The sequence below is a fragment of the Streptomyces sp. NPDC036984 genome, assembly GCF_055607665.1.
In genome coordinates, this window is record NZ_JBVJRL010000014.1 from 1 (window position 1) to 225,490 (window position 225,490).

The 225,490-nt window shown below is 72.0% G+C and carries 191 protein-coding genes and 11 pseudogenes (1 of these 202 cut by a window edge); 111 read left to right on the plus strand and 91 right to left on the minus strand.

What is annotated here, in order from left to right:
• Positions 1–14: 14 nt before the first annotated feature.
• Together ACZ7DL_RS24195 and ACZ7DL_RS24200 are read right to left on the minus strand one after the other, a co-directional pair.
• A pseudogene (locus ACZ7DL_RS24195) lies at positions 15–921 on the minus strand (IS5 family transposase).
• Positions 897–1,106, minus strand: a pseudogene (locus tag ACZ7DL_RS24200) (response regulator); the annotation flags it as partial. The pseudogenes ACZ7DL_RS24200 and ACZ7DL_RS24195, both read right to left, overlap by 25 nt.
• A 107-nt stretch (positions 1,107–1,213) precedes the next feature.
• On the opposite strand from ACZ7DL_RS24200, the gene ACZ7DL_RS24205 reads away from it, so the two are divergent.
• Together ACZ7DL_RS24205 and ACZ7DL_RS24210 are read left to right on the plus strand one after the other, a co-directional pair.
• Entirely contained in the window at positions 1,214–1,690 is a 477-nt protein-coding gene (locus ACZ7DL_RS24205) for a hexameric tyrosine-coordinated heme protein (protein ID WP_470776932.1), read from the plus strand.
• 111 nt (positions 1,691–1,801) lie between these two features.
• On the plus strand, positions 1,802–2,854 hold the full coding sequence (locus tag ACZ7DL_RS24210; RefSeq protein ID WP_470776933.1) for an alcohol dehydrogenase catalytic domain-containing protein: 1,053 nt from the start codon (positions 1,802–1,804) through the stop codon (positions 2,852–2,854).
• A gap of 553 nt (positions 2,855–3,407) precedes the next feature.
• Here the strand turns inward: ACZ7DL_RS24210 and ACZ7DL_RS24215 are convergent.
• Positions 3,408–4,520: a catalase family protein gene (locus ACZ7DL_RS24215; RefSeq protein WP_470776934.1), complete on the minus strand. Its 1,113-nt coding sequence runs from the start codon at positions 4,518–4,520 to the stop codon at positions 3,408–3,410.
• 1,067 nt (positions 4,521–5,587) lie between these two features.
• Here ACZ7DL_RS24215 and ACZ7DL_RS24220 point away from each other — a divergent pair.
• Both ACZ7DL_RS24220 and ACZ7DL_RS24225 read left to right on the plus strand, forming a co-directional pair.
• Entirely contained in the window at positions 5,588–5,941 is a 354-nt protein-coding gene (locus tag ACZ7DL_RS24220; protein WP_470776935.1) for a peptidoglycan-binding domain-containing protein, read from the plus strand.
• 330 nt (positions 5,942–6,271) lie between these two features.
• The gene (locus ACZ7DL_RS24225; RefSeq protein ID WP_470776936.1) at positions 6,272–6,775 is read left to right on the plus strand and encodes a hypothetical protein; all 504 of its coding nucleotides are present in this window, start codon (positions 6,272–6,274) and stop codon (positions 6,773–6,775) included.
• Positions 6,776–6,905: 130 nt separating this feature from the next.
• On the opposite strand, the gene ACZ7DL_RS24230 is transcribed toward ACZ7DL_RS24225, so the two are convergent.
• Positions 6,906–7,580: a hypothetical protein gene (locus ACZ7DL_RS24230; protein WP_470776937.1), complete on the minus strand. Its 675-nt coding sequence runs from the start codon at positions 7,578–7,580 to the stop codon at positions 6,906–6,908.
• A gap of 524 nt (positions 7,581–8,104) precedes the next feature.
• Here ACZ7DL_RS24230 and ACZ7DL_RS24235 point away from each other — a divergent pair.
• Together ACZ7DL_RS24235 and ACZ7DL_RS24240 are read left to right on the plus strand one after the other, a co-directional pair.
• Positions 8,105–10,828: a hypothetical protein gene (locus ACZ7DL_RS24235; RefSeq protein ID WP_470776938.1), complete on the plus strand. Its 2,724-nt coding sequence runs from the start codon at positions 8,105–8,107 to the stop codon at positions 10,826–10,828.
• A gap of 241 nt (positions 10,829–11,069) precedes the next feature.
• Complete coding sequence (locus ACZ7DL_RS24240) at positions 11,070–12,323, plus strand: L,D-transpeptidase (protein WP_470776940.1); 1,254 nt, start codon at positions 11,070–11,072, stop codon at positions 12,321–12,323.
• Positions 12,324–12,372: 49 nt separating this feature from the next.
• Here ACZ7DL_RS24240 and ACZ7DL_RS24245 read toward each other — a convergent pair whose 3' ends face one another.
• Positions 12,373–16,044, minus strand: coding sequence for a WD40 repeat domain-containing serine/threonine protein kinase (locus ACZ7DL_RS24245; protein ID WP_470776942.1), 3,672 nt, complete (start codon positions 16,042–16,044; stop codon positions 12,373–12,375).
• A gap of 108 nt (positions 16,045–16,152) precedes the next feature.
• Between ACZ7DL_RS24245 and ACZ7DL_RS24250 the strand changes: the two genes are divergently transcribed.
• A complete protein-coding gene (locus ACZ7DL_RS24250; RefSeq protein ID WP_470776943.1) occupies positions 16,153–16,821 on the plus strand; it encodes a DUF7019 family protein in 669 nt (222 codons plus the stop codon).
• Positions 16,822–17,157: 336 nt separating this feature from the next.
• On the opposite strand, the gene ACZ7DL_RS24255 is transcribed toward ACZ7DL_RS24250, so the two are convergent.
• The gene (locus tag ACZ7DL_RS24255) at positions 17,158–17,520 is read right to left on the minus strand and encodes a hypothetical protein (RefSeq protein WP_470776945.1); all 363 of its coding nucleotides are present in this window, start codon (positions 17,518–17,520) and stop codon (positions 17,158–17,160) included.
• Positions 17,521–18,247: 727 nt separating this feature from the next.
• Between ACZ7DL_RS24255 and ACZ7DL_RS24260 the strand changes: the two genes are divergently transcribed.
• The gene (locus ACZ7DL_RS24260; protein ID WP_470776947.1) at positions 18,248–19,624 is read left to right on the plus strand and encodes an MFS transporter; all 1,377 of its coding nucleotides are present in this window, start codon (positions 18,248–18,250) and stop codon (positions 19,622–19,624) included.
• A gap of 47 nt (positions 19,625–19,671) precedes the next feature.
• Here ACZ7DL_RS24260 and ACZ7DL_RS24265 read toward each other — a convergent pair whose 3' ends face one another.
• The 4 genes from ACZ7DL_RS24265 to lnt all read right to left on the minus strand — a co-directional run bounded on the left by ACZ7DL_RS24265 (position 19,672) and on the right by lnt (position 24,698).
• The gene (locus tag ACZ7DL_RS24265; RefSeq protein ID WP_470776948.1) at positions 19,672–21,591 is read right to left on the minus strand and encodes a helix-turn-helix domain-containing protein; all 1,920 of its coding nucleotides are present in this window, start codon (positions 21,589–21,591) and stop codon (positions 19,672–19,674) included.
• A gap of 76 nt (positions 21,592–21,667) precedes the next feature.
• Positions 21,668–22,486 carry a 3-hydroxybutyrate dehydrogenase gene (locus tag ACZ7DL_RS24270; protein WP_470776950.1) on the minus strand — a complete coding sequence of 273 codons (819 nt, stop codon included), beginning with the start codon at positions 22,484–22,486 and terminating at the stop codon, positions 21,668–21,670.
• 54 nt (positions 22,487–22,540) lie between these two features.
• Positions 22,541–23,020, minus strand: a complete 480-nt coding sequence (locus ACZ7DL_RS24275) for an NUDIX hydrolase (protein WP_470776951.1) — start codon at positions 23,018–23,020, stop codon at positions 22,541–22,543.
• Positions 23,021–23,087: 67 nt separating this feature from the next.
• Positions 23,088–24,698, minus strand: a complete 1,611-nt coding sequence (gene lnt / locus ACZ7DL_RS24280) for an apolipoprotein N-acyltransferase (RefSeq protein WP_470776953.1) — start codon at positions 24,696–24,698, stop codon at positions 23,088–23,090.
• Between the two features lie 337 nt (positions 24,699–25,035).
• Between lnt and ACZ7DL_RS24285 the strand changes: the two genes are divergently transcribed.
• Positions 25,036–26,004 (plus strand): O-antigen ligase family protein, encoded by a 969-nt coding sequence (locus tag ACZ7DL_RS24285; protein ID WP_470776955.1) that lies wholly within the window; start codon positions 25,036–25,038, stop codon positions 26,002–26,004.
• A 113-nt stretch (positions 26,005–26,117) separates the two neighbouring features.
• Here ACZ7DL_RS24285 and ACZ7DL_RS24290 read toward each other — a convergent pair whose 3' ends face one another.
• Together ACZ7DL_RS24290 and ACZ7DL_RS24295 are read right to left on the minus strand one after the other, a co-directional pair.
• A complete protein-coding gene (locus tag ACZ7DL_RS24290; protein ID WP_470776956.1) occupies positions 26,118–26,663 on the minus strand; it encodes a hypothetical protein in 546 nt (181 codons plus the stop codon).
• Between the two features lie 105 nt (positions 26,664–26,768).
• A complete protein-coding gene (locus ACZ7DL_RS24295) occupies positions 26,769–27,554 on the minus strand; it encodes a glutamate racemase (protein ID WP_470776958.1) in 786 nt (261 codons plus the stop codon).
• A 39-nt stretch (positions 27,555–27,593) separates the two neighbouring features.
• Between ACZ7DL_RS24295 and ACZ7DL_RS24300 the strand changes: the two genes are divergently transcribed.
• On the plus strand, positions 27,594–28,787 hold the full coding sequence (locus ACZ7DL_RS24300) for a glycosyltransferase (RefSeq protein ID WP_470776959.1): 1,194 nt from the start codon (positions 27,594–27,596) through the stop codon (positions 28,785–28,787).
• Positions 28,788–28,793: 6 nt separating this feature from the next.
• Here ACZ7DL_RS24300 and ACZ7DL_RS24305 read toward each other — a convergent pair whose 3' ends face one another.
• The gene (locus ACZ7DL_RS24305; RefSeq protein ID WP_470777270.1) at positions 28,794–30,104 is read right to left on the minus strand and encodes a TerD family protein; all 1,311 of its coding nucleotides are present in this window, start codon (positions 30,102–30,104) and stop codon (positions 28,794–28,796) included.
• Between the two features lie 294 nt (positions 30,105–30,398).
• On the opposite strand from ACZ7DL_RS24305, the gene ACZ7DL_RS24310 reads away from it, so the two are divergent.
• The 4 genes from ACZ7DL_RS24310 to ACZ7DL_RS24325 all read left to right on the plus strand — a co-directional run bounded on the left by ACZ7DL_RS24310 (position 30,399) and on the right by ACZ7DL_RS24325 (position 35,190).
• Positions 30,399–30,839 carry a DUF6643 family protein gene (locus ACZ7DL_RS24310; protein ID WP_470776960.1) on the plus strand — a complete coding sequence of 147 codons (441 nt, stop codon included), beginning with the start codon at positions 30,399–30,401 and terminating at the stop codon, positions 30,837–30,839.
• Between the two features lie 45 nt (positions 30,840–30,884).
• Complete coding sequence (locus ACZ7DL_RS24315; protein ID WP_470776962.1) at positions 30,885–31,709, plus strand: MOSC domain-containing protein; 825 nt, start codon at positions 30,885–30,887, stop codon at positions 31,707–31,709.
• A gap of 207 nt (positions 31,710–31,916) precedes the next feature.
• Positions 31,917–32,522, plus strand: coding sequence for an Rv1733c family protein (locus ACZ7DL_RS24320; protein WP_470776964.1), 606 nt, complete (start codon positions 31,917–31,919; stop codon positions 32,520–32,522).
• Positions 32,523–32,751: 229 nt separating this feature from the next.
• The gene (locus ACZ7DL_RS24325; protein WP_470776966.1) at positions 32,752–35,190 is read left to right on the plus strand and encodes a right-handed parallel beta-helix repeat-containing protein; all 2,439 of its coding nucleotides are present in this window, start codon (positions 32,752–32,754) and stop codon (positions 35,188–35,190) included.
• A gap of 18 nt (positions 35,191–35,208) precedes the next feature.
• On the opposite strand, the gene ACZ7DL_RS24330 is transcribed toward ACZ7DL_RS24325, so the two are convergent.
• Entirely contained in the window at positions 35,209–37,638 is a 2,430-nt protein-coding gene (locus ACZ7DL_RS24330; protein ID WP_470776967.1) for a hypothetical protein, read from the minus strand.
• Between the two features lie 291 nt (positions 37,639–37,929).
• On the opposite strand from ACZ7DL_RS24330, the gene ACZ7DL_RS24335 reads away from it, so the two are divergent.
• Positions 37,930–38,760, plus strand: a complete 831-nt coding sequence (locus ACZ7DL_RS24335) for a DeoR/GlpR family DNA-binding transcription regulator (RefSeq protein WP_470776969.1) — start codon at positions 37,930–37,932, stop codon at positions 38,758–38,760.
• A gap of 69 nt (positions 38,761–38,829) precedes the next feature.
• Complete coding sequence (locus ACZ7DL_RS24340; protein WP_470776971.1) at positions 38,830–39,303, plus strand: SRPBCC family protein; 474 nt, start codon at positions 38,830–38,832, stop codon at positions 39,301–39,303.
• Here the strand turns inward: ACZ7DL_RS24340 and ACZ7DL_RS24345 are convergent, their stop codons facing one another.
• The 8 genes from ACZ7DL_RS24345 to ACZ7DL_RS24380 form a co-directional block, all read right to left on the minus strand.
• Complete coding sequence (locus ACZ7DL_RS24345; RefSeq protein ID WP_470776973.1) at positions 39,304–40,095, minus strand: enoyl-CoA hydratase/isomerase family protein; 792 nt, start codon at positions 40,093–40,095, stop codon at positions 39,304–39,306. It lies immediately after the preceding gene.
• Positions 40,092–41,354, minus strand: coding sequence for a cytochrome P450 (locus ACZ7DL_RS24350; protein ID WP_470776975.1), 1,263 nt, complete (start codon positions 41,352–41,354; stop codon positions 40,092–40,094). Before ACZ7DL_RS24350 ends, ACZ7DL_RS24345 begins: the two co-directional genes overlap by 4 nt.
• Before the next feature lie 104 nt (positions 41,355–41,458).
• Positions 41,459–42,763 (minus strand): cytochrome P450 family protein, encoded by a 1,305-nt coding sequence (locus ACZ7DL_RS24355; RefSeq protein ID WP_470777272.1) that lies wholly within the window; start codon positions 42,761–42,763, stop codon positions 41,459–41,461.
• Between the two features lie 94 nt (positions 42,764–42,857).
• Positions 42,858–43,460 carry a GTP-binding protein gene (locus ACZ7DL_RS24360; RefSeq protein WP_470776977.1) on the minus strand — a complete coding sequence of 201 codons (603 nt, stop codon included), beginning with the start codon at positions 43,458–43,460 and terminating at the stop codon, positions 42,858–42,860.
• Positions 43,435–43,809 (minus strand): DUF742 domain-containing protein, encoded by a 375-nt coding sequence (locus ACZ7DL_RS24365; RefSeq protein WP_470776979.1) that lies wholly within the window; start codon positions 43,807–43,809, stop codon positions 43,435–43,437. Before ACZ7DL_RS24365 ends, ACZ7DL_RS24360 begins: the two co-directional genes overlap by 26 nt.
• Positions 43,806–44,207 (minus strand): roadblock/LC7 domain-containing protein, encoded by a 402-nt coding sequence (locus ACZ7DL_RS24370; RefSeq protein WP_470776980.1) that lies wholly within the window; start codon positions 44,205–44,207, stop codon positions 43,806–43,808. The genes ACZ7DL_RS24365 and ACZ7DL_RS24370 overlap by 4 nt, the downstream gene beginning before the upstream one ends.
• Complete coding sequence (locus ACZ7DL_RS24375) at positions 44,204–45,406, minus strand: ATP-binding protein (RefSeq protein WP_470776982.1); 1,203 nt, start codon at positions 45,404–45,406, stop codon at positions 44,204–44,206. Before ACZ7DL_RS24375 ends, ACZ7DL_RS24370 begins: the two co-directional genes overlap by 4 nt.
• A 231-nt stretch (positions 45,407–45,637) precedes the next feature.
• Positions 45,638–46,762 (minus strand): PLP-dependent cysteine synthase family protein, encoded by a 1,125-nt coding sequence (locus ACZ7DL_RS24380; RefSeq protein WP_470776985.1) that lies wholly within the window; start codon positions 46,760–46,762, stop codon positions 45,638–45,640.
• A gap of 305 nt (positions 46,763–47,067) precedes the next feature.
• Here ACZ7DL_RS24380 and ACZ7DL_RS24385 point away from each other — a divergent pair, with 305 nt between their 5' ends.
• A complete protein-coding gene (locus ACZ7DL_RS24385) occupies positions 47,068–47,391 on the plus strand; it encodes a hypothetical protein (protein WP_470776987.1) in 324 nt (107 codons plus the stop codon).
• Between the two features lie 206 nt (positions 47,392–47,597).
• Positions 47,598–48,164, plus strand: a pseudogene (locus tag ACZ7DL_RS24390) (ATP-binding protein); the annotation flags it as partial.
• Positions 48,165–48,796: 632 nt separating this feature from the next.
• Here ACZ7DL_RS24390 and ACZ7DL_RS24395 read toward each other — a convergent pair.
• A complete protein-coding gene (locus tag ACZ7DL_RS24395; RefSeq protein WP_470776989.1) occupies positions 48,797–49,087 on the minus strand; it encodes an SHOCT domain-containing protein in 291 nt (96 codons plus the stop codon).
• A gap of 190 nt (positions 49,088–49,277) precedes the next feature.
• Here ACZ7DL_RS24395 and ACZ7DL_RS24400 point away from each other — a divergent pair, with 190 nt between their 5' ends.
• The 6 genes from ACZ7DL_RS24400 to ACZ7DL_RS24425 all read left to right on the plus strand — a co-directional run bounded on the left by ACZ7DL_RS24400 (position 49,278) and on the right by ACZ7DL_RS24425 (position 52,692).
• Positions 49,278–49,868 carry a TetR/AcrR family transcriptional regulator gene (locus ACZ7DL_RS24400; RefSeq protein ID WP_470776991.1) on the plus strand — a complete coding sequence of 197 codons (591 nt, stop codon included), beginning with the start codon at positions 49,278–49,280 and terminating at the stop codon, positions 49,866–49,868.
• 5 nt (positions 49,869–49,873) lie between these two features.
• The gene (locus ACZ7DL_RS24405) at positions 49,874–50,269 is read left to right on the plus strand and encodes a (R)-mandelonitrile lyase (protein WP_470776994.1); all 396 of its coding nucleotides are present in this window, start codon (positions 49,874–49,876) and stop codon (positions 50,267–50,269) included.
• 29 nt (positions 50,270–50,298) lie between these two features.
• On the plus strand, positions 50,299–50,877 hold the full coding sequence (locus ACZ7DL_RS24410) for a DUF4865 family protein (RefSeq protein WP_470776996.1): 579 nt from the start codon (positions 50,299–50,301) through the stop codon (positions 50,875–50,877).
• On the plus strand, positions 50,874–51,785 hold the full coding sequence (locus tag ACZ7DL_RS24415) for a phosphotriesterase family protein (RefSeq protein WP_470776998.1): 912 nt from the start codon (positions 50,874–50,876) through the stop codon (positions 51,783–51,785). The genes ACZ7DL_RS24410 and ACZ7DL_RS24415 overlap by 4 nt, the downstream gene beginning before the upstream one ends.
• A gap of 117 nt (positions 51,786–51,902) precedes the next feature.
• Positions 51,903–52,091, plus strand: coding sequence for a DUF1272 domain-containing protein (locus ACZ7DL_RS24420; RefSeq protein ID WP_470777000.1), 189 nt, complete (start codon positions 51,903–51,905; stop codon positions 52,089–52,091).
• A gap of 178 nt (positions 52,092–52,269) precedes the next feature.
• Positions 52,270–52,692, plus strand: coding sequence for a hypothetical protein (locus ACZ7DL_RS24425; RefSeq protein WP_470777004.1), 423 nt, complete (start codon positions 52,270–52,272; stop codon positions 52,690–52,692).
• On the opposite strand, the gene ACZ7DL_RS24430 is transcribed toward ACZ7DL_RS24425, so the two are convergent.
• Both ACZ7DL_RS24430 and ACZ7DL_RS24435 read right to left on the minus strand, forming a co-directional pair.
• Complete coding sequence (locus ACZ7DL_RS24430) at positions 52,689–53,936, minus strand: ROK family protein (protein ID WP_470777007.1); 1,248 nt, start codon at positions 53,934–53,936, stop codon at positions 52,689–52,691. The genes ACZ7DL_RS24425 and ACZ7DL_RS24430 overlap by 4 nt on opposite strands.
• A 292-nt stretch (positions 53,937–54,228) precedes the next feature.
• Positions 54,229–54,879, minus strand: a complete 651-nt coding sequence (locus ACZ7DL_RS24435) for an alpha-ketoglutarate-dependent dioxygenase AlkB family protein (RefSeq protein ID WP_470777009.1) — start codon at positions 54,877–54,879, stop codon at positions 54,229–54,231.
• Positions 54,880–54,946: 67 nt separating this feature from the next.
• Between ACZ7DL_RS24435 and ACZ7DL_RS24440 the strand changes: the two genes are divergently transcribed.
• On the plus strand, positions 54,947–56,080 hold the full coding sequence (locus tag ACZ7DL_RS24440) for a methyltransferase (protein ID WP_470777011.1): 1,134 nt from the start codon (positions 54,947–54,949) through the stop codon (positions 56,078–56,080).
• A gap of 165 nt (positions 56,081–56,245) precedes the next feature.
• Here ACZ7DL_RS24440 and ACZ7DL_RS24445 read toward each other — a convergent pair.
• A pseudogene (locus ACZ7DL_RS24445) lies at positions 56,246–57,100 on the minus strand (class II fructose-bisphosphate aldolase); the annotation flags it as partial.
• 33 nt (positions 57,101–57,133) lie between these two features.
• Positions 57,134–58,015 carry an SIS domain-containing protein gene (locus ACZ7DL_RS24450; protein WP_470777013.1) on the minus strand — a complete coding sequence of 294 codons (882 nt, stop codon included), beginning with the start codon at positions 58,013–58,015 and terminating at the stop codon, positions 57,134–57,136.
• A 146-nt stretch (positions 58,016–58,161) separates the two neighbouring features.
• Between ACZ7DL_RS24450 and ACZ7DL_RS24455 the strand changes: the two genes are divergently transcribed.
• Positions 58,162–58,941, plus strand: coding sequence for a DeoR/GlpR family DNA-binding transcription regulator (locus ACZ7DL_RS24455; RefSeq protein WP_470777015.1), 780 nt, complete (start codon positions 58,162–58,164; stop codon positions 58,939–58,941).
• Positions 58,942–59,024: 83 nt separating this feature from the next.
• Here ACZ7DL_RS24455 and ACZ7DL_RS24460 read toward each other — a convergent pair whose 3' ends face one another.
• Positions 59,025–59,420 (minus strand): luciferase domain-containing protein, encoded by a 396-nt coding sequence (locus tag ACZ7DL_RS24460; RefSeq protein ID WP_470777017.1) that lies wholly within the window; start codon positions 59,418–59,420, stop codon positions 59,025–59,027.
• Positions 59,421–59,935: 515 nt separating this feature from the next.
• On the opposite strand from ACZ7DL_RS24460, the gene ACZ7DL_RS24465 reads away from it, so the two are divergent.
• The 7 genes from ACZ7DL_RS24465 (at position 59,936) to ACZ7DL_RS24495 (ending at position 71,151) form a co-directional block, all read left to right on the plus strand.
• Positions 59,936–63,874 carry a CHAT domain-containing protein gene (locus tag ACZ7DL_RS24465; RefSeq protein ID WP_470777019.1) on the plus strand — a complete coding sequence of 1,313 codons (3,939 nt, stop codon included), beginning with the start codon at positions 59,936–59,938 and terminating at the stop codon, positions 63,872–63,874.
• Positions 63,875–65,170: 1,296 nt separating this feature from the next.
• Positions 65,171–65,470: a hypothetical protein gene (locus ACZ7DL_RS24470; protein ID WP_470777020.1), complete on the plus strand. Its 300-nt coding sequence runs from the start codon at positions 65,171–65,173 to the stop codon at positions 65,468–65,470.
• A 255-nt stretch (positions 65,471–65,725) separates the two neighbouring features.
• The gene (locus ACZ7DL_RS24475; RefSeq protein ID WP_470777021.1) at positions 65,726–66,145 is read left to right on the plus strand and encodes a hypothetical protein; all 420 of its coding nucleotides are present in this window, start codon (positions 65,726–65,728) and stop codon (positions 66,143–66,145) included.
• Positions 66,142–67,833: a tetratricopeptide repeat protein gene (locus ACZ7DL_RS24480; protein WP_470777023.1), complete on the plus strand. Its 1,692-nt coding sequence runs from the start codon at positions 66,142–66,144 to the stop codon at positions 67,831–67,833. The genes ACZ7DL_RS24475 and ACZ7DL_RS24480 overlap by 4 nt, the downstream gene beginning before the upstream one ends.
• A gap of 248 nt (positions 67,834–68,081) precedes the next feature.
• Positions 68,082–69,251 carry an MFS transporter gene (locus tag ACZ7DL_RS24485; RefSeq protein ID WP_470777025.1) on the plus strand — a complete coding sequence of 390 codons (1,170 nt, stop codon included), beginning with the start codon at positions 68,082–68,084 and terminating at the stop codon, positions 69,249–69,251.
• Positions 69,252–69,569: 318 nt separating this feature from the next.
• Positions 69,570–70,433, plus strand: a complete 864-nt coding sequence (locus ACZ7DL_RS24490; RefSeq protein WP_470777026.1) for a hypothetical protein — start codon at positions 69,570–69,572, stop codon at positions 70,431–70,433.
• The gene (locus tag ACZ7DL_RS24495; RefSeq protein WP_470777028.1) at positions 70,411–71,151 is read left to right on the plus strand and encodes a maleylpyruvate isomerase family mycothiol-dependent enzyme; all 741 of its coding nucleotides are present in this window, start codon (positions 70,411–70,413) and stop codon (positions 71,149–71,151) included. Before ACZ7DL_RS24490 ends, ACZ7DL_RS24495 begins: the two co-directional genes overlap by 23 nt.
• Positions 71,152–71,158: 7 nt before the next feature.
• Here ACZ7DL_RS24495 and ACZ7DL_RS24500 read toward each other — a convergent pair whose 3' ends face one another.
• A complete protein-coding gene (locus tag ACZ7DL_RS24500; RefSeq protein ID WP_470777030.1) occupies positions 71,159–71,557 on the minus strand; it encodes a MarR family winged helix-turn-helix transcriptional regulator in 399 nt (132 codons plus the stop codon).
• 85 nt (positions 71,558–71,642) lie between these two features.
• Between ACZ7DL_RS24500 and ACZ7DL_RS24505 the strand changes: the two genes are divergently transcribed.
• Both ACZ7DL_RS24505 and ACZ7DL_RS24510 read left to right on the plus strand, forming a co-directional pair.
• Positions 71,643–73,133 carry an MFS transporter gene (locus ACZ7DL_RS24505; RefSeq protein WP_470777031.1) on the plus strand — a complete coding sequence of 497 codons (1,491 nt, stop codon included), beginning with the start codon at positions 71,643–71,645 and terminating at the stop codon, positions 73,131–73,133.
• Positions 73,134–73,206: 73 nt separating this feature from the next.
• Entirely contained in the window at positions 73,207–73,488 is a 282-nt protein-coding gene (locus tag ACZ7DL_RS24510; RefSeq protein WP_470777033.1) for a DUF6332 family protein, read from the plus strand.
• Here ACZ7DL_RS24510 and ACZ7DL_RS24515 read toward each other — a convergent pair.
• The 3 genes from ACZ7DL_RS24515 to ACZ7DL_RS24525 all read right to left on the minus strand — a co-directional run bounded on the left by ACZ7DL_RS24515 (position 73,485) and on the right by ACZ7DL_RS24525 (position 76,249).
• The gene (locus tag ACZ7DL_RS24515; protein ID WP_470777035.1) at positions 73,485–74,150 is read right to left on the minus strand and encodes a response regulator transcription factor; all 666 of its coding nucleotides are present in this window, start codon (positions 74,148–74,150) and stop codon (positions 73,485–73,487) included. The genes ACZ7DL_RS24510 and ACZ7DL_RS24515 overlap by 4 nt on opposite strands.
• On the minus strand, positions 74,147–75,361 hold the full coding sequence (locus tag ACZ7DL_RS24520; RefSeq protein ID WP_470777037.1) for a sensor histidine kinase: 1,215 nt from the start codon (positions 75,359–75,361) through the stop codon (positions 74,147–74,149). The genes ACZ7DL_RS24515 and ACZ7DL_RS24520 overlap by 4 nt, the downstream gene beginning before the upstream one ends.
• Before the next feature lie 201 nt (positions 75,362–75,562).
• Complete coding sequence (locus ACZ7DL_RS24525; protein ID WP_470777038.1) at positions 75,563–76,249, minus strand: TetR/AcrR family transcriptional regulator; 687 nt, start codon at positions 76,247–76,249, stop codon at positions 75,563–75,565.
• Positions 76,250–76,398: 149 nt separating this feature from the next.
• Here ACZ7DL_RS24525 and ACZ7DL_RS24530 point away from each other — a divergent pair, with 149 nt between their 5' ends.
• Complete coding sequence (locus tag ACZ7DL_RS24530) at positions 76,399–76,851, plus strand: nitroreductase family deazaflavin-dependent oxidoreductase (protein ID WP_470777040.1); 453 nt, start codon at positions 76,399–76,401, stop codon at positions 76,849–76,851.
• Here the strand turns inward: ACZ7DL_RS24530 and ACZ7DL_RS24535 are convergent.
• Positions 76,841–78,082: a geranylgeranyl reductase family protein gene (locus ACZ7DL_RS24535; RefSeq protein ID WP_470777042.1), complete on the minus strand. Its 1,242-nt coding sequence runs from the start codon at positions 78,080–78,082 to the stop codon at positions 76,841–76,843. The genes ACZ7DL_RS24530 and ACZ7DL_RS24535 overlap by 11 nt on opposite strands.
• A 130-nt stretch (positions 78,083–78,212) precedes the next feature.
• Between ACZ7DL_RS24535 and ACZ7DL_RS24540 the strand changes: the two genes are divergently transcribed.
• Entirely contained in the window at positions 78,213–79,568 is a 1,356-nt protein-coding gene (locus tag ACZ7DL_RS24540; protein WP_470777044.1) for a M20/M25/M40 family metallo-hydrolase, read from the plus strand.
• Between the two features lie 62 nt (positions 79,569–79,630).
• Entirely contained in the window at positions 79,631–80,365 is a 735-nt protein-coding gene (locus ACZ7DL_RS24545; protein ID WP_470777046.1) for an MBL fold metallo-hydrolase, read from the plus strand.
• Here ACZ7DL_RS24545 and ACZ7DL_RS24550 read toward each other — a convergent pair.
• Together ACZ7DL_RS24550 and ACZ7DL_RS24555 are read right to left on the minus strand one after the other, a co-directional pair.
• Positions 80,335–81,378 (minus strand): NUDIX hydrolase, encoded by a 1,044-nt coding sequence (locus ACZ7DL_RS24550; RefSeq protein WP_470777048.1) that lies wholly within the window; start codon positions 81,376–81,378, stop codon positions 80,335–80,337. The genes ACZ7DL_RS24545 and ACZ7DL_RS24550 overlap by 31 nt on opposite strands.
• 154 nt (positions 81,379–81,532) lie before the next feature.
• Positions 81,533–81,721, minus strand: coding sequence for a hypothetical protein (locus ACZ7DL_RS24555; RefSeq protein ID WP_470777050.1), 189 nt, complete (start codon positions 81,719–81,721; stop codon positions 81,533–81,535).
• Positions 81,722–82,361: 640 nt separating this feature from the next.
• Here ACZ7DL_RS24555 and ACZ7DL_RS24560 point away from each other — a divergent pair.
• The gene (locus ACZ7DL_RS24560) at positions 82,362–84,398 is read left to right on the plus strand and encodes an NPCBM/NEW2 domain-containing protein (protein ID WP_470777052.1); all 2,037 of its coding nucleotides are present in this window, start codon (positions 82,362–82,364) and stop codon (positions 84,396–84,398) included.
• A 3-nt stretch (positions 84,399–84,401) separates the two neighbouring features.
• Here ACZ7DL_RS24560 and ACZ7DL_RS24565 read toward each other — a convergent pair whose 3' ends face one another.
• Positions 84,402–85,355, minus strand: a complete 954-nt coding sequence (locus ACZ7DL_RS24565; protein WP_470777054.1) for an ROK family protein — start codon at positions 85,353–85,355, stop codon at positions 84,402–84,404.
• A 207-nt stretch (positions 85,356–85,562) separates the two neighbouring features.
• Here ACZ7DL_RS24565 and ACZ7DL_RS24570 point away from each other — a divergent pair, with 207 nt between their 5' ends.
• The gene (locus ACZ7DL_RS24570) at positions 85,563–86,612 is read left to right on the plus strand and encodes a LacI family DNA-binding transcriptional regulator (RefSeq protein WP_470777056.1); all 1,050 of its coding nucleotides are present in this window, start codon (positions 85,563–85,565) and stop codon (positions 86,610–86,612) included.
• A 2-nt stretch (positions 86,613–86,614) separates the two neighbouring features.
• Entirely contained in the window at positions 86,615–87,379 is a 765-nt protein-coding gene (locus ACZ7DL_RS24575; RefSeq protein ID WP_470777057.1) for a hypothetical protein, read from the plus strand.
• Positions 87,380–87,509: 130 nt separating this feature from the next.
• On the opposite strand, the gene ACZ7DL_RS24580 is transcribed toward ACZ7DL_RS24575, so the two are convergent.
• Entirely contained in the window at positions 87,510–88,808 is a 1,299-nt protein-coding gene (locus ACZ7DL_RS24580; RefSeq protein WP_470777059.1) for a DUF6986 family protein, read from the minus strand.
• Between the two features lie 212 nt (positions 88,809–89,020).
• On the opposite strand from ACZ7DL_RS24580, the gene ACZ7DL_RS24585 reads away from it, so the two are divergent.
• Positions 89,021–89,926, plus strand: a complete 906-nt coding sequence (locus ACZ7DL_RS24585) for an endonuclease/exonuclease/phosphatase family protein (protein ID WP_470777061.1) — start codon at positions 89,021–89,023, stop codon at positions 89,924–89,926.
• Between the two features lie 59 nt (positions 89,927–89,985).
• Here the strand turns inward: ACZ7DL_RS24585 and ACZ7DL_RS24590 are convergent, their stop codons facing one another.
• The 4 genes from ACZ7DL_RS24590 to ACZ7DL_RS24605 all read right to left on the minus strand — a co-directional run bounded on the left by ACZ7DL_RS24590 (position 89,986) and on the right by ACZ7DL_RS24605 (position 93,138).
• Positions 89,986–90,948: an electron transfer flavoprotein subunit alpha/FixB family protein gene (locus ACZ7DL_RS24590; RefSeq protein WP_470777063.1), complete on the minus strand. Its 963-nt coding sequence runs from the start codon at positions 90,946–90,948 to the stop codon at positions 89,986–89,988.
• A gap of 53 nt (positions 90,949–91,001) precedes the next feature.
• The gene (locus ACZ7DL_RS24595; protein WP_470777065.1) at positions 91,002–91,790 is read right to left on the minus strand and encodes an electron transfer flavoprotein subunit beta/FixA family protein; all 789 of its coding nucleotides are present in this window, start codon (positions 91,788–91,790) and stop codon (positions 91,002–91,004) included.
• 218 nt (positions 91,791–92,008) lie between these two features.
• Positions 92,009–92,518: a flavin reductase family protein gene (locus ACZ7DL_RS24600; protein WP_470777067.1), complete on the minus strand. Its 510-nt coding sequence runs from the start codon at positions 92,516–92,518 to the stop codon at positions 92,009–92,011.
• A 206-nt stretch (positions 92,519–92,724) separates the two neighbouring features.
• Positions 92,725–93,138 carry a TlpA family protein disulfide reductase gene (locus ACZ7DL_RS24605; protein WP_470777069.1) on the minus strand — a complete coding sequence of 138 codons (414 nt, stop codon included), beginning with the start codon at positions 93,136–93,138 and terminating at the stop codon, positions 92,725–92,727.
• A gap of 111 nt (positions 93,139–93,249) precedes the next feature.
• On the opposite strand from ACZ7DL_RS24605, the pseudogene ACZ7DL_RS24610 reads away from it, so the two are divergent.
• A pseudogene (locus ACZ7DL_RS24610) lies at positions 93,250–93,470 on the plus strand (DUF4395 family protein); the annotation flags it as partial.
• Positions 93,471–93,655: 185 nt separating this feature from the next.
• Positions 93,656–94,384: a lysophospholipid acyltransferase family protein gene (locus tag ACZ7DL_RS24615; RefSeq protein ID WP_470777071.1), complete on the plus strand. Its 729-nt coding sequence runs from the start codon at positions 93,656–93,658 to the stop codon at positions 94,382–94,384.
• 82 nt (positions 94,385–94,466) lie between these two features.
• Here ACZ7DL_RS24615 and ACZ7DL_RS24620 read toward each other — a convergent pair whose 3' ends face one another.
• The 4 genes from ACZ7DL_RS24620 to ACZ7DL_RS24635 form a co-directional block, all read right to left on the minus strand.
• Positions 94,467–95,057 (minus strand): transglutaminase-like domain-containing protein, encoded by a 591-nt coding sequence (locus ACZ7DL_RS24620; RefSeq protein WP_470777072.1) that lies wholly within the window; start codon positions 95,055–95,057, stop codon positions 94,467–94,469.
• Between the two features lie 79 nt (positions 95,058–95,136).
• Positions 95,137–96,216: a threonine aldolase family protein gene (locus ACZ7DL_RS24625; protein ID WP_470777074.1), complete on the minus strand. Its 1,080-nt coding sequence runs from the start codon at positions 96,214–96,216 to the stop codon at positions 95,137–95,139.
• The gene (locus ACZ7DL_RS24630; protein ID WP_470777274.1) at positions 96,213–96,959 is read right to left on the minus strand and encodes an SDR family NAD(P)-dependent oxidoreductase; all 747 of its coding nucleotides are present in this window, start codon (positions 96,957–96,959) and stop codon (positions 96,213–96,215) included. Before ACZ7DL_RS24630 ends, ACZ7DL_RS24625 begins: the two co-directional genes overlap by 4 nt.
• 41 nt (positions 96,960–97,000) lie before the next feature.
• Positions 97,001–98,398: a DUF6421 family protein gene (locus ACZ7DL_RS24635; protein WP_470777076.1), complete on the minus strand. Its 1,398-nt coding sequence runs from the start codon at positions 98,396–98,398 to the stop codon at positions 97,001–97,003.
• A gap of 405 nt (positions 98,399–98,803) precedes the next feature.
• Here ACZ7DL_RS24635 and ACZ7DL_RS24640 point away from each other — a divergent pair, with 405 nt between their 5' ends.
• The gene (locus ACZ7DL_RS24640; protein ID WP_470777078.1) at positions 98,804–99,487 is read left to right on the plus strand and encodes a glycerophosphodiester phosphodiesterase; all 684 of its coding nucleotides are present in this window, start codon (positions 98,804–98,806) and stop codon (positions 99,485–99,487) included.
• A 15-nt stretch (positions 99,488–99,502) separates the two neighbouring features.
• On the opposite strand, the gene ACZ7DL_RS24645 is transcribed toward ACZ7DL_RS24640, so the two are convergent.
• On the minus strand, positions 99,503–100,042 hold the full coding sequence (locus tag ACZ7DL_RS24645; RefSeq protein WP_470777080.1) for a GNAT family N-acetyltransferase: 540 nt from the start codon (positions 100,040–100,042) through the stop codon (positions 99,503–99,505).
• Positions 100,043–100,112: 70 nt separating this feature from the next.
• On the opposite strand from ACZ7DL_RS24645, the gene ACZ7DL_RS24650 reads away from it, so the two are divergent.
• Positions 100,113–100,505 (plus strand): VOC family protein, encoded by a 393-nt coding sequence (locus tag ACZ7DL_RS24650; protein ID WP_470777082.1) that lies wholly within the window; start codon positions 100,113–100,115, stop codon positions 100,503–100,505.
• A 13-nt stretch (positions 100,506–100,518) separates the two neighbouring features.
• Here ACZ7DL_RS24650 and ACZ7DL_RS24655 read toward each other — a convergent pair whose 3' ends face one another.
• The gene (locus ACZ7DL_RS24655; protein WP_470777084.1) at positions 100,519–101,472 is read right to left on the minus strand and encodes an N-acetyltransferase; all 954 of its coding nucleotides are present in this window, start codon (positions 101,470–101,472) and stop codon (positions 100,519–100,521) included.
• 162 nt (positions 101,473–101,634) lie between these two features.
• Here ACZ7DL_RS24655 and ACZ7DL_RS24660 point away from each other — a divergent pair, with 162 nt between their 5' ends.
• Positions 101,635–102,399, plus strand: a complete 765-nt coding sequence (locus tag ACZ7DL_RS24660; RefSeq protein ID WP_470777085.1) for a VOC family protein — start codon at positions 101,635–101,637, stop codon at positions 102,397–102,399.
• A 91-nt stretch (positions 102,400–102,490) separates the two neighbouring features.
• Here ACZ7DL_RS24660 and ACZ7DL_RS24665 read toward each other — a convergent pair whose 3' ends face one another.
• Both ACZ7DL_RS24665 and ACZ7DL_RS24670 read right to left on the minus strand, forming a co-directional pair.
• Positions 102,491–103,066: a MarR family winged helix-turn-helix transcriptional regulator gene (locus tag ACZ7DL_RS24665; protein ID WP_470777087.1), complete on the minus strand. Its 576-nt coding sequence runs from the start codon at positions 103,064–103,066 to the stop codon at positions 102,491–102,493.
• A complete protein-coding gene (locus ACZ7DL_RS24670) occupies positions 103,063–104,769 on the minus strand; it encodes an FUSC family protein (RefSeq protein ID WP_470777089.1) in 1,707 nt (568 codons plus the stop codon). Before ACZ7DL_RS24670 ends, ACZ7DL_RS24665 begins: the two co-directional genes overlap by 4 nt.
• A gap of 163 nt (positions 104,770–104,932) precedes the next feature.
• Here ACZ7DL_RS24670 and ACZ7DL_RS24675 point away from each other — a divergent pair, with 163 nt between their 5' ends.
• The 6 genes and pseudogenes from ACZ7DL_RS24675 to ACZ7DL_RS24700 form a co-directional block, all read left to right on the plus strand.
• The gene (locus tag ACZ7DL_RS24675) at positions 104,933–105,484 is read left to right on the plus strand and encodes a DUF5134 domain-containing protein (protein ID WP_470777091.1); all 552 of its coding nucleotides are present in this window, start codon (positions 104,933–104,935) and stop codon (positions 105,482–105,484) included.
• Between the two features lie 87 nt (positions 105,485–105,571).
• Positions 105,572–106,507 (plus strand): M56 family metallopeptidase, encoded by a 936-nt coding sequence (locus tag ACZ7DL_RS24680; protein WP_470777276.1) that lies wholly within the window; start codon positions 105,572–105,574, stop codon positions 106,505–106,507.
• A 170-nt stretch (positions 106,508–106,677) separates the two neighbouring features.
• The gene (locus ACZ7DL_RS24685) at positions 106,678–107,394 is read left to right on the plus strand and encodes a phosphatase PAP2 family protein (RefSeq protein ID WP_470777093.1); all 717 of its coding nucleotides are present in this window, start codon (positions 106,678–106,680) and stop codon (positions 107,392–107,394) included.
• Between the two features lie 164 nt (positions 107,395–107,558).
• On the plus strand, positions 107,559–108,227 hold the full coding sequence (locus ACZ7DL_RS24690) for a TetR/AcrR family transcriptional regulator (protein ID WP_470777095.1): 669 nt from the start codon (positions 107,559–107,561) through the stop codon (positions 108,225–108,227).
• Positions 108,228–108,406: 179 nt separating this feature from the next.
• Positions 108,407–109,741, plus strand: a complete 1,335-nt coding sequence (locus ACZ7DL_RS24695) for an FAD-dependent oxidoreductase (protein ID WP_470777097.1) — start codon at positions 108,407–108,409, stop codon at positions 109,739–109,741.
• 44 nt (positions 109,742–109,785) lie between these two features.
• Positions 109,786–110,288 (plus strand): annotated as a pseudogene (locus ACZ7DL_RS24700) (solute carrier family 23 protein); the annotation flags it as partial.
• Here ACZ7DL_RS24700 and ACZ7DL_RS24705 read toward each other — a convergent pair.
• Positions 110,208–110,564: an ArsR/SmtB family transcription factor gene (locus tag ACZ7DL_RS24705; RefSeq protein ID WP_470777099.1), complete on the minus strand. Its 357-nt coding sequence runs from the start codon at positions 110,562–110,564 to the stop codon at positions 110,208–110,210. The pseudogene ACZ7DL_RS24700 and the gene ACZ7DL_RS24705 sit on opposite strands and share 81 nt — an antisense overlap.
• A 133-nt stretch (positions 110,565–110,697) precedes the next feature.
• On the opposite strand from ACZ7DL_RS24705, the gene ACZ7DL_RS24710 reads away from it, so the two are divergent.
• Positions 110,698–111,777, plus strand: a complete 1,080-nt coding sequence (locus tag ACZ7DL_RS24710; RefSeq protein WP_470777101.1) for an NADH:flavin oxidoreductase/NADH oxidase — start codon at positions 110,698–110,700, stop codon at positions 111,775–111,777.
• Between the two features lie 26 nt (positions 111,778–111,803).
• Here ACZ7DL_RS24710 and ACZ7DL_RS24715 read toward each other — a convergent pair whose 3' ends face one another.
• The 4 genes from ACZ7DL_RS24715 to ACZ7DL_RS24730 form a co-directional block, all read right to left on the minus strand.
• Entirely contained in the window at positions 111,804–116,111 is a 4,308-nt protein-coding gene (locus ACZ7DL_RS24715; RefSeq protein ID WP_470777278.1) for an HAD-IC family P-type ATPase, read from the minus strand.
• A gap of 7 nt (positions 116,112–116,118) precedes the next feature.
• The gene (locus ACZ7DL_RS24720; RefSeq protein ID WP_470777103.1) at positions 116,119–116,616 is read right to left on the minus strand and encodes a hypothetical protein; all 498 of its coding nucleotides are present in this window, start codon (positions 116,614–116,616) and stop codon (positions 116,119–116,121) included.
• A 149-nt stretch (positions 116,617–116,765) separates the two neighbouring features.
• Positions 116,766–118,109: an SGNH/GDSL hydrolase family protein gene (locus ACZ7DL_RS24725; protein WP_470777105.1), complete on the minus strand. Its 1,344-nt coding sequence runs from the start codon at positions 118,107–118,109 to the stop codon at positions 116,766–116,768.
• A 155-nt stretch (positions 118,110–118,264) separates the two neighbouring features.
• The gene (locus ACZ7DL_RS24730) at positions 118,265–119,578 is read right to left on the minus strand and encodes an extracellular catalytic domain type 1 short-chain-length polyhydroxyalkanoate depolymerase (RefSeq protein WP_470777108.1); all 1,314 of its coding nucleotides are present in this window, start codon (positions 119,576–119,578) and stop codon (positions 118,265–118,267) included.
• Positions 119,579–119,884: 306 nt separating this feature from the next.
• Here ACZ7DL_RS24730 and ACZ7DL_RS24735 point away from each other — a divergent pair, with 306 nt between their 5' ends.
• Entirely contained in the window at positions 119,885–120,841 is a 957-nt protein-coding gene (locus ACZ7DL_RS24735; protein WP_470777110.1) for a pectate lyase family protein, read from the plus strand.
• A 27-nt stretch (positions 120,842–120,868) separates the two neighbouring features.
• Positions 120,869–121,645, plus strand: coding sequence for a pectate lyase (locus ACZ7DL_RS24740; RefSeq protein WP_470777112.1), 777 nt, complete (start codon positions 120,869–120,871; stop codon positions 121,643–121,645).
• A 61-nt stretch (positions 121,646–121,706) separates the two neighbouring features.
• On the opposite strand, the gene ACZ7DL_RS24745 is transcribed toward ACZ7DL_RS24740, so the two are convergent.
• Positions 121,707–122,465 carry a PaaX family transcriptional regulator C-terminal domain-containing protein gene (locus ACZ7DL_RS24745; protein WP_470777114.1) on the minus strand — a complete coding sequence of 253 codons (759 nt, stop codon included), beginning with the start codon at positions 122,463–122,465 and terminating at the stop codon, positions 121,707–121,709.
• 71 nt (positions 122,466–122,536) lie between these two features.
• Between ACZ7DL_RS24745 and ACZ7DL_RS24750 the strand changes: the two genes are divergently transcribed.
• Positions 122,537–124,216 (plus strand): DNA alkylation response protein, encoded by a 1,680-nt coding sequence (locus ACZ7DL_RS24750; protein ID WP_470777115.1) that lies wholly within the window; start codon positions 122,537–122,539, stop codon positions 124,214–124,216.
• Positions 124,217–124,361: 145 nt separating this feature from the next.
• Positions 124,362–126,389, plus strand: coding sequence for a HEAT repeat domain-containing protein (locus tag ACZ7DL_RS24755; protein ID WP_470777117.1), 2,028 nt, complete (start codon positions 124,362–124,364; stop codon positions 126,387–126,389).
• A gap of 183 nt (positions 126,390–126,572) precedes the next feature.
• Here the strand turns inward: ACZ7DL_RS24755 and ACZ7DL_RS24760 are convergent, their stop codons facing one another.
• On the minus strand, positions 126,573–127,160 hold the full coding sequence (locus ACZ7DL_RS24760; protein ID WP_470777119.1) for an Rv1733c family protein: 588 nt from the start codon (positions 127,158–127,160) through the stop codon (positions 126,573–126,575).
• 277 nt (positions 127,161–127,437) lie between these two features.
• On the opposite strand from ACZ7DL_RS24760, the gene ACZ7DL_RS24765 reads away from it, so the two are divergent.
• The 4 genes from ACZ7DL_RS24765 to ACZ7DL_RS24780 all read left to right on the plus strand — a co-directional run bounded on the left by ACZ7DL_RS24765 (position 127,438) and on the right by ACZ7DL_RS24780 (position 131,547).
• A complete protein-coding gene (locus ACZ7DL_RS24765) occupies positions 127,438–128,526 on the plus strand; it encodes a WD40/YVTN/BNR-like repeat-containing protein (RefSeq protein WP_470777120.1) in 1,089 nt (362 codons plus the stop codon).
• A gap of 280 nt (positions 128,527–128,806) precedes the next feature.
• Complete coding sequence (locus tag ACZ7DL_RS24770; protein ID WP_470777122.1) at positions 128,807–129,484, plus strand: uracil-DNA glycosylase; 678 nt, start codon at positions 128,807–128,809, stop codon at positions 129,482–129,484.
• Complete coding sequence (locus ACZ7DL_RS24775) at positions 129,481–130,455, plus strand: N-acetylglucosamine kinase (protein ID WP_470777124.1); 975 nt, start codon at positions 129,481–129,483, stop codon at positions 130,453–130,455. Before ACZ7DL_RS24770 ends, ACZ7DL_RS24775 begins: the two co-directional genes overlap by 4 nt.
• A gap of 165 nt (positions 130,456–130,620) precedes the next feature.
• Positions 130,621–131,547 carry a sirohydrochlorin chelatase gene (locus tag ACZ7DL_RS24780; RefSeq protein ID WP_470777127.1) on the plus strand — a complete coding sequence of 309 codons (927 nt, stop codon included), beginning with the start codon at positions 130,621–130,623 and terminating at the stop codon, positions 131,545–131,547.
• A 224-nt stretch (positions 131,548–131,771) separates the two neighbouring features.
• Here ACZ7DL_RS24780 and ACZ7DL_RS24785 read toward each other — a convergent pair whose 3' ends face one another.
• Positions 131,772–132,809, minus strand: coding sequence for a lactonase family protein (locus tag ACZ7DL_RS24785; RefSeq protein WP_470777129.1), 1,038 nt, complete (start codon positions 132,807–132,809; stop codon positions 131,772–131,774).
• Between the two features lie 342 nt (positions 132,810–133,151).
• Positions 133,152–134,642 (minus strand): FUSC family protein, encoded by a 1,491-nt coding sequence (locus ACZ7DL_RS24790; protein ID WP_470777131.1) that lies wholly within the window; start codon positions 134,640–134,642, stop codon positions 133,152–133,154.
• A gap of 229 nt (positions 134,643–134,871) precedes the next feature.
• On the opposite strand from ACZ7DL_RS24790, the gene ACZ7DL_RS24795 reads away from it, so the two are divergent.
• The 4 genes from ACZ7DL_RS24795 (at position 134,872) to ACZ7DL_RS24810 (ending at position 140,725) form a co-directional block, all read left to right on the plus strand.
• Entirely contained in the window at positions 134,872–135,348 is a 477-nt protein-coding gene (locus tag ACZ7DL_RS24795) for an Lrp/AsnC family transcriptional regulator (protein ID WP_404066261.1), read from the plus strand.
• A 20-nt stretch (positions 135,349–135,368) separates the two neighbouring features.
• Positions 135,369–136,070, plus strand: coding sequence for an HAD family hydrolase (locus tag ACZ7DL_RS24800; protein ID WP_470777134.1), 702 nt, complete (start codon positions 135,369–135,371; stop codon positions 136,068–136,070).
• Between the two features lie 115 nt (positions 136,071–136,185).
• Positions 136,186–138,978: a beta-L-arabinofuranosidase domain-containing protein gene (locus ACZ7DL_RS24805; protein ID WP_470777136.1), complete on the plus strand. Its 2,793-nt coding sequence runs from the start codon at positions 136,186–136,188 to the stop codon at positions 138,976–138,978.
• 247 nt (positions 138,979–139,225) lie between these two features.
• On the plus strand, positions 139,226–140,725 hold the full coding sequence (locus ACZ7DL_RS24810; protein ID WP_470777138.1) for an MFS transporter: 1,500 nt from the start codon (positions 139,226–139,228) through the stop codon (positions 140,723–140,725).
• A gap of 127 nt (positions 140,726–140,852) precedes the next feature.
• Here the strand turns inward: ACZ7DL_RS24810 and ACZ7DL_RS24815 are convergent, their stop codons facing one another.
• On the minus strand, positions 140,853–141,659 hold the full coding sequence (locus ACZ7DL_RS24815; RefSeq protein ID WP_470777139.1) for a LysR family substrate-binding domain-containing protein: 807 nt from the start codon (positions 141,657–141,659) through the stop codon (positions 140,853–140,855).
• Positions 141,660–141,741: 82 nt separating this feature from the next.
• Here ACZ7DL_RS24815 and ACZ7DL_RS24820 point away from each other — a divergent pair, with 82 nt between their 5' ends.
• Together ACZ7DL_RS24820 and ACZ7DL_RS24825 are read left to right on the plus strand one after the other, a co-directional pair.
• Positions 141,742–142,143 carry a DUF5997 family protein gene (locus ACZ7DL_RS24820; RefSeq protein WP_470777141.1) on the plus strand — a complete coding sequence of 134 codons (402 nt, stop codon included), beginning with the start codon at positions 141,742–141,744 and terminating at the stop codon, positions 142,141–142,143.
• Positions 142,144–142,528: 385 nt separating this feature from the next.
• Positions 142,529–143,335 carry a helix-turn-helix transcriptional regulator gene (locus ACZ7DL_RS24825; protein ID WP_470777143.1) on the plus strand — a complete coding sequence of 269 codons (807 nt, stop codon included), beginning with the start codon at positions 142,529–142,531 and terminating at the stop codon, positions 143,333–143,335.
• Between the two features lie 13 nt (positions 143,336–143,348).
• Here the strand turns inward: ACZ7DL_RS24825 and ACZ7DL_RS24830 are convergent, their stop codons facing one another.
• On the minus strand, positions 143,349–143,771 hold the full coding sequence (locus tag ACZ7DL_RS24830; RefSeq protein ID WP_030651147.1) for a secondary thiamine-phosphate synthase enzyme YjbQ: 423 nt from the start codon (positions 143,769–143,771) through the stop codon (positions 143,349–143,351).
• Positions 143,772–143,893: 122 nt separating this feature from the next.
• On the opposite strand from ACZ7DL_RS24830, the gene ACZ7DL_RS24835 reads away from it, so the two are divergent.
• The 5 genes from ACZ7DL_RS24835 (at position 143,894) to ACZ7DL_RS24855 (ending at position 148,010) form a co-directional block, all read left to right on the plus strand.
• A complete protein-coding gene (locus tag ACZ7DL_RS24835; protein WP_449195568.1) occupies positions 143,894–143,977 on the plus strand; it encodes a putative leader peptide in 84 nt (27 codons plus the stop codon).
• A 150-nt stretch (positions 143,978–144,127) separates the two neighbouring features.
• Complete coding sequence (locus ACZ7DL_RS24840) at positions 144,128–145,018, plus strand: ABC transporter permease (RefSeq protein ID WP_470777145.1); 891 nt, start codon at positions 144,128–144,130, stop codon at positions 145,016–145,018.
• Positions 144,991–145,728: an ABC transporter ATP-binding protein gene (locus tag ACZ7DL_RS24845; RefSeq protein ID WP_470777147.1), complete on the plus strand. Its 738-nt coding sequence runs from the start codon at positions 144,991–144,993 to the stop codon at positions 145,726–145,728. The genes ACZ7DL_RS24840 and ACZ7DL_RS24845 overlap by 28 nt, the downstream gene beginning before the upstream one ends.
• A 46-nt stretch (positions 145,729–145,774) precedes the next feature.
• Entirely contained in the window at positions 145,775–146,782 is a 1,008-nt protein-coding gene (locus ACZ7DL_RS24850; RefSeq protein ID WP_470777149.1) for an ABC transporter substrate-binding protein, read from the plus strand.
• A 109-nt stretch (positions 146,783–146,891) separates the two neighbouring features.
• On the plus strand, positions 146,892–148,010 hold the full coding sequence (locus tag ACZ7DL_RS24855) for an NAD(P)-binding domain-containing protein (RefSeq protein WP_470777151.1): 1,119 nt from the start codon (positions 146,892–146,894) through the stop codon (positions 148,008–148,010).
• A 12-nt stretch (positions 148,011–148,022) separates the two neighbouring features.
• Here ACZ7DL_RS24855 and mltG read toward each other — a convergent pair whose 3' ends face one another.
• The gene (gene mltG / locus ACZ7DL_RS24860) at positions 148,023–148,943 is read right to left on the minus strand and encodes an endolytic transglycosylase MltG (protein WP_470777153.1); all 921 of its coding nucleotides are present in this window, start codon (positions 148,941–148,943) and stop codon (positions 148,023–148,025) included.
• 43 nt (positions 148,944–148,986) lie between these two features.
• Positions 148,987–150,789 (minus strand): ABC transporter ATP-binding protein, encoded by a 1,803-nt coding sequence (locus ACZ7DL_RS24865; RefSeq protein ID WP_470777155.1) that lies wholly within the window; start codon positions 150,787–150,789, stop codon positions 148,987–148,989.
• 114 nt (positions 150,790–150,903) lie between these two features.
• Here ACZ7DL_RS24865 and ACZ7DL_RS24870 point away from each other — a divergent pair, with 114 nt between their 5' ends.
• The gene (locus tag ACZ7DL_RS24870; RefSeq protein ID WP_470777156.1) at positions 150,904–151,353 is read left to right on the plus strand and encodes a MarR family winged helix-turn-helix transcriptional regulator; all 450 of its coding nucleotides are present in this window, start codon (positions 150,904–150,906) and stop codon (positions 151,351–151,353) included.
• Between the two features lie 97 nt (positions 151,354–151,450).
• Here the strand turns inward: ACZ7DL_RS24870 and ACZ7DL_RS24875 are convergent, their stop codons facing one another.
• Positions 151,451–153,055, minus strand: coding sequence for a peptide-N4-asparagine amidase (locus ACZ7DL_RS24875; protein WP_470777158.1), 1,605 nt, complete (start codon positions 153,053–153,055; stop codon positions 151,451–151,453).
• A 233-nt stretch (positions 153,056–153,288) separates the two neighbouring features.
• Between ACZ7DL_RS24875 and ACZ7DL_RS24880 the strand changes: the two genes are divergently transcribed.
• On the plus strand, positions 153,289–154,854 hold the full coding sequence (locus ACZ7DL_RS24880; protein WP_470777160.1) for a M1 family metallopeptidase: 1,566 nt from the start codon (positions 153,289–153,291) through the stop codon (positions 154,852–154,854).
• 259 nt (positions 154,855–155,113) lie between these two features.
• A complete protein-coding gene (locus tag ACZ7DL_RS24885; RefSeq protein WP_470777162.1) occupies positions 155,114–157,054 on the plus strand; it encodes an N-acetylmuramoyl-L-alanine amidase in 1,941 nt (646 codons plus the stop codon).
• 72 nt (positions 157,055–157,126) lie between these two features.
• Here ACZ7DL_RS24885 and ACZ7DL_RS24890 read toward each other — a convergent pair whose 3' ends face one another.
• Complete coding sequence (locus ACZ7DL_RS24890) at positions 157,127–157,876, minus strand: L,D-transpeptidase family protein (RefSeq protein ID WP_470777164.1); 750 nt, start codon at positions 157,874–157,876, stop codon at positions 157,127–157,129.
• A 370-nt stretch (positions 157,877–158,246) separates the two neighbouring features.
• On the opposite strand from ACZ7DL_RS24890, the gene ACZ7DL_RS24895 reads away from it, so the two are divergent.
• The 4 genes from ACZ7DL_RS24895 (at position 158,247) to ACZ7DL_RS24910 (ending at position 163,171) form a co-directional block, all read left to right on the plus strand.
• Complete coding sequence (locus ACZ7DL_RS24895; protein ID WP_470777166.1) at positions 158,247–160,052, plus strand: ABC transporter transmembrane domain-containing protein; 1,806 nt, start codon at positions 158,247–158,249, stop codon at positions 160,050–160,052.
• Entirely contained in the window at positions 160,049–161,881 is a 1,833-nt protein-coding gene (locus ACZ7DL_RS24900; RefSeq protein ID WP_470777168.1) for an ABC transporter ATP-binding protein, read from the plus strand. The genes ACZ7DL_RS24895 and ACZ7DL_RS24900 overlap by 4 nt, the downstream gene beginning before the upstream one ends.
• Before the next feature lie 486 nt (positions 161,882–162,367).
• Positions 162,368–162,838, plus strand: a complete 471-nt coding sequence (locus ACZ7DL_RS24905; RefSeq protein WP_470777170.1) for a DUF5709 domain-containing protein — start codon at positions 162,368–162,370, stop codon at positions 162,836–162,838.
• Positions 162,839–162,907: 69 nt separating this feature from the next.
• The gene (locus ACZ7DL_RS24910) at positions 162,908–163,171 is read left to right on the plus strand and encodes a type B 50S ribosomal protein L31 (RefSeq protein ID WP_470777172.1); all 264 of its coding nucleotides are present in this window, start codon (positions 162,908–162,910) and stop codon (positions 163,169–163,171) included.
• 14 nt (positions 163,172–163,185) lie between these two features.
• Here ACZ7DL_RS24910 and ACZ7DL_RS24915 read toward each other — a convergent pair whose 3' ends face one another.
• Positions 163,186–163,980, minus strand: a complete 795-nt coding sequence (locus tag ACZ7DL_RS24915) for a metal-dependent hydrolase (RefSeq protein WP_470777174.1) — start codon at positions 163,978–163,980, stop codon at positions 163,186–163,188.
• Between the two features lie 145 nt (positions 163,981–164,125).
• On the opposite strand from ACZ7DL_RS24915, the gene ACZ7DL_RS24920 reads away from it, so the two are divergent.
• The gene (locus tag ACZ7DL_RS24920) at positions 164,126–166,639 is read left to right on the plus strand and encodes a DEAD/DEAH box helicase (protein WP_470777175.1); all 2,514 of its coding nucleotides are present in this window, start codon (positions 164,126–164,128) and stop codon (positions 166,637–166,639) included.
• Between the two features lie 19 nt (positions 166,640–166,658).
• A complete protein-coding gene (locus tag ACZ7DL_RS24925; RefSeq protein ID WP_470777177.1) occupies positions 166,659–167,525 on the plus strand; it encodes an acyl-CoA thioesterase in 867 nt (288 codons plus the stop codon).
• 366 nt (positions 167,526–167,891) lie between these two features.
• On the opposite strand, the pseudogene ACZ7DL_RS24930 reads toward ACZ7DL_RS24925, so the two are convergent.
• Positions 167,892–168,692, minus strand: a pseudogene (locus tag ACZ7DL_RS24930) (DUF6397 family protein); the annotation flags it as partial.
• A gap of 124 nt (positions 168,693–168,816) precedes the next feature.
• Positions 168,817–169,230, minus strand: a complete 414-nt coding sequence (locus ACZ7DL_RS24935; protein ID WP_470777179.1) for a roadblock/LC7 domain-containing protein — start codon at positions 169,228–169,230, stop codon at positions 168,817–168,819.
• 91 nt (positions 169,231–169,321) lie between these two features.
• Here ACZ7DL_RS24935 and ACZ7DL_RS24940 point away from each other — a divergent pair, with 91 nt between their 5' ends.
• On the plus strand, positions 169,322–169,750 hold the full coding sequence (locus tag ACZ7DL_RS24940; RefSeq protein ID WP_470777181.1) for a PPOX class F420-dependent oxidoreductase: 429 nt from the start codon (positions 169,322–169,324) through the stop codon (positions 169,748–169,750).
• Positions 169,751–169,759: 9 nt separating this feature from the next.
• On the opposite strand, the gene ACZ7DL_RS24945 is transcribed toward ACZ7DL_RS24940, so the two are convergent.
• From ACZ7DL_RS24945 to ACZ7DL_RS24965, 5 genes are all read right to left on the minus strand, one after another.
• On the minus strand, positions 169,760–170,362 hold the full coding sequence (locus ACZ7DL_RS24945; protein WP_470777183.1) for a GTP-binding protein: 603 nt from the start codon (positions 170,360–170,362) through the stop codon (positions 169,760–169,762).
• 146 nt (positions 170,363–170,508) lie between these two features.
• Positions 170,509–170,922, minus strand: a complete 414-nt coding sequence (locus tag ACZ7DL_RS24950; RefSeq protein ID WP_470777185.1) for a DUF742 domain-containing protein — start codon at positions 170,920–170,922, stop codon at positions 170,509–170,511.
• 18 nt (positions 170,923–170,940) lie between these two features.
• Complete coding sequence (locus ACZ7DL_RS24955) at positions 170,941–171,378, minus strand: roadblock/LC7 domain-containing protein (protein ID WP_470777187.1); 438 nt, start codon at positions 171,376–171,378, stop codon at positions 170,941–170,943.
• Positions 171,375–173,996 (minus strand): sensor histidine kinase, encoded by a 2,622-nt coding sequence (locus ACZ7DL_RS24960; RefSeq protein WP_470777189.1) that lies wholly within the window; start codon positions 173,994–173,996, stop codon positions 171,375–171,377. The genes ACZ7DL_RS24955 and ACZ7DL_RS24960 overlap by 4 nt, the downstream gene beginning before the upstream one ends.
• Before the next feature lie 47 nt (positions 173,997–174,043).
• Positions 174,044–174,817, minus strand: a complete 774-nt coding sequence (locus ACZ7DL_RS24965) for an MHYT domain-containing protein (RefSeq protein ID WP_470777191.1) — start codon at positions 174,815–174,817, stop codon at positions 174,044–174,046.
• A 152-nt stretch (positions 174,818–174,969) separates the two neighbouring features.
• Here ACZ7DL_RS24965 and ACZ7DL_RS24970 point away from each other — a divergent pair, with 152 nt between their 5' ends.
• The gene (locus tag ACZ7DL_RS24970) at positions 174,970–175,569 is read left to right on the plus strand and encodes a class I SAM-dependent methyltransferase (RefSeq protein ID WP_470777193.1); all 600 of its coding nucleotides are present in this window, start codon (positions 174,970–174,972) and stop codon (positions 175,567–175,569) included.
• A 12-nt stretch (positions 175,570–175,581) separates the two neighbouring features.
• On the opposite strand, the gene ACZ7DL_RS24975 is transcribed toward ACZ7DL_RS24970, so the two are convergent.
• On the minus strand, positions 175,582–176,337 hold the full coding sequence (locus tag ACZ7DL_RS24975) for an alpha/beta fold hydrolase (protein ID WP_470777195.1): 756 nt from the start codon (positions 176,335–176,337) through the stop codon (positions 175,582–175,584).
• Positions 176,338–176,443: 106 nt separating this feature from the next.
• On the opposite strand from ACZ7DL_RS24975, the gene ACZ7DL_RS24980 reads away from it, so the two are divergent.
• Positions 176,444–176,977: a PadR family transcriptional regulator gene (locus ACZ7DL_RS24980; RefSeq protein WP_470777197.1), complete on the plus strand. Its 534-nt coding sequence runs from the start codon at positions 176,444–176,446 to the stop codon at positions 176,975–176,977.
• On the opposite strand, the gene ACZ7DL_RS24985 is transcribed toward ACZ7DL_RS24980, so the two are convergent.
• Positions 176,954–177,859, minus strand: a complete 906-nt coding sequence (locus ACZ7DL_RS24985; protein ID WP_470777280.1) for an oxygenase MpaB family protein — start codon at positions 177,857–177,859, stop codon at positions 176,954–176,956. The genes ACZ7DL_RS24980 and ACZ7DL_RS24985 overlap by 24 nt on opposite strands.
• A 97-nt stretch (positions 177,860–177,956) precedes the next feature.
• Here ACZ7DL_RS24985 and ACZ7DL_RS24990 point away from each other — a divergent pair, with 97 nt between their 5' ends.
• Together ACZ7DL_RS24990 and ACZ7DL_RS24995 are read left to right on the plus strand one after the other, a co-directional pair.
• Entirely contained in the window at positions 177,957–178,253 is a 297-nt protein-coding gene (locus tag ACZ7DL_RS24990) for a hypothetical protein (RefSeq protein ID WP_470777199.1), read from the plus strand.
• Between the two features lie 142 nt (positions 178,254–178,395).
• On the plus strand, positions 178,396–179,238 hold the full coding sequence (locus tag ACZ7DL_RS24995) for a hypothetical protein (RefSeq protein ID WP_470777201.1): 843 nt from the start codon (positions 178,396–178,398) through the stop codon (positions 179,236–179,238).
• A 130-nt stretch (positions 179,239–179,368) separates the two neighbouring features.
• On the opposite strand, the gene ACZ7DL_RS25000 is transcribed toward ACZ7DL_RS24995, so the two are convergent.
• Both ACZ7DL_RS25000 and xylA read right to left on the minus strand, forming a co-directional pair.
• Complete coding sequence (locus ACZ7DL_RS25000) at positions 179,369–179,551, minus strand: hypothetical protein (RefSeq protein ID WP_470777203.1); 183 nt, start codon at positions 179,549–179,551, stop codon at positions 179,369–179,371.
• A 540-nt stretch (positions 179,552–180,091) separates the two neighbouring features.
• The gene (gene xylA, locus ACZ7DL_RS25005; RefSeq protein ID WP_470777204.1) at positions 180,092–181,258 is read right to left on the minus strand and encodes a xylose isomerase; all 1,167 of its coding nucleotides are present in this window, start codon (positions 181,256–181,258) and stop codon (positions 180,092–180,094) included.
• A 155-nt stretch (positions 181,259–181,413) separates the two neighbouring features.
• Between xylA and xylB the strand changes: the two genes are divergently transcribed.
• The 8 genes from xylB to ACZ7DL_RS25045 all read left to right on the plus strand — a co-directional run bounded on the left by xylB (position 181,414) and on the right by ACZ7DL_RS25045 (position 191,781).
• Positions 181,414–182,895 (plus strand): xylulokinase, encoded by a 1,482-nt coding sequence (gene xylB, locus ACZ7DL_RS25010; RefSeq protein WP_470777206.1) that lies wholly within the window; start codon positions 181,414–181,416, stop codon positions 182,893–182,895.
• A gap of 7 nt (positions 182,896–182,902) precedes the next feature.
• Positions 182,903–184,111: an ROK family protein gene (locus ACZ7DL_RS25015; protein ID WP_470777208.1), complete on the plus strand. Its 1,209-nt coding sequence runs from the start codon at positions 182,903–182,905 to the stop codon at positions 184,109–184,111.
• A 424-nt stretch (positions 184,112–184,535) separates the two neighbouring features.
• Positions 184,536–186,020, plus strand: a complete 1,485-nt coding sequence (locus tag ACZ7DL_RS25020) for an APC family permease (protein ID WP_470777210.1) — start codon at positions 184,536–184,538, stop codon at positions 186,018–186,020.
• A gap of 86 nt (positions 186,021–186,106) precedes the next feature.
• Positions 186,107–187,120, plus strand: coding sequence for an acetamidase/formamidase family protein (locus ACZ7DL_RS25025; protein WP_470777212.1), 1,014 nt, complete (start codon positions 186,107–186,109; stop codon positions 187,118–187,120).
• Positions 187,121–187,177: 57 nt separating this feature from the next.
• A complete protein-coding gene (locus ACZ7DL_RS25030; RefSeq protein WP_470777281.1) occupies positions 187,178–187,777 on the plus strand; it encodes an N-acetylmuramoyl-L-alanine amidase in 600 nt (199 codons plus the stop codon).
• A gap of 178 nt (positions 187,778–187,955) precedes the next feature.
• Complete coding sequence (locus ACZ7DL_RS25035) at positions 187,956–189,260, plus strand: GAF domain-containing protein (RefSeq protein ID WP_470777213.1); 1,305 nt, start codon at positions 187,956–187,958, stop codon at positions 189,258–189,260.
• Between the two features lie 56 nt (positions 189,261–189,316).
• On the plus strand, positions 189,317–190,840 hold the full coding sequence (exaC, locus tag ACZ7DL_RS25040) for an acetaldehyde dehydrogenase ExaC (protein ID WP_470777215.1): 1,524 nt from the start codon (positions 189,317–189,319) through the stop codon (positions 190,838–190,840).
• A gap of 278 nt (positions 190,841–191,118) precedes the next feature.
• Complete coding sequence (locus tag ACZ7DL_RS25045) at positions 191,119–191,781, plus strand: hypothetical protein (protein ID WP_470777284.1); 663 nt, start codon at positions 191,119–191,121, stop codon at positions 191,779–191,781.
• Positions 191,782–191,841: 60 nt separating this feature from the next.
• Here the strand turns inward: ACZ7DL_RS25045 and ACZ7DL_RS25050 are convergent.
• A pseudogene (locus ACZ7DL_RS25050) lies at positions 191,842–192,156 on the minus strand (ISAzo13-like element transposase-related protein); the annotation flags it as partial.
• A 317-nt stretch (positions 192,157–192,473) separates the two neighbouring features.
• Between ACZ7DL_RS25050 and ACZ7DL_RS25055 the strand changes: the two are divergent.
• From ACZ7DL_RS25055 to ACZ7DL_RS25070, 4 genes and pseudogenes are all read left to right on the plus strand, one after another.
• Positions 192,474–192,800: pseudogene (locus ACZ7DL_RS25055) on the plus strand (alpha/beta hydrolase); the annotation flags it as partial.
• Positions 192,801–192,864: 64 nt separating this feature from the next.
• Complete coding sequence (locus ACZ7DL_RS25060; protein WP_470777285.1) at positions 192,865–193,143, plus strand: hypothetical protein; 279 nt, start codon at positions 192,865–192,867, stop codon at positions 193,141–193,143.
• A 30-nt stretch (positions 193,144–193,173) separates the two neighbouring features.
• On the plus strand, positions 193,174–193,353 hold the full coding sequence (locus tag ACZ7DL_RS25065) for a hypothetical protein (protein WP_470777217.1): 180 nt from the start codon (positions 193,174–193,176) through the stop codon (positions 193,351–193,353).
• A gap of 209 nt (positions 193,354–193,562) precedes the next feature.
• Entirely contained in the window at positions 193,563–194,399 is an 837-nt protein-coding gene (locus tag ACZ7DL_RS25070) for an enoyl-CoA hydratase/isomerase family protein (RefSeq protein WP_470777219.1), read from the plus strand.
• 177 nt (positions 194,400–194,576) lie between these two features.
• Here the strand turns inward: ACZ7DL_RS25070 and ACZ7DL_RS25075 are convergent, their stop codons facing one another.
• The 3 genes from ACZ7DL_RS25075 to ACZ7DL_RS25085 form a co-directional block, all read right to left on the minus strand.
• Positions 194,577–195,104, minus strand: a complete 528-nt coding sequence (locus tag ACZ7DL_RS25075) for an ATP-binding protein (protein ID WP_470777220.1) — start codon at positions 195,102–195,104, stop codon at positions 194,577–194,579.
• A 32-nt stretch (positions 195,105–195,136) separates the two neighbouring features.
• Positions 195,137–195,754, minus strand: a complete 618-nt coding sequence (locus ACZ7DL_RS25080) for a PP2C family protein-serine/threonine phosphatase (protein WP_470777221.1) — start codon at positions 195,752–195,754, stop codon at positions 195,137–195,139.
• A gap of 92 nt (positions 195,755–195,846) precedes the next feature.
• On the minus strand, positions 195,847–196,665 hold the full coding sequence (locus tag ACZ7DL_RS25085; protein WP_470777223.1) for a PAS domain-containing protein: 819 nt from the start codon (positions 196,663–196,665) through the stop codon (positions 195,847–195,849).
• Between the two features lie 470 nt (positions 196,666–197,135).
• On the opposite strand from ACZ7DL_RS25085, the gene ACZ7DL_RS25090 reads away from it, so the two are divergent.
• From ACZ7DL_RS25090 to ACZ7DL_RS25115, 6 genes and pseudogenes are all read left to right on the plus strand, one after another.
• Positions 197,136–197,363, plus strand: coding sequence for a ferredoxin (locus tag ACZ7DL_RS25090; protein WP_319144940.1), 228 nt, complete (start codon positions 197,136–197,138; stop codon positions 197,361–197,363).
• Positions 197,353–198,747, plus strand: coding sequence for an NAD(P)/FAD-dependent oxidoreductase (locus ACZ7DL_RS25095; protein ID WP_470777224.1), 1,395 nt, complete (start codon positions 197,353–197,355; stop codon positions 198,745–198,747). The genes ACZ7DL_RS25090 and ACZ7DL_RS25095 overlap by 11 nt, the downstream gene beginning before the upstream one ends.
• Before the next feature lie 39 nt (positions 198,748–198,786).
• Positions 198,787–199,992 carry a cytochrome P450 gene (locus ACZ7DL_RS25100; RefSeq protein ID WP_470777226.1) on the plus strand — a complete coding sequence of 402 codons (1,206 nt, stop codon included), beginning with the start codon at positions 198,787–198,789 and terminating at the stop codon, positions 199,990–199,992.
• A 70-nt stretch (positions 199,993–200,062) separates the two neighbouring features.
• Positions 200,063–200,922: pseudogene (locus ACZ7DL_RS25105) on the plus strand (IS5 family transposase).
• Between the two features lie 321 nt (positions 200,923–201,243).
• A complete protein-coding gene (locus ACZ7DL_RS25110; RefSeq protein ID WP_470777228.1) occupies positions 201,244–202,215 on the plus strand; it encodes an alpha/beta hydrolase in 972 nt (323 codons plus the stop codon).
• A gap of 648 nt (positions 202,216–202,863) precedes the next feature.
• Entirely contained in the window at positions 202,864–203,793 is a 930-nt protein-coding gene (locus ACZ7DL_RS25115) for an NmrA family NAD(P)-binding protein (RefSeq protein ID WP_470777229.1), read from the plus strand.
• 392 nt (positions 203,794–204,185) lie between these two features.
• Here the strand turns inward: ACZ7DL_RS25115 and ACZ7DL_RS25120 are convergent, their stop codons facing one another.
• The 3 genes from ACZ7DL_RS25120 to ACZ7DL_RS25130 all read right to left on the minus strand — a co-directional run bounded on the left by ACZ7DL_RS25120 (position 204,186) and on the right by ACZ7DL_RS25130 (position 207,339).
• Positions 204,186–204,827 (minus strand): TrmB family transcriptional regulator, encoded by a 642-nt coding sequence (locus ACZ7DL_RS25120; protein WP_470777231.1) that lies wholly within the window; start codon positions 204,825–204,827, stop codon positions 204,186–204,188.
• 701 nt (positions 204,828–205,528) lie between these two features.
• The gene (locus tag ACZ7DL_RS25125; RefSeq protein ID WP_470777232.1) at positions 205,529–206,335 is read right to left on the minus strand and encodes an SDR family NAD(P)-dependent oxidoreductase; all 807 of its coding nucleotides are present in this window, start codon (positions 206,333–206,335) and stop codon (positions 205,529–205,531) included.
• A complete protein-coding gene (locus ACZ7DL_RS25130) occupies positions 206,332–207,339 on the minus strand; it encodes an NADP-dependent oxidoreductase (RefSeq protein WP_470777233.1) in 1,008 nt (335 codons plus the stop codon). Before ACZ7DL_RS25130 ends, ACZ7DL_RS25125 begins: the two co-directional genes overlap by 4 nt.
• Positions 207,340–207,615: 276 nt before the next feature.
• On the opposite strand from ACZ7DL_RS25130, the gene ACZ7DL_RS25135 reads away from it, so the two are divergent.
• Positions 207,616–208,152, plus strand: a complete 537-nt coding sequence (locus ACZ7DL_RS25135; RefSeq protein WP_470777234.1) for a DUF485 domain-containing protein — start codon at positions 207,616–207,618, stop codon at positions 208,150–208,152.
• Complete coding sequence (locus ACZ7DL_RS25140) at positions 208,149–209,765, plus strand: sodium/solute symporter (RefSeq protein WP_470777236.1); 1,617 nt, start codon at positions 208,149–208,151, stop codon at positions 209,763–209,765. Before ACZ7DL_RS25135 ends, ACZ7DL_RS25140 begins: the two co-directional genes overlap by 4 nt.
• Before the next feature lie 89 nt (positions 209,766–209,854).
• Here ACZ7DL_RS25140 and ACZ7DL_RS25145 read toward each other — a convergent pair whose 3' ends face one another.
• The 7 genes and pseudogenes from ACZ7DL_RS25145 to ACZ7DL_RS25175 form a co-directional block, all read right to left on the minus strand.
• Positions 209,855–212,275, minus strand: a complete 2,421-nt coding sequence (locus ACZ7DL_RS25145) for a SpoIIE family protein phosphatase (RefSeq protein ID WP_470777238.1) — start codon at positions 212,273–212,275, stop codon at positions 209,855–209,857.
• Positions 212,276–212,594: 319 nt separating this feature from the next.
• Positions 212,595–212,705: pseudogene (locus ACZ7DL_RS25150) on the minus strand (helix-turn-helix domain-containing protein); the annotation flags it as partial.
• 149 nt (positions 212,706–212,854) lie between these two features.
• Positions 212,855–214,132 carry an ABC transporter substrate-binding protein gene (locus tag ACZ7DL_RS25155; RefSeq protein ID WP_470777241.1) on the minus strand — a complete coding sequence of 426 codons (1,278 nt, stop codon included), beginning with the start codon at positions 214,130–214,132 and terminating at the stop codon, positions 212,855–212,857.
• A 5-nt stretch (positions 214,133–214,137) separates the two neighbouring features.
• Positions 214,138–215,286, minus strand: coding sequence for a branched-chain amino acid ABC transporter permease (locus ACZ7DL_RS25160; RefSeq protein ID WP_470777242.1), 1,149 nt, complete (start codon positions 215,284–215,286; stop codon positions 214,138–214,140).
• Positions 215,283–216,164, minus strand: a complete 882-nt coding sequence (locus ACZ7DL_RS25165; protein WP_470777244.1) for a branched-chain amino acid ABC transporter permease — start codon at positions 216,162–216,164, stop codon at positions 215,283–215,285. Before ACZ7DL_RS25165 ends, ACZ7DL_RS25160 begins: the two co-directional genes overlap by 4 nt.
• A gap of 5 nt (positions 216,165–216,169) precedes the next feature.
• Positions 216,170–216,976 carry an ABC transporter ATP-binding protein gene (locus ACZ7DL_RS25170; RefSeq protein ID WP_470777246.1) on the minus strand — a complete coding sequence of 269 codons (807 nt, stop codon included), beginning with the start codon at positions 216,974–216,976 and terminating at the stop codon, positions 216,170–216,172.
• A complete protein-coding gene (locus tag ACZ7DL_RS25175) occupies positions 216,973–217,731 on the minus strand; it encodes an ABC transporter ATP-binding protein (protein ID WP_470777248.1) in 759 nt (252 codons plus the stop codon). The genes ACZ7DL_RS25170 and ACZ7DL_RS25175 overlap by 4 nt, the downstream gene beginning before the upstream one ends.
• A 187-nt stretch (positions 217,732–217,918) precedes the next feature.
• On the opposite strand from ACZ7DL_RS25175, the gene ACZ7DL_RS25180 reads away from it, so the two are divergent.
• The 4 genes from ACZ7DL_RS25180 to ACZ7DL_RS25195 all read left to right on the plus strand — a co-directional run bounded on the left by ACZ7DL_RS25180 (position 217,919) and on the right by ACZ7DL_RS25195 (position 223,599).
• Positions 217,919–219,214, plus strand: coding sequence for a PucR family transcriptional regulator (locus tag ACZ7DL_RS25180; RefSeq protein WP_470777249.1), 1,296 nt, complete (start codon positions 217,919–217,921; stop codon positions 219,212–219,214).
• Entirely contained in the window at positions 219,211–219,876 is a 666-nt protein-coding gene (locus ACZ7DL_RS25185; RefSeq protein WP_470777250.1) for a TetR/AcrR family transcriptional regulator, read from the plus strand. Before ACZ7DL_RS25180 ends, ACZ7DL_RS25185 begins: the two co-directional genes overlap by 4 nt.
• Before the next feature lie 1,291 nt (positions 219,877–221,167).
• The gene (locus ACZ7DL_RS25190; protein WP_470777282.1) at positions 221,168–221,500 is read left to right on the plus strand and encodes a putative quinol monooxygenase; all 333 of its coding nucleotides are present in this window, start codon (positions 221,168–221,170) and stop codon (positions 221,498–221,500) included.
• A gap of 911 nt (positions 221,501–222,411) precedes the next feature.
• Positions 222,412–223,599, plus strand: a complete 1,188-nt coding sequence (locus tag ACZ7DL_RS25195) for a beta-ketoacyl-[acyl-carrier-protein] synthase family protein (RefSeq protein WP_470777252.1) — start codon at positions 222,412–222,414, stop codon at positions 223,597–223,599.
• A gap of 166 nt (positions 223,600–223,765) precedes the next feature.
• On the opposite strand, the gene ACZ7DL_RS25200 is transcribed toward ACZ7DL_RS25195, so the two are convergent.
• A protein-coding gene (locus ACZ7DL_RS25200; RefSeq protein ID WP_470777254.1) for an ATP-binding SpoIIE family protein phosphatase crosses the window boundary here: on the minus strand, positions 223,766–225,490 show its 3' portion. The gene runs 438 nt beyond the window's last position; the window shows 1,725 of its 2,163 coding nt (coding positions 439–2,163); its start codon lies beyond the right edge, outside the window — the gene reads right to left on this strand; its stop codon occupies positions 223,766–223,768.

Consider the following 225,490-nt stretch of genomic DNA (forward strand, 5'->3'; position numbering starts at 1 on the left):
CAGCAGCCGGCAGATCAAACGCAAGGCACCAGGGCCAGTCGTATCGCGGGCCAGACCACCACCCAAGGCGGCACCCCAACATCCTCACAGTCGTAGCGGGTGGCCACGGCCCGATGGCGCTTGAGGCGATTGATCCCGCATTTGACCGCGTGCCTCTCGCGGTAGTCGGCCTTGTCGAACGTCGGCGGCCGGCCGCCGCGGGAGCCGAGCTTCTTACGGTTGCGAACCGGGTGCTTCTTCTCCGGGATCGTGCACCGGATCCCACGTCGGCGCAGGTAGGCACGGCTCTTCCGGGAGCCGTACGCCTTGTCGGCACGCACTGTGTCCGGCCGCTTGCGGGGACGCCCCAGTCCCTGCCGTGGCACCCGGATGTTCTCCAGGACCGGTTCGAACTGCGGGGAATCCCCGCGCTGCCCGGCCGTGATCACAATCGACATGGGCTTCTGCCCCTGCTCGACCGCGAGATGGACCTTGGTGGTCAGCCCACCTCGCGAGCGACCGAGACCGTGGTCGTCCGGCTCGACCTCAACGCCGCCGGGCGGCTCCTTCTGACGTTCCCCCTTTTGACCGCTCCGGCGGCGTGCTGGTGGGCGCGGCAGATCGTCGAGTCGACACTGACATCCCAGGTGATCAGGTCCTTCGCGTCCGCCTGGGCCTGTAGTTCGGTGAAGACTCGCTTCCACGTGCCGTCGCGCTGGCGGCGCCGGAACAGGTCGTAGACCCGATCCCACGGCCCGTACCGCTCGGGACATCCCGCCACGGCGTCCCGGTCCGGGACCGCCACCGTATGCCGTCGACCAGCTGCCGCCTCGGCCGTATCGGCGGCCGGCCAGGCTTGATGCCCTTCGGCGACAACGGCTCCAGCCTGGCCCACTGGTCGTCCGTCCCGCATCGGTGCCGGAGGCGGCGGTACGCCGGCACACCTCGTCGCCGTGCATCCTGGGCAGGTCACGGTCGAGCACCATCACGTCGTACGCGTTGACGGCCAGGCGTTCCATGGCCGCCTCTCCGTCGTGTACGACGTCCACCGCGAACGCATCCTGCCGCAGTCCCTGCGCGATCGCGTCGGCGAGCATCTCCTCGTCCTCCACGACCAGAATGCGGATGCCGTCCTCCCACCCTCGTGCGCCGTCGTCGTGCTCCGGGTGCCCGCGGCGCGCGGGCACCCGTATCTGTGCAGAGGAGACGGCGTGAGCGGAGCGGGCGTTCGCTCATGGACCGCCTCAAGGTCCCGGCAGCACGCTTGACACGAGGGCCGCGCCCTGGCGTCAAGCTGGCCCGGTTGTCGGTGAAGGCCACACAGCCCGACGGCGACGTACGCCAGCGCCTGCGCCAGGTGTGCGCGGAGGACGCGGGCAGCCTGATCGCCGTGGCACAGGTCGTCGCCACCGAGTCGCCACCATTGCGGCAGCCAACGGGTACTGGCGCTGATGGAGCCCGGCATGAAGGCCCTCCGGCTGTCCGAGCAGCCCTGCTTCGCCCTTTACAGCGTGGTCAACGCCATCGCACGCGCGTATCGCCCCCTAATCGATCCCCTGGGGCTCACCTATGCGCAGTACGTCGCGATGACGTCGCTTTGGGAGGACGGGGTCCGCAGCGGGCCCCTCTTGTCTCCGACGGCACGACACCCTACGCTCACTCTCCGTACCGACTAGACGGTATGCTCGGCAAGAGGGTCGGTACGCGATGACGGCAGCCTGTCGGCCGTGCCGACCGCCGATGCAAGGCGACCGTCGAAGGAGCCGCCGGAGATGAGCAGGAAGATCGCGGACCGACCGGGCCAAGGGGAGAGAGAAATCCGGTGAAGGCACTGACCTACCACGGCCGTCACGACATCCGCTACGGGGATGTCCCCGACCCGGCCGTCACCAGCCCCACCGACGCGGTGGTGCAGGTGACCGCGGCCGGCATCTGCGGCAGCGACCTGCACATCTACCGCGGCAACCCGTTCACCGAGGAAGTGGGCTACACACCGGGGCACGAGTGCGTCGGCGTGGTGGTCGACACCGGCGGCCAGGTCACCCGCTTCAGGCCCGGCGACCGGGTTCTGGTGCCCGCCTCTGTCGGCTGTGCCCACTGCCGGTCGTGTGCGGCCGGGTTCACCGCCCGGTGCGAGCGCGCCACGTCCAGCACGGACCTCTGCTACGGAGTGAGCCCGCAGCTCCCGGGCAGCCAGGCCCAGGTCCTGGCGGTGCCGTACGCCGACGTCAATCTGGTGCACTTGCCCGAGGGCATCTCCGACGAGGCCGCCGTAGTCCTGACGGACAACGCTCCCACGGCCTGGTACGGCTGCCGCCGTGCCCGCATCCAGCCCGGTGAGACCGTCCTGATCATCGGCCTCGGCCCGGTCGGCCTCATGGCCGCCCAGTCCGCCTTCGCGATGGGCGCCGCGCGAGTGCTGGGCGCGGACCTGGTCGCGGAGCGCCGCGCCTTCGCCGCCACCCTGGGTGTCGAGCCGGTCGAGGGCGGGGACGCGCGGACGGCCATACGGGAGATGACCGACGGACGCGGGCCGGACGCCGTGGTGGAGGCCGTGGGCTCGGACGCCACCATCGAGCTCGCCCTCAAGGCCGTACGGCAGGCCGGCCGGGTCAGCGTCGTCGGGGTCAGCCAGAGCAAGGCATTCCCCTTCCACATGGGAATGGCGCAGATCAAGGAACTGGAGTTCGCCATCGGGCTGTGCTCGGTGCACTACGAACTGCCTCCCTTGATCGCCCTCACCCGTGCCGGCCGAATCAAGCCCGAGGTCGTGGTCTCCCACCGCTTCGCCCTCTCCGAAGGCCCGGCGGCGTACGGACTGTTCGCAGACCGCTCCGACGGCGTCCGCAAGATCCTTCTCGACCCCACCCGCTGACCCTCCTGCGCAGGCCCGCCTCGTCCGGCCGCCAGCGGCAGGCCCTTCAACCCCAGGGTGGCCGCTGGAGGCCGGTTCCGGGCACGGCCAGGGCGTGCGGGCCGTCGTGCCGCATCCGGGCGGTCCCGTCCCCACTTGTGCCGGGCCGCCGGGGCTGCGCGCGGACGACGGGCCTTGATCGCCAGGTGTCCGGCGCCGTCGCGCCCTGGCCTGGTGTCCCTCCCCAGGGCTCGCCCCGCGGCACCACCGCCATCGCGCCTTGGCGAGACGGCTCCGCCGGGAGCCGCGAGGCATCATCGGCGGTCGCACAGGCAATCCGGCCACTCGCTGATGGTGGTGCCGCCGACATCGTGGGGCCGCCCGGGCCGCTGCACGCGAATCGCGGTGCCCAAGGGCTTCTCGGCCTCCGCGGCGCCGCTCGAGCATGCCCGCCGCGTGGTGGCTGCCGGTCATGCGTGGCACACGCCCCGGGAAGAGCACGTAAGCGACGTCGAGACCGTGGCCGCAGTCCGAGTGCGGTCAGCGCAGGTGGCGAGACGCGGCTGACGCCCGCTCAGCCGAGCAGTTGCGCGCTGCTGACCGGTTCGCGCCGCTGCTGTCCGTTGATGCGGTGCCGTTCGATGGACGAGCGCCGGTACACCTCCTGCCGCACCCGCTGGATCTCGCCGATGGGCCGGTGCTCCTCGCGTGAGCGCCACGGTGTGATCGAGGTGCCGTCGGCGGCCGCCAGGTTGTCGTCTCCGCCGATGTCCTGGCGCGGGAGGTCCACACGGGCGACGGTCACCCAGGGGGACAGTTCCTCGGGCCACTTCACGGAGGTGTTGTCCACCGGCATACGGGCCAGATCGGTGTTGAGCTGCACCTGGAGTGCGAAGGAGTGGTCTTGTTCCGCGGCCTCGGCAACGAGGGTGCGGCGGAACGCCTCGTTGTCCGCGCGCACGTCAACGATCTGGTGCGTGAGGGAGGCCAGGGACTCGGACGTCGGCACGGTACGGATCTTGGCGATGTGGTCGCCGTACCGGAAGGCGCCCATGCTGTTGTAGGTGTACGACAGCAGGTTCCTGCGCGGCACGGTGGTGAACGACAGCATGGCGAACAGTTCGTCCCACAGCCAGCTGTCCGGATCGGTGAGCGTTCCCCTGCGGGTGAGGAACTCCGCCATCCAGGTCTTGCGGCGGGCGGGGTTCACCAGTGCCTCGGGCAGCTCCGCGAACAGCTCCTCGATGACCATGTAGTCGTAGGCGGTGTTCGCGAAGAAGACCTCGTTGTTGATCAGGTTGAGGTCGAACGTACCGCTGTCCGCTTCGTCGTCCAGCAGTGAGGGGCCGGGCACCCCGAACAGTTTGATGCCCATCCCGCACGCCGCGCCCAGCTGGTGGTCGGGGCGCTGGTGACCCAGGCCGTTGGAGTAGCGGACGACGGCGTCGTACACCGCGGGCCGGGCGAAGATACCCTGGCCGTGGAATCCCGGGTTGTCACCGATCGTGACGGTGGCCCTGAGGAGGCCGTAGGTCTTTCCGTGGGCGGTGCGGACGGCGCGGCCGACGGCCTCGCGCTCGACGGAGGCGCGGGTGCGTTGCGCGACCTGGGCGACCACTGCCTCCAACTCCGCGTGGTAGTTCGGACGTTCGGCGGGGCGGTAGTCCTCGTAACGGACGGGATCCATGGTGGTGCCTCCCTGTGCGGTGGTGTCGATCTCCGACGCTAGCGAGCAATTAAATTGCGCACAACATAACTGCCTGTGGTGAATCACACGTATGCCAGTGCAACCACATGGAGGAGCACCGCGCCCCGAGGGCCGACGCATGCGGTGCTCGAAGGCGGACCGGGCGGCCGGATCGGCCCTTTCCCCGCTCAGCACGGAGCCGATCCCATCCGGACGCGAAGGCCAGGGGGAAGGCGCTGTCGCGGCCGGCGTCGCCCAAGGCGTGCCGCACAGACGTGCGGGTGCAGCGGGGCAGCGGGGCAGCGGATTGAGACGACGCTGCGTGGAGTGCGTATCCCTTCACAGAGCAACCCATGAGCCCACGCCGTAGCCGACCTCTTCCCCACGGAGCCCGACCCGCACCGATGACCCCGCACTCGAGCCCACCCGGTCGCCTCGGCCGAACGTCCAGGTGTCCGACGGGGCACTCCACGAATGTTGCCCAAGGAGGACTGCCGATGGGACTTCCCGACGCCGAACCGCGCCAAGGCCTCACGCCCGGGGGCGGTCCCGCGCAAGAAATCAGGGACTCCTTCCAGGCCGTTCTGGACGCCTTGGACGCCGCACGGGCCGACCTGCGCGCGCTGAACCCACAGCACCGTCGCCTCGGCGACACGGCCTACGACAGCGCCGGTTCCGCTCAGCTGCGCCGGATTCCGCACGAAGCCGTGGTCGAGCCGCTGTGGTCACGCGGCACCCGACCAGCTGCGATTACGCCACGGAAGGCGGGGGGACTCCCCACGACGAGCGGCGGCGGCCCGGCGCCAGCCGAGCCGCCGGCAGCCGTGCCGCCCTCCGCTCCTTCACCAGGGGACTGGGACCGCGGAACCGACCCGCCCGCGGACACTCCGCGCTTTGCCCTCCCGCAACGGTGGGATGCGCCTGCGGCCCCGCTCGCCGCCTCGCCCTCCGATGCGCCCGTGCCCCCAGAATTCGTCCGCGCGCCCAAGCGGCAAGGAAACCGGGGACATGGCCGCTTCATCGACCGGCGGCGCACCCATGTCGCCGGAGCCCTCGGATTGGGCGCCGTGAGCGGATTGATCCTCGCCTCGGCCCTGCTCGGCAACGAGCACACCGCGCCGGCGGAACCCCCCGCATCCATGGAGGAACCGGACCGGCCGCTTCCCAGCGATTCCGCGCCCCCCGAGATCCCGGGCACCGGCGTGCTGCGCGAGGGCGACAGCGGCCATGGGGTGTACGAGTTACAGGTGCGTCTGCTCCAGCTCCCGAGCATCTACGCCGGCGGCGCCATCAGCGGCCGCTACGACACGCAAGTCCGGCAGGCCGTAGCCCGATTCCAGAAGCGATACGGCATCCAGGGGGACGAGAGCGGTGTCTACGGGGACAACACCCGCCTCGCTCTCATGCTGCGCACGAAGTAGTACCGGCAGCCATGCGGCAGACATCGGCCTCTTCCGGCAATGGTCGGCGAGGCCCTGCGGCGCGACACGGGGTGCGGCCGAGGGTCGGATCCGGATACCACAGTTGTCTCGCACAGGATGCACTGCTCTTGTGCCGGCTGGTGGCATCCGAAACCACCGCTCCCTTACCGCCCGCACGCCGTGGACATCGAGACGTACGCGCCCGCGACAACACCGACATGATCCGTCTGCAGCGAGCCCTACTGCGGTCCCTGCGCGCGGCATGCGCGCGGGCCGGCATCGAGTGGCACAGGTACGGGCCGCCAGGCGCAAGGTGACGGCTATCTGCTCGTGTTCGAGCCGGGCGTCGACGAGACCCGGTTAGTGCCGGATCTCCTGGACGGCCTCGCCTCGGCGCCGGCCGAGACCAATGCCGCCGCCCGTCCCCCGCAGCGCGTCCGGATGAGGGCCTGCCTGCACCAGGGCATCGTCCACGAGGCGGACAGCGCGTACGCGGGTTTCGCGGTGGTCACCCTGTTCCGTGTCCTCGACTCCGAGCCCGTGCGCCGTGCCCTCGCCGACACCCCCGCGACCCACCTGGTCGCCGCCTTCTCGGACGGCCTCTACCAAGACCTCGTCTCCCACGGCTACAGCGGTCTGACCGCCACGGGTTTCCGCCGCGCGGAAGTCCACGTGCCGGCCAAGAACTTCACCGGCGTGGCCTGGATCCGGGCACTCCCCACTCCGGTGCCGCAGGAGAGCCGGGCACGTCAACGTCCGGCAGCGGCAGCGGCAGCGGCAGCGGCAGCGGCAGCGGCAGCGGCAGCGGCAGCGGCAGCGGCAGCGGCAGGATGATGCCGTCCGCCACCGCACCCTCCGTTGTCCGACCTGGAGATCGGCTACTCGCGCTGACCGCTCCGCTGAACAGCCCTGGCTGCCTCGCGGGGATACGGACCGAGAGGCAGCCAGGCGCGCGATCGGTGGGTCAGCCTTGGACGACGAACGTCTTGGCCTTGCCGGAGCGGTTGGAGCAGGACCGCTTCTCCTCGGCGGTCATCTTCCTGGACTTGACGACCACCGCGTTGCTCTGGCCGTCTGTCCCGTTCGGGGCAGGGCCCGTGATGACATCCGGGACGAACCAGAAGTAGTGATCCCATTTCCGGTTGTCGTAGTGGGTCTGCCATGTGCCGGAGACGGTCTGCATCACCTGCGCACGGGGAATCCAGCCGACTTCACCGGGTTTCACCGTCATGTTGACGGAGCTGGCCTCCGAGTGGGTGCTCGGCCAGGTGTGGCTGTAGGTCGCCGTCACGCTGACGTCGATGATGCCCGCCATCTTGCCGCCGGCGGCCACGGATAGTCCCACCGAGTTCGTGGAACCGACCGTGTCGGACCAGGTCATCGACTGGGTGGCAGGCCAGGTGCTGCAGTTGTAGAGCGAGTCGGAGACCCGATGGAAGCTTCCGAGATACGCCTGGCCCAACTCGGGGTCGTTGAAGGTGCACTTCCCTTCACCCGAGTCGCAGTCGGCTATGAGCTGTGCCCGGGTGGGCTGGTCATCGGCCGAGGCCGGAGCGGCTACCGCCGCGACCATGCCCAGGGCAGCCGCTGAGAGCGCCAGTGTCCGTCCGCCGTGGCGCATCCTGCGGTTGTTCGCCATACATGTGCCTTTCGCTGTGCATGAGGGGGGTCGGCGATCGCTGGAAGAACAACTGAGGAGTCACCGCGATCACCGCCCACGGCACACCTCGGCGCGGCGTCACCGGACTTCGCGGACAAGGCGCGGGACGCACTCGTACGTGACCACTGGCTCCGCCGGGACACACCGGGTCCCGGAGCCGGTGCCGGCAGTCCCGGAGCGTCACCGGGCCGGCCGGGCTTCAATTGGACGCTGTCCCTGCTGCGTGAACACCCCGTCGTCCTCCGGGCACTGGGCCTGATCTTCGAGCTCCGGCTCGGCCCGGGCGCGGCCGGCGACCCGCCCGCCGGAACGGTGCGGGTGCTGTGGCCGGACCGCCCCGCCGCACTGCCCGGCATCGTCTTCCCCCGCACGGCGTTCGGCGGGGACTTCCGGCCGGCCGCCACGGACCGGCTGGACGGGGGCGTGGTCGACCTCGACCAGCGGGACCGGAGCGGGAGACCGCGCTGGCAGGTCGCGGGAGACCGCGCTGGCAGGTCGCGACCGTGGACGTGGACGTGGCCGCCCAACGGATGCGGGAAGCCGCCCACGCACTCGCCGCGCGTCCCGGCGAGCCGCCCGCCCTGCCCGCCCTGCGCTCCAACGGACTCCAGCTGGTGCTGAGAGGCCGGGGCGAGGACATGACGGCACGGCGCGACAGGGGAGTACGCGCTCGAGGGGGAGAGCCGGACGTGCTCACCGCCGACGACCTGGTCCTCGGCTACCGGGTCGACGTCCTTCCCGAACTCGGCGGGGACGAATGGTTCTCGCTGCACCGCCGCACGGCCACCTACCGGGTCCACGAACGGCGCCCCGACGGCGGACTGTCCGAGGACTCCACCGTCATCGGCGGGGACGGGGAGGGCAGGGGCCTGCCCGAGGAAGGGCACCTCAAGGCGAACGCCGCGATCCACGACCACGACGGCCTGCACGCCGACGAGATCGTGGCCGGCCGGCGGGGCTGGAGCCTGGCCGTCCCCCGGCCGTCGTTCGACGCCACGCCCCAGCCGTCGCCACCGCCTGCACCGGGCATGAACATCAGCATGTCCTTCGAGGCGGAGGACGGCACGCTGCCCCGGCTGCGCTTCGGCCGCCACTGCTCCCTGCGGGCACGAGTGGCGGACGTCGCGGGCGGCGGGCTCGGGCCCGACGACCCGGCAGCCGACCGGCACACGACGGCGCCCGAGTTCTACGGGCGCTACGAGCCGCTGTGCGCCCCGGAGGTCTCGTACCCGGAGGGGACGGACCCGGCCCGCTCCGGTCCCGGGGAGTCGGTCGATCAGGTGGTCGTGCGCAGCGATCCCCTGCTGGGAATGGACGTCGAGGAGTTCGCCGGGTCGGTGGACTACGCCCTGAACGACGAGCGGGTGCTGCATCCGCCGGGCAGCACCGTGGCCGCCGCCGAGCAGCACGGGGCGTTCGACGGCGATGGCGACACGGCCGAGCAGGACCGGTTGACCTGGGAATGGGTACGTCGCGCACTCGCCGCCGCGGACCCGGAGGCGTCCGAGGGTGCCCGGCCCCTGCCCGGCCCGGCCGCCGGCGGGATCGTGGCGGCCCGCGCCGAGCCGAACGCCCCCATGCCGACGAGGGCCTGGGAGGAGCGCTGGCCCGACCTGGCGCCCAAGAAGCTGTGGCTGACCACTCCATCCGCCGGACGTCCCACGGTCGGCTGGGAGGGCGACCGACTGGTGGTCCGCCTCGCACCGGCCGAGCGGATCACCCTCGACCTGCCGACGTTCCCCCGCGAGGACATCGCCGACGACTTCGCGCTGCACGCGGCCGACCCCCCGGAGAACTCGGTGAAAGCCCTTCGGCAGGGCCGCCACCCGATGGTCACGCCCGCCCGCACCCTCGCCCTCGTGCACGCGGTCCAGCACCCGATCAAACCGCCGGACACCGCCCTGACCGTCGCCCGCGACCCGAACGCGACGTCGGCGGCCTTCGCCCCGCAGTCCGACGTGTTCGACCCGAGGAGCACCGCCCAACTGGAGATCACCGCGAGCTGGTCCGACCAGGTGGACGAGGTTCCGCACCAGGTCGGTGACGTGCCGGTCGACACCCTCACCGGCGCCCCGGACGGACCGGCCCGCCCGCCGACGCTGTTCCGGCAGGATTTCGGCGACACCCGCCACCGCACGGTGACCTACACGCTCCCGGCCGTCAGCCGCTTCCGCGCCTGCTTCCACGACTCCGGGCGTCCCGACGACTTCACCGTGACGAGGCAACTTCCGCCGGTGGTCGTCCGCAGCACCGCCCGTCCCGCGCCCCCGGTGGTCGTCTCCACCCGTCCCGCGTTCCTCTGGAACCGGACCGGGGACCTCGATGCGGCCACCCACGTGCTCGTCCACGAGCGTCTGGGAAACCGCGTGCGGGTCGCCCTCCAGCGGCCGTGGCACACCACCGGGGCCGGTGAACTGCTGGCCGTGGTCGTGCGACCCGAATCCGAGGCCACCACTGCGGGGCTCGCCCCCTTCGTCACCCAGGCGGGCCTCGATCCCCTCTACCCCACCAAGGGCATCCCCATGGGCTCACCGTTCGCCCGCCACATCACCAGCGCCGCGGGCGCGGAGGAGCGACTGCGGCTCGACGAGGCCGGCGCGGACGTGGTGGTCGTGCCGCACCGGCCGGAGCACTCCCCCGACGGGCAGTGCTGGATGGGTGACGTGGCGTTCACCGGATCGGACAACACATCCTTCAACTGCGGCTTCGTACGGCTCGCCGTCACCCGGTACCAGCCGAACAGCCTGGACGGCCTCTCGCTGTCACCGGTGGTGCGCACCGACCCGATGCCCCTCTTCCCCGACCGGACCCTGCGCGTGACCCGCCTCACCGACACGTACGAGGTCAAACTGACCGGATCCGTCTCACCGGCCCCCGCCGTCAACAGGGTGGACATGATCCTGGAGCGCTGCACCCAGCCAGGGGGTCTCCCGGCCGACAAGGTGGACCTCATCGGGTTCGACACGGTGGCCGGCGTACCGGCGTGGCAGAGCGTGAACGTGCGCCGGCCGGAGCCCAGACGAATCGGCCTCTCACCCGTCCTCAAGGAATGGAAGGCAGAGTTCCTCCTGCCACCGGACGCCGGTCCCTTCCGGGTGCGAGTCCGCGAGGTGGAGTTCCTCCCCAACAACCAGCCGCGCCCCGGGACGTTCCTGCAGTCCGGCACGCCGGGAGAAGTCACCGAACGAACGGTCTTCACGGACACGGTGCTGCTGCCCCCGCTGTGACCCCCGACGGCGCTTCGGCTCGGAGCCGGCCGTTCTCGGGACTGGCGCATGCCCGCAGCCGCAGCGCGAATCGCCTCCCGCGCGTTCCCCACTGCCGCACTGGCCAGCCCTCGGTGACGCGCTCGGCATGCGTGACCTTCGCCATAATTTACCCATTTTTGGATGGAGGCCGCCTATATGTATTTTTAAAGGCTGATTGCACCCTTTCGGTGATCAGTGCAGAAATGCAAAGACCAGCGGCATGGAGAAGCGTTTGATCACGCTCTATAAGCGACGCACCGGGCTGGCGGCTGTGGCCGGCGTACTCGGCGGCGTACTCGCAGTCACGGCTCTCGGCGGTACCAGCAACGCTGCCACCAGCGGCAATGAGCCCGGGAAAGATCCGACATCGCAGGCGCGGGTGAAGCAGGCGGGCGCCCAGGAAGCCTCCGACGCCCGAATAGAGATCACGCCGAGGCAAGGTGCCCACGGCGTAGGGATCAACGGCCCGGTCGGTGTCACCGTCAGTAACGGCAAGCTCACCAAGGTGACCATGACCGCCGTCGCGACCGGTGCCGAGATCCCGGGCACCCTGTCCGCGGACGGCACCTCCTGGAAGCCGGACGGCCGGCTGGAGCGTGCCACCAGGTATCAGATCGCCGCAGAGGCCCAGGACGCCAAGGGCCGCTCCGCCACCGGTAACGCCACGATCACCACGGTCTCCCCGGCCAACGACTTCGTCGGGCACGTCTCCCCCGAGGACGGCTCGACCGTCGGCGTGGGCATGCCCGTGACGGTCGACTTCGACAAGGCGGTCAGCGACAAGGCCGCCGTGGAGTCCGAGATCCAGGTCAGCTCCAGCAGCGGCCAGCAGGTCGCCGGTCACTGGTTCAACGCCCACCGACTGGACTTCCGCCCCGAGAAGTACTGGAAGCCCGGCTCCACCGTCACCGTCACGCTCAACCACCACGGCATCCAGAAGACGGTCACGTTCAAGATCGGCCGGAGCCAGATCAGCACCGTGGACGCGAAGACGAAGCGGATGACCGTCGTCCGGGACGGCAAGACGATCAAGACCATCCCGATCTCGTCAGGCAGCCCCGAGCACCCGACGTACAACGGTCAGATGGTGATCTCCGAGAAGTTCAGGCAGATCCATATGAACGGTGCGAGCGTCGGCCTCACGGAGAAGGACGGCAAGCCCTCGTACGACATCAAGGCCGTACCGCACGCCATGCGCCTGACCGACTCGGGCACGTTCATCCACGGCAACTACTGGGGTGCCGACTCGGTCTTCGGCAAGGCCAACACCAGCCACGGCTGCATAGGCCTGAAGGACGTCAGGGGCGGCGGCGACGGCAGGCAGCCCGCCGCGTGGTTCTTCGACCACTCGATGACCGGTGACGTCGTGATCGTCAAAAACTCTGACGACAAGACCACCCTGGCCCCGGACAACGGCCTCAGCGATTGGAACATGTCGTGGAGCGAGTGGGTCGCGGGCAGCCCCACCACCTGACGGGGAGCGGGTATGCCGCGTTCGGCGCGCTGCGGCCCTCGTCACTGCGTCAAGCCCTCCACCGGCCGGTCCTGGACATCCGGAGTGCCCGGCGCCGCCCGTCGCGCCGCCTCGGCGTTCGCGTGAGTTCCGCCCGGACGCCCTCCGGGCGGAGCCAGCCGTAACCGGCGTACCGCAGGCGGTCCGAGAGCCGGTGGAAGGCGGAGGTGTCCGGGCCGTACTCGTCGAGGAACATGTCGAGGTAGGGTCGGGCGCCCTCGTCCCAGTCGGCCGCCTCATGGGCCGCGAGTTCCCAGTCCAGGCCCCAGACCCAGACCGTGCCGTCGCGCGTTGCCGTCGCGGCGCGCCGGCCGTCCTCGCTGAGGCTCACCGCCGCCACCTCGCCGGCGTGTCCCTCCAGCACCTGCAGGCAGCGGCCCTCGCGCAGGTCCCAGATCCGTGCCGTCTGATCCATGCTGCCGGAGAGGGCGAACCGCCCGTCCGCGGTGACGTCCAAGGCGTTCACCGGGTGCGTGTGCGCTTCGAGAACCCGTAGGCACGCCCCGGTGGCCAGATCCCAGTAGCGGACCGTGCTGTCCCACCCGCCCGACACCGCGAACCGGGCGTCACCAGTCGTCACCACCGTGTCGACGCGCTGTCCGTGCCCGGTCAGAGGCGGCAGCTGCCGCCGTCGGCGCGTGTTCCACCTCAGCACCTCACCGGACTGGAGGGCTACGAGGGCCAGCCGTCCGTCGGCGCTGAGGCACACGCGACGAACCTCCACCGGTTCACGCCGTGGCGGGCCCTCAGCCATCGTGACCATCTCGGTGGGGCCCTTGAGTCTGCCCACCGAGCGTCCCGATGTGGTGTTCCACAACCTGGGCACTCCGTCGGCACCGATCGTGAGCGCCCGTGTGCCCGCCCGGCTGAGTGACACGGAGTGACCGTCGGCATCCCGAACGCCGAGCTTCAGCAGACGTCGGCCCGTGCGGACATCCCACAACTGAACCCTGCCGTAGGCGTCGGCGCACAGCGCGTGGGAGGCGTCGGGAGTCATGTCGACCGCCACGCCTTGCACGGGCTCCTCGGGATCCGCGTAGGTGCGCGCCAGGCGGCCGGTGTCCAGGTCCCACAGGGCCATCGTCGCCGTACGGTGCGTCGTCAGGGCGAATCGTCCGTCCGCGGAGAGCCGGAGCGCGGGGTACCAGAAGTCGTCGGGATCCGGTCCGGTGACCCGCAAGGTGCGGATCGGCCACGCCGATCGCAGCCCGGTCCGGGTCGTGGCCAGGGACAGCCGCTGCCAGGCCGCCACCAGCGACGAGTCCCGCTCGTACCCAGGCACCGTGCGTGCCTGCGACAGGCGGTCCAGGGCGACGCGGTAACGCTGTCGGGAGAGCGCCTCCTCGGCCTCGTCGTGCAGGGTGCGTACGCGCATTTCCAGTTCCCGCATCCGGGTGTGCGGCCGCGGCCGGCACACGTGCAGGGGTGCGGCGTACCCCGTAGGAAGTGCCCAGGTCCTCGCGACGTCGCCATTGGCGACCGACACGGCGCGCCGCCCGTCCGGAGAGACCCGGACCGGCACACTCAGCGACTCGGTGCTGAACAGTCTGCGCGCGGCCTCGGCCGGATGCCCTTCGAACGTACGCAGGCACCGGCCGCTTCCCAGGTCCCACAGCCACATCCGACCGGTCCACCTGCTACTGCCGAGCGCCAGCCGCCCGTCGCCGGAGAGCGAGAGCCACTCGATCCGCGCGGCGAACTCATGGCGGCAGTCACCGCCCGAGAGATCCGGCGTCAGCGACCACACCCGGGTCGTGTCACCGCCCGTGACGGCGGTCCTCGCATCGGCACTCAGCTCGACCACCCCCAACTGTCCGGGATGTTCCAGGAGACCGACACACCTGCCGGTGCGCACGTCCCACAACCGGATGGTGCCCTTCCTGTGTGCCGACGCCAGGATCCTGCCGCCGGCGGAGAAGCTCAGCGACACGCCCGGCGCGTCCTTGTCCAGGAGGTGCAGACATGTGCCGGTGGCGACATCCCACACGCAGATCGCGGATCCCACTCCGGCGGAGGCCAGCAGCCGCCCGTCGGAGCTGAACCGCAGCACGGTCGGAAGATCCGAGTGCCCTGGGAGCGCCCGTGAACACCGCCCGGTGGCCAGGTCCCAGAGTCGGATCGTGCCGCCGGCGTCGCCCGTCGCAGCGAGGCGTCCGTCGGCGCTCACATCCACGGCGGACACACCCTGGTCGTGCCCCTCCAGTACGTGTCGACTGCCGCCGCTGCCCACATCTGTGACATGGACGCGCCGATGTATGGGGCGGTCCTGACCGGACAGGATGTCCTGATCGGTACGGCGGACCGGCTCGCGGGATTCCCGTGCGGTCACCACGAGCCGGGCGTCCTGGCCGATGGCCGCTGCCGTCACCCTTCCGGTGCCGCCGGCCAACCGATGCTCCCTGCGCGCCCCGGCCGGCTCGCCCGCGCGGGCCCGGCGCAGCGTCGCGGCCACCTCGCGGTCGCCGGGCACCGCCCGGGCCGCCTCGACCAGCAGGGGCAGTGCGCTGTCCAGATCGCCTCGTTCCAGGTGCACCAGCCCGAGCAGGTAGCTGCCCTGCCACCGGTCGCGTGAGCCGGCTCTGGCCGCCGACAGGTCGGCGACGAGCCGCTCGTCGGAGATCTCGCCGCGGCGCCAGCGCAGCAGCCCGGCGTTGAACGTGACCTCGGGGTGATTCGGATCCACCCGCAGCGCAGCGGCGAACGCCGCCTCGGCCGCGGTGACATCACCGAGGTCGAGCAGGGACAGCGCGCGATTGTTCAGTTCGTCGGCGCGCAGCCCGGCAGGCTCGGGCGTTGATCTGGGGTAGGGCCGACGGACGCTCTCGGCGTAGATGTCGCACAGTTCGCCGGCGATCGCGTCCATGCTCGCGGGCCGCCGGGCGGGGTCCGGGCGCAGGCATCGGTCCAGGAGTCCGGCCAGTGGAGTGGGCAGCAGGCCGTTCCGGGCGTGGGTGGCCAGCACCTGGTCGGCCGGCCGGTCGGCAGACCAGGTCACACCGCCGGCGCACATGTCCAGCACGGACAGGGCGAAGCTCCAGACGTCCGTGCGTCGCCCCACCGGATCGCCCGCCAACTGCTCCGGCGACGCGTACGCCGGGGTGAACCCGCCCGCACTGACCAGCACGGTCTCTGTCGGCCGGCCGTCCTGTCGAGGCGCCGCCGCGTCACGGACCCGGGCCAGTCCGAAGTCCGTCAGCTTGGCCGTGCCGTCGGCGCCGAGCAGGATGTTGGCCGGCTTCACGTCTCTGTGCACCACTCCACGGCGGTGTGCGTGTTCCAGTCCCCAGGCCGTTTGGATCGCCAGGTCGAGCAGTCGCGCGAGTCTGTCCCCCGGCTCCCCGCGCTGCAGTCGTCCGCTGTCGATCAGTTCACGCAGGCTGCCGCCGTCGGCGTACTCGGCGAACACCCTCGGCACGTCGTCGATCGTGCGCACGTAGTAGCAGGTGCAGACGTGCGGGTGCATCTCCAGCGCCATCCAGGTCTGCGCCTCGGCCACGAACTGTCGGCGGCCATCCGGATGCCGGATCAGCGCGGGCCGCGGCGTCTTCACCGCCAGGTCGACGTCCCAGCCCAAGTGGCGTACCCGGTACACCAGCCCCATGCCGCCTTGCGCGTGCACCTCCGTCACCCGGTAGAGACCGGCGACTACATCTCCGACGTGCCACCTCTGCCCCCTGGCCACCTCGCCACGGTACCGAACGCCGCCGGCCGGATCCGGCGGATGCAGCCGGCGGCCGTGATCGGTTCGGGCATACTCGGGTGTCCGGGATGCGTGTGTCCGAGGGGTGGGGTGACTGTGTCGTTCCGGTACTACCTCTACATCAGTGACAGCAAGGTCGACATGCTGCTGCCGCAGATCGACCCCGGCTTCAGGACCAGGCGCACCTCGGAGATCGGTGTGGATCTCAAGGTGCTGACGGCGAAGCGCACGGCGGAGTCGGTGTCCGCGGACCGCACCGCCCGACTGGAGCGGGTCGTGCGCCACTTGCAGGACTTCGGCGACCTCGGGTCGGTCGACGAGCCGGGACAGTTCTTCTGGGGTCTGCTGCCGATGCGGTGGGGGCCGCTCCCCAGCGAGGCCGGGCCCTCGCCGGTGTTCTTCGGCGGCCGGACCGAACGCACCGTCGTCGGCCTCGGCGGTTCCGGTCGGCATCTGATCGGCTCGGTGCCCGGCGTCGACCAGGACGGTGCCACCTTCTCGCTGATGCCGTCTCTCCTGCACGGGTTGGGCGCGGGCTCGGAACTGGAGGACGAATTCCTGGTCGACGTGATCCACGACGGTGCTGAGGACCGTTCCGCGCTCGCCACCGTTCAGCGGGCCGTGACGCGACTCAAGGGCCCTGCGCAGAACGTCGAGTTCGTGGCCAAGCGCCTGCTGGACGGACCCAGTCCGTTCCCGGAGTCGGCCGGGATGTCGGTCTTGCTGGGCTCGCCGGTGTACATCGCCCTGGTGGACTGAGCGACGCCTGAAGGCCGTTCTCGACACGTCCTCCCGCGAGCCAGTCCGACCGGGCAGCGAGGGCACGCCCGGGAACGAGGACGGTGGGATTCCGGATCCTCATGGCCGGGGCACCGCCGTCCAACCGGGCAGGAGGAGGCCGGCCCTCGCTGACGCCCGACTTCTCCAGCATCAGGCCCTTGTCCGGCCTCGGTACGGGTGGGCCCTCGTATGTCAAGACGAGTCAGTTCGTCGTCTGGACGGCGCAGACTTCGGCCGCGCCGTTGAAGACCTGCCACCAGAGGGTCTGCCTGTCGGTGCGCCGGGGGCAGCTGCCGCCGTCCAGTACCGCCGTGATCACCTGATCGCGTTGTTGCCGCTCGGCACCTGCGTCCGGTCGCAGCTCCATACGCTGAACAACTGGCCCGCGCCATGGAGGGACCCGTCGGCCTGTCTGCTCAGTTTCGCGGGGAAGCACTGCCCCGCGGCGAAGACGCGGGGCAGGCACAGGGCGACGGACGATCCGTCGTCGTTAAGGTGACCCCCCCATCGGCCGACGCCCCCAGGGCAGTTCGAGGCGGACTTCGTCACCATGGTCACCTTCGAGAAGGCGAAGTCGGCACCGCAGTCGACGGCGACCGGCCGCTCGCGGTTCAGCTTGCCCCAGCCGCTGTCGTACGCGTCGAGGCAGGTACCGACTCCGACGGACGCGAACGCCACGTCCGCCGGATCCGGCGGGTCGGGGGTCGCGGAGACACTCGGGGTGGGCCTGGGGGAGGTTTCCGGGCCCTTCAGCTCCTCGTCGTCCTCGCCCGCGGACGTCGGCTCCCGATACGGTGCGGATGTCGCGGAGGCTCCCCCCGGGGGACCGCGGTCCGATCGCGGTCTCCGTACGGTCCCGTTCACCCGTCGCCGCCGTTTCCCGCCACGGCTGCCACGTACCGAGGAGGACCACGAGGGCGGCGAGCGCCGCCGACGAGGCACTGACGAACCAGGTGGTGTTGAGGTCACGTCCAGCCATGGTGACCTTGGACCGGCCGTCCGCTCGCGCGCTGATGCGGGTCCCCCCACCGTCGGCGCCGTCCCGACTCGAAATCGGCTCGGTGATTCACCAGCCAGCTGAGATGGAAATCTCCGAGTGCAACGGAGCATGGTCGGCACCAGGTCAGCACGGGAGGGGTGAAGACGGGTGATGACGTGGGCCTTCGGTCGGCACCAGACCAGCACGGGAGTCGGCACCGCATCAACGAATCATCCCGAACTACGCGCCCCGGACAGCGCTCGTTCCAACCACCTCCCCTGAATCGCCCTTCCCGAGCCGGTATGGTGGCCGCACGCATAGCCACGCCCCGAACTATGTTGCCCCACCACATGTGCCCCTGACCTGCATCTTCCTACGGTGTGCCGACACGTACCCGTCCCCACCGCACACGAGGAAGTGGCGCACATGGCCTCCGGAACCACCGCTCCCCCACCCCCCGCCAGCCTCCCCAGAATCGTCGCCGCCAGCCTCATCGGCACCACCATCGAGTGGTACGACTTCTTCCTCTACGGCTCGGCCGCCGCGCTGGTGTTCAACAAGCTGTTCTTTCCGGACTCCGATCCGCTCGTCGGAACGCTGCTGTCGTTTCTGACGTACGCCGTCGGGTTCGCGGCCCGCCCGCTGGGGGCGCTCGTGTTCGGGCACTACGGTGACCGGCTGGGGCGCAAGAAGCTGCTGGTGCTGAGCCTGGTGCTGATGGGCGGAGCGACCTTCGCCATCGGGTTGCTGCCCACCCACGCCACTGTCGGGGCCGCCGCGCCCGTGCTGCTCACCACGTTGCGGCTGGTGCAGGGGTTCGCGCTCGGCGGTGAGTGGGGCGGCGCTGTCCTGCTGGTGTCGGAGCACGGGGACGCGCGGCGGCGCGGCTTCTGGGCCTCGTGGCCGCAGACCGGAGCGCCGGCCGGACAACTGCTCGCGACAGGCGTGCTGTCGCTGCTCACCGCCGTACTCTCCGACGACGCCTTCGGCTCCTGGGGATGGCGGATTCCGTTCCTGCTCTCCGGGGTGCTCGTGCTCGTCGGTCTGTGGATTCGTCTGTCCGTCGATGAATCGCCTGTCTTCAAGGAGGCGTTGGAGCGGGCCGAGGCACGCCGGGGCCACGAGGACGAGAAGCCGCCCCTGGTCTCGGTGCTGCGGTACCACTGGCGGGACGTGCTCGTCGCGATGGGCGCCCGCATGGCGGAGAACATCAGCTACTACGTCATCACCGCGTTCATCCTCGTCTACGCCACCACCTCGGCCGGCGTCACCAAGCAGACCGCGCTCAACGCCGTACTCATCGGCTCCGCCGTGCACTTCGCCGTCATCCCGGCCTGGGGCGCGCTCTCCGACCGGGTGGGGCGGCGGCCCGTGTACCTGCTCGGCGCGGCCGGCGTCGGTCTGTGGATGTTCCCGTTCTTCTCGCTGGTCGACACCGGCGAGTTCGGGTCCCTGGTGCTCGCCGTGACCGTCGGACTGGTGCTGCACGGCGCGATGTACGCACCCCAGGCCGCGTTCTTCGCCGAGATGTTCGGCACCCGGATGCGGTACTCGGGTGCGTCCATCGGCGCCCAGTTCGCCTCCGTGGCGGCCGGTGCGCCCGCCCCGCTCATCGCCACCGCGCTGCTGTCCGACTACGACAGCTCCACCCCGATCGCCCTCTACGTGATCGCCGCCGCCGTGCTGACCCTGGTCGCGGTGGCTCTCGGCCGGGAGACCCGGCACCGTGATCTCGCCCAGATCGTGGACGAGGGCGGGGAGCCCTCCGAGGCGAGTCCGGCCGCCGGGGCGCGGACCGTCTGACCGGCGGCTGCCCGCGGCTGCACCGACCGGCCCCCGTGCGGGGCCGGTCAGCGCCGTCCCGGCGCCGCCAACCGGTGGAGTCTCAGCGCGAGTTGGATCTCCAGGGCCCGGGCGGGCGTCTGCCAGTCCGCGCCGAGCAGGCGGCCCACCCGCTCCAGTCGCTGCGCCACCGTGTTCACGTGCACGTGCAGCGCGTCCTTGGTGCGGGCCGGGCTCATTCCGCCTTCGAAGTACGCGTCCATGGTCCGCAGCAGGTCCGTGCCGCGCCGCTCGTCGTACGCCACCACCGGGCCGATGGTCCGGTCGACGAAGCCGGCGATGTCCCGTTCGCCCGCGAGCAGCAGGCCGAGGAAGCCGAAGTCCTCGGCCGCCGCGCCGTCCCCGGCCCGGCCCAGCAGGTGCAGCGCGTCCAGGCAGCGGCGGCCCTCGGCATAGGCGGCGGCCACGGTCTCGGGGTGCCGGGCGAGGTCGGTGACGGGGGCGGAGGCGCCCACGGTGACGGGCTGGTGGACGGCCGTGCCCAGGTGGCGGGCGGTGCGGCGGGCCACTTCCGTGGCGGTGTCGCCGGCGCCGAGCGGCAGCAGCAGGACGGTGCCGCCGTCGCGGGCCGCGGCCAGACCGTGCCGGGTGGCCGCGAGGTGGGAGGCGGCGGACCACAGCCGGCGGCGGGCCGCGGCCTCCTCGTCGGCGTCGGCCGCCGGGCCGTCGAGGCGGGCGGCGAGGACGAGATGGGTGGCGGCCAGGTCCGCGTGGAGGCGGCTCGCGCGTTCGCGCAGCAGGCGGGGGTCCCGGTCGCGCGCGTCCAGCAGGTCGTCCAGCAGCTCGCCGCGCACGCGCTGTTCGGCCTCCGCAGCCGAGCGGCGGGCGAGCAGCAGCAGGGAGGTGACCATCGCCGCGCGCTCCAGGGTGCGCTGGTCGACGGGGTCCAGGCCGGGGTGGCCGCGCAGCACCAGGGCGCCGAGGAGTTCACCGCCCGCGGCCACGGCCGCGATCCAGTCGCTGCCGTGCCGTACGACGTGCCCCTCGGCGCGGGACGCCTCCAGCGCCTGGGCCGGTGCGGCCGCGGCCTCGGTGAACTCGACGGTGCCGGCGAGGACCTGGGAGACGGCGGCGGCCACGTCGTGGACTCCCCCGCCGCGCAGGACGAGTTCGGCGAGCCGGTCGTGGACCTCGGACGCACGCTCGATGACGGCGCTGCGGTCCCGGATGATCTCGTTGGCGCGCTCCAGCCCGGCCAGCGCGGAGCGGGTCTCGGTGAGCAGGTTGGCGGTGTCGATGGCCGCCGCGGCGAGCGCGGCGAAGGAGCCGAGCAGGGCGATCTGCTCGCGTTCGAAGACCCTCGCCCGCCGGTCGGCCGCGAAGAGGACACCGATCACGTGCGGGCCCAGCATCAGGGGGACGCCGAGGATGGCGACCAGGCCCTCGTCGCGGACGCCGGCGTCGATGGTGAGCGTGTGCTGGAAGCGGTCGTCCTTGAAGTAGTCGTCGGTGACGTACGGCCGCGCGGTCTGGGCGACGAGTCCGCCGAGCCCCTCTCCCATGCCGAGGCGCAGCTGCTGGAAGCGGGCGGAGACGGAGCCCTCCGTGACCCTCATGTAGGTGTCGCCGCGCGCCGGGTCGTTGAGGCTGAGATAGGCGACATCCGTGCCGAGCAGGGAGCGGGCGCGCTGCACGATCGCCTGGAGGACGGCGTCGAGATCGCGGAGTCCGGCGAGGTCGTGGGCGGTCTCGAAGAGCGCCGACAGCTCCGCCTCGCGCCGCCGGCGCCCCTCCAGTTCCGCCCGCACGCGCAGGGCGAGCAGTCTGGCCTCTTCCAGTGCGGCGATCCGGCCGGCCGGCGCGCCTTCGGCTCGCGCGAGCAGGACGGGCTGCTCGTACGCCTCGACGGAGGCGTCGCGGGCCAGCAGGTCGAGATACGGGGCCTCGGCGCTGCCGCTGGGTGCCGGCTGAAGGTGATCGCGGGACATGGTCACAGGATTCCGTATCGGCCGCCCGGCCCGGCAGGCCTGTGGACAACTCCCGGAGCCGGTGCCGCGGCGCCGGTCAGTGGGCCGTCCACCCGCCGTCCAGGACGAGCGAGGTACCGGTGACGAAGGACGCCTGCGGGCTGCACAGGTAGGCCACGGCCTCGGCGACCTCCTCGGGTTCGATGAGCCGCCGCAGCGCGCTGTCCTTCAGCAGGACCTCGGACAGCACGCGCTCCTCGGGAATGCCGTGCGCCTGTGCCTGGTCGGCGATCTGCTTCTCGACCAGTGGGGTACGCACGTAGGCCGGGTTCACACAGTTGGAGGTCACTCCATGGGTGGCGCCTTCCAGGGCGGCCGTCTTGGACAGTCCTTCGAGGCCGTGTTTGGCGGCCACATAGGCGGACTTGAAGGCGGAGGCGCGCAGACCATGGACGGAGGACACATTGACGATCCGGCCCCAGCCCCGCGCGTACATGTGCGGGAGGGCGCCGCGGATGAGGCGGAACGGTGCCTCCAGCATCACGGTCAGTACCGTGTGGAACACCTCGGGCGGGAACTCCTCGATGGGCCGCACGAGTTGCAGCCCGGCGTTGTTGACCAGCACATCCGTGCCGGCGGCGACGCGTTCGGCGGCGTCCAGGTCGGTGAGGTCCACGACCCGCGGTACGACGGTGCCCGCGAGGTCGCCGGCCAGTTCCGCCTGCCGGGCCAGCTCGGCCAGGCCGGCCGCGTCCCGGTCGACGGCGCGCACCTCGGCTCCGGCGGCGGCCAGCCGCAGTGCGCAGGCACGGCCGATGCCGCTGGCGGCACCGGTGACGAGGGCGGTGCAGCCGTCGAGGTCGAGAGCGAGGGGCTGGGGCGGCCGGGGGCCGGGCAGGGGGGTGGGCGAGGTCATGTGCCGACCCTAAGCGGGACCGCAGAGTCACCACATGTGGCGACCACACATACTTCAGCCGACAGTCGTAGGGTCAAACCATGTGGGTGCCTCCGACATGGCTTGCTTGATCCGGAAGAGCCCGAACTCGTGCAGCTGCGGCAGCGCGTCCACCGCGAACCAGCCGACCTCCAGCGACTCGTCGTCGTTGACCCGGGCCTCGCCGCCCACAGCCCGGCAGCGGATGGTGATGTCCATGTACTGGCACGTGTCGCCGTTGGGGTAGGTGACCGGGTCCAGGGCCTGGACCAGGACGATTCGCTCGGCGACGCAGTGCACCGCCGTCTCCTCGAACACCTCCCGCACGGCACAGGCCGCGGGCTGCTCGCCCGGCTCCGGGATGCCGCCGATCACCGACCACTTGCGCGTGTCGGACCTCCGGCCGAGCAGCACCCTGCCCTCGTCGTCGAAGACGACCGCGGTGACACCGGGGAGCCAGATCAGCTGCTGCCCCGCGGACGCCCTGAGTGTGCGGAGGAATTCGGGAATCGCCATGACCAGACCTTAACCGGCAGGTGCGCCGCACACCGGCTGCTTCCGGGGGCGTACGGCACGCGTACGGCTACGCGTCACCGGTGCGCCGGGCCCGCAGGCCCGACCCGACGGCCCAGCCGATACCGCCCGCGGCGACCAGCACCAGGGCGATCTCCGGAAGGATGCCCAGCTCGGTGGCGGGGGTGGTGGACGTGCGCAGCGGCACCTTCTGGACCAGGTAGGCGGGCACGAACATGCCGGTCTTCTGGGTGATCTTCCCGTCCGGCATGATGACCGCGCTGACGCCGCTGGTCACCGGCACGGTCACGGTGCGGCTGTGTTCGACGGCGCGGATGCGGGACATGGCGAGCTGCTGGTAGGTCATCTCGCTGCGGTCGAAGGTGGCGTTGTTGCTCGGTACGGAAATCATCTCCGCGCCGTGCGTCACGGTGTCCCGCACCGCCCAGTCGAAGGCGGCCTCGTAGCAGGTGGCGAGGCCCACCTTGGCGCCGTCGATGTCGAACACGCCCGGCTCGGTGCCCCGGCTGAAGTCCTGGTGAGCCATGGCGGTCCAGTCCTTGTTGATCGCTCCGACGAGCGAGCGCAGGGGAAGGAACTCGCCGAAGGGCTGGATCTGCCGCTTGTCGTAGGTCTGCGTCGGTCCCTTGACCGGGTCCCACAGGATCTGCTCGTTGAGGAGCTTGCCGTCCCTCTCGACCACCCCGCCGACGGAGACGGGCACGCCGACGTCCTTGGCGGCCTGCTCGATGACGACGGCGGCGTCCGGGTACGCGAACGGGTCGATGTCGGAGGAGTTCTCCGGCCACAGGACGTAGTCCGGCTTGGGGACCTTGCCCGCCTTGATGTCGGCGGCGAGCTTGTGCGTCTCGCGCGCGTGGTAGTCGAGCACGGCCCGCCGCTGGGCGTTGAACTCCAGCCCGGAGCGCGGCACGTTGCCCTGGACGAGCGCCACGGTCGCGGTGCCGTCCTCCGCCACGTCGCTCACCAGCGCGCGGGCCGCGACCGCGCCCGCCACCGGTACGGCGACGCTGAGCAGCGCGGCGGCCGCGGCGGCGCGCCGCACGGCCCCGGTCCGGCGCCGCTCGGCGATCAGCCGGCCGGCTTCGTACAGGCCGAATCCGCACAGGACGACCGCGAAGCCGAGCACGGGGGTGCCGCCCACCGCGGCGAGCGGCAGGAAGACACCGTCCGCCTGACCGAAGGCGATCTTGCCCCAGGGGAAACCCCGGAACGGTACACGCGCGCGTGCCGCTTCGCCCGCGATCCACACGGCTGCGGCCCACACCGGCCAGGCGGGCAGCCGGGAGACGGCGGCGACACCCACGCCGACCAGGGCGACGAAGACCGCCTCGATGGCGACCAGGGCCAGCCAGGGCCCCGGACCCACCTCCACGCCGGTCCACACCAGCAGCGGCAGCAGGAAGCCCAGCCCGAACAGGTAGCCGAGGCCGAGGGCTGCCTTCCGGCTCCGGCCGCGCAGGACCCAGCCGAAGCCGGCGAAGGCGGGCAGGGCCAGCCACCACAGGGTGCGCGGCGGGAAGCTGACGTACAGCAGCACTCCGCAGAGCGCGGAGGCGGCGGCCGGGACCAGGCGCAGCAGGCGGCCGCCGCGCGCACCGGAGGCGGGGCGCGGCTCGAGCTGGTCCTGCTGGTCCACGGAAGGTGCGGTGACGGTCACCCGGGTGAGTGTACGGCGGTCGACGTCACCGCCGACAGCACGGTCCGGCGCCGGGGCAGCGGCGGTTGGCGCTGGTAAGCGCCTGTCCCGGGAGACCGCCGGCACCCGGCGGAAGCATCGTGTTCCGCCGCGCCCCGTGCCCGAACCGGTCGTCAGCCGTTACGGTGTGCCCAGCCTCGGCGGCGCGGCCGGTTCCGGCGCGCGGCCCTGGCATGCCACAGGTCGGGGGACCGGGTACGAGGGGCGACGGGTGGGGTCGACGGGGACGGGATCCGCGACCGGTGTGTCCGGTGCGGACGCCTACAGCACGCGAAGAAGCGTTTCCGACGGGACGGGCATGATCCTGTTGGGGGCCTGCGCCGGGTGGTCGCTGATCACCGCGGCGGCCCACGGCGGACGGCCGGAGGGCATGCTGCTCGCGGTGCTCGCCGTGACCGCCGGCTATGCCGCGGGCCGGGTCTCCGGCGCGCTGCTGCCGGTGGCCGCGCCCTGCGCCGGTGCGGCGGCCGGCCTCGCGCTGGCCGTGGCGCTGCCCGCGCTCTCCACCGGCCCCTGGTACGCCGCCCCGCCCGGGCACGCCGGTGCCACGGCCGCCCTGCTGGTGCTGGCCACCGGGGCGGCGTGTGGTGCCGCCTGGGCGACGGACGTCCCGGCGCTGCGGCTCGCCCTGCGGGTGCTGGCCTGCGCCATCGTGCCGGCCGGGGCCGTGCTGGGGTCGACGGCCGGGTGCGCGGCCGGCGCGGCGGTCCTGCTCTGCTCGCTCGCCGCGGGCTCGGCCCGCCGCCGGGGTAGGTGGCTGACCGGCCTGGCCGGGGCGGCGGTCCTGGTGGCGATCACGGTCTGGGCGGTCGCCGCTGAGGCGCTGCCCGACGGCCTCGCCGGGGCGGTCGAAGACCGGTTCACGGCGCACCGGGTCGGGCGGTGGCGGGACGCCCTGCGGCTGGCGGACCGGAACAGCGGCCTGGGGGTCGGCCCCGGCCGGTTCGGTGAGCTGAGCCCGGTCACGCTCCGGACGCCGCCGAGCGACGCCACACCGCACTCGGCCCCGCTGCAGCAGGCGGCCGAGCAGGGACTGGTCGGGCTGTTCCTGCTGGCCGCGGTATTCTGCTGGGTGCTGTACGCACTGTGGCGCAGCCCCCGCTCCACACCGGTGGCCCTCACCGCGGGCGCGGCCCTGACGGCGCTGGCCGCCCTCGCTTCGGTGGGCAACGCGCTGAGCTTCACGACGGTGACGGCAGGCGCGGGACTCCTGGCCGGCTGGGCGACGGCCCGGCCATGGTCGGGCGACGGCACGCCCTGGCTGTGAGCGGGGCCCGGCGTAGAGCACGTACGGCACGCTGCGTCGGCCGGCCTCGGCGGGCATACCCGGCGTACCGGGCATGGGCGGCACGCCGCGTCGCTCGGCCTCGGCGAGCCGTCTCAGCCGGCCGTCCCCGGTGTGATCGTCCGCAGCCGCTCCCGGATCACCCGTACCGCCGACTCCGCGTTGTCAACGGTGATCGTGAACGTGTGGCCGTCCCACAGGCGCAGCACGATGCCCTCACCCTTGCGTACGACGACCGCGGTGCCCTTCTCGGGGCGCCAGCGGTAGCCCCAGCCGCCCCAGTGCCGGGGGGTGACGTGGGCGGTGAAGTCGGCGCCGGCCACATGGGCGAGCGGGATACGGCGGCGCGGGAGCCCCATGTGCCCGCAGCGCACTTCGACGCACTCCTTGTCGAGCTTGAGGTCGACGTGCACGAAGGCGAGCGTCCCGAAGAGGACCAGCAGGCCGGCCGCGATGCAGCCCACGACGGACATCACCAGCGGGGCGATGCCGGAGGTCCACGCCGAGTCGACGGCCAGTTCGATGCCGAGCGCCATGCACGCGGCGCCCACCAGGGCCAGCAGCCACTGGACCCGGTTCGTGGCGCGTCCGGTCCAGACGTCCGGGAGCCGGTTGTCGTCGGCCTCGGGGTGGTCCCTCATGTCTACGAGGTTACTCAGGTTTCGCTGCGCGGGTAGGGCGTGGCGCAGGGTGACTGGCCCGGGCGGAGCATGCTGGACCGGGCTGCCGGACCCGTTCCGCGCCGGTCAGCGGACGGGGCTGACGGCCTGGAGGAAGCGGCCTTCCTCGTAGGACAGCGCCGTGTCGGGGAGCGTGGCGTCACGTCCGCTCAGCAGCACCGTGAGGGTGGTGTCGGCGACGGCGGTCGGGGCCGGCTCCACGCCGATGCGGCGCAGCGCCTGGGCGGCCACCGCTCCCGCGGTGCCGTGCAGGACGAGGGGCGGGCGGCCGGGCTGCTGGACGGCCGCCCGGATGCGGTCGGCGACCAGCTCGTAGTTGGTGCAGCCGAGGACGACGGTGGTCACGTCGTCCGGGGTGCGGGCGGCGGCCGAGGCGATCGCCGCGTCGATGGCCGCGTCGTCCGCGTGGTGGACGGCATCCGCGAGGCCGGGGCACGCCACCTCGGTCACGGCCACGCCCGCGGCGAACTGCTCGATCAATCCGCGCTGATAGGCGCTGCCCGTGGTGGCCGGGGTCGCCCAGATCGCGACGGGCCCGCCGCCCGCGGCCGCCGGCTTGATCGCCGGGACCGTACCGATGATCGGAAGGGTCGGCTCGAAGCGGGCCCGCATCGCGGGCAGGGAGTGCACCGACGCGGTGTTGCACGCGACGATCAGGACATCGGGCTCATGCAGGGCGGCGGCCCCGGCGACGGCGATGGCCCGCTCGGTGATGTCTTCCGGGGTACGCGGCCCCCACGGCATTCCGTCCGGGTCCCACGACAGCACGAGTTCCGCGTCGGGCCGCAGCCGACGTACCGCGGCAGCGGCGGGAAGCAGGCCGATTCCGGAGTCCATGAGCGCGATCTTCACCCGGCCACGATAGACGATGCGCCCTTGGGAGCCGGTCCGGTGGGGCAGACTGCGGCCGTGAGCGCCTTCCTGTGGATCACCGTCGTATCACTGGCCGCCTGGTGCTGGCTGCTGCTGGGCCAGGGCTTCTTCTGGCGCACGGACGTCCGGCTGCCGCACCGTCGGGAGCCGGACGAGTGGCCGTCGGTGTGTGTGGTCGTACCGGCCCGCGACGAGGCCGCCGTGCTGCCGGCCAGTCTGCCGTCGCTGCTGGCGCAGGACTATCCGGGGCGGGCGGAGGTCTTCCTGGTGGACGACGGGAGCACGGACGGCACCGGGGAGCTGGCCCGCGACCTGTCCCGGCGGCACGGCGGGCTGCCGCTCACGGTGGGGTCGCCGGGTGAGCCGCCCGCGGACTGGACGGGCAAGCTGTGGGCGGTGCGGTACGGCATCGGGCTGGCACGCGCGCGTGAACCCGCGTACCTGCTGCTGACGGACGCGGACATCGCGCACGCGCCGGACAGTCTGCGCGAGCTGGTGGCGGCGGCCCGCACCGGAGGCTTCGACGTGGTGTCGCAGATGGCGCGGCTACGGGTGGCGAGCCGGTGGGAGCGGCTCGTGGTCCCGGCGTTCGTGTACTTCTTCGCGCAGCTGTATCCCTTCCGGTGGATCGGCCGGAGGGGCTCGCGTACGGCCGCGGCGGCGGGCGGCTGCGTGCTGCTGCACGCCGGTATGGCGGAGCAGGCGCGCATCCCGGACGCCATCCGGCACGCCGTCATCGACGACGTGGCGCTCGCGCGCGCGGTGAAGGACGCGGGAGGTCGCGTCTGGCTGGGGCTGGCGGACCGGGTGGACAGCGTGCGCCCCTACCCGCGGCTGGGCGATCTGTGGCGGATGGTCTCGCGCAGCGCCTACGCACAGCTGCGCCACCATCCACTGCTGCTCCTCGGAACGGTCGCCGGGCTCGCGCTGGTCTACCTGGTGCCGCCGGCCGCCGTGGCCGTGGGCGCGGCCGGCGGCGGTACGGCGACCGCGCTCGCCGGGGCGTCGGCCTGGGCGGTGATGGCGGGGACGTACGTGCCGATGCTGCGCTACTACCGGCAGCCGCTGTGGCTCGCTCCGCTCCTGCCGTTCACCGCCTTGCTCTACCTGCTGATGACGGTCGACTCAGCGGTGCAGCACTACCAGGGGCGCGGCGCCGCCTGGAAGGGCCGCACCTACGCCCGCCCGGACGCCGTGCCCGACGAGGGCTGAGATCGGTCACTTGCGGCCGGGTGTCCAGTTCATGCCCCAGCCGTAGGCGCGGTCTATGGTCCGCTGCGGGCTCGATCCGCGCTCCGGCACCAGGTACCGCGCCTCGCGCTGGACGACGAGGTCGCCGCCTGTGTTGGTGATCAGGGCGAGCGCGCACACCGGGGAGGCGACGGTGCACTCGTCCAGCGAGAACTCGATGGGCGCGCCGTGCTGCGGCTGGAGGGTGACGGTGGCGTGCAGGTCGGCGAAGGAACTCGCGCCCTCGTAGATGGTGACGAAGACGAGAATGCGCCGGAGGTCCTGCTTGTGGTCGAGGTTGACGGTGAGGTTCTCGCCGCTCGCCACGGCTCCGCTGCGGTCGTCGCCGTCGAGATGGATGTACGGCGGCCGGTGGAGCGAGCCGAAGGAGTTGCCGAGCGCCTGGACGACTCCCTTGCGGCCGTCGGTGAGTTCGTACAGCGCGCACAGGTCGAGGTCGACGTCGCCGCCACCGCCCCACCTGCCCCAGCCCGGGAACTGTTTGCGCATCTGCCAGTTGAGGTTCACCCGCAGGGCACCGGAGGTGCCGCCCTGCTTGGCCAGCGAGACGGACGGGGACGCCTTCGTGAGGGTGACCTTGGACAGCCGGACCGGCTGGGCGGCGGGTACGGGAGGAGCCGCGGGCGGCGGGGCCGCCGCCGTGACGGGACGGGGTGGCGCGGCCGGGGCGGTTGTGCCCGGACGCGGTGGCGTGGCCGCGGGGGCCGTGGCGGGACTCGGTGGCGTGGTCGCGGGGGCCGTGGGCGGTGCGGCGTGCTGCGGTTCGTCCACGGTGATGCCGAAGTCCGTGGCCAGACCTTGGAGGCCGCTGCTGTAGCCCTGGCCGACGGCGCGGAACTTCCAGCCGCCCTGGCGGCGGTAGAACTCGCCGAGCACGAAGGCCGTCTCGACGGTCGCACCGGGGCTGTCGAAGCGGGCGACCACCTGGCCTGACGCGGCGTCGGTCACCTCGATGCAGAGGTCCGGAACCTGTCCGAACGTTCCGCCGTCCGCGGAAGCGGCGAGGACGATCCGCTCGATGGCGCCTTCCACGCGCGCGAGGTCGACCGTCAGGGTGTCGGTGACGCGTCCGCCGGCCGTCCGCTTGCCCTCGTGGCGCACCGCACCGGAGGGATGGGCGGACTGGTTGTAGAAGACGAAGTCCCCGTCGGAACGGACTTTTCCGGCGGCGAGCAGCAGCGCCGAGGCATCGGCGTCCGGCACTCCCGGGCCGGAGCGCCAGCCCAATGCGACGCGCAGCGCCGTGGCCGGCACCGGCGTGTTCGAACCTTTCGGCATTGACATGTCCGCCCCCTCGCGTGTCGGCTTCCGGGTTTCGCCCGGCGGTCCGGGTCATCCCTACCCGCACAACCTATTCCCGGGTACGGCGCACACCCCCGAACGGCGCAGCAAGATCGCCGGTCAACCGCCGGTAACCCCGGAGGAACCCGCCTTTTACGCGATTCAAACGTTGATCGGCGTCCCTTTTTGCCGAGTTCGCTCGGATTGGGGATCCCAGGCTCCTGCCGACACGGAAAACAACCCTCTTATCGGTCTCCCCAACCAGCACATCGTGGGCTTAACTTATGTGCCATGACCTCCCCCCGCTCCACCTATGGCGGCGGCTACTACTCCGCCTCCTTCCCGGACACCCCGATCTACGACTCGCTCGTGGCCGAGCGGGGCACCCCGCAGATCGCCCCGATCCGGGTCCCCGCCGCCTACGACACGGGCAGCAGCCTGCCCGCCCTGCCGTCGGCCCTCCCCGCTCTCCCGGCGGCCCCGTCCCCGCAGCAGCCCGGCTACGGCTACCCTCAGGCGCCGCAGCCCGCACCGCTGCAGCATGCGCCCACGGCGTACATCCCGCAGCAGGCGAGCGCCCCGCGCGGCTACCCGGGTACGCAGGCCCCGCAGCCCCAGCGGCCGATGGCGTCCGGCGCCGGGTACGAGGCCATGCGCCCGGCCGCGCCGCGGCCCGCACCGGCTCCCTACCACGACCCGTACAACAACCAGCAGCAGTACCGCGGCTACTAGAGCCGGCGCACCCTGGCTGTCGGTGCCGCCTGGCACGATGGCGGCATGGGAAACGCCGAAGTGCAGTCGCTCCATGTCCATCCGGTCAAGGCGTTCCGGGGCATGTCGCCCAGGGAGGCCGTGGTGGAGCCCTGGGGCCTGGCCGGGGACCGACGCTGGACACTGATCGACCACGGGGGAAAGGTCGTCACACAGCGTGAGCAGCCGCGGCTCGCGCTGGCCGCCGCCGAGCCACTGGCCGGCGGCGGCGTTCGTCTGTCCGCGCCCGGCCGGGCGCCGCTGACCGTCGAAGTGCCGCAGCCGGTGACGACCGTGCCGGTCAATGTTTTCGGCACGAAGGTCGAGGCGGTCCCGGCCGCCGCGGCCGCGCACGACTGGTGCAGTGCCTATCTGGGTGTCGAGGTCCGCCTGGTCCACATGGACGACCCGGCCCACCGCCGCCCGGTCGAGCCCGAGTACGCCCTGCCCGGCGAGACGGTGAGCTTCGCCGACGGTTACCCCCTGCTGATCACCACGGTTGCCTCGCTGGAGGCGCTGAACTCCCTGATAGCCGAGGGCCCGCATGCCCACGAGGGCCCGCTGCCCATGAACCGCTTCCGGCCCAACGTCGTCGTGGCCGGCACCGAGCCCTGGGCCGAGGACCACTGGCAGCGGATCTCCGTCGGCGAGGTGGTCTTCCGAGCCCCCAAGCCGAGCGCGCGGTGTGTCGTGACGACCACCGACCAGAACACCGCCGCGCGCGGCCGGGAACCGCTGTACACCCTGGCCCGCCACCGCAGGATCGACGCGAAGCTGCTGTTCGGGAAGAACCTCGTGCCCGTCTCCGCCGGCACGATCAGGGTCGGCGACCCGGTCCGGGTGCTCGACTAGTACGCGGCCACCGGCTCGTCCGTCACCTCGCGCAGACCGCTCGGCCGGGAACCCGGGGCGGTGACCCGGTCGTTGAGAGGGCGTGAGAAATTCGTGAGGCCGCGTGCGTCACAAGCCGCGGCGGACGTGATGTCGCTCTCTCTCGGTCCGGACCGCGAGCGGGCGCCGTCGCCGGGGGTTATGACGGACCGGAAGGGGGGTGGGGGCATGCGGGCACTCAGTGGGCTGTGGCGCTGGCGGCGCAATCCGCTGCGCCGCACGACCGATCTGGCCGAGGCGTGGGTGGCCCTCGTGTCGCTGCTGCTGATCGTCGTGGCCGCACCCGTGACGGGTTGTCTGGTCGGTTTCACGGCCCAGGACTCGCTCCAGCGGTCCGTACGGCAGCAGCAGCACGCGCGCCACGTCGTCACGGCCACCGTGGTGCGGGACCTGGGCGGGGTCCTGCCGGAGGCCGATCCGGACACCTCCTCCGCGCGCGAGGCCCGCAGTCGCGTCCTCGCGAACTGGACGGCGCCGGACGGCACCCGGCAGCACGGCCCCGTCCTCGCGGAACTGAAGTCACCGCGCCCGGGGGACCACTTCGGCCTCTGGACCGACCCGCACGGCCGAATAACGACCCGTCCGCTGGACTCCGCCACCGCGACGGCGCACGCCGTGCTCGCCGGATTCGGCGCGGCCCTGCTGACCGCGGCCCTGGTCGAGAGCGTCCGGCGCCTGACCGTCTGGCGCCTGGTCCGCCGGCGGTACGCGCGCTGGGACCAGGCCTGGGACCGGGCGGGCCCGGACTGGGGCAAGGCGGGCACCGGCAGCTGACCGCCTTCCGGCTCTGGTCCACTCGGCGTGCACGCACGCGCTACGGTGGACCGGCCGAAGCGCTTTCGGCGACAACCCGCGGGGGCCGTGAACCCCGGAGCGCAGGTTTCCCGTGAGCGCGAACGCGCTCACGCCCCGGGGCCGAGCACGGTCGCGGTGCCGCCACCGGCGGCAGCGCCCCGGCGGGCAGCGAGCCATCAGTACGACGAGGTGGGGGCACAGCAACGCCATGGCACAGGGCACGGTCCAGGTGACGCACACCGGTACCTCGCGGTGGCGGCGCCGCACGGGTGAGTACGCTTCGCTCGCCGCCGCCCTGGAGGCCGCCGCCGACGGCGACGTCCTCACGATCGCCCCCGGCACCTACCGGGAAAATCTCGTCGTCCAGCGGGCGGTGACACTCCGTGGGCCCGAGGGCTCACCCGGCTCGGTGCGGATCGCGCCCGTGGACGGGGTGCCGCTCACCGTGCGGGCCTCGGCCGTGGTGCAGGACGTGCACGTGGAGGGCCAGGACGCGGCGGCGCCCGCGCTGCTGGTCGAGGAGGGCACGCCCGAGCTGATGGACGTGCGGATCGTCACGCGGTCGGCCGCCGGTATCGAGGTGCGCGGCGGCGCCCGCCCGACCGTGCGCCGCTGCACCGTCGACAACCCGGCCGGCATCGGCATCGCCGTACTCGACGGCGGGGGCGGGGTGTTCGAGGAGTGCGAGGTCGTCGCGGCCGGGCAGGCGGGCGTGGCGGTGCGCGGCGGGGCACATCCGCGCCTGGACCGCTGCCGGGTGCACCACGCCTCCGGGCCCGGACTGACCGCGACCGGCGAGAACACCTCGCTGGAGGCGGTGGGCTGCGAGATCTACGAGGTGCGCGGCTCCGGGGTGCAGGTCACCCAGCGGGCCACCGCGCACCTGACCGACTGCGAGGTGCACCGCACCACCGCCGACGGCATCACGCTGGACACGGACGCGGTGCTCACGCTCGCCGACTGCCACATTCACGACATCCCGGAGAACGCGGTCGACCTGCGCTCCCGTTCGGTGCTCACCCTGACCCGGACGACGGTCCGTCAGTTCGGGCGCAACGGCCTGTCGGTGTGGGACCCGGGCACCCGGGTGGACGCCAACCAGTGCGAGATCTTCGACAGCACCGGCGACTACCCGGCGGTGTGGGTCAGCGACGGCGCCACCGCCGTGCTCGACTCCTGCCGGGTGCACGACGTGCCGGACGCGCTGTTCGTGCTGGACCGGGGTTCCCGCGCGGACGTCGTGGACAGCGATCTGTCGCAGGTGCGCAACACGGCCGTGTCGGTGAGCGACGGGGCCACCGCCCAGCTGGACGACTGCCGGATCAGGGAGGCGGCCACCGGCGCCTGGTTCCGTGACCACGGCAGCGGCGGCACGCTCAACAACTGCACGCTGGACGGCACCCAGACCGGTGTGATCGTCACCAAGGGCGCCGACCCGACCATCGAGCGCTGCACGGTGGACTCCCCCGCCGAGGCCGGTTTCTACGTCTCCGCGGGCGGCCGCGGCAGCTTCCTCGGCTGCCGGGTCAGCGGCAGCGGCGGCTACGGCTTCCATGTGATCGACGGCTGCCGTACGACGTTGCGCAAGTGCCGCACGGAGCGCTGCGCGCGCGGTGGGTACGAGTTCGCCGACGGCGGCCCGGACGCGGGATCCGGATCGGGGCCGGTCGTGGAGGACTGCACCAGCGACGAGAGCGGCGGTCCGCGGACGCCGGCGGCCCGGGAGGCGGCCGTGCAGACAGTGGCGCAGTCCGTCGGCCTGCTGGGCTCGATCCCCGGGCAGCAGGCGGCCCGGCAGGAGCCGCTCGTCGCCGTGCCGGAGCCGGAGACGTCGCAGCGGACGTCGAAGGACGTGCTCGGGGAACTCGACGCGCTGGTGGGTCTGGAAAGCGTCAAGCGCGAGGTGCGGGCGCTGACCGACATGATCGAGGTGGGCCGGCGCCGGCAGCGGGCCGGGTTGAAGGCGGCCTCCGTCAAACGGCATCTGGTCTTCACCGGCTCCCCCGGCACCGGCAAGACGACGGTCGCCCGGCTCTACGGCGAGATCCTCGCCTCGCTGGGCGTGCTGGAGAAGGGCCACCTGGTGGAGGTGTCGCGCGTCGACCTGGTCGGCGAGCACATCGGTTCCACGGCGATCCGCACCCAGGAGGCGTTCGAACGGGCCCGCGGCGGTGTGCTGTTCGTCGACGAGGCGTACGCGCTGTCCCCGGAGGACGCCGGGCGGGATTTCGGCAAGGAGGCCATCGACACGCTGGTGAAGTTGATGGAGGACCACCGGGACGCCGTGGTGGTGATCGTCGCCGGATACACGGCGGAGATGGAACGCTTCCTGTCCGTCAATCCGGGTGTGGCCTCCCGCTTCTCCCGCACCATCACCTTCGGCGACTACGGCCCCGAGGAGTTGCTGCGGATCGTGGAGCAGCAGGCCGACGAGCACGAGTACCGGCTCACGCCGGGCGCGTCCGAGGCGCTGCTGAAGTACTTCACGGCGATCCCGAAGGGCCCCGCGTTCGGCAACGGCCGTACGGCCCGGCAGACGTTCGAGGCGATGGTGGAGCGCCACGCGGGCCGGGTCGCCCAGTTCACCGACCCGACGACCGACGACCTGACCCTGCTGTACGCGGAGGACCTGCCGGAACTGCCCTGAGTCCGTCGGGCACCGCGCTCAGCCCGCTTCGGCGCCGCCCTGGCCCGGCTCCGGGCGCTGGGCCGGCAGCTCGGGGCACAGGCGGGCCAGGAGGTGGGCGCGTTCGCGCCTGAAGGCGGGGTCCGCCTGATAGTCGGAGTGGCCGAGGATCGGGTCCGGGAGCGGGTGGTCGAGGGTGCGGCCGTAGACACGGGGGTCCGGCAGGGGCTCGTGGTCGACGTCCGGGGTGGCGTCGCCGGGCACGCGGACGGGGCCGCCGATGGGATCGGTGCGGCGGTAGAGGTTGCGCCAGCAGACGACGTCGTGGTGCAGGGCGGCGAGCGCCGGCGGGCCGAAGTGGGCCGGGAACCAGCGGCCGTACAGGCGCTCCAGTGGTGAGCCGTAGGTGAGCAGGGCGACCCGGCCGCGTACGGACTGCGGCAGCTGCCAGGCCGCCGCGGCGGCGAGGACGCTGCCCTGGGAATGGCCGGACAGGACCAGCCGGCCTCCGGTGTGCCGGGTCCAGGTGGCGATGCGCCAGGTCAGATCCGGTACGGCGCGCTCGGCGTAGCAGGGTGGCGCGAAGGGGTGGGCGGCGCGCGGCCAGAAGGTGCCGACGTCCCAGAGGATGCCGACGGTGCGCCGGGCCGAGGCGTCCTTGTAGGCCCGCCTGCCCCAGGTCACGAAGAGCAGGAAGCCGAATCCGACCAGCCAGGAGCCCAGAGCCTGCGAGGTCTCGGCCACGGCCTGGACGAGGTGGTGGGCGGGGCGGGCCGCTCCCTCGGGGGTCTCCCGGGTGGCCAGGGCTCCGGCCAGCGCCGCGCCACCCAGCAACAGGGTGGTGGCGGTGAGCACGGCGACGATGAGGGGCGCCTGGTCGGTGAGGGTCGCCATGGCCCGGGCGTGGGCGATGGCGCGGGTGCGGGACGGGTCCTCGGGTTCGCCCGGGTGCTCGCGGCGGACGCGGTCGCGTTCGGCGCGGGCGAGCCTGCCGGTGCTCAGCGCGAGCAGGGCGGCCAGGAGGAGCAGGACCACGAGAAGCGGCGGGATGGCGGACGCCTGCCAGGTCAGCAGGACGGGCGGCCCGGGGAGCAGGGCGCGGGTGCCGTCCAGCCAGTCGGCGACGCGCTGCGCGAGCCCGCCGGAGATCACCCCGCCCAGCGCACAGGCGAGCAGGGCGACGGCGGGACCGCCGAGGCCGCGCATCCCGGCGCGCGGGTCGGGGCGGCGCCGGTACAGATGCCGGGCCACGGCTGCCAGGGCGAGGACGAGCAGGCCCTGGGTCAGCATGAGGGCGCCGAAGGCCGGGTCTCCTGGGAGTCGTCCGGTGGACTGCCAGCCGGGCCGGGCCCAGCCGGCGTACAGCAGGCCGAGCAGCAGCAGGGTGAGCGCGCCGAGCGGCAGGAGGCGGCCGAGGTGCCGGTCGAGCCGCTGGTCGAGCCGGTTCTCGCTGCGCCCCCGGCGGCAGACCACGCCGACCACCACCGCCGCCCAGGCGAGCAGGGCCCCGGCCAGCAGCCAGCCGGCGGCGTCGAGCGCGGCGGGTCCGCCTGGCCGGTGGTCGAAGCGGGTCGGTGGGGTGACGACGGCGGCGGCCACCGTGAGCAGGCCCGCCGCGGTGTGGGCCGCGCGCAGCCGGGCGACCAGGCGGCGCCCGTACCAGAAGCCGGGGCGGGCCAGCGCACTGGCGTGGGTGTCGGGGTCGGGGTCGTCGGTGTCCGGCCCGCGGTCATCGGTGCCCGGATCGGGGTCGTCGGTGCCCGGATCGGGGTCGTCGACGAATAACGGCCGGTGGGACTCGTACGCGCTCCAGGTGCGGTGCGAGAGGTACCAGAGGAGGCAGGTCAGCGCGGTCGGCACCACCGCGGCGAGCGCGAGCCGGCGGCCCGGCGCGCTCCACCAGCCACCGGCTGCGGCGGGCGCTCCGGGGGCCGCGGGTGCCAGGAAGTCCAGCCAGGAGTGGCGGCGGACACAGGCCTGGACGCCGGCGCACTGCCAGGCGACCAGGTCCAGGGCCACCTCGCAGACGGCGGCCACCAGGAGCACCGTCAGGGTGAGGGCGGCCAGCCGTACGAGGAGACCGTAGAGCCGGGCGGTGCGCGGCCTGCCGGGCGCGGCGGGCCGCATCCAGTGGGCGAGGTTGACCACCATGAACGGCAGCAGCAGCAGCCACAGGGCGCGGCTGCCGTCGCCGGAGGTCAGGTTGCACCAGACGTACGCCTCCCGGATCGGCCCCTTCCGCGGTGTCTCCCCGGTCTCGGCGTCCTCTGCGCGCCGGAACACGGCGGCCGTGTCGTCGCCGGTGACCCGGACGGTGCGCGGGTCACCGAGCATTTTGTCGGGTGTGGTGCCGCCGACCCCGTGCACCAGCAGTTCCAGATCGGTCTCCGGCCCCGCGCGCCCGTCTGTGTGCTGCCCGGCGGGGCGGTTCTCGTGCCGGTCGGTGGTGCGTTCCGTTGCGCGTTCCACTGTTCTCGCACTTCCCCCGTGACGCCCTGACGTCTGTGTCGTGCGCGCTCCAGGATGTCCGGTCCGGGGGTCGTGTACACCTCTCGTCACGAAATCTCCCCGATCCGTGTGACGGCGGGCGGGCGAGCGCGTCCCCGGTCGTCGGCATCCGGGCGGGCAGGTGGTGGCGCAACCGGCACCGACCCGTGAAAAGATGGGACGCCCGCGCGCTACCGGACGTATGGAACCTCCAGGTCGGAGCCGGTACGCCGGGCGGGTCGGACGGTTTGCGGCGAAAGGACCGGAGCGTACGTGAGTGAGAATCAGAACCTCCTCGCGGAGCAGCGCCGCGCCCTGATCCTGGACGAGGTCCGGCGCCGGGGCGGGGTACGGGTCAACGAGCTGACCCGCAAGCTCGGTGTCTCGGACATGACCGTGCGCCGTGACCTGGACGCGCTCGCCCGCCAGGGTGTGCTGGAGAAGGTGCACGGCGGTGCGGTGCCGGTGGTCGAGGCGAGCACCCACGAGCCTGGGTTCGAGGCGAAGTCCGGGCTGGAGCTGAGCGCCAAGGAGGACATCGCGCGCGCCGCCGCCCGGTTGGTCAGCCCGGGCGCGGCGATCGCCCTGTCCGGCGGTACGACGACGTACGCCCTCGCCCAGCACCTGCTGGAGGTGCCCGATCTGACCGTGGTGACGAACTCGGTGCGGGTCGCGGACGTCTTCCACGCGGCGCAGCGCACCTCGGGGCAGCGGCAGGGGGCGGCCACGGTGGTGCTGACCGGCGGGGTGCGCACTCCGTCGGACTCGCTGGTGGGGCCGGTGGCCGACCAGGCGATCGCCACGCTCCACTTCGATCTGCTCTTCCTCGGCGTGCACGGCATATCGGCGGAGGCCGGCCTGTCCACGCCGAACCTCGCGGAGGCCGAGACCAACCGGCGGCTGGTGCACTCCGCGCGCCGGGTCGTGGTGGTGGCCGACCACACCAAGTGGGGCACGGTGGGCTTGAGTTCCTTTGCCACACTGGAGCAGGTGGACACCCTGGTCACCGACGCGGGCCTGCCCGCCGAGGCGCGCGAGGAGATCTCCGAGCACCTGCGTGTGCTGGTGGCGGGCGAACCCGCGGAAGAGGCCGCAGACATCTGAGGGGCCGTCAGCTATGGTGGCCCCGCCCGGTCGGCCGCGCTGCCGGAGTGACACCAGGGGGGCTCGTCCATGGCTCGTCGTCTGCGCCCGGTGGGAACCGACTTCGTCGGGTCCGCACCCGTACGTCTGGTCTTCGCGCGGGAGATCTCCGCGTCCCCGGAGCGGGTCTTCCACGCACTCGCCGAGGACGTGCCCGGCTGGACGCAGTGGTTCTCGGCGGTGGCCTTCGCCCGGGCCACCCACGGCGGCGCCGGGCGGGAGATCCGGCTCAGGGGCGGGACGCGGTTCGAGGAGACGGTGCTCGTGGCGCGGGCGCCCGAGGTGTACGCCTACCGCGTCGACGTCACCAACGCGCCGGGGGCCCATGCCCTGGCCGAGGAGTGGCGCCTTGCTCCTTGCGGCACGGGCACGCAGGTGCAGTGGGTCTTCGCCGCGGACGGGACGGCGCCGTTCCGGTTCGTCCTCGGGCTGGCCCGGGCGGGCCTGGGGCGCGCCTTCCGCGATGCGGTTTCCTCCTTGGACCGGCGCCTGGCGAAGCCCTGATCAGCCGGTGCCGCGGGCCCGCTGCGACTCGGTCACCACCGCTGCCATCAGCTCCGCGTCCAGCGCGGAGACGTCGGCCAGGCGGGAGGCGGCGGACAGCGAGTTGAGCAGGGTCTTGGTGACGCGCAGGGCCGCCGGCGGGCGGCGGACGATGGGCCTGGCCCAGTCGGCGACGGCCGCGTCCAGCTCGTGCGCGGGGACGACCCTTTGCAGGATGGACAGGGACTGGGCCTCGGCCGCGGTGAAGGCGCGTCCGGTGAGGACGAGTTCACGGACGCGGGCGGCGCCGACCTCGCTGATGAGGCGGGGCAGGAGGCCGCCCCAGGCGGTGGGCAGCCCGAGGGCGAGTTCGGGCAGCCGGAAGGTCGCGTCCTCGGCTCCGACCCGCAGGTCGCAGGCGAGCGCCAGGGCGAGGCCCGCCCCGATGGCCTTGCCGTGGACGCGGGCGATGGTGACGGCCGGGTTCGCGGTCAGGGCGTCGCAGACGCGCCGCGCCTTGGCCCCCGACAGGCGGATGCCGCCGCCCGTGGGGTCGTGGGCGAGCTGCCGGGTGAACTCGCTGCGGTCCCCGCCGAGGCAGAAGTCGTCGCCGCTCCCGGAGAGCACGACCACCCGGACCGCCGGGTCCTGGTCCTGGAGGACCGCCAGGAGGTCGTCCAGCAGGGCGTCGGTGACGGTGTTGCCCTGCTCGGGGGTGTTCAGCTCGACGGTGAGGACGGGGCCCTCCCGGTGCGTCCGCAGAGTCTGCCGCAGGGCACCGGTCGGGAGAGCCTTGAGGGGGAGGGTGGTCATGTCGTCACTTTCAGGGAGGTGATGCGCCGGAAAACCATCCGGTTCGCGTAGGTCGGGCGCGCGGTCGGCCGCAGGGTGGGGAATCGTTCCAGCAGCTGGGTGAGCAGGAGGCGGGCCTCCAGGCGGGCCAGCGTCGTGCCGAGGCAGTAGTGCACGCCGCCGCCGAACGTGAGGTGGCCGCCCTTGCGGCGGATGTCGAAGACGTGGGGCTCCGGGTTGCGGCGCGGGTCGTGGTTGGCGGCGCCGTACAGGACGTGGACGGTGGTGTCCTTGGCGATGGGGACGCCGGCGAGGACGGTGTCGTCCGCGGCGAAGCGGGAGTTGAGGTGGATCGGCGGGTCGTACCGCAGCGCCTCCTCGATCGCGTCGTCGACGTGTTCGGGGTGCCGGCGCAGCCAGTCGGCCTGGACGGGGTCCTGGGTCAGGAACCACACGAGGTTGGCCAGCAGGGTCGCGGTGGTCTCCAGGGAGGCGATGGTGATGAACATCGTCAGGTCGTACAGCATCTGGTCCGCTGCCGCGCGGTCGTCGGGGTAGTGGGCGTCCCAGTAGCGGATCCAGCCCGAGAGGATGTCGTTGCCGGGGTGGGCGCGGCGGTGCGCGAGGAGGTCGGTGAAGAAGGCCCTCATCTCCAGGGTGGCCTGGGCCGAGATCGCCAGTTCGCTCTTGGTGGGGATCAGTTCCTGGGCGTGGACCTGCCGGTGGGTGAAGTCCAGGATGTGCGGGTAGTGCTCGGCCGGGATGGCGAGCCAGTGGCCGACGGTGTGGATCGGGAGCTGGTCGGCGACCGTGCCGACGAAGTCGGCCTCGCCGTTGGCGTGCACCTCTGCGTCCAGTCGGTCCAGGAGCCGGGTGACGTGGGCGGCGATGTGCGGCCGCAGGGCCTCGAGGGTGCCGCGGTCGAAGAGGTTGCCCAGGGCGCGGCGCCGGAGGGTGTGCTCCGGCGGGTTGAGCCGGGAGAGCGTCCGCGTCATCTCCCGCGTCGCCGGGTCCTGCCAGCGTGCCGGGTCCGGCCGGCGCTGCTGCCAGTCGAAGTCCGGTACGAGCCAGTTCCTGCCGCGCAGGATCTCGCTGCAGAGCTCGAAGCCGGTCACGAAGTACCCGCCCCAGGGAGCAGGCACCACTTCCCCCAGGGCGCGCAGCTCGTCCCAGACGGGCAGGGGATCGGCCTGGCCCTCCTCGGAGCGGAGGCGACGAAGGAGGGGGATGACGGCTCGGCGGTCGGTGGGGGTACCGCGTATGACGCCAACGGCGGTCACGCGAAGCTCCTTTATGGCTGGGCGCTACCGTTACCGCCGGAACCTACCCTTCCCCTCTCCTTCATCATGCGCCTGACAATGTTGCTCCCGTCACATGCCGCACATCAGACCCGGAAGATGTCCAAGAACGTACTCCAGAAGCCCTTCTTCCTGGCCGGTTCCTGACGGGTGGCGGGCGCCGGAGCCGAGTGGAGCGGCTGCTCCGCCGCGGCGGTGACGGTCCGGTTCTGGAGCGCGGAGACCATGCGGGTGGCCGGCGTCGGGCTGAACGCCACGGGCAGCGTGACCAGTGCCCGGTGGAACGGACCCGGCCGCCACTCCAGCTCCTTCTCGTGGACGGCCAGCGTCAGGTCGGGCAGCGCGTTGAGGATCTTCTCGATCGCGGTGACGGCGATGACCTGTGCCGGGTCCTTGGCCGGGCAGGCGTGCGGACCGGCTCCCCACGCCAGGTGGGCGCCCTTGCTGTGCGTCCGTCGGGCCTCGGCCAGCGCCGGATCGCTGTTGGCCGCGGCGAAGCTGATGACGACCGGGGTGCCCGCCTCCGCCACCACTCCCCCGAGGTCCACGTCCTGGACCGGGTAGTGGGTGGCGTAGTTGGCGATCGGCGTCTGGTTCCACAGCACGTGATCGATCGCCTCCTCGATCAGCAGCCCGGAGTCGCGTCCGCTCGTGTCGGGTGACAGCAGCAGGAGCAGGGCGTTGCCGATGAGGTTGCGCTCGGGTTCCACGCCGGCGCCCATCAGCATGACCAGCTGGTCCTTGAGCTCCTCGTCGGTCAGGCCCGCGGGGTGCTGGATCAGCCAGGAGGTGACGTCGTCGCCGGGCCGACGGCGCTTGAGTGCGATCAGCTCCATGAGGCAGGCGGTGAGTTCCTCGTTGGCCCGCAGGGCGTCCTTGCCGTCGAAGATCGCCGACATGGAGCTGGTGAGGGTGTCACCGATGTCCGCCGGGCAGCCGAAGAGCTTGTTGAACAGCAGCAGCGGCAGCAGTTTGGCGTAGTCGTTGAGGAGGTCGGCCCGGCCGCGCTCGCTGAACTGGTCGATGAGGTAGTCGGCGATGGGCTCGACGTCCCTGCGGATCCGGGTGATGTTGAGCCGGGCCAGGCTGTCCGTGACGGCCTTGCGCAGCCGCAGATGCACGGCTCCGTCGGTGAACAGGCAGTTGGGCCGGTACGCCATCATCGGCAGCACCGGGTGGTCCAGCCCGATGCGCCCTTCGGCCAGCGCCTTCCAGCGGCGGGCGTCCCGGGCGAAGAGCGTGGAGTTCTGCAACACGCGCAGAGCCGTCTCGTGCCCGACGACCAGGGTCGCGTCGATACCGGGCGCGAGTTCGACCGGCCCGGCCGGGCCCTGGGCGCGCAGCCGGTCGTAGACCTGGTGGGGGTCGGCGGCGAACGCGGCGTCGTGCATGGGGCATCTGGCCCCGGTGGGAGCGGGGACTGACTGGCGGTCCATGGGGTTCCTTCTGCTGGCTCCGGGCCGATGGTCCGGGCGGATTGGCGTGTCAGGCGACTCGGGTGAGCAGGTGCCGCACGAGCGCGATCAGCGCGCGGGCGGAGGACTGCCGGTCGCGGGCGTCGCAGTAGACGACGGGAGTGTCCGGGAGCAGGTCGAGGGCCTCGCGGACCTCCGCCTCCTCGTACGCCTTGCCCTGCTCGAAGCTGTTGACCGCGATGGCGTACTCGAGGCCGTATCCCTCGACGAGGTCGATGACGGGGAAGGTCTCCTCCAGCCGGCCTGGGTCGACCAGCAACAGTGCCCCCAGCGCACCGCGGGCCATGTCCTCCCACAGCTGCATGAAACGCTGCTGTCCGGGGGTGCCGAACAGATACAGCACGAGTTCGTCGCTGAGGGTCAGACGGCCGAAGTCCAGGGCCACGGTGGTGGTGGTCTTGTCCGTCACGCCCCTGAGGTCGTCCACATGGAGGGACGCCTGCGTCATCTTCTCCTCGGTGCGCAGCGGGGTGATCTCCGACAGCGAGCCGATGAAGGTCGTCTTGCCCACCGCGAAGTGCCCGACGACGAGGATCTTCGCAGCGTTGGTCACCGCGCTGGAGACGTAGATGGATCCCGGGGCCGTCTCAGCTGATGAGGGATTGGAGTCCATGCAGAACCTTCTCGAGGGTCGCTCTGTCAACGTTCTGAGCCCGGGGCGGCTCGGCGCGGCGCAGCAGGTGGCCCTGCTCGAATAAGTCGGTCAGCAGCAGCCTGGCCACGCCCACCGGCAGCGCCAGGTGGCCGGCCACCTCGGCGACCGACAGGTAGCCGCCCGCGCACAGCTGCCAGATGGCCATCACCTCGGGGCCGGCCCCCAGCGGAGGGGTCCGCTCGGGAGCCAGCGTGACCAGGGTGTGCAGCGCCAGGTCGTCCGAGGCCGGCAGCCTGCGGCCGCCGGTGATGACGTAGGAGCGGACGAAGTCGCTGGTGACGGAAGCTTCCTCGCCGGGCGTCGTCATGCGCCGGCACCATGGTCCGTGCGCGGCGCCACGCTCATCGCCTTGCTCAGACCGGCCACCGTCTTCTGCATGCGGAACGACATGGCCTCCATGTCGACGTCCAGCGCGGCCGAGACGGCGAGGTACGACCCCTGACCGGCGGCGATGAGGAAGATCCAGCCGCCGTCGTACTCCAGCAGCGTCTGCTTCCAGATGCCGTGCCCCGCTCCCACGAACCCGGCGACGGCGCGGCTCAGCGACTGCATCGAGCTCATCGCGGCGGCGTTCGTCTCGGCGTCGTCCCGCGCGATGTCGTCCGACCGCTGCAGCAGCAGGCCGTCGCCCGAGACGAGGATCGCGTGCCGGGCTCCGCGTACCTCGAGCACGTCGTTCAGCACCCAGGACAGGTCGGTCTTCACTTGTTGTCAGGTCCTTCCGTGGTGTTCGTGGTGCGGCCGAGCTGTGTTCCGCGCGCGAACGCCCCGAGCCGTGACGCCGTGACCTCGCTGGCCGGCTCCTGGGCCCCGTCCTGGCCGGCGGCGTCGAGGGCGGGGACCACCGTGACGGGGCCACCCCGTCGCCGGCGCTTGGGCAGACCTCCGGAGGTCGTGCCCACCACGTGCGAAGGGCCCACGACCGGGACCGGCGCCAGTCGCTGGGGGGCCGCCTCCGGGTCCGCGGTGTCCTGCACGTCGGCCGCGGGGGAAGGAACGTCGGCCGCCAGGAGACTTTCGGGCACACGAATCACTGCACGCACTCCGCCGTAGGGGGACACGGAACCGACGGAGACGGCGAAGCCGTAGCGGGCGGCGAGCATGCCGCACACGGCGAAGCCGAACCGCGGCGGATCGCCGAGACCGGTGATGTCGACGGGGCCGTCGACGGACAGCAGAGCCGCCGCCCGGTCCTTGGTCTCCTGGTCCATGCCGAGGCCGGCGTCGTCCACGATGAAGCAGACACCGGTCGGTACGGCCTGGATGTTGACCTCGACCGGCGTTCCGGGCGCACTGTAGTTCGTCGCGTTGTCCAGCAGCTCGGCCAGCACGACGGCCACCGGCTCGACGGCCTTGCCGACGAGCGAGACGTTGACCTGCGAGTGGACGCTGACCCGGTTGAAGTCCTTGATCCTGCCCTGGGCGCTGCGGGCGACGTCGTAGACCGTGGCCGCGCCCTCCCGCCTGCCCAGCCAGCCGCCGCACAGCACGGAGATGCCCTTGGCGCGGCGGCCGAACTGGCTGCCGGTGTGGTCGACCGTCATCAGGTCGGCCAGCATCTCCGTGGTGTCGCCGTACTTCTTCAGCAGGTCGTCCAGGAGTACCTGCTGCTCCTCGGCGAGCGACTGGAGCGTTCCCATCGCGGATTTCAGCACCGCTTTGGTCGCCGCCTCCGCGTCCGCCCGTACGTCCGCGAGGTCGCGCTGATGCTGTGCGGTCAGCGCGGCGATGTGGGTGTGCAGTTGGCCGACATCGCCGCGGGCCTCCCCCAGCCCTGCCTCCAGGTCCCTCCTCGTTCTTCGGAGCGCCATGTTGGTTCTCCGGGCCCGCATCACTGCGACGACCGCAGCGATGAGCACCACCAGCAAGATCCACAGCAGTGGATCCTGGGTCAATGACGTCATGAGACTCTCTTCAAGTCGCATCGCGCCCAGAGCGTGCGTGCGCGATGGTGCCTTTGAGACTGTCCCCCCGAACGCGTCCATGACACGCCGTCAGCCCACTCAAAAGTGCGATGATCTTATCAGCCGCACAGGCACAACCCGCTTGCCCAGAGCCTCAATTGAGCCGTCACCGAACCCACACGTCACCGCCACCCACCCGTCAGACAGCGGTTGCCGGGGGGAAGACCCGGCTCATTCCGGCCACACGCCCGTCGCCAGCAGCGAGTCGATCGCCGCGGAGTACGGCGCGATGTCCAGCCCCTGCTCCACGAGCCACGCGTCCGAGTAGTACTTGTCGAGGTAGCGGTCGCCCGGGTCGCACAGCAGGGTCACGACGCTGCCCGTACGGCCCTCGGCCACCATCTCGGAAACGATCTTCAGCGAACTCCACAGGCCGGTGCCGGTCGAGCCGCCCGCCTTGCGGCCGATGGCCTGCTCCAGCGCGCGGACGGCGGCGACGCTGGCCGCGTCCGGGACCTTCATCATCCGGTCGATCGCGCCGGGCACGAAGCTGGGCTCCATGCGCGGCCGGCCGATGCCCTCGATCCGGGAGCCGCAGTCACAGGTGACGTCCGGGTCGCCGGTGGTCCAGCCCTCGAAGAAACAGGAGTTGTCCGGGTCGGCGACACAGATCCGGGTGTCGTACTGCATGTAGTGGACGTAGCGGGCGAGGGTCGCCGAGGTGCCGCCGGTGCCCGCCGTGGCGACGATCCAGGCCGGCTCCGGGAACCGCTCCAGGCGCAGCTGCCGGAAGATGGACTCGGCGATGTTGTTGTTGCCGCGCCAGTCCGTCGCCCGCTCGGCGTAGGTGAACTGGTCCATGTAGTGGCCGCCGGTCTCCACCGCGAGGCGGGCGGATTCCTCGTACATCTTGCGGGAGTCGTCCACGAAGTGGCACTGTCCGCCGTGGAACTCGATCAGGCGGATCTTCTCGGCGCTGGTCGTGCGCGGCATGACCGCGATGAAGGGGACGCCGATCAGCTTGGCGAAGTACGCCTCGGAGACCGCCGTCGAGCCGCTGGACGCCTCGATCACCGGGCGGTCCGGACGGATCCAGCCATTGCAGAGGCCGTAGAGGAACAGGGAACGGGCGAGCCGGTGCTTGAGGCTGCCGGTGGGGTGCGTGGACTCGTCCTTGAGATAAAGGTCGATGCCCCAGCGCTCGGGCAGCGGGAAGCGCAGAAGGTGCGTGTCCGCCGATCGGTTGGCGTCGGCCTGGACCTTGCGAACGGCTTCTTTCAGCCAACTGCGGTAGGCGGCGTCACTGCGGTCGACGTCGAGGGTGGCGCCGGTCCTGGTCTGGTGGGTGGTGCTCACGGCGGGGCTCCTTACGGTGATCACCGACGGCGCCTCGCGCGGGCCGGCATATCGAGCATAGGCACCTTTCACACCGCTTCCCACCTGCATAAACGCATCTTTGGGCCAACCAAAGACGCCCTGGGGCACAGACGTGCGAGCCATCCGGGGGCGCATGGGCGTGAGTGCTCCGGGTGCCGGTCGCAGACGTATCGTGCGTACTGGTGCTCCTCGCCGCGCCGGGGCAGACTGCACGCGACGGGACCACCGTCCCGGACGGGGGCGCACCAACGAACCACGGGGAGACCGCAAGGGGGCGGCGAAACATGGCGGAGCCGGAGTTCACGGCCACAGGCGTGCGAATCGGCAAACGTCTGCGTTCGCTCACCCGGGCCGGGCAGGTCCGGATCAGCGACGGCAGGCTCCAGTTGCTCAACAGCTACGGCAGCGAGATCGACAGCGCGCCGGTGCAGGCGGTGCGCGCCTCCAGGCCGTGGTTCGCGCCGGACGACCGGGCGCTGGCCGACGTCAACGGCACGCGGTATCTGCTCACGCTGGGCGAGCACGACCCGGCGCCGGGCCGGCCGGGGCCGCCCGCGGCACGGCGGTTCATCGAGGCGGTCCGCCAGGCGGCGGGACGCGGCGGCTGAGCAGCACACCGTCGCGGCGAGTTGCGTGAGCGCATCCGCTGCGTCACGCTGGTCACACGTCACTCTGGGTTTACCGGCGATAACGCTGCGAACCAGCCCGCCGGCCATGACAGCAGGCGGACGTTTGGACGCAAGCACCCTGCTGGATCCGTTGTTCTCCGTGTTCTTCCGGTTCGTCCCGGACCTCACATCGGGGAGTCGCAGCCGTGATCAGTCACCCAAGCAGGCACTGCACGGTGGAGCTCCAAGCCCTGCCGTCGCGGATCGGCCAGGTCCGCAGAATCGTATCTGCGCAGTTGCGCTACTGGCATCTGGACCCCTTGATAGACCGAGCCGCGCTCGGTGTGACGGAGCTGCTGAGCAACGTCCACCGGCACGCCAGGCCCGACAAGTCGTGCACCGTCGAGCTGGAGCTGCTGCCGGACCGGCTCACCGTCTCGGTACGCGATCACGATCCGCGCCTTCCGGTACCCGCCGATGTCACGGATGTCACGGACGTCACGGACACGGCGGACGACACCCCGCTGGCCACGTGCGGGCGGGGGCTTGCGATGGTGGCCGCGGTGAGCGAGAGCTGGGGCGCGCGGCCGGACGGCGAGAACGGCAAGGTCGTGTGGTTCACGCTGCTGCCGGCCTCGGCAGCGAACGGCAGCCATCCCGCCCGCTCACCACGGAGCACGGTACGACCGACAGCGAGGCCGACACCTGTCGCGGCGGGGGCCGTGGTGCCGGCGAGTGCCTCCGTGCCGTCGAGCGCTTCCGTGCCGGCGGGGCATACAGCTCCTGTGCCGGCGAACGCTTCGGTGGCGGCGGATGCGGCCCCTGTGCCGGCGAGCGCTTCGGTGGCGTCCGTCGGAAGGTCGACGGTTGTCGCGAGGTCGGCGGCTGTCGCGAGGTCGGCGGCTGTCGCGAGGTCGGCAGCGGTCAGTGGTACGGAGCACGTCGAAACGCAGGCGTCCGCCGTCACGTCGACACCGGTTGCGAGTGCAACGCCCGTCACCAGTGCGGCAGCCGTCGAACCATCGGCGGCGGCCGTCACGCCGGCGCCCGTCCCGCCGGCGACGCCCCCCAGCAGTACGGCTCCCGTCGAAAGGACGGCGCCGGCCGGGAGGCCGGCACAGGCCGCGAGTGCGGCCCCCGTCCCCGCTACGGCTCCCGCGCCCGCCTCCTCCAAGGCCGGAACACCGGCTCCCACCCGGTCGGCTGTCGCCGGCTGACCGGGCACGCCGTCACCTTCGGCGACGACAGATCCGGCACATGAGCCCCGGGACCCGGGTCCCGGGACCAGCGTGTCAACGGCTGCGGCTTTCTCGCCCCGCCGCTTTCCGGGCGGGGGCGTCCTCCTGGTGGCGGGCTTCCCATCGGCAACCGGATGATTCCGCCGCACGGGTGGCCGCCCGCGCGGTCATGCCACACCGCCCTTGCCCGCGCGGCCGAACTGCTCCTCCAGAACGGACAGCCGGCGCCAGTACTCGTCCTCGTCGATCTCGCCGGAGGCGAAGCGGCGGCCGAGTACCGCGAGCGGTGAGTCGCCCGCCGGGCGTCCCGTGTCGACCGGCCGCCAGGAGCCGCCGCGCCCGCGCCAGGCGGTGCGGCGCAGGACGGTGACGGCGCCGATCACGACGGCCGCCCAGATCGGCGGGAAGAACAGGATCCAGGGTCCGGGTCCGCCGTCCCAGTTCGCCAGGGTCTGCATCTCGGGTCGTCTCCCTCGTCGTTCGGGTCTTCGGGTGATGTCCCGAGACTCCCTCGGGAGGCGGGTCCTGGTCGTCGTGCGGCCGGCGGCAGGACGCGTACCCCCCAGGGAGTACGGCGGTCACGCGCGGCTGCTCCGGGGGGACCGCGCGACGCGCGCACGGATGGACTGGCGGGCTGTACCTACTGGTATGTACAGTGAGGACATGAGCACCTCGGAACGACTCGTCGAGTCCGCCCGCGAGCTGCTGTGGGACCGCGGGTACGTGGGCACCAGCCCCAAGGCGATCCTGGAGCGCGCGGGTGCCGGGCAGGGCAGCATGTACCACCACTTCAAGGGCAAGCCGGATCTCGCCCTGGCGGCGATCCGGCGCACCGCCGAGGAGCTGCGGGCCACCGCCGAGGGCGTCCTCCGCGGGCCGGGCACGCCGTACGAGCGCATCGAGGCGTATCTGCTGCGCGAGCGTGACGTGCTGCGGGGATGCCCGGTCGGCCGGCTGACCATGGACCCGGAGGTGATCGCGAACGAGGAACTGCGCGCGCCGGTCGGCGAGACGATCGCCGCCATCCGCGAGCTGATCGCCCAGACCGTCGAAGAGGGCAAGCGGCAGGGGCAGTTCGCCCCCGGACTGGACGGCGCGGAGATCGGCGCCGCCGTCCTGGCCACCGTACAGGGCGGTTATGTCCTCGCCCGCGCCTCCGGCACGCCGGCCGCTTTCGACGCCGGCGTGCGCGGACTGCTCTCCCTGCTCACACCGTCGACTCCCGGACAGGAGAACTGACTCGCATGCACATCACCAGGCGGCGTCCCGACACCCAGCAGGGCTCGGCCGAGAATTTCACCGGCACGGTCTGGCTGGACGAGATAGCCGTCCCCGAAGCCCCGTCCCGGCTGCGCGTCTTCAACGTCCACTTCACACCGGGCGCGCGCACGGCCTGGCACCTGCACCCGCACGGCCAGGTGCTGCACGTCCTGGCGGGCGAGGGGCTGGTGCAGTGCAAGGGCGGTGAGGTGCAGGAGATCCGCGCGGGCGACACCGTGTGGATCGAGCCGGACGAATGGCACTGGCACGGTGCCGGGCCGCGCACCTTCATGACGCACCTCGCGGTCACGGAGGCCGCCGAGGACGACACCGTCGCCGTGTGGGGCTGCCATGTGTCCGCCGCCGACTATCCGGGCTGAGCAGGCCCATCACATGTAAGGAACGCCTGATGCAGGCCATGCAGTACGAGTTGACCCTGCCCGCCGACTACGACATGGGCATCATCCGTGCCCGGGTCACCCGTGTCAGTCCCGCGCTGGAGGACTGGGAAGGGCTCGGCTTCAAGACGTACCTGATGCGCGAACGGGGCGTGCAGGGCTCGCCGGTGAACCAGTACGCGCCGTTCTACCTGTGGAACACGATCGAGGGCATGAACCGCTTCCTGTGGGGCGGCGCCTTCCAGCACCTCGTCGACGACTTCGGCCGGCCTGCGGTGCACCAGTGGACCGGCCTGGCCTACGCCGAGGGCACCGCCGCCCGACCCGCCTTCGCCGTGCGCCGACGCCAAACGGTCCCGGAGGGAGCCGAGTTGACGGCACTGATGGCGGACGCGGTGGCCGAGGCGGAGCGCCGGGCCGCGGAGGAGGGGGTCGTGCTCGCCGCGGCGGCCGTGGACCCGCACCGCTGGGAGCTGGTGCACTTCTCGCTCTGGGAGCACGACGCGCCCAAGGCGGAGGGCGAGGTCTTCCAGGTGCTGCACCTGTCCGCACCCGGGCGGAACCTGGTTGCACACGGACGCCAGTGGTGAGGCACGTCCGTACGGTCCACGGCGACATCCGGCCGGAAGAGCTGGGCGTGTGCGACGCGCACGACCATCTCTTCCTGCGTAGCCCGCAGTTGCCGGGGCAGGAGCTGGCCGACGTCTCCGCCGCCCGGGCCGAGCTGGAGGCGTTCCGCGCGGCGGGCGGAGCGGCCGTCGTGCAGTGGACGCCGTTCGGCATGGGACGGCGGGCGGCGGACCTGCCGGCGCTGTCCCGGGCCGCCGGGGTACGGATCGTCTGCGCCACCGGACTGCACCAGGCGGCGCACTACGCGCCGGAGTTGCTCACCGGACTGCGCGGCGGACGGCTGGCCGGCCTGTTCGTCTCCGAACTCACCGAGGGCATAGGCGCGACCGGTGTGCGCGCCGGTCTCATCAAGGTGGCGGGCGGCTTCCACGGTCTGGACGCGCACGCCCGCTGGACCATGACGGCGGCGGCCGAGGCGCACCACGCCACCGGCGCGCCGATCGCCGTGCACCTGGAGCTGGGCACCGGCGCCCTGGATGTACTCGACCTGCTGTGCGGCGAGTTGGGCGTGCCGGGTGAGCGGGTGATCCTCGGGCATCTGAACCGCTCCCCGGACTCGGTGGTCCACCGGCAGGCCGCCGCGTCGGGCTGCTGGCTCGCCTTCGACGGGCCGTCCCGCGCCCACCACGCCACCGACTGGCGGATGCCGGAGGCGGTACGGGCTCTGGCGGAGGCGGGGTTCGGGGACCGGCTGCTGCTCGGTGGGGACACGGTGGTCGCCGGGGCGCGCTCGGTCGACGGCGGTCCCGGGATGCCGTATCTGCTGCGCCGGGTCCGGCAGCGGCTGGCGGAGGCGGTGGGCGCGGAGCTGGTGGACCGGGTCCTCACGGAGCATCCGGGAAAGGCGTTCGGGGCCGACTGGACCTGAGGACGTCCGTGGCCCGATCCCGTGGATCTCTGTCCCGCCGGACGGTTTCGACGCCGGCCCCTGTCCGGAGGATGGGAGGGACAGGACACCGACGCGCCCGCGAGGAGACGAGACCCCATGGCCCTGGAGATGCGCACCCGCTGCGAACGCTGCGAGACCGCCGAGCTGCCGCCGGACGGCCCGGCCCGCATCTGCTCGTACGAGTGCACGTTCTGCGAGGCGTGCGCAGCGGCCCTCGGTCAGATCTGCCCCAACTGCGGCGGCGAACTGGTGCCGAGGCCGCGCCGCACGCCCGCGGCCGCCTGAGAAGGTGAGGGCGGCAGGGGCCACCACCGGCACGGCGCGAGGCAGACGCAGTGGCACGCATCGGATCACCGGCGTCGGCCCTCGCGTGGGCAGGCCGCCGGATTCCGGCCCGGATGCCTTGTCGGTGCCGTGTCCTACCCTGCCCATGATCGGTGAGAGTGCGGCGAAAGGCCTTGGGGTGGGCGGCAACGAATGGTGGCAGGTGGGGCCGTATCAGCGTGATCTGGCGGCGGCCTTCCGGCGCGAGCAGGAGCGCGAGCTGGCGAGCGACGACCACGGCTTTCCGGGACGCACCGTCGAGGAACTGTGGGACGACCCGGACTGGATGGAATACATCTTCACCGGAGGTACGGCCTCGGTCCTCGACCAGGCGATCATGGTGGAGCCCACGGACGGCAAAGGCGGGCCCTTCATGCGGCCGTTGACCGACGCCGAGATCAGATCCTGGGCCCCGGACGGCCGGCCCACGCATGCCGCATGGCACGACGCGCTGGAGTCCGGCCGGCTGCCCTTCCCCGGGCGGGCCTGCGGCAACTGCACGGTGCTGTACGACGGGGACGGTCCCGCGCACATAGCGTACTGGGGCACCACCGCGGACTAGGCGCCCCCGGCCAGCGCCCCCAGCGGATCGTCCAGTACCGGCTGCCAGGCCAGTTCCGCCGCTCCGACCAGGCTGTTGTGGTCCAGGGTGCACGGCAGGATGGGGACGCCGCCGCTCTGGCCCCACAGGCTGCGGTCGGCGACCACGGCGCGCAGCCGGCCGGGGTCCGCGTCCAGCAGGGTGCGGTGCAGGCCGCCCAGGATGATGCGGTCCGGGTTGAGGATGTTGACCAGGCCGGCCAGGCCGAGGCCGAGGCGGTCGATGAGGGCTTCGGCGGCACTGCGGACGGCCGGGTCCTCGTACTGGGTACGCAGCAGGTCGTTGGCCTGCTGGAGCAGCGACACCTCCGGGCCGGGCTCCCGGCCGGCCTCCACCAGCAGGGCCAGCGGGTCCGCCTCGACGTCGAGGCAGCCGCGGCTGCCGCAGTGGCAGGGGCGGCCCTCCGGGTTCACCGTGAGATGGCCGACCTCCAGCGCGAGACCCGAACTGCCGCTGTGCAGGCGGCCGTCCAGGACGAGCGCGCCGCCGACCCCGCGGTGCCCGGTGGCCACGCACAGCAGGTCCCGTGCGCCCCGGCCCGCACCGTGCCGGTGTTCCGCGAGCGCGGCGAGGTTGACGTCGTTGGCCGCGAACGCGGGCCCGGCGATGCCGGCGGCGCGCACACACTCGGCGAAGATCTGTCTGACGGGCGCGCCGACGGGCCAGGCCACGTGCAGGGGGTTGAGCGCCAGACCACCGGGCTCCGCGACGGCGGACGGCACGGCGAGCCCGGCACCGACGCAGCGCCGGCCGGTCGTGCGCAGCAGCTCGGCACCCGCCTCGACCACGGAGCCGAGCACCTTGGCCGGGTCGGCGTCGACGGTCTCGCAGCCGGGCGCGGTCGCCACGATACGCCCGCCCAGGCCGACCAGCGCGGCCCGGAAGCCGTCGGCGTGGATCTGTGCCGCGAGCGCCACCGGCCCGTCCTCGGCGACCTCCAGCCGGTGCGAGGGGCGGCCCTGGGAGCCGGCCGCCGAGCCGGGCCGGGCGTCCACCCGGATCAGGCCCAGCGCCTCCAGCTCGGCGGCCACCGCGCCGGCCGTGGCCCGGGTGACGCCGAGTTCGGCGGTGAGCACGGCCCGGGTCGGCGCCCGCCCGGTGTGCACCAGCTCCAGCGCGGGTCCGAGGGCACCGCGCCCCCGGTCCAGCCGCGCCCTCGAGGTGGTCCTCTCCCCCGCTGTCCGGGGATCCGCCTTGCCGCTCATGAGGGCGAGTCTCCCATGATCCGCACCCGGGGTGGCCGGCGCCGTCGGCCGGGTCCTGTCGTCACGCTCCCGTCGTCCGCCCGAAGGGCGGCCCGCGCGGCGTCAGGTGCGTGCTCCGGGGGTCCTCCGGCCGAAGGCCGGGGAGTGCCGGGCCCTGGCCCTCGTACGGGATCTACTTGGGGCAGGGCCCGGTGCGACCTGGCCCTCGTACGGGATGTACTTGAGGCAGGGCCCGGTGCGGCAGGAGTGCGTGCATGGCGTCGCGGGGCAGGCGGGAGTGTGACGACAGGGCCTAGAGGCCGCTCACCCGCAGGGTGATGTTCAGCCGTCCGGCCAGGCCCAGCCAGTCCGGTGCCGTGCCCGGGCGGACGCGCGGCACACCGTGGTAGGCCGGCCGGGACGGGCCGCCGAAGACGAACAGGTCACCGCTGCGCAGCTCGATGTCGGTGTACGGCTTCGCGCGTGTCTCGGCGTTGCCGAAGCGGAACACACAGCCGTCGCCGAGGCTCAGCGAGACCACCGGCGCGTCCGCCTTCTCGTCGCCGTCGCGGTGCATGCCCATGCGGGCGTCGCCGTCGTAGAAGTTGATCAGCGCGATGTCGTACGGCGCGGCCGGTACGGCGTCCGGGCCGAGCGCGTCGGCCACCGCACGGCGGCCCAGCTCGCCGAGCCAGTCCGGGAAGGGTTTCACGGGCATGCCGTCGCCGTCGACGGCGGTGCGGGCGTAGGCGTACGGGTACCAGTGCCAGCCCAGGCAGACCTGGCGCGCGGTCATCGTGCCGCCGCCCGGGGTGCGGACCGTGCGCAGCCCGGCCGGCGGCCGCGCCCACTCCCGGCAGGCGGCGAGCAGGGCGCGCTGCCGGTCGGCGGTCAGCCAGTCCGGGACGTGCACGGCGCCCGGCGCGACCTTTGTGCGCTCCCGGGGAAACAGCTCGGCCTCCATGGCCCCATCCTGCCCCACGGCCTCTGATCTGCGGCTCCGCTAGCCTGGACGCACGATGAGCGACCGTATGACGACACCGTGGGGCGAGGTCGAGCTGACCCGCTTCCCCGAGGATCCCCACGACCGGCTGCGTGCCTGGGACGCGTCCGACGCGTACCTGCTGCGCCATCTCGCCGAGGAGAGAGTGCCGCTCACGGGCGAGGTCGTGGTGGTCGGGGACCGCTGGGGCACCCTGGTCACCGCGCTGGCGGAGCACCGGCCGACGCAGATCACCGACTCCTTCCTGAGCCAGGAGGCGAGCCGGGCGAACCTGGCGCGGGCGGGTGTGGAGCCGGGTGCCGTACGGCTGCTCACCACGCAGGACCCGCCGCCGGAGCGGGTGGACGTGCTGCTGGTCCGGGTGCCGAAGAGCCTGGCGCTGCTGGAGGACCAGTTGCTGCGGCTGGCTCCCGGCGTGCACGCGGGCACGGTCGTGGTCGGCACCGGGATGGTGAAGGAGATCCACAACTCGACGCTTCAGCTGTTCGAGCGGATCCTCGGGCCGACCCGGACCTCGCTGGCCCGGCAGAAGGCCCGGCTGATCTTCTGCACCCCGGACCCGGCGCTGGAGCGGCCCGCGAACCCGTGGCCGTACAGCTACGCCCTCCCGGACGGCGTCGGCGTGGTCTCGGGGCGCACGGTGGTCAACCACGCGGGCGTCTTCTGCGCCGACCGGCTGGACATCGGCACCCGTTTCTTCCTCCAGCACCTGCCGGGCCCGGGGGCCGGGCGCGTGGTGGACCTGGGCTGCGGCAACGGCGTGGTCGGTACGGCGGTGGCGCTGGCCGATCCGGCGGCCGAGGTGCTGTTCGTGGACGAGTCGTTCCAGGCGGTGGCCTCGGCGGAGGCGACGTACAAGGCGAACGGGGTGCCGGGGCACGCCGAGTTCCGGGTCGGGGACGGACTGGCCGGGGTGGCGCCCGGCAGCGTGGACCTGGTCCTGAACAACCCGCCGTTCCACTCCCACCAGGCGACCACGGACGCGACGGCGTGGCGGATGTTCACCGGGGCGAAGCGCGCGCTGCGGCCGGGCGGCGAGCTGTGGGTGATCGGCAACCGGCACCTCGGCTACCACGTGAAGCTGAAGCGGCTCTTCGGCAACAGCCGACTCGTCGCCAGCGACCCGAAGTTCGTCGTGCTGAAGGCCGTCAAGAGGGGCTAGGGGGTTTCGTTTGGATCAGGTCGGATCAGGCCGCGGCGCATGGTGCGGTGCATCGCAAGGCGGAGGATCACCCGCGTACTGGGCGTACTCGGGTGGTCCGACAACGCGGCGAGGTGCCGTGCCGGGCGTCGCGGACCCGGGCTGATCCAAACGAAGCCCCCTAGGTGCAGTACGGCGGAGGACGCCGACGATCCGGGCCACCTCGCGGGCCATCGCCTCCCGGCCGACGCTGAGGTACTTGCGGGAGTCGACGGCCTCCGGGTGGGCGGCGAGGAAGGCGCGGATGGCCCCGGTCATGGCGACGTTGAGGGCGGTCCCGACGTTGACCTTGGCGATGCCGCCGCCCACGGCCGCCACCAGTCCGTCGTCCGGCACGCCGGAGGAGCCGTGCAGCACGAGCGGTACCCTCAGCGCGGCGGACAGCCGCTCGAGCAGGCCGTGGTCGAGCACGGCGGTGCGGGTGGTCATGGCGTGCACGCTGCCGATCGCGACGGCCAGGGCGTCGACGCCGGTGCCGGCGACGAAGTCCCGCGCCCGGCCGGGTTCGGTACGGGCGCCGGGCGCGTGCGCGTCCAGCGGAGGGCAGCCGTCCTTGCCGCCGACCTGTCCCAACTCGGCCTCGATCCACAGCCCTTGGCTGTGCGCCCAGTCGGCGGCGGCGCGGGTCGCGGCGAGGTTCTCGGCGTACGGCAGGCGTGCCGCGTCGTACATCACCGAGCCGAACCCGGCTTCGGGCGCCTGGCGCAGCAGGTCGTCGCTCTGCACATGGTCCAGGTGCAGAGCGACGGGTACGGTGGCTCGTTCGGCGGCGGCGACCGCTGCGCGGGCCAGCGGCAGGAGCCGTCCGTAGCGGAACCTGACCGCGTTTTCGCTGACTTGGAGGACCACGGGTGAGCCGGCCGACTCGGCGCCGGCGATGACGGCCTCGATGTGTTCCAGAGTGATGACGTTGAACGCGGCGACGGCTGAGCGGGCGGCGGAGGCCCGGGTGACCAGCTCGCCGGTGGACGCGAGGGGCACGTGAGATGTCCTTCCGGGACGGGGCCGGCGGGCTCAGGGGGCGAGGATCACCGAGCGGGTGAGGTGCCGCGGCTGGTCGGGGTCGAGTCCCCGGGCGGCGGCGACGGCGACGGCGAGCCGCTGGACGCGGACGAGTTCGGCGAGCGGGTCGAGCTCTCCCTCGATCCACAGCGCCCCGGTGGCGCGGACCTGTTCGGCGAGTCCGCCGGGCGCCGCGCCGAGCATCCAGGTGGCCGTGCCCTCGGTGGTGACGCTGATCGGGCCGTGCCGGTACTCCATCGCCGGATACGCCTCGGTCCAGGAGAGGGATGCCTCGCGCATCTTCAGGCCGGCTTCGTTGGCGAGTCCCACGGTCCAGCCGCGCCCGAGAAAGGTGAACTGCGTGCAGGCGACCAGCCCTTGGGGCAAGGGAGTGTCGAGGGCGGTGCGCGCGTCGGCGACGACGGCGTCGGTGTGCAGCCCGAGATGGGCGCGCAGGAGGGTGAGTGCGGTGGTCGCGAACCGGGTCTGCACGACGGACCGCTCGTCGGCGAAGTCCAGGACGACGAGGTCGTCGGCGGCGTCCACGACCGGGGTGCCGGGGTCGGCGGTGACGGCGGTGGTGCGCGCACGCCCCCGCAACCGGCCCAGTAGTTCGAGGACTTCGGTGGTGGTGCCGGAGCGGGTCAGGGCGACGACCCGGTCGTACGGTCGCCCGTACGGGAACTCGGACGCGGCGAACGCGTCGGTCTCGCCCTGCCCGGCACCCTCGCGCAGCGCGGCGACCGCCTGGGCCATGAAGTACGACGTCCCGCACCCGACGACGGCGACCCGCTCCCCCGCCTCCGGCAGCGCCCTCCGGTGCCGCCCCGTCTGCTCGGCCGCCCGTATCCAGCACTCGGGCTGGCTGTTCAGCTCGTTCTCGACATGGGTCATGCCCATACCCTCCCCTTGCTGATTGTTCCTGCAAGATATAGCGAGGTTTCGAGCACAATCAAGCATTCGGACGCAGGGCGGGGTGCGCTAGGGTCGCCGGGAGATCGGAGACGACCGAAGAGCCGATCGGAGAACGGAGGCTGCGGATGTCGCGGGACGCCCGCTGGAAGGCGCTGCTGGAACTGCTCGTGGAGCGCGGCCGGCTGGAGGTCGAGGAGGCGGCGGCCGAACTGGCGGTGTCGGCGGCGACGATCCGCCGGGACTTCGACCAGCTGGCCGAACAGCAGATGCTGGTCCGCACCCGGGGCGGAGCGGTGGTGCACGGGGTGTCGTACGAACTCCCGCTGCGCTACAAGACCGCCCGCCGCGCCTCGGAGAAGCAGCGCATCGCCAGGGCGGTGGCCGAACTCGTCGCACCGGGTGAGGCGGTGGGGCTGACGGGCGGTACGACGACCACGGAGGTGGCCCGCGCGCTGGCCGTACGCGGCGACCTCGCCACCGGCTCGCCGGCCCTGACCATCGTCACCAACGCGCTCAACATCGCCAACGAGCTCGCCGTACGCCCCCAGTTCAAGATCGTGGTGACGGGCGGGGTGGCGCGTGCGCAGTCCTACGAGCTCATCGGCCCGCTCGCGGACGGCGTGCTGAGCCAGATCACGCTGGACGTGGCCGTGCTCGGGGTCGTCGGCTTCGACGCCACGCACGGGGCGGCGGCACACGACGAGGCGGAGGCCGCCATCAACCGTCTGCTGTGCGAGCGCGCCGAACGCGTGGTGGTCGCCGCCGACTCCAGCAAGCTGGGCCGCCGGGCGTTCGCCCGCATCTGCGGAGCGGAACTGGTGAACACGCTCGTGACGGACACGGCGGTCGACCAGGACACGGTACGGCGGTTCGAGGAGGCGGGCGTCAGGGTGCTGACCGTGTGAGAGGCGGCGGCTGCGACCACGACCGAGGGCGTACTACTGCTCAGGTTGTACCGCTGAGGTCGGCCGACACGCCCCGGGCCGTCTCAGATGCCGCCGAGGTCGGCCTTCACGAACCCCGCGCCCCGCTGGTCGTTGCAGCCGACCACCGGGCGGTCCCCCGGGTCGGGCCACGTCTGCTGCGCCTGAAGCGCCACGCTCACCAGCGTCAGCAGCAAGTCGACGTCGCTCGCGGCGTCCAGGCGCAGGGTCACCCACTGCGAGCCGGGCACGATCCTTATCGCCCCCGAGCACTTGAGGTTCTTGGCGAACCGCCGGATGGCCCGGTCGGTGAGCCGCAGGTCGACATCACGCTCGGAATGGAAATGGGCGATCTCCCCCTCGGCCGAACTCACCGCCTCTCCCAGGCCGCAGCTCGGCACGGCCTGTCTCAGGTCCGGCCATGTCGCCAGTTGCGCGAGTGCGCGCGAGGCCAACGTCATGGGGCCATCATGGCGCGCTCACCCGCCCGCAACCAGCTCGTGAGCAAGCATTAACCGACCTGTATCCGCCACGCGCCCCGGAGCCCGCACGCACATCCCCACGTCGAACAGGCCCGCCCCGACGGCGATTGCCGCCACACGACGGACATCCCCCGCAGAACCACAGGTAGACCCACCCACGGCAAGGCGACCGCCCGTGCCCCGCCGCCCCGACACCGACCGGCCCGCCCCGCACACCACCCATGCGTGTGCAATCAGGCATAGCAGAGGCGCGTCAACGGACCGCTGACACCGCTCATGTCGCTGAAGGTCCAAGACCACGCCGGCCCGGCCATGGAGCAAGCCGGAAAGACCGATGGAGCGGCAGGCTCACTCTGGCTGTCGCGGGGGCCCAGCGAGTCCGACCGCTCTCGTCGCGGCTGCGCAGCCGTTCCGGCCTGAGGCAAATGCCTCGTGCAGCGATCGGCCTGTGGGTAATGTGCCTGCGTTGCCAGGCAGGGCGGGGAGGGGCAGCCATGACCGAAGTGCGCCGTGAGCAGTACGACGCTCTCGTGGACCACCTGACGGAGCATTGGCTCGGACCCCCTGAACGGGAACTTCCCCGAGGGGCCCGGGCGAACCTGATCGGTGAGCGTGCTCTCGACGCCTATGAGAACACCGGCGACGATCAGGCTCTTCTCGCTGCGGTTGCCGCGCTCAGCGCTGCCGACGCCCTCGGGTCCACAGCTACTGTGCTGCGCTCACGGCTCAGGCGTCTCCAGCACCGGTCGGGACGGGCCGATGTCCTTCCGGTACTCACCGAAGATCACTCCGACACTGACGGGCTCGACGACTTGCCCAGTCTGCTGGTGGCGCTGGAGTCGGAAGAGGGGAGCCGGACGGCATTCCAGGCGCCTCGGCCTGCCGCTCTGGATGCCGCCGACGGCTACACCGGCGAGATTTCCACGTCCCTTCTCCTGCCTTGCGTGATCGTGATCCGAGACGCGCTCGACGCATCGCTTCCCCTTGCCGACGACCCTGATCTCGCGATGTACGCCCGGCTCGCCTCCCGAGGTCGTTCTTGGCTCTCCCATGCCTCTCGCTCTCGCACCCCCGATGACCTGGGCCAGGCCGTCGACATGCTCAGGGAAGCGATCGAGTCCTTCACGGATGCAGCACCCCCCTGGCGGTGGAGTCTCGTACTCGGCGACTTGGCTCAGGCGTTGCTGTTGCGCCACGACGTCAACGGGCAGTCGGAGGACCTCACCCGTGCGGTCGACCACGCGAGGACGGCCGTCCAGATCGCTCGTGCGGCCGAGGAACCGAAACACTTGGTGACGTGGCTGAGCCTGCTGGGCACAGTGCTCTGGACGCGGTACGACACCGAGGGTGATCCGGCCGACCTCGGGGCGGCGGCCGACGCGCTGTGGGAGGCGGCAGACCCTGGTCGGGTCACTGCCGCACCGCTGACCGGCCGCTCAACACGATTGGAGTGGTTACGCCTGGTCGGTGCAGTGCAGCGACAGCATTACGCGACCTCGCGTCACTCCACCTACCTGGACCGGGCTCTCCGACTGCACCGTTTCATCGACGAGGAGCCACAGTTCCTTGGGCGTCCTGCCACTCCGTCGGCCATGCACGCCAGTCTCGGCTACACCTGGCTCAGTGTGCACAACAGTTCGGGAGAACCGCTGGCTCTTGACAGCGCAGTGTGGGCTCTGGGACAAGCCGTAGCAGAAGGCCGGGAGCGCAACCCAGCCGAGTGGGGCGAGTGGACCGGCATCCTCGTTTCCGCGCTGAGACTCCGCTTCGCACAGCGCGGCGACCAGGACAGCCTGGAGAGTTTGGTGCGGGCCGGCGCAAAGGCCCTGGATGCTCTGCCCGAAGGGACTCCTGAGCACGTATCGTTGCTCGGCCGTCTCGGAGAGGCTCTGCTGTGGAGGTACCTTCTCACCAGTGCGGACGGCGATTTGAGGACAGCCCGCACCCTTCTGGAAGAAGGCGATGACCGGGCGGCTCTGGCCGCGGCGCTCCACGCGGAGTATCTACGGAGCAGCGACCTGCGCGCCCTGGACACAGCCGTACGCATCGCAGCCGAAGAACTCCGTGCGACAGCAGGACGGGACGGCGCTCATCTCGCCACCGCTTTTGACCTCGCCCAGTACCTCCTTTCCCGTGCCGAGGTGCTGCGTGCGTCAGCCGATGCAAAATGCGCGTCACGGCTCCTCGATCATTGTGTGAAGTGGCCAGGGCAGACCCGGGGGCAACTCGCCTTCCTGAGAGTCGAGTACGGCCGCGCACAGCTGATCCTTGCCGAGGTACACGCGATGACGCCGGCGGCCTCCGTAATGAACGACCACGGGGACGATCCACTCGAGGACGCCGCAGCGGCTTTGCTGAACGTCTTGGACAGCCACGACGCCGACGAGACTCTCACGGCCGAGGCGGCCGATTTGCTGGCACGTGCGATGACGGCGATCCTCGACGAGGCATATCGCTTGAGGCAGTTCGACCATGACGCGCGCCCAGTCCGTCTGGACCGTCCCGTGTGGCAACGAGCCCGGGCTCTGCTTGGCAAGCGAGCCGTCGAGACCGGCCGTCATCGTCGGCCGCGGACCTTCGATGTTCTCCGTCAAAGCCCTCAAACGGTCCGCGACGAGCTGTGCCACCGTGTGGTCGACGTCGTGACGCGGCATCCCCGGGCCAGCGCTGTCGAACAGGCTCGGCACATCACACGGGAAGCGACAGCATTGGCTCGGTGGTGTCTGGAGGCCGGCGAGCCCCGCATGGCATTCGAAGTCGCCGAATCGGGTCGTGCGGTGATCACGAACGCGGCCACCGGAGCAGACTCGATCGCCGACCGGCTCGCAAGACGGGGGTTTCCGCTGCAGAACGCCCACCGGCTGCGGCCTCTGGAAGCGGCCAGTGTTCCCTTCGGCGGCGATCGCCCCTCATTGCCCCGGTTCCTCCCCACAGACCCTGTCCCCGCCCTGCCGCACGGCCTGACCGGCACCGTGCAAAACGCTTTGGACGAGTTCAGGAGCGCACCCACGCCCGAGGCTGTAGCCGCGCTGTGCCGGTCTCTCTCCATCGACGCCGTAGTGCATCTCCTCCCAGGACGGAACCACGGGTGGGCTCTCATGGTGCACCGGGACGGACGCATCGTTTCGCTGAAACTTCCTCTCCTCCGCCCCGACCATCCCGATCTGGCCGCCTTCGCAGCCGAACACGACAAGCTGTTGCGCTCCCCCACTGCCGGTCCCTCCCGCACCTGGCGGGCCGCGCTACGCAGAGTCTGTGACTGGGCCTGGACAGCGGCAATCAAAGAACTCTCCAGGCATCTCGTGTCCCTGAGAGTCGGCGGAACGCCCCGTATCGTCCTCATCCCGTCCGGAACGCTCGCGCTGGTCCCGTGGCACGCGGCCCGTCGGCGCGTGAAGGGGTCCGGCGGTTGGGTGCACCGCTTCGCCATCGAGTCGATGGCGATCAGCTACGCGCCGTCGGCGTCCGCGCTGTCCTGGTTCACCGGTCGGTCGCTCGCGCCGCTCGCCGACAATGGCTTGGTGGTCGTAGACCCGACTCGGGACCTGCCGCACGCCCGTCAGGAGGGCGAGGACATTCACCGCTGGTACTACCCCAAAGGACAGCGTCTCGGCGCATCCGGTGAGGAGGGAGCGACACCCGCGACACCCCGTGCCGTGCTCGCCGCACTGAGCGATGCAGGATCCGGGTCGGCCTCTCCGGTGGCCCATTTCGCTTGCCACGCAATGAGCCGGATACCCGCCACCGATTCGTATCTGCGGCTGGCCAACGGGCAGCGGCTGAGTGTCGCCCGGCTTCTTGAGCAAGCGGAGCGGGAGGACAACGGGCCGCGGTTCAAGCCGCTCGTCGTCCTGTCCGCATGTGCCACAGCCGTTCCCGGAACTCACTACGACGGTGCTCTGAGCCTGACCACGGCGTTCGCCGCGGCAGGGGCGGCGGCAGTGGTGGGCTCCTTATGGACAGTCGAGGACGCGGCGACCGCCGCGCTGATGCGAGACTTTCACGCGATGCTCCACCTGGACGGCATGCCGCCCGCCGAGGCGTTACGCACCGCGCAACTCCGGGCACTGCGGGAAGGGCGTGCCAGGGCCATGGCAAGCGGGCCCAAGGCTAGGACTGCGGCCGGAGACCCCACATCATGGGCCGCTTTCGTCCATCAGGGCCTCGGGCATCCCGCCGAGACGTCCAGAATCCCCTCTGGGTCCGCAGTCGCCGACCTGCCCGATGCCACGGATTTTCCGGTTGAGACCTCTGCCGGCGTTTCGCGGTTTCGGATGCCGATCTTCCCGAGTCTCCCGGGTCCGGAACCATCCACGTTCAAGTGGACATGCCCGGTCCCCGACTGCTCCGAGGAAGCACCCGGCGACACGGACTCCCCGTTTGATGCCGATTGCTGCCCGGCGCATCCCTACGACGCGTTCGTTCTCACGTAGGCGGCGGCCATGGGCGGTCTGGTAAAGGGGCTTATCGAGCCGATCGCGAAGCGATGGAGCGCCGCAATGGGCGGTCCTCTGCTGATGTTCTGGCTCGCGGGCACGCTGATCTTGCTCTGGCCCAGAAGCGCCCGTGTACGTCCGTGCCACGCATCGATGGTTCCAGCGAACAAGCTGTGCACCATGGCCGGGCAGGGCGCTGTCGGCCCGATCGTCCTCTCCTCGACAGCGACCGCACTCGTCGTGGTCTCCGCGTGGGCCCTGTCCTCATCGGCCAGCTTCGTGCTCGAAATACTCGCGGGCCACTGGGGTACCTCCCGACTCGCCTTGGCACACACCCGGCGTCGAACCGCCCGTCACCACGCCCGTCGCACCGCCCTCGCTTCTGTCCGTCAGGCACCTCCGGGACTGAGCGGCGATCACCTCGATGCTTGGCGTGTGCAGAGCGGCTGGCGCTCCGCGAGAAGGCGAGCGGCGTCGGCACGGTATCCACGCCCGCGCGACCCCGAACCGCTGCTGCCCACCGCACTCGGAAACGCGCTCATCTCACTGTCCGCGGAGATACGCCGCAGGTACGGGCTCGATCTGGGAGTTTGCTGGGATCCCTTCGTCAAGACGCTGGAAGCTCCCGTGCGCGATGAGTTGACGGCTGCCGCGACCCGTGTGCTGGCCCGCGTGCAGGGGATTATCTGCGCAGCTGGTGCCTGTGTTTGGGGCGTACTCCTGCCAGGGTTCTGGCCGCGACTGGTCTGGGTAGCGGGATGCTCGATGCTCGTCTGGGGTGCGCATCGGGCGCTGCGGGCAGGGGTCGACTCGTACAGCCGTCATGTCGGCGATCTGTTCGCCCTTCACCGGATCCGGCTCTACCGAGCGTTAGGGTTCGTCCCGCCGGCGTCGACGGCGGACGAGGTGCAATGCGGGGAGACTCTGAGTGCGTTCTTGTCCCGCACTCTTCCTCCTAGCTCCGCCCCCATGCCGTACGACTGGCCTACTGCGTGATGATTCCGGGCAACTGTGCAAGAGGCTCTTTTCCTGGGCGCGACGCCGTCTGACGTAGGCACCAAAGCTTGCGTTTAGGGTGGCATACCAAAGGTTCCGTGGGGCGACGCGTGGGGCAGGCTGCCGTGAACGCGCTGCGCACCCTTCTCGAAGACCACGATCACACCGTTCAGGAGATATCCGGGCAGGGCGACCTCGGGGATGATCTCTGCGTCACCTTCACCCAACGGGGACGTCACGAGCGACACGATCATGCTCCAGGGTGGGAAACGCCGGAGCAGAGGAATCGGCTATGCGGTGCCTGTCGTCCTCAATCCGCCACGCTTCATCGGCGTCAGACCCGACACGCTGCTGGATGACACCGCCATGGAGTTTTTTCGACCCTGCGGACCACGTTCTGCATTCGTCAACGGCGACGTGGCACGCGTCATCCACGCTTACGTCCTCGCCTGCCTTCTCGACCGGATCGAGACAGTGCCCGGTCTGACGCAGCAGTCGCTGTTTGCCATGCGGGAGGACGACGAGCTCGAAACGGAGATCGTCGCAGTGCTCGGCCCTCTCAGTGATGGTCGGCCTCGGCTACCTCTTGACGAATAGGGTTGAATTCTCCGGCGAATCACCAAGCCCAAATCCACGGCGTCCAAGGTGGTCGGGAACAGTGGGCTCAGTGCCTTCGGCGGTCCGCGCGCTGGTGAGGGGGCCGCGCCGTTGCGAGGGCCAGCCCTGTCGTCGCTGCCCGCGACCTGACGGGAGCGGGCGGGAACCACTCACGGTGGCTTGGACGTTTGGTGTATGAGTGGGGGCGGTGTTCCTACGCCAGGTCTTTCGTAGCCGCGAGTATCGGGGGATCGAGTGAGCGCTGAGATCGTGCGGTTGGTGGAGCAGGCGGGGCCGTATCTGACGACTGCGGTGAGTGCGTACGGGGTGGCCGTGTTCTCCCGGGCGGAGAGTGCGGCCGTGGACGCGACGGCGAACCTGGGTCGGCGCGTCCTGCTGGCGGTGTGGCGCCGTCGGGACGCACAAGGCCGGGCGGAGTTGGAGGCGGCGGTCCAGGACGCTGCGGAAGCGCCGGAGGATGCGGACGCGGCGGCGGCTGTGCGCCAGCAGATCAAGCGCGCTCTGCGTGACGATGCCGAGTTGCTGGCCGAGCTGGCCCGGCTGCTGCCCGCTGCTGGTGAGACGGTGAACGTGACGGCGTCGGGCGAGCGGTCCGTCGCCGCCAAGACCATCGGCATCGCCGTCACCGGGGACAACGCGACCATCCGGCGATGACGGACGGTCCCGTGTCCGGGGGCGGCGGTCCGCAGGCGGCGGGTGCGCGGTCCATATCGGTGGGCGGCGGTGTCGGCGTGGCGATCACCGGGGACGGCGCCCAGGTGGTGATGCTGCCGGCCGAGGCCGTGCGCTGGGCCAAGGAGGTCGCCGCACCGCCGGCGGCCGGAAACCTCCCCGGGTCCGCGTCCGGCGTTTTCGTCGGACGCCAGGACGAACTCGCCGAGCTGCGGCGGCTGCTGGCCGCCGGGGGTGAGGCCGCGGTCACCCAGGTGTCCGGGACGCGGGCGATCCACGGGCTGGGCGGGATCGGCAAGAGCACGCTCACCCTGCACTACGCGCACACCTTTCGGCGCGCGTACACGCTGGTGTGGTGGATCAACGCCACAAGCAGCGAGCAGATCGTCATCAGCCTGGCCGGCCTCGCCATGCGGCTGTGTCCGCAGTGGGCCTCGACCACCGGCGTACAGGAGCGGGCGGCGTGGGCGATCCTGTGGCTCCAGTGGCATCCCGGCTGGCTGCTGGTGTTCGACAACGTCGAGGACCCCGCCGTCCTGCGCCACTACCTGGGCGCGCTCCCGGACGGGCATCACCTGGCCACCAGCCGTACCGCGACCGGCTGGCACGCCATCGCCCCCACCATGCCCCTGGGCCTGCTCGACGCCGAGGCAGCCACGAGCCTGCTGTGCACCCTGGCCCTGGGGCCGGAGCACGCCCCTACACGACAGCAGCGTAGCGACGCCTTGGCGCTTGGCACCGAACTCGGCTTCCTGCCACTGGCGTTGGAACAGGCCGGCGCCTACCTCTTCGAGACCGGAACCTCGTTGGCCCACTACCGGGACATGCTGGGGCAGGTCATGGACACGGCCGCGGGCGGCATCGACCCCGAACGCACCATCGCCCGCATCTGGCACCACACCCTGGCCGCCGTCGAACGCCGCAATCCGCAGGCCGTTACGCTCCTCAACGCCATGGCCTGGCTGGCACCCGACGGCATCCCCCGCACCCTGCTCGCCCCCCTCTGCCCCGACCCACGCAGACTCGGCGAGACCCTGGGAGCTTTGTACGCGTACAACATGATCTCGTACAGCGCAGACCGTCAGAGCATCAGCGTCCACCGCCTCGTACAGACCGTCCTGCGCCACCGGCCCGCCACCGAAGCAGAGGGATACCCGCCCGGCCGGCAAGACGCCGAACACCTCATCCAGCTGGCCGTCCCTGGCGATGACTCGGACACTGCGCAGTGGGATCAGCTCCTGCCCCATGCCATGGTGGTCGCCGACTCGACTCCGTCCCGCAGTCCAGCATCGATCGAGACGGCCCACGCCTACCACGCCGCCGCGCAGTATCTGTACGGGCAGGGACGCGACGCCCACACCATCCGCCTGCGCACCGTCGCCCACGCTCAGTACAAGCGGATCCTGGGCGATACCCACCCCACCACCCTGACCAGCCGCAACAACCTCGCCGGCGCCTACAAGTCAGCCGGAGACCTCACGCGGGCCATCCCTCTCTACGAGATCACCCTCGCCCAACGCGAGGAGATCCTGGGCAGCACCCATCCCCAGACCCTGATCAGCCGCAGCAACCTCACCCAAGCACGCCGTATCGCCCACGCCGGACAGCGAGGAAGGGCAGCAACCCCAACAGCCGCAACGCCCCCTCACCAATCGTCTGCGAACGGTTGATCAGCCCCGAGACCTCACTGCTCTTCCAGAGGGCTTGACCTGCGTCGTCGGCACAGGCGCCGCCTCGGCCGGAGTCGGTCCAGCCGCGCCGAAGCGAGGGGACGCGCGCACACCCCCCGTGACGCCGGTGCCGCCGCGCACAGCCCTCCCAGCCGCCGTCGCGGCCAGCCTCGCCCCTTGCTCACCTCCCCGACCACCCCTACGCTGAGTTTGTGCCGCAAATAAACAAAACCCGTTCGCACACCGTCGTGCCGGGTCCGAGTCTCACCGCGCTGCGCGCGGCCATCACCGCCTTCTTCGCGCTGGACGGTTTCATCTTCGCGGGGTGGGTTGTCCGCATCCCCGACATCAAGCACCAGACGCACGCGTCCGCCGGCGCCCTCGGCCTCGCGCTGCTCGGGGTCTCCGCGGGTGCCGTCCTCACCATGACGCTGACCGGCCGCCTGTGCCGCCGCTATGGCAGCCACCCGGTGACCGTGGTCTGCATGGCGGTGCTGGCGCTCAGCGTCGCGCTGCCCCCGCTGACCCACTCCGCGGCAGCACTGGGGGCCGTCCTGCTGCTGTTCGGCGCTGCCTACGGCGGCGTCAACGTGGCCTTCAACAGTGCCGCCGTCGACCTGGTCGCCGCCCTGCGCAGGCCGATCATGCCCAGCTTCCACGCCGCTTTCAGCCTGGGTGGCATGATCGGGGCCGGCCTCGGCGGGCTGGTCGCCGATGTCCTCTCCCCCACCCGTCATCTGCTCGGCCTCACCCTGATCGGGATGCTCGTCACGGCCGTCGCCGGGCGCAGCCTGCTCCGGCACGAGCCGCCGGCGCCGCCGGAGCGAACACCGGCGTCGGAGGCGGCGACGCAGCGGGACAGCGGTGCGCCGGGCGGGCGCGGGCTGGTCGTCGTCTTCGGGCTCGTCGCGCTGTGCACGGCGTACGGGGAGGGCGCGATGGCCGACTGGGGCGCGCTCCATCTCCAGCAGGACCTCGCCGCGTCCGCCGGCACGGCGGCTGCCGGGTACGCGTGTTTCGCGCTCGCCATGACCATCGGCCGACTGTCGGGGACGGCTCTGCTGGGGCGCCTCGGCCGGGCCCGTACCGTGATCGCCGGAGGCACCGTCGCGGCGGCGGGCATGCTGCTCGGCGCGCTCGCGCCCTCCGTGTGGGCCGCGCTGACCGGCTTCGCGGTCACGGGGCTCGGACTCGCCAACCTGTTCCCGGTCGCCGTGGAGCGGGCGGGCGCGCTGGCTGGTCCGTCCGGTGTCGCCGTCGCCTCCACGCTGGGCTACGGCGGCATGCTCCTCGGGCCGCCCGCGATCGGATTCATGGCCGACTGGTTCTCCCTGCCCGCCGCCCTCACCAGCGTGGCCGCGCTGGCCGCCGTGGCCGCCGGCATCGGGGTGTCGACGCGGCGGGTGCTGGGCCGCTGACGTCGTAGCGGGGCCCGTGCGGGTCCGGCCCCGGCGCACACCCTTCCGGCCGGCTTGCCCCGGCGGTCATCCGGCCCGCTTGCCCCGGCGGTCATCCGGCCGGCTTGTCCCGGCGGTCATCCGGTCGGCTTGTCCCGGCGATCAGGAGGGGAGCCCCGATCACCAGGGCGGCCACGGTGACGGTTCAGTGGTCGGTCACCGCGGCAGCCGCCCATGTCACTGCCATGCCGGCAGATGGCGCCATCTTCGCGGTCCGCCGCAGCGGCGATCCGGATTGTCAGTGCCGTGATGTTCACTGAGCCCATGGAGGATTCAGCCGTGGTCACCGCCATCCGCGAGGCCGTCGAATCGCCCGCCGTGGGCGGCTCACCGGTGATTCTCGAGGCGCCGGAGGGCTTGGGCCTGACAGAACTGGCGGCCGAAGTCGGCCGGTGGGCAGGCAGACCCCGTAACATCGCCGCCGGCGGTTTCACCGACCCGTCGCTCACCGAGGCCACCGGACTGCCGCTCGTCGAGCCGTTCGGGGAGGGGCTGCTGGAGATGCGGGGCTGGGCCCACCGGTCTCACTGGTTCGGTTGCGGCCTTGTGGCCACGCCGGATCGAGAGCGCACGGTGGTGGTCGTGGCGAGACGGGCGGATCCTGCCTTCACAGGTTTCCCCGAGGGCGCCTCCTGGGCCGAAAAGCTGCGCACGCTCACCGGCTGGGAACCGGTGCCGCGGCCGGCCGTCGACTGGCCTGCCGTCGAGGCCGATCTGGGTACCGCGCTGCCGGGCGACTACAAGGAGATCGTGGACCTCTTCGGTCCGGGCGGATTCGACGAGTATGTCGGCCTCCTCGCGCCGGGAGCCCGGGGCATGGATCTCGTGGACTGGGCCAAGAGGTACGGGGAGGAGGGGATCTTGCGGTGGGGATCGTCGGAGGAGGGGTGGGACTTCGTCTGGCAGACAGGGGCGGCCGACCCGGACCACTGGCCCGTCCTCCTGGGCCAGTTCGGTGACTGGGAACGATTCGACTGCGGTCTGGGGGAGTTCCTCGTCCGCATGCTCACGGACCGCATGTACGGATTCCCGCCAAGCCGCCTGGAAGGTCACGTCTTTCGCCGTCACGATCTGGGATCCGTCGAGGGTGAAGTGCACTCCATCCGGCAGACTCACCCTCATGGAGACTTCCGACTTCCTTGAAACCTTGGACCGTGAGGGCCAGTTGCTGGCGGCGGCTGCCGCTGTGGCGGGGCCCGAGGCCAAGGTGCCGACCTGCCCCGAGTGGCAGGTCCGCGACCTGCTGCGGCACACCGGCACGGTGCACCGGTGGGCCGCCACCCTCGTCGCCGAGGGGCTCACCGCGCCCCGGCCCATGGGCGAGGCGCCGGAGCTGGACGGCGCCGCGCTGGTGGGCTGGTACCGGGACAGCCACCGCCTGCTGCTGGACACCCTGGCCGCCGCCCCCGCCGACCTGGAGTGCTGGACCTTCCATCCCGCGCCCAACCCGTCGCCGCTTGCGTTCTGGACCCGGCGCCAGGCACACGAGACGACCCTGCACCGGTACGACGCCGAGGCGGCGCGCGGCGGTACGCCGTCCCCGATCGCACCTGACTTCGCGGTGGACGGTATCGACGAGCTGCTGCGCGGCTTCCACGCCCGTTCCCGGAGCCGGGTGCGCAGCGAGGAACCACGGGTGCTGCGGGTGCGCGCGCTGGACGCGGCGGCGGACGCGGTGTGGACCGTACGGCTCACCGCCGAGCCGCCCGTGACCGCGCGAGCGGCGGAGGGGGCGGCCGATGCCGAACTGTCCGGCCCGGCCGATCAGTTGTACCTGGCGCTGTGGAACCGGACGGAAGTACCGCAGGTGACCGGCGAGCCGGCACTCGCGGCCCTGTGGAAGGAGCTCTCGGCGATCTGACGCCCGGTCAGTCGCCGTCGACGAGCATCCGCGCCAACACCGCGCGCTGCACCGGCCGTACCTCGCCGTGCAGCGCGCGTCCCTTCGCCGTGAGCGCCACGCGCACCCCGCGCCGGTCCTCCGGACACATGGCCCGCTCGACCAGGCCGTCCTTTTCCAGGCGGCCGATGAGCCGGGACAGCGCACTCTGGCTGAGATGGACCCGGTCGGAGATCTCCTGGACGCGGTAGGCACAGCCGCCGTCCGCCGCCGCGCCCTCGGCCAGCAGGTCGAGCACCTCGAAGTCGCTTGCGCACAGGCCGTGCCCGTGCAGCGCCCGGTCCAATTCGCACTGCGTGCGGGCATGCAGCGCCAGGATGTCCCGCCACTGGTCCACGAGCGCCTGCTCGGCCTTCGTCGCCGCCATGAGCGCACGGTAGCAGAGAAACGCGATCGTTGCACCGTAATTAAATGCGCTTGCATTCGATGCATGCGCATGTAGTCTCGTCGGCATGACCTCTCCGCTCACCACCTCCGCGGTTCCGTCCCCGGCGGCTCGCTGGACCCCCCGGCTGTGGGGCACCCTGCTGGTGCTGTGCGCCGCGATGTTCCTGGACGCCCTGGACGTGTCGATGGTCGGCGTCGCGCTGCCGTCCATCGGTTCCGATCTGCACCTGTCCACGTCGGCCCTCCAGTGGGTCGTCAGCGGCTACATCCTCGGTTACGGCGGCCTGCTCCTCCTCGGCGGCCGGACCGCCGACCTGCTCGGCCGGCGCCAGGTGTTCCTGGTCGCGCTCGGTGTCTTCGCGGTGGCCTCGCTGCTCGGCGGACTCGTGGACTCGGGGCCGCTGCTGATCGCCAGCCGCTTCATCAAGGGTCTGAGCGCGGCCTTCACGGCACCGGCGGGCCTGTCGATCATCACGACGACGTTCCCGGAGGGCCCCCTGCGCAACCGGGCTCTGTCGATCTACACCACCTGCGGCGCCACCGGCTACTCCATGGGACTCGTGTTCTCCGGCCTGCTCACCGAGGCCAGCTGGCGGTTCACCATGCTGCTGCCCGCACCGGTCGCGCTGCTCGCCCTGCTCGTCGGCATGAAGCTGCTGCCGCGCACCGAGCGCGAACGCGGCCAGGGCGGCTACGACATCCCGGGTGCCGTCCTCGGCACCGCCTCGATGCTGCTGCTGGTCTTCACCGTCGTCCAGGCGCCCGAAGCCGGCTGGGCCTCGGCCCGCACGATCCTTTCCTTCCTCGCCGTCGCCGTCATGCTGGCCGTCTTCGTCCTCGTCGAGCTGCGCAGCCCGAGCCCGCTGATCCGGCTCGGGGTGCTGCGCTCCGGCCCCCAGGTCCGGGCCCAGCTGGGCGCGTTGACGTTCGTCGGCAGCTACATGGGCTTCCAGTTCCTGGTCACGCTCTACATGCAGCAGGTGCTGGGCTGGTCGGCGCTGCACACCGCGCTCGCCTTCCTGCCGGCCGGCGCGCTGGTGGCGCTCTCCGCGACCAAGGTCGGCGCGGTCATCGACCGGTTCGGCACCCCGCGCCTCATCGTGCTCGGCTTCATCTTCATGGCAGCCGGATACGCGCTGTTCCTGCGCGTCGACCTGAACCCGGTCTACGCGGCCGTGATCCTGCCGACCATGCTGCTGGTCGGCCTGGGCTTCGCGGTGACCTTCCCGTCCCTCAACGTCCAGGCCACCAACGGCGTGGACGAGCACGAGCAGGGCATGGTCTCCGGTCTGCTCAACACCTCGGTGCAGGTGGGCGGCGCGATCTTCCTGGCCGTCGTGACGGCCGTGATCACCGCGCACGCCCCCGAGAAGGCCACGCCGCAGGCCGTCCTGGACAGCTACCGGCCCGGTCTGGTCGTGGTCACGCTCATCGCCGTCGTGGGGCTGCTGCTGTCGCTGAGCGGACTGCGCCGGTCCCGGCAGGGGCAGTCCGTCGTGGTCGCCAAGTCCACCGTGCGGGAGGCGGACGCGGAGCGCGTGCCGGTCCGTGACTAGGGGGACCGCCTCCACGAGTGCGCCCGGCGGGAGTTCCTTGCCCCGCCGGGCGCACGCCTGTGAAACTGAGGGAATGTACGCACACGGGGGCCGCCGTACCACGGCGGAGCGGGACGCGGCGACAGTCGAGATCGGCTACGCGCTGGTCAGCGCCGCGTTCGCGGCGGCGGTGCTGTACGGCGCGGTGGCCGGGCCCGCGCTGCTCCTCGCCCTGCCCGGACTGCTCGCCGCGGCCCTGCTGCGGCTGGGTCTGACCGGCGCCGCGGTGGTGTTCGTGGCTCGGGTGGTGAGCGTCCTGGTGCGCTTCCGGCAGCAGTCCCGCTCCGGCCTGCCGCGGCCGGGAGAGGAGACCTAGCCCAGCCAGCCCGGTCGCACCAGCCCCGACTCGTAGGCCATGACCACGAGTTGGGCGCGGTCGCGGGCGCCCAGTTTCACCATCGTCCGGCTCACATGTGTCTTTGCGGTGAGCGGGCTCACCACCAGCCGGCGGGCGATCTCCTCGTTGGACAGGCCGATGCCGACCAGCGCCATCACCTCCCGCTCCCGTTCGGTGAGCCGGGTGAGGGCCCCGGCCGCCGCGGGCTGTTTGGAGCGGGCCGCGAACTCGGCGATCAGCCGGCGGGTGACGCCGGGCGACAGCAGTGCGTCACCGTCGACCACCGACCGTACGGCGCGCAGGAGTTCGTCGGGCTCGGTGTCTTTCACCAGAAAGCCCGAGGCGCCCGCGCGAATCGCCTCGAAGACGTACTCGTCCAGTTCGAACGTGGTGAGCATGACCACCTTCACCTCGGCCGGCCCGGCGTCGGAGGTGATGCGCCGGGTCGCGGCGAGGCCGTCCAGCAGCGGCATGCGGATGTCCATGAGGACGACGTCCGGCCGGAGTTCGCGCACCCGGCGCACCGCCTCCTCGCCGTCGGCCGCCTCGCCGGCCACCTCGATGTCCGGCTGTGCGTCGAGCAGCGCCCTGAAACCGGCCCGCACCAGCGACTGGTCGTCGGCGAGCAGTACCCGGATCACTGGCCCTCCCTGAGGTGCGACGGCAGAACGGCGAGCACCCGGAAGCCGCCGTCGGGGCGCGGGCCCGCCTCGATGGTGCCACCCAGCGCGGCGGCCCGCTCCCGCATGCCGGCCAGCCCGTTCCCGCTGCCCCCGGCGTCCGCGCCGGTCGCCGGTCCGTCGTCGTCGACCCGCAGCCGCAACTCGCCGTCGCCGTAGCCAAAGCGCACGCGCGCGTGCCGCGATCCGGAATGCCGTACGACGTTGGTCAGGGCCTCCTGAAGGATGCGGAAGGCGGCCAGGTCGGCGCCGGGCGGCAGCCGTGGCGGCTCGCCCTCGGTCGCGACGGTCAGGCCGGCGGCCGCGGCCTGTTCCACCAGCTCCGGCAGCCGGTCCAGGCCGGGCGCGGGGGCGCGGGGTGCGGCGCCCGGCGCGCGCAGCGTGCCGAGGACCTGGCGCACCTCCCCCAGCGCTTCCTTGCTGGCGGCCTTGATGGTGGTGAGCGCCGCCCGCGCCTGCTCGGGGTCGCTGTCGAGCAGCGCGAGGCCCATGCTCGCCTGGACGTTGATGACGGAGATGCTGTGCGCGAGGACGTCGTGCAGCTCGCGGGCCATGCGCAGCCGTTCCTCGTCCGCGCGCCGGCGCGCCGCCTGGGCGCGGTCCGCGCGCTCCCGGGCCCACTGCTCGCGCCGCACGCGGGCCAGTTCGGAGAGGGCGACGACGGCGAGCACCCAGGTGGCGACCACGATCTCCTGGCCCAGGCCGGCGGCGCGATCCCCGGCGGGCGGGAGCCGGCGGTAGAGCCGGAGCGCGATGAGGACGTGGCCGGCCCACAGCAGCCCGACGGCCGCCCAGGCGGCCCGCCGGTGTCCGGCGGCCACCGCGCCGAAGCAGCCGACGGCGACGGTCAGGAACACGGGTCCGTACGGGTAGCCCGCGGCCAGATAGCCGAGGGCCACGCCCGCCGTGCCGAAGGCCACGGCCACGGGGTGGCGGTGCCGCCACAGGAGCGGGAGACAGGCGAGGACCAGCAGCACGCGCGCGTAGCCGTCGAGGGGCACCCGGTGGTGCTGGACGTGTGCGGAGAAACTGGTGCCGATCAGCACGAAGACGGTGATCAGCAGGGTGGAGCGCCACGGCCGGCGGTCGGGGTGCGGCTCCGGGTCGTCCGGGGCGTTGTGCCACGGGGGCCCGTGCCGCCACCACGGCCCGGGGGCGTGCTGCTCTTCCATGGACGCCACGCTAGACGCCGTCCGGCCGGGAGGGCGTCAGCCGGTCGAGGTGCTCGCTCGTACTCCCGGGGAAGTACACGGCGGCACGTCCGGGCGGGGGCGCGGGGCCGCGCCGTACGGCCCCGGTTCCCGGCCCGGGTGAGTGCCGTCCCACCACGGACTCACCGCTGCCGCGCCGGGGCCCGGCGGCGGTGGAAGTGCCTACCGCAGCCCCACGCCCTCGGCGAGCCGTGCCACCGCGTGCCGGAAGAAGGCCGGCCGGTCCTCGACCACGTTGGTGAACTGGCCGAACAGCTCGAAGCTGACCAGCCCGAACAGCTGGGCCCAGGCGGCGATCAGGGCCGCCATCACCTGCGGCGGGAGTTCCGGCGCAAGGTCGGCGGCCATGCGCTCGGCCTCGGGACGCAACTCGGCCGGGAGGGACGGCTCGGCGAGGCCGCGGCCCTGGTGGGCTTCCCGGACGATGCCGATGAAGACGAGGCCGACCCGGGCCGCGGCCGGGACGGTGGTCTCGGGCGCGGAGTAACCGGGCACGGGTGAGCCGTAGATCAGCGCGTACTCGTGCGGGTGGGCGAGCGCCCAGCCGCGCACCGCCTCGCACACGGCCGCCCAGCGGGCCGTCGGCGGGGCGTCAAAGGTGGCGTCCCGGGCCTTTTCCGCGGCTTCGCCGAGGGAGTCGTAGGCGTCGATGATCAGGGCGGTGAGCAGGTCGTCGCGGCTCGGGAAGTAGCGGTAGACGGCCGAGGAGACCATGCCCAGCTCGCGGGCGACGGCCCGCAGGGAGAGCTTGGCCGCGCCCTCCGCCGCCAGCTGGCGGCGCGCCGCCTCCTTGATGGCCGCGGTGATTTCCTGCCTGGCCCGTGCGCGGGCGCCCTGTGCGGTGCTCATGCCGGCAGTGTCCCACGAAAGGAGAGCGGTGCACACGAACGAGATCACCGAGCAAAAAAGAGAGCACTGCTCTTGCTCTAGGGCACTTGCCTGCCCCAGACTGGAGTCAACCGAGAGCACTGCTCTCCCGATCGGCCGTGGGGGTCACGATGTCGTCTTCGCCGTACTACCTCAAGGGCAGCCCGCTCAACGTCCGCCTCAACAGCCTGATCGGCTGGCTCGCCCGGCACGGGCTCAGCCTCGCCGGCAGCGCCGAGATGTCCGTGCCCGGCCGCAAGAGCGGCAAGATGCAGCGGATCCCGGTCAACCCGCACACGTACGACGGCGGGCAGTATCTGGTCTCCGCGCGCGGACACTCGCAGTGGGTGCGGAACATGCGCGCCGCCGGCGGCGGCGAACTGCGCGTCGGCCGCAAGGTGCGCACCTTCACCGCGGTGGAGCTTCCCGACACCGAGAAGCTCCCCCTCCTGCGGACCTACCTGGAGAAGTGGGGCTGGGAGGTCAACCAGTACTTCGACGGGGTGACGGCCAAGTCGTCCGACACGGAGATCATCGCCTGCGCGCCCGACCACCCGGTCTTCCGCATCACCGTCACGAACTGACGGGTTCCTCCGCCGAAACGGCCGGGCCCCGGTCCAGCGCGGCCAGGGCACGCTGGGCGATCGGGTGGGAGCGGACGAGCTCGCCCAGCGAGGTCGAGCCCTGCGTGATGTCCCTGAACGCCCGCCAGGCCGGACGGAAGCCGGTGAGGGCCGCATGGAAGAGGCCGGGGCGCTTCTCGAACACGGTCAGCAGCCGCTTGCCGACGGCCATCTCGACGCCGAGCCCGGCCTTGATCGCGAACGCGTAGTTCAGTGCCTGGCGCCGGGTGTCCACGGCGTCGTGCGCCTCGGCGATCCGGACCGCCCACTCCCCCGCCAGCCGGCCCGAGCGCAGCGCGAAGGAGATGCCCTCGCGGGTCCACGGCTCCAGCAGTCCCGCCGCGTCCCCGCAGACCAGCACCCGGCCCCGGGACAGCGGTGAGTCGTCGGCGCGACAGCGGGTCAGGTGCCCGGAGGAGATGGCGGGCTCGAAGCCGGCGAGGCCCAGGCGCGCGATGAAGTCCTCCAAGTACCGCTTGGTGGCGGCGCCCTCACCTCGCGCGGAGATCACGCCGACGGTCAGCGTGTCACCCTTGGGGAACACCCAGCCGTAACTGCCCGGCATCGGGCCCCAGTCGATGAGGACCCGGCCCTGCCAGTCCTCGGCGACCGTCTCCGGCACCGGGATCTCCGCCTCCAGGCCGAGGTCGACCCGGTCGAGCTTCACGCCGACGTGGGCCCCTATCCGGCTGGCGCTGCCGTCGGCGCCGACGACCGCGCGGGCCAGCACCGTCTCCCCGCCCTGGAGGACGACGGCGACCGTGCGCCGGTCCGGCACCGCCGAGCCGTGCTGCTCGACCCGCTGCACGGTGACGCCCGTACGCAGCTCGGCGCCCGCCTTCTGCGCGTGCTCGACCAGCTGCTGGTCGAACTCGGGGCGGTTGATCAGGCCGAACAGCATCTGCTTGGAGCGGCGGGTGCGGGTGAAGCGGCCGTTGTGGGAGAAGGTGACCGCGTGCACGCGGTCCCGGAAGGGCAGCTCGAAGCCGGGCGGCAGCGCGTCGCGCGAGGGGCCGATGATGCCGCCGCCGCATGTCTTGTAGCGAGGCAACTCGGCCTTCTCCAGCAACAGCACGCGCCGTCCCGCGACGGCCGCCGCGTACGCGGCCGAGGCGCCCGCGGGTCCGGCGCCCACCACGACGACGTCCCAGACCCGCCGCACGTCGTCCGCTGAAGAGTTCTCGCCGCTCACGATGGTCTACCGCTCCGATCAAGCCGCTGCCAGTGTCCTGTCGCATCCTACGGCGGCCGTCCCTGCGAACCGCTGTGGGAGGATCGGTGTACTCACCCCGTACAACGTCGCACCCACGAGGAGCGTGCCCATGCCGTCGAATCCGGTCGCCGAGACCGTCGCCTCGCTGCTGCCCCGGGCGAAGGCGGAGCTGACCGAGCTGGTCGCCTTCAAGTCGGTGGCCGACTTCGCGCAGTTCCCGAAGAGCGAGAGCGAGGCCGCCGCCAGCTGGATCGCCGACGCGCTGCGCGCCGAGGGCTTCACGGACGTGGCCCTGCTGGACACCCCGGACGGCACGCAGTCGGTGTACGGCTATCTGCCGGGCCCGGAGGGTGCGAAAACGGTTCTGCTCTACGCGCACTACGACGTCCAGCCCCCGCTGGACGAGGCCGGCTGGGCCACCCCGCCGTTCGAGCTGACCGAGCGGGACGGCCGCTGGTACGGCCGCGGGACCGCCGACTGCAAGGGCGGCTTCATCATGCACCTGCTCGCGCTGCGCGCCCTCAGGGCGAACGGCGGCGTCCCGGTCAACGTGAAGGTGATCGTGGAGGGCTCGGAGGAGCAGGGCACGGGCGGCCTGGAGCGGTACGCCGAGCAGCACCCCGAGTTGCTGGCGGCGGACACGATCGTCATCGGCGACACGGGCAACTTCCGGGTCGGCCTGCCGACGGTCACCACCACCCTGCGCGGCATGACCCTGATCCGGGTGCAGGTCGACACCCTGGCCGGCAATCTGCACTCGGGCCAGTTCGGCGGTGCCGCCCCGGACGCGCTGGCCGCGCTGATCCGGGCCCTGGACTCGCTGCGCGCCGAGGACGGCTCGACCACCGTCGACGGCCTGGACGCCCTCGCGAAGTGGGACGGCCTGGAGTACACGGAGGAGCAGTTCCGCACGGACGCCAAGGTGCTGGAGGGCGTCGAGCTGATCGGTGACGGCTCGGTCGCCGACCGCATCTGGGCCCGCCCGGCCGTCACCGTCCTCGGCATCGACTGCCCGCCGGTGGTCGGCGCCACCCCGTCGGTGCAGGCCGCCGCCCGCGCCTTGATCAGCCTGCGCGTGCCGCCGGGCGTGGACGCGGCGGAGGCCACCAAGCTGCTCCAGGCGCACATCGAGGCGCACACCCCGTGGGGTGCCCGGGTCACCACCGAGCAGATCGGCCAGGGCCAGCCGTTCCGCGCCGACACCTCCAGCCCCGCCTACCAGGCGATGGCCGACGCGATGGCGGTGGCCTACCCGGGCGAGACCATGCAGTACGCCGGCCAGGGCGGCTCGATCCCGCTGTGCAACACCCTCGCCGGCCTGTACCCGCGGGCGGAGATCCTGCTCATCGGGCTGAGCGAGCCGGAGGCGCAGATCCACGCGGTCAACGAGAGCGTGTCCCCCGAGGAGCTGGAGCGGCTGTCGGTCGCCGAGGCGCTGTTCCTGCGCAACTACGCGGCGGGCTGAACCGTTCTGCCGATGGCAGAGGGCCCTCGCCGACGGGCGGGGGCCCTCCCTACGGTAAGCGCATGGACGTCATCGAACTGCTTCCGCGGCTGCACCTGCTGCGCTTCCCGGTCGGTCAGGCCTATCTCTGGCGCGACGGCGACGAGTTGACCCTGATCGACGCGGGCCCGATCGGCTCCGGCCGGACGATCGCCGAGGCGATCAGGGGGCTGGGGCGCGCGCCGGAGGACGTACGGCGCGTCGTCCTGACCCATTTCCACGAGGATCACGCGGGCGGCGCGGGCGAGTTCGCCGCGCTGAGCGGGGCCGAGGTGCTGGCGCACCACCTGGACGCCCCGTTCGTACGCGGTGAACTGCCCGGCCCGCCGCCGAAGTTCGCGGACTGGGAGCTTCCGCTGCATGCGGAGGCGGTCCGGCAGCTGCCCGCGGGCCCGCCGGTGCCCCCGCCCTCGGTCACCGGCGTGGCGGACGGCGACGTGCTCGGCTTCGGCGGCGGCGCACGCGTGGTCCACGTCCCGGGGCACACGGACGGCAGCATCGCGCTGTTCCTGCCCGCCGAGGGGGTGCTGTTCACCGGGGACACGGTGGCGGCGGCTCCCACCGACGGGACGCCGATGCCGGGGGTGTTCAATCTCGACCGGACCCGGCTCCTCGCCTCGGTGGTCCGGTTGGCGGGCCTCGGTGCGCAGGTGGCGTGTTTCGGTCACGGCGACCCGGTCATGGCGGGCGCCACCGCCGCACTCCGCGCGCTCACCGCGGCGCCCGGTCAGCCGACCGGCACACCGGCCTCCAGATAGAGCGCGGTGCCCCGCTCCCGCGCGCGCAGCGCCCAGCGCAGCCGCTCGTAGCGGACCGGCGGCAGCATCGCGGCGGCCTCCTCCTCCGTGGCGAACCGCCAGGCGCGCAGCTCCGGGCCCGGCAGCAGCACCCGGGACGCCTCGCCGGACGCCAGCCGGCCACCGTCGAACAGCAGCCGCAGCCCGCCGAAGCCGGGCGGGGCGGGCCGCTCCCAGTCCACGACCAGCAGCCGGGGCACCTCCCGCAGCCGTATCCCGGTCTCCTCGGCGACCTCGCGCATCCCGGCGCGGGCCGGGGCCTCACCCCGCTCCACCACGCCCCCGGGGAACTCCCAGCCGGGTTTGTACGTGGGGTCGACGAGCAGCACCCGGTCCTGCTCGTCGAAGAGCAGCACCCCGGCGGCGAGCGTCTCGGCGGTCGGCTCGGGGGTCTGCACGATGTCGCAGGCGGGTACGGCACCACTGCCGACGGCGTCGGCGATGCGCACGGCGGTCTCGTACGGGGTCAGGGCGCTCGTGTCGAGCGGGTGGGCGTCGGCGGTGAGCCAGGAGGCGAGGGCGGCACGGTAGGGCTCGATGTGGTCGTACGACCACTGCCGCGTGCGTATCTCGCCGTCGGGCAGGTCGGGCGGGACCTCCCGCGCGGCTATCCGCTCGCGCAGGATCGTTTCGGCCGGGGCGAGGAGCAGATGGTGCACGGGTATCCGGCGGGCGGCGAGGCCGCCGAAGATCTCGTCGCGGTACTCCTGGCGGAGCAGGGTCATGGGCACCACGAGAGTGCCGCCCAGCTCGGCGAGCATCGCGGCGGCGGTGTCGACCACCAGCCGGCGCCAGATCGGCAGGTCCTGGAAGTCACCGACTTCGGCGAGACGCTTGGGCGGCAGCAGGTGCGCGAGCGCCCCGCCGATGACCTCGGGGTCGAAGAGCGCGCTGTTCGGGATCAGTTCGATCAGTTCCCGTGCGGTGGTGGTCTTCCCCGCACCGAACGCGCCGTTGATCCAGACGACGGTCACGGACTCCCCCTCTTCTGTTGGCCCCCTGGGGCTTGCCCGCTCCACCCTGCCACGGAAACCCTCTCCCGTTGAGGGCGCCCGTCCGCGCGCACACGGGAGTGCCGGTGCCCCCCTGTGGCGGGGGCACCGGCACACACGGCGCACAGCGGCGGCTCTAGTCCTGGTCGAGAGGGTCGTCCAAGGCCAGGCTGCCGTCGCCGACGAGGTGACCGGCCGAGTCGAGGGTGTCCGAGATGTTGAGGGCGCCGAGGGGTCCGTCGTCCGCCGCGTGGGACGGGGTGACGGCGGCCACGACGAATCCGGCGGCGAGGGTGGCGATGGCAAGCATGCTGCGCTTCTTCATGCGCTGATCAACTGCGCGGACGGCCAGGAGTCACGCGGAGCACCGCGGTTGCCCTCTTCGGGTCGACGGTCGTGCGGTGCGAGCCCGGTGGCGGAGATCAGCTGTGGAGGTCGCGCCCGGGCGCGCACAGGGGGTTCCCGCTGCGGCGTCACGGCGGACGAAGATCGCGGATTCGCCGCCGCTGACCGGGATCGCCCACGGGATGCCGCAGGTCATGCGCCCCCGACGCCTCCAGACAGCCGAGCACCGCTGTCACGGGAGCGGGGAAGGCAACGCCCTTGAGCGTGCACGCACATGAGTTCCCCCACGATCAACCTCAGTCGCCCTGGCCCCAGTCGGGCCGATCAAGCTGCATCAGACGAAACGTACCGGCTGTCCGGGTCCCGTGCTCATGCTGCACGAACAGGTCGGCCGTCCCTGCGGAGGCAAGCGAACACATCCGAACGGCCGATCAGCCATCCGGCAGGGAGCATTGGCCTCAACACCGCCCGTTCAGCCATTCAGGACGCACCTCTTCCAACACACTCCGACAGGTCCTACCGTAAACGCGCACCGATGACGCGTACATGCAGTCCGGCATGCCGGTCCGGGCCGGCGCATGCCGTCATCCCGCCTTTCGCGAGTCGGAGGAACGTCGACGATGCGTCACCCTCACACCCGCACCACCCGCCGCAGACTGGCCGGAGCACTCACCGCAGGGTTCCTGTGCGCGGCGGGCCTCGCCACACCCGCCGTCGCCGCACCCGCCCTCGCGGCGCCCGCGCACGCCCCCGCCGCGCCCGCCCTGGCCGACGGCCTCGCCCTCACGCCGCCCATGGGCTTCAACAACTGGAACTCCACGCACTGCCGCGCCGAGTTCAACGAGGACATGGTCAAGGGCATCGCGGACCTCTTCGTGGACAAGGGCCTGAAGCAGGCGGGCTACCAGTACGTCAACCTGGACGACTGCTGGGCCCTGCCGAACCGAGACGCGAACGGCCGGCTGGTGCCGGACCCGGTGCGCTTCCCGGGCGGCATCAAGGCGGTCGCGGACTACGTCCACGCCAAGGGCCTCAAGCTCGGCATCTACACCAGCGCCGGCACCAAGACGTGCAACAGCGCGGGGTTTCCGGGCGCCCTGGGCCACGAGTACAGCGACGCCCGGCAGTTCGCCGACTGGGGCGTGGACTACCTGAAGTACGACAACTGCAATAACCAGGGTGTGGACGCCAAGCAGCGCTACCGGACCATGCGGGACGCGCTCCAGGCGACCGGGCGGCCCATCGTCTACAGCATCTGCGAATGGGGCGAGAACAGGCCCTGGGAGTGGGCCGCGGACGTCGGCCACCTGTGGCGGACCACCGGTGACATCAGCGACAGCTGGAGCTCGATGCTGTCCCTCCTGAAGCAGAACCTCCCGCTCGCGCCGTACGCCGGCCCCGGCCACTGGAACGACCCCGACATGCTGGAGGTCGGCAACGGCGGCATGACGGACACCGAGTACCGCTCGCACTTCTCGCTCTGGTCGGTCATGGCCGCTCCGCTGCTGATCGGCACCGACCTGCGCAAGGCATCGCAGGCGACCTTCGACATCCTGGGCAACAAGGAGGTCATCGCCGTCGACCAGGACCCGCTCGGCAAGCAGGGCGCGGTCGTCTCCTCCGCGGGCGGGCGCTGGGTCGTCGCCAAGGAGATGAAGGACGGCAGCCGCGCGGTGGCCCTGTTCAACGAATCGGGCACCGCCCAGCGGATCGCCACCAGCGCGAGCGCCGTCGGCCTGCCGGACGCCGACGCCTACACCCTGCGGGACCTGTGGCAGCACCGCACGTACAACACCGCCGGCACCATAGCGGCCACCGTCCCGGCCCACGGCACGGTCCTGCTGCGCGTCGCGGCCGACCCGGGCTGGGCCGCCCACCCGCCCGCCGTCGAACTCGGCCTGGACGGCAGCCCCTTGCTGGCGGCGGGCACCCCGGCCACGCTGACCAGCACCGTCACCGGCCTCGGCCGCACCCCTGCGCGGCAGGTTTCCGTGGCCCTGACCGGCCCCGCCGGCTGGACCGTACGGCCCACCTCGGCGACCTCGGCCGCCGGACTCGCCACCGGCAGGACGCTCGGCACGGGCTGGCGGGTGACCGCACCGGCCGGGACCCCCGCCGGCTCCTACGGCCTCACGCTCCGGACGAGCTACCGCTCACCGTCCGGAACGCCGGTCACCATCGCGCTCCCGCTCACCGCGTCCGTCGTCGTGCCGCCGCCCTCCGGGACGTCGCACCTCGGCGACCTGCCCTGGCTGTCGGCCACCAGCGGCTGGGGGCCGGTGGAACGCGACACCAGCAACGGCGAGAGCGCCGCGGGCGACGGGCATCCGCTCACCATCGGCGGGACGGTGTACGCCAAGGGGCTCGGCGTCCACGCGCTCAGCGACATCTCCTTCTACACGGGCAAGGCCTGCGAGAAGGTCACCGCCGACGCCGGCGTGGACGACGAGAAGGGCACGAAGGGCACCGTCGCCTTCGAGATCTGGGCCGACGGCACGAAGGCCGCCGCCACCGGCGTCGTCACCAACGCGCTGCCCGCCCAGCCGGTCACCGCCGACGTCACCGGCGCCCAGGTGGTCCGGCTCGTCGTCACCGACGGCGGCGACGGCGTCGACTCCGACCACGCGGACTGGGCGAACGCGACGCTCAGCTGCTGACTCCTACCGGCTCACCGCGGCCGCGACCGGCCTGCGCGCCAGCGCGGCCGCGGCGGCGCCGACCAGGCCCGCGTCCGTGCCCGTCTGCGCGGGTACGACGGTGAGCCGCCGTACGAAGGACAGGGTCGCGTAGTCGGTGAGGGCCTTGCGCAGGGGCGTGAACAGGACGTCGCCCGCCTTGCCGACGCCCCCGCCGATCACCGCGATGTCGATCTCGACCAGGGTGGCGGTGGCCGCGATGCCGGCGGCCAGCGCCTGCGCGGCCCGCTCGAAGGAGGCCACCGCGACCGGGTCTCCCGCGCGGGCCGCGGCGGCCACCGCGGCCGCCGACGTGTCGCCGTCGGGCCCGGGGCGCCAGCCCTGCTCCAGGGCCCGGCGGGCGATGTTGGGCCCGCTCGCGATGCGCTCCACACAGCCGCGCGAGCCGCACGGACAGGGATCGCCGTCCAGGTCGACGCTGATGTGGCCGATGTGCCCGGCGTTCCCGGTCGGACCGGAATGCAGTCGGCCGCCCAGCACCAGGCCGCCGCCGACGCCGGTGGAGACCACCATGCACAGCGCGTTGTCGTGGCCGCGCGCGGCGCCCTGCCAGTGCTCGGCCGCCGTGATCGCGACACCGTCGCCGATCAGCTCCACCGGCAGGCCCTCCGTGGCCGCACGCACCCGGTCGACCAGCGGAAAGTCACGCCAGCCCGGCACGTTCACCGGGCTGACGGTGCCCGTGGAGGCGTCCACCGGGCCTGCGCTGCCGATACCCAGCGAGCCGGTGCGTCCCCACAGCGGCGACCCGGCGAGCTCGCCGAGCACCTCCTCCACCGCCCGCATGACCGTTTCGCCGTCCTGCTGGGCAGGCGTGGCGCGCTGAGCCCGGGCCAGTATCCGTCCGTCGCCGTCCACCAGCGCGCCGGCGATCTTGGTACCGCCGATGTCCAGGGCCGCCACGAGGTCGGTGTGCATCAGAGTCAGATCTCCCCGTTGAAGCTTGAAAACCAGAGAATCGCAGGCCGGTCAAGCGGTGGGGGCGCAGGCCGGAGACAGCGGTGGACAGTCTCTCTCGCATCTGACAACGTTGTCCAGGCTCTATGCTCGACGCCACATCCTCATACAAGCCCATGGTCCGTACGCAAGGCCATGGTGTGACGGACGAGAGACAGGACAGCCCACGTGCCCGAGACCACCCGCCGCGCAGACCGCCTCACCGGCACCCGGTACGGCAACCGCCCCACCATGAAGGACGTGGCGGCGCGTGCCGGGGTGGGGCTGAAGACGGTCTCCCGGGTGGTCAACGGCGAGCCCGGGGTCACCCCGGACACCGAGCGCCGGGTGCAGGAGGCGATCGAGGCGCTCGGATTCCGCCGCAACGACAGCGCCCGGGTGCTGCGCAAGGGCCGTACGGCGAGCATCGGGCTGGTCCTGGAGGACCTCGCGGACCCGTTCTACGGCCCGCTGAGCCGCGCCGTCGAGGAGGTGGCCCGCGCCCACGGCGCCCTGCTGATCAACGGCTCCAGCGCTGAGGACCCCGAGCGCGAGCAGGAGCTGGCGCTGGCCCTGTGCGCGCGCCGGGTGGACGGTCTCGTGGTCATCCCGGCCGGGGACGACCACCGCTATCTGGAACCGGAGATCAAGGCCGGGGTGGCGACCGTGTTCGTGGACCGGCCGGCCGGCCGGATCGACGCCGACGTGGTCCTGTCCGACAACTACGGCGGTGCCCGTGACGGCGTCGCCCACCTGATCGCGCACGGCCACCGCCGGATCGGGTTCATCGGCGACATGCCCCGCATCCACACCGCCGCCGAGCGGCTGCGCGGCTACCGGGCGGCCATGGACGACGCCGGCATAGCGGTCGAGGAGCGCTGGATGTCCCTCGGGGCGACGAACCCGGAGCGGGTGCGGAACGCGGCGGAGGACATGCTGTCCGGCCCCGACCCGGTCACCGCGATCTTCACCGGCAACAACCGGGTGACGGTCACCGTGATCCGGGTCCTCGCCGAGCAGTCCCGGCGGGTCGCGCTGGTCGGCTTCGACGACATCGAGCTCGCGGATCTGCTCCAGCCGGGCGTCACGGTCGTCGCGCAGGATGCGGCCACTCTCGGCCGTACCGCCGCCGAGCGCCTCTTCCGCCAGCTGGACGGCACCCTCGTGACCCCCGAGCGGATCGAGCTGCCCACCCGGCTGATCACCCGCGGCTCGGGCGAGCTGCCGCCCGCGGACTGAGCATGGCCACCCTGGAGGAACTGGGCCTCGCCGTGGCGCCGCGCGACCATCCGCTGGCCTATCCCGGCGCGTGGCCCGCCGATTCCGGGCTGCTGCACGGCGACCGGATGCTCCCGCTGGACCGCCTGGTGTACGCCGACCGGGTGCCGGTACTGACCGTCGGCTCCAACGCCTGCCCCGGCCAACTGCACCACAAGCTGGAGGAGTTCGGGATCGACTCGCCCCTGCCGATGGTGCGGGCCCGGGTGACCGGCGTCGACGTGGGTGTCTCGGCGCACGTCAGCCGCCTGGGATACGTCTCCGCGTCCCCCGTGAGATCCCCTCGCGCGTTACGCGACCTGTTCGTCCTCTGGCTGGACCGCGAGCAGCTGGAGGTGATCGACGCCAGCGAGGGCGTACCCCTGCCCAACGGGAATTTCCAGCGGGTCTGGCTGCCCGCTCCGGACGTAGGAATCGAGTTCGCCGACGGTACGGTGCTCGCGGGCGTGTATGCGTACGTCAACCGGCACGGGGTGCTGCACAACGGCGCGGGAGCGCCTCGCGGCCATCCCGGGCAACGCGCGCTCCTCACCCAGCTCCTCGTGGCATCGGCCGCGTTACGGAAGCTGTTCGGGGTGACGCCGGAGGAGTTCTCGGCCCGGGCGCGGGGTGACGCGGAGCTCTGCGCCCGGGGCACACTGCTGTTCGCCGAGCAGAAATGGGTGACGGAGTCGGGGCTGGAGCGGTACGCCGACGGCAACGGAGCACCGGGACCCGGCCGCGGGTGAGGGCTCATCCGATCCCGGACGCACCGCCGCCCCGTTCCTGCGTCGCCTCCTCCGGCTCTCGGTGAGTGCCGTGCGCAGGACGGGGCGGGGTGGCGGCCGGGGGCGCCGGTCGGCGCGTGGCGCGAGGCCGCTACTGCGCGGAGGCCGTCAGGTCGCCGCGCCGGGGTGCCGCGAAGGCCTCCAGGTCCGCGCGGGTCAGGCCGCTGAGCCGGGCGACCTCGGCGATGTCCAGGGCGCCGCAGTCCAGACCGCGCAGCAGGTAGCCGCTGAGGGCCTTGGCGGTGGCGGGCTCGTCCATGACGTCGCCGCCGGCCCGGTTGGCGTACCGGGCGAGGCGGCCCGCCGCCTGCTCGAAGCCCTCGCGGTAGAAGGCGAAGACGGCCGCGTAGCGGGTGGGGATGTGGCCGGGGTGCATGTCCCAGCCCTGGTAGTAGGCGCGGGCGAGGGCACGGCGGGTGAGGCCGTAGTGGAGGCGCCAGGCGTCGTGGACCTTGGCGGTCGGGCCGACCGGGAGGACGTTGGTCGAGCCGTCCGAGACGCGGACGCCGGTGCCGGCCGCCGCGACCTGCATGATCGCCTTCGCGTGGTCGGCGGCCGGGTGGTCGCTGGCCTGGTAGGCGGCGGAGACGCCGAGGCAGGCGCTGTAGTCGAAGGTGCCGTAGTGCAGACCGGTGGCGCGGCCCTCGGCGGCCTGGATCATACGGGCGACGGTGGCGGTGCCGTCGGTGGCGAGGATGGCCTGGCTGGTCTCGATCTGGATCTCGAAGCCCAGGCGCCCGGCGTCCAGGCCGTGCGTCTTCTCGAAGGCCTCCAGGAGCCGGACGAAGGCGCCGACCTGCTCGGGGTACGTCACCTTCGGCAGCGTGAGGACCAGGCCCTCGGGCAGGCCGCCGGCCTCCATCAGGCCGGTGAGGAAGACGTCGAGGGTGCGGATCCCCCGGTCGCGTACGGCGGCCTCCATGCACTTCATGCGGATGCCCATGTACGGCGCCGCCGTTCCGTTCTCGTACGCCTCGGCGATCAGGCGGGCCGCGCGGGCCGCCGTCTCGTCCTCCTCGGCGTCGGGGCGGGGGCCGTAGCCGTCCTCGAAGTCGACGCGCAGGTCCTCGATGGGCTCGCGCTCCAGCTTGGCCCGGACGCGGGAGTAGACCGGCTCGGCGAGGTCGTCGGCGAGGCCCAGGACGGCCGCGAAGGACGTGGCGTCGGGGGCGTGTGCGTCGAGCAGGGCGAGGGCCTGGTCGCCCCAGGTCCGGAGGGTGTCGGCGGCGAAGGCGTCACCGGGGACGTAGACGGTGTGGACGGGCTGCCGGGTGCCGGGGTCCCCGGGGTAGCGGCGCTCCAGCTCCGCGTCGACCGGTGCGAGGGAAGCGCTGATCTCCTCGCTGACGGCGCCCGCGAGACTCGTCGCCACCTTCTCCTGCTGACCCATCCCACACCCTCCAAGCTTTCCGCTTTACGGAATCAACAATCCGTATGGCGAAGTTATCCGGCAACCTTCCCGCTGGTCAACACCGCCTCGCGTTCGCTCCACTCCGTCATATCGGCATGTTCACCTCCATCTGGCAGCGTGCGGGCCGCACACTCCTACCGCACAGCGCATCAGCACCGACTCGTCCGGAAGCCGTCGCAGAAGGAGCACCCGTGCCGACCCGCAGCCGCCTCACGCGCCGTATGGGCCTCAGGACCGCGTTGGCCGCCACCGTCGCCGTACCCCTGTCCAGTACAGCACTCTCCGCCGACCCCGCCTCGGCGGGCGAACACCACGGCGGTCCCCTCCGTGTGATGTCGTTCAACCTGCGCTACGCGAGCACCGCCGAGCCCCACAGCTGGGCCGCCCGCAGACCCGTGACGCGCGCCCTGCTGCGCCGCGAGCGGCTGCACGTCATCGGCACGCAGGAGGGCCTCTACCAGCAGCTGCGCGATATCGAGGCCGACCTCGGAGCCCCTTACGACTGGATCGGCACCGGACGCGCGGGCGGCACCCGCGACGAGTTCGTGGCGGTCTTCTACGACACCCGCCGGCTCGCTCCGCAGGAGTACGACCACTTCTGGCTCTCCGACACCCCGGACGTGATCGGATCGAACACCTGGGGCGGCGGCTCCATCCGGATGGTGACCTGGGTCCGCTTCCGGGATCTGCGCGACGGCGGCCGGGAGTTCTACCTCCTGAACACCCACCTGGACAACCGGAGTCGGACCGCACGCGCGCGTGGCGCCGCGCTGATCGTCCAGCACCTTGCCGGACTCGACCGCTCGCTCCCGCTCCTCGTCACCGGCGACTTCAACGTCGCCGCCCACAGGAACCCGGTGTACGACACGATGCTGGGCGCCGGCCTGGTCGACACCTGGGACACCGCGGCCGAGCGGAGCAGGCTGTACGGGACCTTCCACGGTTACCGGCCGCTGACGCCCGACGGCGACCGCATCGACTGGATCCTGGCCACCCCCGGGGTCACGGCACACCGGGCCACGATCAACACCTTCTCGGTGGACGGCCGGTTCCCCAGCGATCACCTGCCGGTGCAGGCTTCCCTGTCGCTGGGATGAGCCGAGGCCCCCGTGACCGGCTGTGCGGTCACGGGGGCCTCGTTCGGCGAAGGCGGAGCTCAGCCCTTGCGGGTCTTGATCTCCTCGGTCAGCTGCGGGACGACGTCGAAGAGGTCGCCGACCACACCGAAGTCGACCAGCTCGAAGATCGGGGCCTCGGCGTCCTTGTTGACGGCCACGATCGTCTTCGAGGTCTGCATACCGGCGCGGTGCTGGATCGCACCGGAGATGCCGTTGGCGATGTACAGCTGCGGCGAGACCGACTTACCCGTCTGGCCGACCTGGTTGGTGTGCGGGTACCAGCCGGCGTCGACGGCGGCACGCGAGGCGCCGACGGCCGCACCGAGCTGGTCGGCGAGCGCCTCGATGATCGAGAAGTTCTCGGCGCCGTTCACACCGCGGCCACCGGAGACCACGATCGCGGCCTCGGTCAGCTCCGGGCGGCCCGTCGACTCACGCGGCGTACGGCCGGTGATCTTCGTGCCGGTCGCCTTGTCGGAGAAGGTCACCGACAGGGCCTCGACCGCACCGGCGGCCGGGGCGGCCTCGACGGAGGCGCTGTTCGGCTTGACCGTGATGACCGGGGTGCCCTTGATGACACGGGACTTGGTGGTGAAGGACGCGGCGAACACCGACTGGGTGGCCACCGGGCCCTCGTCGCCGGCCTCGAGGTCGACGGCGTCGGTGATGATGCCGGAGCCGATGCGCAGCGCCAGACGGGCGGCGATCTCCTTGCCCTCGGCGGAGGACGGGACCAGCACGGCGGCCGGGGAGACGGCCTCGTAGGCGGCCTGAAGGGCGTCCACCTTCGGCACGACCAGGTACTCGGCGTACTCGGACGCGTCGTGGGTGAGGACCTTCACCGCGCCGTGCTCGGCGAGCGTGGCGGCGGTGTCGGCGGCGCCGTTGCCCAGCGCGACGGCGACGGGCTCGCCGAGGCGGCGGGCCAGGGTCAGCAGCTCCAGGGTGGGCTTGCGGACGGCACCGTCCACGTGGTCGACGTAGACGAGGACTTCAGCCATGGGATTGCTCTCCTGCGTAACGAAGTTGAGGGGCGGTCAGCGGGGGCGAGCCCTTAGATGAACTTCTGGCTCGCGAGGAACTCAGCGAGCTGCTTGCCGCCCTCGCCCTCGTCCTTGACGATGGTGCCGGCCGTGCGGGCCGGACGCTCGGCCACGGCCTCGACCTTGGTGAACGCGCCGTCGAGACCGACCTCCTCGGCCTCGATGTCCAGGTCGGACAGGTCCCAGGACTCCACCGGCTTCTTCTTGGCCGCCATGATGCCCTTGAAGGACGGGTAGCGGGCCTCGCCGGACTGGTCGGTCACGGAGACGATCGCCGGGAGCGCGGCCTCCAGCTGCTCCGAGGCGGCGTCGCCGTCGCGGCGGCCCTTGACCACGCCGTCCTCGACGGAGACCTCGGACAGCAGGGTGACCTGCGGGACGCCGAGACGCTCGGCGACCAGCGCCGGGACGACACCCATCGTGCCGTCGGTGGACGCCATGCCGGAGACGACCAGGTCGTAACCGGCCTTCTCGATGGCCTTGGCCAGCACCAGGGAGGTGCCGATGGCGTCGGTGCCGTGCAGGTCCTCGTCGTCGACGTGGATGGCCTTGTCGGCACCCATCGACAGGGCCTTGCGGAGCGCGTCCTTGGCGTCCTCGGGGCCGACCGTCAGGACGGTGACCTCGACGTCGTCGTCCGAGTTCTCCGCGATCTGAAGCGCCTGCTCGACCGCGTACTCGTCCAGCTCGGAGAGCAGACCGTCCACGTCGTCGCGGTCGACGGTCAGGTCATCGGCGAAGTGCCGGTCGCCAGTGGCGTCGGGCACGTACTTCACAGTGACAACGATCCTCAAGCTCACGCCGGCTCTCCTACTGCATCGTTATTTCCTGGCTGCCTCTTGGAGGCAGCATAGGCGCCTCAAGCGGCCGATCCCGGTCGGGGCGTCCGCGCGCTCCGACCGAAATATTACTCGTCAGTACACCCAGTTCCTGCCCGCTAAGCAAGCGCTTTGAACTGTGACCTTCGCAACGCAGCGTAACCGGAACTCGACGGCTCCGCAGGGCGCGGACCGCGTGATCAATCCCGCAGGCCGTTGAAGCTGCCCTGGTGGTAGAGAAGCGGACGGCCGACGCCCGAGGGGTCGCCGATGACCACCTCGGCGAGCACGATCCGGTGATCACCGGCCGGGATCCGCCCGACGATCCGGCACACCAGCCAGGCGAGCACGCCGTCCAGCACCGGCACGCCCTCCGGGCCGTCCCGCCAGGCGGTCGGCGCGCCGAAGCGGTCGGCGCCGCTGCGGGCGAAGGTGGCGGCCAGGTCGCTCTGGTGCTCGCCGAGGATGTGCACGCCGACGTGGTCGGCCTCGGCTATCGCGGGCCAGCTGGAGGCGCCCGTGCCGACGCCGAAGGAGACGAGCGGCGGCTCGGCGGAGACCGAGGTGAGGGAGGTGGCGGTGAAACCGACCGGGCCGGCGGGTCCGCGCGCTGTGATCACCGCGACGCCGGCCGCGTGCCGGCGGAAGGTCGAGCGCAGCAGTTCGGGGGAGGCGAGCTGAGGGGTGCCGAGATCGGGCGTGGCCGTCATGGAGTTGTCCTTCTGCTGGGGAAGAGGCGGGTCCGTTGCTGCTCAGCAGCCGGGACAGCGCGCACTCGCGGTGCGGGCCAGATCGACATGGACCCGCCCGTAGAGAAGGAGTTCGGTCGGCATACGGTCAGGCTGACGATGGCTGGCATGCACAGTCAAGTCGGTTCCGGGATCTGGAAGCCGGCTCACCATGCCCTGAGGGCCGCTCACACCGCCTCCCCGAGCGCCGCGATGACGTCGGCCTTGCGGGGCTGCCCGGTGGCGCGCCGCACCACCCGGCCGCCGGCGTCCAGCACCAGGACGGTCGGCGTCTTGAGGATGTCCAGGTCGCGTACGAGGTCCAGGTGGGCCTCGGCGTCGATCTCGACGTGGGTCACGCCCGGAACAATCGCGGCGACCTCGCCGAGGACGCGCCGGGTGGCCCGGCAGGGTGCGCAGAAGGCGCTGGAGAACTGCACGAGCGTGGCACGCTCCCCCAGTTCGCCCCCGAGGTCGGCCGCCTCCAGCCGTTTGCCGTCGTCGCGCCCGCGCACCCGCATTCTCCCGTTCCGCCGCTTGTGCAGCACTCCGTAGACGCTTGCCGCCGCGAGCACCGCCAGGCATACCACCAGTCCGGTCATCCTCCGCACAAGCGTTCACGCGACTGCAGAGATTCCCGCTCCCGGCAGAGTTTTCCATGCGGAGTGCCGGCTTCATGGACATCGATGTGCGCGGGCCGCGGCTCGGGGCGGCCGCCGAAGGAGTTCGAGCCGCCGCAGCCGCCACGGTTCGCGCAGGCGGTCGGGCTGCTGTTCGCCGGACTCGGCCTCGTCGGCTTCACCCTCGGCCCCGTCTGGCTCGGCTGGCGGCGACCGCCGCGCTCGCCGCCGCCTTCCTGAACGCGGTCTTCGGGTACTGCCTGGGATGCGAGATGTTGCTGCTTCTGAAGAGAGTGACGGTCCGCGCGGGGTAAAAGGGGCCTAAAGATCGAGGTCGAGTGTAGGCCGACGTGACGAGGATCTCGCCGCCGCGAGGCACCAGGACTGGCTACCCATCCGTTCTTGGGGCACGATCTGCGAGACGCCGTTACCTACGGCTGCGTAACTTTTCCGCCGGGATCCCCTTTCCCGAGCAGAGCAGAAAGGGTCCACCCCGCCCATGGCAGAGCTGGTCTACCGTCCCGTCGTCGGTTTCGCGAAGACGCTGTTCAAGGTCTGGGATCTGAAGATCGACTGCCAGGGGTCGGAGAACATCCCGCGCGCGGGCGGCGCCGTGCTGGTGAGCAATCACATCAGCTACCTCGACTTCGTCTTCAACGGCCTCGCGGCGCTGCCGCAGAAGCGCCTGGTGCGCTTCATGGCGAAGGAGTCCGTCTTCCGGCACAAGGTCTCCGGTCCGCTGATGCGCGGCATGAAGCACATCCCGGTGGACCGCAAGCAGGGCGAGGCGGCGTACGCGCACGCGCTGGACTCGCTGCGCTCCGGCGAGATCATCGGGGTGTTCCCGGAGGCCACGATCTCGCAGTCCTTCACGCTGAAGACCTTCAAGTCCGGCGCGGCCCGGCTGGCGCAGGAGGCGGGCGTTCCGCTCATCCCGATGGCGGTGTGGGGCACCCAGCGGATCTGGACGAAGGGCCAGCCGCGCAACTTCAAGCGCAGCCACCTGCCCATCACCATCCGCGTCGGCGAGGCGGTGGAGGCACCCCGCGACCAGTACGCCGGCGCCATCACCCGCCGCCTGCGCGAACGCGTCCAGGAACTGCTGGAGGCCGCCCAGCGCGCCTACCCGGCCCGCCCCAAGGGTCCGGAGGACTCCTGGTGGCTGCCCGCGCACCTGGGCGGTACGGCACCGACGCTGGAGCAGCTGCGCACGGCGGAGGCACGCTGAGCCCTGCGGCGCTTCGCCGGGTGACCCGGCCGCATGGTGCGGCCTGCCCAAGAGGCTCCGTCCACTGCACGCGTGACCCGTCTCAGAGGGCGCTGGGGAGCGTCTTCCAGAGGTACGGCCGGTCGGGGGCGGCCCGCAGGGCGGCGAGGACGACCGGGTGCGGTGCGGCGTACAGGACCGGATAGTCGATCTCGTCGGACGCGGGGTCCGGGATCCAGGCCAGCCGCTCGCCGTCGAGCGAGAACCGGGCGTCGACGCCCGGCCTGTTGCCGCGGGGGTCCTGTCGGTGCCAGGCCCCGTTGAAGCGGACGGCGACCAGACCGTGGACCGCATGACCGCCCTCGTCGTCGGCCAGACGCTGGTAGCACAGGGCGGTCGGGATGTCCTCCGCCCGCAACAGGGCGGCCAGCGCGTGGGACTTGGCGTAGCAGATGCCGGTGCGCAGGGACAGCACGTCGGAGGCGCGCCAGGTGACGCGGAGATCGCCGGAGTCCTGGGAGTGCGGGATCGTGTCGCGCACGAATTCGAAAGCGGCCCTCGCATATTCATACGAGTCATCGGCATCTGCGGCCAGACGGGCGGCGGTCGCCCGGACCACCGGATGATGGTGGTCGATCACCTCGTCGGCGACCAGGTACGCGGATAGGTCGGCGGTTTTCTGGATCAGCTCCATGCCCGCAGAGCATAGGAATGCGATCACCCGAGCGTCAATGACTTTTCAGGTGATCGCATACCTATGCAGAACCGGGGAGCTAGCGGGCGATCGCCGCCATCTCCTCCTTGAGTGCCGCCACGAACATGTCGACGTCGTCCTCCGTGGTGTCGAAGGAGCACATCCAGCGCACCACCCCGGCGCCCTCGTCCCAGAAGTAGAAGCGGAACCGCTTCTGGAGCCGCTCGCTCACGTCGTGCGGGAGCTTGGCGAAGACGCCGTTGGCCTGCACCGGGTAGAGGATCTCCACCCCGTGCACCGCGCGGACGCCCTCGGCGAGCCGCTGGGCCATCTCGTTGGAGTGCCGGGCGTTGCGCAGCCACAGGTCCTTGGCGAAGAGGGCCTCCAGCTGCACGGAGACGAAGCGCATCTTCGAGGCCAGCTGCATCGACATCTTGCGCAGGTGCTTCATCTGCCGCACCGCGTCCTGGTTGATGACGACGACCGCCTCGCCGAACAGCGCGCCGTTCTTCGTCCCGCCCAGCGAGAGGATGTCGACGCCGACCGCGTTGGTGAACGTCCGCATGGGCACGTCCAGGGAGGCGGCGGCGTTGGCTATCCGGGAGCCGTCCAGGTGCACCTTCATGCCGCGCGCGTGGGCGTGCTCGCAGATCGCGCGGATCTCCCCGGGCGTGTAGAGGGTGCCCAGCTCCGTGCTCTGGGTGATCGACACGACCTGCGGCATCGCGCGGTGCTCGTCCTCCCAGCCCCAGGCCTGCCGGTCGATCAGCTCGGGCGTGAGCTTGCCGTCCGGCGTGGGCACGGTGAGCAGCTTCAGACCGCCCATGCGCTCGGGCGCGCCGCCCTCGTCGACGTTGATGTGCGCGCTCTCGGCGCAGATCACCGCGCCCCAGCGGTCGGTGACCGCCTGGAGCGCGACGACGTTCGCGCCGGTGCCGTTGAAGACCGGGAAGGCCTCCGCGGTGGCCCCGAAGTGGCTCCGGATGATCCGCTGGAGGTTCTCGGTGTAGTCGTCCTCGCCGTACGCCACCTGGTGGCCGCCGTTGGCCAGGGCCAGGGCGGCCAGCACCTCCGGATGGGCTCCGGCGTAGTTGTCACTGGCGAAACCGCGGACCTGCGGGTCGTGATGGCGACGCGCGTCGGTCTTCGGAGGGTTCACGGCTTCTCGGTCAGCCACAGACGGTTTCCGTTCACTTCCGCGGCGGGCTTGTCCCAGACGCCCTCGATGGCCTCGGCCAGGTCCTTGACGTCCGTGAAGCCCGCGAACTTCGCGTTGGGGCGTTCCGCGCGCATCGCGTCATGCACCAGCGCCTTCACCACCAGGATGGCAGCCGCCGAGCGCGGACCCTCCTCGCCCCCCGCCTTGCGGAAGCCGTCGGCCATCGCGAGCGTCCAGGCCTCCGCGGCCGCCTTGGCCGCGGAGTACGCCGCGTTGCCCGCCGTCGGCTTCGACGCGCCGGCGGCGCTGATGAGCAGGTACCGGCCGCGGTCGCTGCGCTGGAGGGCGTCGTAGAACGCGAGGGAGGTGTGCTGGACCGTGCGGACCAGCAGCTTCTCCAGCAGGTCCCAGTCGGCGAGGTCGGTCTCGGCGAAGGTCGCGCCGCCGCGCCAGCCGCCGACGAGGTGGACCAAGCCGTCGATCCGGCCGTGGTCCTTCTCGATGCGCGCGGCCCAGGCCCGGGTGTCCTCCAGGTCGAGCAGGTCGACCGTCTCGCCGGTGACCGTGGCGCCGCCGCGGGCGTAGCGGGCCGCGTCCACGGCCTCCGCCAGGCGCTCGGGGTTGTTGTCGGCGCCGACGACGACCGCGCCGGCCTCCGCGAGCCGGACCAGCGCCGCGTGTCCGGCGGGTCCGCCCGCGCCGGCCACCGCGATCACCGCACCGCTGAGAGCCCCGTTCCCCACCATGTTCTTCCCCTTTTGAGCAGTGTTCTGGAAGCGGTCGCTCACGCGGCGATCCGCTCGGTGCCGTCCGCCGTGATGCCCTTGGTGGAGGCGATCACATTCTTCAGCTTCTTGGCCAGCGCCTCATAGAACATGCTCAGCGGAAACTCGTCCGGAAGCACGTCGTCCACGAGCTTGCGCGGGGGCTGGCTCAGGTCCAGGGCGTCCGGCCCCTTGGCCCACTTGGAGCCGGGGTGCGGGGCGAGGTAGGTGGAGACCAGCTCGTAGCCGGCGAACCAGTGCACCAGCTTCGGGCGGTCGATGCCGTCCTTGTAGAGCTTCTCGATCTCGGCGCACAGCTGGTTGGTGACCTGCGGGGCGCGCTCCCAGTCGATGGAGAGCTTGTTGTCGGTCCAGCGGATGACGTCGTGCTTGTGCAGGTAGGCGAAGAGCAGCTGGCCGCCGAGGCCGTCGTAGTTGCGGTTGCGGTCGCCGGTGACCGGGAAGCGGAACATCCGGTCGAAGAGCACCGCGTACTGCACGTCACGGGCCTGCGGGACGCCGTCCGCCTCGAGCTTCACGGCCTCCTTGAAGGCGGTGAGGTCACAGCGCAGCTCCTCCAGGCCGTACATCCAGAACGGCTGGCGCTGCTTGATCATGAACGGGTCGAACGGCAGGTCGCCGTGGCTGTGGGTGCGGTCGTGGACCATGTCCCAGAGCACGAACGCCTCTTCGCAGCGCTTCTGGTCGTGGACCATCGCGGCGATGTCCTCGGGCAGTTCGAGGCCCAGGATGTCCACGGCGGCGTCGGTCACACGACGGAACCGGGCCGCCTCGCGGTCGCAGAAGATGCCACCCCAGGAGAAACGTTCCGGCGCCTCGCGGACGGCGATGGTCTCCGGAAAGAGCACCGCGGAGTTGGTGTCGTAGCCCGAGGTGAAGTCCTCGAAGGTGATGCCGCAGAAGAGCGGGTTGTCGTAGCGGGTGCGCTCCAGTTCGGCCAGCCAGTCCGGCCAGACCATGCGCAGCACGACCGCCTCCAGGTTGCGGTCCGGGTTGCCGTTCTGCGTGTACATCGGGAAGACGACCAGGTGCTGGAGGCCGTCCGCGCGGTTCGCGGCGGGCTGGAAGGCCAGCAGCGAGTCCAGGAAGTCCGGCACCTGGAAGCCGTCCTCGACCCAGCGGCGAAGGTCCTTCACCAGCGCCTGGTGGTAGGCGGCGTCATGCGGAAGGAGCGGGGAGAGCTGCTCGACCGCGTCCGCGACACGCTCCACGGCCGCCACGGCGTCGGCCCGCCGGGGGGCACCCTCGGCGTCGAAGTCGATCGATCCGTCCTTCGACTGCCATGGCCGGATCTGCTCCACGGCATCCTTGAGCACGGGCCAGGCCGGGTGCTCAACCACCCTGGTCAGCGAAGAAACCTGCTCCTCCGCACCGGCCTGCACAAGAATTTCCGTCATGTCCCATCCTCCACTGGAGAACCTCGCGTCAAGACACCGTATGCATACCCGGTTTCCCTCAGCAAGAGCCTGACCAGGAAATTATTCTGCCCACCCCCTTGGTCACCGACGTTTTTCCTGCCGTCCACCGTGACGACGCTCACTTCCGTCGACGCCTCACGGCTCTCAAGGGGCTGTGACCGGGTCGGTCAAGGGGCGCGGAGACTCGCCCACGCGAGGGTGACGGCGAGGGCGGATACCGGCCAGCTGGCACCCGCCCCACGTCCCGTTTGCCCGGCGCAGCCGCGGGTCCAACGCACGGCCCGGCCACTAGGCTGCGCCCTGCCGCGTGGACGACGACGTCCGGAACCGGAAGCCGTCGGTCCGCGCGTCGCCGAGCCGCCGTCGACGGAAGCGAGTTGAACCTTGAACTTCCTTACCATCGGTCACCGCGGGGTCATGGGCGTCGAGCCCGAGAACACCCTGCGTTCCTTCGTCGCCGCGCAGCGGGCCGGCCTCGATCTGATCGAACTCGATCTGCACCTGAGCAAAGACGGCGCCCTGGTCGTCATGCACGACGCAGAGGTGGACCGTACGACCGACGGCTCCGGACCGATCGCCGAGAAGACCCTCGCGGAGCTGCGCGCTCTGGACGCGGGGCGCGGGGAGCGGGTGCCGGTGTTCGAGGAGGTCCTGGAGGCGGTGCACACGCCTCTGCAGGCCGAGATCAAGGATGTGGCGGCGGCGCGGGCGCTGGCCGAGGTGATGCGGGCACGGGACCTGACCGCGCGCGTGGAGGTGTCCTCGTTCCACGACGAGGCGGTCGCCGAGATCGCGCGGCTGGTGCCGGGCGTGCGCACCGCGCTGATCGCGAGCCGGTACGGCACCGACGTGGTGGACCGTGCCGTCGCCGTGGGCGCGGGGACCGTGTGCCTCAACATCCGCCGGCTCACCCTGGAGATCGTCGAGCACGCGCGCGCGTCCGGGCTGCGGATCATCGGCTGGGTGGTCAACACCCCGGACCATCTCCGGCTGGTCCGCGCCCTGGAACTGGACGGGGCGACGACCGACTATCCGGAGATCAAGCGCACGGGACGCTTCACGGCGTAGCGGGCACCGAAACGATCAGGCGAGCTTCTTGACCAGCAGCTCGAACTCCAGGTCGTCGCGCTGCGGGATGCCGAAGCGCTCGTCGCCGTACGGGAAGGGCGTCGTCCGTCCCGTACGGCGGTAACCGCGACGCTCGTACCAGGCGATCAGGTCGTCACGGACCGAGATCACCGTCATGTGCATCTCGGTGACGCCCCAGGTCTCCCGGGCCTGCCGCTCCGCCTCCGCGATGACGGTCTTGCCGAGGCCCGCGCCCTGGAGGGTGGGGCTCACCGCGAACATGCCGAAGTAGGCGTGCTCGCCGCGGTGCTCGAGCTGGCAGCAGGCGACGACACGGCCGCCCTGCTCGACGGTCAGCAGCCGGCTGTCGGGCGACTTGATGACCTCCAGCACGCCCTCCGGATCGGTCCGCCGGCCCTCCAGGATGTCCGCCTCGGTGGTCCACCCGGCCCGGCTGCTGTCCCCTCGGTACGCCGACTCGATCAGTGCGACCAGGAGGTCGACGTCGCCGTCGGTGGCATCGCGGAAGGTGAGTCCGGTGGCGGGGGTGTCCATGGCGGCGGTCTCCGATCTCGGGCGTGGCTGAGCCAGGGATGAGGGTAGCGCTCGCACTAACCTCCGGTGCATGGTGCATGTACTCAGCAGCCGGACACTTCTCCAGCCCGCCGATCCCGAGCGGTCCCGCGCCTTCTACGGCGAGCAGCTCGGCCTCTCGGTGTACCGGGAGTTCGGTACGGGCCCCGAGCGCGGGACGGTGTACTTCCTCGGCGGCGGTTTTCTGGAGGTCTCCGGACGGTCCGACACCCCGCCGTCGCCCGCTGTGCGGCTGTGGCTCCAGGTCGAGGACGTGACGGCCGCGCACGAGGAGCTGCGGGCCGAGGGCGTCGAGATCGTCCGCCCTCCGCAGCGGGAACCCTGGGGTCTGGTCGAGATGTGGATCAGCGACCCGGACGGCACCCGGATCGTCCTGGTGGAGGTCCCGCCGGACCATCCGCTGCGCCACCGGCCGGGCATCTGACCGGAGCCGCTGCTCAGGGGCGCTCGGCCCCGCCGCTGTCCGCCGTTCGGCGCTCCGGTCGGCTCGGCTGGTGTTCCCAGCCCCTGTCCGTGCGGGTGAGTTCACGGAAGCCCGCGGTGAGCAGGTGCTCGATCGCCGTCGCGTCGTCGGCGCGTTCGTACGCCAGCACCCGGTCCGCTCCGCACAGGGTGAGCCAGTCGGCGGCGTGGCCCAGCAGCCAGTGCGCCCAGCCCTCGCCGTGCCGCTCGGGCTCGACGTGCAGATTGCCGATGTCGGCGAGGCCGGCACCGCGGGCGTGGCGCTCGGGGCGGGCCAGGGAGGTGTCGACCTCGACGAAGCCGACGGCGCCCGCGTCCGTGACCGCGGTGAGGCGGGTGCCGCACTCGCCGACGGACCGGTCGATCCGGGCGCCGGGGCGCGGCTCGGGACGGGGCAGGTCGGCGAGGCGGGCCAGGAGGATCACCTCCGTGACCCCGGTGTGCCGGAATCCGGCGCGTTCGTAGACGGCACGCACGTGCGGCCAGGTGCGGGGCAGGCCGTAGACGGCGGGGACGGGCAGGTCGCCGGAGGCACGCCGGACGCGGACGTTCCAGCGGGCGAGACGGGCCAGGCAGGCGCTCATCAGCAGGTCGGCGGCGCGCTCGGTGCCGGGCCGGAAGGAGGCGGGCGGGTGCCAGAGGAACCAGTCGATCTCACCGGCGTCGCGGTAGCCGGCGCCGACCTCCTCGCCGGCGCGGTACCGCAGCAGATGCGCGGCCGCGGCGACGTGTCCGCACTCCTCGGCGACGAGCGTGACCCGCTCGTCCACCCAGGGGTCGGTGACGAACTCGTCCGGCTGCCGTTCGAGCGCGCTCAGCACGGTGTTGACGGAGACGGAGACGCCGGGCACGACCGCCGCCGCATGGGCGTTCACCAGATCGGTCAGCTGGTCGCGGTCGTCGCGTCGGAAGGGGCGTACCTCGGGCACGGGTGACCTCCGGACTCGGGTGGATACGGAAGGCCGCCGTGCGCTGCGGTACGGCGTCGAGCGTACGCCCGGCCCGGTCCGGCGGGCCACCGGTTTTCGGGATGGCCGCGGCCGGGAGCGGGGGTTAGCGTGCGAGAGGGGCTCCGCCGGGAAGGAACCGCCATGAAATTCGACAAGCCGGTGATCGGCGGTCCCTGCTGGACCGAGCTGGGCACGAACGACCTGGAGGGGGCGAAGCGGTTCTACACCGAGCTGTTCGGCTGGCGGCCGGACACCGACCCGCGCCAGGAGGCGGGCGGCTACACCGTGGCGCACCTGGGGGACGCGGCGGTCGCCGCGCTCAGCCCGCTCTACCAGGAGTCCCAGCCGGTGGCGTGGAACGTCTCCTTCGCGGTGGCGGACGCGGACGCGGCGGTACGGCGGGTGGTGGAGGCGGGCGGTGCGGTGCTCCTCGGCCCGATGGACGTGTTCGACGTGGGCCGGTTCGCGGTGGCCGCCGATCCGACGGGCGCGGTGTTCCAGCTGTGGCAGGCGCGGTCCTTCCCGGGCGCCGCGCTGTTCAACGCGCCCGGCACGCTCGGCTGGGTGGAGTTGGCGACCCGGGACACCGGCCGGGCCCGGCACTTCTACACCACGGTGTTCGGCTGGAGCGTCAACGCCTCGCGGTGGTACACGCAGTGGGGCATCGACGGAGCGGACTTCGGAGGCATGGCCGACATGGGCGACCGGTTCCCGCCCGAGGTGCCGCCGCACTGGATGCCGTACTTCGCGGTGGCCGACGTGGACGCGACGGCGGAGGTCGCGGAGCAGGCGGGCGGCGCCGTGCTCATGCCTGCGACGTCGGTGCCGGACGGCCCGCGCATCGCGGTGCTGCGGGATCCGCAGGGGGCCGCGTTCGGCGTGCACCGGGCGGGCGAGGAGGGCTGAACGGCGGCTTGCCCTGGGGAGCGCTCCCGCTCCGGCGTCGTACGCATCAGGCCGACGCCCGTGCCGGGCGGGGCGCCGGCCCGGTGCCCCGCTACGCGCGCAGCGCGCCCATCCGGCCCTCCAGGCGGCCGAGCAGCTCGGCCAGCCGGGCCGCCAGTTCGCCCTGCCCCTCGGCGGGCAGGACGGAGAGTACGGCTGTCTCGTAGGCGAGTTGCTCGGGCAGGATGCCGTCGACCAGGTCGCGGCCGGCGTCGGTGAGGCGGAGATGGGCGACGCGGCGGTCGCGGGCGTCGCCGCGCCGTTCGACCAGGCCACGCTCGGTGAGCTGCTTGAGCCGCTTGGTTACGGCGGCGCCGGAGGAGAAGGTCTCCCGGGCCAGCTCGCCCGGGGTCAGCTCGTGGCCGGTGCGGCGCAGCGCGCCGAGCAGGTCGAACTCGGGGCGGCTCAGACCGGCCCGGCGCAGCGGCGCGTCCTCGGCCTGCTGGAGCAGGGCGGCGCAGCGGTTGATCCGGCCGATGATCTCCATGGGCCCGGTGTCCAGCTGCGGGTGGACGGCCCGCCACTGGCGGACGACGGCGGAGACGGTGTCGCTCCGCGCCGTATCGGTGCCGTCCGTGGCACCGGTCGCGTCGCTCCCGGGCGTCGGTCCGCCGTTCGTCGCCGTCATGGCCGCATGTCCTCCGTCGTCCTGCCCCGGTCGCGGTCCCGGTCCGGGTCCTGACCCTGGCCCTGGCCCTGCTCCTGGTCGTGCGGTACGAGCCCCTGACGCCGTACCGTCGCCGCGAGCGTACGGTGTCCGGACTGCTCGGTGAGCACGACCCGCTCCTCGGGCAGGGCGCGTTGCCACCACTCGCCGGAGGCGGCGTCGGCCGTGGCGCGCAGGTCGACCAGGGCGGCGGCGAGGGTGCGGCGGGCGGACTCCAGGGCGCGGGGCGCCGGGTGCGGCTCGGCGAGCAGGCGGGCGGCGTTCTCGCGGGCGCGCTCGGCCGCTGTCAGCGCGTGGTCCAGGCGGTCGCCCGCGCGCCGGTTCGTGACGGCGACGGCGGCGACGAAGCCGACCAGAGCGCCGAGGAGGGTGTCCACGACCCGGTCGGTGATCAGCTCGGCCGGGTTCTGGCTACGGGCGAACTCGGTGATGAGCAGGGCCATCGGGGTGACGCAGACGCTGCCCAGCCAGTAGTTGCGCCCGATGAGCGCCTCGGCGCCGAAGTTGAGGGCCAGCGAGCACAGCACCAGGGCGGCGGGGTGCAGGTGGGCGAGCGGGGCGAGGGCGGCGAAGACGAGGACGCCGACGAGGTTGCCGACGACACGCTGGACGCCCCGGCTCCAGGTGAGGGTGACGTTGGCCTGGTAGAGGGAGGCCGCGGTGACCAGCGCCCAGTACGGGCGGCCGACGCCGAGCGCGAGGGCGGCGTATCCGGCGAGGACGCAGCCCAGCGCGGTGCGCGCGGCGATCGGCGCGAAGGGGGCGAGGCGGTGCCGCAGCGGCCGGCGCGGCAGGGCCCGTTCGGCGGCCACGCCGAGGAGTTCGTCGGCGGACTCGCGCGGCTGGTCGACGCGCGGTATCCGGCCGGTGCCGTGCAGCTCACGGGCCCAGCGGCGGAGCCGGGCGGGGTCGGTGTCGGCGGGCGCGGCGAGGGCGACCTCGGCGCGGACGAGGAGCTGTTCGAGGGCGCGCCGGGTGCGGTCGGGGCGGGCGCCTGCGGCGAGCAGCGACTGCCAGGCGGCGTGGATCGCGGCGGCGGTCGCGGCGCGGGCCCGGGCGTGGCCGTCGGCGGTGCCGCGTGTGTCGCCGTACGCGGCGGCGGCGTTCAGGGCCTGGGCGGTGGCGCGGCGCTCGGGGCCGTGCGGGCGCAGTAGCCCGGGCGCCATGCCGACCAGCCAGGCCCAGGCGCCCGCGGCCAGGGCCAGCCCGACGTGCCCGGGGACCTGGCCGAGGGTCTGTGGCGCGAACAGCGAGGCGGAGCTGATGAAGGTGAGGACCACGTTGCCGGGCGGCCCGGTGCGGGTGACGTCGCACGCGGTCTTCTGGAGGGCGGCGAGGACGGCGCCGACGGTGACGAGGACGACGGCGTTCGTGGTGAGCGCCGCGGCGAGCAGGGCGACGGCGAGGCCTCCGACCATGCCGAGCACCACCCAGGCCAGGGCGCGGGCCCGGGCGGCGTAGGGGCGGTTGTGGCCGTAGAGCGCGCACAGCGAGCCGGCCATGGTGTACATCGCGAGGTCGAGGCGGCCGAGCGCGAGCAGGGTGAGGTTGGGCGGGGCGACCGCGGCGACCACGCTCAGCGCGGGCTTGAACCAGATGTCGGAGGGGCGGCCGAGGCGGAGCACTCCGGCGAGGGGAAGACGGTGGGAGGTCGCACTGCGCATACCACCAAGTTAACACGTGTTTTACTCGTAAAATAATTAGAGGTGGCGGTGTTCACCGGCCGTGCTCCCCCGCATGCTCCCCGTGTACTTCCTTGCGCTCGCGTGCGCTCCGCCCGCTCTGGGCATCGCAACCCTCGACCGAACGTCGAGCGGGGAGGTGCGCGTGCACGGACCGGTGTCGACAGCCTGGCTGCTGGTCGCGCTGGGCGCGGCGGCCGGGGCCTACTGCCTGCTGCGGATGCGCAGCGGCGTCGAGGAACAGCGCCGGGCCGCGGGTGGCGAGGCGCTGATGGGCTTCGGCATGGCCGCGATGGCCGTACCGGCGGCGGCGTTCACACCGCCCCGGTGGGCGTGGCCGGTGTACGCGGCCGTGTTCGGCGCGGCGGCCCTTCGGGCGGTGTGGTGCGCGCGCGGCGGTCCGCATCACCTGCACCACCTGGTGGGCAGCGCCGCGATGGTCTACATGGCGGTGGCGATGGCGGTGGCCCCGTCGGCCGCCCACCACGCGCACGGCGGCACCGGTGTGCCGCTGCTGACCGGCGCACTCCTGCTGTACTTCACGGGCTATGTGCTGCTCTCCGGCGCCCGTCTGGTGCCCGCCGCCACCCCGGCGGGCGGGACCGCTCCGGCCCGCTGGGGCGACCGCCCGGAGCTGGCACGGGCGTGCCGGCTGTCGATGGGGATCGGCATGGTGGCGATGCTGCTGACGCTGTGACCGGGCTCGGGAACACCACGTTGTGTGCGTCACTTCGGCGCCGTGGACCGTACCCGTGAGCGCTCCCGCGCTCATAGGGTGCTGACCATGATGGTCTCCGTGACCCTGCTGCTGCTCGGCGCCCTGACCGCCGTCGTCGCCCCGCGGCTGCTCGCCCGGGTCGACTGGCCGGACCGCGAGCCGGTCGTCGCCCTCTGGGTGTGGCAGTGCGTCGTGGCGGCCGTCCTGATGTGCTGCGCCCTGTCGATGACACTCAGCGCGGCGGCGGCCTGGCAGGCGGTGCGCGGGCATGTGTTCGCCACGGCGCCGCGCGGTGTCGTGGACGCCTACGCCCTCGGTACGGCCGGTCCCTGGGCGGCTCCCACCGCCGTCCTGCTCGCCGGCGGCGGCCTGTGGAGTCTGGTGATGCTGGTCCGCGAGGTCGTACGGGCCCGGGCGCGGCGGCGTGGCCGGCGGGCCGAACTGCTCCTGCGCGCACCGCTGTTGCCGGGCGAGGAGCCGGCGAGCGGCCGACTGGTGGTGCTGGAGGGCGACCGCCCCGACGCCTGGTGGCTGCCCGGCACGGCGCCCCGGCTGGTCATCACCACGGCCGCGCTGCGCCGCCTGAAGGGACGTCAGCTGGACGCGCTGCTCGCGCACGAACAGGGGCACGCGCAGGCCCGGCACGACTGGCTGCTGCACTGTTCGGCGGCGCTGGCGGGCGGGTTCCCGCAGGTCCCGGTGTTCGCCGCGTTCCGCGACGAGATGCACCGGCTGGTCGAGCTGGCCGCCGACGACATGGCCTCCCGGCGCTTCGGCAGGCTGACCACGGCCCTGGCCCTGGTCGAACTCAACGAGGAGCGGGGCGTGTTCGGGCCCGGTCCCACTCCGCAGGCGCATGTGCCGCAGCGCGTGCAGCGCCTGCTGACCGCCCCGGACCGGCTCCCGCCCCTGCGCCGACTGCGCCTGACGGCGGCCGCCGCACTGGTACCGGTGCTTCCGGTGCTGGTGGCACTGGTACCCGGCTTGCGGGCACTGGGCTGAGACGGGTCCGGGTCGGTGCGGCATGACGACGCTGTGGCGCCTCGGCACGGTCTCCGGAGCCGAACGGCCTGCGGTGGCACGGCCGGCGGAGTCGACCAGCGGGACCGTGCACCCGCGTTCCCGTCACGCCGGTCTTGGCCACCGCCGTCCCGGTGAACGAAGATCGCGGCATGCACCGTCCCCCCGCCACCCGCTCTCCGTCGCCGTCCCCCCACTCCCCGGCCTGCCGTACGGCCACCCGCGTGGCCGCCGTCCTGGGCGGCTGTACGGTGCTGCTGCTCACCCTCGTCGTGACGCGCTGGCACCCCTTGGTCACCCTGGACGGTGGCATCTCCCGCACCACGCACCGTTGGGCGGTCCACGACCGCGAGACGACGCATGTCTTCCGGGTGCTGACGGACTGGGTGTGGGACCCGCTCACCATGCGCCTGCTGTGCGCGACGGTGGCGCTGTGGCTGCTCTGGCGCCGGGCGGCCTGGTGGACGGCGCTGTGGCTGGCCGTCACCCTTGCGCTGGCCACGATCGCGCAGCAGTCGGTGAAGGCCGCCGTCGGCCGCCCCCGCCCGGTCTGGCCGGACCCGGTCGACTCCGCCCACTACGCGGCCTTTCCGTCCGGTCACGCGATGACCGCCACCGTGGCCTGCGGGCTGCTGCTGTGGCTGCTGCACCGCTCCCGCCCGGGCCGCACCCTGTGGTGGACGGCCGTGGCGGCGGCGCTCGTCTCGGTGGTGGGCGTGGGCGTGACCCGGGTGTGGCTGGGCGTCCACTGGCCCTCGGACGTGCTCGGCGGGTGGCTGTTCGGGGCACTGCTGGTGGCGCTGGCCGTGATGGCGTACGAGTGGCCACGGGACGGCCGGACGGAACGGCGGGTACGCCGCCGCGAGTAGGTGGTCAGGTGAGCCGGTACACCGCCGCGGAATCCGTGCCGTCCGTCTGAGACGATCCCCCGCGTCGCCCCAGACGGACGGACTTGCCGGGCAGTCCGGAACACCGGAACGCCCGCCGCGTTGAGTATAGTTGGCTGGCAGCCAGTCAACGCAGGAGTTTCAGAATGTCCCCGCGCAGCGCCTCGGTCAATGAAGAATTGCGGCGGCGTTCCCGGGAACGGCTGCTCCAGGCCGCCGTGGAACTGGTCGGCGAGCACGGGTTCGAGGCCACGACGCTGGGCGACATCGCGGACCGGGCCGGTTCCGCGCGCGGACTGGTGTCGTACTACTTCCCCGGCAAGCGCCAGTTGGTGCAGTCCGCCGTGCACCGGCTGATGCACCGCACGCTGGAGGAGGCGCTGGAGCGGGAGCCGCGGACCGAGGACGGCCGGGAGCGGCTGGCCCGGGCCATCGACGCGATCCTCGGCCTCGCCCGGGACCGCCCCGTGCTGATGCGCCAGCACATGGCGGGGCTCCTCCAGGCGGAGGGCTTCGTGCAGTGCCCGGAGCAGCGCCGGCTGGCGGAACTGCTCGGGGACACCGTCGCCCGGTACGGCGCGCAGGACGTCACGGCCGACTATCCGATGCTGCGGGCCCTGTTGATGGGCGCGGTGTTCGCGGCGCTGGTGCCGGGGGTGCCGATGCCCGTCCCGGTGCTGCGGGCCGAGCTGTTCCAGCGGTACGGCCTCGACCGGGAGATGGGCATGCCCCCGGAGAGCGACCCGGGCGCGGGGGCGCCGGAAGAGGATCTGTCCCGGTTCTTCGCCACGGAGGAGCGGCCGGGCGGATCCTGATCGGAAAGATTGAGAAAGGATGCTTCAAGCGCGCACGTGACGTAACCGCATGATCACGTCCCGTACGGACCCGCGTGCGGATCACCCCACCGGCCCCTGCCGTCCGAGGCCCGGGAGTGCGATGCTGGAGCCGTCCGCACACCCCTTCCTTCGGGTTCCTTCGGGCAAGGAGTACCGCTGTGCTGCGTGTCGCCGTCGTCGGTTCCGGGCCTAGCGGGTGTTACACCGCCCAGAGCCTGGTGCAGCGTGATCCCGAGGTCCGCGTGGACGTCCTGGACCGGCTGCCGTGTCCCTACGGCCTGGTCCGCTACGGCGTCGCGCCGGACCACGAGAAGATCAAGTCCCTCCAGGGCAGCCTGCGAACGGTGCTGGAGGACGAGCGGGTGCGCTTCCTCGGCGGGGTCCGGGTGGGCGGCCCCGGCGGCCTGCCGGTGGCGCGGCTCAAGAACCTCTACCACGCGGTGGTGTACTGCGTGGGCGCCGCCACCGACCGCCGGCTCGGGATCCCCGGCGAGGAGCTGCCGGGCAGCTGGTCGGCGACCGAGTTCGTGTCCTGGTACAGCGCGCATCCGGACGCGGCCGACGCGGATTTCCTGCGCGGGGTGCGGTCCGCGGTCGTCATCGGGGTGGGCAATGTCGCGGTGGACGTCACCCGGATGCTGGTCCGGGGCGCGGCGGAGCTGCGTCCCACGGACATCCCGCAGGCCGCGCTGGACGCGCTGGCGGCGAGCGGGCTCACCGAGGTGCACATGGTGGGCCGGCGCGGCCCCGCCCAGGCCCGTTTCACCACCAAGGAACTGCGCGAGCTGGGCGGGCTGCCCGGCACCGAAGTGGTCGTGGACGAAGCGGAGTTGGCCCTCGACCCGGCCGATCCGGGCGCGCTGCCGGCCGGACAGCGCCGCAATGTGGAGGTGCTGCGCGACTGGGCCGCACGGCCCTTGGTGCCGGCCGCCCGGCGGATCCGGCTGCGGTTCTTCCTGCGTCCGGTGGAACTCCTCGCGGAGGGCGGCCGGGTGGGCGCCGTCCGCTTCGAGCGCACGGTCCCGGACGGCCAGGGCGGCGTGACCGGCACGGGCCGGTACGAGGACGTGCCCGCGCAGCTGGTGCTGCGCTCGGTGGGCTATCGCGGAGTGCCGCTGGACGGGCTGCCGTTCGACCCGGCGAGCGGCACGGTCCCGCATCAGGAGGGCCGCGTGCTGCGCGACGGCGTGCCCTCCCCCGGCGAGTATGTCGCCGGGTGGATCAAGCGCGGCCCGACGGGGGTCATCGGGACCAACCGGCCCTGCGCCAAGGAGACGGTGACCTCCCTGCTCGCGGACGCTCCCGCACTCGGCCGCGAGGACGTGCCGGCGGATCCGGCCGCGGAGCTGCGGGCGGCCGGCATCGATCCCGTGCCCTGGGACGGGTGGCTGGCGATCGAGCGGGCCGAGGCGGAGCTGGGGGCCCGGCTGGGGCGGAGCGTGGTCAAGCTGGCCGACTGGGACGCACTGCTCGGCGCGGCGCGGGTGTCGTAGCCCGGGAGGTGCCCGGCGGCCGGGCGGACAGGACACACGGCGGCAACAGGCCCCCGTACACGGCGTACGCGCAGAACGTGGGCCTGGTCGGGATGACCGGGGTGCGCAGCCGCTGGGTGGTCGCGGCGGCCGGCGGGATCCTGGTGCGGCTGGGTCTGCTGCCCAAACTGGGCGCGGTGGTCGCGGCGATCCCGGCGCCGGTGCTCGGCGGGGCCGGTCTGGTGATGTTCGGTACGGTCGCGGCGAGCGGGCTGCGGACGCTGGCCCGGGTCGGCTTCAGGGGCAACGACAACCTGACGGTCGTGGCGTCTCGGTGGCGATCGGCATGCTGCCGGTGGGCGTGCCCACGGTGTACGCGCAGTTCCCGGACTGGTTCCAGACGGTGATGAACAGCGGTATCAGCGCGGGCTGCCTGTCCTCGATCGTGCTGAACCTGCTCTTCAACCGCCTTCCGGCGAAGGGTGCTTCAGCCGCCGTCGCGCAGTCGGCCGGCCTGCCGGTCGGCGGCGGAGAGAAGGCTGTCGAGCAGTCCCGGGAAGAGGCCGTCCAGATCGTCCCGGCGCAGCCCGTTCATCTTGGCCGTGCCCCGGTAGACCTGCCGGATGACCCCGCTCTCCCGCAGCACCCGGAAGTGGTGTGTGGTGGTGGACTTGGTCACCGGCAGTTCGAACTGCGAGCAGGTCAACTCCTCATCGCAGGCGGCGAGTTCACGCACGATCTGCATCCGCATCGGGTCGGAGAGCGCGTGCAGCACGGACTCCAGCCGGATCTGCTCCCGCTCCGGGTGCGGCAGCGCACGGCCGGTGACGGCGGTGTCGGTCATGTCGACCGCCCCTTTCGTCGCGGAGTTCTGCGGCCGGAACCATAGTACGAGAGTCGCCGTAGTTTGACACTTCTCGTAGTACGAGGGTTATCGTACGAGCCGACCAGCGGTCCCGTGACGAATGGAGTCCGTCGTGAGCGCCCTCTTCGAGCCCCTCACCCTGCGCGAGCTGACCTTCCCGAACCGGGTGTGGATGGCCCCGATGTGCCAGTACTCGGCCGAGCCGGAGGGCCCGCCCGCCGGTGCCCCGCACGACTGGCACTTCGCGCACTACGCGGCGCGGTCCGCCGGCGGCACCGGGCTCATCCTCGTCGAGGCCACCGCGGTCTCGCCCGAGGGCCGGATCTCCCCGTACGACCTGGGCCTGTGGAACGACACCCAGGTGGACGCCTTCCGCCGGATCACCCGCTTCCTCGCCGCCCAGGGCACCGTACCGGGCATCCAGCTCGCGCACGCCGGCCGCAAAGCCTCCACCGACCAGCCCTGGAAGGGCGGCGCGCCCGTCGGACCGGAGGCGCACGGCTGGCAGCCGCTGGCCCCGAGCGCGGTGCCGTTCGACGGGCATCACCCCGTGCCCACCGAGCTGACCGTCGAGCGGATCCAGGAGATCGTCGGCCAGTTCGCCACGGCCGCGCGCCGGGCGCTCGCCGCGGGTTTCGAGGTCGCCGAGATCCACGGCGCCCACGGATACCTGATCAACCAGTTCCTCTCCCCCCACTCCAACCACCGCACCGACGCCTACGGCGGCTCGTACGAGAACCGCACCCGGTTCCCCCTCGAAGTCGTGGACGCCGTACGGGAGGTGTGGCCCGCGGACAAGCCGCTGTTCTTCCGCATCTCGGCGACCGACTGGCTGGAGGAAGACGGCTGGACCGCCGACGACACCGTCCGCTTCGCGCGCGATCTGCACGCGCACGGCATCGACCTGCTCGACGTCTCCACCGGCGGCCTCGCCGCCGGCGTGACCATCCCGACCGGTCCGGGCTACCAGGTGCCGTTCGCCACCCGGGTGAAGACCGAGACCCCGCTGCCGGCCGCCGCGGTGGGCCTGATCACCGAGGCCGCCCAGGCGGAGAAGATCCTCCTGAACGGCGAGGCCGACGCCGTCCTCCTCGGCCGGGAGCTGCTGCGCAACCCGTCCTGGGCCCGCCAGGCCGCCCGGGAACTGGGCGGGGAGGTCCGGGTACCGGACCAGTACCACCGGTCGGTCTGAACCGGCCCGGCCACGGAACCCGGGCCTCAGCCCGGCAGCAGGCGGACGATGGTCTGTTCCAGGCGGGGCAGGGTCCGCTGACCCGCCAGTGCCAGGGCGATCGCGGCCACGACACCGGCCCAGGCGACCGGGCCGAGCGGGGTGCAGCCGAAGGCACGGCTGATGCCGGGGGTCTGCACCACGGCCACCAGGGCGAGGGCGGAGCCCAGCGAGGTGACCTGCACCAGGCGGCTGTCGCGCCGGTCGAGCAGGGTCTGCACCAGCTGGGTGCCGACCACCCCGCACAGCGCCATGGTGCTGGAGCGGCGGGCGGTGCCCGGGGTGAAGCGGCCGAACAGCCAGGCCGTGACCGCCCCCAGGCAGGTGGTCAGGGCCCGGTGCCGGATCTGCCGCAGCAGCGGGTCGCCCAGGACCGCGGAGGCGTCCTCCGGCGACCCGCCCTGCGCGCGTAGCGTGGCCTGCGCGTCCTCCTTCTCCGTCACCGCAACCGCCATCGACGGGAACAGGTCGGTGAACAGGTTCACCATGAGCATCTGCCGGGTGGACAGCGGCGCCCGCCCGGACAGCAGCGTGCCGAGGAGGCCGAACCCGACCTCGCCCGCGTTGCCGCCGATCAGGATGGCGATCGCGTCGGCCACGCTGTGCCACAGGGCGCGGCCCTCACCGACCGCGTCGATCAGCACCGTCAGGTCGTCGTCGGTCAGCACGATGTCCGCGGCGTTGCGCGCGGCGGCCGACCCGCGCGCGTTGATGCCGACGCCGATGTCGGCGGCGCGGATCGCCGCGGCGTCGTTGGCGCCGTCGCCGACCATGCCGACCACCCGGCCCGCGTCCCTCAGCGCCTCCACGACCTGGAGCTTCTGTTCGGGCGCCACCCGGGCCACCACGCCCGCGTCGCGCAGCATCCGGGCCCGGGCCGCGCGATCCGACGCGGCCAGCTCGTCGCCGGTGACCACCACGGTGTCCTCGGGCCAGCCCAGCTCGGCGGCGATGGCCCGCGCGGTCTGCGGATGGTCCCCGGTGAGCATGACCGGTCGTACGCCCGCCCCGTTCAGCCCGGTCACGAGCGCCGTGGAGGTCTCGCGCGGTACGTCGGACAGCGCCAGCAGGCCGGTGAACTCCAGGTTCCGCAGCGCCTGTTCGAGGGCGTCGGACTCCTGCTCACCCTCGGCGAGCCGCCGTTCTGCCACCGCCAGCACCCGCAGGCCGCCCCCGGCCAGCGCGTGCGCGCCGTCGGAGGCGTGCTCCGGCAGCCCGGAGCAGGCGGGCAGCACGGTCTCCGGGGCGCCCTTGACCACGAGCACGGGCGGGCCGTCCCCGCTCCGGCCGACGGCGGCGGCGTACCCGCGCGCGGCCTCGAAGGGCAGCGCGGCGAGCTGGGTCCAGTCCGGGTCGGGGCCGGCGGCGGCCAGCACGGCCTCGTCGGTGGCGTGCACCGGCCGGTCGGAGCCGCCGTTGAGCTGCGGACAGGCCCGTGCGGCGGCCCGGATCGTCTCCTCGGAGCCGCGGTCGTCCACCGCGTGGACCGCGCCGTCGACGTCGGCGGTACGCACCAGGCGCAGCCGGTTCTCGGTGAGCGTGCCGGTCTTGTCGAAGCAGATGGTGTCCATACGGCCCAGCGCCTCCAGCGTGCGCGGAGTGCGGACCAGGACACCGCCCCGGCTCAGCCGCCGGGCGGCGGCCAGCTGGGCGACCGTCGCCACCAGCGGCAGCCCTTCCGGTACGGCGGCCACGGCCACCGCGACTCCACCGCTGACCGCCTCGCGGATCGGGGTGCCCCGCACCAGCGCGAGACCGGTGACGGCGGCGCCGCCGGCCAGCGTCAGCGGCAGCGCCTTGCGGGTGAGTTCCTGGAGCCTGGCCTGCACACCACCGGCCGGGGGCGTGCGCGCGGCGAGGTGGACGGCCCGGGCGGCCTCGGTGCGGTCGCCGGTGTCGACCACGACGGCCCGCGCCTCCCCCGCCACCACGGTCGTCCCCTCGAAGAGCATGCAGCGCCGGTCGGCCACCGGGGCGTGCGGGGTGGCGGCCGTCTGCTTCTCCACCGGCAGCGACTCGCCGGTCAGGGCGGACTCGTCCACCTCCAGGCCGTCCTGCCACAGCAGCCGGGCGTCGGCGGGCACCACGTCGTCCGCCTTGAGCTGGACCACGTCGCCCGGCCGGAGCTTGCCCGCCTCGACGGTGCGGGTGCCGCCGGCCGGGGCCTCGCCCTCCGGCGCTACCACGCGCGCCTTCTGCTTCTGCTCGGCGACCAGGCCGGACAGTGCCTGTTCGGCCCGCAGCCGCTGGATGCCGCCGACCAGCGCGTTCAGATCGAGTGCGCCGACGACGAGCAGTGCGTCCACGACGGAACCGAGGATCGCAGACGCCGCCGAACCGACCGCCAGTACCGGTGTGAGCGGGTCGTGCAGTTCCCCGCGGACGGCCCGGCCGAGCCGGTAGGACCAGCGGGCGGGGGCGGCTGCCGGATGCCGGGTGACGCCCTCGGCCGCCTTGCGTACGCGGGTGGTCAGCTGGTCGAACGGGCCGGTCTCGGCCGCCGGTTCGTGGGCCAGGCGGTCCCGGGCCTCGGCGGGGTCCAGCTCGTGCCAGTGCACCCGGGGCCGCGGATGCGGGGCGCGGGCCAGGGCCACGCCGAGCGCGGCCCGTGTGCCGGACAGCAGTGCCGTCGCGGCGCCGACGTCGACGGGGGCGTGCCTGAGCCCGGGCAGCATGGAGCGGCGCCCGCGGCCGCCGCCGGACTCGCCGATCGCCACCAGCAGTCCCGACAGCGCGGCACCGGAGCGGGCCAGGGTCTGGGCCCGTCGGCCCACCCCGCGGGCGGCCGGAATCGCGGTGAGCACCCGCCACACGTCCGGCAGCCCGTGCAGGGCGAGGATGTCCGCGCCCCACACGACCGCTCCGTCCCGGTCGGTCAGGGCCACCGCGACATCGGCGGCGCGCAGCGCGTCCAGGACGTGGTGTTCGTCGGCGCCGCGCACCCGGGCGACCACCAGCACGGCGCCCTCGTCACCGCGCGCCTCGTACACGACGTCGTCCAGCGGCCGGCGGGCGTCGACGACCTGGTCCGCGAGCCCCGTGAAGTCCTCCAGGGCCGGGTCGTCCACGAGCACGACCCGGAGTCCCGCCCGGCGGGCCGCGTCCAGCACCGGCTCGGCCCACGGGTCCGGCTCGCCGTCCTCGGTGCGCAGCGCGCCGGGGTGCAGGACGACCGTGCCGGCCATCTCCAGTTGGCGCAGCCGCTCCGGGGAGCGCACCAGCACCCCCGTACGCGCCAGTGCGGCGCTGAGCACGGCGTGAAAGGCGGCGGGGCCGTAGCGGGCGGCCTTCGGGGAACCGGCCAGCACCGCCTCCGCCGCCTCGGCGCCGTCGTGCTTGACCAGCAGGGTGGCGGCCGCGCCCAGCACACTGCCCGCGGAGGCGTGGGCCGCGTACTCCTGGGCCGGGGAGACGCGCAGCGGGGGACGCGGCGGGCCGTCCGCGGCGAGGCTGACCCGGTCGGGCGCGCACAGCCGGTCGTGCACCGCGTCGAAGGCGGCCGAACGCGCCACCGTCTCGGCCACCTGGCAAGCCCGCAGCGTGCCGTCGAGCACGAGCGAGGTGGGGGTCTGGCCGGCGCCGTGCGCGGCGGCGTTCGCACAGGCCAGCAGCAGGTCCATGCGGGAGTCGCCGAGCCGGGTGCGCAGCCAGGCGCGAAAGCGCGGGTTCTCCCGCAGCAGGGTCACGGCCGCGGTCACCATCCGCGGCGAGGGCGGCAGCCGCAGCGCGTACGCGGCCATGGCGACGCCGATTCCGACGCCGTCGGCGGCGAGCGTGGCCACCGCGCCGCGCACCCCGGCGGGGTCGGCCGGGTGTGTGGTCTCCTCCACGTCCCCGGCGGCCAGCACGAGTCCGTGCCGCTCGGCGAGGTCGGCCGCGTGTTCCAGGACCCGGTCGGCGGCCTCCTCACCGGTCGCGGTCACCACCAGGCGTGCGAGTCCCTCGTCCCAGTAGGCGACCAGGACGTCCGGGCGTTCGGCCAGTGTCTCGGCGACCCGGCGCGCGAGGTGTGCCGTTCCGCCCGCAAGCCGCACGCTTTCGTGCTCCACGGGCCGCAGGGCCAGATGCGCGCGGGCGCCGGACCGCCAGTGGTCGCCGGCGCCGGGCAGTGCGTTGCGGGCCACCCGGGCCACCCGGGCGGCGGCGTCCGCGCTGCGCACACCGGCACGCGCGGTTCCGGCGGCGGCACCGGCGGCCATGCCGACCGCCGGTGCCGCCGCCCGCGCGAGCAGCCGGGGCGCCGCGGGCAGCAGGCGGGCGGCGGCCGAGGGCACCGTCAGCAGACCGAGCACCAGGACCTCCCTAGAGCGAGGTGCGGTCGGGCCGCGCGGTCGGGCCGAGCGGACCGCTGGACGGCTTGCCCGCCGACGCGCGGACGCCGTGCGACTCTCCGGGCGGACCGGCTGCCCCGGCATGACCGGATGCCTCGGTGCCGCCCGGGGCCTCCGGGTGGCCGGCCGTTGCGCTGCCGGACCTGAGCGCCGCGGTGCCGAGGTCGTGGGCGGGTTCGGGGTGCTGTGCGGACTCTCCCTCCGCGTGCGGCGCGGGCCGGGGCTGGGTGAGCCAGGCCACCGCCGCGCCGGTCAGGGCGACGGGCCACTCCACGACGCCCGCGGCACCGAGCACCCCGGCCCCGGCATACACCGCCATGCGCCGTCCGCGCGGCGAGACCGCGCCGACCTTGTCCAGTGTGTCCTCGGCGGCCCGGCTCACCGTTCCGGCACCGGGCACCCTGCGCAGGACCGAGGCCGCGCCGCGCAGGGGCGCCGTGAGGACCGACGACGACTTCTGCTCAGCCATGACTCTCCTCGGGTGGATTCGTCCGACGTGCCCCACCGAGTGCCCACAACCGCACTGGTCATCCCCCTTTTTTCCAGGGAATGCCCTCCCTCCCCAGGGAACGGCAGGGCGCCCTCCGGCGCCACCCGCCCCGCGCACCCCGATCCGTCTCACGGGGTACGGCGGAACAGCCCCTCGGGCACGGCCGCGGCGAGCACCCGGTACCCCTCGGGGTTGAGGTGAAGCCAGTCCCCGGCGTGCAGCGCGGGCAGCAGCCGGTCCGGTGCCGCGGGGTCGCGTACCGCCCGGTCGAAGTCGATCACCGCGTCGAAGTGACCGGCGCCGCGGATCCAGGCGTTGACCCGCTGCCGGGATGCCTCCCGCTCCCCCGCCGGGTCGTCGTACAGGGTGCTGCCGCCGAACGGGGTGAGGGTCGCGCCGTAGACCCTGATGCCCTGGGCGTGGGCGCGGACGACGATCTGCCGGTACCCGGCGATCAGGTCGTCGGTGAGCGCGCGCTGTGCTTCGGGGGTGGGGGCGGCGGTGCCGATGTCGTTGACGCCCTCGAAGACGATCAGCCAGGCCACTCCGCTGCGGGCCAGGACGTCCCGGTCGAGACGGGCGAGCACGTTGGGGCCGAGTCCGTCGGCGAGGACGCGGTTGCCACCGGCCGCCTGGTTGAGGACGGCGGTGTCCGCGGTGGCGGGGTGGTTGTGGAGGCGGTCGAAGAACCGGTCGGGCCAGCGGTCGTTGCCGTTGGTCGTAGAGCCGCGTCCGTCGGTCAGCGAGTCGCCGACGACGGCCACCGCCTCGGTCCGCGCCGGTGCCAGTACCTCCACGTCACTGAGCAGGTACCAGTGGTCGACGGCGGTCGCGCCCGGGAGGTCCGGGTCGCGCGTGTGGTCGCCGTGCACGAGGTACGACGTGGTGCGCGAGCCGGGGTGGGAGGTGAGCGCGAGCGACGCCTGGCCGCGCGCCGTGTACGCCGTCACCGTCAGCTCGGATGCAGCGCGCAGCGGGAAGTCGAGCGGGTCGGAGACCAGCTGGGCGCCGACCGGGACGGTCGCGGCCTCCCGGCCCGCGAAGGTGACCCGGCGCAGGCTTCCGGGCTCGACCGCGCTGACGCCGGCCTTGCCGTCTCTGGGCAGGGCCACGGTGACGGCGGTGAGCGGCAGCGGGGTGTCGCCGTACGCGTTGGAGAAGCGCAGCCGGATGCGCGGACCTCCGGTGGTGACGCGCACGGTCTGCCGCAGGGTGGTGTCGACGAGCACCGAGTCCGCTCCGGTGTACGGCGCGGGCGGCAGGTTGGCGGGCTCGGTCAGCTGGGGCATCCCGGTCCAGGTGTTCACCCAGTGCCGGCCGGGGCCGGCAGCGGCGGTGGCGGGGGCGGGGGCGGCGGCCGGGGCGGTCCGTGTGACCAGTGCCGTGACCGCCGAGCCCGTCACGACGAGGGCGAGGACGAGGACGCAGATGCTGAGCAGGGTGGCGAACGGCGTTCTGCTGGACGGCTTCACGGGGGCCTTTCGGGATGCGGGAGGGGGACGACGGGTGCGGGGCCGGCCGATCCGTCAGCGGCGTTGCGGTCGCGGAGACAGCGGGCGCGGGGCTGTGCGGTGGGGTGCACACCGGACGGGCCCTGGTGGGCCGGTGTGCACCCCGCACCCGTCCCTCAACCGGCCGTGCAGGCAGTGCCGTTGAGGCTGAACGCGGCCGGTGCCGCTGTGTCGCCGGTGTGTGTGGCCTGGTAGCCGATGGTCACGCCGGCGCCGGGCGCGATGGTGGCGTTGTACGAGGCGTTCGTCGCCGTCACCGCGCCGGAGCGGGGGGTGTAGGTGGCGTTCCAGCCGTTGGTGATGGTCTGGCCGGCCGGCAGGGTGAAGCCGAGTCTCCAGCCGTTCACCGCGGTCCTGCCGGTGTTGGTGACGGTCACGGAGGCGGTCAGCCCGGTACTCCAGGCGTTGACGGCGACCGTCACCTTGCAGGTGTCGGCGGGAGGCTGCGGTGGGGTGCCGCCGCCGTCGACACCGAAGAAGGCGAGGGCCCGGGAGGCCATGCCCCGGCTGTAGAGGTTGTGGCCGACGCCCTGGAGGCTGATCGCCTCGACGGGAGCCCGGTCACCGGTGGCGCCGTATCGGGTGCGGGTCCAGCCGGAGACGGGGGTGTCGGTGGCGGCGGGGGTCTGGCTCAGGCCCAGCACGTTCGTCCACTGCTTGATCTCCTCCCCGAAGTTGGGGTAGCGCAGGGTGTCGTCCTCGGTGCCGTGCCACAGCTGCATGCGCGGGCGCGGACCGGTGTAGCCGGGGTAGGCGCTGCGCACCAGGCCGCCCCACTCCTGCGGGGTGTGGGTGACGGTGCCGGCGGAGCAGGCGCTGTTCCACTCCGAGCCGTCGGTGGTGGCGAAGCAGCCGAAGGGGACACCGGAGAAGGCCGCTCCCGCGGCGAACACGTCCGGGTAGTCGCCGAGCAGGACGTTGGTCATCATCGCGCCGGAGGAGATGCCGGTGACGAAGATCCGGCCGGTGTCGGCCGCGTAGGTACGGGTCGTCCAGTCGACCATGGACCGGATGCCGACCGGGTCGCTGCCGCCGTCGCGGTGGAGCGCCTGCGGGGAGGAGACGTCGAAGCACTTGCCGGCGCGGGTCACCGACGGGTACACGACGACGAACCCGTACTGGTCGGCCAGCGAGGCCCATTCGGTGCCGGAGTACATCGCGGAGGCGGAGCCGCCGCACCAGTGCACGGCCACCACGACCGGCGGGTGCGCGCTGACGTTGCCCGGTACGTAGAGGTACATCTGGAGATTGCTGGGGTTGGTGCCGAAGCCGGTGACCTCGGTGAGGGTGGCCGTGGGGACGGCCTCCGCCCGGGCCGCTGCCGGGGGCGCGGCGAGGGCCAGTGCCGCGAGGAGCGGCAGCAGGGCGCCCAGGACGGCGACAAGTGCCTTGTGAAGGCTGACTCTTGAGCGGTGCGGCGTGGGGGGCACGTCTCTTGTCCCTTCTGATCGCGACTCGTGCGGGGGCGTGCTGGGTGCGCATCGTGCGGGGAACAACGGGCATCGTGGCATGCGCACGCAATCCATGGAAGCGCTCCCACGCCACTTCTCACGACCCGGAACGGCTCTGCGTGACAGGTTGACTAGAAAGCGCTTGCGCTCTACGGTCCGTTCATCAGCGTGACCGAATGGCTCCCGAGTGGACCCTCTCGGCCACAAACCCCCCACATGCGTTCCACATGAAGTGCGTAGTTCACGTACATAACCCCTCCCCCCACAGAGAAGGGACGCACTCGCATGCAGGTACGAGGACTTTCAGCCGCGGCAGGTACAGCCGCGGCGCTGGCGACCGCCGCCGTACTCGCCTTACCGCAGCCGGCCGGCGCGGCCGACTCGGCCCCGGTCGGCTTCGGCGCCGGGGCGACCGGCGGCGGCAGCGCTTCGGCGGTGACCGTCTCCACCCTGGACGCCTTCAAGGCGGCCGTGACCGGCAGTTCGGCGAAGGTGGTGAAGGTGAGCGGCCTGATCACGCTGAGCGGACAGGTCGACATCGGCTCCAACACCACCGTGCTGGGCGTCGGTTCGTCCTCCGGCTTCACCGGCGGCGGACTGCGCCTGAAGAACGTCGGCAACGTCGTCCTGCGCAATCTGAACATCAGCAAGGCCGTCAAGACGGACGCGATCACCGTGCAGGGCTCCACGAAGGTCTGGATCGACCACAACTCCCTGTCCTCGGACCGCGATCACGGCAAGGACTACTACGACGGCCTGGTCGACATCACCCACGCCTCCGACCACGTCACGGTGTCCTGGAACGTCTTCAAGGACCACTACAAGGGCTCGCTGGTCGGGCACAGCGACAACAACGCGAGCGAGGACACCGGGCACCTGCGGGTGACGTACCACCACAACTGGTTCGACAACGTCAACTCCCGCATCCCCAGCCTGCGTTTCGGCACCGGGCACTTCTACGACAACTACGTCGTCGGCGCCGCGACCGCCGTGCACTCCCGCATGGGCGCGCAGATGCTCGTCGAGAACAACGTCTTCCGCGGCACCCAGGTCGCCGTCACCACCAGCCGGGACAGCGACGTGGACGGATACGCCAACCTGCGCGGCAACGACCTCGGCGGAGCCGCCACCGAGATCTCGCAGGTCGGCAGCTTCACCACCCCGCCGTACGGCTACACGGCCGAACCCGCCTCCGGTGTCGTCGCCTCGGTGACGTCGGGCGCGGGCGCGGGAAAGATCTGACCCCCACTCAGCGAAGGGCATCGGGACATGACCTCACGCACTCTGCTGGGCGGCCTCGCCACCTTCGGACTCACGCTTGGCATGATCATGACGTCGAGCGGGCCGGCGGGCGCGGCCACCTGGCCGACGCCCAACGGCAGCCAGGCGGTCTCCGCCACCATCTCCGTGTCCGGCACCAAGGACTACGGGATGAAGCGGCTCTACGGCACCGGCGACCTCGGCAGCGACAGCCAGGACGAGGATCAGGGCCCCATCCTGGAACTCGCCCCCGGCACGGTCCTCAAGAACGTCATCATCGGCTCCCCCGCAGCGGACGGCATCCACTGTCTCGGCAGCTGCACGCTCCAGAACGTGTGGTGGGAGGACGTCGGCGAGGACGCGGCCACCTTCCTCGGCTCCTCCTCGTCCAACGTCTACACCGTCAGCGGCGGCGGGGCGAAGGAGGCCGGCGACAAGGTGTTCCAGTTCAACGGCGCCGGCACGCTGAACGTCTCCGGCTTCGCGGTGAAGAACTTCGGCACGTTCGCCCGCTCCTGCGGCAACTGCAAGACGCAGTACAAGCGGACGATCAACCTCAGCGGCATCGAGGCCACCTACAAGGGCAGCAAGCTCGTCGGCATCAACACCAACTACGGCGACAGCGCGACCCTGCGGAACGTCACCATCATCGGGGACACCAGCAAGAAGATCGTTCCGTGCCAGAAGTACATCGGCAACAACACCGGCGCGGAGCCGACCACCAACGGATCGGGCCCGGACGGCACGTACTGCAAGTACTCCGGCTCGGACCTCACCTACAAGTGAGCACCGGCTGAGCACCCGGGAGCGGCCTCCCTCGCGCCGCCGCTCCCGGAGGGCCGTGCGGTCAGCGCTCCTCCTCCGGCGGCCCCAGCGCCGCGGCGAGTTCGCGCCGGTAGCCGGCGTAGGCCGTGCGCAGGGCCTCCCCGGGCCAGTCGGCGGGCAGCAGCACGGGTGGCAGCACGGGGTCGGTGAGCAGGTGGCGTACGGCCGCCGCGTAGGCCGTGAGCCGGCCGGCCGGGTGGTGGGCTCCGGTCGCGTGGGCGAGCAGGGAGCGGGCGGTGGCCGCCCAGTCGGCCAGCGGCCAGAGCCGGGCCGCCAGGTCGCGCGGGGGCTCGTCGGGGCGGGCGGTGTACGTCAGGGCCACCCGGTGCAGGCCGGCCGGCAGCGGACGGTCGAGGTTGGCCGGGCGCAGCCACACGCCCTCGCGGAGTTCGGCCAGGCGCAGGGCGGTCAGCCGGGCGCGCAGGTCGGCGCGCTCGGCGGGGCCGCGGCCGGTCGCAGTGATCACCACCATCTCCCAGTCGCCCTCCCACGCGCGCGTGCGGGGGTGCACGGCGTCGTCCTGGCGACGCTGCCGGGCGAGCAGCCGCTCGCTGAGCCGGTAGACGGCGTCGGTGCGCCGGAGGTCGCCGGCGGCCACCATCCGGCTCAGCGCGGCCCGCAGGGTGGAGCCGCCGACCCCGAACGGCTCCACCAGCCGGACCAGGTCCTTCACCGGCAGCTCGGGCGGATGCGCGCCGAGGAGCAGGCTCAGCACGACCGACCGGGCGGACAGCGGTCGCAGGCCGGCCGCCTCGGGCTGTGCGGGGACGTTCATGCGCATGGAGCCGTACTGTACGTGCGCGTTCTTGTTGCATCATTGCTACGGCCGCAGGGAGAGTGCAACATGCTCGTATGGTCTCGATTACCGCGCAGCCGCAGCTGTCGTCGCCGTCCCAGTCGTCGTACGCCACGCACGACGTCACCAACCAGGCCCCGCCGCTCGCGCCGTACGACGCCTCCGAGGACGCGGCGCTGCTGGAGGGGCTGCGCCGGGAGGGTGCCGGGTGGGCCGAGGAGGACGTCCGGCGGCTGGGGGCGCGCGCCGGCAGCGCGGAGGCCCAGGAGTGGGGCGAACTGGCGAACCGGCACGAGCCGGTGCTGCGCACCCACGACCGCTACGGCCGTCGCGTGGACGAGGTGGAGTTCCACCCCAGCTGGCACCACCTGATGCGGACGGCGGTCGCCGAGGGTCTGGCGGGCGCCCCGTGGGCCGACGACCGGCCGGGCGCGCATGTGGCCCGGACCGCGGGCGGCCTCGTCTGGGGCCACACGGAGGCCGGGCACGGCTGCCCCACCTCCATGACCTACGCCGCCGTACCCGCCCTGCGCGCACAACCGGATCTCGCCAAGGTCTACGAGCCGCTGCTCACCAGCCGGGAGTACGACCCCGAGCTGCGCGTCCCGACGGAGAAGCCGGGGCTGCTCGCCGGGATGGGCATGACCGAGAAACAGGGCGGCTCCGACGTCCGGACGAACACCACCGCGGCCACGCCCACCGGCGAGGCGGGCGTGTACACCCTGCGCGGGCACAAGTGGTTCACGTCGGCGCCGATGTGCGACGTCTTCCTGGTGCTCGCGCAGGCCCCGGGCGGGCTGTCGTGCTTCCTGGTGCCGCGCGTCCTGCCGGACGGCAGCCGCAACACCTTCCGGATCCAGCGGCTGAAGGACAAGCTGGGCAACCGGTCCAACGCCTCCTCGGAGCCGGAGTTCGACGGGACCGTGGCCTGGCTGGTGGGGCCGGAGGGGCGGGGCGTGAAGACCATCATCGAGATGGTCAACTGCACCCGGCTGGACTGTGTGATGTCCTCGGCGGCCCTGATGCGGAAGACGCTGGTCGAGGCGGGGCACCACGCCCGGCACCGCAGCGCGTTCGGCGCGCGGCTGATCGACCAGCCGCTGATGCGCAACGTCCTGGCCGATCTCGCGCTGGAGTCGGAGGCGGCGACGACGCTCACACTGCGGCTCGCCGGCGCGGCGGACCGCGCGGTGCGCGGGGACGCCGGGGAGCGGGCCTTCCGGCGCATCGCCACCGCCGTCGGCAAGTACTGGGTCACCAAGCGGGGGCCGGCCTTCACCGCCGAGGCCCTGGAATGCCTGGGTGGCAACGGGTACGTCGAGGAGTCCGGGATGCCCCGGCACTACCGGGAGGCCCCGCTGCTGTCGATCTGGGAGGGCTCCGGGAACGTCAACGCGCTCGACGTGCTGCGCGCGCTCGGCCGCGAAACGGACACGGCCGAGGCCCTGTTCGCCGAGCTCGCCCTCGCGCGCGGGGCGGACGCCCGGCTGGACGCGACCGTGGCCGCGCTCAGGGACCAGTTGGCCGAAACCGATCAGGTGGGCGCCCGTCGGCTGGTCGAGCGGATGGCACTCGCGCTCCAGGCGTCGCTGCTCGTCCGGCACGCTCCGCACCCGGTCGCGGACGCCTTCTGCGCGACCCGGCTGGGTGGCGACTGGGGTCACTCGTTCGGCACCCTGCCGGCCGGCACCGACCTCGGCGCCATCCTCGAACGCGCCCTGCCCGGCCGGAACTGACCCCTCCCACGCGCGTGTGCCGGCCACCGCGTCCCGTGGCCGGTGACCGCCGACGGATCGCACACAGTCAGGATCCGCTTCCGGACCGTTGTCAGTGCCGTGGTGCACACTCGCGATCAGGTGGCACTCGCCTGGGGAGGACAACGTGTTCACGGGGATCGACGAGGTCGACTGGGCCTCGCTGCGGCACGCGTACGGCAGTGCGGAGGACGTGCCCGGTTGGTTACGGGCGCTGGCGTCCACGGACACCGCCGAGCGGACGACCGCGCTCGACGGGATGTACGGCGCGGTGCACCACCAGGGGAGGGTGTACGACTCGACGCTGGCCTGCGTGCCCTTCCTGTTCGCGCTCGCGGCCCGCGAGGAGCTGCCCGACCGGGGCTGCATCGTGGAGCTGCTGGTCAGCATCGGCGGCGAGGGCACGGAGCGCGCGGAGCCGGGACAGGGGGCGGGTGCGGCGGCGGGCGCGGAGCCGGACCGGGAGGCACGGGCGGCGGTGTGTGCGGGCGCCGAGGCTTTCGCCGCCCTCGCCGGGGACCCGGACCCCGCGGTGCGCCAGGCGGCGGCCGGGGCCCTGGTGCGGTTCCTGGACGAGCCCGTGCGGGTGCTGGAACTGCTGCGGCAACGCCTGCGGGCCGAGCGGGACGGCCGCGTGCTGCTGGCCCTCACCGAGGCGCTCGGCCTGTTCGCGCACCGGTACCCCGCGCACGCCGACGGCGCGGTGGACCTCCTGACCGAACACAGCGCGCCGCCGTACGCGCCGGGGCTGCGGCTCGCGGCCCTCGGCCGGCTCGCGCTCCACGCGCCCGGTCGGCTGCCCGCCGACCTGGTGCCGACCGCGGTCCGGCTGCTGAGGGAGCGGTCGGCGCGCCGCATCCGCGCGCAGGACCCGTGCGGCACGGACACCCTGGTGGGCCGGATACGGCGGCTGCGCCCCTCCGACGAGGAGGGCGCGGTGCTGCTGCGCACCCTGCACAGCGCGCTCGGCGACCGGGTGGCCGACCGGATCGCCCTGCTCACCGGGCAGTTGACCAGTCCGGACCCGGTGGACCGGTGCAATGCCGTGTGGATGTCGGCGGGGCTGTTCCGCGGCTGGCGCGGGGAGTACGACGATCCTGTGCGGCTCATCGGCGCGCAGCTCGGCACCGACCAGGACCGGTTACGGGACGCGGCGGTCTCGGCGCTGGCGGAGCTGTTCGCCCTGGCCGCGCCCGCCGCGGACGACCTGCACGCGCTGGTGTCCGCCCGGCCCGACCTGTGGACCCACCGCTGGGAGCGCTGCCCGCCCACGCTGGGCGGTCCTCTCAAGGCGCTGGCCCGCAGCGGCGATCCCCGTGCGGTCCCGGCCCTCGCCCAGCTGCTGGCCGGCCCGGCCGCGCCGGTCGGGCTGGGCTGCGAAGTCGCGCACCTCGGCCGGGCCGCCGCCCCGCTGGCTCCCGCGTTACGCCACCGGCTGGGCCGGACACCGCTCACCTCCCCCGCCGCGTCGAGCCTCGCCGCCCCCCTGCTGTCGGCGATCAGGGCCGTCGGGGACACGGACGCCGTTCCGGAGCTGCTCCGGCTGCTCACGGGCGCTCCCGACGGCCTGGGTGCGCGGGAGGCGGTCGCCGGTCAGGTGATCGAGACGCTGGAGGAGCTGGGCGCCGCCGCACCGGCGACACCGCTGCTGCGCTCGCTGCTGCACACCCGGCACGCGGCCATCGCGGCGGGCGCGCTGTGGTCGGCGGACGGGGACGCCGCCGCCATACTGCCCGTCCTGCTGCGCGAGTTGACACAGGCCGCTCCCGGCGCCCGCCGCCGCGCCGCCGCTCAGCTCGGCAGGCTCGGTCCCGCCGCCCGCCCCGCGCTGCCCGAGCTGCACCGGCTCGCCCGGTCGGGGCCGGTGCGGGAGCGGATACCGGCCGCGTGCGCGCTGTGGCGCGTCGCCGGGGATCCCGACCCGGTCCGGCCCGTGTTCCAGGCCGCCTGGGCGGCGGACCCGCGCACCCGCGTGCCCATCGCCCGCTGCCTGCTCACGATGGGCCCGGCCGCCGCGCCGTTACGCGACCTGGTCACCGTGGAACTGACCCGCCCACGCCGCCACACGGCCCGCGCGGGCGCGTACGGCAGCCGTGACATCCGAACCGACGAGGAACTGCTCAGGCTGTGCCGGGAGGTGCTGGCGGGGCTCTAGCGAGGGCATGGGAGACCCGACCCGCCCCGGCTCATCGGGTCCGCGCCCGCCCGGCCACACAGGTGCCGATGGGCCGGGGCCGGATCCGCCGGTCCCTCCGACCGGCGACCGCCCGGTGCCGCAGGCCGTCCGAGAGCCGCACTTCAGCGGCTGCGGTCGGCGCCGCCCGGTGGGGGCGGATGCTCAGACCATGCGTCCCCACTGTGGGCCGAGTCGGGCCCACTCCGTGTCCCAGGCGTCCATGCGCCGGCGTTCCAGGCGGCCCCGCACGGCGAGGCCGCCGACGAACGGGACGGCGGCGGCGCTCACGCCGACCAGGGTGCCGATCAGCGCGGCCCGGAAAGCCGCTTCGGAGGCCGTCGCGGGACGAGCGACGAGGTGGCCCTGCGGATCGGTCCAGACGGTGACCGGCGTATCGGGCTTGCTGCCGGGTTCCACCCGGATCCGGCCGGTGCGGACCGAGCCGTCGGACACCATCCAGCGGACCTTCACCCAGACCCGTTCGCCGGAGGAGGCCTGGCCGCGGTGGGCGCGGGACGACCCCGTCACCTGCGCGACGACCCGGGCGACGGCGGGCCGCCGGCCGGCCCGTTCGCCGGCGAGTCCGTGCTCCACCGAGCGGGCTGCCAGAAGGCCGGCCAGCACTCCGGCCAGGACGGTCAGTGCAAAGGCGCCGAGCAGCACCCATGCCTCCACCACGTCGGCCCGGCGTTTGAGCGGGTTCCGCCGCCAGCGCCACAGCCACACCTTCGGACCACGGATCGCCTTCAAGGCATCCTCCTCACGAGCGCACCGACCGGCCGGACCGCCCTCCCATACGGGAGAGATCGCTCCGCTGCTCACGACGAGCCGTCTCCCCGACGGTCGCACGAGACATGCCTCTCGCGCAGGCACATGCCGCAACGCACCCCGCCGATCTCGCCGCATGCCGACGACACAGGCTGTGACCTGCGCGGAAGCGCGCTTCGGGGGAGAGTGTCAGTGGTGGGGTGCAGACTGGCCGGTATCTGACGACTACCCGGACGAAGGCGTCCCGGAGGTGATCGGCATGGCCGAGGTACTGCTCGCAGTGGGCACCCGCAAAGGCCTGTTCATCGGGCGGCAGCGGGGCAGCGGCCCCTGGCGGTTCGACGAGAGTCCGTATTTCAACGCGCAGGCGGTCTACTCGGTCGCGATCGACACCCGGGGCCCGCGGCCCCGGCTGCTGGCCGGCGGTGACAGCGCGCACTGGGGCCCGTCGGTGTTCCACTCCGACGACCTCGGCCGCACCTGGACCGAACCGTCCCAGCCCGCCGTCAGGTTCCCGAAGGACACCGGCGCTTCCCTGGAGCGCGTCTGGCAGCTGCACCCGTCCGCCGCGGAGCCGGACGTGGTGTACGCGGGCACGGAACCGGCCGCGCTGTACCGCTCGGCGGACCGCGGCGAGCACTTCGAGCTGGTCCGGCCGCTGTGGGAGCACCCGACCCGTTCCCAGTGGGTGCCCGGCGGAGGCGGTGAGGGCCTGCACACGGTGCTCACCGACGCGCGCGATCCGCGTGCCGTGACGGTGGCCGTCTCCGCGGCGGGGGTGTTCCGCACGACCGACGGCGGCGCGAGCTGGTCGCCGTCCAACTCCGGGGTGTCCGCGGTGTTCCTGCCGGATCCGGACCCGGAGTTCGGCCAGTGCGTGCACAAGATCGCCAGAGATTCGGGCAACCCCGACCGCTTGTACCTCCAGAACCACTGGGGGGTGTACCGCAGCGACGACGCGGGCGCGCACTGGACGGACATCGGCGAGGGCCTGCCGTCGACGTTCGGCTTCGCCGCGGCCACGCATCCGCGCCGGCCCGGCACGGTGTACGTCTTCCCGATCAACGCCGACGCGGACCGGGTGCCGGCCGGGCACCGCTGCCGGGTCTTCCGCACGCAGGACGCGGGCGCCACCTGGGAGCCGCTGTCCGAGGGGCTGCCGGAGGAGGCCCACTACGGCACGGTCCTGCGGGACGCCCTGTGCACGGACGACCGCGACCCCGCCGGGGTGTACTTCGGCAACCGCAACGGCGAGGTGTTCGCGTCGGCGGACGACGGGGACAGCTGGCAGCTGCTGGCCGCGCACCTGCCGGACGTGCTGTGCGTGCGGGCGGCGGTGGTCGGCTGACCACACGCACGGGCCGGCGACAGACAGGCGGACAGCCGACGGGCGCCACGGCAGGCAGGCGCCAAGGCAGAGAGGACAGGCGGAGGCCCGCAGCCAGACAAGCGGACGGGTCGCGGCCACGCACACAGGGCCACGGGGACACAGGGATACAGGCGGACAGACAAGCGCACAGGCCCGCCGGCAGACGGCCCGGCGAGCGGCCCGGGCGGTGAGACGCCTCCCCGTCGTGCTCCGGCCATCGGTTGATCGCCGATGGGTGTGCGGCAGTAGGGTGACGCCCGTGGCACCGAAACCCCTGCATGAAATCGTCGAAGCGGGCTGGGCGAGCGCCCTGGAGCCCGTCGCCGGACGCATCGCCGAGATGGGCGACTTCCTGCGCGCGGAGATCGCCGCGGGACGCACCTACCTCCCGGCCGGACCGAACGTCCTGCGGGCCTTCCAGCAACCCTTCGACGAGGTACGGGTCCTGATCGTAGGTCAGGACCCGTACCCGACTCCGGGGCACGCGGTGGGCCTGTCGTTCTCCGTCGGACCCGAGGTGCGCCCGCTGCCGCCCAGCCTGATCAACATCTTCCGCGAGCTGAACGACGACCTGGGGCTGCCGCAGCCGTCCACCGGCGACCTCACACCGTGGACCCAGCAGGGCGTGCTGCTGCTCAACAGGGCGCTGACCACCGCGCCGCGCAAACCCGGCGCACATCGCGGCAAGGGCTGGGAGGAGGTCACCGAGCAGGCGATCCGGGCCCTGGCGGCGCGCGGCAAGCCGCTGGTGTCCATCCTGTGGGGCCGTGACGCCCGCAACCTCCGTCCGCTGCTGGGCAGTCTTCCGGCGGTGGAGTCGGCGCACCCCTCGCCCATGTCGGCCGACCGCGGGTTCTTCGGCTCGCGCCCGTTCAGCCGGGCCAACGACCTGCTCATCCAGCAGGGCGGACAGCCGGTGGACTGGCGTCTGCCGTGACCGTTCCCGGGTATCTCGCCGTGGACTCCGGCGGCTCCGGCCTCCGGGTCGCCGTCGGAGTCCCGGGGCGGGAGCCCTCCGCCGAGCGGGAGATCCGGGTACCGGTCCGCACGGGTGCGCGGGGCATCGACCCCGCCCACCTGATGGAACAACTCGTCCCGGCGGCCCGTGCGCTGACCGCCGAGGCGGAGGTGGAGGGGCTGGGCACGGCCGTCGTCGGCGCCGCCGGGTTCGCCACCCTGGGCGAGGCTCTGCGCGCCGAACTGCCCGGCGCCCTGGCCCGGGAGCTGGGCGTGCGGAACGTGGCGCTCGCCGCCGACGCCGTCACCGCGTACGCCGGTGCCCTCGGGCCGCGTCCGGGCGCCGTCCTCGCCGCCGGCACCGGGCTGATCGCGGTCGGCACGGACCTGTCGGGCTGGCGGCGGGCCGACGGCTGGGGGCATCTGCTGGGCGACTGCGGCAGCGGTGCCTGGATCGGCCGGGCCGGTCTGGAGGCGGCACTGCGCGCCCACGACGGCCGGGACGGGGGCTCCGCACCCCTGCTGGCCCGCGCCGAGGAGCAGTTCGGCCCGGTGCGCGGACTGCCCGGGCTGCTCTACCCGCGCACCGACCGGGCCGCCGTACTGGCCTCCTTCGCGCCCGGGGTGGCCGCGTGCGCCGCGCACGACCCGGTCGCCGCGGGCATCCTGCGCGCCGCGGCCCGGCACATGGCGGACTCCGCCGCCGCCGTGTGCCCGGCGGACGGCGCGCCCGAAGTGGCGCTCACCGGCGGCCTGTTCAAGATGGGCGACCCCCTGCTCGTACCCGTGCGCGAGGAGCTGGCGCGCAGGCTGCCGCATGCCCGGCAGGTGCCGGCCGAGGGGGATCCGCTGCACGGTTCCGTTCGGATCGCGAGCGATCTGGCGGCGGGGCGGCTCACCCTGCCGGGTGAACCGGCGATGCTGTGCGTGTTCCGCATCGTGGGCGATTGACCGCCCCGCACCAGCGGTTCCGTCACGGTTCCCGGCCTATGCGCGTGGCATATGCCCGCAACGCGTGTCATCCGTGCGTAACTCATCAGACAAAACCGGACGGATACCGCTCACCTGCACCCTCCCCGAACGTCGGAGCCCATGAAACCAGTAACATGCGGCGCCATGAGCTCCCCCACTGGACCCGCGTCCGGCCTGCCCGTACGAATGCCGCGACCCCGCCAGCCCGGACGGCACCGCCGTCCGGAACCGCTGGTGGCTCCCGAGGGCGCGCCCGCGCTCGTCCTCGCGGTGCCCGGCGCGCCCAGCGCCGGCACGCGTAGCCTCGCCGAGGAGGTCGTGAGCATCGCCCGCTCCGAGCTGCCCGGCCTGGACGCCCGGATCGGGTTCCTGGACGGGGACGACACCGAGTTCCCCTCGCTCCGCTCTGTGCTGGCGCGTACCGCCGAGGAGCGCGCCGCCCGCTACGAGCTGGCCGTCGCCGCCGGGGTCGAGGGAGTCAAGGAGCCCGACGGCCCGGTCGCCGTCGTCGTCCCGCTGCTGGCCGGTCCGGACAGCGCGCTGCTGCGTCAGATCCGTCATGCCGTCATGGAGAGCCGGGTCGCCGCCGACCTGACCGATGTCCTCGGTCCGCACCCGCTGCTCGCCGAGGCGCTGCACGTGCGGCTGTCCGAGGCGGGTCTGGCCCGCGCCGACCGCGCCCGGCTGTTCACCGTGGCCACCGCCGCGGACGGCATCATCCTGGCCTCCGTGGGCGGCGAGGAGGCCGTGCAGGCGGCCGGTATCACCGGCATGCTGCTCGCCGCGCGCCTGGCCGTGCCGGTGATGGCGGCGGCCCTGGACCAGGAGGGTTCCATCTCCTCGGTGGCCGAGCAGCTGCGTTCCTCCGGCTCGCATCAGCTGGCGCTGGCGCCGTACCTGATCGGCCCGGAGATCGAGCCGGCGCTGCTGGCCGCCGCGGCGGAGGAGGCGGGCTGCTCCACGGCCGAGGCACTCGGTGCCTACCCGGCGATCGGCAAGCTCGCCCTCGCCAAGTACACGACGGCGCTGGGCATCGCCCCGCAGCAGCCGCAGGGCACACCGGTCCGCTGACCCCGGCATCTGTACGACACAGGGCCCGCTCCCGTCCGGGGCGGGCCCTTCGCCTTGCCGCGCCGCCTTGCCGAACCACCCCGCCTTGCCGCCGCTGCCGCCCCGCCTTGCCGAACCACCCCGCCTTGCCGCCGCTGCCGCCCCGCCTCGCCGAACCACCCCGCCTTGCCGCCGCGCCTTGCCGCCCCGCCTCGCCGAACCCTCTCGTCCAGCCTGCCCCCTGCTCAGCCGAAGACGACGCAGGAGGCCGCGGCCACCCGCACGGACCCGTCGTAGCGGGGTACGCCCGTCGCCTCGTCCACGGCGAACCAGGCGATGTCTCCGGAGCGCTCGTTGGCCGCGTAGAGGAAGCCGTCGTGCTGGGCCAGGGCGCGCGGCCAGCGTCCGCCGCAGGGCACCGTACCGGTCAGCCGGAGCCCGTCCGCCTCGACGGCGAGGACCGACAGGACGTCCTCGCCGCGGGTCGCGGTCCACACGAAACGGCCGTCGGGCGAGACGACGATCCCCGAGGGGTAGGCGTCGCCGGCCGGTGCGCCGCGCAGCACGGGAACCTCGGTCAGCGGCCGCAGGGAGCCGCCGTCGGCGTCCCAGCGGCACACGGTCACGGTGGGGGTCAGCTCGTTGACCACGTAGGCGTGCTCGCCGTCCGGATGAAAGGCCAGGTGGCGGGGGCCGGAGCCGGGGCGCAGGGCGATCTCGCGGTGCAGGGCGAGGCTGCCGTACGCGAGGGTGCAGACTCGCACCGAGTCCGTGCCGAGATCCACGCTGACGGCCCACCGGCCGCTGGGGTCGGGCTGCACCTGATGGGCGTGCGGGCCGCGCTGGCGCCGGTCGTGCGGTCCGGAGCCGGTGTGCTGCAGCCGTCCCGAGGGCTTGGCGGCGAGGGCGCCGTCCGGGCGCAGGGGTACCACCGTGACGCTGCCGCAGCCGTAGTTGGCGGTCAGCACATGCCCGGCGTGGAGGCTGAGGTGGGTGGGACCGCTGCCGTCCACCCGGACGGGCGCACCGGCGGATACCGGCCGGTCACCGGTGACGCGGTAGGCGGCGACGGCTCCCTCGGCCGTCTCGCTGACCGCGTAGAGCGTGTGCCCGTCCGGCGACAGGGCCAGGTAGGAGGGGTCGGGCACGTCGTTCACGGCGGAGACGAGAGCGAGGGCACCGCTGTCCGGCGCGACCTCCGCGGTCACCAGTCCGGGGCCGCCCGCCGCCGTGAACGACCCGATGTACGCCCGGCGCCTGCCCGTCCTGCCGTCCCGTGCCACCGCTGTCCCCTCTCGGTCGAGCCAGTCGAGCCAGTCCGGGCCCGACGGTAGCAGTCGGTCAGCCGAGGTCTAGACCAAGGAGCATGCGTGGCAGGACAGTTCATTCCGCGCAGTGCCCCTCGGCGGCCGGACAACGCCCACGGAGGCCGGACAGTGCCCCACGGAGGGCAGCACGCCTAAGGGGCCGGACAGCGCCGCGCGGGGCCGGACAGCGCCCGACAAAGGCGAGCGGCGCCCAGAAGAGGCGCGACAGCAGCCCACGAAATCGGAGAGCGCCCAAAGGGTGCCCGACACTGCCCGACGGAGCCCGGGCAGTGCTCCACGAAGCCGTGTGGTTCCGTTTCAGGCCCCGACCGGTCGGGAGCCCGACGGTGCGCGCAGGGGCTCGGCGAGATCGGCGAGGGCGCGCTCCAGGCCGTGCAGATGGGCCAGGGCGGGTTCCACGGGCGGTTCGGCGGGGCGGTGCAGCGGCTCGGCGCGGCCCGCGGTGAGGGCCTCGACGGCGGCCTCCACGCGCCAGCAGGCGGCGGCCAGCCGGGCGTCGTGGGAGGCCTCGGGGTCGGCGGCGACGGCCACCAGCCCCCGGATCTCCCGGGCGCAGTCGTCGAGCAGGGCCAGGACCCGGCGGGCCCGCGCCTTGCGGGCCGGCATCGGGTTGAGCGGGTGGACCAGCGGGGCCACCGAGAGCCGGACCCGGCCGAGCAGCTGCTCCAGTTCGGCCACGCGGGGCGCGGGGTCGGCCGTGGCGGAGCCGGCGAGGCGGGCCGCGGCCTCGGCCGTGCAGGCGTGCACGCAGCGCAGGGCCCGCTGGATCCAGGCGTCGGTGGTGGCGTGCGTGGTGACCGGCAGCACGCACGCGACCGCGAGCGCGGCGCCGAGCGCGCCGATGCCGGTCTCTGCGAGCCGCAGCGCGAGGAGTCCGGGGCTGAGGACGCCGAGCAGGCCGTAGAGGAGTTCGGCGAGCAGGGTCACCCAGAGCATCATCCAGGTGTAGGAGACGGCGGCCGTATAGAAGATGCCGAAGACGGCGACCGCGACGAGGACGGCCGTCGGGAGGGGCGCGCCGTGCACGGGGACGGTGACGAGGAAGCCCAGGCAGATGCCGATCACCGTGCCGAGGACCCGGCGGAAGCCACGGACCAGCGTCTCGCCGCGGGAGGCGGTGTTCACGAAGATCCACCAGGTGGCGCCGACGGCCCAGTACCAGCGCTGTCCCGACACCAGCTGCCCCACGACGAGCGCGAACCCGGCGCCCGCGGTCGCCTGGACCGCCTGCCGCGTGGTCACCCGGGCCAGTCCGGTTCCCGGGGGCGGGGCGGGTACGGGGGCCGGGGGGAGCCGGCGCTCATAGCACCACACACCGAACCGCACCGCGGCCGCGCTGAGCACGGAGAGCAGGACGGCGGCGTACAGCTCGGGCAGCCGGGCCGGTGTGGCGTGCAGGAACTGGGCGACGAAGAAGGTCATGAAGGCGAACACGCCGAGGCTGTGGCCGCGCGGGCCCCAGCGGCGGGCGTACACGCCGGCGCCGACGACGGCCAGGAAGGTGAGGTCGCGCGCGACGGGGTGATCGTGCAGTTCGGCGGCGGCGGCGAGCACCGGCACTCCGACGGCGGGCAGCAGGGCGGTGGTGACCGCCTGGCCGCGCACGGTCGGGTCGGTGACGGTGAACAGGGCGAGCAGCGCGGCGAGGCCGCCGGTGACCGCACCGGCGAGGGAGTGTCCGGCCAGGAGGCAGACCGTGACCGCCAGCCCGATGCCGAGGACGGCCCGCGCGGCGAAGCGCAACCGCGCTCGCCCCGGGTCCGGAGCCACGAACATCCTCTTCAGCACTGCTGCCCTCCTCTGACACACCGGCACAGAAAAGGCGCCGCGGGGATCCGCAGCGCCATCGACCTCTCCATGAGAGCATCCCCGAGGTCACTGGCTCAAGTGTCGCCCGAATCACTGTGCCGTTGGCCCAGCACCAGCCGGAAGTCCGCGCTCAGCGGAATACCAACGGACCAGGTCGCACGGCACATGCACCTGGATCGGGCCGTGCCATTGGTACAGTCGCCAGACCATGACCGTGGACGAACTCGACACCCGCATCCTGCGGCTGCTCCTGGAGCAGCCGCGCACCAGCGTGCGCGAGTACGCCCGCATCCTCGGGGTCGCGCGCGGCACGCTCCAGGCCCGGCTGGACCGGATGGAACGGGACGGGGTGATCACCGGCACGGGCCCCTCCCTCTCCCCCGCCGCACTGGGGCATCCGGTGCTGGCGTTCGTGCACATCGAGGTCACCCAGGGCCACCTCGACGACGTCGGCGACGCGCTGGCCGCCGTACCGGAGATCGTGGAGGCCTTCTCGATCACCGGGGGCGGGGATCTGCTCGCCCGGGTGGTGGGCCGGGACAACGCCCATCTGGAGGATGTGATCCAGAAGCTGATCAGCCTGCCGGGTGTGGTGCGCACCCGGACGGAGGTGGCGCTGCGCGAGCGCGTCCCGTTCCGGCTGCTGCCACTGGTGGAGTCGGTCGGCCGGGCGGCCCGCGCCTGACCGTTGGCATCCTGGACGCCATGAGCGATCTCGGGGCCCTCTCGGTCATCTTCGATCTCGACGGAACGCTGGTGGACAGCGAGCCGAACTACTACGAGGCGAGCCGGCAGACCCTGGCCGAGCACGGCGTCCCGAGCTTCACCTGGGCGGAGCACGAGGGCTACGTCGGGATCAGCACCCAGGAGACGGTGGCGATCTGGCGGGAGCGCTACGGCCTGTGCGCGCCGGTGGCGGAGCTGCTGGCCGCACTGAACCGCCGCTATCTGGAACTGGCCCGCGCCGGCACGCGCGCGTACCCGGAGATGCGCACGTTCGTGGAGCTGCTGGCCGCCGAGAAGGTGCCGATGGCGGTCGCCTCGGGCTCCTCCTCGCAGGCCATCGAGGCGATCCTGGCGGGGACCGGGCTGGGCGCCTTCCTGCGCACGGTGGTCTCGGCCGACGAGGTCCCGCGGGGCAAGCCCGCTCCCGACGTCTTCCTGGCGGCGGCCCGCCGGCTCGGTGCGGAGCCGGCCGACTGCGTGGTTCTGGAGGACGCGGCCCCCGGCGCGGCCGCCGCCCACGCGGCGGGCATGCGCTGCATCGCGATCCCGTACGTGCCCGCCCAGGCCGACGCCCCCGAGTTCACCACCGCGGACGTGCTGCTGCGGGGCGGGCAGGCGGAGTTCACGGCGGAGTCGGCGTACGCATGGCTGCGGGACAGGGCCCGGACCCGGGCCCGCTGAGCAACGCCCGTACCAGTCAGTACCGTTGACGCTCCGCCACCCCTTCTCTATCTTCTGGGCGATTACCGAACGACGTTCGATATATCAAACATCGCCCAACGGAAACGAGGAGCCCATGGCCCCGCCCCTGTCGCGACGCACTCTCCTCCAGGCCACCGCGCTCACCGCGGCGGCGACCGGCCTGAGCGTCTCCGCCGCCGGCGGGGCCGCGGCGGCCGAGCCGGCCGGCCCCCTCCGGCCGTTCCCCCTGGGTGACGTCACCCTCGGCCCGGGCCTCTTCACCGACAAGCGGGCCCTCATGCTCGACCACGCCCGGGGCTACGACGTGAACCGGCTGCTCCAGGTCTTCCGGGCCAACGCGGGGCTGGGCACGGGGGGAGCGGTCGCGCCCGGTGGCTGGGAGGGGCTGGACGGGGAGGCCCACGGGAATCTGCGCGGGCACTACACCGGGCACTTCCTCACCATGCTGGCGCAGGCGTACGCGAGCACCGGCGAGAAGGTGTTCGGCGACCGGATCCGGACCATGGTCGGCGCGCTGACCGAGGTGCGGGAGGCGCTGCGCCGGGACCCGGTCGTGCTGCCGGCGGACGGGCCCTTCGGGCCGGCCGTCGAGCAGGTACGCGGGTCCTACCAGTACGTCGATCTGCCGGGCGGGGTACTCGGCGGCACCGCCGCGGTGACGCTGTCCGCCTGGGTGAAGCCCGGGCACGACGCGAACTGGGCGCGGGTGCTGGACTTCGGCGACAACACCACCCGGTATCTGTATCTCGCCGTGCGCAACGCCACCGGCGTGCCGAGGTTCGCGGTCACCGTCTCCGGCGCGGGCGGCGAGCAGGGGCTGAACGGGACGGCTCCGCTGCCACTGGGCCGGTGGAGCCACCTGGCCGTGACGGTCGCCGACGGCACCGGCACCCTCTACGTCAACGGCACCGCCGTGGCCCGCAACACCGCCATGACGCTCACCCCGGCGGCCCTCGGCGGCCTCGCCGACCACTGGCTGGGCCGTTCGCACTACGCCGCCGACCCGGTGTTCGCCGGCGGCCTGGCGGAGGTCCAGATCTGGTCGCGGGTGCTGAGCGCCACCGAGATCGCCGAGCTGCAGAACGTCCGCGCGGCCGAGACCTCCGCCGGGCCGGGCGACCTTGCGGCGTACCGGCTCGACGAGACGGCCGGCTCCCGCTGCGCCGACTCCTCCGGACGCGGCCTGACCGCCACCCTGCGCCGCACCTGGGGCGGCCCCAGCCATCCCGGCTTTCTCGCGGCCTACCCGGAGACGCAGTTCATCCTGCTGGAGTCGATGACCAGCAGCGACTACTCCAGGGTCTGGGCGCCGTACTACACCGCGCACAAGATCCTGCGCGGACTGCTCGACGCCCATCTCGCCACCGGTGACGCGCGGGCGCTGGACCTCGCCTCGGGCATGGGCGACTGGATGTACGCGCGGCTGTCCCGGCTGCCCGCGGCCACCTTGCAGCGCATGTGGGGGATCTTCTCCAGCGGCGAGTACGGCGGGATCGTGGAGGCGATCTGCGATCTGCACGACCGCAGCGGCAAGCCCGAGCATCTGGCACTGGCCCGGCTGTTCGACCTGGACCGGCTGATCGACGCGTGCGCCGCGGACACCGACGTCCTCGACGGACTCCACGCCAACCAGCACATCCCCATCTTCACGGGCCTGGTCCGGCTGTACGACGCGACCGGCGAGCAGCGCTACCTGACCGCCGCCAGGAACTTCTGGCGGATGGTCGTACCGCACCGCATGTACGGCATCGGCGGCACCAGCACCGGCGAGTTCTGGCGGGGGCGGGACGTCGTCGCCGGGACGCTCGGCGCGACCACGGCCGAGACGTGCTGCGCGTACAACATGCTCAAGCTGAGCCGGGCACTGTTCCTGCACGAGCAGGACCCGGCCTACCTGGACTACTACGAACGTGCCCTGTACAACCAGGTGCTCGGCAGCAAGCAGGACAAGCCGGACGCGGAGAAACCGCTCGTCACCTACTTCATCGGGCTGACGCCCGGGCATGTCCGGGACTACACACCCAAGCAGGGCACGACCTGCTGCGAGGGCACCGGCATGGAGAGCGCCACGAAGTACCAGGACTCGGTGTACTTCGCCGCGGCCGACGGCAGCGCGCTGTACGTCAACCTGTACAGCCCCTCCACCCTCACCTGGGCCGAGCGGGGCGTCACGGTCACCCAGCGCACCGCCTTCCCCGCGGAGCAGGGCAGCACGCTCACCATCGGCGGGCGCCGCGCCGCCTTCGCGCTGCGGCTGCGGGTGCCCGCCTGGGCGACCGCGGGGTTCCGGGTGACGGTCAACGGACGTGCGGTGGAGGCAACCGTCGTGCCCGGCAGCTACGTCACCCTCGCCCGGACCTGGCGGCCCGGCGACACGGTCCGGGTGAGCATGCCGTTCCGGCTGCGCGCCGAGCCGACCCCCGACGATCCGTCCCTCCAGGCCCTGTTCTACGGGCCGGTCAACCTGGTCGGCCGCAGCTCCGCGACCACCTGTCCGGAAGTGGGCCTGTACGGCAGGGCGGCGCTCTCCGGCGACCTGCTGCCGGCCCTGACACCGGTCCCCGGCGCCCCGCTCCACTACACGCTGAACGGCACGGAGTTCGCCCCCTTCCACGAGGGGACCGAGGCTCCGACGCACGCCTACGTCCGCCGCTTCGAACCGCGGGTGGTGTTCGGCGGACTCGACTCCGGCGTCGCCAATCCCGCCGGGCCCGACGGGGCCACACTTCTGGACGCCGTGTGGGCGAAGGCGCCGTTCAGGAGCAAGGGGGCGCTGGTCGCCCGGGTGCGGGAGGTCGTGGCCGACTGGGTGGCCGAGGGGCGGCTCGGACGGGCGGACGGCGAGGCGGTGGTACGGACGGCGCGGAAGGCGTCCTACGTGGCGTGAGAGCCCCACGGCCTCCAAGGCGCCGTTCCGGGCGGACGGCGCGGAAGGTGACGGGGCCTGAGAGCACCGCGACGATCAAGGCGCCGTTCCGGCGGACGCCGTGGGAGGCGACGTGACGGGAGAGCACCGCGACGACCAGGGTGCCGTCCCGAGGTGCCGTTCCGAGGGGCCGTTCCGAGGGGCCGTTCCCGGGTGACGCACGGTGGTTCACCGTGCGCAGCGGGCCACCGCTGCATAGCGTGACCCCATGAGCACAGTTCAGGCCCGGCCCGCCCCCGACGAGCGGCGGTGGAAGGCGCTCGCGGTCTGCTTGGCAGCGGGTTTCATCTCGCTCCTCGACACCTCGATCGTGAACGTGGCGCTGCCCTCGCTGGAGCGCGGGCTGGGGGCCTCGGAGGCGACCCAGTCATGGGTGGTCTCCGGGTACGCCCTCACCTTCGGGCTCGCGCTGGTCCCGGCAGGCCGGCTGGGCGACATGCGCGGGCGGCGCCAGGCGTTCCTGTTCGGGCTCGCCCTGTTCACGGTGGCCTCGTTGGCGTGCGGGCTCGCGGCCAGCCCCACCTGGCTGGTGGTGTTCCGGCTGATCCAGGGCACGGCGGCGGGCCTGGTGGCGCCGCAGACCTCGGGGCTGATCCAGCAGATGTTCCAGGGCGCCGAACGGGCCAAGGCCTTCGGCGTGCTCGGCACGGTCATCGGCGTGTCGACGGCGGCGGGCCCCCTGGCGGGCGGCCTGCTGATCGATGCCGGCGGCACCCACGACGGCTGGCGCTGGGTGTTCTTCGTCAATCTGCCCATCGGGGTGGCCGCCTTCGTCGCGGGGCTCCGGCTGCTGCCCCGGCTCCCGGCGACGGGAAAGCACGAGGAGTTCGACCTGTTCGGCGTACTGCTCCTCGGCTCGGGTGTGCTCGCCCTCATGCTGCCCCTGGTGCAGGAGCAGCAGTGGACCGGACGGGAGAAGTGGGCGCTGCTGCCGCTGGCCGTGATCCTGCTGGGCACGTTCTGGGCGTGGGAGAAACGGCAGGGGCTGCGCGGACGCGCTCCGCTGGTGGATCTGGCGCTGTTCTCCCTGCGCTCCTTCACGCTCGGCGCCCTGATCAGCCTCGCGTACTTCGCGGGCTTCACCACGGTCTTCTTCCTCTACGCCCTGTACCTCCAGAACGGCATGGGCTACAGCGCGCTGGCCTCGGGGCTCACGGTCCTGCCCTTCGCGGCGGCCTCGGCGGTCGGGGCCGCCGCCGGAGGCCGGCTGGTGATGCGTTTCGGGCGCAAGGTCGTCGTCTTCGGCCTGGCCGGTGTGGCGCTGGGTGTGCTCGGCGTGGTCGCGGCGGTGGAGCTGGTGCCCGGGCGGGACGTGGGATGGGCGTCGGCGCTGCCGCTGCTCATCGGAGGCATCGGGTCCGGCCTGACGGTCTCTCCGAACACCACGCTCACCCTCACCCGTGTGCCCGTTCACCGTGCGGGCGCGGCCGGTGGCGTCCTCCAGACGGGCCAGCGCGTCGGCTCGGCGGCCGGGATCGCGGTCGTGGGCTCGGTGTACTTCGCTCACCTCGCCAATCACGGCAGCACCGGTGCGGCACTCCAGCTCGGGCTGCTCACCGTCGTGGGGATCATCCTGATCGCACTCGTGCTGGCGGTCGCCGATCTGCGGGAACGCCAGGTGCGGCCGGAACCGGAGACGGCCGGGGAGACGGTCGGGCGGGGTGCGGGAGAGGGCGGCGCCGAGCAGAGCGTCCGGCCCAGTCCCTGAGAGGTGGGGCTCACGACTTTCGGAGCAGGCCCTGAAAGGCGGGGCGTATGCCGAAGAGGCGGGGCTCAGCCCATGGGAAACAGCCGGGCTCACACAACTTCCGGGGAGCCCTTGAGAGAGCACCAGCTCACGACTTCCGGCGCGGCTTGCCCCGCTTGGCCGTCGGCTTGCCGCCGCCCGTGCGGGCGCGTGCCGTGCGGCCCGACGCGTTCGCCGACGCCTTCCCCGACGTCTTGCCCGAGGACTTCGCGGACGGCTTCCCCGAGGACTTGGCGGACGGCTTGGCTGACGTTTTCGCCGGCGGTTGGGCCTGTGCCGCCGCCGTACGGCCGCGGGTGCTGTTGACGGTGCGCCCGCGGACGATACCGATGAAATCCTCCACCAGGTCGGTGGTGGCCTCCTCCGGCCAGGACAGCGCGACGCTCGACCGGGGCGCGTCGACGACCGGGCGGTAGGTGAGGTCCCGGCGGTGGTACAGGCGGGCGAGGGACTGGGGGACGACCAGCAGGCCGACGTTCGCCGCGACCAGCTCGATGGCGTCCGGGGTCGTGGCGGGCCGTTCGAAGGCCGGTTCGCCCGGTGGCGCGTCCCAGTCGAAGACGTCGTCCAGGGGGTGGAAGAGCACCTCGTCGGCGAGGTCGGCCAGGGTCACCTCGTCCGCGGCCGTGATCAGGTGGTCCTTGGGGACGACGACCACCGTGGCTTCGGTGTACAGCGGGATCGCGCTGAAGAACGTGCGGTCGACCGGCAGCCGTACCAGGCCCGCGTCGGCCTTGCCCGCGCGCAGCACCTCGGGCGCCTCGGCGGCCGGGACCTGGACGAGGGTGAGCGGGATGTCGGGCAGGCGCTCGTTCCAGATCTTCGCCCACTTGGCGGGGGTCACTCCGGGAACGTACGCGAGCCGGAACGACGGTGATTCCTCCGAGCCTGTCACCAGGCCAGATTACCGGCCGTCGGCGACCGTCCGGCACCGGCCGTGGTCGGGGCTCCCGCACACGGCCGATACCCTTGACGTCATGAAGTCGCAGCAGAGCACCCAGACGATGAAGCCCGCGACCGCGGCGAAGAAGCTGGGTGTGTACCTCCCCGCCACCCCCGCCTCCTTCCAGGAGGGTGTGGTGACGCGCGCCGAGCTGAACGAGCTCCAGGCCAACCCGCCGGAGTGGCTGCGCGAGCTGCGGCGCACCGGTCCCCACCCGCGTCCGGTGGTCGCCGCCAAGCTGGGTGTGTCCATCGCCGGCCTCGCCCGGGGCGGGGTCACCGAGCCGCTGACCACCGAGCAGATCGAGGCGCTCAAGCAGGAGCAGCCGGAGTGGCTGGAGAAGGAGCGCGCCACCCAGGCCGAGGTCCGCAAGGAGGCCACCCGGCTCAAGAACCTGAAGCAGGAGAAGGCGCAGGGCGACGCCGAGCGCGCCTGATCCCACTGCCCGTCCCCACGCCCTCCGGACTCCGCCGGGGGGCGTCGGCGGTTGTCCGCCCTGCTGGTGCGTCCCCCGGTCGGCGATCCGCCCAGCGGGCACGTCCCTCGGTCGGCCATCCGCCCCGCGGGCCCGACGCCGGTCGGCTTACCGCCCTGCGGGCCCGTCCCCCAGTCGTCCCTGAGCAGGGCAGGCGGACCGGCGACACCGGACGGGCCGCCGTTCCCCCGTGCCGGCGGCCCGTCGGACGTGTCGCGTCCGAGCAGGCCGGTGTCGCCGGGTTGAAGTGTGCGACAGCCGGGGACCGCAAAGGTATGCGTAGAAGTACGTACGCCGACGGCGAGCCGGGCGAGAACGGGCACGTAAGGCAACCGGAGAGGAACACGTGCGGCTGGACAGGGCCTACGAACGGATGACGGCGGCCGCCGTGGCCGCCCTGCACGAACGGGAACCCGAACGGCTGTGGCCGATGCTGGCCCGCACCCTGGCGGACGTGTGCGGCGGCGAGGCGGTCGTCCACAAGCCGGACGACTGGAGCGAGCGCAAGGGCACGATCGGCACGGTGCCCGACGCCGCCGCCGCGGAACTGGCGCGGCTGGAGGACACCGACCTGGGCCTGCTGCGGGCGGGCTATCCCTTCGCCCGTCACTACGCGCCCGGAACCGACCGGACGCCGGTCTCCGCACAACGGGCGGCGGGCCGTATCTGGCCGGACAGCTCGACGGCACGCCTGCTCGGCGAGGTCCTGGACGTCGACCACGTGCTGGGGGTACCGCTTCCGGAGAGCACCGCCCCGATCACCGGATGCCTGGTCTACCGCGCCGGCACGGACTTCACCGACGACCACCTGACCATGGCCGAGCGCGCCCAGCCGCTGCTGGCGGCGGTCGAGCGGCAACGGCAACTGCTGCTGGAGTGGCGGCGGGCGCTCGGCCCGGCCGGCGCACCGGACCAGCGAGCGGCGGACTGCGCGCTGACCCCACGCGAGACCGCCGTCCTGCTGCTGCTCACCGACGCGCTCACCGCCGACGCCATCGGCCGCCGTCTCGGCATCTCGGTCCGTACGGTGCACAAGCACGTGGAGAACATCTACCGCAAGCTGGGCACCCGCGACCGCGTCGGCACGGTCCTGCGCGCCCAGCGACTCGGCCTGGTGCCGTCCCCCGGCCCGGCCGGAGCCCGCTCCTCGTGACCGGGGCCTGGGCTCAGCCCAGAAAGCTCAGCCGGACCCGGCGGTCGGGGTTGTCCTTGTTGGTGTCCACCAGACAGACCGACTGCCAGGTGCCCAGTTCCAGGCGACCGCCGATCACCGGGAGGGTCGCGTGCGGCGGGACGATGGCGGGCAGGACGTGGTCGCGGCCGTGCCCGGGGCTGCCGTGCCGGTGCTGCCAGCGGTCGTCGGCGGGGAGCAGGGTGTGCAGGGCCGCGAGCAGGTCGTCGTCGCTGCCGGCGCCCGTCTCGATGACGGCGATTCCGGCGGTGGCGTGCGGGACGAAGATGTTGAGCAGGCCGTCGCGGCCGGCCGCCGCCTCCCGCAGGAACTCCTCGCAGTCGGCGGTGAGGTCGACGACGCGTTCCCGGGAACCGGTGGAGACGTTCAGCACGCGCGTGGTGAAGGCATCGGACATGCCCCCATCCTGACCCATGCGCGGCTTTTCACGCTCCGCGGCACCACCGGATTCCGATACGGGCGGTCCACCAAACGAGACACCGTTGACCAGTGCACATCCATCTGGCTACGTTCAGCCGCATGTTGCGTTCAGCCCTGCTCACCACGCGCGGTCATATCGACCTGCTGCGGGTGGCCTCCGCCGCGTGTCGCCCCGGCCGCTGACGCCCTCTCCCCGCTTTCCCCTTTCTTTTCTTTTCGTGCGCTCCGCCGACCCACGCGTACGTCATGACTGAGCCGTCGTTGCACAGCGCATGACGTGGCGGCGCCGAGCCGCGCGTTCCCGCACCCCGCTCTCCTTCCCGTGGAGCGTCCATGAACATCAGCCATGCCCCACCCCACTCCCCTACGACCGACATTTCCGGTATATACAGGTCGGGTACCTCCGGCCCGGACGGATCCCCCGAGCTCCAGCCCGTCGTCCCCGCCTCCGCCCGCCGCACCCGGGTTCCCCGCTGGCTGCGCCGCACCACCGGTCCGCTCCTGCTGCTGGCCCTGTGGCAACTCCTCAGTTGGACCGGCGTACTGGCCGCGGACGTGCTCGCCTCGCCCGGCCGGATCGCGCAGGTCGGCTGGGATCTGATCAGCGACGGTTCGCTGCCGTCGGCCATGGGCACCTCTCTCCGGCGCGTCGCGTTCGGGCTGCTCTTCGGCACGGTGACCGGTACCGGGCTCGCCCTGCTCTCCGGGCTGTTCCGGTTCGGCGAGGACCTGGTGGACGCGCCGGTGCAGATGCTGCGGACGGTGCCGTTCGTCGGTCTCATCCCGCTGTTCATCATCTGGTTCGGCATCGGCGAGGCACCGAAGATCGCGATCATCACGCTCGGCGTGACCTTCCCGCTCTATCTCAACGTCTACGCCGGCATCCGCGGTGTCGACGCCCAACTCATCGAGGCGGGCGAGTCGTTGGGGCTGTCCCGGTGGGGGCTCGTACGGCATGTGGTGCTGCCGGGCGCGCTGCCCGGGGCGCTGACCGGGCTGCGCTACTCGCTCGGCATCGCCTGGCTCGCTCTCGTCTTCGCCGAGCAGGTCAACGCCGACGCCGGCATCGGCTTCCTGATGGTGCAGGCGCGGGATTTCCTGCGGACCGACGTGATCCTGGTCTGCCTGATCGTCTACGCCTTCCTCGGCCTGCTCGCCGACTTCGTCGTCCGCTCCCTCGAAAGGCTGCTGCTGCAATGGCGACCGACGTTCACCGGACGGTGACCGGATCCGCGGTCCGCGTCGAGGGGCTCACCCGCTCCTTCGACGGCCGCCCGGTCATCGACGATCTCCGACTCGACGTCGCACACGGCGAGTTCGTCGCCCTGCTCGGTCGCAGCGGCTGTGGGAAGTCGACGCTGCTGCGCATCCTCGCGGGCCTCGACCGGGAGATCGAGGGCACCGCCCTGGTCCCGCGCCGTCGGGCCGTCGCCTTCCAGGCGCCCCGGCTCATGCCCTGGAAGAAGGTGTGGCGCAACGTCCTGCTGGGACTGCCCGGCAGGCCCGAACGCGCCGTCGCGGAGCGGGCGTTGGACGAGGTCGGCCTCGGTCACCGGGTCGACGCCTGGCCGAAGACCCTGTCCGGTGGGGAGGCCCAGCGCGCCTCCCTGGCCCGCGCGCTGGTACGCGAACCCGATCTGCTCCTGCTGGACGAGCCGTTCGGCGCCCTCGACGCACTCACCCGGATCAAGGCCCAGCGTCTGGTCGGGGAGGTGTGGCAGCGCCGCGGCTGCGCGGTACTGCTGGTCACGCACGACGTCGAGGAGGCGGTGCTGCTCGCCGACCGTGTCCTGGTGATGGACGGCGGCCGGATCGCCCACGAGCAGCGCATCGGCCTGGACCGGCCGCGCGAGATCACCGACCCCCGGTTCGCCGCGCTCCGTGCCCGGCTGCTCGAACAGCTCGGCGTGGACACCGCAGCCGAACCCGCCTGACCACCTTTGAACCCCCGTGAACCTCTCGCACACGAACGGAACCGTCATGCGACGACGCCTCGTCCCCGCCGCGCTGCTCCTCCCCTTCGCGCTCCTGCTCACCGCCTGCGGCGGGAATGCGTCCGCCGGCACCGACACCGACGGCACGGGCTCCGTGACCCTCGACGTCGGTGACCAGAAGGGCGGTTCGGAGGCCATTCTGCGCGCCGCAGGAGAGCTGAAAAACCTGCCTTACCGGATCCAGTGGTCGACCTTCACCTCCGGCCCGCCGCTGCTGGAGGCCGTGAACGCGCAGGCCGTCGACATCGGCGGGGTCGGCAACACCCCGCCGGTCTTCGCGGCCGGCGCCGGTTCGAAGATCTCCGTCGTGGCCGCCTGGCACGGCACGTCCAAGGGCGACACCATCCTGGTGCCGAACGGCTCCAAGCTGACCGCGACCCACCAGCTCAGGGGCCGGTCCATCGCCGTGGCGCAGGGTTCGTCCGCGCACTACCAACTGGTCGCCTCACTCAAGGCGGCCGGGCTGAGCCTTGCCGACGTCAAGGTCACGTACCTCCAGCCGGCCGACGCGCTCGCCGCGTTCACCTCCGGCAAGGTCGACGCGTGGGCGGTCTGGGACCCGTACACCTCGCAGATCCTCCGGACCGGGCAGGGGCGTGTGCTCACCACCGGCGACGGCATCACCAACGGCCTCAGCTTCCAGGTCGCCGCTCCCGCCGCCCTGAAGGACCCGAAGAAGGCCGCCGCCGTCAAGGACTATCTGGCGCGGCTGCGGCGGGCCACGGCCTGGGTGTACGACCACCAGGAGGAGTGGGCCAAGGTGTGGGCGAAGGACACCGGTCTGCCGTACGAGGTGGCACTGGCCTCCGTACGGCGCACCAACTCCACCCGTGTCTCGGTCGCCGTCGACAAGCCGCTCGTCGCCTCCGAGCAGCGGATCGCCGACACCTTCACCGAGTTGAAGCTCATCCCGAGGAAGGTGGACTTCGCCGACTTCGTGGACCCGCGGTACAACGGCGACCTGCCGCCGTCGACGACGCCGGCGAAGGACTGAGGAGGGAGACCGCGGGCCGGCCGCGAGCGGGCTGCCGGCGGGCGCCGTCGCCGCGCGCGGGCGCCGAGCAGCCGGGAAGATTCGCTCGCGGCTCCCTGTTGGGAGAGGCGTGAACGGAGTACGCGAGGTCGAGGTCGTCGTCATCGGAGCAGGTCAGGCGGGTCTGGCCGCCGCCTATCACCTGCGGCGCACCGGCTTCGCGCCGGACCGCGACTTCGTGGTCCTCGACCGCTCACCCGGGCCGGGCGGTGCCTGGCAGTTCCGGTGGCCGTCGCTGACGTTCGGCAAGGTGCACGGGATGCACGCGCTGCCCGGCATGGAGCTGACGGACGCCGACCCGACACGTCCTTCGGCCGAGGTCGTCGGTGAGTACTTCGACCGGTACGAGCGCGCCTTCGACCTGCGGGTGCGGCGGCCCGTGGATGTGCGGGCGGTGCGCGAGGGCGCCGGCGGGCGGCTGCTGGTGGAGACGTCGGACGGCAGCTGGGCGACGCGGGCGCTGATCAACGCGACCGGCACCTGGGACCGGCCGTTCTGGCCACGCCATCGGGGCCAGGAGACGTTCCGCGGGCGGCAGTTGCACACCGCGCAGTACGCCGGTCCCGAGGAGTTCGCCGGGCAGCGGGTCGTGGTCGTGGGCGGTGGCGCCTCGGGCACCCAGCATCTGCTGGAGATCGCTCCGTACGCCGCCGCGACCACCTGGGTCACCCGGCGGCCCCCGGTCTTCCGCGAGGGGCCGTTCGACCAGGGCGCGGGTCGCGCGGCGGTCGCGTTGGTGGAGGAGCGGGTGCGGCAGGGGCTGCCGCCGCGCAGTGTGGTCTCGGTCACCGGGCTGCCCCTGAACGACGCCATCCGGCAGGGCCTCGCGGACGGCGTCCTGGACCGGCAGCCGATGTTCGACCGGATCATCCCGGACGGCTTGGAGTGGCTGGGGGGGTCCGCCTTGTTCGAGCGAAGCGGAGAACTCGGGGGAGGCCGGCAGGTGGCCGCCGACGTGATCCTGTGGGCGACCGGCTTCCGGGCCGCGCTCGGCCATCTCGCGCCCTTGCGGCTGCGCGAGCCGGGCGGCGGCATCCGGGTGGAAGGTACCCGCGCGGTCACCGATCCGCGGGTCCACCTCGTGGGCTACGGCCCCTCGGCCAGCACCGTCGGTGCCAACCGGGCCGGTCGGGCGGCCGTCCGGGACATCAGGCGACTGCTGGCCGAGGAGCAGCCGGTCGCCGCGTGACGGCCCGGCGGCTCAGCCGACCGAGGGCTGCGCCGAGGCAGCGGACGGCAGCGGGCTCTGGTCCAGGGGCTGGTCCGTCGCCGCACCCTGGCGCAGGGCGTTGAACTCGGCCACGTTGCGCAGGTGCGAGGCGTAGTCCGCGCTGAAGCGCGTGTCACCGGGCCTGACCGTGACGAAGTACAGCCAGTCGCCGGGCGTCGGGTTGAGGGCGGCGCGCATCGCGTCCTCGCCGGGGCTGTCGATCGGTGTCGGCGGCAGGCCCATGCGCTGGTAGGAGTTGTACGGGCTCTCGACGCGGGTGTCACTGTCGCTGGTGTGGACGCTGTTGCGGTTCATCGCGTAGTTGATGGTCGAGTCCATCTGGAGCGGCATCCCGTGCTCCAGCCGGTTGAAGATGACCCGGGCGACCTTGCCCATGTCCGCCTTCGTCGCGGCCTCGGCCTGGATGATGCTGGCGATGGTGACCGCCTGGTAGATGTTCATCGCGCTGCGCTGGGCCCCGGCCGCGACCGGTGCGGCGGTGTACTTCTTCAGGGCGGTGTCCACCATGAACCGGAGCAGGGATTCGGGGGTCGCCCCTTTCTCGACGGGATAGGTCGCCGGGAAGAGATAGCCTTCCGGGTTGCCCCCGGCCTCGCTCGGCAGTTTCAGGGCGGCTTTGCCGAGGGACTTGAGGGTGCTGCCCGGAGGCAGTGCGAGGGCCCTGTCGATCGCGTCGTAGACCTGGTGCGCACGCCAGCCCTCCGGGATGACCAGCGTGGGGGGCTGCGCCTGCTCGCGCCCGGCCCCCAGCGTCAGCAGCGGCACCGCCACGGCGGCGCCGGCCACGACGGCGCCGGCCACGACGAGGACGAGTCTGCCCCGACGTGTCAGTCGGGTTCCGCTCCGGCGTGTCAGTCGGTTTCTGCTCCGTGGCGGAGTGTTCGTCTGCATGCGGGCACGGTAATACGCATATGGTCACAATCCCGGCATATGTTCAGCTTGTCGGCAGCGGTTGCGCGTCCCGGCGCACCAGGGCCGCATACCGGCCGTCCCGCTCCAGAAGTTCCTCGTGCGTGCCGCGTTCGGCGACCCGTCCGGAGTCCAGCACCACGATCTGATCGGCGCTTCGAATCGTGGACAGGCGATGGGCGATGGTGATCGTCGTGCGGTCGGCCGACAGCGCGTCGATGGCCTCCTGGACGGCGGCTTCCGTGCGGGTGTCCAGCGCGCTCGTCGCCTCGTCCAGGACGAGGACCGGCGGATCGCGCAGGATCGTGCGGGCTATCGCCAGGCGCTGCTTCTCGCCGCCGGAGAAGCGGTGGCCGCGTTCGCCGACGATCGTGTCGTAGCCGTCGGGCAGCGTGGCTATGTGGTCGTGGATCTGCGCCGCCTTGGCCGCCGCGTGCACCTCGGCGTCGGTGGCGTCGGGCTTGGCGAAGCGCAGGTTGTCGGCGACGGAGGCGTGGAAGAGGTACGTCTCCTGCGAGACGACGCCGACCGCGCGCGCGAGGGTGTCGAAATCGAGGTCGCGGACGTCGACCCCGTCCAGAGTGACGCGGCCCCCGGTGACGTCGTACAGGCGCGGCACCAGATAGCCGAGCGTGGACTTGCCGGCGCCGGTCGGACCGACGACGGCGAGGCTGCTGCCGGCGGGGACGGTGACGTCGACGCCGTCGAGAACGGGGCCGCCCTTGTCGTCGTAGCGGAACTCGACGTCCTCGAACCGGACTTCGCCCTTGATCCGGTCGAGGCGGACCGGCTGCTCGCGCTCGGTGATGTCGATCGGCAGGTCCAGGTACTCGAAGATGCGCTGGAAGAGCGCGAGCGAGGTCTGGATCTGGACGCCGGTCGCCAGCAGGCTCACGGCCGGGCGGAACAGGCCCTGCTGGAGCGAGACGAAGGCGACGATCGTACCGAGCGAGACCTGGGGGCCGCCGAACTGGAGGGCCAGGCCGGCGGTCCAGTAGATGACGGCGGGCAGCGCGGCCATGACGACGGTGATCACGGCCATGCGCCAGCGCCCGGCCATGTTCGACCTGACCTCCAGGTCGACCAGGCGCTCGGACTCCGCGGCGAAGGACGCGGTCAGCGAGTCGGAGCGGCCCATGGTGCGGCCGAGCAGGATGCCGCTGACCGAGAGCGACTCGGTGACCGTGGCCGCCATCGCGGCCATCTGTTTCTGCCGCTCGGTGGTGATCTTCTTGCGTTCGTTGCCGACGCGGCGGCTGATCCACACGAACACCGGCAGCAGGAGCAGCGAGACGATCGTCAGCCGCCAGTCCAGGGCGATCATGGCGACGATCGTGGCGACCACGCTGGTGGCGTTGGAGACCAGGGAGGTGGCGGTGGAGGTGACGGTGGCCTGCATGCCACCGATGTCGTTGGCGATGCGGGACTGCACCTCGCCGGTGCGGGTGCGGGTGAAGAAGGCGAGCGACATGCGCTGGAGGCGGCCGTAGACCGCGGTGCGCAGGTCGTGCATGACCCGCTGGCCGACGGTCGTCGAGATCAGCGTCTGGAGCACGCCGAAGACGCCGGCCAGGAGGGCACTGAGGATCATGCCGAGCGCCAGCAGGCTCAGCAGGCCGGTGCGGCCCTGCGGGATCGCGACGTCGAGCGTCTCCTTCAGCAGGAACGGCGTGGCCACCGAGACCAGCGACGAGGCGCCGACGAGCAGGCCGACGACGGCCAGCCGCCCGCGGTAGGGACGGAAGAGCCGCAGGATGCGGCGCACCTGCCGGGGCTGCTCGCCGGCATCGGCAGGTGGTGTCCAGGAGGGTTCACGGTCGGGATGCATGGGCTCCTACGGAGGCGAACGGGGGCCGGCCGGAGAACGGCCGACGCCAGCTGACTGATCGTAGCTCATTGTTACCTATACTCACAATGAACAGCATCCTGATATTGTTCCCGCATGACCACCCCCGATCCCGACGGCCTGCTCGCCGAGCAGTTGCTACGGCTCACCCGCCGGGTGCACCGCATCCAGAAACGCCATCTGGAAGAGCGCGAGCTGGGCGTCACTCCGGCCCAGTCCCGGCTGCTGCGCACGCTCGCGCACTACGCCTCGCCCCCGCGCATGGCCGACCTGGCCGAGCGCCTGGAGGTCGTACCCCGCGCGGTGACGACGCTGGTCGACGGGCTGGAGACGAGCGGCAAGGTGCGGCGGGTGGCGGATCCGGCGAACCGGCGCGTGACCCGGATCGAGCTGACGCACGAGGGGCGCGCGACCCTGCGCGAACTGCGCGGTGTCCGCCGCTCGGCGGCCGAGGAGATACTGGCCCCGCTGACGGAGAAGGAGCGCCAGGTGCTCGGCGTGCTGCTGGACACGCTGATCGACGGGGAGAGCGTCCAGCGCTGCTGACGTACGCGGCCCCCGCTCCCGGAGCGAGAGCGGGGGCCGCGTACGGAGCGCGGCGGACGTCGGCCGGCCCATGGGGCCACCGCGGGCGCCGCCGGACTCAGCAGCGGCGGCGGTCCTCCGTCAGCACTCCCTGAACCGTCGTCAGCGAACGGTCGTGGCAACCGTCCGAGCCGAAGAGGCGGTAGCGCTCGGTGGACGTGCCGACCGCGTGCCGCTGGTCGCGCGGGACGTTGACCGTGTACGCGGCGTCGCCGCTGTAGGTGTCGTCCAGCCGGGACCACGCGGTGCGCCGGCCGCCCTCGCGTGTCACCGCCGTCGCCCGGTCGCCGAGGGTCAGCACGGTGCGCAGCCGGTCGTCGGAGCCGAGGGTGGTGGCACCGTTCACGGTGTACGTCCGGTGCGCGTGCGTGGTCCGCGCGGGGCCCTGGCCGGCGATCGTGACCTGCTCGTCGTCGGCCCAGGTCGCGTCGAGCCCGTCCGTGTTCTCGCCGTCGGTCCAGCGGTGGACGGAGGAGTTGGCGAGCGTGCGGGTGACGGTGGTGGTCACGCGCCCGTGCGAGGTGTCGAGGTAGCCGGAGACGGTGAGCCGGTGCCCGGCCTCGGTGTGCACGCGGTTCTCCGGACCGGGCGTGAAGGTGGAGGAGTTCGCGATGTCGGTGGCCTTGTCCTCGGTGAGCGCTCCCGTGACGTGGGACCGGTGCGCGTCCTGCCACACCAGTACGTTCACCGGGACACTCCAGCCCGACTGGCCCGCGGGCACGCCGACGACGGACACCTCGACACGGTGCGGACGGCCGTCGTTGAGCAGGCCGGCGAAGGGCGTGAGGTCGTACTCGACGGGCCGCACGTCGAAGGCTCGCGGGGCAGGGAGGACATACCAGAGGAACGGGTTGGACCAGCCGCCCGTCCACACGTTCGGGAACGGCGCCGCGATGCCGGCGAGCCGGCCGTCGACGGTGATCTGCACCTCGCGGTACGGGCCGTGGTCGGCCTTGCAGGAGTACGACGCGGGGTCGGGCACGGTCAGGTACCAGAACTCCTCGCACCCGCCGCCCGATCCGGTCGCGTACACCTCGGCGACGATCCGTTCGCTGTTGCGCGGGGTGGTGAGGGTCGCGCCGGTGGACGTGTCGGCGAGGGTGAGGACGCGGTCGGGGGCGGGGGTCACCGGGCGTCCCGCGTAGAAGGTCAGGGTGACGTGGACGTCGATGACACCGGTGTATGTCTCGTCGACCACGTTGCCGATCAGCATCTCGACGTCATGCGCACCGTGGAAGGTGTCGCTGTAGCGGGTGACGTCCTTCTCGACGTGCCACTCGATGCCGTCGGGCGAGGGCTCCGGCGTGGAGGTGCGCAGGATCTCGATGCCGCCGACGTGCAGATAGCCGAGCCGGTCGTACTGACGGCCCTTCACCTTGCCGTCCAGACGCAGGACGACCTTGCTCCAGCGGTCGCCGCAGCCCTTGGGGGGCGTGTAGGTGCCGCGGTAGGGCGTGAAGTCGCGGAATCGGGCGTCGGCGAGGGTGACCTGACACGACCTGGTGTGCGGCCGGTCGACGGGCGGTGCCGCGGTCACCGGGTCGTGCCAGTCGGTGCCGAACTCGGCGGGGGCGTCGGCGGCCCCGGCGGTTCCCGTACCGAAGAGCGCGCTCACCAGAAGGGTCGCTCCCGCGAGCATGGACATGACTATCCGTCTACTCATGGCCGGTGTTCTACGGGCAGACGAGCCCGCCCGCAATGACGCCTCGGACAGATCGGCGCGATGAGGACCGTCGCCGCACACCCCGCATCGACACCGCCGAGAGGGACATTTAATGATATAAGTGCACCTTGCTGGCATAGTGCGCTCATGGAGATCATGACCGCCGGCAGCCCAGCGGGACGCACGGCCGCGAGCCGGACTCCCCGCCCCCGCGCCACCCCCGGGACCGTCCGATGAAAGCGACACCCGAGCGGCCCGAGCACCCGGAGTCCCGGTGTCCGCGTCCCCGCCCCGTCCTGCGTGCGTGTCGCGCGTTCTTCGTCCTCGCCTTCACGGGAGCCGTCGCACTCACCGGTGGCGCACTCATCGCCGGTGGCGGCCCGACGGCGCACCAGGGCACCCCCGGCGCCTCGGCCGCCCCGCCCGGCCCGGCCCCCTCCCCCGGCGCGCCGGGCATCGGCGACCCCCTCATGCCGCTCGCCGGCAACGGTGGCTACACCGTCCGCCGTTACACGCTCGACTTCGACTGGCGGGCACCGCGGACACCCTTCGAGGCCGGCGCCACCATCAGCGCCATCGCCACGCAGGCCCTGTCCCGTTTCGACCTCGACTTCGCGGGCAACGCACTGCACCACGTCACCGTCGACGGGACACCGGCCACCGCCGCACGCGACGGCGACGAACTCGTCGTCACCCCCGCGAAGCCGCTGCCCCGCGGCAGCGCGTTCACCGTGCGCGTCACCTACACCGCCGACCCGACGCAGGGACGGCACCGCGACGACGCGATCCAGGACTACGGCTGGGTGCCCACGCCCGACGGCACCATGGTCTGCGCGCAGCCCGACGGCGCCAGAATGGTCTTCCCGGCCAACGACCACCCCAGCCTGCGCGCGCCCATCACCTTCCACATCACCACCCCGCCGGGCCTCAGCGCGGTGGCCAACGGCCGGCTCGTCGGCACCCACCGGCGGCCCGACGGCCGCGTCCGGTGGACGTACGACTCCGAGCAGCCGATCGCGGCGCAGCTGGTCCAGATGGCTATCGGGCGGTTCACGTTCGTCGACAGCAGCGGCCCGCGCGGACTGCCGGTCCGGGACGTGGTTCCGGACGGCCTGGTCGCGGACACCGAGGCGTACCGCTCGCTGACTCCCGAGCACGTGGCCTGGCTGGAACGGCGGCTCGGCCCGTACCCCTTCCGCCGCTACGGTGTGCTGGTCGGGGACACCGACCTGCCGGTGGCGCTGGAGACACAGTCGCTCTCCGTCGTACCGCGCGACGACCTGCTGGGCGACCGGGTCGACGCCGAACGCAATCTGGTCCACGAGCTGACGCACCATTGGACGGGAGACAGCGTCGCCGTCCGGCGTTGGTCCGACCTGTGGCTGAGCGAGGGTCACGCCCGCTTCTACGAACGCCTCTACTCCGACGAGCACGGCGGCATGAGCATGGAATCCATGATGCGGGCGGCGTACGAGCAGCACGACCAGTGGCGTCATGACGAGGGAGCGCCCGCCGAACCGACCGAGGCGACGCTGTTCAAGGTGATGCGCTACGACGGCTCGGCGCTGGTGCTGTACGCGTTGCGGGAGAAGGTCGGCGCGGAGACCTTCGAGCGGATCGAGCGGTCCTGGGTGACCGAGTACCGGGGCCGTACGGCAGGGACCCGGGACTTCATCGCGCTCGCGTCCCGGGTCGCGGGCGAGGATCTGACTCCCTTTCTGACGGCGTGGCTGTACGGCTCGCACACCCCGCCCATGCCGGGCCACCCCGACTGGGACGTGGACCCGGTCGAGGACTGAGCCGGCGCCGACGAGCTCGGCGCCCCGGGAGGCGGAGTCACTGCCGCCGACCGGGTGGCCTCTGCCGGACCGCTGGTCCACCCCGGTGACGCTCGCCACGACGTGGCGCGCCAGGCACGGAAACGTACAAGGGGTGGCCTGACGAACAGCTCCTTTGGGCCTGGTGGCGACGAGCGTGGTTGGGAGAGCCCCCGCAATGAGAAGAACCGTTACTGCACGTGTTCCCGGAGCCATCCGGAGGTGCCGTCGGACGGCTTGTGTGATCGCGGGGGCGGCTCTGCTGCCGCCGCTGCTGATCCTGCCGATGTCCGGCGCCGACGAGACGGCGGACCGGCGTCTCCAGGACGCCTTCACGGACGCCGCGCGCGAGTTCCAGGTGCCACGAAGTGTGCTCATGAGCGTGTCCTACATGCAGTCGCGCTGGGACTCCCACCCGGGCGCGCCCAGCGTCGCGGGCGGCTTCGGGCCCATGCATCTGGTGGACACCGACCGCACCCAGGCCCCGGCACAGACGCAGCAGGCGCCGGACGGCGACCACACCCGGCCAGGCATGGGGGCCGCGGGGGCGGCCGCGGGCATCATGGGTGCCCCGTCCCGTCACGCCGTGCAGCCCGCGGACCTGCGCCACGCGGCACGGCTGATCGGCACCCCGGCCGCACGGCTGCGGACGGACGCCGTCGCCAACGTCCGCGGCGGGGCGGCCGCGCTGGCGGCCACGCAACGCCAACTCGGCAAACCGCTCAGCACCGACCCGGCGGACTGGTGGGAGGCGGTGGCGCGGTTCCCGGGCACGCCTGACGTCACATCAGCCGCGGCGTACGCCGACGACGTGTTCGCCCTGATCCGCCGGGGAGCGCACCGCACCACCGACGAAGGGCAGGACGTCAGTCTCCCCGCCAACCCCCGCGTGCGGCCGCACCCCCACACCCCGCCCGCGCAGGGCCCCCGGCGCTCGAAGGAGGCCGAGTGCCCGGCCGAGCTGGCCTGTGACTGGCTCGGCGCGCCGTACGAGGAGTTCGACGACAGCTACGGCAACCATGACCTGGGCGACCGGCCCAGGGACCAGCCGATCGAGTACATCGTCATCCACGACACCGAGGCGAAACTGCCGAGCATGTTCCAGACGGTGCAGGACCCGACGGAGTCGTCGTGGCACTACTCCATCCGCTCCAGCGACGGCCACGTCACCCAGCACGTCAGAACCAAGGACGAAGCCTGGCACTCCGGCAGCCAGTTCGTGAACGCCCGCTCGATCGGCATCGAACACGAGGGATTCCTCACGCACCCCGGAACCTGGTACACGGAGCGGATGTACCGGGCCTCGGCGCAGCTGGTGCGGTACCTGGCGAAGAAGTACGGCGTCCCGCTCGACCGGCAGCACATCTTCGGCCATGACAACGTGCCCGCCCCGACCGCCGACACCATCCCCGACATGCACGACGACCCCGGTCCCTTCTGGGACTGGCGGCACTACTTCGACCTGCTCGGCGCGCCGCTGCGCGCCACGGCGGGGCCGGACAGCGACATCGTGACCATCCTGCCGGACTTCGCCGGGAACAAGCCGTCGTTCACCGGGTGCAACGGCAGCGGTGTGCCGTGTCCGCCGCACGGCTCCAGCGCCGTCCGCCTCTACTCCGAACCGGACGAGCACGCCCCGCTCATCCAGGACCCCGGCCGCAAGCCGGACGGCGAGGGCTCGACCGAGGACGTCAACGACCTGGGATCGCGCGTCTCGACCGGCCAGACGTTCGCCGTCGCCGACCGCAGGGGCGACTGGACGGCGATCTGGTTCCAGGGGCGGAAGGCGTGGTTCAAGAACCCCAGGAAGCACCCGACCGCAGTCGGTGCGACCGGGCGCATGGTCACGCCGAAGGAGGGCCTGGACGAGATCCCGGTGTTCGGGCGCGCCCTCCCGGAGGAGGACGCCTACCCGGAGGACGTGGACGAGCCGACCGAGTCCCCCCTCCCGTACAGCTTCCGGGCGGGCCAGCGCTATGTGACGCAGGCCGGCGTCGGCAGTTCCTACACCGCCAAGTCCTTCACCGACACACCGAACCCGGTGGTCTGGGGCCGGGAAAGGTACTACGAGATCCAGCTCGGCCACCGGCTGGCGTACGTCCGGGCAAGCGACGTGGACGTGGTGAACGCGACCGCCGTGGCAGGACCGCCCGGACACAAGGCCGGCCCGGCCGAGCGATGACACCGCAGGAGCCGGGGACCGGCCCCGGACGAGAGGGCCGCGCGGCGGAGCGGCTGCCACGCGTCGCCGTCGCTAACCCCGCAGGGTCGCGCTGTCCCCCATCACCACCACCGGATCGCGATCCGGGTCGAGCGTGCGCAGCAGGAACTCCATGGCCTTCCTGGAGACGCTGACGCAGGCCGAGGTGCCGCTGCCGTGGTCCAAATGCAACCAGATGCCGCCGCCCCGGCGCGCGCCCCACGGGCGGGTGGCATCGCGCGGCGGGGTGCCCTTGCGGCGGTTGTAGTCGATGGCGATGACGTAGTCGAAGTCGTGCTGGTGCGCTTCGTCCCACTCGGCCGGCGGCGCGTAGGCGCCCTCGTCGTGGTCGTAGGGCAGCCGGGTGCCCGGGTCGGCGAGCACACCGCCCGCGTCGGTGAGGGTGAACACGCCGACCGGGCTGCGTCCGTCGCCCTCGTGGTGGTCCGTGGTCCAGCCGTGGCGCCCGTTGTGTGCGGCCCACCTGCCCACCGGGCGCCAGTGGGCGCCCTGCCGGGTGTACAGCACGACCCGGGAGTCGGCCGAGTCCGCGCCCGTGCCGTAGACGGCCACGACCTGACGGGAGCCGGCGGGGATCCGGCGGTACATACGGTCGCCGAGGCCCGGGATGCGGGTCGGGTCGGCCGTGGGGGCGGACGATTCGGCGGGGGTCCGCGCGGTCGGGCCGTGGGCGCCCTGCGCGCCGCGGGCGGGGGCGGCGGTGCCGCAGGCGGAGAGGGTCGCGAGGAAGGTGCCGAGGGCCGCCACCGCGACCGTCATGCGCCGCACACTGTCGATCTGCACCCCTCCATGCTGGCACCGCGAACCGGCCAATTGTGCGAACTTTCCGACAATCGCCGTCGCGGGTGATGTGGCTGTGCACGCTTGACGGACGGACGACGGTCTCGACCTTGGGTGTGGCTCGGCTCTGACCGCGGCTCGGCCTGGCTGTGCTTGCCCCCGGACTGCGCCTCGGTCCTGGCTGTGTTCGGTCCTGGCTGTGGCTTGGCCTCGGCTTCGGCTCGGCCCTGGCCGGAACTCGGCGGATTTCGCGGGACGTCGGGGAAAACCGTTTGAAATTCACGACTCTGCGACGCGAACCTTTCACGGCTTGTTGCCGCTCGCCGCCATTCCTCCCCCTGTTCCTCCCCCTGACACGAGCCACTGGGACGTCATGCAGATTCAAGACCTTCCGTACCCCGATCCGGGCGTGCCCGACGCGCGTTCGGGTCCCCGATTCCTGTGGTGGCTCTGGCGCAATCAGCTGGGCGGGCAGCTGAAGTCGCTCGCCTGGGGCCTGCTCCACTTCGTCTCCGTCTCCACCCTGCCCTTCTGCGTCGGTCTCGCGGTGCAGGCGGCCGTCGACCACTCCGGCACCCGGCTCGCCCTGACGGGTGCTCTGATGCTGGTCTGCGGCATCGGCATCGCCGTCGGCGACACCTTCCTGCACCGGACGGCGGTCACCAACTGGATCACGGCCGCCGCCCGCGTCCAGCAACTGCTCGCACGCAAGGCCGCCCAGCTGGGCTCGGCCCTGACCCGGCGGGTGGCCGCCGGCGAGGTGGTGGCCGTCTCCACCGGCGACGTGGAGAAGATCGGCTGGTTCGTCGAGGCCGTCTCGCGCTTCACCGCCGCCGCGCTGACGGTCGTGGTCGTCTGCGTCAGCCTGCTCGTGTACCAGCCGGCCCTCGGCGGCGTCGTCGCCGTGGGCCTGCCCGTCGTGGCGCTCGCGGTGCTGCCCTTGCTGCCGCGGGCGACGCGCCGCGCCGACGTGCAGCGCGAGAAGGCGGGCCGGGCGACCGAGCTGGCCTCGGACACCGTCGCCGGCCTACGGGTGCTGCGCGGCATCGGCGGCGAGGAGCTGTTCCTCGACCGCTACCGCCGGGCCTCCCAGGAGGTACGGCACGCCGCCGTGCGCAGCGCCCGGATGTGGTCGCTGATCTCCGCCGTCCAGGTACTGCTGCCCGGACTGCTGCTGATCGCGGTCGTCTGGCACGGCATCCACCTGGCCCGCCAGGGCCGGATCACGGTCGGCGAACTCGTCACCGTCTACAGCGCGGTCATGATCCTCAACTACCCGCTGCGGCACTTCGAGGAGATCGCCATGGCGTACTCCTTCTCCCGCCCCTCGGCCAAACGCGCGGCCCGCGTGCTGTCGCTGTCCCGGTCCACGGCCACCGACGGCACCCGCGAGGCCGAGGTACCGGGCGGCGACCTGTACGATCCCGCGACCGGTCTGCTGGCTCCGGCCGGCCGGTTCACCGCCGTGGTGTGCGGCGACCCGGACGCGGCGGGCAGGCTCGCCGAGCGGCTGGGCGGCCATCCCACGGAGCCGGGCCGGTCGGTGTTGCTCGGCGGGGTGCCCCTGGACGAACTCCCCCTGGACAGCGCCCGGACCGCCGTCCTCGTCCAGGACAAGGACCCGGTGCTGCTCTCCGGCACGCTGCGCGAGCTGCTCGACGTGCCCGCCTCCGGTGCCGTACGGGCCGCGGACGCGCTGGCGGCAGCGCAGTGCGAGGACGTGCTGGACGCGCTCGTGCAGGGTTCGCTGGACGCCACCGACCCGATGGACGCCCGCATCACCGAACGCGGTCGCTCCCTGTCCGGCGGCCAGCGCCAGCGGCTCGCCCTGGCCCGGTCGCTGATCACCGATCCGGAGGTCCTGGTGCTGGACGAGCCGACCTCCGCCGTCGACTCGCACACCGAGGCCCGGATCGCGGACGGGCTGCGCCGACTGCGGTCGGGGCGGACGACGGTCGTCTTCACCTCCTCTCCGCTGCTGCTCGACCGCGCGGACCGGGTCGCCCTGGTCCATGAGGGCGCGGTGGTGACGGTCGGCCCGCACCGCGAGCTGGTCGACAGCGAGCCCAGGTACCGGGCCGTGGTGACCCGGGAGACCGACGAGGAGTTGGCCGCGGCCGAGGAGGGCATCCTTCTGGACGCGCTCCAGGAGCTGGAAGAGATCGAGGAGAGCGCATGATCGGCGTTGCGCCACCGGCGTACGACCCGGCGGCCCCGACGACCGCCACCACCCTGCCCGTCGGCGCCGCCGCGACCATACGCGCCTACGTCACCGAACTGTTCCGCCGGCATCGCCGGGCCTTCCTGGTGCTCATCGTCGTCAACACGGTGGCCGTGGTCGCCTCCATGGTGGGCCCGTACCTGCTCGGCGGCTTGGTCGAGCGGGTGGCCGACGGCGCCGGGGAGCTTCACCTGGGGCTGACCGCGGGGCTGTTCGTGCTGGCACTGACCGTGCAGGCCGTGTTCGTCCGGCAGGTGCGGCTGCGGGGCGCGATGCTCGGTGAGCGGATGCTGGCGGACCTGCGGGAGGACTTCCTCGTCCGGTCGGTCGGGCTGCCCCCGGGCGTACTGGAACGGGCGGGCACCGGCGACCTGCTCTCCCGTATCACCACCGACATCGACCGGCTGGCCAACGCCATGCGCGAGGCCGTGCCGCAGCTGGCCATCGGTGTCGTGTGGGCCCTGCTGCTGCTCGGCGGGCTCGTCGTGACGGCGCCGCCGCTGGCCGCCGCCGTGCTGCTCGCCGTGCCGGTCCTGGTGATCGGCTGGCGCTGGTACTTCAAGCGGGCGCCGTCCGGCTACCGCTCGGAAGCCGCCGGGTACGCCGCCGTCGCCGCCGCGCTCGCCGAGACCGTGGACGCGGGCCACACCATCGAGGCCCACCGCCTCGGCGCCCGCCGCGTGGCGCTGTCGGAGCAGCGGATCAAGGAATGGACGGCCTGGGAGCGCTACACCCTCTGGCTCCGCTCCGTGCTCTTCCCGGTGATCAACACCGTGCATCTCCTCGTGCTCGGCTCGGTCCTGATGGTCGGCGGTGTGTTCGTCCTCCACGGCTGGATCGGGGTGGGCCAGCTGACCACCGGCGCACTCATCGCGCAGATGCTCGTCGATCCGGTGAACCTGATCCTGCGCTGGTACGACGAGGTACAGGTCGCCCAGGTGTCGCTGGGCCGCCTGGTCGGTGTGCGGGACATCGAGCCGGACGCCGGGGACGCCTCGCTGGCCCCCGACGGGCGGGACGTGCACGCCGACCGGGTGCACTTCGGCTACCGCGAGGGCGTCGACGTGCTGCGCCGCGTCTCCCTGGAGGTCGCGCCGGGCACCCGGCTCGCCCTGGTCGGCCCTTCCGGCGCGGGCAAGTCCACCCTGGGCCGGCTGCTCGCCGGGATCTACACACCCCGGGACGGCCGGATCACCCTGGGCGGGGCGGAACTGTCCCGGATGCCGGCCGAGCGCGTCCGCTCGCATGTCGCCCTCGTCAACCAGGAGCACCACGTCTTCGTGGGCTCCCTGCGCGACAACCTCCTGCTGGCCCTCCCCCACTCCCGGCTTCGCCCGAGCGGGGACACCCCCGTCGGCAGCCACGACGCCGGCAGCCACGACGCCGAGCTGTGGGCGGCCCTGGGCGCGGTCGACGCGGACGGCTGGGCCCGGGCGCTGGACGACGGTCTGGACACCGAGGTCGGCTCCGGCGGCCTGTCCCTTACCCCGGCACAGGCGCAGCAGATCGCGCTGGCCCGGCTGGTGCTGGCCGATCCGCACACGCTGGTCCTGGACGAGGCGACCTCGCTGCTCGACCCGCGTGCGGCCCGCCATCTGGAACGCTCCCTGGCCCGGGTGCTCGACGGCCGCACGGTGGTCGCCATCGCCCACCGCCTGCACACCGCCCACGACGCCGACGTGATCGCCGTCGTGGAGAACGGCCGCATCAGCGAGCTGGGCAGCCACGACGAGCTGGTCGCAGCGGACGGCGCGTACGCGGCACTGTGGCGGTCCTGGCACGGGTGAGGCCGGGGCGGGGCCGACGGGAGCCGTGGCGGTGGCGGTGAGTCCAACGGTGGCGCGGGCGTCGGCGCCGGCGCCGGCGCCGGCGGGGGTGAGTCCGCCGAAGCGGGCGCCGACGCCGGCGGGGGCGTGTCCAGGGATGCCGCTGGCGCCCGCACCGACGGGGAGGAGACCACCGATGCGCGGCTGGACCGGTTGGCCGGGTCGGAGCGGCTGGACCGTCTGGACCGGCCGGCCCGACCGGAGATGATCGCCCCTGCTCCGACGCCCGGTGGGTCCCGTCCGGCCCCGGAGCAGGGGCACGTGCCCACGCCGGGGCTCGTGCCGTTGCGCTGTCCCGAGCAGGGGTGGAAGGCTGGAAAGCGGCACCGGTTCGGGGCGCGCCCGGGAACCGCTCGGTTCACGGCGTGCCGCCCGCGTGCCGGGCGTGCCGACGGCCCGCCGCCTGCTGGGGCGGCACTCGGCCGTCCTCACCACCTGGAGGTAGTCGTGGACAGCGCCGACGGCTGGGGGGACGACGTCTACCAGCCCGATCCCTCGGAGATCCGGGAGGACTCGGGGGTGCTCGACGTCGAGGACACACTGGATTTCGACGGCGTGGCGGACCCCCTCGACCGCGGCTGGTCCCCTCCCGAGCGACCGTGGGCGGTGGAACACACCGGCGTGACAGCGGCCGAACGCCAGGCGGGCGAGACCCTCGACCAGCGGCTCGCCGAGGAGATGCCCGACCTCACCGCGCCCGACGGCGACGGCATCGGCGACTGCGACGGCACGGACGGGGAACTCCTGGACAACGAGGTCGGCAAGTCCCGCTCCGGCCGGCTGGTGGCCCCCGACGAGGGCGCGCACGAGGACGAGGAGGCCGCCCTCGTGGCCACTGATGTCGGCATCGACGGTGCCGCCGCCTCCGCCGAGGAGGCCGCGATGCACATCGTCGACGAGGACTCCCTGCCCGGCTGAGCAGACTGACCCGACCGAGCCGGCCCATCCGGACGACCCCGGCCCGACCGCCCCGCACGAGGAGCCGCGATGCAGCAGGGCAAGCACGCCGACTACCACCCCGTCGTCTTCCGCGACCGCGCCGCCGGATACGCGTTCCTGACCCGGTCGACCTCGCGGAGCGAGCGGACCATCGAGTGGGACGACGGCCAGACCTACCCGGTGATCGACGTGGAGATCTCCTCGGAGAGCCACCCCTTCTCCACGGGCAAGACCCGCACGGTCGACACCGAGGGCCGCATCGCCCGCTTCGAGCGCCGGTACGGCGGGGCGGACGCGGGCGGGGCGACCTGATCCCGGGGACCCCCTCAGATCACATTGAGGGCCGCGGCACAGCCCACTCCCCCGAGCAGCATGAACGCCGGCATCAGCACCTTCAGCTCGACCCAGCTGCCGGCCCGGAACCGCATCGCCTTCGGCGGCCCGATCGGGTACCAGCGCTTGCGGCCCACCGGGATCGGCCACAGGATCGGGCAGCCGGACACCGTCAGCGCGTCCCCGATGTCGTGCACCAGCGCGCCCAGCACGATCGGCAGCCCCAGCCACAGGTACTCCTGCCCGGGCGCGGTGAACAGCCAGTCCGAGCCGTTGCCCGGCTTGTCCAGCACTCCGGCGATGATCCACGCGCTGGTCGCCGCCAGCAGCCAGACCAGGACGTCGCTGCTGGAGCCGCGCGCCGCCCGCCACAGCAGGCCCTCGATCGCGAGCACCATGTGCACGAAGAGGATCGCCAGCACCGCCCAGCGGCCCCCGGTGATCGCCGCGGCGGAGCAGCCGGCACCGATCAGGACCGCCCACAGCCAGGTGTGCGTCAGGGTCCGGTGCCCGCCGGAGCGGCGCGGGTCGCCCTGCTTCCTGGTCGCCTTGTAGGTGGCGTACGACAGCTTGTCCACGATCTCGCAGATCCAGCGCGAGACCGGCCCGAAGGCCCGGGAGATCGTGGCTGCCTTGTGGTCCAGGTCCGGGGCGAGTGCGGCGCCGGCGCAGATCAGGGCGCCGGAGAGGAGGACCGGCCAGGGCATCGCGTGTCCGGCCGCGGCGGCGGCCGCTCCGACGCCCAGCCAGGCCGCGGCCCCCGACAGTGAGTGTGCTGGTCCCATCATGGCCGCTTTCCGCCCCATTCCTCGTGTGCCGCTGTCCAGTTGATCTGGTGCGCTGACGCTGCGTCGGCGACACAGCGTAGCGGCCGTGATCTTCGTACCCGCAGCCGATTCCCCGCTCGGGCGGAAGGCCAGGCAAGATGGGGGCGTGAGCCTCATCGATCAGTTGCCGCCGACCGCCGACCCCGACGCCCTGTACGAAGCCTTCGAGTCGTGGGCACAGGAGCGCGGTCTCACCCTCTACCCCCACCAGGAGGAGGCGCTGATCGAGGTGGTCTCCGGGGCGAACGTGATCGTCTCGACGCCGACCGGCTCGGGCAAGAGCATGATCGCCGCGGGCGCGCACTTCGCCGCGCTGGCCCGGGACGAGGTCACGTTCTACACGGCGCCGATCAAGGCCCTGGTGTCGGAGAAGTTCTTCGAGCTGTGCAAGCTCTTCGGCACGGAGAACGTCGGCATGCTCACCGGCGACGCCTCCGTGAACGCCGACGCGCCCGTCATCTGCTGCACCGCCGAGGTGCTGGCGTCGATCGCGCTGCGCGACGGCAAGAACGCGGACGTCGGCCAGGTCGTCATGGACGAGTTCCACTTCTACGCCGAGGGCGACCGCGGCTGGGCCTGGCAGATCCCGCTGCTGGAGCTCCCGCAGGCGCAGTTCATCCTGATGTCGGCCACTCTGGGCGATGTGTCCTTCTTCGAGAAGGACCTGACCCGCCGCACCGGCCGCCCCACCTCGGTGGTCCGCTCGGCGACCCGCCCGGTGCCCCTCTCCTACGAGTACCAGCTGACCCCGCTCACCGAGACGCTCACCGACCTGCTGCAGAGCAAGCAGGCCCCGGTGTACATCGTGCACTTCACGCAGGCGCAGGCCGTGGAGCGGGCGCAGGCGCTGATGAGCATCAACATGTGCTCGCGCGAGGAGAAGGACCAGATCGCGGAGCTGATCGGCAACTTCCGCTTCACCACCAAGTTCGGCCGCAACCTCTCCCGTTACGTACGGCACGGCATCGGCGTGCACCACGCGGGCATGCTGCCCAAGTACCGGCGCCTGGTGGAGAAGCTCGCCCAGGCCGGCCTGCTGAAGGTCATCTGCGGCACGGACACGCTCGGCGTGGGCGTCAACGTACCCATCCGCACGGTGCTGTTCACGGCCCTGACCAAGTACGACGGCAACCGCGTGCGTACCCTGCGGGCCCGTGAGTTCCACCAGATCGCGGGCCGGGCCGGGCGGGCCGGTTTCGACACCGCGGGGCTCGTGGTCGCGCAGGCGCCAGAGCACGTCATCGAGAACGAGAAGGCGCTGGCGAAGGCGGGCGACGACCCGAAGAAGCGGCGCAAGGTGGTGCGCAAGAAGGCGCCGGAGGGCTTTGTCGGCTGGACGGAGAACACCTTCCAGAAGCTGATCGAGTCGGAGCCGGAGCCGCTGACCTCGCGATTCCGGGTGACGCACACGATGCTGCTGTCGGTGATCGCACGCCCGGGCAACGCGTTCGAGGCGATGCGCCACCTCCTGGAGGACAACCACGAGCCGCGCAGGCAGCAGCTGAGGCACATCCGCCGGGCGATCGCGATCTACCGCTCGCTGCTCGACGGCGGGATCGTGGAGAAGCTCGACAAGCCGGACGCCGAGGGCCGCATCGTCCGGCTCACGGTCGACCTCCAGCAGGACTTCGCGCTGAACCAGCCGCTGTCCACGTTCGCCCTGGCCGCGTTCGAACTCCTCGATCCCGAGTCGCCGTCCTACGCGCTCGACATGGTCTCCGTCGTCGAATCCACCCTGGACGATCCGCGCCAGATCCTCGTCGCCCAGCAGAACAAGGCGCGCGGCGAGGCCGTGGCCGCGATGAAGGCGGACGGGGTCGAGTACGAGGAGCGCATGGAGCGCCTCCAGGACATCTCGTACCCGAAGCCGCTGGAAGAGCTGCTCTTCCACGCGTACAACACCTACCGCAAGAGCCACCCGTGGGTCGGCGACCACCCGCTGTCGCCGAAGTCGGTCATCCGGGACATGTACGAACGGGCGATGTCCTTCACGGAGCTGGTGTCCTTCTACGAGCTGGCCCGCACCGAGGGCATCGTGCTGCGCTACCTCGCCAGCGCCTACAAGACCCTGGACCACACCATTCCGGACGACCTCAAGTCCGAGGATCTCCAGGATCTGATCGAGTGGCTGGGCGAGATGGTGCGCCAGGTGGACTCCAGCCTGCTGGACGAGTGGGAGCAGCTCGCCAACCCGGAGGAGATGACCGCCGAGGAGGCCCAGGAGAAGGCCGACGAGGTCAAGCCGGTCACCACCAACGCCCGCGCCTTCCGCGTGCTGGTCCGCAACGCCATGTTCCGCCGCGTGGAGCTGGCAGCCCTGGACCAGGTCGATGAACTCGGCGAACTGGACGCCGAGTCCGGCTGGGACGCCGACGCGTGGGGCGAGGCGATGGACAAGTACTGGGACGAGTACGACGACCTCGGCACCGGCCCCGACGCCCGCGGCCCCAAGCTGCTCGTCATCAACGAGGAGCCGGCCAACGGCCTCTGGCGCGTCCGCCAGATCTTCGACGACCCGAACGGTGACCACGACTGGGGCATCAGCGCGGAGATCGACCTGGCGGCCTCCGACGCCGAGGGCCGTGCGGTCGTCCGTGTCACCGACGTCGGCCAGCTGTGAGCCAAGGAGAACCCCACCGATGACGAACCCGGCCGAGAGACTGGTCGACCTCCTCGACCTGGAGCAGATCGAGGTCAACATCTTCCGTGGCCACAGCCCGGACGAGTCCCTCCAGCGGGTCTTCGGCGGCCAGGTGGCGGGCCAGGCCCTGGTCGCCGCCGGCCGCACCACGGACGGCGAGCGCCCGGTGCACTCGCTCCACGCGTACTTCCTGCGCCCGGGCCGGCCGGGCGTGCCGATCGTGTACCAGGTCGAGCGGGTCCGCGACGGACGCTCCTTCACGACGCGCCGGGTCACGGCCGTGCAGCAGGGCCGCACGATCTTCAATCTGACCGCCTCCTTTCACAAGCCTGAGGAAGGACCGTTCGAGCACCAGCTGCCGCCGGCCCGCGAGGTGCCGGATCCCGAGTCGCTGCCGACGGTGTCCGAGGAGGTCCGCAAGCATCTGGGGGCGCTGCCGGAGCAGTTGGAGCGGATGGCGCGGCGCCAGCCGTTCGACATCCGGTACGTCGACCGGCTGCGCTGGCACGCCGATGAGGTTGAGGGCGCCGAGCCGCGCAGTGCCGTGTGGATGCGTGCGGTCGGGCCGCTCGGTGACGATCCGCTGGTCCACACGTGCGCGCTGACCTACGCCAGTGACATGACTCTCCTGGACGCTGTGCGCATCCCGGTCGAGCCCCTGTGGGGACCGCGGAACTTCGATATGGCCTCGCTGGATCACGCCATGTGGTTCCACCGGCCGTTCCGCGCGGACGAGTGGTTCCTGTACGACCAGGAGTCGCCGATCGCCACCGGCGGGCGCGGGCTGGCCCGCGGGCGCATCTACGACCTCAAGGGACGGCTACTCGTCTCGGTCGTCCAGGAGGGCCTGTTCAGGGACCTCTAGCACCTCGCGGCAGCGACTGCGCCCCGGGGATCAGACCCGCGCGGGCCGTCCGGACCGTGGGCTTCTCCGCCGCAGCCAGGCCCGCAGGCCACGGGGCGACCGCGGCGGAGCGGACCGCGCCGGCTCATGCCCCCGGGGCACGGGTGGCACTGCCGGTCGCACCCCCACGTCCGGACGTGGGACGGGCAGCCCCGGAGACCGGGCCGCCGACTCCGCCTCCGCGGGCCGCGCCGCCACTTCCAGCGGCCGCTCCACCGAACCCGGCTGCCGCGTCACCGACTCCGGGAACGTCGTGGCCTCGACCGCACGCCGGGTGACGGTCCGGGCCATCGGCGGGATGGGACGTGCGGCCGCGCGGTTGACCGGCGGGACGCGACGCGTGGCCGGGCGCGGGGCGGGCGAGGCGCTGCGGGCCTCGCCGATCAAGCGTGCCAGGTCGCTGCGCAGCCAGCCGATCTCGTCCGCGTCCTGTGCCGTCATGATCCGCTCGGCGAGGTCCGCGGAGGGCGACCCGGGAACACCGTGGCCGGGTGGCGCGGGCCGGAACCGGTTCAGGTAGGCACGCTCGTACGGGTCCCTGACGACGTCGGCGATCTCGACGGGCGGGAGGAAGGCGGCCACGGCCCCGGCCCGGGCCCATGGGTCCTCGGTGTGCCGCAGCAGGAAACCCAGGTGGCGTCCGCGCCAGTTGCGGGCGCGCAGATCCACTCCCGCCGCCAGCTGGCCGCGCAGTGTCTCGGGCGTACGCCCCTTGAGCAGGCGCGCGTTCTCCGGTCCCGACGCGAACTCGCGTACTTCTTCCGCCAGATAGAGCCACACCACGGCTCGATAGCGGTTCAGGTAGAACCTGACCGGCACGAGCAGGCCCAGGCGGGTGAGCCGGGTGAAGCGGCCGGCCGGGATGCCCATGAGGGCGGCGCCCTCCGCGGTGCCCACGACCCGCACCCGATCCCGGAGGGACTCCGGGAAACCGTCCTGTGCGCGGAGGCGGTCCATCTCCGCGCACTCCACTCGCCGGCCTCCTCCCCCGCCCTCGTCGGGCACGGTCCGGATACGGCCGAGCTGTACGGCGAGGTCGACCTCGCCTGGCCTGAGCCCCAGTTCGCGAGCGGCACGGCTCGGCGTGCAGGTGGTGGGGCGAAGCTGGTCGAAAGTGCTTGCCGACATGGTCGCACTCCCCCGTGGAGTCCGTGGCTCACGCCCTGTGCGTTCGCCGTGAACCCACCGTAGCCGGATCGCCGCACCTCGTGGCGAGCCTGTGGATAACTCCGCCGGAAGGAAAAGTCGCAGGTCAGGGCTCCACTATGCGAGTCCGCTCGGGTTGCCTCGCATCGACGCCGAGGTGTTCGCCGACTCGATTGACAAGCAGGGTCATCTCGTAGGCGATCTGGCCGATGTCCGCCTCCGCCCCGCTGAGCACGCACAGACAGCTGCCGGTGCCGGCCGCGGTCACGAACAGCACGGCGTCGTCGTACTCGATCATCGTCTGGCGTACCCGGCCCGCGCCGAAGTGGCGTCCTGACCCCTTGGCGAGGCTGTGCAGCCCGGATGCCACGGCGGCCAGATGCTCGGCGTCCTCGCGGCGTAGACCCGTGCTCGCTGCCGTGACCAGTCCGTCGTTCGACAGGACCAGTGCGTGGCGTACGTGGTGCACACGACCGGTCAAATCGTCCAGGAGCCAGCCGAGTCCCTGGTTCTGCGCCATGTCCGTCTCCCCGTGTGACGTCTCCCCCTGGCTGGAGGAACTCCCCGCCAGCCTTCCCCACGCCCGGCGCGCGGGCAAGCAGGATGGGCCCATGGCAGAGAAGATGACCGATGAGGAATGGCGGGCGTTCGTCTCGGACGGCACCCGCACCGGCAAACTGTCCACCGTCCGCGCCGACGGGAGCCCGCACGTGACTCCGATCTGGTTTCTGCTGGACGGGGACGAATTGGTGTTCAACACCGGCAAGGAGACGGTCAAAGGCCGGAATCTGGCCCGTGACGGCCGGGTCGCCCTGTGTGTCGACGACGACCGTCCGCCGTTCCACTTCGTGGTGCTGAACGGCCGCGCCCGGCTGTCGGAGGACCTGGCCGACCTGCGTCATTGGGCCACCCGGATCGCCGCCCGGTACATGGGCGAGGAGCGTGCCGAGGAGTACGGCGCCCGCAACGGCGTACCGGGTGAACTGCTCGTGCGCGTCACCATCGACAACGTGGTGGCCGTGCGGGACCTCGCGGCCTGAGCCGCGCGCTCAGCCGACCGAGTCCAGGAGCCGGGCGGTGTGCATCCGCCCGGCATACTCGACCAGCCGGATCAGCACTTCCTTGCCGGAGTCCCGGTCGCGCGCGTCGCACAGCACCACGGGCGTGCCGGGATCGAGGTCGAGCGCCCTGGAGACGTCGTGAGCGCCGTATGTACGGGCTCCCGCGAAGCAGTTGACGGCCACCACGAACGGGATGCGCCGGTGCTCGAAGTAGTCGACGGCGGGGAAGCAGTCCTCCAGCCGTCGGGTGTCCGCGAGGACGACGGCGCCGAGAGCTCCCTGGGCCAGTTCGTCCCACAGGAACCAGAAGCGGTCCTGTCCGGGTGTGCCGAAGAGGTAGAGCGACAGGCCGGAACGGATCGTGATGCGGCCGAAGTCCATGGCCACGGTCGTGGTGACCTTGTGGTCCACACCGTCGGTGTCGTCGACCAGTTGACCGGCTTCGCTGAGCAGTTCCTCGGTACGCAGCGGCCGGATCTCGCTGACGGCCCCGACCAGGGTCGTCTTGCCGACGCCGAAGCCACCGGCGACCAGTATCTTCAGCGCCAGGGCGGAGGTGTCGCCGGCGGCGTCGGAGTGCTCGGAGACCATGATCACTTCTCTCGGGAGGGCCGGCTGCGGCCGGCGTCCGCATGCTCCGGGGCGAGGCCGGCGTCGTGACAACAGGAATGCCCGTAGGGGCTGTTGGATGCAAGTGCGCCTGATGCGTCCGGCTTGCGTGCGGTGGGAACGTTCATCTACAGCGCTCGCAATCCCTCGATGACCTCGCGCAGAATCCGTTCATCAGGCAGGCGTGCCGGGGGCACGGGGCGGCTGATGGTCACGCACCCGAGTTCCAGGAGATCCCCGAGGAGCACCCTGACCACGCCGACCGGAAGGTCCGCGTCCGCGGCGAGTTCGGCGACGGACTGGGTCTCCGGGCGGCACAGGTCGATCAGGGTCCGGTGCTCGGGGCCCAGCGCGGTGCCATCGTCGAGCGCGGGTGCGGCGAGGTCGAGGGTGACGAGCGCGATCAGATCGAAGTGCACGCCCGTGGGGCCCGGCTGGGTGCGGCCACCCGTCATGGCGTACGGGCGGACCAGGGGCCCGGCCTCGCCGTCGTACCACTGGCTGCCGGGCTCGCGGGGCCCGCCGGGCGGGTTCTCGATCATCGGTGCGGCCTTTCCGGTTCATCCGGCGGCGGGCGGCTGCGCCGCGACGCGCGGCGGCGTGTAGAGATGCTCGCCGACGCGTTTGACCAGGCGGGCCATCTCATAGGCGACCAGCCCGATATCGGCCGTGACCGCGGTGAGCAGGGCGAGACAGGAGCCGTCACCGGCGGCGGCCACGAAGAGGAACGCGTCGTCCATCTCGACCATGGTCTGGCGCACCCCGCCCGCTCCGAAGTGCCGTCCCGCGCCTTTGGCGAGGCTGTTGAAGCCGGATGCCACGGCGGCGAGGTGTTCGGCGTCCTCCCGCGCCAGATCGCTCGAGGCGCCGACCGCCAGGCCGTCGTTGGACAGCACGACGGCGTGCCGTACCTCGCGCACGCGCGTCACGAGATCGTCGAGCAGCCAGTCCAGTTCGCCGGATCGCTGGCCGGCCCTCCGGTTCGGGTCCTGGATCATGCCGGGTCTCCTTCGGTGCTGTACCTGCCCGTTTCGGGGTCCGGGGCGGCGTCGCGGCCGGGCTGTCTGCCACCGCCACGCACCCAGCCGTCGCGGTAGGCCGCCATGCGGTCACGTACGAGTTCGGGGGTGCGCCGGTCGTCGGCGCGCCGGGCCGGCTGCGGAGCCGGATCTTCCGGACGCTGGTGGCGCAGTTGGGGGGCGAGGCTCGCCTGGCGCACTCGGCGGGGGAGGTCGTCGGAGGGATCGGAGTCGTCCGACGGGCGGTGCAGCCGCAAGGCGGTGACGCCGGGGGGCGGGGGTTCGTGGGCGGTTCCCTGGCGGCCGGCCGCCGGAGCCGTGTCGTCCGGGCCGGGTGCCGGCCGGGTGCCGTAGGGGCCTGCCGCCGTTCCGGTGCCGGGGCCGGGGGTCTGGGCGGTGCCGTGCGCGCCGGGTGCGGTGGCCGCCAGGGCGGGCCGGTCCGGCCGTGCGGCGACGGCGGCCTCCGGGGGTGAGGCCGCGCCGGGCACGCGCACGTGCAGGCGTTCCTGGCCGGGCCGGGCTTGTCCGTCCTGGCGGGAGGAACGTTCTGCCGAGCCGCTGTTCAGCAGAGCGGTAGGCAGCAGCACCACGGCGGTGGTGCCTCCGTAGGGTGAGGTTCGCAAGTGCACCTTGATGTCGTGCCGGGAGGCGAGCTTGCTGACCACGAAGAGTCCGAGACGGTCGCTGTCGAACAGGTCGAGCGCCTCGGACTGTTCGATGCGCCGGTTGGCCTCGGCAAGGGTGTCTGCACCCATGCCGAGTCCTCGGTCCTCGATCTCCACGGCGTAGCCGTTGCCGACGGGTTCGCCGGTGACACGCACGCGCGTGTGGGGCGGTGAGAACTGGGCCGCGTTCTCGACGAGTTCGGCGAGCAGATGGGTGAGGTCGGCGACCGCCGCACCGATGACGTGGGCTTCGGGGAGCTGGCGCACCTCCACGCGCGCGTAGTCCTCGACTTCCGAGACGGCGGCGCGTACGACGTTGGTCAGGGGCACCGGCATGCGCCAGGCCCGGCCGGGTGCGGCGCCGGAGAGGATGATCAGGCTCTCCGCGTGGCGCCGCATCCGGGTGGTGAGGTGGTCCAGGCGGAACAGGTCGCTGAGCTCGTCGGGGTCGTCGGAGCGCCGCTCCATGCTGTCGAGAAGGCTGAGCTGGCGATGGACCAGGACCTGGCTGCGGCGGGCCAGGTTGACGAAGACCCCGGAGATGCCGCCGGCGAGTTCGGCGCGCTCCACGGCGGCGCGGAGCGCGGCGCGATGCACGGTGGTCAGGGCTTCCGCGACCTGACCGGTCTCGTCCTCGGCGGGTGGTCCGGCGGGCGCCTCGGCCTGGATGTCGATCTCGTCGCCCGCGCGCAGTTTCCGCATCGCTTCCGGGAGTTTGCGGCGGGCGATCTCCAGGGCGTCGTTGCGCAGGCTCACGAGCTCGATCACGAGTGCCCGCCCGATACGGACGGAGATGACGAGCGAGGCGGCGACGGCGGCGAGCCCGAGGAGTACGGCGGCGCCCGCGGGGCTGAGCAGGCCGCGGGCGACCGGGTCGGCACGGCCCGCGACGGCGCGGCCCGTGGCGGTCGCGATGGTCCGCATGCCGTCCTGTACGCGCGCGTGGGCGGCGCTCCAGGCGGCCTGCGGTGCCGTGTCGGCCGGCTTGGCACCCGGTCCGGCGGCGAGCAGCTTGTCCTCTGCGGCGCCCAGGGCCGCGTAGGAACTACTGCGCGCCAGGTCCTGCCAGGCGGCACGCGGGGCGGCGGGCAGGTCGGCGACGGCGGTGTCGGTGAGGGTGCGGCGCGTGGCGACGGCGGCGCCGAGGAGCCGTAGCCGCTCCCCCTGAAGGGCACCGGCGGTCCGCGCGCTGCCCAGCAGGGCGTCCTCCTGGGCCAGCGCCTCGCCCGCACGGGAGAATTCGAGCAGCACGCGCGCGTCGGAGGCGACGTCGGCCTGCTGGACGCCGGTGAGGGCGCCGTCCACGGCGAAGGCCGCGCCGATGGTCTTCGTGTACTGCGTGTACGTGTCGTGCCAGCCTGTCCTGCGGTCTCGTACTCCCGTCCGCAGCGTGCGGAGGTGCTCGGCACCGGTGACGAAGGCGTCGAGGCGCCCGGAGACGCCGGCGGGCAGTTCCTGGCTGTCGGCGACCGTGCTGTGCCGGCCGAGCCGAAGCGCGGCCACGGCCCGGTCGGTGCGGGCCGCGAGGTCTTCGAGGTCGCTGCCGTTCCCGGCGTGCGGGTCGGTGGCGTAGCGCACGGCCGCGGTGCGCTCGGCCTGGAGGGCGGTGACGGCCGCGGTGACCGGGCCGCGCAGTTCGGCGTCGACCCGCTGGGACTGGCGCAGCCGGGCGACGTCCTGGGCGGTGCTGACGGTGGCGTACGCCCACAGGGCGAGCAGGGAGACGACGGGCACCATCAGGAGGCTGACCACCTTGGCGCGCACGGTCCGGGGCCGCAGGTGCCGACGGCTCCCACGCGCGCGTGCCGTGTCCGGGGGTGCGCCGAGCGAGCGGTCGGCGCCCTCGTCGGCGGGCGGTCCGGCGTGCGCACGGCGTCCGCGCGGGCGCTGTGCCGGGGCGGCGGCTTTCTCGGGGGTACGGGGTGGGCGCATGGCCTCCTCGCTCGGTACGTGGTCGGTGCCCTCGGGCCGGGGTACCGCTAGCGGGCGACGCTCTGGACCGGCCGCTGCGCGGAGGCGGACGCCTGGCGCTCGTCGGCCGTGGGCGAGAGGGCGACGAAGGCCGAGGTGATGAACAGGTAGGATCCGAGGCCGACGGCGAGAGGGAAGATGAACTGCATCGCCGTGGCCCCGGGCAGGGCGTCGCCGGAGGGGTCCACACGCACGCTCACCGCGAACATCCCGGTGTAGTGCATGCTGCTGACGGCCGCTCCCATGACGAGGGAGGCCACGGTGACCGCGAGGGGTGACTTGATGTTGAGTCCCGCCCACAGGGCCGCGGTCGCCGCGACCACGGCGATCAGTACCGACAGTCCGACGAGGACCGGGTCGTACCTGACGTCGCCGTGCAGCCGGACCGCCGCCATGCCCAGATAGTGCATGCTGGCGACGCCCAGTCCGGTGGTGAGCCCGCCGAGGAGGAGCGCGCGGCCTCGGTCGCGGCTGTAGCCGACGGCGAAGACGCCGGCGCAGACGACGACCATGGCGACGAGGAGGCTGAGGATGGTCAGCGGCACGTCGTAGCGGATGTCGCTGCCGCTGACGCGGAAGCCGAGCATGGCCACGAAGTGCATGGTCCAGATGCCCGTTCCGATCGCGGAGGCCGCGGTGACGAGCCAGTTGCGGCGCGAGCGGCCGGTGGTGGCGAGCGCGCGAACGGTGCAGCGCAGTCCGAGTGCGGCGCCTATACAGGCCATCACGTACGACAGCACGGGGGTCAGCCAGCCGAAGGCGGCGTGGTCCAGGTGTCCCATGGCCCCGGGACGCTAGCGGTGGCAGGGGCGTACAAAGGGGGCGCATTTCGAAAACTGTTGGAATATGGCGCACAGTTGCGTCGGAACGATCGCGTCCCGCTCGAACATGCGCGCAGAGACATCCCTCATGACGGTGAGGAATCATGCGGAACATGAGCGACGACCACACACATGTCCAGGAGTTCTTCACCGCCCGCGCCGCCGACTGGGACACCCGGTTCCCGGACGACGGCCCGGCCTACGCGGCAGCCGTGGCCGACCTACGACTGCGGAAAGGTGACCGCGTGCTGGACGCCGGCTGCGGCACGGGGCGCGCCCTGCCGCCGCTGCGAGCCGCCGTGGGCCCTTCCGGGGTGGTGCTGGGCGCCGATCTGACCCCGGCGATGCTCCAGGCCGCCGCACGGGCGGGCAGGGGCCGCGACGGGCGGCTGCTGCTCGCAGACGTCGCCGCGCTGCCACTGCGCTCGGGATGCCTGGATGCCGTGTTCGCGGCCGGGCTGATCGCCCACCTGCCGCATCCGGTGGACAACCTGCGGGAACTGGCCCGTGGGGTGCGGCCGGGCGGCACGCTCGCGCTCTTCCACCCCATCGGCCGCGCGGCGCTGGCGGCGCGTCAGGGCCGCCGGGTCACCCCCGACGACCTGCGGGCCGAGGCCAATCTCGGACCGCTCCTGGCCCGTTCGGGCTGGCGCATGACGTCGTACGTCGACGAGGACGCCCGCTTCCTCGCTCTCGCGGTGCGCCACGCCTGACGGCGAGGACGGTCAGCCCGTTCCCGCGATGGCTGCCGCGAAGGCGTCGGGATTGTCGAACATGACGTTGTGCCCGGCGCCGGGCACCGTCAGGACGCGCACTCCGGCAGCTTCCAGGCGCTCCCGGCCGGCGAGTTCACCGCTGTGCTCGCCCTGGAGGAAGACGCGGTCGACGGGCAGCCCTTCCAGGAGCGTACGCATGACAGGGTCCGAGCCCTTGCGCAGACCGACGGCACTGCGGTGCAAGGCACGCGGGTCGGCCAATCGCATGGTCGCCGCCCACAGCGGGCCCACGCTCTCCAGCACGCGCGCGTGCTCCTTTTCGACGAACTCGTCCTCTCCGTAGGCGGCGATTCCGCTGCTGGCGGCGGTCGACGGCGGGAAGGCGTCCAGGTTGGCCTCCGTCAGCACCAGCCGGGAGACGAGATCGGGCCGCCGGTGGGCGAGGACGATGGCCACGGCACCGCCCATGCTGTGCGCGACCAGTTCGGCGCCGGTGACTCCCGCCGCGTCCAGCGCGGCCGCGACCGCGTCGGCGTGATCGTCCAGCGTGTATCCGAAGTCCCGGGGCCGGTCGCTCGTGCCGTGCCCGGGCAGGTCCATGAACAGGCTGCGTCGGCCCGCCAGTTCAGGCCGGGCAGCGATGTGTGCGTGGTAGACGGCGGACATGGATCCGAGTCCGTGCAGGTACCCCCGGGCGGGCTCCGCCCCGGGCACCTCGGTCCACCGGATGCGACTTCCCCTGTTGTCGAACGTGGCCTGCTGCACCGTACCCCTCCCCGTGTTCCGCGACGTCCGCACCATACATCGGTACCGAGGTATAGCGTCAAGGTGGTATTGGCGCAACGATGTACCCCTACGGAAGAATGCGGGCATGCTCGAACTCGCCATCCTCGGCTTCCTGTACGACGCCCCGCTGCACGGTTACGTCCTGCGCCGCCACATCGCGGCGCTCACCGGCCATGTGCGCCCCGTCGCCGAGAGCACGCTGTACCCGGCGATCAAGCGCCTGGAGAAGGCCGGTCTGCTCGTGCGGGCCACCGAGCCCGGCGCCGTGGCCGCGCCACGGCATGTGCTGCGGCTGACCGAGGAGGGCGGCCGCGAGCTGAAGCGCCGGCTCGCCGAGCCCGCCCAGCGCGAGATCACCGACGAGAACCAGTGGTTCACCCTGCTCGCGTTCCTGCGGCACCTGGAGGACCCCGCCGCGCAGGCAACCGTACTGCGGCGCCGGCTGGCCTTCCTGGAGGAGCCGGCGAGCTTCTTCTACGAGGGCGACCGGCCGCTGCGCGCCGAGGAACTGGACGACCCGTTCCGGCGGGGCGTCCTCACCATCGCGCGCGCCACGAGCCGGGCCGAACTGGCCTGGCTGCGCGACACCCTGGCATCACTCGACGGGGTCGGCCGCTGAGGTGTCCCGGTGCCGCACCGGGCAGCCGCGCAGCCCGGGGACCGGACGGGTGCCCAGGTCGGCCACGCGGTAGCCGTTCGGGTAGCCCTTGACCTCCCAGTTCTGGCGCGCGAAGTGCGGGCTGAGGCGCGGCGGCAGCAGCCGGACGAGCCGGCCGCGCGTCCGTACGGCGCGGCGCACCAGCGCGGTGGTGGCCGGGCGGGGCCGCGGGTAGCGGAACGCGCGCAGCAGCGGCTCGTCGAGCAGGGCGAGCGTCGCCGTGCGCAGCAGCGGGGCCAAGGGGCGCGGATACCAGGACGCCATCAGGTCGAGGGTGGCGTCGGAGACCCGCCGGGCCTCCTCGTCCCAGCCGAAGTGAGCCTCTTCGTAGGCGTCGAGAACAGCTTCGAACTCCTCATAGGTGCGGGGGACGTCCGGGATGCCCATGTGCCGGCCGAGGGTGCGGTAGTACTCGGTGGTGGCGACGATCTCGTGCCGGGACAGCCGCCGCCAGCCGTAGGTGTCGATCCAGCGCCGGGGCACCACGACGAAGGTGCTGAGCACGTACCGCATGTCGTCGTCGCCGATGTCGTAGCTGCGGTGCATCTGGTTGATGCGGCGGATCGCGGTGCGCCCCTGCTCCGCGGCGAAGCCGTGTTCCACGATGGTGTCGAGGAGCAGCACGGTGTCGTCGTACCGCTTCTGCGTGCGATCGGTCAGCTCCGCCGTCCGCGCGAGCAGCCGGCCGATGCCGGGCACCGCGTAGGTGCGGTACAGAGCCAGTTCAAGGGCGCGCGTATAGTCCCAGGGGAACTCGTACGCCATGCTGATCCGGTAGATCTCCAGGGCGTCCGCCACCGGGTTCAGCCGGCGGATCTGCTCCAGCCGCTCGAACCGCTTCACCGCGTCGTCCCCCTTCTGCCACCGGATCTCCAACTCTACGTTGTGGAGCAGCAGATGGGCGATCGTACTGACTTCGTTCGAGGAGAGGGTGGTTCGTGTGTTCGACATGATCCGCAGGTACACCGCCAGGCTCCGCACCTCCACGTCCGCGCGGCCGGAGGGTTCCCGGGAGAGGCGCGCGCACAACTTGTTCGAGGCCGCGGCCGTCTATGTGGCGGCCCGCGCCGAGGACGACCAGGACCGGCTCGAGGAGGCGGCGGCCTGGGTGTCGCCGGAGGCGCTGTCCTTCGGGGTGAGCGAGCTGGCCTGCCGGGCGGTGGTCGCGCTGGCCCGGGAGCGCGACGAGTCGCCCGGTGCGGTGGCCCGCGACCTCCTCGGGCTGCCTGCGGCCTGAGCGGAACATCCCTCTCCATATGTGGCCGTTTCGCCCCCGTCCAGGCGGAAAGCAGCAGCTCCGCGTGGTGACCGGAGTCGTGACAAGCGGCTTCCGCTCGCACTAGGGTGCGCGCCGTTGGACGAACCACTGGGAGGCTGGGATGGCCGGGACGGACGATGAGGCCGTCGCCGCCGCGGACGATGCGCTGTACGTGCTGACGGCGGTACTGCTGACGCCGGCGCAGTTTCCGAGCGTGCTGGGCGACGACTACCCGGAGGCGTGCGCGGCACTGGACCTCGCACCGCGCGCCGACGGGTACGGCCTGGTGCTGGGCCAGGACGGGGACGGCGCTCGCTGGACGGTCGTCATCGACGACGTCTCGCTGGTCGCCGTGGCGATCGCGTCCTGGGACTGCGGCATGGAGTACGAGCTGTCGCCGGACGAGCGCGCGGTCGTCACCGCCCTGCCGGGCTGGCCCCTGGCGGTCGCTGTCGCGGCACCCGGCGTGCCCGCTCCGCACGACCCCCCTGCCGAGGCGGCGGGCCGGCCGGCGCTGAGCCCGCCGGACACCGGCTCCTGGGGGCCCGCCCAGCGCCGTCTGGGTGCCGACGAGATAGCGCTCCAGTGGGCGGCCTGGCGGGAGCAGATCAACGACGCCGACTTCCCCGCGCCCGGTCGGCAGGCGAGGCCCTCGCAGTCCGTGCCCCAGGGCGGGCAGGGGGCTCCGGTCGGCGGGCACGCCGGTGTCCGTCGGGTGCTCGCGGAGGCGCGCGCCTACGTCGAGTCCCCGCCGCCGCTCGGCCGGGTGCGTTCGTCGTTCGCCCCGGGCGAGGCCCGTACGCTGCGCGCCGACGGCCCCGGCTGGTCGATCGTGGCCCGCACCGACGACATCGCCTTCGTCCTGCTCGACGACGAGCCCGGCGAGGTCCTGCCGGTGGGCCGGGGCCCGGAGCTGCCGGGTCTGCTGGAGGCGCTCGACAAGATGGCCGTACGGCCCCTGTGAGCCGGGGCGGCCGGACGGCGCCTCCCGTCCTCGCCGGGGAGCCACGCCTCGTACGGCGGCGCGGCCCTCGGCGGCACGGCCGGGCCGGGCAGGCATCCCGGCGAGTGATCCCGGGCGGTACGACGCTGCCTCAGCGGCCGATCTCCTTGCGGGCGACCCGGCGCAGCCTGCGCCGCTGCGAGGGGTCCAGGGCCAGATACGCGGCCGCCGGAACCCCCACCACGACCAGGAACGCCACCCACCAGGGCAGCCATATGAGCAGGAGCAGCCCGACCGCCACACCCCCTGCGGCGATCTTCGCGTTCTTGGACATGAGCGTCGCCTCCTTCGCGGCCTCTGCCGCTCTCTGAACTGAAAACGGCCTGCCGCCCCCCGTTGGTTGCGTGCCCCGCCCCTGAGACATCCCGGAGGAGCACCCCCTAAGGGCTTCCCTCACACCGGCTCGGCGCACATGGGCCCCGCGGCGCGACACCACGCCGCATCACGATCACAGTCGCCGCATCACGTCTCGCCGGATCAGCGCCGGAAGCACTCGACGTCCACCGCGCCCGCTGCGGCGGTTTCCCCCACGCTGCGGCAGTCTCCCCACGGGAGGGTGCGGGTGCCCGCGGCGACGGCGACGTGACGCTCCGCGGACAGCAGAAGACCGCGAAGATCTTCTGGTGGGTGAGTCGAGGCTCTTCTCGTAGTACGAGTCAGCGGCCGAGCTGTGACCGGCCCTCAGGAAAGGGCGCTCGAGAAGACACGGGGCGGAGCGGCCGCCCGCCCACGCGGAGAGGAACGACCGGCCGCCCACATGGGGAGGAACGACCGCCCGTCCTCGCGGAGACGGGCGGTCACGCGCGCGTGGCGGTCAGCCGCGTGCCCCCAGCAGGTGGTCCATCGCCAGCTGGTCGAGTCGTTCGAAGGCCATCCCGCGCGCGGCGACCGCCTCCACGTCGAAGTCCTCGAAGGCCGCACGGTCGGCGAGCAGGGCCGTCAGGCCGTCGGCCGCCGTCGGCTGGGCCAGCTGGTCCAGCCGCGACGCGCGCAGCGCCTCCTGCACCTCCGGGTCGGCGCGGAAGGCGGCCGAGCGCTCCTTGAGGATGAGGTAGTTGCGCATGCAGCCCACCGCGGACGCCCACACGCCGTCGAGGTCCTCGGTCCGCGGCGGCTTGAAGTCGAAGTGGCGGGGCCCTTCGTAACCGGCGCTCTCCAGGAGGTCGACGAGCCAGAAGGCGGCCCGCAGGTCGCCCGCGCCGAACCGCAGGTCCTGGTCGTACTTGATCCCGGACTGGCCGTTGAGGTCGATGTGGAAGAGCTTGCCCGCCCACAGGGCCTGCGCGATGCCGTGCGGGAAGTTCAGGCCGGCCATCTGCTCGTGGCCGACCTCCGGGTTGACGCCGTACAGCTCGGGCCGCTCCAGGCGCTCGATGAAGGCCAGCGCGTGCCCGACCGTGGGCAGCAGGATGTCGCCACGGGGCTCGTTCGGCTTGGGCTCGATGGCGAAGCGGATGTCGTAGCCCTGGGCGGTGACGTACTCGCCGAGAAGGTCGAATGCCTCCTTCATACGGTCCAGGGCGGCGCGTACGTCCTTGGCGGCGCCGGACTCGGCGCCTTCGCGACCACCCCAGGCGACGTACGTCTTCGCGCCCAGTTCGACCGCCAGGTCGATGTTGCGGACCGTCTTGCGGAGGGCGTACCGGCGCACGTCGCGGTCGTTGGCGGTGAACGCGCCGTCCTTGAAGACGGGGTGCGTGAAGAGGTTCGTGGTGGCCATCGGGACGGTCATGCCGGTGGCGTCGAGGGCCTGCCGGAACCGCTTGATGTGCGACTCACGCTCGGTGTCCGAGGAGCCGAAGGGGATCAGGTCGTCGTCGTGGAAGGTCACTCCGTAGGCACCGAGCTCCGCCAGGCGCTGCACCGTCTCGACCGGGTCGAGGGCGCGGCGGGTGGCGTCGCCGAACGGGTCCCTTCCCTGCCAGCCGACGGTCCACAGGCCGAAGGTGAACCTGTCCTCGGGGGTGGGCTGGTAGTTCATGCCGCGGCTCCTTGCTGCGTACGACTATTTCGTCATGGCCGTTTACAAATTAGTATGCGGACGCACCGCTGGGAAGAGACAAGATGTCTTCGACAGCAAGGTGTCTTCGACAGCCCACCGCACATCCCGCGGAGCCGCGGAAGAGGGAGAGCCCGATGTCAGCAGCCGACGGTCCGCTCGTCGTCGGGGTGGACACGTCCACCCAGTCCACGAAGGCACTGGTCGTCGACGTGGCCACCGGTCAGGTGGTCGCGAGCGGCCAGGCGCCGCACACCGTGAGCTCCGGGGCGGGCCGGGAGAGTGATCCGCGGCAGTGGTGGGACGCGCTGTGCGCGGCGCTGCGCCAGTGCGGTGACGCGGCGCACGAAGCGGCGGCGGTGTCGATCGGCGGCCAGCAGCACGGCCTGGTCACCCTGGACGAGCACGGCGAACCGGTGCGTCCGGCGCTGCTGTGGAACGACGTCCGCTCGGCACCGCAGGCCCGCCGTCTGGTGGAGGAGCTGGGCGGGCCGAAGGCATGGGCGGAGCGGACCGGCAGCGTGCCGGGCGCGTCCTTCACGGTCACCAAGTGGGCGTGGCTCGCCGAGCACGAGCCGGAGGCGGTCCGCGCGACCCGGGCGGTGCGGCTCCCCCACGACTACCTCACCGAGCACCTGACCGGGCAGGGCACGACCGACCGCGGTGATGCCTCCGGCACCGGCTGGTGGGCATCCGGGACGGAGACGTACGACGAGGAGACCCTCGCGCACATCGGTCTCGACCCGGCGCTGCTGCCCCGGGTGGTGCACCCCGGCGAGGTGGTCGGCACCGTCCGCGACAGTCACGACCTGCCGTTCTCCAAGGGCACGCTGGTGGCCCCGGGCACCGGCGACAACGCGGCGGCGGCCCTGGGCCTCGGCCTGCGGCCCGGCACCCCGGTGCTGAGCCTCGGCACGTCCGGCACGGTCTACGCCGTCTCCCGGCGCCGTCCCACCGATCCGACCGGCACGGTGGCGGGCTTCGCCGACGCACGTGGGGACTGGCTGCCACTGGCCTGCACCCTGAACTGCACGCTCGCGGTGGACCGTGTCGCGTCGCTGCTGGGCCTGGACCGGGAGGCCGTGGAACCCGGCGGCTCGGTGACCCTGCTGCCGTACCTGGACGGCGAGCGCACCCCGAACCTGCCGCACGCCTCCGGACTGCTGCACGGACTGCGCCACGACACCACCGCGGGCCAGCTGCTCCAGGCCGCGTACGACGGCGCGGTGCACGCGCTGCTCGGGGCCCTGGACCTGGTGCTCGACGCGGACGCGGACCGTAGCGCTCCGCTGCTGCTGATCGGCGGCGGGGCCCGGGGAACGGCCTGGCAGCAGACGGTGCGCAGGCTCTCGGGACGGCCCGTCCAGGTGCCGGAGGCCAGGGAACTGGTCGCTTTGGGCGCGGCGGCGCAGGCCGCCGGTCTGCTGACCGGCGAGGATCCCGCGGCGGTGGCCCGCCGCTGGAACACGGCCGCGGGGCCGGTCCTCGAAGCCGTGGAGCGGGACGGGGCGGCCCTCGACCGGATCACCGGGGTACTCTCCGACGCGGCCCCGCTGCTCGATCGGGGGGCCGAAGCCCAGCCGCACGGAGAGAGCCGAGCGGCAGACGACGAGGATTGACGGAGGCATGACCGCACCGCCGCACGAGGCACGCCAGCCGGGCACCGGCCGCGCCCTGCCGGACACCCAGCAGGGCATGCGCCGGCGCAACCTCGCCCGGGTGATGTACGCCGTCAGCGCCGAGGGCTCGCTGTCCCGGGCGGCGGTGGCCTCCCGGATCGGGCTGACCCGGGCGGCGGTGTCGACCCTGGTGGATGAGCTGATCCGCTGGGGTCTGCTGGAGGAACTGGGCCCCGAGCGGCCGGGCCGGGTGGGCCGTCCGGGGTCGGCGCTCGCGGTGAGCGGCCGGGGCCCGGCCGGGATCGGCGCCGAGATCGGTGTCGACCACCTCGCGGTGTGTGCGGTCGACCTGCGCGGCGAGGTCCGGGCGCGGGCCGTACGGCACGGCGCCAACCGGAGCCGGGCGGCCGAGCCCGTGATCGAGGAGCTGACGGCGCTGATCCGCCAGGTCGTCGCGGAGGCGGAACGGGCACAGCTCTGGCCCGCCGGGCTCGCGGTCGCCGTGCCCGGACTGGTGGCCAGGGACGGACGCACGGTCGTACGGGCGCCGAATCTCGACTGGCACGACACCGACCTCGGTGCCCTGCTCCCCGGCGACTGGCCGCTGACCGTGGACAACGAGGCCAACTTCGGCGCCTTGGCCGAGCTGTGGCTCGGGGCCGACACCCCCGATGACTTCCTGCACGTCTCGGCCGAGATCGGCATCGGTGCCGCGGTCGTCGTGGACGGCCGGCTGCTGCGCGGGACCCGGGGATTCGCGGGCGAACTGGGCCATGTGCCCGTGCGACCCGACGGTCCCCCGTGCCCGTGCGGCGGCCGGGGATGCCTGGAACAGTACGCGGGCGAGGACGCGGTGCTGCGCGCGGCCGGGCTGGAGCCGCGCGAGGACTTGGTCGGCCTGCTCGCCGAGCGCGCCGAGACGGGCGACGAGGGAGTACGGGCCGCTCTGCGGGACGCCGGTACGGCCCTCGGCATCGCCCTGACCGGGGCGGTGAACCTGCTCGACCCCGAGACGGTGGTCCTGGGCGGCGCCCTGGCCGGACTCTCGCCCTGGCTGCTGCCCACGCTGGAGACGGAACTGACGGGCCGTACGGCCGGCCCGGCCTGCCCGGTGACGGTGTCCCGGCTGGGTCCGCAGGGGCCCCTCCTGGGCGCCGCGCATTCGGTCGTCCGGGCGGTACTGGACGATCCGGCGGTCGTGGCGGAACGGGCCTGACCCGCTGCGCGCCGTGCGGCGCGGACGGCGCTGTACGCGGCGGTGCGAGCCGGGGTGAGGTGTATCGCGGGAAGGCGGGCGGGGTGGCCGGTCTGCGCGCACGACGGTGACGGGCGGGTGACGCTGCGGGAAGGCAGGCGGGGTGGCCGGCCATCCCGCACAACTGTGACGGGCGGGTGGCGTGTGGCGTGGGGCCGGCCCCGCACACCAGCAGACCCCACCCGATCGGGTGACCGAGTTATCCACAGGCCGCCCGTTGTCCACGGACCGCGGCGCACCCTTCTGCCCAACCGGCCTGCGCCGTACCGTGATTCACGCGAGGCGTAGCCGACGGACCGTCATGGTCGGTCAGACGCTCGCCGAGCGACATGACGACAACAGGCAGGCAGCGGGTGGCATCGGACTGACACGAATCGGGGGACACATGCACGGGGAACCGAGCGGGACGCTACGGCACGACGCGATCGGATTACGCGAAGTCCTGTTCCAGAGCATCACGGCGATGGCGCCGGCCGCCGCGGTGGCCGCGTCGATTCCGTCGGGCGCCGCCTTCGCGGGCGGCAGCCTTCCGCTGGCGGTGCTGATCGCCCTGGTGGCCTGCCTGTTCACCGCCTCCTGTGTGGCCGAGCTGGCCCGGGAGCTGCCGGCGGCGGGCTCGGTGGCGACCTACGCGGCGCGGGGCCTGCACCCGGCCGTGGGCTTCCTCGTCGGCTGGGCCTACGTCTTCGTGGAGATGCTGGTGCCACCGCTGCTGCTCCTGCAACTGGGCTTCACCGCGGCAGGCACGCTGCACGCGGAGTGGTCCGCGTATCCGGCCGGCCTGTGGTGGCCCTGGTCGCTGGCGGGAGCCGTGGTGATAGCCGGCGCCGGCTATCTCGGCGTCCGCGCCTCGGCCGGCTTCGGCACCGTCCTCGGCGTCTTCGAGGTCCTCGTCCTCCTGGTGTTCGCGGTTCTGCTCATCGCCAGGGCCGGTAGCGCCAACACGCTGTCGGTGTTCGGCACTTCCCACACCTCCGAGGGGTACACGGGGACCGCCGGAGTGTTCGCCGGATCCGTGTACACGGTGCTGGCCTTCGCCGGGTTCGAGGCGGCGGCGCCGCTCGCCGAGGAGACACGCGACCCACGGCGGACGATGCACCGTGCGGTCCTCGGCGCGGCCCTGGGCATCGGCCTGTTCTACGTGCTCACGACGTATGCGATGACCGTCTACTTCGGCCCCGACCGCTTCGCGGGGTTCGGTGCCTCGGGCGAGGCGTCCTGGGAGGGTGTCGCCCGGGCGTCGTTCGGTCTCTTCTGGGTGCTGGTGTTTCTCGCGGTGGTCAACTCCACGATCGCCAACGCCAACGCGTCCGCGAACGTCTCGACCCGCACGGCCTTCGCCCTGGCCCGCATCCGCGTCCTGCCCGGGCTGCTCGCCACGCTCCATCCCCGGCACCGCTCCCCCGTGGCCGGCATCGCCGTGCAGACGGCCGTGGCAGTGGGAGCAGCGCTGGGGCTCGGCTTCGCCTACGAACCGGTGACCGCGTTCCTGTTTCTCGCCACGGTGATCGTCACGGTCGTCGTCGGGGTCTACATCGTCGTCAACCTGTCCTGTGCCGGCCACTTCCTGCGGTCCGGCCGTGCTGCCCTGAAGCCGGTGCGGCACCTGCTGTTCCCGGTGCTGGGCACCGTCGCGTTCGTTCCCGCGCTGCTGACGGCCGCCGGCCTCCCGGTGTTCGACTTCGTGACGGAACTGACGGCGCCGGTGTCCTACGCCGGTCCGGTCGTCGGCGGGTGGATGGTGGCGGGTTCGGTGGTATTGCTCGTTCTGATACGTCGTCACCCCGAGCGCATAGCCGAGACCGCGCGAGTGCACCTGGACACACACGATCCCGGAGCCGACCGGCAGGACGGGACCGTGCCCCGCTGACCAACCGTCACACCGGGGGACGGGGAGGCCCTGCCGACCCGGTGCCCCGACCTGACGACCGCCCTTCAGATGGGAGGCCTGCCACGATGACCGACCCCCGGATCCTCACCGTGCGCCCGGAACCGGATCAGTACGCCTGGACGTTCGGTGGAGCGGCGCCCCTGGCACGGATCGCGCCCGGCACGGTTCTCGACCTGTACACGGAGGACTGTTTCGCCGGCCGGGTCCGCTCCGAGAAGGACCTCGTGTCCGAGGTGTGCGAGTTCCCGTTCCTCAATCCGCAGACCGGCCCCTTCCACATCGAGGGCGCCGAGCCCGGCGACACCGTGGCCGTGCACTTCGTGTCCATCGAGCCGGCTCGCGACTGGGCGGCCTCCACGACGGTCCCCCTCTTCGGCGCGCTCACCTCCACGCACAGCACGGCCACGCTTCAGCCGCCGCTGCCGGAGCGGGTCTGGATCTGGCAGCTGGACCGGACCCGGCGGACCGCCCGGTTCCAGGCCCGGGACAGCGACCTTGAGCTGGAGCTGCCCTTGGACCCGATGCACGGCACGGTGGGCGTGGCACCCGCCAATCTGGAGGTGCGCTCGGCCCTGGTGCCGGACGCCCACGGCGGGAACATGGACACGCCCGAGATGCGGGCCGGCGTCACCTGCTACCTGGGCGTCAACGTCGAGGGCGCCCTGCTCAGTCTCGGCGACGGGCATGCCCGGCAGGGCGAGGGCGAGACCTGCGGCGTGGCCGTGGAGTGCGCGATGAACACGGTGGTGGTCGTGGACCTCCTCAAGGACGTCGCCACACCATGGCCCCGGCTGGAGTCGGACACGCACATCGTCTCGACCGGCTCGGGCCGCCCGCTGGAGGACGCGTTCCGGATATCGCAGCTCGACCTGGTGCAGTGGCTGGTGCGCGACTACGGGTTCAGTGAGCTGGACGCGTATCAATTCGCCACCCAGGCGGTCGAATCACCGTTGGCCAACGTGTGCGACACCAACTACACGTGCGTGGCCAAGCTCCGTAAGGAGTGGCTGCCCGCGCGGGAGACGTACCGCGGTGTGCACGCACGGCTGCGGGAGACCGCGCGGGCCCTGCACCGCTGACGGCTCCGCCGTACCCCTGACTCCCCACAGGCCCCCGAGAGGCATCCCGCCATGGACATGGACCGAGCCACACCACGGCTCAGCAGACGACGGCTGCTGAAGGGCGCGGCACTCGCCGCCGTCCCCTACGCGTTGCTCCCCGACGCGCGCGCCGGTGCGCACACCGGGTCCGTCGACTACCCGGCCGCCGAGTGGCGGCCGGCGAGCAGCTCCAACTACACGGTGTCCGAGCGCCCCCGCGACTACGCCATCGACCGGGTGATCATCCACGTCACCCAGGAGACGTACACCGACACGCTGGCGATCTTCAGCGATCCGCAGAAGAAAGTCTCCGCGCACTATCTGGTCCGCTCGGTGGACGGGCACGTCGCCCAGTGCGTGCGCGAGACCGACATCGCCTGGCACGCGGGCAACTGGACCTACAACACGCGCAGCATCGGCATCGAGCACGAGGGCTGGGTCGATCAGCCCGCCTACTTCACCAACGCCCTCTACGAGCAGTCGGCGCGGCTCACGGCGGCGGTCTGCGCCAAGTACGGCATCCCCCGGGACAGGGAGCACATCATCGGCCACTATCAGGTGCCCGGCACCGACCACACCGATCCCGGGCCGGGGTGGGACTGGGTGCGCTACATCAGACTGGTCAACTTCGCCTAGCTCGGGGCGAAGCCGCCGCCGGACCGGTTGTCCGCGTGAGACCCCGGGGTGACGATGGTGCCGGCCGCCCCGGCACCCGCCGAGCCTGCCGCGTCACCGTCCGATCCGCCGTGCCCCGCGGCACCGCCTTGACACCACATCACAGCATCACCGTCGTTCCACCGTCCGGGAGGCCGAGTTGACCGATCCGTGGGTTGCCCTGGAGCCGGGGGCCGATCCCGCCGAGCGCGTCCGGGTGCTGCGTCAGGCGCACGAGACGTTCACCACGGAGGGGACGGTGCCGCGGCCGGTGCGGTCGGTGGTGGCGGAGTCGTGGCGGCGCAGCGCGCGGGCCGGTGTCGGACCGGACGGCACCGCCAGCGTGGAGCTGACCGACGGCGACCTCGGCAGTTACCGCGCGGAGCATCCGCTGGCCCGGGTGATGCCCCTGTTCCGGGAGCTGATGGGCACGTTCGCGGCCGACGGGGAGCATCTGCTGGCGGTGTGCGACGCGCACGGGAGGTTGTTGTGGGTGGAGGGTCATGTGGCGACCCGGCGCCGGGCGGACCGGATGAACTTCGTCCCCGGGGCCCGCTGGTCGGAGAGTGCGGTCGGCACCAACGCGCCGGGCACCGCGGTCGCCGTGGACCGGCCCGTGCAGGTGTTCGCCGCCGAGCACTTCATACGACGGGTCCAGCCGTGGACGTGTGCCGCCGCTCCGGTGCACGATCCGCGTACCGGACGGGTCCTGGGGGCTGTGGACATCACCGGCGGTGACGGGCTGGCCCATCCGCTCAGCCTCGGTTTCGTGCAGGCGGTGGCGCGGGCCGCCGAGGCGCAGCTCGCCCTGTCCGCCCCGCCGCAGTATGCGGAGGCCGCGCTGCTGAGCGCGCTCGGCCGGGACGAGGCGGAACTCGCCCTGGACGGTCGGCGGCTCCGGCTCAGCCGCCGGCACAGCGAGATCCTCGTGCTGCTGTCCCGGCATCCCGAGGGCCTGAGCGGTGACGAACTGCTGTGCGCGCTGTACGCGGACGAGTCGGTGACCCCGGTGACGCTGCGGGCGGAACTGGCGCGGCTGCGCAGGCTCCTGGGTCCCGGACTGCTCGCCTCACGGCCGTACCGGCTGACGGCCGCGGTCGAGTCGGACGTCACCGTGGTCGAGCGGCGGCTGGAGACGGGTGCACTCACGACGGCGGTGAAGGCGTACACCGGCCCGCTGTTGCCCGGCTCGCAGGCCCCGGCGATCGGCCCGCTGCGGGAGCGGCTCGCCGGCGGACTGCGCTCGGCGCTGATCGCGCACCGTGACCCGGACCTGCTGGCGGACTGGGCGCACACGCCCTGGGGCGAGGACGACATCGAGGTGTGGCGGGCGCTCGCCGCGGTGCGCCCCACGCCCCCGGTCCGCGCCCGGCTCGCCGCGCTGGAGGCCGAGCTGACGGCACCGGCCCGCCTGGCACCGGCGGGGACCCGCGGCGCAACCTACTTGCAACGTCCGCGTGCCTAGCCTCGCGCCGAGAGCTGCCCAACGGCGGGCAGCGCTGCACCGGGAGGCAGAACAGGATGACTCGTTACGCGGCGCCGGGCACCGAGGGCGCCATCGTCTCCTACCAGGCGCGCTACGACCACTTCATCGGCGGCGCGTATGTGCCGCCGGCGCGTGGGCGGTACTTCGAGAATCCGTCGCCGGTCAACGGGCAGCCGTTCACGGAGATCGCGCGCGGTACCGCGGAGGACGTCGAGCGGGCGCTGGACGCGGCGCACGAGGCGGCACCCGGGTGGGGCCGTACGTCGGTGACGGAGCGCTCGGACATCCTGCTGAGGATCGCCGACCGCATGGAGGCCCACCTGGAGCCGCTGGCGGTGGCCGAGAGCTGGGAGAACGGCAAGCCGGTGCGGGAGACGCTGGCGGCCGACATCCCGCTCGCGATCGACCACTTCCGCTACTTCGCGGGGGCGATCCGGGCGCAGGAGGGTTCGCTGGGCGAGATCGACGACGACACGGTGGCGTACCACTTCCATGAGCCGCTCGGGGTCGTCGCGCAGATCATCCCGTGGAACTTCCCGATCCTGATGGCGACCTGGAAGCTCGCGCCGGCGCTGGCCGCGGGGAACACGGTCGTTCTCAAGCCGGCCGAGCAGACCCCGGCCTCCATCCACTACTGGCTCAGCCTGGTCGCGGACCTGCTGCCGCCGGGCGTGGTGAACATCGTGAACGGCTTCGGCGTGGAGGCGGGCAAGCCGCTGGCGTCGAGCCCGCGGGTGGCGAAGATCGCGTTCACCGGGGAGACCACGACCGGGCGGCTGATCATGCAGTACGCCGCGGAGAACATCAAGCCGGTCACCCTCGAACTCGGCGGGAAGTCGCCGAACATCTTCTTCGACGACGTGTGGGCGCACGACGACGACTTCCGCGACAAGGCGCTCGAAGGCTTCACGATGTTCGCGCTCAACCAGGGCGAGGTCTGCACCTGCCCCTCCAGGGCGCTGATCCAGCGCGGCCACTACGCGGAGTTCCTGGAGGCGGCCGTCGAACGCACCCGGGGCATCAAGCCGGGCCACCCGCTCGACACCGACACGATGATCGGCGCCCAGGCGTCCAACGACCAGCTGGAGAAGATCCTCTCCTACCTGGACATCGGCCGGCAGGAGGGCGCTAAGGTCCTCACGGGCGGTGAACGCGTCGAGTACGACGGCGAGTTGAAGGGCGGATACTACGTCCAGCCGACCATCTTCGAGGGCGACAACCGCATGCGGATCTTCCAGGAGGAGATCTTCGGCCCGGTCGTCTCCGTGGCGTCCTTCGACGACTTCGACGACGCGGTGAAGATCGCCAACGACACGCTGTACGGCCTGGGCGCCGGGGTGTGGACCCGGGACGTCAACACCGCCTACCGCGCGGGCCGCGCGATCCAGGCCGGCCGGGTGTGGACCAACTGCTACCACGCCTACCCCGCGCACGCGGCGTTCGGCGGCTACAAGCAGTCCGGGATCGGCCGTGAGACGCACAAGATGATGCTGGAGCACTACCAGCAGACGAAGAACATTCTTTGTTCCTACAGCCCTCAGAAGCTTGGCTTCTTCTAGACCTTCAAGTGGGTGGCCTGAAGGCAGTGTTGTTCTCCAGACCACCCAGCACGACAAACGCGCTCAGCAACAAGTTCAACACCTTGCGCCACCACACGGCCCTCAGGTGACATCATCCCGGTCCAGCCGTGGACCAGAAGTCGAATCTCAAAGATCCAGTCGGCTCCGCCGCCCGAGTGCGACCTTCGACTCCGTGACACAGTTGGGAACTGATCACCGGGCTCCGGAGTCCGTCATAGTGTGAACGGCCGGGATGCCAGTGAAGTGGTGGGGAAGTTGTGACGAACAGCAGCGGTAGCAATCCGTCGGCAGCAGGTCCGGGCACGTCTACGCCGGGGCAGCCGCGCTGGGCCTGGTGGGTCGTAGGCATCGTCGTGCCCGTCGTTGGCATCGCAGCCACGGTGTTAGTCAACAACCGGCACAGCTCTGCTGACGACTCGAAGCCACCCGCCGTCGCGGGGGCACCGTCTGCCACGCCTGATCAAGCCAAGCCGGCCGCATCAGCGGATCCGGCCAGCCCGGAGAACACGGCGTCCCGCGCCATGTTCGGTCCACACGACATTCAGTTCCGGACCAGCGCCTACGGGGTTGACATCGACTTCGACACGCGCAAGCCGCTTGTTGCGGATGACCTCAAGGGCGCTGACTTGTCGGCCGTCACGGATGGAAGCGGGACGGCTGGTTCCACCAACTTTCATGGTGGCCCCCGGCTCGCGGCGATCATTGCGCCGATTTCGGGAAGTGATGCTGATCCAACCGAGGCGCAGTGCGCGAAGGCGTTGCGGAGCAACGGCGACCCCACGCTACAGGACCCGCCTCAGAATGCGCAGTTCTGTGTTCAGACCACCGAGGGGCGTATTGCGTTCGTGCGTGTCGTGTCGGCTGCACCGGGTGGGCACACCATGAGGCTCAGAGCGACGGTTTGGGACCTCGCCACCTAGTGCTGGATTCCTCAAACGGTGTACACATGTCGTTCCCATACCCAGGGCCAGGCTCGGGTGTTGAGCTGTGCCGGGCGGCATATGGCACACCGTGATCTGTAGGCCGGTCTCGGCCGCGAGGGCTACGAGTTCGGTCTTCCAGGCGCGGGTGCGGGAGCTGTTGGAACCGCCGGCGTCCGCAGTGATCAGCAGCCGTGCGGCGTGAGGGTACTCGTGCCGACCGCGGGCACGCCACCAACGGCGGATCGAGGCGACCGCAAAGGCCGCGGTGTCGCGGTCCGACGCCGTACCTTCGTCCTCGGCTCGGTCGCACCCGACGTTGACCCAGCCAGTGTTCGCAGTGGTGTCGTAGATCCCGTACGGGATCACATCTCCTTCAAGCACGGCATCACATCTGTACTCTTCCCTGGCTTGCCGGTCCGGGGCGAGAGCCCGGTCAGCGGCTGGCTCGGGTGCGGCAACCTCATCATGGCCGTGGTTCACCAGCGCGGGGCGCCGTCGGCAAGTTGGAGTTCACCTCACCATCCTGACCAAGAATGCGAACGGCCAGACCCTCCGAGCCGCCATCCACCACCGGCCACTGGGCGCCGCGCTCCGCTTCTCCGCGGAACTGCGTACCCGGCTGGCCGGCGAGATCGACGCCGACTACTTCCACCAGGGCTGAACGCCCACCCTACTAAGAAGGTTGTCCCATGATTCAGCGCAAGGATGTCCTGTTCGAGGCCGACGGCGCGGTACAGCTGCGTGGATGGCTCTTCCTGCCGGACGGCCCGGCCCGAATCCGCGCGATCACCATGGCCCACGGCTACGCCGGGGTCAAGGAGCACGGACTCGAGCCGTTCGCACGGGCCTTCGCCGCTAACGGCTTCGTCGTCCTGACCCATGACCACCGCGGCTTCGGAGCGAGCGACGGCCAGCCGCGCCAGGACGTCGACCCATGGCGGCAGATCGCCGACTGGCGGCGAGCCATCTCCTACCTGGAGAGCCTCCCCGAGGTCGATCCGGAGCAGATCGGCCTGTGGGCCAGCTACGCCGGCGGCCACGCCATCGTTCTGGGCGCGACCGACCGCCGTGGTCTCCCAGGTGCCGACCGTCAGCGGCTTCGAGCAGGGCCGGCGCCACATCGTCTCCGAGGCCGTCGCGGCCCTGGAGGAAAGCTTCTCCGAGGACGAGCGCGCCCAGTCGCGTGGCGAGGCTCCCCGCACCCTGGCCATCGTCGGCAGCGACCCGGCGGTGCCCGCGTCGTACCGGACGCAGGAAGCCATCGACTTCTACCTCCAGCCCAAGCCCGACGGTGTGTGGGAGAATGAGGTCACCGTCCGCTCCACCCGGGCCGCACCCATGTACGAGCCCGGAATCTAGGTCAACAGGGTCTCGCCCACACCGCTGCTCATGGTGGTCGCGCTCAACGACACCGTCACCGTGACCGACCTGGCCCTCGCGGCCTACGAGCGAGCGCTGGAGCCCAAGCGACTGCGGACGATCCCGGGTGGCCACTTCGACCCGTACACCACCCAGTTCGACAAGGCGAGCAGCGCCGCCATCGAGTGGTTCCGCGAGCACCTCGCCTGAGGGGCACCCCGCACGCCACCACGCCCGGCACACGGGGGCCCGTGTTGCGATCTGGCGCTGCAGCCCAAAGGTGTCCTGCTGCACGGCGCGTGCTTCGAGCCGTACCAGGCGCAGTCGAATCGCGTCCGGGCACGGCCCTTGAGTGGTTCCAGTAGTACCTCGGTCACTTCCCGGCTCCCCTCCGTACCCCCCACCCATAGGAAATGATCATGACATTCGCCTACTCGTCGATTCAGACCCGAGAGGAGGCCGGTGTCCTGTCCGCCACCCTCGACGCCGGCCCCCTCAACCTCCTCGGTGTCAACCTCGTCCGTGACCTCGTCTCCCTCGTCGACACGCTGTACACCGACCCCGGTGACGTGCGGGTCGTCGTCATCGACAGCGCCTCACCAGAATTCTTCTCGGCGCACGTGGACCTCACGGCGATCCCGCAGTACACCGCAGAGGCCGCGAAGGCCGGCGGTCCCGGTGACGCCTCGCTCGGCATGTTTCTGTACAAGCTGGCACAGGTGCCGGTGATCACCATCGCCAAGGTGCGTGGCAGGGCCCGTGGCGGTGGCAACGAACTTGCCCTGGCCTGCGACATGATCTTCGCCGCGCGTGAGAACGCGGTATTCGGGCAGTTCGAGTCCGGCGCAGGCGCCCTGCCCGGCGCCGGCGGAATCCAGCACCTGACCCGGCGCTTGGGCAGGACACGTGCCATCGAGGTCATCACCGGCGCCGACGACTTCGACGCCGATCTCGCGGAGCGCTACGGCTGGATCAACCGCGCCCTGCCCGACGCCGAGCTGGACGGCTTCGTCGAGCGCCTGGCCAGGCGCATTGCAGGCTTTCCACCCGAGGGGGTCAAGGCCGCCAAGCGCTCCATCAATGACCTCACGCTGCCCCACCCGTCGAACGTCCGCTCCGACTCGGCCACGTTCCTCAGCCTGGTTGCACTGCCCGAATCCCGTGAGCGCCTGGACTACCTCGCGAACCGGGGCCTTCAGACGCCTGGTGACCTCGAACGTGACCTCGGCAAGGCCGTGGCGGAGTTCCCCGGCTGACAGTGCCAGCTGCTGCAGGGTTGCTGGATCCGGACGGTTGCCCTGGCCAAGGTGGGAGCGGTGTCAATGCTGTGCTTCGCGGCGTCTTCGGCGAAATCCTGCCGAGCAGCTGCAGCTGCACCGACGCGCGCTTGCCGGCACTGTCGGCTGGCGACGATTCGGGCGACCTTGCTGTCGCTATGACCGCTGTGGGGGACGGGGCGAGGTTGCGGGCGGAAGAGTCTGCTCGGCCCAGACGGTCTTGCCGTCGAGGGAGTAACGGACGCCCCAGGTCCGTGCGAGCTGGGCGATGATGAACAAGCCGCGCCCGCCTTCGTCGACCGTCTTCGCGTGGCGCAGCCGCGGCGCGAGGGCATTGCTGTCGTGGACTTCGCAGGAGAGCGTGCGGTCCTTGATGAGGCGCAACCGCACAGGCGGTGCGCCGTAGCGGATGGCGTTGGTGACCAGTTCGCTGACGATCATTTCGGCGGTGTACGCGGTTTCCTCATCTACTCCCCAATGGCTCAGCTGGAGTTGGGTGTGGTCGCGCGCCACGGCGACAGCTTTGGGATGGTGGTCGAGATGCCACGCGGCGACCTCATCAGCGGGGAATGTGTGGGTGCAGGCGAGGAGGAGTATGACGTCGCCGTGGCGGGTGTCGCTCCGCAGCCGGTAGAGCACGTCCTCGCACAGATCCTGCAGCGGCCGGTCGGTGTGGGCCAGCACCCGTTGGAGTGTCTCCGGGGACCGGGAGGCGGTCAGGAGGGATGGGGTGTAGAAGGCGAGGACGCTGCCGTCGGTGACAGAGACCGTGGTGGCAGCGAAGGGGGCCCTTCGGTGCGCACCAGGGGAGGCCCGCTCGGCAGCTGAGGGATCTCGGTACTGCCAGCGGGATGGGCGATCACGGGTGGGGGGTGGCCGGCCAGGGCGATGGTGCAGGTCTGGGCGAGCGGGTCGTAGACCGCGTACACGCAGCTTCCCGTAAGCGGCATGGGATCGCCGGGCGGCAGAGCTGTGCGTTCCTGGGCCAGGCTGATGGTCGTGTCGTTGAGGCGGGCGAGGAGTTCGTCGGGCTCAAGGTCGAGCGCGGCCGGGGAGCGCGTGGCGGTCCCTATCTGTCCCAGGGTGGTGGCCGCGTGGATGCCCTGGCCGGCTACTTCGCCGACCACCAGTGCGGTGCGGGCGCCGGAGAGGGCGAATGTGTCGAACCCGCTGCCTCCGCCGGTTTCAGAGGGCACCAGCATGTGCACGGTTTCAACGGTCGTCTGCGTCGCAGGCTCGGGAAGGAGCAGGTGGCGCTGAATGGTCAAGGCGATGGTGTGTTCGCGGGTGTAACGGCGGGCGTTGTCGATGCACAGCGCGGCGTGGGCGGCCACTGCGACGGCGAGGGTGACATCGCCCTGGTCGTAGACGTCGCCCTGGCCGGTGCGTTACAGGCTCATCAGTCCCAGCACGGTTCCCCGCAGCGTCAGGGGCGTGGTGATAAGACTGTGGGCACCGGAGGCGAGGATCGCCTCGGCGCGCTGCGGGACGGCCGCCAGCCAGGGCGTTTCGGGGCCCAGGGCGACCAGGCGGGGCTTGAGGTCGGTGAGCGTCTGCGCGTAAGGCGTCGGAAACGGCAGAGCCCGTACATACCCACCGGATGTGCCTGAACCTGCTCCTCGCCGCCACTGCGGCCGAAGGCGGCACGGCGCAGCGGCATCTCCCGTCCGAGAGGACTCGGCGGAGGTTCCTCGCCACGCACCGCTGCCTCCACCACTTCCACCACGGCGATGTCGGCGAGGTCTGGCACCACCGCCTGCACCAGTTCCTCGCAGGTGGCCACCACGTCGAGGGTCTGTCCCACTCGCTCGCGCACCGAGCCGAGGACGCGCAGACGGGCGCGTACCTTTTCGCGTTCGGTGACATCGAGTGTCTCCGTCAGTACCCCCAAGATCCTCCCCTTCGTGTCCTCAAGGCGACATGCCGAGACGGAGACCTGGTACTCCGGCCCCGGCCCGCCCTTCGGACGCACCCCCGCCGGTCGCCCCCGTGCGGGCGCGCCGCTCTCCAGCACGCCGCGCAGCATCGCCTCGACCTCACCAGGCGCGGAGAGGTCATACACGTCGGTGAAGTGCCGGCCCATGATCTGTTCAAAGGGCGCTGTGCGCAGGACCGGCGTTTTGACGCTGATCCGCAGGATTCGCAGCTCCGTGTCCAGGACCATCAGGCCAGTCGGGGACCGCTGGAACAGAGCTTCCAGTACTGCCGCACCCTCGACGGGCGAAATGGCTTCGTTTCGCGCCACGGCAACCCACCTCTCCTATCCAGCCTGCCCCTGCCTCCTGCGCGCCGCTCCCTCGCATTCCGGGACGTGCCCGAACGTCTGGGCCGAGCAGCCCCTCCCGCCCGCAACCGCGGCCCGACCCACTAGCGGTCGGCCGGTTTGTCACCACACGTATCGTTCGGCGCCTGTCCGGAGTTCCCGCCGGCCCGCCCCATCGGGTTGGTGGTCGCGCAGGTCCACCTCAACGCGGGGGCGAGCGCAGACGGCCGCCCGGGTTGCGCCCGGCCCGTCCGGTGTTGAGGCGGCCGGCAGCGCCTTGTCTCCCTTGAGGTTGGCCGGTCGGGTGCGCATTGGCCTGCCCGGCAGCCTCGCCTTGCGAGCGCCCTGCGCAGAGGCCCATCCTGAGAGAGGCATGCCGACCACCGTATGGACCGAGCGCAGACGGCTGCGGAGCCGGCGGCGACCGCAGCCTCGCAGAGAGCGTGTTCCAGATGAGGCTTGTCGTCGATCTCAACCGGTGTCAGGGATTCGCGCAGTGCGTCTTTCTCGCCCCGGACGTCTTCTCCCTCCACGGCGAAGAGGCGCTGCTGTCCTCCCCTCGCTTCGACGAGGAACAACGTGACCGGGTGGAGAAGGCCGCTGCCGCCTGCCCGGTCCAGGCCATCCTCGTCGACTACTCCGACGAGCCGACCAAGGGTGTGCAGCCTCATGTCGGCTGACACGGACGTCCAGGCCCTGCGGCGCCAGGGCCGCATCGTCGTGGTCGGTGCCTCGCTGGCCGGTCTGCGCGCGGCGGAGACCCTGCGCGAGCAGGGCTTCACCGGGTCGCTTACCATGATCGGCGACGAGCCGTACGAGCCCTACGACCGGCCGCCGCTGTCCAAGCAGGCACTGCTCGGGCGGGCACGGCCCGAGGACACCGCGCTGCCGCGGCGGCGCGACATCGACGCCGACTGGCGTCTGGGCGTCGCCGCCGAGAGCCTGGACCGGGCCGCCAAGCAGGTACGCCTGACGAACGGCGACACCGTCCCCTACGACCGCCTGCTGATCACCACCGGGACCAGGGCACGGCCCTGGTTCCACCCAGAAGAGGCCGCACTGGACGGAGTGTTCGTGTTGCGCACCCGCGACGACTCCGCACGCCTGCACCGCAAGCTGACTGGCGGCGTGTCCCGGGCGCTGGTGATCGGCGCCGGTTTCACGGGCTCCGAGGTCGCCTCCGCCTGCCGGGAGCTGGGCCTCGACGTCACCGTCGCCGAACGCGGCCCGGCGCCGCTGGTCGGCGCGCTCGGCGGAGTGATCGGCGCGGTCGCGGACCGGCTGCAGCGCAAGCACGGAGTCGACCTGCGCTGTGGCGTCAGCGTCACCGCCCTCGAGGGCGACGACGTGGGGCGGCTCAGGCGCGCCCATCTCTCCGACGGTTCGGCGATCGACGTGGAGGTGGCGGTCGTCTCGCTCGGTGCCATGCGGAACACGGAATGGCTCGCCGGCTCGGGGGTCGCCGCGGGTCCCCGGGGGATCGCGTGCGACGCCGGGTGCCGGGTGTTCGACGTCAACGGCATCGTCACCGACGACATCTACGCCGCCGGTGACGTCGCCCGCAGCCCTCACCCGCTGTTCGACTACCAGTTCCTGGCCCTGGAGCACTGGGGCAACGCGGTCGAACAGGCCGAGATCGCCGCCCACAACATGATCTGTGCGGGTCCGGACCGCCGTCCGCACCTGTGGCTGCCGATGTTCTGGTCCACCCAGTTCGGTGTCAACATCAAGTCGGTCGGTGTTCCCTCGCTGGGCGACCAACTGGTCGTCGCCCAGGGGGCGCTCGCCGAGGCACGGTTCGTCGCGGTGTACGGCTACCGCGGCCGCGTCATCGCCGCGGCGTCCTTTGACGGAGCCAAGTGGCTGGGGTTCTACGAGCAGCAGATCGCGTCCGGCGCCCCCTTCCCGCCGGAGTACCGCTCGGTCGACCGCCGGACCGAGACGTTGGAGCCGATCGACCCGGCCTTTCCCGACCCTCATCTGCCCACCCACGGGCCCACCGTCACGCTGACGGGCCACTCACCGAGCGAGCGGCGTGTCACGTTCGTTCCGTCGCATGCCTGATCACCGGCCCTGCACCGCTCGGAGCCCTTAGGAGTCACCATGACGTCCGGCACCATCTCCGCGCAGATCACCGACTACGCCAATCGGGCCGATCCCTATCCGCTCTACGCGGAACTGCGCAAGCAACCGGTCAGGCGGGAGGAGGACGGCACCTATCTGGTCAGCACCTACTACGAGGTGCGGGGCCTGGCCAACGACCCGCGGATGAGCAACGACACGAGCAACCGTCTACCCGGCTACGCCCGCGTCGGGCAACCGGTGGAGTCCGGACTGCCGCCCAGCTTCATCTTCACCGACCCGCCCGTGCACGACCGGCTGCGCGACACCATCAACCGGCCGTTCGGCCCGCCGCACAGCCCCAGGTTCCTCGACGGCCTGCGCGAAGAGATGGCCAAAATCGTCACCGAGCTGCTCGACGCCTTCGAGGGCAAGGACCAGGTCGACATCGTGGAGGACTTCTCCTACCCCCTTCCCGTCACCGCCATCTGCAAGGTCCTGGGCGTGCCGCGCGAGGACGAACCGCGCTTCCACGTCTGGGCCGATGCCCTGGCGTCGTCACTCGACCCCCGCTCCGGCGACGACGGCGGCCCTGAAAAGGCAGGGCGGGCCCGCCAGGACATCGGCGCCTACCTGTCCGATCTGATCGAGACCAAACGCCGCCACCCCGGCCCCGGGATGCTCAGCGCGCTTGCCCCCGTCATGACACCGGCAGACCTGGAGGCCACCGCGGTGCTGCTCCTGGTCGCCGGCCACGAGACCACCGTCAACGCCATTAGCAACACGACCCTCACCCTGCTGCGCCACCCCGACCTCCTCGACCGGTTCCAGAAAGACCCGGACCTGGCCGTCCCGCTCATCGAGGAAGTGCTCCGCTACGAGCCCCCGGTCCAGTTCGTCCCATGGATCACCGCCCTGGCCGACATCGACGTCGCCGGCACCACGATCCCCAAGGGCTCGCCGGTCTGGCTCATGCTGGCCGCGGCCAACCGCGATCCCCGGCGCTTCGAGGACCCCGACCGGTTCGATCCCGACCGCAAGGACAACGAGCACCTGGGCTTCTACACCGGCATCCACTACTGCTTCGGCGCCCCTCTCGCCCGCATAGAACTCCATTTGGCTGTGCCCGAACTCTTCCGCCGGGTCAAGTTCTCCCGGCTGCTCGAGGACCCGCCGCCGTACCGTGCCAACGCGGTGCTGCGCGGCCCCCGCCACCTTCCTGTGGCGATCGAAGGCCTGCTGGCCTGAGCACCGCCGCAAGGGCCGGGAGAACTGGTCCAGAGCGTGTCTCTTTGGTGCGCTCATCAGTTGATCGAACGTGCCCGTCCGACTAGTGATCACTGATGCGATGTGGGACCGGATCGAACCGCTTATGCCGACCGACCCGGTCCGCGGACGACGGTGGGCCAACCACCGCCGCACCCTCGAGGCCATCGCGTGGAAGTACCGCACCATCTCGCCCTGACGGGACCCGCCCGACGAACTGGGCTCGTACCAGACCGCTCACAAACGGCTGATCAAGTGGGCCGTCGACGGCACCCGGGAACAGATGCTCGCCGCCGTCCTCGCGGCAGCGGACGCCGTCGACGACATCGCGTGGACCGTGTCGGTCGACTCCACTGTCGTCCGGGCCCACCAGCATGCCGCCGGAGCACTCAAAAGGGTGCGGCAGGTCACAGCGAGCCGGCCGACCACGCGCTCGGACGCTCCCGCGGCGGGCTGAGCAGGAAAATCCACCTTGCCGCAGACGGCCATGCGCGGCCCCTGGCTCTGGCCGTCACGGCGGGCCAGGCTGGTGACGCGCCTGCCTTCGAGACGGTCATGGCCCGCATTCGGGTGCCGAGAACCGGACCTGGCCGGCCTCGCACCCATCCCATCGTGGCCCTGGCCGACCGTGCCTCCTCATCCCAGGCAATCCGCGGCCATCTGCGCCGTCAGTAGATCCGCGCGGTCATCCCGCAGCCGTCGGACCAGGTCGGCCACCGTCTGCGGCCCGCCCGCCAAGGCGGGCGGCCGCCCGGCTTCGACGCGGATGCCTACAAGCAGCGCCACACCATCGGACGGTGCACCAACCGCCTCAAGCAGTGGCGCGGCCTGGTCACACAAACCGACAAACTCGCCTCCGCCTACCAGGCCGCACTCCACCTCGCCGCCATCCTCATCTGGACACGACGCTGACCAAAGAGACAGAACCTACTGCTGTGACCGCGAAGGTTCACCGGGTGGGGCATGCTGATCGGTTGGGCCGCCTGAGCGAGCAGCCGGCCCGTCGGTTTCTTCGGCAGGCCATATCGGATGCGGCGGTGCCCCGCGTAGGGACGGAAGTACAGCCACAAGCCGGACCCGACGGTGGATCCGCGCCATGGTGCGACCTCGACGCCCCAACGTGGCCTGGGCTTCACGCCCTGTCCCGCGGTTGCACCGATGCGCTGCTGAGAGACGATGGGAGGTGGGTGGGCCAGCCGCATGTACCGCTACATCTGAGGCAGGAGGCGCACCATGCCCGCTTCTCGATCCGTCGCAACCCCAGTCCTGGAACCCTCTGCCCGGGACCTGACGGAGGCCACGTCGCCACATCCGCGCATCTACGAGGTCCCGCCGGAGAACGGCCGCGAGATCCTCGATGGTCTCCAGGAAGGGAAAGGGGTGGCCAAGCCGGCGGTGGACGAGGACTGGGTGACCATCGACGCCGGGCAGTACGGCAACGTCCGCACGCGTATCATCCGCCCCCGGGGAACGATGAAAACCCTCCCGGTGGTCCTGTACATCCACGGCGCCGGATGGGTGTTCGGCGACGAGAAGACGCACGACCGGCTGATCCGCGAACTGGCGGTCGGAGCGGACGCCGCGGTGGTCTTCCCCGTCTACGACAGGGCCCCCGAGGCGAAGTACCCGACTCAGATCGAGCAGAACTACGCGGTCGGGAAGTGGATCCTCCAAAACGGCGGGGAACAGAACCTCGATGCCTCACGGATAGCGGTCTGCGGCGATTCGGTGGGCGGCAACATGTCGACGGTCTTCGCGCTGATGGCCAAGGAACGCGGAGATGTGCAACTGGCTGCCCAGGTGCTGCTGTACCCCGTCACCGACGCGAACTTCGACACTCCGTCCTACCAGCAGTTCGCCGACGGCTACTACCTCACTCGCGACGGGATGAAGTGGTTCTGGGACGCCTACACCTCGGACCCCAAGCAGCGCACCGAAATCTACGCCTCGCCGCTGCGGGCCGACATCGAGCAGCTCCGTGGCCTTCCCACCACATTGATCATCACCGACGAGGCCGACGTACTGCGTGACGAAGGCGAGGCCTACGCCGCCAAGCTCCGCGAGGCAGGAGTGGACGTCACCGCGGTCCGAGTGCTGGGAATGGTCCACGACTTCCTGATGCTCGACAGCCTCCGCGACTCCAAGGCAACCACGGTCGCGCGCACGCTCGCCATCGAGGCACTGCAACGAGCACTGCACCCCTGAAGCGTGTCGTATTACGCCGTGAGGCGGATGAGGGCCTCCTGCGGCCGGCGGGCACGTCCGGGTCCAGCGTGTTGTGGAGTCGACGCGCAGGCTGACGGTCTCGCTGCTGGTCTCCTCGGCGTCCATGAGGTAGCGCTCCTCGGCGTCCTGGGCTGAGGCGGCAGGCAGGCGGAAGGTGATCATCTCTCCTGTCGGCGGGGAGGGGATGGGTCCGGCCCGCGGGGGTGGCGGAGTGTGGTCAGCGCGCCCACGGGCCGGTGCCCGGACCGTGGGCGAGGCCGGGGAAAGCCGGTGCTGGGAAGAGCCCGCCCCCGGGCCAGAACAACCGGGGGGCGAGCACACCGTTCCCGCCCGGCCCGCAGCCATCAGGCGCGCGGGAACGCGCGGTCCACTCGGGACCTTTCGAAGGTAGCCGACCCCGCCGACAGCCCACCCCCCTCGCTACCGACCGCGTTCCCGTATGCCCCGGCGTATCACCCCGGCCACTGCACTGACCACACTCCGCGCCGAGCGGTATAGAGGACGGCCTCGGAACCCGAGGCGGACGAACAGGCCGACCTGCTTCACAGACGGTGACGCCTGGCACAACGTCGGCGAGGCCGGCCGTCTCCGGTTGCGCCGTGGCGGTGCGCACCCCAGTCTGCTCGTATGGACAGCACCCCGGAAGCCCGTGCGCTGCCCATTCTGGTGACGGGCGCGGCGGGCAGTGTCGGTGCCGTCGGCCGATCTGTGGTCGAGGGCCTAAAGCAAAGGGGCCTGGGCGTCCGGGCCATGGCGCATCGCGAGGATGAGCGAGCGAAGGCGCTGCGCACGATGGGAGCGGAGGTCGTCGTTGGAGACCTGACGCGCGCGGTCGACGTTGCCGACGCCCTGGCCGGTTGTGGACGTATGTACTTCGGTATGGGTGTGTCGGCACAGTATCTGGAGGCTGCCGTGACGGCAGCGGCCGTCGCCCGCGCGTACGGACGCCTGGAAGTGTTCGTGAACATGTCGCAGCTCACTGTCTCGGAGATGGATCTCACCAGCACCTCTGAGTCCGTGCAGCAGCGGCAGCACTGGTTGGTGGAGCAGGTCCTCGGCTGGTCAGGCCTGCCCGTCGTCCAGATCAGGCCCACTGTGTTCATGGAGAACCCGCTGTTCCGTGTCGGCTTCTCCTCGATCGCGAAGAACGGAAGCATCAGACTGCCCTTCGGCCGGGCGAAAACCTCCCCTGTGACGGCTCGGGACGTCGCCGCGGTTGTTGAGGAGATCCTGGCCGATCCGTCCGCGCACATCGGCCGAATCTACGAGCTGACCGGCCCGCGCTCGGAGGACGCCGCCGTCATGGCGGCAGAGCTTTCCACAGCTCTGGGACGACCGGTCAGGTACACGGACGTCCCGCTGCAGGAATGGATCAACGATGATCTCAGACCGCTGGGGCTGCCGGACCATGCCTTTCAGCACATCTCCACCATGGCTCGTCTTCACGCCGAGAATCGATACGACCGCAAGGCGGACGGGGTCGAGCAGGTCACCGGGCGGCCTCCATCGGGGGTGGCCGATTACGTCCGCGACAACCCCAGCCTGTTCAGCCTCTGACCCCTGTCCTCGTCGTGCGGTGTACGCCCCCTCCTCCAGCATGTCCAGAATCCGCAGGCGAAATCACGGGATCACGTTCGGTTGAGATACGGGATCTCCGGCGGCCGGCTTGACACCACCCGGGGAGCGGCTCGATCGGTTCGTCTATGAGCCGCCACCGTGGCCACGTTTGCCCGCTTTGTGAAGTATAGGAGTTGGCACATAGGTGACTTGACGCCTGGTGGACAGGGCAATCTGCTGACCTCGGCACTTGACGGCACCACGCTGTCCTCCCATGAGAGACTGAACAACAAGTGGCGCCGCTGGGTCCGCCCTCCCCGGCCTCGGCATACGGCGGCGGCCGCCGCCCTCGTGGCGCTCGTGGCCGGTTTGACCGCCGCCCCTGGCGCCGCTCAGGACCTCGGCCCGCACACCGGGCGAACGGAAGCCGCCGCGCGCAGCGGCAGCAGAGGCACCGCCCGGGCGACCTCTCCGGCGCACACGCCCTTGACGACAAAGTCCACCGAGTCGGGGTCGTCGAAGTACGCCTGCTCGTACAGGGCCCGGTAGAGCACGCCCCGGTCCAGCGCGTCGAACTCCTCCTGATTGCTCTCCGGTGACATGGCCACGTACTGGGCCTTCACGAACCACATCATCTCGCGGCCGGCGCCGTCCTGGAGCTGCCGCAGATGCTGGCGCAGCGCCGCCGCGCCGGTGATGATCTCGACGGCCTCGCCCGTGCTCCGGGCCCATGCGCTACGGCGGTGTGTCTCCGCCAGTTCGTAGACGGCGGCCCGGGTCTGTTCCAGGGCGTCGAAGTGGCGTTGGAGCCGGGGCATGAGGGCCACCTGCGGCGGCACGGCCGTGAACCATTCGGGACTGTCCTCGACCACCGACGCCAGGCCCTTGTGCTCCAGCGCGCGCAGCAGCAGCCGCGCGGTGACGACGTCGAGGGCCGAGCGGCCGGAGATGTCCTGAGCGGACGCCGTCCCGGTGGCGACCAGAAGGCGGTACACCTCGCTCTCGTCGGCCGTCAGGCCCACCGTCTCCAGCATGTCGCCACCTTTCTCACCATCCTGGTCGCCTCCGCCCCGGGTTCCCGTGGGGGAACGCGGTGCACCCGGCGGATGTTCCACCAGCCCCTGCGCCCAGGCACCACGACGGTTGTCACCGGCGATCTGGTTCATCGTGACGGGGCGGTGCCGTCAGCATCTGATGGATGCGGCTGGGCTCCGCCAACGCAAAGGCTGTCCCGAACGCAGGAACCCGCGTCGCCACCTGGTCGCTGTCACGTTCCTGTCACCAACACCATCGACGCACCTGGACCCCGAAGGCCCCGCCTGCGTGCACGGCATCGATCTAGACCACGTGGACACCAGCAGACGCTTCCGCCTACCTGTGCCATGTGGTACCGCAACCCACTCGCTAGCACCACGTACCGCTCATCAAGATCCGGACCAGGTGCGGACCGAACCAGCCTGACACTCGACGTTTCCACTCTTTGTCGCAGGTCGGGAGCGAGGTCAGGCGCGTACCACCAGCAGACGAAGAACCTGCTCGTGTCGTACTCGCCGAAGAAGCTGGGCTTCTTCTAAACACTTGCGGAAAGGCGCCTGACCTGCACCTTTGCCTCGCAGGCGCCTTCCCGTGCCCCCTCAGGGTGGAGCCCGGTCCCCGTCGTAACTCCCACGCCCTCCCGCCGTCATCCCGATCCCGACCAGCACTTCCGGCCCGGTCACGGACCGACCGAAACGTCTCAGACGCCGACGGGCTTGGCCGGACCGGGGACGTTGCGGAAGCGGAACGGCTCCGGTTCGCGGCCGGCCTGGATGAACCAGCACTCCCCGGTGCCGTCGCCGGCGAGGATCCGCAGCACCGTGTCCGCGACGACCTCAGCCGGGATGACCGGCAGACCCTGGTCGGAGAGCATGCCGCGCAGGTGGTCGATGATGTGCGATTCGGCGAAGCCTGGGCAGACCGCGTTGAAGCGCACGTTCTCCGGGGCGAGAGCCGGCCCCAGGGAGCGTGCGAGGCCCACGACCGCGTGCTTGTTGGCCGCATACAGCGGATCGAGCGGCACTGCCGCCAGGCCCGCCAGGGAAGCGGTCGCCACGATCGACCCTCCGCCGCGAGCCCGCAGCGCGGGCAGCACCGCGTGGGTGCCGAAGACCACGCCGTCGAGGTTTGCGCCCATCGCCCGGCGGTAGCGTTCCGGGGCGAAGTCCTCGCCGACGCCGCATCCGGTCGCCACCCCCGCGTTGAGCAGCGCGATGTCCACACCGCCGTACCGCTCCTGGGTGAACTCCACCAGTGCGCGGTTGGCGTCGAGGTCGGAGACGTCACAGGCGCGGAAGTGGCCGTCGACCATGTCAGCCACCTCCCGCCCGCCCTGCGCGTCGAGGTCGGCGACGACCACGCGCGCGCCCGCCCTCGCCAGTGCCAGCGCCGAGGCCCGGCCCAGTCCGCTGGCACCGCCGGTGACGATCGCCACCTTTCCCTGGAGCGAGACGCCGTCCCTCTGCTCTTCCCGCGCGGCGACGGCCCCGCTCTCACCGGCGGTCATGCCAGCTCCAGCACGAGCTTGCCGACGTTCTCGCCGCGGAAGAGCATCTGCAAGGTCGCGGGGAAGTCGTCGACGGTGCCCCTCACCACGTGTTCCTTGACCTTGATGCGGCCGGCACCGATCAGGGCGGAGATCTCCTGCGCGGCCTCCGCGTAGCGCTTGGCGTAGTCGAAGACGACGAAGCCCTCCATGCGGGCGCGGCGCACCAGCAGCGAGAGGTAGTTGGAGGGGCCCTTGACCGGCGTGGCGTTGTTGTACTGGCTGATCGCGCCGCAGACCACGACGCGCGCGTGCATCGCCAGCCGGGTGAGGGCGGTGTCGAGGATGTCTCCTCCGACGTTGTCGAAGTAGACGTCTATACCGTCGGGGGCGTGCTCGCGCAGCGCCTTCTTGACGTCTTCGGCTCGGTAGTCGATCGCCGCGTCGAATCCCAGTTCGCCGGTGAGCATGGCGCACTTCTCCGGCCCGCCGGCGATGCCCACGACCCGGCAGCCCTTGGCCTTCGCGATCTGACCCGCGATGGTGCCCACGGCTCCGGCCGCTCCCGACACCACGACGGTCTCGCCGTCCTGCAGCGCGCCGACATCCAGCAGGCCGAAGTACGCGGTCATGCCGGGCATGCCCAGCGCTCCCAGATACGTCGAGGGCGGGGCGAGGGAGGTGTCGATCTTCATGGCGCCCCGGCCGTCGGAGACCACGTGCTCCTGGACGCCGAACGTGCCGACCACGTGATCGCCGGGCTGGAAGTCCGGGTGGTTCGATGCAGTGACCTCGATGACCGATCCGGCACGCATCACCTCTCCGATGCCCACCGGCGGCAGGTAGGAGGGGCGGTCGTCCAGCCAGCCCCGCATGGCCGGATCCAGGGAGATGACGCGCGTCCGGCCCGCGAACCGGCCGGGGCCCGGTTCCACGAGCGGTTCGGAACGGTGCTCCCAGTCTTCGGGTTTCACTTCGCCCACGGGGCGGGCTGCCAGGCGGATCTGGCGGTTGGTCGTGGACATCACGCCTCCTGTCGTTGGGGCCTCCCATGACCATACCGACCAGTAGGTACGTCGATACTTGTGACATTCCCCACAGATCATCCAGGCGTCCAGCGACCTAAGGTCCCGGGGGTCGACCACCGGCGGACCGCCCCCGTCGACCGGATGCCGCATCGAGCCGAAAACGTAACTCTCAGCAGGCTTATCCCGCATTCCAACCAGTCGGTATCGTGCGCCGCCACACCGATGTTTCACCGTCACCTCCCACGGATCCGAGCCGCACCGGAAGGCCATGCGATGACACACGCCGACAACGACCGGTACCCGCCGCCAGTACCGCCGGGATGGACGCAGCCGCGGACCGAGCCCCAGGGCCACGCCCCTCGACGCGGGTCGTACGGGCGGGATCCATGGCAGGAGTCCTACGGACGCGACGTCCCGGGGAGCACGTCGTACGGGTACGACGCCCCCTCGTACGACTCGTACGGGCAGGCCGCGCAGCGCCCACCGCACGCGCCCGAGCCCCATCCGCACGGTGCCGACCTCGCCGCCCTCCGCTCGGCCTACCAAGTGCTCCGCCGGGTCTCCACGCTCACCGCGCTCGGCTCTTTCGTGGTGTACGTGGTGCTGTCCTGCTCTGCGCGGGACCTGATGGGCTCCAAGATCGCCGGGGAACTGAGCCTGGGAATGGGCCTGGGGATCTTCCAGCTCCTCCTCACCTTCGCGGCCGTCGTCTGGTACGGACGCAGCGCACAGCAGTCCGTGGACCCGCTGGCGCTGGCCGTCAGGGAGCGAACGGTCCGGCCGAGCCGGGATGCCGGGGTGGCGAGATGAACGACTTCGGCTCAGGGACGCAGGCAATCGTCCTGGTCCTGTTCACCACTCTGGTGACCCTCACACTGCTGATGTGCGTGATGGCGGGACCGGACCGCGACGACCTGACGAACTTCTACACCGGCTACCGCTCGCTCACCCCTGTCAAGAACGGCCTGGCGATCGCGGGCGACTACATCTCCGCGGCCACGGTGCTGAGCACCACCGGCATCATCGCGCTCGCCGGATACGACGGTTACGTCCTGGCCGTCAGCACCGCCCTGTCGCTGGTGCTGCTGATGTTCCTGCTGGCCGAGCCGCTGCGCAACGCCGGCCGCTTCACCATGGGCGACGTCCTGGCCCGCAACATGCCCGGGCGGGCCGTCCGCATCGCCTCCTGCGTGGTGACCCTCGCGGCGACCCTCCCCTTCCTGGTCGTCCAGCTCTCCGGGGCCGGGTCGCTGCTCACCTTCATCCTGGGGCTGCCGCACGTGACCGGCGCCAGGACGACATGCATCGTCCTCATCGGCAGCCTGATGATCATCTACGCGGCGATCGGTGGCATGCGGGGCACCGCGCTCGTCCAGATGATCAAGATCGTGCTCCTGCTCGGCACCAGCATCACCGTCGCCGCCCTGGTCCTCAACCGCTTCGACTGGAGCCCCGGCGAGGTGCTCCGGGCCGCCGAGCGCGGCAGCGGCACGGGCCCTGCCTTCCTCCAGCAGGGCCTCCAGCTGGGCACCTCGGCAGCTCAACGACTGGACTTCGCCAGTCTTCAGATCACCGTGATCCTCGGCGCGGCCTGCCTGCCGCACATCACGATGCGGCTGTACTCCGCGCGCGACGTGCCCGCCGTGCGCCGCTCCATGTCGTGGGCGGTCGGTACGGTCACCACGTTCTGCCTGCTCGTGATCATCATGGGTACGGGCGCGGCGGCCCTGGTGGGATCGCAGTACATCACTGCGGCGGATCCGCACGGCAGGACGTCGGTACTCATGCTGTCCCGTGCGCTCGGCAGCGGCGCCGGCTCCGCGGGCACGACGGTTCTCTACGCGGCCATGGCGGGCACGGTGTTCATCACCCTGCTGTCCTCGGTCGCGGGGATGACCCTGGCCGCCGCCTCGTCGCTCGCCCATGACCTGTTCGCCCATGCGCTGCGGCGGGAACAGGCGGCACCGCGTACGGAGATGACGGTGGCGGCGTGGACGAGCGTGGCGGTGGGGACCGTTGCCGTCCTGCTCTCCGTCCTGGTCCAGAACTGGGACGTCGGTGTACTGACCACGCTGGCGATCTGCATCGGGGCATCGGCCGTGGCCCCCGCGTTGACCTACTCCCTGTTCTGGCGAGGATTCACGCGCGTCGGCCTGCTCGCCAGCCTCTACGGCGGCACGGCCTGTGCGCTGGTGCTCATGGTCTTCTCGAAGGCGGTCTCGGGCACGCCGTCCGCCGTCTTCCCGAACGCGGACTTCGGCTGGTTCCCCATGCAGTCCACCGGCCTGGTCTCCATCCCGTGCGGCTATCTGGCGGGCTGGCTGGGCAGCCGTCTGGACCAGCGGCGCCGCGCCGCCGAGAGCCGCGAGAGCCGGCGGCTGTACGAGGAGAGCGAGGCACGGCTGCTCGCCGCGGCGGAGTGAGTACGGCAGCGTGGCGGGCTACGCGAGCGGCCAAGGCGCCGCCCGCGTAGCCCGCCAGGGACCCAAGTCCCGGTGCACGGCCTGGACGGTCACGTGAGTGTGCCGGTCAGTGGTTGTTCGGTCCACACGGTCTTACCCTCGCGGGTGTAGCGGGTACCCCAGCGTTCGGCCATCTGGGCCACCAGGAACAGGCCGCGGCCGCCCTCGTCGGTGGTGCGAGCGCGGCGCAGGTGCGGTGAGGTGTGGCTGGTGTCGCTGACCTCGCACACCAGGCTCCGTTCACGGATCAGCCGCAGGGTCGCCGGACCGCCGGCGTACCGGTAGACGTTCGTGATCAGTTCGCTGGCGATCAACTCGGTGGTGAACGCCAAGTGCTCCAGGCCCCATTCGGTCAGCTTGGCCGTGGTCAACGCCCGAGCCCGGGCCGCGCTGGCAGGCTCCAACGGCAGGTGCCAGAAAGCGACATCGTCCGGTGGCAGCATGCGGGTGCGGGCGATCAGCAGCGCGACGTCGTCGTTGGGGTGCGTCGGCACGAGCGAATCGACCACCGTTTGGCATGTCTGTTCCAGTGCGTCCGCGGGGCGGGTGAGCGCTGCGCACAGCTTGGTCAGGGCGGTGTCGGCATCGATGTGGCGTTCGCCGATGAGTCCGTTGGTGTACAGGCACAGCAGGCTTCCCTGGGCCAGGTCGATCTCCCGGGCCTCGAACGGCAGGCCGCCCAGTCCGAGCGGTGGGCCGGCGGGCAGGTCGAGCGGGGCCACCTGTCCGTCCGGAGCGGCCACCACCGGCAGCGGGTGACCGGCGCGGGCCAGGGAGCAGCGCCCGGAGACCGGGTCGTACACGACGTACAGGCAGGTCGCGCCGACGACCTGCTCGCCCACGGGCCGTTCGCCGGCCGCCTCCTGTTCGGCCGCCAGCAGGTTGACCAGGTCGTCCAGGCGGGAGAGGATCTCGTCCGGTTCCAGGTCGAGGCTGGCGAGCGTGTGTACGGCGGTACGCAGCCGGCCCATGGTGGCGGCAGCGTGGATGCCGCGTCCCACCACGTCCCCGACGACGAGGGCGACCCGGGCCCCGGACAGGGGAATGACGTCGAACCAGTCCCCGCCCAGCCCCGGGGCCGCGCTGGCCGGCAGGTACCGCAGGGCCACCTCGACGGCCGACTGGTCCGGAACGGCCCGGGGCAGCAGGCTGCTCTGCAGGGTGAACGCGGTCTGCTGCTGCTGGGTGAAGCGCCGGGCGTTGTCGATGGCGACGGCGGCGCGCGAGGCGAGTTCCTGGCCGAGGGTGAGATCGTCCGCCTCGAAGGGATCGGGGCGACGCGAACGCCACAGGGTCATCACGCCCAGCACCAGGCCACGTGCGACAAGAGGTACCACGACCAGCGAGTGGACGCCCAGGTCCGGAGCGTGAGCCCCCTGGTGCCCTCCCGCCGAGAACCAGTCGGGCGGGAGAACCGGTTCCAGAACGGGCCGCCCTTCGGCCAGGCACCTGGCCTGCGGTGTGTCGGGACCGAACTCCACGGGCTCGCCCTGGGGGTGGGGCGGGCAGGGTTGCTGGGCACCGACGCTGCAGGCTCCCAGCCGGACCACGGGCCCGACCAGGGTGCGCGTCGGTTCCTCACCGCGCGTCACCGGTTGAAGCAGGTCCACCGTTACGTGGTCGGCGAGGTGAGGCACCATCACCTCGGCGAGTTCCCGGGCGGTCTCCCCCACGTCGAGGGTGGTTCCGATACGGCTGCCGGCCTGATCGAGGAGCGCGAGCCGACGCTGGGCCCGATGGCGTTCGGTGATGTCCTCGATCATCTCGGCCACACCCAGGATGCGGCCGGAGGGGTCCTCCATCGGGAAGGACGAGACCATCGCGACCCGCTCTCGTGCCGGGTACCACTCCAGGCGGACGAACTGCTCGGAGTAGACCGTGGGCCTGCCGGTCTCCATCACCCGGCGCACACGTTCCACGGCCTTGCGCGCGTCGTCGGGGACGAGGAAACAGCCGGTGGGCAGCCCCTTGAAGTCTGCCGCGGGAACGCCGCTGAAGCGTTCGATGGCCCGGTTGACCCGGAGAATGGTCAGGTCGGGACCGTGGACGGCCAGGCCGATCGGGCACCGGCGGTACAGTCCGTCGAGGATCGCGCGGTCTCTTTGCCACTCCAGGACGTCAACCGCGGGTGCGCCGGCAAGAAGCCACTCACGGACCCGGTCATCGCGTGAGAGCGCATGAGCCCTGAGCCCCATCTCCACGAGTCGCCCGTCGCGGTGCCGCACGGGGAGCAGGCCGAACCAGCCGCCGGCTCGCCTGCACTTCGCCGCGGCCTCCCTGGCAGCCGGCAGATCGCGAGGGTCGACGAGGACCTCGAATGCCCGACGACCGAGCACGGCAGCGTCCGGATGGCCGAGCAGTTCCTGCGCCCGCCGGCTCCACCCGACCACGACTCCCCGGTCGTCGAGCACCGCCAAGGCGGCGAGTTGCAGGGCGAACGGATCGTAGTGGCCTTCGCTGAGCTCCGTCATCCGCTTCTCCACCGCTGGACACCACCTTGTACGAGGCCACCGCGATGCTGCCGCGGGTTCTGACCGCGGCCGGTGACCGGCATGACGGCGTCCGGGGCGATGGCGCGGAGTCTCCCCGTGCACGCTGACCTGCTGATGCCATGCAAGCCCATTGAAACCCGGTGGGAGCCGCGGCTTCCACTGGCCGCGTGGCACGGCGTGGCGCACTTGAGGGAATGGCGACGGGCACGGCGCCACTACGGGAGTCCGCCATGAGCAGACAGTGCCGGGCCTCGTGGAGGTCTCCCCGGTTCGCGTGCCGCCATGCCCGGCTGAGCTCCACCGCGGTGTCCGGAGCGTCCAGGCCGATGCCGGTGACCTCCTCGAAACGGCGCAGCCGGTAGCGGACGGTGTCGACAAGAACGTGTGCGCCGCGGGCGACTTCGCGGATGTGCCGTCCCCCTCCTCCCCCTCCATGGCCACCGACCGCCCGTCGACGGTTCCCAGGCCGGCCTGTTCGGTCTCACGCGCCATGTCGGCTCCGCGGGAGCGGGGGCGGTCCCAAGGGATCAGGGCATGGCCGGGACCGCCCCCGCCGGCTCACTTCGTCAGCGGGCCGAACTCCTTGCGGGTGTCCACCGGCTTGCCGAACAGCTGCCAGCGCTCGCCCTTGAACCGCATCAGCTGCATCGTCTCGATCGGGAAGTCGTCGCCGTGGCCCGTGGACAGGGTGACCCCGGGCAGCAGCATGCCCACCTTCACGTCCTTCAGATTGCGCACCGCGTCCCGCAGTCCCTCCCTGGTCGGGCACTTCATCGCGTCCAGAGCCTGGTGCAGGCTGGAGGCGACTGCCCAGCCGTAGGCGTTGAACTGGTTGGCCGGGTCGGCGTCGGGGGCGTACTCGTGCATGGCCTTCTTGTACGTCTTCACCTCAGGGTCGTCCGCCCACTGCGGGTCGGCAGGGTCCTTGAAGTAGGTCGCCGAGACCACGCCCTGGACGTTCTTGAACCCGACGGGCTGGAGCACGGCGGCGGACGAGGCCACGTTGTTCACGATGTGCAGCGGGTTCCACTTGGTGTTCTTGGCGTCGGCGGCGAGGGCCTGGCTGCCGAACTTGGGCGTGGTGATGTTGAGCAGTACGTCCGCCTTGGAGCGGGCGAGGCTCGCCATCTGTGCCGACACGGAGGGGTCGGTGACCTCGTAGCTCTCCGTGGCGACCACCTTGACGCCGCTGCCGGCGAGGGCCTTCTCGAACCCGCCGAGCAGGTCCTTGCCGAAGTCGTCGTTCTGGTAGAGGACCGCGACCTTGGCCTTCGGCTTCTTGTCCGTGAGGTATTTGGCGTACACCCGGGCCTCGGCCACGTAGTTGGGCTGCCACCCGATGGTCCAGGGGTGCTTGTCGTCCGTGCCCCAGACGGAGGCTCCCGTGGCGACGAAGGGCTGCGGCACCTTCTGCCGGTCGAGGTAGTCCCACACCGCCGCCGTGGAGGGGGTGCCCAGGGTCTGGAACACGGCGAAGACCTTCTCCCGCTCGACGAGTCTGCGGGCCTCCTCGACCGCCTTGGGCGGCTGGTAGCCGTCGTCGCGGACGACGAACTCGATCTTGCGGCCGTCTATGCCGCCCTTGTCGTTGACGTACCTGAAGTAGGCGGCCACGCCCTTGCTGATCGTGCCGTACGCGGAGGCGGGTCCCGACAGTGGGTAGATCCCGCCCAGCTTGATGGCCTTGTCGGTGATGCCGGTGGTCTGCTGGCCCTTGCACGCGCCACCGGCGGCGGTGTCCTGGGCGTCCTGGCCTCGCCGGCTGCTGCACGCGGATGCGGCGAGGAGGGCGGCGGTCGCGGCCGCGGCCGCCCGCAGAGCGGTCGTCTTGCGCATGTGGTTCATTCCTTTTCCGTGCGGGGCGGTGCGCCCACGGGTTCGGCGCCGGCAACTGCGGGGGCCGCAGGGTCGAGGGGTACGGAGGGGCCGGATCCGGCCCGGGACTTCGGTTCCGCATCGGGAGTGGATGCGGTCTCGGGCGTCCGGTCGGGGGTGGCGGTGGTGCGGGGCAGGCGACGGGCGACCGCGCCCAGGACACGGCCCGGCAGACCGGCCAGTCCTGTCGGGGCCACGAACATCACCGTGATGATCAGCAGGCCGAACACCACTCCCGGTGCGGCCTCGCTCAGGTCCTGGGAGACGCTCGGCACGTACATCACGAACGCCGCGCCCAGCAGGGGACCGTACAGCGAGGCGAGCCCGCCGACGACCAGGCCGGCCAGCAGCGTGATGGACAGTACGAAGCTGAAGGAGTCGGGCGAGACGAAGCCGATCACCCAGGTGTACAGACACCCGGCGACACCCGCGAACAGCGCGCTCCACGCGAAGGCGAGGGTCTTGTGCAGTGACAGCCGCACGCCCATGACCTCGGCGGCGCTCTCGTTGTCCCGCACGGCGAGCAGCGCCCGGCCGACGCGGGAGCGCAGCAGGTTGCGGGCGAGCAGCAGAGCCACCGCGGCGACCGCGAGGACGACGAAGTACATCCACTGGTCCTCGGCCAGCCCGCTCCACGCGGGCGGCTGCGGCTTGTCCACGGTCAGGCCCATGGAACCGCCCGTCACCGGTTCGAGCCGCTTGAGGAGGGGCGGCAGGAACACCGCGAACGAGAGGGTGACCAGGGCGAGGTAGAGCCCGCTCAGCCGCAGCGCGGGGACTCCGAAGCCGAGGCCCAGCAGGAAGCATCCGGCGGCCGCGACGGGCAGCGTGGCCAGGTGGCCGGTGTCGTACCGGTCGAGCATGACCGCCGCCGTGTAGGCCCCCGCCGCGAAGAACGCGCCGTGCCCGAGCGAGATCTGCCCGCCGAAGCCGACCAGCAGGTTCAGCCCGGCCAGCGCCACGGCGTACAGGAGCACCATGGTCAGCTGGAAGACCTGGAAGGGGGCGAAGTAGAACGGTGCGCCGACGGCGGCGGCCGCCGCGAGCAGCACGGTGAGCGCGGCCCGTGCATGTCGGGCGCGGTCCGTGCCGAGTACGGTCGTGATCGTGCTCATGCGCGTTCCACCGCCGCCCGTCCGAAGAGGCCCTGGGGCCGTACCAGCAGCACCGCCAGAATGATCACCAGGGGGACGCCCACCTTCAGATCGGCCCCGATCACGCCCACGTACGCCCCGGCCAGCGTCTCGGCGACGCCCACGAGCAGGCCGCCGACGACCGCACCGACCGGGCTGTCGAAGCCACCGAGGGTGGCCGCGGCGAACGCGTAGATCAGCACCCCGCCCATCATGTTGGGCTCCAGGAACAGCACCGGGGCGACGAGCACGCCCGACACCGCGCCGACCGTCGCGGCCAGCCCCCAGCCGATCATCAGCACCCGGCTCACCCGGATGCCCGACAGCCGGGCGGAGGAGGGGCTGCACGCGACCGCCCGCATCACCAGGCCGACGGACGTGTGCTGGAACAGCAGATACAGCAGGCCCATCACGACGGCCACCACACCGAGCATCCCGAGCGTCGACCAGTCCATGCGTACCCCGGCCAGGTCGAGCCCGCCGTCGGGGAACGGCTGCGGGAAGTCCTTCACGGTGAACGACCAGATCAGGCCGGCCAACGCGTTGACGAAGACGAACAGGCCGACCGTGACGATGACCACCGTCAGCTCGGGTGCGCCCTGCACGGGGCGGATGACGATCCGCTCGACCAGCATGCCTCCGGCGAAGGACACCACGAGGGTGACGGGCAGCGCCAGCCAGAACGGCATCCCGGACGCCACCAGCTGCCAGGCGACGTAGGTCGAGAGCATGGCCAGCTCGCCCTGCGCGAAGTTGACGATCCCGGTGAACCGGTGGATCAGCACCAGGGCCAGCGCCAGGCTGGCGTACACCGCGCCGGAGCCCAGTCCTTCCACCACTTGCTGGAGAAGATCGGTCACGGCACTCACCCCGCCTTCCGGGAGCGGACGGAGACACCGAGGTACACCTCGGCGACCTGCCCGTCCTCGCGGATCTGCCCGGCCGGACCGGACAGCACCAGGCGGCCGGCCTCCAGTACGTGCGCCCGGTGCGCGATGTCCAGCGCGAGTTGGGCGTTCTGCTCGACGACGACCACGGTGGTGCGTTCCTCCTCGTTGACGGCACGGACGATCTCGAACAGCTCGCGGGTGACCAGCGGTGCGAGCCCCAGGGACGGCTCGTCCAGGAGCAGCAGCGAGGGCCGCAGCATCAGCGCCCTGCCGATGGCGAGCATCTGCTGCTCCCCGCCGCTGAGGCTGCCGGCGGCCTGCCGCGACCGCTGCCGCAGCTTGGGGAAGTAGCCGTGGATCCGCTCCAGGTCGGCCGCGACGGCGGCGCGCTCGGCCCGGCCCCGCCGCCCGATACCGGTGCGCAGGTGGGCGCCGATGCGCAGGTTCTCCTCGACGGTCAGGTCGTTGAAGGTGCCCCGGCCCTCGGGCACGTGCGCCACGCCGAGCCGGGCGGCCTGCTCGGGCGAGCGGCCCAGTAGTTCCCGACCGTTCAAGGTGACCGAGCCCCGGCCGCGGACCATGCCGCACAGCGCCCGCAGCGTCGTGGTCTTGCCCGCCCCGTTGGGTCCGAGGATCGCGCACACCTCGCCGCGGGCGACGGAGAAGTCGAGGCCCTGCAGCACGCGGGCCTGGCCGTATCCCGCGTGCAGGTCGGACACCTTGAGGAAGTCCGGCTCCGCACTCGCCTCGGCCTCGGTACGGCCGGTGGTGGGCTCGCTCACGCCGCCACCCCCAGGTACGCCTCGACGACGGCCGGGTCGCGCTGGATCTCCTCCGGCGAGCCCTCGGCGATCTTGCGCCCGAAGTCGAGACACACGACCTTGTCGCACAGGCCCATCACGAACCCCATGTGGTGTTCGACCACCACGAGCGTGAGGTCGAATTCCGCGCGCACCGAGCGGACCAGATCCGCGAATTGGTCGACCTCGCCGTGACTGAGCCCGTTGACGGGTTCGTCGAGCAGCAGCAGCCGGGGGCGCACCGCGAGCGCCCGAGCGAGTTCGACCCGTTTGAGCGTGCCGAACGGCAGCCCGGAGGCGGGGTGATCGGCGACCTCCGCCAGGCCGAGCCGCCGTAGCAAGTCGTCCGCCTGGTCACGTAGTTCCCTCTCCTCTCGCCGGACGCGGGGCAGCCGAAGCGCCGCGGCGAGGTGTCCGGTGCGCCCCCGGCTGTGGGCGCCGACCATGACGTTCTCCCGAACCGTGAGCCGCGGGAACAGGCCGAGGTTCTGGAAGGTGCGGGCGATGCCGCGACCGGCCACGGCGTGCGGGGGGAGGGCGAGCAGGTCATCGCCCGCGAACCGCACCGTTCCCGCATCGGGGGTGCAGCGCCTGGTCAGGCAGTTGAACAAGGTGGTCTTGCCGGCTCCGTTCGGCCCTATGAGCCCTACGGCGGTGCCCGGCTCGACGGTGAACGCGACACCGTCGAGTGCCGTGATCCCGCCGAAGCGCACGGTGATACCGTCGACCGCGAGCATGAGTGACGCCCCTTCCGAGGTGCTGGGGGTTGGGCGAGCGTCACAGTAGGTGGGGGGCTTTCGAGCGCACATTGGGTGCGAGCACCCAACTTCTCGGGCGCCGCATTGTGCGCCGCGCACAGGTGCCGGGAGATGTCTCACGCCGGGGCTGTTGACGGAGCACGAGCGGACGGCGACGATCGGCGCCATGCTGCGTGGTCCCGCCCTGGGCGCCTCCCCACTCTCCGAACCGCTCCGCCGGGAGCGGCGACGGATCCTGCGCGCCGTTCATGACCGGGTCGAGGAGGTGGCGGAGGCCGCCGTCGAGGTGATGCGCGCCGAGATCCCGTCGTACGCACTTCAGGACGAACGGTTCTTCGACGACGTACGGGAGCAGGTGCTCGAGCACTACCGGATGCAGCTGGCGGCGCTGGCCGGCGACCGCGACATCGCTGCCGAAGACCTGGTGTTCAGCCGCGGGGCGGCGATGCGCAGAGCACGCGCGGGGTTCGCCCTGGAGGACTGGATCAGCGCCTTCCGGGTCGGCCGGCAGGTGATGTGGGACGCGCTGCTGGACTGCGCGGGCACGTCCGCCGAGGCCCAGCAGGCCGCGCTGTCCCTCGTCACCCCGCTGATGCGGTACGTCGACTACGCCAGCACCCATGCGGCGCAGGCGTACGTCGAGTACCAGCAGCATGTGGTGGCGGACGCGGACCGGGAGCGCCGCGATCTCCTGGACCAGCTCCTGACCGGCGTGGCCCCGACGCGCGGTCCGTTGCACGCCGCGGCACAGGCGTACGGCATCGGACCCCGCTCCCCGATGATGGCGGTCGTGGCGGTCTGCGTGGGTGACGCGCGCACGGGGGACCCCACCTCGGCCGAGAACGGCTATGCCACCAGCGCGTCGATCAGCGTCGCCGGGCCCTGGGCCGGCAGGACCCTGGTCGTCGTGCGCCACGGCGAGGTGGTGGCCGTGCCCGTACTCCGAGCCGGCATGGACGCAGACGACATATGCGCCCACTTCGAGGCCGTGCAGGAGCGGCTCGCACGGAAGGGCACCATGCTCTGCATGGGCATCAGCACGGTCGCCCGGGGCGCGTCCGAACTGCCGCGCGCGTACGAGGAGGCGCGGGCCGCTCTCGACCTGGTGCCGAGCGGGGGCGGGGTGGCGGCGCTGCCGCGGCTGTCCCCGTTCGACTACCTGGCGCTGCGCGCCGACGACCTCGCCCGCCAGCTGGTCGATCCCCGGGTGCGTGCGCTGCTGGAGGAGGACCGCAGACGTGGCGACACGCTGGCGGCCACCATACGGGCCTTCGCGGAGGCGGACCTCAATCTGCGGCTGGCCGCCGACCGGCTGCGGGTGCACCACAACACGGCGCACTACCGGTTGCGCCGGATCGAGGAACGCACCGGCCGCAATCCGCGCCGGATCGCCGACCTCCTGGAACTACTGGTCGCCCTCGCCATCCGCGACGGCGCCGCGGAAGGTGAGGATTGCCAGTGAGCGGCATCGTGGAGTCCGCCGGGACCGAGGCGGCATGTCAGCTGCCGGGCGGGCAGGAGGGCACGGCCCTGCCGGCGGGGCATGCCGGGCAGCGGCGAACGGCCCGGCGTGCGCTGCTGGACGCCGCGCTGGAGGTGTTCACAGAGCGCGGTTACACCGACGCCGGCCTCACCGAGATCGCGGCGCGCTCCGGCATCCCGGTGGGCAGCCTCTTCCAGCACTACGGCGGAAAGCGGGGGCTCTACCTCACCCTCTGGGAGGAGTTCCGGGAGGAGCAGGAGCGCCGGACCGCGGCCACGCTGACCTCCGAACGCAGCCGTGGAGTGGACGACCCCATCGGCCTCTTCGTGGCAGGAGCCAGGGCGTACCTGGAGGGTGCCTGGGACAACCGGCGGCTCGGCAGACTCCTCGCCGAGGAGGACGGCCCCTCGGGCTTCGACGCGCTGCGCCGCCAGTGGGACCGCGCGTGGGTTCGGCGCAACGCCCGGCTGCTGGAGGTGGACGAGCGGCGACGCGCCGGCCGGGTCCGGGTGAGCGTGCTGACCACCGTCATCGGAGGGGCGGCGCGCGAGCTGGCCGATTGCGGGGACGAGACGGAGGCCCGGGAGATCGTGGACGAGGTGTGCGGCATCCTGATCCATCTGTCGACACCGCCCGGCTGACACCACTGGCGCAGGGCTCGGCAGACCGTCGAGTCGACGCCGGGGGCGGTGAGCCGCCGCCTGGAGACCTCGGCGTCGACTTCACCGGGCCGCTGACCCGCGACCGGATCGGGGGTCGGCATCCCCGGACAGCCGCGTCGCTCAGCCACCGGTTTCTCCCGTGCTGCTGGGTGAGCCACTAGGGGTAGGAGAGGCGCTGACGCTGCCGGAAGGACTGGCGGAGGGCCGCGTGGAAGGGGTCGCCGTCCGCGAGGGCGGGCTGGGACGGCGGCTACGGGTGGGCCGGGGGGTGGGCTTCTCCTTCACTGGTGGCGCCGCACTCGTGGTGGTGGCGGAAGGACGGGGGACCGGTGACTTGTTGCGAGGTGGCGTCGGCAGAGGATGCCGGTTCCCGTCACCGTTTCGGTCCCGGACGCCCTTTCGCGCCGGATGCGTGGGCACCCGCTCCGGCGAAGCCGGTGCATCGGTGATGCGGACCTCGGGCTCTGCGGGGGATGACTCCGGGGTCGAAGCTGCTCGTGGGGCTGTCGACTGGTGCAGCACCGACGCGGTGGCCATGCCTCCGAGGATGGTGAAGGCGGCGGCGGCAAGAGAGTGGACGGCATACCTCTTCAGCCGCGACGGACGGTCGTACCGGTCTGCCGGCAGGTCGTGCAAGGGAGTTGGTGACCCTGGAAGGGGTGACTCGGAGGAGCCCGGTCCCCCGTCGAAGCGGACTTCCGGCATCGCCGCGTCGACGGCCGGAGTACCGTCTCTCCGCTCGCTCGGCTGTGTCATCCCGGAGTCGTATGCCCCGCACTCGGGGCAGGTTACGGCGCCGTTGAGCGTGCGGTTGCACGGAATGCAGTAGTCCATGAAGCGACCGTTCTCAGTTCTCGAGTTGACGGAGGGGAAGGGCGGCCCAAGCCGGGCAGCGGTCAGCGGTCAGCGGCGGGGAGACACCACCTCGTGTCTTTCGGGCCGATCTTCAACACGGGTCACCGGGGTCAACGGGGCGGATCGGACGAGTGCTCAACCGCCGGCTGACATGTGGGGTATGTAACCCTGCCGGCGGGGTCGTTGAGGGGTGCCGCGTTCGTACCGACTGGTAGGACGCACTCGTGGTACGACTGATCGGGTCTCGTCACACCCGCAGGTCGAGGAGATGGGGTGCTTCACCCGCTGCTCGACGTCGGATGTGGACGCGGTGGGGCACCGCTCCCGAGCGGCCTCGGCGCGTCGGCCGCTTCGTCAGCGGCGGACCACGCAGACCATGAACGCACGCAACACGAAGCCCATCGAGGAGCTTGGAATGATCTTCATCACCGCGAAATTCCGGGTACTGCCGGAGCATGCGGACCAATGGCCGGAGATCACGGCCGCATTCACCGAGTCGACACGTGCCGAACCGGGTTGCCTGTGGTTCGACTGGTCCCGCAGCGTCGAGGATCCGACCGAGTACGTGCTCGTCGAGGCTTTCCGCGACGAGGAGGCGGGTGCTGCGCACGTCCATTCCGAACATTTCCGCAACGCGCAGCAGACACTGCCGCCGCACCTCGCCGAGACGCCGCGCATCGTCAACGTGGCGCTTCCGCAGGCGGACTGGTCCCTGCTCGCAGAGATGGCCGTACAGGACCGGGGCTGATCATCTCCGCGTCTTGACGGCGTACCGGTTCATCCGTGGGTGGGGCCGAGGTCACCTCGCCGTCGTCGTCACCTCGCCATGAGGTCGTGGCGCCGGCCGCCACCGTGGACGAGGCGGGGCGGATCAGGTGATCGGGCTGACCGCCGACAAGACAGTGCCGATCCGCACCCGCGGGACACTCGGGCCGAAGCCCTGATGCTCGGCCACCTGTTCTCCCCCGCCGAGCCGCGAGCCTGTTCCGGCGGCTCGGGTACGACCTGGCCGACGGCGTCTGGCGCAGATCCGTGGGCCACGACCTGCGGCGCACCGGTCATGGCTCCGCCCTCGGCCACGTACTGCCCTGCTTCGGCCCGTCCGGCTTCCGGCGAGGACGCTCAAAGCCCGCTGACACCGGGCCCGGGATGAACCGGAGCCCAGGGTGTCTGCGGAATGTATGGCAGCGAGGTACAGCAACCGCGCCCGCTGTCACCCATCGCGTCGGGCGGCTTGCCGATCGCGGCGCAGCTCTTCCCGATCGCGGAGAGTTTCTGTGGTCGGGTTGCCCATGCCGCCCGGGGTTGTCGCCCGGCTCCCGCGGCAGTGGTCAGGTAGCCCCTGGCTGACGGTAAGTCGGGTAAGACCCGCGGCAGCGCTCCGGGGGTTCCTGCTGCGGCGGTGTGTGCCGTGTCTGCGGCGGTGTGTGCCGTGTCACGCACCCTATCGGCGCCTAAGTTGTCTACATCACAGCGGAAATGTCCATTTAGCGTCCATGCTCGAAACGGATACCGACTCCCCCGAAGTGGAGCTCATCGGCATCGCCTTGGGCGCGAAGTTCCGAAGTGACCCATGACACAGCACCCGTGGCGTTCCCCCTGTCCGCCGTTCCCCCTGCTCCCCCTGCTCCCCCCGTTCCTCTGGGAAGGTGCCCCATTATGGCCGCATACCTCTGTCCTCCTGCCGTGATACACGGCGAGCACGCCGTGAAGACCAGCCAGATCGTGGCGGAGGTGCGCGACCGGCACCCGCACGCGGCGTGGGCGCCGCGGATCGACGGCATCGCGGCCAGTACGGGCATCGAGACCCGCGGGTGGATGCTGCCGCTGGAGACCGCCGTCGCGCCCGGCAACGCCAGCGGCCTGCGGGCTCTCGGCACCGAGCCGGCCCAAGAGGCACTGGCACGCGAGGGATTCACCCAGCAGGACATGGACCGTGTGATCGCGGCCCTCGAGACCATACCCGCGCCGCAGACCGTCCAGGAGCGCACCGCGCCGGCCTGGGAGGCCGTGCAGTCCTACGGGGAGCGCGCGGCGCGCGGGGCCTTGCAGATAGCCGGGCTGGACGCCGCAGACGTCGACTGTCTGATCACCAGTCACTCCACCACCCCGGCGCTGCCGGGTCTGGACATAGCCCTGGCCAACAAGCTTCGGCTCCGCAACGACGTGATGCTGCTGCCGGCCACACAGTGGGCCTGTATCGCGGGGACCCGCTCCCTGGCGCTGGCGGCGGATCTCGTGGCCGCGGACCCCGACCGAGTGGTCCTGGTCGTCATCGCGGAGGCGCTGAGCACGACCTACCAGCCCGCGGACGACACCCTCGAGTCTCTGATCGTCCGGTTGCTGTTCGCGGACACCGCGGTCGCCGCGGTGGTCACGGGCCGCCCGAGGCGCGAGTCGGTGCTGCGGCTGGACGCCGCCTGGCACCACACCCTGCCCGGCACCCAGGACCTGCACCGCCTGGAGACGCGGGCGGACGGCACCCACTTCGTGATGGACCGGCGCGGGCCGCGCGCCGTACAGGCGACGGTCTCCGCGATGTGGGAGTGGCTGCGCGTCCGTTACCAGGACGACCCCGACTCCTGGCACCCCGACGTGCTGCTCGCGCACCCCGGGGGCACCCGGGTGCTGGAGTACATGGAGCAGACGATGCCCGACGCGTGGCCGTCGGGGCTGCTGGACTACAGCCGGGACAGCTACACCAGCGGCAACCGCGGAGGCGCCGCCGTGTTCGACATCCTGCGGCGGGCCCATGACGCCGGGCAGCAGAAGCCCGGCAATCGCGCCGTTCTGTACGCGGCGGCACCAGGTCTCACCGCCACCGCCCTGGAAGGGGAGTGGCTGTAGTGCGAGGCCGCGCCACCCGTACCGGCGAAGGGCCCGCCCGCATCATCGGTCACGCCGCCGGTACCGTCGAAGGCGCCGTCCGTACCGTCGGTGGCGGCTGACGCGCACGCCGCCCGTATCCTCACCGCGGTCCGGTACGCCGGCGCGTCCCCGACGCGTAGCCGCGTCACCTCGCGACTTCCGCCCAGACCACCTTGCCGCTGTCCGTCCACCGCACCCCCCACCGGGTGGTCAGCCTGTGCACGACGTCCAGGCCACGACCGCCGTCGTCGAGCAGGCCGCCCCGCCCCAGGCGTGGCCTGCCGTTGCCGGTGTCGCCCACCTCGCACAGCAGGCCGTGGCCGGCCCTGATCAGCCGTACCGTGATGGGGCCGGTGGCGAAGCGCACCGCGTTCGTGACCAGCTCGCTGACCAGCAGCAGCACGGTGTCCCGGGTGTCGTCCCTCGTGCGCCATTGCCGCAGCAGCGCGGAGACCTGCGCACGGGCACGGGCGGGGGCGTCGTCGCGGGCGGGCAGCCGCCAGGTCGCGGTGTCCCCCTTGCGGTAGCCGATCATCCGCGCGAGCAGCAGGGTCACATCGTCGCGCTGGCGCACGGGTGCCAGCGCGGAGACGACGTGCCCTGCGGCCCGCTGCAAGGCGTCCCAGGGGTGCACCGTGGACACGGCGTCCGCCAGCCTGCCGATGCCCTCGTCGATCGACACGGCCGGATCCTCCACCAGGCCGTCGGTGTAGAGGGCGAGCAGGGAACCCGGGGGCGCACCGAACGTGTGCACGTCGTACGGTTCCCGCAGCGCGAACTCGGCGCCCAGGCCGGGGTGGGGGCGGACCGCGAGCGGGCCCGCGTGCCCGTCCGGGGAGACCAGGATCGGGGGGAGGTGGCCGGCGCTGGACAGTGTCACGTGGTGGCCGACCGGGTCGTAGAGGGCGATGCAGCAGGTCGATCCGAGGGCGCTGTAGCCGGCCGTCAGCCCGGATTCCGTGTCGTCCAGCAGCGTCACGGTCTCGTCCAGGTGCTCCAGTACCTCGTCGGGCGCGAGCCCCGCGGACAGCAGCGCGCGGGCCTCCATGCTCAGCTGGCCCATGGTTGCCGCGGCTCCCAGGCCGTGCCCGACGACGTCACCGACCACCAGCGCGGTACGGCCGTCCGGCAGCGGGAAGCTGTTCACCCAGTCACCGCCGACGCCCGCGCTGTCGGGGGTGGCGGGCTGGTAGATGCTGGCGATCTCGACGGTGTCGCCGCCGGTCCGGGGCAGGAGCCGGCGCTGCAGGGCCAGCACCTGGGTGTGCTCGCGCTGGTGCTGACGAGCCAGGTCGACGTGATGGCCGGTCCGGGCCACCAGCTCCTGCAGGTCGAACAGCTCGCTGTCGCGGAAGGGGCGGTCCGCCCGCCGCCAGACCTCCGCCACGCCCAGTACGACGGGCGGCGCTCCGTCCAGGACCAGCGGTATGCACGCCACACCCGCCGACCGGTCACCGGGCACCAGGGCACGCACGACGCGTGGACTGCCGAGTACCCGCTCGACCGCTTCCCGGTCGGGTATGACGATGGTCTGCGGGGCATCGTCCCGCAGTACCGCCTGCGCCAGCAGGCGACTCGCGTCGCTGGGAAGATCGTCGCCCGGGGTCACGTAGCCCTCGGGCCACGCCCGGTCCGGCACCAGGGCCGCCCGCCGCAGTCGGATGCGCCCCTTTGCCTGGCCGGTGACTCCCTCGCCCGTCCACACGGCGAAGTCGAGGTCGACGGCGGCCACATCTCCCCAGGCCAAGAGGGACTCCGCCAGCGACTGCGCGGTATCGCCGATGTCCAGCGAGGTGCCGATCGCGGTCTCGGCGGCGTAAAGGTGCAGCCTTCTGGCCATCGCGATCAGGGAGACGGTCAGGCCCTCCTC

Excerpts from the sequence above, each read along its gene's own strand:
- ACZ7DL_RS24735 (WP_470777110.1), top strand. The coding sequence starts at position 119,885 with ATGCAGGTACGAGGACTTTCAGCCGCGGCAGGTACAGCCGCGGCGCTG.
- ACZ7DL_RS24230 (WP_470776937.1), bottom strand. The coding sequence starts at position 7,580 with ATGGCGAACAACCGCAGGATGCGCCACGGCGGACGGACACTGGCGCTC.
- ACZ7DL_RS24705 (WP_470777099.1), bottom strand. The coding sequence starts at position 110,564 with ATGACCGACACCGCCGTCACCGGCCGTGCGCTGCCGCACCCGGAGCGG.
- ACZ7DL_RS25120 (WP_470777231.1), bottom strand. The coding sequence starts at position 204,827 with ATGCTGGAGACGGTGGGCCTGACGGCCGACGAGAGCGAGGTGTACCGC.
- ACZ7DL_RS24810 (WP_470777138.1), top strand. The coding sequence starts at position 139,226 with ATGAGCACAGTTCAGGCCCGGCCCGCCCCCGACGAGCGGCGGTGGAAG.
- ACZ7DL_RS24325 (WP_470776966.1), top strand. The coding sequence starts at position 32,752 with ATGGCACAGGGCACGGTCCAGGTGACGCACACCGGTACCTCGCGGTGG.
- ACZ7DL_RS24465 (WP_470777019.1), top strand. The coding sequence starts at position 59,936 with ATGACCGAAGTGCGCCGTGAGCAGTACGACGCTCTCGTGGACCACCTG.
- ACZ7DL_RS24285 (WP_470776955.1), top strand. The coding sequence starts at position 25,036 with ATGATCCTGTTGGGGGCCTGCGCCGGGTGGTCGCTGATCACCGCGGCG.
- ACZ7DL_RS24875 (WP_470777158.1), bottom strand. The coding sequence starts at position 153,055 with ATGAGTAGACGGATAGTCATGTCCATGCTCGCGGGAGCGACCCTTCTG.
- ACZ7DL_RS25065 (WP_470777217.1), top strand. The coding sequence starts at position 193,174 with ATGGTGGTCGCGCTCAACGACACCGTCACCGTGACCGACCTGGCCCTC.
- ACZ7DL_RS24400 (WP_470776991.1), top strand. The coding sequence starts at position 49,278 with ATGTACAGTGAGGACATGAGCACCTCGGAACGACTCGTCGAGTCCGCC.
- ACZ7DL_RS25160 (WP_470777242.1), bottom strand. The coding sequence starts at position 215,286 with ATGAGCACGATCACGACCGTACTCGGCACGGACCGCGCCCGACATGCA.
- ACZ7DL_RS24265 (WP_470776948.1), bottom strand. The coding sequence starts at position 21,591 with ATGTCCCGCGATCACCTTCAGCCGGCACCCAGCGGCAGCGCCGAGGCC.
- ACZ7DL_RS24995 (WP_470777201.1), top strand. The coding sequence starts at position 178,396 with ATGGCCGGGACGGACGATGAGGCCGTCGCCGCCGCGGACGATGCGCTG.
- ACZ7DL_RS24955 (WP_470777187.1), bottom strand. The coding sequence starts at position 171,378 with ATGATCCAGGACCCGAACCGGAGGGCCGGCCAGCGATCCGGCGAACTG.
- ACZ7DL_RS24960 (WP_470777189.1), bottom strand. The coding sequence starts at position 173,996 with ATGCGCCCACCCCGTACCCCCGAGAAAGCCGCCGCCCCGGCACAGCGC.
- ACZ7DL_RS24240 (WP_470776940.1), top strand. The coding sequence starts at position 11,070 with ATGGAGAAGCGTTTGATCACGCTCTATAAGCGACGCACCGGGCTGGCG.
- ACZ7DL_RS24555 (WP_470777050.1), bottom strand. The coding sequence starts at position 81,721 with ATGAAGAAGCGCAGCATGCTTGCCATCGCCACCCTCGCCGCCGGATTC.
- ACZ7DL_RS24830 (WP_030651147.1), bottom strand. The coding sequence starts at position 143,771 with ATGTCCGATGCCTTCACCACGCGCGTGCTGAACGTCTCCACCGGTTCC.
- ACZ7DL_RS24260 (WP_470776947.1), top strand. The coding sequence starts at position 18,248 with ATGGCCTCCGGAACCACCGCTCCCCCACCCCCCGCCAGCCTCCCCAGA.
- ACZ7DL_RS24450 (WP_470777013.1), bottom strand. The coding sequence starts at position 58,015 with ATGACCCATGTCGAGAACGAGCTGAACAGCCAGCCCGAGTGCTGGATA.
- ACZ7DL_RS24505 (WP_470777031.1), top strand. The coding sequence starts at position 71,643 with ATGACCTCTCCGCTCACCACCTCCGCGGTTCCGTCCCCGGCGGCTCGC.
- ACZ7DL_RS24520 (WP_470777037.1), bottom strand. The coding sequence starts at position 75,361 with ATGGAAGAGCAGCACGCCCCCGGGCCGTGGTGGCGGCACGGGCCCCCG.
- ACZ7DL_RS24720 (WP_470777103.1), bottom strand. The coding sequence starts at position 116,616 with ATGGCTGAGCAGAAGTCGTCGTCGGTCCTCACGGCGCCCCTGCGCGGC.
- ACZ7DL_RS24355 (WP_470777272.1), bottom strand. The coding sequence starts at position 42,763 with ATGCACGACGCCGCGTTCGCCGCCGACCCCCACCAGGTCTACGACCGG.
- ACZ7DL_RS24205 (WP_470776932.1), top strand. The coding sequence starts at position 1,214 with ATGGACCGCCTCAAGGTCCCGGCAGCACGCTTGACACGAGGGCCGCGC.
- ACZ7DL_RS25140 (WP_470777236.1), top strand. The coding sequence starts at position 208,149 with ATGAACGACTTCGGCTCAGGGACGCAGGCAATCGTCCTGGTCCTGTTC.
- ACZ7DL_RS24345 (WP_470776973.1), bottom strand. The coding sequence starts at position 40,095 with ATGACCACCCTCCCCCTCAAGGCTCTCCCGACCGGTGCCCTGCGGCAG.
- ACZ7DL_RS24910 (WP_470777172.1), top strand. The coding sequence starts at position 162,908 with ATGCAGCAGGGCAAGCACGCCGACTACCACCCCGTCGTCTTCCGCGAC.
- ACZ7DL_RS24780 (WP_470777127.1), top strand. The coding sequence starts at position 130,621 with ATGAGCTCCCCCACTGGACCCGCGTCCGGCCTGCCCGTACGAATGCCG.
- ACZ7DL_RS24435 (WP_470777009.1), bottom strand. The coding sequence starts at position 54,879 with ATGGAGGCCGAGCTGTTTCCCCGGGAGCGCACAAAGGTCGCGCCGGGC.
- ACZ7DL_RS24315 (WP_470776962.1), top strand. The coding sequence starts at position 30,885 with ATGGGAAACGCCGAAGTGCAGTCGCTCCATGTCCATCCGGTCAAGGCG.
- ACZ7DL_RS24865 (WP_470777155.1), bottom strand. The coding sequence starts at position 150,789 with ATGCATCCCGACCGTGAACCCTCCTGGACACCACCTGCCGATGCCGGC.
- ACZ7DL_RS24895 (WP_470777166.1), top strand. The coding sequence starts at position 158,247 with ATGCAGATTCAAGACCTTCCGTACCCCGATCCGGGCGTGCCCGACGCG.
- ACZ7DL_RS24690 (WP_470777095.1), top strand. The coding sequence starts at position 107,559 with ATGTCCCCGCGCAGCGCCTCGGTCAATGAAGAATTGCGGCGGCGTTCC.
- ACZ7DL_RS24320 (WP_470776964.1), top strand. The coding sequence starts at position 31,917 with ATGCGGGCACTCAGTGGGCTGTGGCGCTGGCGGCGCAATCCGCTGCGC.
- ACZ7DL_RS24850 (WP_470777149.1), top strand. The coding sequence starts at position 145,775 with ATGCGACGACGCCTCGTCCCCGCCGCGCTGCTCCTCCCCTTCGCGCTC.
- ACZ7DL_RS24950 (WP_470777185.1), bottom strand. The coding sequence starts at position 170,922 with ATGATCGAGAACCCGCCCGGCGGGCCCCGCGAGCCCGGCAGCCAGTGG.
- ACZ7DL_RS24540 (WP_470777044.1), top strand. The coding sequence starts at position 78,213 with ATGCCGTCGAATCCGGTCGCCGAGACCGTCGCCTCGCTGCTGCCCCGG.
- ACZ7DL_RS24945 (WP_470777183.1), bottom strand. The coding sequence starts at position 170,362 with ATGGTCTCCGAGCACTCCGACGCCGCCGGCGACACCTCCGCCCTGGCG.
- xylB (WP_470777206.1), top strand. The coding sequence starts at position 181,414 with ATGTCAGCAGCCGACGGTCCGCTCGTCGTCGGGGTGGACACGTCCACC.
- ACZ7DL_RS24880 (WP_470777160.1), top strand. The coding sequence starts at position 153,289 with ATGAAAGCGACACCCGAGCGGCCCGAGCACCCGGAGTCCCGGTGTCCG.
- ACZ7DL_RS24525 (WP_470777038.1), bottom strand. The coding sequence starts at position 76,249 with ATGAGCACCGCACAGGGCGCCCGCGCACGGGCCAGGCAGGAAATCACC.
- ACZ7DL_RS24745 (WP_470777114.1), bottom strand. The coding sequence starts at position 122,465 with ATGCGCATGAACGTCCCCGCACAGCCCGAGGCGGCCGGCCTGCGACCG.
- ACZ7DL_RS24440 (WP_470777011.1), top strand. The coding sequence starts at position 54,947 with ATGACGACACCGTGGGGCGAGGTCGAGCTGACCCGCTTCCCCGAGGAT.
- ACZ7DL_RS24590 (WP_470777063.1), bottom strand. The coding sequence starts at position 90,948 with ATGGCTGAAGTCCTCGTCTACGTCGACCACGTGGACGGTGCCGTCCGC.
- ACZ7DL_RS25175 (WP_470777248.1), bottom strand. The coding sequence starts at position 217,731 with ATGCTCGCGGTCGACGGTATCACCGTGCGCTTCGGCGGGATCACGGCA.
- ACZ7DL_RS25195 (WP_470777252.1), top strand. The coding sequence starts at position 222,412 with ATGGCCGCATACCTCTGTCCTCCTGCCGTGATACACGGCGAGCACGCC.
- ACZ7DL_RS25110 (WP_470777228.1), top strand. The coding sequence starts at position 201,244 with ATGCCCGCTTCTCGATCCGTCGCAACCCCAGTCCTGGAACCCTCTGCC.
- mltG (WP_470777153.1), bottom strand. The coding sequence starts at position 148,943 with ATGCAGACGAACACTCCGCCACGGAGCAGAAACCGACTGACACGCCGG.
- ACZ7DL_RS24395 (WP_470776989.1), bottom strand. The coding sequence starts at position 49,087 with ATGCAGACCCTGGCGAACTGGGACGGCGGACCCGGACCCTGGATCCTG.
- ACZ7DL_RS24900 (WP_470777168.1), top strand. The coding sequence starts at position 160,049 with ATGATCGGCGTTGCGCCACCGGCGTACGACCCGGCGGCCCCGACGACC.
- ACZ7DL_RS24305 (WP_470777270.1), bottom strand. The coding sequence starts at position 30,104 with ATGCCGAAAGGTTCGAACACGCCGGTGCCGGCCACGGCGCTGCGCGTC.
- ACZ7DL_RS24650 (WP_470777082.1), top strand. The coding sequence starts at position 100,113 with ATGGTGCATGTACTCAGCAGCCGGACACTTCTCCAGCCCGCCGATCCC.
- exaC (WP_470777215.1), top strand. The coding sequence starts at position 189,317 with ATGACTCGTTACGCGGCGCCGGGCACCGAGGGCGCCATCGTCTCCTAC.
- ACZ7DL_RS25095 (WP_470777224.1), top strand. The coding sequence starts at position 197,353 with ATGTCGGCTGACACGGACGTCCAGGCCCTGCGGCGCCAGGGCCGCATC.
- ACZ7DL_RS24270 (WP_470776950.1), bottom strand. The coding sequence starts at position 22,486 with ATGACCTCGCCCACCCCCCTGCCCGGCCCCCGGCCGCCCCAGCCCCTC.
- ACZ7DL_RS24375 (WP_470776982.1), bottom strand. The coding sequence starts at position 45,406 with ATGACGTCATTGACCCAGGATCCACTGCTGTGGATCTTGCTGGTGGTG.
- ACZ7DL_RS24605 (WP_470777069.1), bottom strand. The coding sequence starts at position 93,138 with ATGACCGGACTGGTGGTATGCCTGGCGGTGCTCGCGGCGGCAAGCGTC.
- ACZ7DL_RS24575 (WP_470777057.1), top strand. The coding sequence starts at position 86,615 with ATGGCCACCCTGGAGGAACTGGGCCTCGCCGTGGCGCCGCGCGACCAT.
- ACZ7DL_RS24925 (WP_470777177.1), top strand. The coding sequence starts at position 166,659 with ATGACGAACCCGGCCGAGAGACTGGTCGACCTCCTCGACCTGGAGCAG.
- ACZ7DL_RS24795 (WP_404066261.1), top strand. The coding sequence starts at position 134,872 with ATGACCGTGGACGAACTCGACACCCGCATCCTGCGGCTGCTCCTGGAG.
- ACZ7DL_RS24685 (WP_470777093.1), top strand. The coding sequence starts at position 106,678 with ATGCACCGTCCCCCCGCCACCCGCTCTCCGTCGCCGTCCCCCCACTCC.
- ACZ7DL_RS24620 (WP_470777072.1), bottom strand. The coding sequence starts at position 95,057 with ATGGAGCTGATCCAGAAAACCGCCGACCTATCCGCGTACCTGGTCGCC.
- ACZ7DL_RS24545 (WP_470777046.1), top strand. The coding sequence starts at position 79,631 with ATGGACGTCATCGAACTGCTTCCGCGGCTGCACCTGCTGCGCTTCCCG.
- ACZ7DL_RS24455 (WP_470777015.1), top strand. The coding sequence starts at position 58,162 with ATGTCGCGGGACGCCCGCTGGAAGGCGCTGCTGGAACTGCTCGTGGAG.
- ACZ7DL_RS25090 (WP_319144940.1), top strand. The coding sequence starts at position 197,136 with ATGAGGCTTGTCGTCGATCTCAACCGGTGTCAGGGATTCGCGCAGTGC.
- ACZ7DL_RS24835 (WP_449195568.1), top strand. The coding sequence starts at position 143,894 with ATGTTGCGTTCAGCCCTGCTCACCACGCGCGGTCATATCGACCTGCTG.
- ACZ7DL_RS25115 (WP_470777229.1), top strand. The coding sequence starts at position 202,864 with ATGGACAGCACCCCGGAAGCCCGTGCGCTGCCCATTCTGGTGACGGGC.
- ACZ7DL_RS25190 (WP_470777282.1), top strand. The coding sequence starts at position 221,168 with ATGATCTTCATCACCGCGAAATTCCGGGTACTGCCGGAGCATGCGGAC.
- ACZ7DL_RS24965 (WP_470777191.1), bottom strand. The coding sequence starts at position 174,817 with ATGGGACACCTGGACCACGCCGCCTTCGGCTGGCTGACCCCCGTGCTG.
- ACZ7DL_RS24635 (WP_470777076.1), bottom strand. The coding sequence starts at position 98,398 with ATGACGGAAATTCTTGTGCAGGCCGGTGCGGAGGAGCAGGTTTCTTCG.
- ACZ7DL_RS24385 (WP_470776987.1), top strand. The coding sequence starts at position 47,068 with ATGGCGGAGCCGGAGTTCACGGCCACAGGCGTGCGAATCGGCAAACGT.
- ACZ7DL_RS24740 (WP_470777112.1), top strand. The coding sequence starts at position 120,869 with ATGACCTCACGCACTCTGCTGGGCGGCCTCGCCACCTTCGGACTCACG.
- ACZ7DL_RS25015 (WP_470777208.1), top strand. The coding sequence starts at position 182,903 with ATGACCGCACCGCCGCACGAGGCACGCCAGCCGGGCACCGGCCGCGCC.
- ACZ7DL_RS24560 (WP_470777052.1), top strand. The coding sequence starts at position 82,362 with ATGCGTCACCCTCACACCCGCACCACCCGCCGCAGACTGGCCGGAGCA.
- ACZ7DL_RS25000 (WP_470777203.1), bottom strand. The coding sequence starts at position 179,551 with ATGTCCAAGAACGCGAAGATCGCCGCAGGGGGTGTGGCGGTCGGGCTG.
- ACZ7DL_RS24215 (WP_470776934.1), bottom strand. The coding sequence starts at position 4,520 with ATGGATCCCGTCCGTTACGAGGACTACCGCCCCGCCGAACGTCCGAAC.
- ACZ7DL_RS25125 (WP_470777232.1), bottom strand. The coding sequence starts at position 206,335 with ATGACCGCCGGTGAGAGCGGGGCCGTCGCCGCGCGGGAAGAGCAGAGG.
- ACZ7DL_RS24565 (WP_470777054.1), bottom strand. The coding sequence starts at position 85,355 with ATGCACACCGACCTCGTGGCGGCCCTGGACATCGGCGGTACCAAGATC.
- ACZ7DL_RS24430 (WP_470777007.1), bottom strand. The coding sequence starts at position 53,936 with ATGAGCGGCAAGGCGGATCCCCGGACAGCGGGGGAGAGGACCACCTCG.
- ACZ7DL_RS24290 (WP_470776956.1), bottom strand. The coding sequence starts at position 26,663 with ATGAGGGACCACCCCGAGGCCGACGACAACCGGCTCCCGGACGTCTGG.
- ACZ7DL_RS24840 (WP_470777145.1), top strand. The coding sequence starts at position 144,128 with ATGAACATCAGCCATGCCCCACCCCACTCCCCTACGACCGACATTTCC.
- ACZ7DL_RS25020 (WP_470777210.1), top strand. The coding sequence starts at position 184,536 with ATGCACGGGGAACCGAGCGGGACGCTACGGCACGACGCGATCGGATTA.
- ACZ7DL_RS24800 (WP_470777134.1), top strand. The coding sequence starts at position 135,369 with ATGAGCGATCTCGGGGCCCTCTCGGTCATCTTCGATCTCGACGGAACG.
- ACZ7DL_RS25025 (WP_470777212.1), top strand. The coding sequence starts at position 186,107 with ATGACCGACCCCCGGATCCTCACCGTGCGCCCGGAACCGGATCAGTAC.
- ACZ7DL_RS24405 (WP_470776994.1), top strand. The coding sequence starts at position 49,874 with ATGCACATCACCAGGCGGCGTCCCGACACCCAGCAGGGCTCGGCCGAG.
- ACZ7DL_RS24600 (WP_470777067.1), bottom strand. The coding sequence starts at position 92,518 with ATGACGGCCACGCCCGATCTCGGCACCCCTCAGCTCGCCTCCCCCGAA.
- ACZ7DL_RS24750 (WP_470777115.1), top strand. The coding sequence starts at position 122,537 with ATGGTCTCGATTACCGCGCAGCCGCAGCTGTCGTCGCCGTCCCAGTCG.
- ACZ7DL_RS24935 (WP_470777179.1), bottom strand. The coding sequence starts at position 169,230 with ATGGCGCAGAACCAGGGACTCGGCTGGCTCCTGGACGATTTGACCGGT.
- ACZ7DL_RS25135 (WP_470777234.1), top strand. The coding sequence starts at position 207,616 with ATGACACACGCCGACAACGACCGGTACCCGCCGCCAGTACCGCCGGGA.
- ACZ7DL_RS24645 (WP_470777080.1), bottom strand. The coding sequence starts at position 100,042 with ATGGACACCCCCGCCACCGGACTCACCTTCCGCGATGCCACCGACGGC.
- ACZ7DL_RS24580 (WP_470777059.1), bottom strand. The coding sequence starts at position 88,808 with ATGGGTCAGCAGGAGAAGGTGGCGACGAGTCTCGCGGGCGCCGTCAGC.
- ACZ7DL_RS24980 (WP_470777197.1), top strand. The coding sequence starts at position 176,444 with ATGCTCGAACTCGCCATCCTCGGCTTCCTGTACGACGCCCCGCTGCAC.
- ACZ7DL_RS24845 (WP_470777147.1), top strand. The coding sequence starts at position 144,991 with ATGGCGACCGACGTTCACCGGACGGTGACCGGATCCGCGGTCCGCGTC.
- ACZ7DL_RS25130 (WP_470777233.1), bottom strand. The coding sequence starts at position 207,339 with ATGTCCACGACCAACCGCCAGATCCGCCTGGCAGCCCGCCCCGTGGGC.
- ACZ7DL_RS24410 (WP_470776996.1), top strand. The coding sequence starts at position 50,299 with ATGCAGGCCATGCAGTACGAGTTGACCCTGCCCGCCGACTACGACATG.
- ACZ7DL_RS25100 (WP_470777226.1), top strand. The coding sequence starts at position 198,787 with ATGACGTCCGGCACCATCTCCGCGCAGATCACCGACTACGCCAATCGG.
- ACZ7DL_RS25070 (WP_470777219.1), top strand. The coding sequence starts at position 193,563 with ATGACATTCGCCTACTCGTCGATTCAGACCCGAGAGGAGGCCGGTGTC.
- ACZ7DL_RS24680 (WP_470777276.1), top strand. The coding sequence starts at position 105,572 with ATGATGGTCTCCGTGACCCTGCTGCTGCTCGGCGCCCTGACCGCCGTC.
- xylA (WP_470777204.1), bottom strand. The coding sequence starts at position 181,258 with ATGAACTACCAGCCCACCCCCGAGGACAGGTTCACCTTCGGCCTGTGG.
- ACZ7DL_RS25155 (WP_470777241.1), bottom strand. The coding sequence starts at position 214,132 with ATGCGCAAGACGACCGCTCTGCGGGCGGCCGCGGCCGCGACCGCCGCC.
- ACZ7DL_RS24915 (WP_470777174.1), bottom strand. The coding sequence starts at position 163,980 with ATGATGGGACCAGCACACTCACTGTCGGGGGCCGCGGCCTGGCTGGGC.
- ACZ7DL_RS24360 (WP_470776977.1), bottom strand. The coding sequence starts at position 43,460 with ATGGACTCCAATCCCTCATCAGCTGAGACGGCCCCGGGATCCATCTAC.
- ACZ7DL_RS24495 (WP_470777028.1), top strand. The coding sequence starts at position 70,411 with ATGGAGACTTCCGACTTCCTTGAAACCTTGGACCGTGAGGGCCAGTTG.
- ACZ7DL_RS24670 (WP_470777089.1), bottom strand. The coding sequence starts at position 104,769 with ATGCGCAGTGCGACCTCCCACCGTCTTCCCCTCGCCGGAGTGCTCCGC.
- ACZ7DL_RS24365 (WP_470776979.1), bottom strand. The coding sequence starts at position 43,809 with ATGACGACGCCCGGCGAGGAAGCTTCCGTCACCAGCGACTTCGTCCGC.
- ACZ7DL_RS24480 (WP_470777023.1), top strand. The coding sequence starts at position 66,142 with ATGACGGACGGTCCCGTGTCCGGGGGCGGCGGTCCGCAGGCGGCGGGT.
- ACZ7DL_RS24970 (WP_470777193.1), top strand. The coding sequence starts at position 174,970 with ATGAGCGACGACCACACACATGTCCAGGAGTTCTTCACCGCCCGCGCC.
- ACZ7DL_RS24765 (WP_470777120.1), top strand. The coding sequence starts at position 127,438 with ATGGCCGAGGTACTGCTCGCAGTGGGCACCCGCAAAGGCCTGTTCATC.
- ACZ7DL_RS24615 (WP_470777071.1), top strand. The coding sequence starts at position 93,656 with ATGGCAGAGCTGGTCTACCGTCCCGTCGTCGGTTTCGCGAAGACGCTG.
- ACZ7DL_RS24940 (WP_470777181.1), top strand. The coding sequence starts at position 169,322 with ATGGCAGAGAAGATGACCGATGAGGAATGGCGGGCGTTCGTCTCGGAC.
- ACZ7DL_RS24460 (WP_470777017.1), bottom strand. The coding sequence starts at position 59,420 with ATGACGTTGGCCTCGCGCGCACTCGCGCAACTGGCGACATGGCCGGAC.
- ACZ7DL_RS24340 (WP_470776971.1), top strand. The coding sequence starts at position 38,830 with ATGGCTCGTCGTCTGCGCCCGGTGGGAACCGACTTCGTCGGGTCCGCA.
- ACZ7DL_RS25030 (WP_470777281.1), top strand. The coding sequence starts at position 187,178 with ATGGACCGAGCCACACCACGGCTCAGCAGACGACGGCTGCTGAAGGGC.
- ACZ7DL_RS24820 (WP_470777141.1), top strand. The coding sequence starts at position 141,742 with ATGAAGTCGCAGCAGAGCACCCAGACGATGAAGCCCGCGACCGCGGCG.
- ACZ7DL_RS24310 (WP_470776960.1), top strand. The coding sequence starts at position 30,399 with ATGACCTCCCCCCGCTCCACCTATGGCGGCGGCTACTACTCCGCCTCC.
- ACZ7DL_RS25180 (WP_470777249.1), top strand. The coding sequence starts at position 217,919 with ATGCTGCGTGGTCCCGCCCTGGGCGCCTCCCCACTCTCCGAACCGCTC.
- ACZ7DL_RS24660 (WP_470777085.1), top strand. The coding sequence starts at position 101,635 with ATGAAATTCGACAAGCCGGTGATCGGCGGTCCCTGCTGGACCGAGCTG.
- ACZ7DL_RS24530 (WP_470777040.1), top strand. The coding sequence starts at position 76,399 with ATGTCGTCTTCGCCGTACTACCTCAAGGGCAGCCCGCTCAACGTCCGC.
- ACZ7DL_RS24805 (WP_470777136.1), top strand. The coding sequence starts at position 136,186 with ATGGCCCCGCCCCTGTCGCGACGCACTCTCCTCCAGGCCACCGCGCTC.
- ACZ7DL_RS24665 (WP_470777087.1), bottom strand. The coding sequence starts at position 103,066 with ATGACGGCGACGAACGGCGGACCGACGCCCGGGAGCGACGCGACCGGT.
- ACZ7DL_RS24510 (WP_470777033.1), top strand. The coding sequence starts at position 73,207 with ATGTACGCACACGGGGGCCGCCGTACCACGGCGGAGCGGGACGCGGCG.
- ACZ7DL_RS24870 (WP_470777156.1), top strand. The coding sequence starts at position 150,904 with ATGACCACCCCCGATCCCGACGGCCTGCTCGCCGAGCAGTTGCTACGG.
- ACZ7DL_RS24275 (WP_470776951.1), bottom strand. The coding sequence starts at position 23,020 with ATGGCGATTCCCGAATTCCTCCGCACACTCAGGGCGTCCGCGGGGCAG.
- ACZ7DL_RS25145 (WP_470777238.1), bottom strand. The coding sequence starts at position 212,275 with ATGACGGAGCTCAGCGAAGGCCACTACGATCCGTTCGCCCTGCAACTC.
- ACZ7DL_RS24420 (WP_470777000.1), top strand. The coding sequence starts at position 51,903 with ATGGCCCTGGAGATGCGCACCCGCTGCGAACGCTGCGAGACCGCCGAG.
- ACZ7DL_RS24500 (WP_470777030.1), bottom strand. The coding sequence starts at position 71,557 with ATGGCGGCGACGAAGGCCGAGCAGGCGCTCGTGGACCAGTGGCGGGAC.